The organism is Methylopila sp. 73B, assembly GCF_000526315.1.
Taxonomy (GTDB): Bacteria; Pseudomonadota; Alphaproteobacteria; order Rhizobiales; family Methylopilaceae; genus Methylopila.
This window is the reverse complement of the sequence record NZ_JAFV01000001.1, coordinates 57373-284094: the sequence shown is the minus strand read 5'-3', so window position 1 is coordinate 284094 and position 226722 is coordinate 57373. Positions and strand designations below refer to the sequence as shown.

Sequence of the window (226722 nt, the reverse complement as noted above, 5' to 3'; positions counted from 1 at the left end):
TGCAGCGTGACCGTCTTGCCGGTGCCGGTCGCGCCCGTGACGAGGCCGTGGCGGTTTGCGAGCTTCAGCTCGAGACTTTCCGCCTTCACCCGCTTGTGGCTGGCGTCAAAACTCGCGCCGATGAAGATCTTGCCCTCGTCGAGCATTGCGTCTCACTCCTCCTCGCCGGTTCGGCCGGCGCATCGGGCGGAAGGTGGCATGACCGCATGGCGTCACCAAGGGTGGCCATCCGTCGATAGGTCCGCTTGTCATCGCCGCCCGCAGGTGGTCTCTATCCGGCCGACAAAAACCATCCTCGCGGGGCCCCATGGACGAACTCGTGACGCGGCTGTCGACGGCGGCCCACATCGACGCCGCGACGGCGACGGCGGCCGTGAAGGCCATCCTCGTGTTCCTCGACAAGGAGGCGCCCGCGGACGCCGTCGGCGACCTGATGGACGCGCTGCCCGGTTCGCGACAGGCGCTGTCCGACGCGAAAGCCGCGAACGGCGAACCCGAGGGCTTCGCCGGCTTTGGCGCGATGGCCGCGTATCACGCCCTTACCGCGGTCGGACTTTCCGGCTCGGAGGTCCAAGTCGTGACCAAGGAGTTGCTGGCCCACGCCCGCGAGAAGGCCGGCGAGGAGACCGTCGGCCGTATCGTAGGGTCCATCCCCGGCCTCGAAGCCTTCATCTAAGGCCCTGGAAGCCCATCGCTGGGGTTTGGTTCTGCGTTGAGTGGCGTTCCCCGCATAATCTTAGGGCGAGCGCGCCCGACCGGCGCCAAACGACGAGCGGAGGGTTCATGCCCTATTCCATTCTGCAGATCGAGGGCGTCGGCCCCGAGAGCGCAGAGCGGCTCAAGAAAGCGGGGGTGCGAACCTCCGCGACCTTGCTCGACCGGGCCAAGGACCCCAGAGGCCGGAAGACGCTCGCCGCCGCCACGGGCATTCCCGAAAGCCTGATCCTGAGCTTCGCCAACAAGGCTGATCTCATGCGGGTCAGAGGGGTCGGCGGCGAATACGCAGACCTGCTGGCGGCCGTCGGCGTCGACACGGTGAAGGATCTGAGAAACCGCAACCTCACGAACCTGGCGAAGGCCATTCGTGACGTGAACGCCCGGCGCAGTCTGGTGCGCCTCGCCCCATCCGAAAAGGTCCTTGCGAAGTGGATCGGGCAGGCGAAGGCCCTGCCGCCGGTGATGACCTACTGACCGGGCGGCGCTTTTGAATCATGGGCTCGCGCCCTAAGACATGGGTCCGTCCCGCCCCGGAGGCTTCCGCCCATGACTATTCAACGCGCGCCTTTCGGCGCGGCCCGTTTGTTCGATCGCGCCGGCGGCCCGCGTGTGATGGGCATCCTGAACGTCACCCCGGATTCATTCTCTGATGGGGGGCGCTTCGCCGCGGTCGAGGGCGCGGTCGCGCATGCCGTCAGGATGGCCGGCGACGGCGCAGACATCGTCGACATAGGGGGCGAATCAACCCGGCCCGGCTATCAGCCGGTGGACGCCGAGGAGGAAATCCGCCGTGTGGTTCCGGCGATCCGCGCCGTGCGCGAAGCCCTCGATCTGCCGATCTCGATCGACACCATGAAGGCTTCCGTCGCGGCCGCCGCGCTCGAGGCAGGCGCCGACGTCGTCAACGACGTCTGGGGGCTGCAGCGCGATCCCGACATAGCGCGCGTGGCCGCCGAGCATGGCGCGCCCGTCGTGGTGATGCATCACCGCACCGAGGTGGACCCGGCGCTCGATATCGTCGAGGACATGAAGGAATTCCTCGGGCGCTCGATCGACATCGCACTGAAGGCGGGCGTGCCCGATCACGCCATCGCGCTCGATCCCGGCGTCGGCTTCGGCAAGACGACCGCGCAGAATCTGATCGCCATTCAGCAGGTCGGCGCGCTCGCCGGGATGGGCTTTGCGGTGCTGCTCGGGACCTCGCGGAAATCCCTTATCGGGCACATCATCCAACGTACGCCGGAAGAGCGCGTGCACGGAACGGTCGCGACCTCAGTCCTCGGCTGGGCCGCGGGCGCGACTCTGTTCCGCGTCCACGACATCCGCGAGAACAGGGACGCCTTGCTGGTGGCGAAGGCCGTGCTCGACGCGTGACGCGGCCTTGCCGTGCTGTTACACGCCCAGGCGACGGCGGAAGCCGAGATGGGGCCGGGCGGCGCTCATGGCGCGCCCAAAGCCGGCCTGGGCGGAGCCAACGAGCTCAATGGCGTGGCCGCGGCGCGAGAGCGCCGCGTCGCCGGTCAAGCCGGCCCAGAGCTGCATGAGCTTGCCCTTGATCTGCTTCCCTTGACCTTCGATCCGATCCGCGTTCATCAGGGTGTCTCCGCCGCCGAAATGGTTTGAAACATTGATTTGATAGGTGAACGCCGACGAGGCGATGACAGTTCACGCCCGCCACGACGATTTCGGACTTCGCCACGACTTTTCGCTCGGTCGCAGGCGCGCCGACGGGCGGTTAGCGTCCCCCGCGTTCCGTCCCACGCCTTCAAGGATCCTCGTGCCGCCCTCCGCTCCCCCTCAGATCGCCGACGTTCCCGCCTTTGCAGCCCGCATCCGCGCCGGCGACCGCGCCGCCCTCGCCCGGGCGATCACGTTCGCGGAGTCGCGCCGCCCCGATCACCAGGCCGCGGCGCGCGCTCTGGTGCAGGAGCTCCTGCCGGACACGGGCAAGGCGATCCGCGTTGGCGTCACAGGCGTGCCGGGCGTCGGCAAATCGACCACCATCGACACGCTCGGAAGCCGGCTCACCGCCAAGGGGCACAAGGTGGGGGTGCTCGCAGTCGACCCGTCCTCGACACGCACCGGCGGATCCATCCTCGGCGACAAGACGCGGATGCAACGGCTCGCCATGGACCGCGCCGCTTATGTGCGCCCGTCCCCCTCGGCGGGGACGCTCGGCGGCGTCGCGGCCAAGACGCGGGAAAGCATGCTGCTGATGGAGGCGGCGGGCTTCGACGTGATCCTGGTCGAGACGGTCGGAATCGGCCAGTCGGAGACCACCGTCGCCGATATGACGGACGTCTTCTTGGTGCTGATGCTGCCGGGCGCCGGCGACGAACTTCAGGGCATCAAAAAGGGCGTGCTGGAGATCGCCGACATCATCGCTGTCAACAAGGCGGACGGCGCGGGCGCCGGCCCCGCGAAGGCCGCCGCCTCCGACTACGCCGGCGCGCTGCGCATCCTCAACGCCCAGGGCGGCGCCTGGACGCCGGAGGTGCTCACCGTCTCCGGCCGCGAGGACCAGGGCCTCGACGCGCTTTGGGCCCGCGTGGTCGCCTGCCGCGACCTGCGCGCGAAGGCCGGCGAACTCGCGAAGCGCCGAGAGGGCCAGCAGGTGCGGTGGATGTGGACGATGGTCGAGGCCCGGTTCCGCGAACGCCTCGCCGACGATCCGCGGCTCGCCGAGCGGGTGCCCGCGCTTGAGACCGCGGTCGCGGGCGGCGAGCTCGCCCCGACGCTGGCCGCGGACGAGATCGCGAGGATGCTCGGTTTCTGAGCCTCGCTCAGATCGCGGTGAAGCCGTTGTCCACGAACAGATGCGCGCCGTTGACGAAGCTCGCGTCGTCGCTTGCGAGGAACAGCGCGGCCTTCGCCACCTCCTCCGCCTCGCCGATGCGCCCTTGAGCCGCCGCGATCGCGGCGTCGGACGTGTCGACGCCGAGCCGCTGAAGGTCGGCGACCTCGCGCAGTCCATGGGGCGTGCGGATGAAACCGGGGCACACCGCGTTGCAGCGGATGTTCCGGTCGCGGAACTCCACCGCGATGGCGCGCGCGAACATGTGGCAGGCGCCCTTGGTGGTGTCGTAGAGCACCTCCATCGGCGTCGCCGCCACCGCCGAGATCGACGACGTGCAGACGATCGAGCCGCCGCCCGCCGCGATCATCCCCGGCAGCACGGCCTTCGTCATGAGGAACATCGACCGCACGTTGACCGCGTGCAGCCAGTCCCATTCCGCGACCGTGGTCTCGAGGAACGGCTTTATGACGATGGTGCCGGCGTGATTGAACAGCACGGTCGCAGGGCCGAAGCGTTCAGTCACCGCCGCAACGGCGGCCCCGACCGCAGCCTCGTCCGACACGTCGGCGACGAAGGCCTCCGCCACGCCGCCCTCGGCGCGGATGGCCGCTGCGGTCGCCTCCGCGGCCTCGCCGTTGAGATCGACGATCGCGACCTTGGCGCCTTCCGCCGCGAACAGGCGCGAGGAGGCCCCGCCCATGCCCGTCGCCCCGCCGGAGACAATCGCAACCTTGTCCTGAAGCTTTCCGGGCATGGGGTCAGTCCTTCGCGGCGGGGGATGAGGCGCCGCCTTCGGCGCCGAGCATCCGGTGTGCCGCGAGGTCCGGCCGATGGCAACCGTGGGACGACCGTGGATCTGGAAGGGCCGTGACGTCCCAGGACCGGACCTTACGCCCTCAGCGCCGCCCGCGCTTCGCGACCAAGCGCGAGCAGCGCCGTCGCGGCGATCGTCTTGGCGTCGAGGCCGGCTTCGGCGAGCTGAAGCTCCGGCTTATCGTGGTCCTGGAAACGGTCCGGCAGGGTGAGCGTTCGGATTTTCAGCCCGCGGTCGAGCGCGCCCTCGGTCGCGAGCAGTTGCAGCACCATGGCGCCGAAGCCGCCGGTGGAGCCCTCCTCCACCGTGACGAGCACCTCGTGTTCGCGGGCGAGCCGGAGAATGAGGTTGCGGTCGAGCGGCTTGGCGAAACGGGCGTCTGCGACAGTCGTGGAGACGCCGCGCAGGCCGAGCTCCTCGGCCGCCTCGCGAGCCGCGGCGAGCCGCGGTCCAAGCGACAGCAACGCCACGGTCGTGCCTTCGCGCACCACGCGTCCGCGTCCGATCGGCAGGGGCTGGCCGCGCGTCGGCATCTCGACGCCGACGCCTTCGCCGCGTGGGTAGCGGAACGCGCTCGGACCCTCGTCGTAGTCGGCCGCGGTCGCGACCATATGGACGAGTTCGGCCTCGTCCGCCGGCGCCATCAGCACGATGTCCGGCAGGCAGCCGAGATAGGCGATGTCGTAGGCGCCGGCATGGGTCGCCCCGTCGGCGCCGACGAGGCCGGCGCGGTCGATCGCGAAGCGCACCGGCAGCTTCTGGATCGCGACGTCATGCACGACCTGGTCGTAGGCGCGCTGCAAAAAGGTCGAATAGAGCGCGCAGAACGGCTTGAGACCTTCGGTGGCGAGACCCGCCGCGAAGGTGACCGCGTGCTGCTCCGCGATGCCGACGTCGAAGGTGCGGGCGGGAAACGCTTGGGCGAACAGGTCGAGGCCCGTGCCGCCCGGCATGGCCGCGGTGATCGCGACGATCCGGTCGTCGTCGCGCGCCTCGGCGATCAGGCTCTGGGCGAAGACCTTGGTGTAGCTCGGCGCGTTGGCGACCGCCTTGGCCTGGGCGCCGGAGACCACGTCGAAGGCGGAGACGCCGTGGTACTTGTCCGCGGAGGCTTCCGCCGGAGCGTAGCCCTTGCCCTTCTGGGTGACGACATGGACGAGGATCGGCCCCTGGTCCGCGTCGCGCACGTTCTTCAGAACGGGCAGCAAGTGCTCGAGGTTGTGCCCGTCGATCGGGCCGACGTAGTAAAAGCCGAGCTCCTCGAACAGCGTGCCGCCCATGGCGAGGCCGCGGGCGTACTCCTCCGCCCGCGCGGCGCCGCGCTCCACGAACTTCGGCAGCCGCTTCGCGAGCCCGCGCCCGATCTCCCGCAGCGAGAGATAGGTGCGGCCGGACACGAGCCGAGCGAGATAGGCCGACATGGCGCCGGTCGGCGGGGCGATCGACATGTCGTTGTCGTTCAGGATGACGATCAGGCGCGAGCCTGCGGCCCCGGCGTTGTTCATCGCCTCGTAGGCCATGCCCGCGGACATGGCGCCGTCGCCGATGACGCAGACGACGCGGTTGTCCGCGCCCTTCAGGTCGCGCGCCACGGCCATGCCGAGGCCGGCCGAGATCGACGTAGAGGAGTGTCCGGCGCCGAACGGGTCGTATTCGCTCTCGGAGCGCTTGGTGAAGCCGGAGAGCCCCCCGCCCTTGCGCAGGGTGCGGATGCGATCGCGTCGGCCCGTCAGGATCTTGTGCGGATAGACCTGGTGGCCGACGTCCCAGATCAGCCGATCGGCCGGCGTGTCGAACACGTGGTGCAGCGCGACGGTGAGTTCGACGACGCCAAGGCCCGCTCCGAGATGGCCGCCGGTGACGGACACGGCGTCGATCGTCTCGCGGCGCAGCTCGTCGGCAAGTTGCGGGAGGCGGTCTTCGGGGATCCGCCGCAAGTCCGACGGAACATGGACGGCGTCGAGCAGGGGCGTCGCGGTCGGCTCGGTCACAGCGTGCGTTAACCTCGAGATTGAGCTTCGAGCGTTACACCACCGTCAGAAGGCGCGCAAACGGCGGCCGGCTCCGACCAAGGGAGGACTGCGGCCGCCGCACGCGGCCATCTCAGTCGCGCCCGCCGCGACGGCGCGCGGCCGAACCGTCCACCAGGGATTGCGCCAAGCGCCTTGCCCAAGGCTGCGCCCGCCGGTTATCGTCGTGCGATGAAGAGGTTCGGCCGAAGTTGCCTCCTCGTCGCCAGCGCCGCGGTTGCGCTTTCGACGCTCCCGGCCGCCCCCCAGGCGTCCGCCGCCCCGCGCAACAACGGTTCGGTGTTCTCGGACTTTCGCCTGCCGTGGGCGCAACAGCGCAAGCCTGTTCGCCGCGCCAAGCGGGAAAAACCTGCGACGGCGCCGGCGCGCGCCCGGACCGCGACGCCGGTTCCGAAGCCCGCGCCGGGCCGCGCCCCGGAACAGGAACGATCGCCTCCGCCGCCGCCCGCAGCGGTGGCGGCCGCGCCGGTGATCGCGCCGCTCGCCGCCGCCGCTTTCCCGTCCGACGCCGAGGCGACCGAGAGCGCGGCGCGGGTCGCGGACTTCGTGGCGATCCGTCTCGCGCCGACCCCCGAGGCGCCCCCGCTCTCGCCTTTGCCTGATCCCGTGGCGCATGGGCGCCGGGACGTCACGGAGGTCGCGCTTCCCGAAGGTCGGCCGGCGCCGGGAGTTCCATTGCCGCCCGAGCGCACGCCTGAGCCGACCGTGGTCGCGATGATCCCGCGCGCGCCGCTCGACGGTCCACCCCTGCCCGCCCTTCCCGACGCGGACACCCCGCCGCCTGTCGCCGCTCCCTCATCGGACGCCCGCGCGAAAGACGCCGACTGCGCCGCGCTGGAGCGGGAAGGCGCGATTTCGAAGCCGCTGCCGCCGATACTTGGGCCCCTGTCCTGCGGAGCCCCGCTGCCGGTGGAGCTGTCAGGGGTGACGCTGAAGGACGGAAGCACCGTCGCGATCAAGCCTGCGGCGATCCTACGCTGCGAGACGGCGCGCGCCGTCACGGCCTATGTCCGCGACGACCTTGCGCCCGCCGCGGAAAAGGCCGGCCCGAAGCTGACGGAGGTGCGCACCGCGTCGTCGTTCGTCTGCCGGGGGCGCAACAACCGCCGGAACGCCAAGATGAGCGAGCATGGGCTCGCCAACGCGGTGGACGTGTCCGGCTTCGGCTTCGCGGACGGCCAGGAGCGCGATGTCTACGACGAGACGCTGCCGGCCCCGTTCGCAGCCGCCGTGCGGGGCTCCGCCTGCGCGCGTTTTATGACGGTGCTCGGGCCGGGATCCGACGGGTTCCACGAGGATCACCTGCATCTCGATCTGCGGAAGCGGAAGAACCGCGGCGGCCGGCTCTGCAGCTGGCGCGGCGGCTGACGGCGACCCGTCAGCGCAGCCCTGCGGTGCTCGCCACGGCGTCGGTGCGGACCGCGTTGGCGACCGTCGCCAGGACCTGCCGCCGCTCGAACGCGTCCTGCGCGAGGTTGAACCAATGACGCGCCAACGGAACCCGATCGCAGACGAGGCCGTGATTGGGACCCAGCGTCCGGTCCGCCCGTGCGATCACCTCGGCGCACTCCTGCGGGGAGCGCACGTCGATACGTCTGTGTTCCGGGAATCCGCTCGAGTACCCGCCATCGGCGAGGTAGGTCACATGGTTGAGCGCCGCATAGCCTGCGAACGCAAGGGCAGCGCCAACGAGTGCGAGCCGCATCGTTTTGAGACCGAAATGACGGAGTGCGATCGAGCGTAAGAACGCCGGACTTCGACTATCGTTCCAGTTAATTTCGCCGAACGCGAGAACATTTTTTTGGCCCCGCGGCATGCGCTCGCCGCGCTTTCAAGCGGCGCGCGAATTTCCTATGCGTGAGGCGTCGGAGATCGCCGATTGGGAGAGACGCGCCATGCTTACGAACCTTCAGGCCCGCGACGTCGCGACCGTTCTCCATCCCTATTCGAACCTTGCGACGTTGCCGCGACAGGGCACTCTCATCCTGGAGCGGGGCGACGGCGTCCACGTCTACGACACCGACGGCAAACCCTATCTCGAGGGCATGGCCGGCCTCTGGTGCACGGCGCTCGGGCATGGTCGGCAGGAGCTGGTCGAGGTCGCCGCCGAGCAGATGTCGAAGCTGCCTTTCGCGCACCTGTTCTCCGGCAAGAGCCACGATCCGGCGATCGCGCTCGCCGAAAAGCTCAAGGAACTCGCGCCGACGCCGATCTCGAAGGTGTTCTTCTGCAACTCGGGCTCCGAGGCCAACGACACCCAGATGAAGCTCGTCTGGTACGTCAACAACGCGCTGGGCCGGCCGCAGAAGAAGAAGATCATCTCGCGGATCAAGGCCTACCACGGCGTCACGATCGCAAGCGCGAGCCTGACCGGCCTGCCCAACAACCACATCGATTTCGACCTGCCGATCGCCGGCGTGAGGCACGCCGCCTGCCCGCATCACTACCGCTTCGCCCATCCCGGCGAGAGCGAGATCGACTTCGCGACCCGGCTCGCGGCCGAACTCGACGCCCAGATCGAAGCGGAGGGGCCGGACACGGTCGCGGCGTTCATCGCGGAGCCGGTCATGGGCGCCGGCGGTGTCATCGTGCCGCCGGAGACCTACTACCCGAAGATCCAGGAGGTTCTCGAGAAGCACGACGTCATGCTGATCGCCGACGAGGTGATCTGCGGCTTCGGACGGCTCGGCGAGTGGTTCGGCTCGACCGCCATGGAGATGAGCCCCGACACGATCTCGGTTGCGAAGGCGCTGTCCTCCGCCTACCTGCCGATCGCGGGCGTCATGATTCCGGAGTGGATCGACGAGGCGCTGATCCGCCAGAGCGAAAAGATCGGCGTGTTCGGCCACGGCTTCACCTATTCCGGACACCCGGTCGCGGCGGCGGTGGCGCTGCGCACGCTGGAGATCTACGAGCGCGAGAACATCATCGGGCATGTCCGCGGGTTGATCCCGCACTTCCAGGCGCGGCTGCAGGCGCTGGCGAAACATCCGCTGGTGGGCGAAGCCCGCGGCAAGGGGCTCGTGGGCGCGGTCGAGGTCGTCGCGGACAAGGCGACCAAGCGGGCGTTCGGCCCGAAGCAAGGCGTCGCGCCGAAGGTCGTCGCTTTTGCGGAGCAGGAAGGTCTGATCGTCCGCGCCATCGGCGACGCCATCGCGGTGTGCCCGCCGCTCGTGATCACCGAAGCGCAGGTCGACGAACTGTTCGACAAGCTCGCGAGGGCGCTCGACCGCGCCGAGGCTTGGGCGGGCGAGGAGAACCTGCGCACGGCCGCGTGAGCGCGCATAGGCGGCCACGTCGATTGGGCGATGACACCATTAGTGCGTGTCGCGGCCTTGGGCCGGCGCGCGCGGGCCTCGAAGCGCGGGCTGCAGCTCTCTAGGCCGGCACCCGCACCACTGCCCTTAAGCCGCCGAGCGGGCTCGACTCGAGCGTGACGTCGCCGCCATGGCTGCGGGCGATGTCGCGGGTGATGGCGAGGCCGAGACCGGTGCCGCCGTGGTCCTGGTTGCGGGCCTGGTCGAGCCTGAGGAACGGCCGAAACACCTCCTCGCGCTTCTCGAGCGGGATGCCCGGGCCGTCATCGTCGATCCGGATCTCGAGCGTTCGGCCGTCGTTGATCGCCTGGATTGCGATCCGCGTGGAGAAGCGCGACGCGTTGGAGACGAGGTTGCTTAGGCAGCGCCGGAAGGCGTCGGGGCGGACCACCGCGGTGTCGGGGCCGTGGCTCTCCACGGTCGCTCGCACGCCGGAAGTCTCCACCGCCCGTTTCAGATCGTCCAGCAGCCCCGGCACGTCGGTGGGCGACGGCGCTTCCCCTGCGTCGCCGCGCACGAAGGCGAGGTAGGCCTCCAGCATCCGCGACATCTCGTCGACGTCGCGGTTGAGATCCTCGATTTCTGGCGTCTCGTCGAGCAGCGCCAGTTGAAGGCGAAAGCGGGTGAGCATGGTCCGCAGATCGTGGCTGACGCCCGCCAGCATGGTCGTGCGCTGCTCGATCTGACGTTCGATGCGGTCGCGCATGTCCAGGAACGCGCGGCCGGCCTCCCGCACCTCCCGGGCGCCGCGCACCTTGAAATCCGGGCCGGCCCGGCCCTTGCCGAAGCTCTCGGCGGCGGCCGCGAGCGCGAGGATCGGGCGGATCTGGTTGCGCAGGAACAGGATCGCGACGGTGATCAGCACCACCGAGGCGCCCACCATCCAGACCAGGAAGATGTGGCTGTTGGAGGCGTAGGCGAGATTGCGGCGGGCCAGGACCTTCATGGTGGCGTCGGACAGCGACACTCGGATCTCGACGAAGTTCGACCGGCCGACGGTGTCGATCCAGAACGGTCGTTTCAGGCTCTCTGCGAGCTGGCTGGAGAGCGCCTCGTCGATGATGGAGAAAAACGGCCGCGGGCGTTCCTGCGGCAGCGGTTGCGGCGGCAGGAACTCCACCTGCAACGACAGCTCGTCGCGCGCGATGCGAACGAGCCGCGCATCGTTCTCTGGGGTCGGCTGGAGATCGTGGAGCCTCGCCAGCGCGGCGATGTCCTGCGAGACCGCCGATGACAGCCTCTCGGTCACGAGCTGGTAGTGCCGTTCCAGGAACACGAACGCGAGCACGCCCTGCAGCAGCACCATCGGCACGACGATGATAAGCAGCGAGCGGGTGTAGAGGCCCTTCGGCATCAGGCGCCGCAGGAAGGTCCCCGTCGCAGAGGCCTCGCTCATCCGTCGGCGAGGAGGCGGTAGCCGAGGCCCCGCACCGTCTGGAGCAACAGCGGGTTCGCCGGATCGATCTCGATCTTGCGACGGAGACGGGTGACGACGACGTCGACCGCCCGGTCGCCCGGCGCGGCGTCGTCGGTCGCGAGCGCCGAGCGCGGCACGGTCTGGCCGGGGCGCTCCGCCAGCGTCGCGAGCAGGTCGCGCTCGCGATCGGTCAGACGGACCACCTCGTCGCCACGCTTCAGTTCGCCGCGGCCGCGATGGAAGGCGAACTCGCCGAACACGACCTCGGGCGCGGACGTCGCGGCCATCGCGCCGGCCCGTCTGAGGATCCCGCCCACGCGCAACAGCAGTTCGCGGGGATCGAACGGCTTCGCCAGATAGTCGTCCGCCCCAGTCTCAAGCCCCGCAATGCGGTCGTCGGCGTCCGAGCGCGCCGTGAGCATAAGGATCGGCACGGGCGAGCGCGCGCGTACGGCGCGCGCGAGGTCGAGCCCGCTTTCGCCCGGCATCATCACGTCGAGCACCAGAAGGTCGAACGCCAGGGCGTCTAGCTTCGCACGCGCCTCGGCGGCGTCGCTGGCGGTGCTGACGCGGTAGCCTTTGCCTGTAAGGAATTTGTGCAGCAGCGTGCGGATTCGGGCGTCGTCATCGACGACGAGCAGGTGCGCGGCGTCGTCGTTGACGGCCGTCTCGGAGGAGTAGGCCACGGTCAGGCTCGCCCTCCGCGGGGCCGTCCGGGCGTGGCGAGCCGCGCGACGGCGTCGCGCTCCTGGGGATCGACCATCGCAAACAGGAAGCGCCGCGCCGCGGCGCCGACGTCATCGCCGCAGCCGTCGAGCGCCCGCGCGATCCGTTCGGTCTGAAGATGCGCGAGCTTCAAGGCGAGGGCGTCGCCGCGCTCGGTCACGAACAGCAGCCGCTGGCGGCGATCGGACGCGCCCTCGCGCTGAATGACGAAGCCCTGGTCGATCAGCTCGCGCAGCACGCGGCCGAGGCTCTGCTTGGTGATCTTCAGAATGTCGAGCAGTTCCGTGACGCGCAGGCCTGGGTTGCGGTCCACGAAGTGCAGGACGCGATGATGCGCGCGCCCGAAACCATAGGCCGCAAGCGCCTCGTCGGCGTCGCGCACGAAGTCGCGGTACGCGAAAAACAGAAGCTCGATCAGGTCGTAAGCCGGCGCGCCGTCCGGGCCGACGGCGTGCGCGGCGGAGGATCGCTGAGTCGCGACGGACGCTTCGGTCATTACGTCAGTCATATTGACTTATCCCGATCAGTTCGTTACACACCCTGCCCAATCCGCGAAAGGAAATTACCCTAGATAAGCGCCGGAACGCGGATCATTGCGCGACCGTAAATCGAACCGGGTGTCCATGGAGGATAGCCAGTCCGCTCGCGGGGCGCAAAATGCGTAAGGCCGGAACGCTCGACTTGACCGTCGCAGCGTTCGGGCGCACCTCGAACGACAGAGATTGAACAGCCTTTATTGCGCCGGTTCCGAGCCGGCGAGCGATTGCCAAGGAGCGATTGTCATGGCCGACGCACAACCTTTCGACATGCGCGACGGCGTCATTTGGTACGACGGGGCCTTCGTCCCGTGGGCCGACGCCAAGGTTCACGTTCTGACGCATGCGCTGCACTACGCGAGCGCGGTGTTCGAAGGCGAGCGGGCCTACGGCGGCGTAATCTTCAAGATGCGCGAGCACAACCAGCGCCTGATCGAAAGCGCGCGGCTGCTGGATTTCGAGATCCCCTACTCCGTCGAGGAGATCGATCGGGCCTGCGAGGAGACGCTCGCGCGGCAGGGCTTCTCGGACGCCTACATCCGCCCCATCGCCTGGCGCGGCAGCGAGATGATGGGCGTCTCCGCCCAGCACAACCGGATCCATCTGGCGATCGCGGTGTGGCAGTGGCCGAGCTATTTCGACCCGGCCCAGCGTCTGAAGGGCATCCGGCTCGACCTCGCCCAGTGGCGCCGCCCGGACCCGCTGACCGCGCCGTCCAAGGCGAAGGCGACCGGCCTCTACATGATCTGCACCATGTCGAAGCACGCGGCCGAGCGTAAGGGCTACGCCGACGCGCTCATGCTGGACTGGCGCGGCCAGGTGGCCGAATGCACCGGCGCGAACATCTTCTTCGTCAAGGACGGCGTCATCCACACCCCGACGCCGGACTGCTTCCTCGACGGCATCACCCGCCGCACCGTCATCGGCCTCGCCAAGGCGCGCGGCATCGAGGTGGTCGAGCGCGCAATCCTGCCGGAGGAACTGTCGGGCTTCGAGCAGTGCTTCATCTGCGGCACGGCCGCCGAGGTCACGCCGGTCGCCGAGATCGCCGATTGGCGGTTTACGGTGGGCGACGTCACCAGCACGCTGATGAACGACTACATGGCGGCGGTGCAGCCGTCTGCGCCGAAGGCCGTCGCCGCGGCCTGAGCTGTCGCAACACGTGAAAAAGCCCGCGAACCGGCCGGTTCGCGGGCTTTTTCTATTTAAGAAGCCGCAACTTAGGCGCGGATTCGCGCGGCCGCGACCCGGCGGGCGAGCCTCGCCTCGACGCTGTCGACGCCTCGGGCCGTCTCAGTCGCGTCCACGAACTGGGCGATCCGCCGCGGCTCCGCGGCGATGACGATGGCGAGCAGGGATCCAGCGTCGTGGGCGATCAGCGCCGCGCAGCGCGCGAGCACGGCGGCGCTTGGGATCATGGTCGCGAACCACAGCCCGGGGATCGCATGCAGCCCCTCACGCGGCAGCGTCAGATGCGCCGCGCTCAGGCCCATCGTGAGGCAGGTCGACAGCGCATAGAGGCCGGAGAGCGCCGCGAGGTAGGTCAGCGCCTTGTCGAGACCGAGCAAGCTCTCGCCCTTGTGCAGCACGCCCCAGGCGAAGCCGGCCGCCGCCATCGCCGCGATCAGCCCCCAGGAAGCGGCGGCGACGAGCGCGTAAAGCGCGGCGGTCTCCGGCCGTCCCGCCTGCCGCAGCGCGGCCAGTCGCGCGGTGGTGGTCTCGGACGTCAGCCAAGACACCTGCTGGGCGTAGTTCGACACGCTATGCCCGAGGTTCTGGCCGGCGGCGAGGACGAGCAGGGCCGCGATCACGGCGTAGCCGCAGACGATCAGGGTCGCGCTGGCGCGAAACGAGAGCTTGCCGGTCATCGCAGGGTTAACCCAAGAGGCGCGCCGCGCGACAGCGCGGTTAACATCCGGTTAACTCTAACGTCGTTCGCACGCCCGGCAAGCGTCGTTCGCGTCCCTCGGTCCCGGGACGCGCTTCAGCCGCGGCTCCAGCGCTCGGCCGCCGCGTCGTCGGCGTCCTTGGCCGCGACCCAGCCCGTCCCGGCCGCCGTCTCCTCCTGCTTCCAGAACGGCGCGGAGGTCTTGAGGTAGTCCATCAGGAATTCGGCCGCCGCGAAGGCCGCCGCCCGGTGGGACGACAGCGTCGCGACCAGCACGATGGGCTCGCCCGGACGGATCCGCCCGTAGCGGTGGACCAACAGCGCGTCGATCAGCGGCCAGCGGGCGCGCGCCTCCGCCTCGATCCGCTCGAGCTCCTCCTGCGCCATCTCGGGATAGTGCTCGAGGATCAGCGCCTCGAGCGGCGCCCCGCTGTCGGCGCGGTCGCGGCAGAGCCCGGTGAAGGTCACGACGGCCCCGACGCCGTCGCGGCCCTCGCTCAGCCGCACGACCTCCGCGCCGGAGTCGAACGGCTCGCTCTGAAGACGGACGGTCATGGCGGCTCAGCCGCCGGTCATCGGCGGGAAGAACGCGATCTCTCCGGCGCCGGCGATCGACGCGTCGGGCTTGGCGTGGCGCTTGTCGATCGCGGCGCGGATCGCGGGACCCGCCGCGAAGGCGCGCTCGTAGTCCGGGCCGCGGCCGCGGAGCCAGTCGACAAGCTCCGCCACGGTCGCGACGCCCGCCGGCGCGTCGACGTCCTCTTCGGCCAGCCCGACCCGCTCCCGCACCCAGGCGAAATACTTCAGCTTCACTCGACGGGGTCCTCCAGCACGTAACGCAGTCCGGCCTTGAAGTAGTCATAGCCGGTGTAGAGCGTAAGGACCGCCGAGAACCACAACAGCCCGAGCCCGACCGCCGTCACGCCGGGGATCACCTTGTCGCCGGCGGCGCCCGCGAGCAGGAAGCCGACCGCGACGAGCTGGGCCGTGGTCTTGTATTTCGCGAGGTTGGTGACCGGCACGCTGACACGGAGTTCGGCCAGGAACTCCCGCAACCCGGAGACCAGCACCTCGCGGCACAGGATCACCATCGCCGCCCACAGGGTCCAGCCGTGGACCGTGCCGTCGGCGGCCAGCATCAACAGGCAGGCCGAGACGAGCAGCTTGTCCGCGATCGGATCGAGCATCCGCCCGAGCGGCGACTGCTGCTGCCAGGCGCGCGCGAGGTAGCCGTCGAGGAAGTCGGTGATCGCCGCCAGGGCGAACAGCGCGAGCGCCGTCCAGCGCCAGGCGTCGCCGCCGACGAAGAGGCATCCGACGACCGCCGGCACCGCGGCGATGCGGCCGTAGGTGAGGATGTTCGGCAGGCTGAGCGCATGCCGTCGCGACGCGTTGTCGCCGCGGCGCACAGCGGCGGGGCCGACGGGGTCGAGATGGCTTTCGGAACTCATAGATCGGCGCCGGCATGCTGACGGGTCAGGCGGCGACACGACCACGGGCGTCCGCGGGCGTCAACACGGGAGCGTCGGCGGACGTCGCGGGTCACGCGCGGGTCCGCCGACGCAAGCCCACGAAGGTCAGCGCCCCCGCGGCCAGGCCCAGCAGCGCCCACTTGAACGGCAGGACATCGGCGGTTTCGGACCGGATCGGCAGCACGGCGACGGAGCCCGGACGGGTCTCGACGCCGGCCTGGCCGGCGGCCTTCGCCGCGGCGATCTGCTGGGGGGAGACCGCCCAGTCGGCGCCCCGGGTCTGGTCGTAGATCATCGCGCCCGCCCCGACCGCGCAGGCGACGAGGAAGGCGGCGGCCAGACGGAGCCCGAGGGTCATGGAACGGTCCTTTCGTTGAGCGCGCGGGGGCTGGCGAGAATGGTCAGCCCGCGTCGCCCCGAGCGTGGAAAAAGTCGTAGATCGTCTTCGCCATGGCCTTGCTGACGCCCGGCGCCTTCTCGAGGTCGGACAGGCCCGCGCGGGCCACCGCCTTGGCGGTGCCGAAGTGGCGCAGCAGCGCGCGCTTGCGGGTGGGGCCAATGCCCGGCACCTCGTCGAGCGGATTGGCGACGAACTCCTTGGAACGCCGCGCCCGGTGCGTGCCGATCGCGAAGCGGTGGGCCTCGTCGCGCAGGCGCTGGACGTAATAGAGCACGGGGTCGCGCGGCGGCATGCGGAACGGCTGCTTGCCCTCCAGAAAGAAGGTCTCGCGCCCAGCCTCGCGGTCGACGCCCTTGGCGATGCCGACCAGAGGCACGCCGCCGAGCTCGAGCTCCTTCAACGTCTCGCGCGCGGCCTTGAGTTGGCCCTGCCCGCCGTCGATCAGCACCAGGTCCGGCCACGGCGGCGCGCCCTCGGGCGTCCTGCCCTCGGCGTCGCGCGGGGATTCCTTCTGCAGGCGCGCGAAGCGCCGGCGCAGCACCTGCCGCATCATGCCGGTGTCGTCGCCGGGCGTCAGGTCCTCGGGCTTGATGTTGAACTTGCGGTACTGGTTCTTCAGGAAGCCCTCGGGCCCGGCGACGATCATGCCGCCGACCGCGGCCGTCCCCATGATGTGGCTGTTGTCGTAGACCTCGATGCGCTGGGGCAGGACCGGGAGCTCGAACGCGGCCTGGACGCCCGCGAGCAGCCGCGCCTGCGTCGAGGTCTCCGCAAGTCTCCGGCCGAGCGCCTCCCGGGCGTTCGAGAGAGCCCGGTCGACCAGCTCCTTCTTCTCGCCGCGGGCCGGCACGGCGACCTCGACCCTGCGGCCGGACCGGATCGTCAGCGCCTCGGCCAGCAGGGCCCGGTCCTCCATGTCCTCGCTCAGCAGCACGAGCCGCGGCGGCTCCTCGGCGTCGTAGAACTGCGACAGGAACGAGCCGAGCACCTCGCCGGTCTCCAGCGACTTGTCGGCCTTCGGGAAGTAGGCCCGCGCGCCCCAGTTCTGGTAGGCGCGGAAGAAGAACGCCTCGATGCAGGTCTGCCCGCCCTCGGCGTGGATCGCGAAGACGTCGGCCTCCTCCACCGAGCGCGGGTTGACGCCCTGGTTGGACTGGATGGCGGCGAGCGCGGCCAGCCGGTCGCGGTAGACGGCGGCGCGCTCGAAATCGAGCGTCTCGGAGGCCTGGTCCATGGCGCGCGCCAGCTCGGTCTTCACCCGGTCGCTCTTGCCGGAGAGGAAGTCGCGCGCCTCCTCGACCAGCACGGCGTAGTCCTCGAGCGCGATCTCGCCGGTGCAGGGGCCGGAACAGCGCTTGATCTGGTGCAGCAGACAGGGCCGCGTGCGCCGCTCGTAATAGCTGTCCGCGCAGGAGCGCAGCAGGAAGGCGCGCTCCAGCGCGTCGATGGTGCGTCCGACCGCGCCGGCCGAAGCGAAGGGCCCGTAGTAGTCGCCCTTGCGGGTGCGGGCGCCGCGGTGCTTGGCGATCTGGGGCGCCGGGTGCTCGGAGGAGATCAGGATGTAGGGGAACGACTTGTCGTCCCGCATCAGCACGTTGAAGCGCGGGCGCAGCCGCTTGATCAGGTTCGCCTCGAGCAGCAGCGCCTCGGTCTCGGTCTCGGTCGAGACGAACTCCATCGCCGCGGTTTCGGCGATCATGCGGGCGATGCGGGTGTTGTGGCCGATGCCGCGGGCGTAGTTCGCGACCCGCTTCTTCAGGCTGCGCGCCTTGCCGACGTAGAGCACGTCGCCTTCGGCCGCGAACATGCGGTAGACGCCCGGCCCGTTCGGCAGGTGCTTCAGGTGCGAGCGGATGACCTCGACGCCGCGGCGCAGGTTCTCGGGCGCGGCCCCGAGCGCCGCTTCGGCGGTCGCGCGCTCCTCGACAGGGAAAAGCTCGTCGTCGTCGAGCGCGTCAGGCTCGATCTGGGGGCGGTCGTCATCGGTCATGGAGCCGCCAATTTAGGCGACAGGAGCCGATTCCGCGAGACCGCTCAGTCGTCGTCGCGATCCGGCGCGAGATGCTGGCCGCCGTCGACCGGCAACATGACGCCCGTGACGCTCTCCGCCTTGAGCAGAAACAGCACGGCCTGAGCGATCTCGGCGGGCGTAGGACCTCGCCCCAGCGGGGTCGCCTCCGCCTGTCGGGCGAAGGCCTCCGGAGACTGCCGCGCGTTCGCGAACGTGGGTCCCGGCGCCACGCCGACGACCCGGACGCGCGGCGCGAGCGCGAGCGCGAGCGTCTCGGTGGCGGTCAGCAGCGCGCTTTTCGACAGCGTGTAGGAGATGAAGCGGCCGGTCGCCTTGAGCACGCGCTGGTCGATCACATTGACCACGCAGCCGCCGGCGTTCGCGGGCAGCTGCGCCGCGAAGGCCTGGGCGAGAAACACCGGAGCGCGAAGGTTGATCGCCATCTGCCGGTCCCACGCCGCGACCCCGAGCGAGCCGACGCCGTCCTCCTCGAAAATCGAGGCGTTGTTGACCAGCGCTTCGAGTGGCGAGCCGAGGGCTGCCGCGGCCTGCGAAATGAGACGTTCAGGGGTCGCCGGATCGGCGAGGTCGCCGGCGACGACGGCCGCGCGGCCGCCCTGCTCCGCGATCCGCCGCGCCGCCGCCTCGGCCTCCTCGATCGACCCGTGGCAATGGATGGCGACGGGGCGCCCTTCGCCCGCCAAGGCTTCGGCGATCGCGGCGCCGATCCGCCTGCCCGCCCCCGTGATCAACGCCGCTCCGCCGCCGTCCGCCATGCCGCGCCGCCCTTAAATCCGCGAAGCCGGTTTCGGTTCGCGCGCTTCGCCCATCGTTTTACGGCGGAGAGTTCACCGCCGATCGCCTCGCCCGCCGGGCGAAACCCTGTTCCAACCGTCAATGAGCGCTCAAAACCGCAAGAGACTGAAGCGACCCGAGCCAGTGTGGCAGGAACGTCACGGCGACCCCCGTCTTATTTCCGTCCACCACTGGCCACATTCGGGTTTCGAAAGGGCCTCAAAGGAGCGTCACAAAAAACGTCGATACGGACGGAATGCGTCCGGAACTTTTTGGGCAGGCCCTGCGTTCTCGTCGCGATCGGCGTTTGGGGGTCCTGGCTGCAGTCCGCGAAACGGAGCTGCGCCGCAGGAGTCGGGTTGGAAATGAAATTCTCTTCCAGTCTCGGAAGCATCGCAGTCCTGTTGGTGTCCGGCGGGTTCGCCATGGCGGCCGACATGCCGGGCTACGAGCCCGCGACGGCGGCCGCCCCTGTTCCCTCGTTCAGCTGGACCGGCCCCTACCTGGGCCTGCAGGCCGGATACGGCTGGTTTGACGCTGACAATCGCGTGAACGGCGTGTCCCCCGGCTCCAAGCCCGACGGCGTCAGCCTGGGCGGCTATGGCGGCTACAACTACCAGTTCGACAACTCCCCGATCGTGATTGGCCTCGAGGCCGACATCAACTGGACCGACTCGGACGCCGGCCGGACCACGTCCGGCTTCACCGGCGCCCCTAACGCGCGGATCCGGAACGACATCGGATACACCGGCGCGGTGCGCGGTCGAATCGGGTATGCGTTTGATCGCTTTCTCGTTTACGGAGCAGGCGGCCTCGCGTTCGCCGATCACGAGGTGAAGGCGCAGGGCGCCGCAGGCGGGTCGGACGACACGGTGGCGATCGGCTGGACCATCGGCGGGGGCGTCGAGGCGGCTGTGACCGATAACGTCACGGCGCGCGTCGAGTACCGCTACTCCGACTACGGGACGGACACGTTCAGCGTGTCCGGGAGTCGGGTAAAATCGGATCTGTCCGAGAACCGGGTGATGCTCGGCGTCGGATATAAATTCTCAACCGGCTGGTAAGGTTTATCGGTCATTCGGTTGGGCCTGACCTGCGGTCTCGCATCGCAGGTAAAATTACTGGCGATTGATGTAGATCATTGTCAGTTGTCACCACGTGTAGTTGTCCGTTTCGAGTAGAGGCTTTGGACCGAAGATTGATCACTGTTGCAGTTTAGGCACTGCACTTCGGCCGCCTTTCCCCTTAAATGGCAGACACGGAGCCTGGATACGTTCAGGCCGAACATCAGTAAGAGGGTACTCAAAATGATCCGTCGCTTCCTTCTCGGCGCTGCCTCGGCTGCAGCGGTCGTCGCCGTGGTTCCCGCCGCTATGGCTGCGGATCTCCCGGCCTACGAAGCTCCGATGGCCGCCGTCGCCGTGCCGTCCTTCACCTGGACCGGCCCGTACATCGGCGCTCAGGCTGGCTACAGCTGGGGCCGCACCATCAACCGCAAGGCCGATGGCCTCGTCGTCGGCGGCTACGCCGGCTACAACTACCAGTTCGACGGTTCGCCGGTCGTGATCGGCATCGAGACCGACTTCAACTACGCGGATATCGACGCCAAGCGGAGCAGCGCCCGGGCGACCACGGACTGGAACGGCGCCACCCGCGCTCGCCTCGGCTACGCCTTCGACCGGTTCCTCGCGTACGGCACCGCCGGCGTCGCCTACGCCGACCGTGAGATCAAGTCCCGCGTCGGCGGCGGCAAGGACGACACCACCGCGTTCGGCTGGACCGTCGGCGGCGGCGTCGAGTACGCTGCGACCGACGACGTCACGGTTCGCGCCGACTACCGCTATGCGGACTACGGCCGCGACAAGTTCAGCATCGACCCGACCACCAAGTCCAAGTACACCGAGCACCGCGTCATGGGCGGCGTGGCGTACAAGTTCACCAGCCCGTTCTGATAACGCCCGGGCGACTTCGGTCGCCCGGATCGTTCTTGAAAAGCCCGCGGCCTCGCCGCGGGCTTTTTTTGTTTCACGTTGCTTCGTTAATGCATGGCGGCATTGCGCAGTGGAAACGGCGAGATCTTTTCACGCCGCGATAACCTTCACGCATCGCTAACGATTGGCCGCTAGGGTCCGGTCAACGCCGGCTGCAACGCCTGCGCTTGAACCGTGTCGTTTCGCGTACGGACGCGCCCCTCATCCCGTCCGGTTGTTGAGTATCGAGGCCCCCCAATGATCCGCACCGTCATCGCCGCAGCCGCAGCCGTCGCGCTCGCGGCTCCCGCCGCCTTCGCGGCCGACCTCCCCTACGAAACCGCCCCGGCCGACTACGCCGCGCCCGCGCAGGGCTACAGCTGGTCCGGCGCCTATCTCGGCGCCCAGGCCGGCTACGGCTGGTCGAAGTCGAAGAACAGGAACACGCCCGACACCAAGCCGAACGGCGGGATCGTCGGCGCCTACGCCGGCTACAACCACCAGTTCGACGGCTCCCCCGTTGTGGTCGGCGTCGAGACCGACTTTAACTACGACGACGGCGAAGACCGCAAGAGCGGCGGCGGCGTGAGCGTCCGCAACAAGAAGAACTGGAACGGCGCCACCCGGGCCCGCGTCGGCTACGCCTTCGACAAGTTCCTGGCCTACGGCGCCGCCGGCGTCGCCTACGCCGACCAGAAGGTCTCCGCGTCGAACGGCGTCGTCGCCGGCCACGACAGCAAGACCGCCGTCGGCTACACCGTGGGCGTCGGCGCCGAGAGCGCGGTGACGGACAACGTCACGGCGCGCGTCGAGTACCGCTACACCGACTACGGCAGCGACAAATTCAACATCGACGGCGCGAAGCTGAAGAGCTCGACCACCGAGAACCGCCTGATGGGCGGCGTGGCGTACAAGTTCAACAACATGTGGTGATCACGCGCCGCTCCCGCGGCTCGACGGATCTCCAAACCCCCGTGCGATTTGCTCGCGCGGGGGTTTCTTTTTACGCCGCGCGCCTGTGTTAACGTTCGGTTGACTCAGGGAAACTTTAGCGGCCGCAGCAAGCTTGCGTTAACCGAAAGGCCGCCTCACGGAGGTATCCTGACGGCGTCGCTGTCGCACCCGGATCCCCCGCCGATGCTGCTTCGCCTGCTGCTCCTGTCCACGCTGATCGTTCTTGCCGGCGCGTCCCACGCCCTGGCGGCGGACGCGGCGACGGCGGCTGCGGGCCCGGCCGCGTTCGACTGGAGCGGGCCGCGGGCGGGGATCTACGTGGGCTACGGCTCGCTCGACGGCCGCGGCGCGCTGGCGGGCGCGTCGGTCGGCTACGACTGGCGCTTCGACGATGTGGTCGTCGGCGTCGACGGCGGCCTGCTCGCAAGCGACATGGACGCGCGCCGCGCCGGCGGACGCACCGAGGTCGAGGCGGCTGGCGAGATTCGCGCCCGCATCGGCTACGCCTTCGACCGTTTCATGGCCTACGGGACGGTCGGCGCCGCCTTCGCGGCGACCGACTACGTCCGGGCCGGTCGCCGCGACAGCGCGTTGCAGGCGGGATGGCTGGTCGGCGTCGGCGTCGAGGTGCGGCTGTTCGACCGGGTCTCCGCCACCGCGGAGTACGTCTACGTCGATCTCGATCGGAAGACCTTCAACGCCGGCGGCGACGTCGGTCCCGACGCCGCGGGCGGTCAGGTCCGTGTCGGCTTGAACTACCGATTTTAAGCCGCCCGCTTCAGCCCGACGACCGCGAACAGCCCGTCGGCGTCGCGCCACACGTCGCCCTCGCGCCAGCCGGCCTCCGCGGCGAGCGCCACGAAGCTGTCGACGCCGTACTTGCGCGAGCTTTCGGTGTGGATCGTCTCGCCCTCGGCGAAGGCGACCTCGCGCCCGGCCACCGCCACGACCTGCGGCGCGAGGCTCCTGAGGTGCATCTCGATCGCCTGCTCGTCCGCGTTCCAGCGCGCCTCATGCGCGAAGCGCGCGGTGTCGAAGGTCCCGTCGAGTTCGCGGTTGATGCGGACGAGGAGGTTCAGGTTGAAGGCGGCCGTCACGCCGGCGGCGTCGTCATAGGCCGGAACCAGACGGTCGAGCGGCTTCACCAGATCGACCCCGACGACCGCGCGGCCGGTCTCGCCGACATGCGCGCCGACCTGCGCGAGGAAAGCCACCGCCTGGGCCTGCGAGAGGTTGCCGATGGTGGAGCCCGGAAAGAAGCCGACGCGGCGGTTGAGCCGGGGCAGGTCCGCCGGCAGGTCGAAATCGTCGGTGAAGTCGGCCACCACCGGACGGATTTCGAGCCACGGAAACCGCTGCTCGAGCCGCTCGGTGGAGAGCGCGAGAAAGTCGCCGGCGATGTCCACGGGCACGTAGCTCGCCGGGTTGTCGAGCGCCGACAGAACGATTTCCGTCTTCACGCCCGCGCCCGCGCCATATTCGATCAGCGTCGCGCGCGGGCCGCAGAAGGCCGCGATCGCCTCCGCCTCGGAGCGGAGGATCGTGGTCTCGGTCCGCGTCGGGTAGTACTCGGGGAGCTGCGTGATCTCCTCGAACAGCTCGGATCCTCGGTCGTCGTAAAGCCACCTGCTGGGCAGCGTCTTGGCGGTTTTGGACAGCCCCTCCAGCACGTCGGCGCGAAACGCCTCGCGCTGGGCGGCCTGCAGCGGCGCGCGGTCCAGCATCAGATGTCCTCAGCCAGGCGAAGGCCGGAGAATTGCCAGCGCTTGTCGGGTGGGAAGAAGTTGCGGTAGGTCGACCGCGCATGCTCCGGCGGCGTCGCGACCGAGGAGCCGCGCAGCACGAACTGCCCGCACATGAACTTGCCGTTGTACTCGCCCACCGCGCCCTCGGCCGCCTTGAAGCGCGGATAGGGCGTGAAGGGACTGCGGGTCCACTGCCAGACCTCGCCAAACATCTGCTTGAGCCCCGGCTCGCGCGGCGCCGGCCGCGGCCGAAGCCGAAGCCGTTTCGGGTCGGACGAGGGCGCGATCGAAAGCGAGGCGGCGGCGTGCTCCCATTCCGTTTCGCTCGGCAGGCGCTTGCCGGCCCAGGTCGCGAAGGCGTCCGCCTCGAAATAGCTGACGTGGGTGACAGGGGCCGCGCGATCGATCGGCTGCATGCCGCGCAGGGTCATCGAGCGCCATCCGCCGTCGCCCTCCTCCCAGTAGAACGGCGCGGCCCACCGATGCTCGAGGATCTGCGCCCAGCCGTCGGCGAGCCACAGCAAGGGGTCGCGGTAGCCGCCGTCCGCCATGAACTCCAGCCATTCGCCGTTGGTGACCAGCCGGTCCGCCACGCGGAACGGCTCCAGCAGCGCACGGTGGCGCGGCCCCTCGCAGTCGAAGGAGAAGCCGCCACCGTCGTGCCCGATCTCGACGATCCCGCCGTCGAACGAAATCCATTCCGCCGGCTCCGCCGCTTGCACCGCCTCTGGCGTCGAGCCGTCGCGGTAGGCGGGGCGCACGGGGCTTTGCGCAAACAGGTGCAGGATGTCGGTGAGGAGAAGCTCCTGATGCTGCTGCTCATGGTGGCAGCCCAACTCGACGAGCTCTTCCGCCGCGGGATCGACGTCGCCGTCGAGGAGCCCCTCGATCGCAGCGTCCACATGGGCCCGGTAGGCCATGATCTCGTCGAGCGACGGACGGGTGATCATGCCCCGCTTGGGACGGGGCTGCCGCGCGCCGATGGTCTCGTAGTAGGAGTTGAACAGGAAGTTGAAGCGCGCGTCGAAGACGGCGTAGTCCGCCGCGAAGCGCTTGAGCACCATGGTCTCGAAGAACCAGGTGGTGTGCGCCAGGTGCCATTTGGCCGGGCTCGCGTCCGCCATCGACTGCACGGTGGCGTCCGCGTCGCTCAACGGCGACGCCAGCCGGCGGCTGTGGTCGCGAACGCTCGCATAGCGCTCGTGCACGGCCGAGCGGGCCGCTTGGGCCCGCGCCTCGCTCAAAGCCATGAAGTCCTCTCGATTCTCGCCGATCGCGATCGTCGCCGGCGTTTTCGTCAGAACGACTCCGGACGCCGTGTCGTTCCTTCGTCTACGGATCGAAAGCCCGGCGGATTACACGGCCATGCGACGGTCGTGGAAACGGCGGGATCGCCATGGGCGCCCCCGCCGTTTTCAAGCGTCGCGTTGAGAGGCTGGGTCGCCCCGAGAAAACGCCCGAAGGGCTCATGTCCCGGCCTCGAGCCGGGATGCAGACGCTCTGCGCTTTCAGACGAGGGCCCACGGCGCCAAGGCATTAGAGCCTGATCGTTTCAAAACAAGGCGCAGGCCTTTGTCCCCTCCCCCTGCGGGCAGGGTTAGAGACTGTCTGGAAATTGAGAAACTGGCTGTTGGATCGCAGTGCGTGCTTCGAGACGCCGACCTGCGGTCGGCCCCTCAGCATGAGGTAGTCCGCGTTCTGGCAGATAAAACGATCCTTATGCTGAGGAGCCCGCCTCTCGGCGGGCGTCTCGAAGCACGCACGACATCGCCCCAAATCCCTAATTTCCAAACAGACTCTTAGGGGTGGGAGTGGCGCAGAACGAAGCGCAGCGGCCGGGACATGCAGAGCGCCCGAACGCCATTTCACCCCGAGAGTCCCATCCGGAACCACCCCCACCCCCGACCCCTCCCCGCAAGGAGGAGGGGAGAGAGCGCGGCTCGCCACGGGCGAGTCTTCGGGAGGGCGCTGGCGTTCCATCTCGAACGATCAGGCTCTGGGCTGGCGACGTCGAGCGTCGATGTCCCGGCTTGAGGCCGGGACACGAGAGGCAGAGACGGAGGCCTCGGGCTCGCAGGGGGCGGAGCGGCCCCACGCCGGGGCGCTTACGCCACGGCGGCCTTCTTGGTCGCGGCCTTCTTTGCCTTCAGCGCGGCCTGGGCCGCGGCGAGGCGTGCGATCGGCACGCGGTAGGGCGAGCAGGACACGTAATCGAGCCCGATCTCCTCGCAGAAAGCGATGGAGGCGGGATCGCCGCCGTGCTCGCCGCAGATGCCGAGCTTGATCTTCGGCCGCACGGAGCGGCCGCGCTCGACGCCGAGGACCACCAGCTCGCCGACGCCTTCCCGGTCGATCGTCACGAAGGGGTCGGACGGCAGCAGGTGCTTGTCGGTGTAGTGCCTCAGGAAGGTCGCGGCGTCGTCGCGGCTGATGCCGAGCGCGGTCTGCGTCAGGTCGTTGGTGCCGAAGGAGAAGAACTCCGCGGTCTCGGCGATCTCGTCCGCCTTCAGGCAGGCGCGCGGCAACTCGATCATGGTGCCGACCTGGTAGACGAGCTTCTCGCCCGTCTCCTCTTCGACCAGCTTCGCGACGGCGTCGATGCGCGCCTTCACGAAGTCGAAGTCCGGGCGCCCCATGACGAGCGGCACCATGACCTCAGGAGTCACCGGCGCGCCGGTGGACTTGGCGGCCTCGATCGCGGCCTCGAAGATGGCGCGCGCCTGCATCTCGGCGATCTCGGGATAGGCGATCGCGAGGCGGCAGCCCCGGAAGCCCAGCATCGGGTTGAACTCCGACAGCTCGGCGGCGCGGGCGCGCAGCTTCTCGACGTCGACCCCCATCGCGGCGGCGACCTCCGCCATGTCCTTCTCGGTGTGCGGCAGGAACTCGTGCAGCGGCGGGTCGAGCAGGCGGATCGTGACGGGCAGGCCCTTCATGATCTCGAACAGAGCGACGAAGTCGGCGCGCTGGAACGGCAGCAGCTGGCCGAGCGCCTTGCGGCGGCCGGCCTCGTCGTCGGCGAGGATCATCTCGCGCACCGACACGATGCGGCTCTCGTCGAAGAACATGTGCTCGGTGCGGGAGAGGCCGATGCCCTCGGCGCCGAAGCGGCGCGCGGCGCGCGCGTCGTCCGGCGTCTCGGCGTTGGCGCGCACGCCCATGCGGCGAACCTCGTCGGCCCAGCGCATCAGCGTGGCGAAATCGCCGGAAAGCTCCGGCTGCACCATGGCGACGGCGCCGTCGAGCACCTGACCGGTGGAGCCGTCGATGGTGACGACGTCGCCGGCCTTGAACACGCGGCCGGAGACGGTGAGCGTGCCGCTCTTCTCGTCGATGCGGAGCATGCCCGCGCCCGAGACGCAGGGCTTGCCCATGCCGCGGGCGACCACCGCCGCGTGGCTCGTCATGCCGCCGCGGGTGGTGAGAATGCCCTCGGAGACGTGCATGCCGTTGATGTCTTCCGGCGAGGTCTCGGTGCGGGCGAGGATGACCTTCTTGCCCGCCGCAACCGCGACCTCGGCGTCTTCGGACGAGAACGCCAGCTCGCCCTGCGCGGCGCCGGGCGAGGCCGGCAGGCCGGTGGCGATCACCTTGCGCTCGGCCTTGGGGTCGATCGTCGGGTGCAGCAGCTGGTCGAGCGACGGCGGGTCGATGCGCGCCACCGCCTCGTCGCGGGTGATCAGCCCTTCGCTCGCCAGATCCACCGCGATCTTGAGGGCGGCCTTCGCGGTGCGCTTGCCGTTGCGGGCCTGCAGCATCCACAGCTTGCCGCGCTCGACCGTGAACTCGAGGTCCTGCATGTCGCGGTAGTGCTTCTCGAGCACGTTGGACACGCGGACGAACTCGGTGAAGACCTCCGGAAGGCGCTTCTCGAGCGACGGCGCCGCGACATTGCCCTCGATGCGCGCGGCTTCGGTGATCGGCTGCGGGGTGCGGATGCCGGCGACCACGTCCTCGCCCTGCGCGTTGACCAGGAACTCGCCGTAGAGACGGTTTTCGCCGGTGGACGGGTTGCGGGTGAAGGCGACGCCGGTGGCCGAGGTGTCGCCCATGTTGCCGAACACCATGGCCTGGACGTTGACCGCCGTGCCCCAGCTCTCGGGAATGTCGTTGAGCCTGCGGTAGGTGATGGCGCGGGCGTTCATCCACGACGAGAACACGGCCCCGACGGCGCCCCAGAGCTGGTCGCGGGGGTCCTGCGGGAAGGGCTCGCCGGTCTCCTTCAGCACCTTCGCCTTGTAGGAGGCGATCAGCGCGAGGAGATCGTCGGCGTTGAGGTCGGTGTCCTCGACGACGCCCTTCTTCTCCTTCGCGGTCTCGAGGATGTCCTCGAAGGCGTGGTGGCCGACGCCGAGCACGACGTTCGAATACATCTGAATGAAGCGGCGGTAGCTGTCGTAGGCGAAGCGGGGATTGCCCGAGCCTTCGGCCAGGCCCGCGACCGTCTGGTCGTTGAGGCCGAGGTTGAGGATGGTGTCCATCATGCCCGGCATCGAGGCGCGGGAGCCGGAGCGGACAGAGACCAGCAACGGGTTCGCGGCGTCGCCGAAGACGCGGCCGGTGATCGCCTGGATGTGGTCGAGGCCCGCGTCGACCTGGGCCTGCAGCTCGGCGGGATAGCTCCGCCCGTTGGCGTAGTAATGGGTGCAGACTTCGGTGGTGACCGTGAAGCCGGGCGGCACCGGGAGCCCAAGGTTCGCCATCTCGGCGAGGTTCGCCCCCTTGCCGCCGAGCAGCTCACGCAGCTCGGCGCGGCCTTCCGCACGTCCGTCGCCGAAGGTCAGCACCCACTTCGTCATGCGTCGTTCTCCGCGTGTCCGCCGGTTCCCCCGAGGGCCATTTAGAGACCCTACATGCCCGGCATTAGGGACCTTGCACGCCTTTCGTTCAATGGCAAGTTGTCGCAGAGCGATGCTGCGGCGCAGGAATAACGGAACCCGAACGGGCCTCAAACGCTCTGTTTCTTGCATGCCAAACGCCAGCGCTCCTTCGCATGTGCAAAATTGCTTTTGCGAACCACTTGCAAAAAATCGTGTTGCAAACGATTATCGTTCTCGTCTGCCCTCCGTCCCCCTGCCAGCGAGCCCTTCCCGATGACTGAACTGACCGAGCGCCTGCCCGACTCGCCGTTTTCCGGATGGCGCGGCCGCCCGGGCGAAGCGTCGCTCGCGGAGGTCAACGGCTCGGTCGGCGTGCGCGGGCGCACCCCGCTGCGGCGATTCCTCGCCTTCGTGGGGCCGGGCTACCTCGTCGCCGTCGGCTACATGGACCCCGGCAACTGGGCGACCTCGCTCGCGGGCGGCTCCCAGTTCGGCTATGCGCTGATGGCGGTGGTCGTGCTGTCGAGCCTGATGGCGATGCTGCTGCAGGCGCTGTGCGCCCGGCTCGGCGTCGGCGCGGGCCGCGACCTCGCCCAGGCCTGCCGCGACGCCTTCCCGAAGCCCGTGGCCTTCGCGCTGTGGATCCTGGCCGAGGCCGCGATCTGCGCCACCGACCTCGCCGAGGTCATAGGCACCGCGATCGGCCTCAACCTGCTGTTCGGCATTCCGCTCGAGATCGGCGTGGTGCTCACCGCGCTCGACGTGTTCCTGGTGCTGCTGCTGCAGCGGGTCGGCTTCCGCTGGATCGAGGCCTTCGTCATCGGGCTGCTGTTCGTCATCGCCGCCTGCTTCGCGGTGCAGCTTGCGATGGCCGATCCGGATCTCGGCGCGATCATCCGCGGCGTCGCGCCCACCAGCGAACTCGTGAACAACCCGGCGATGCTCTACATCGCGCTCGGCATCGTCGGCGCGACGGTGATGCCGCACAATCTCTACCTCCACTCCTCGGTGGTGCAGACCCGCGGCTACGAGCGCACCGACGCCGGCAAGCGCGAGGCGATCCGCTACGCGACGACGGACTCGACGATCGCGCTGGTGTTCGCCTTCGTCATCAACGCCTCGATCCTGATCCTCGCCGCGGCCGCCTTCCACGCCAACGGGCGCACGGAAGTGGCGGAGCTGGGCGAGGCGCACACGCTGCTGGGGCCGCTGCTCGGCGGCGCGATCGCCGCCACCGCCTTCGGCGTCGCCCTGCTCTGCTGCGGCCTGAACTCGACCATCACCGCGACGCTCGCGGGCCAGGTGGTGATGGAGGGCTTCCTGCGCATCCGGCTCGCGCCGTGGCTGCGCCGCCTGATCACCCGCGCCATCGCGATCACCCCGGCGATCGTCGTCACGCTGATCTACGGCGAGAGCGGCACGTCGCAGCTCCTGGTGATGAGCCAGGTGGTGCTGAGCCTGCAGCTGCCCTTCGCGGTCATCCCGCTGGTGTGGTTCACCGCCAGCCGCTCGAAGATGGGCGACTTCGTCGCGCCGCGTTGGATGAGCGTCGCGGCGGCCGTCACCGCGGCGATCATCGTCGCGCTCAACATGAAGCTGCTCTACGACTTCGCCAGCGGCCTCTGAGCGTCGGCACGTTACTGAACGTCAGGACGTCTTGACCTTCTTCGGCGCAGCGCCCGGCTGGGCGGGCGCCGCCTTCCGCACCGCGATTGCGGTCTCCGGGCCGTCGTCCGACTGGGTCTCGACGTCCTTCAGCAGCACGAACCGCGCGCCGGCCGCCTTCAGCGCCCTGACGCCGGCCGCGAGCCCCTCCCCCGCAGCCCGGCCGGGTTGGTTGATGTGGGCGATGATGACGTCGCCGGACTTCGCGGCCGCCACCCGCCGCGCGACGGTCGGCGCCATCAGCGAGGCGCCCATGTCGGCGTTCAGCGAGTAGCCCGCGATCGAAAACCCCTGCGCCTTGATCTCGGCGACCGCGTCTGGGCTGTAGCGGGCGGTCGCGTCGCGGTACCACCGCGGGCGCACGCCCGTCGCCGCCTCGACCGCGGCGGCGCCGCCGGCGACCTCGGCGCGGACCGCCTCCAGCGAGCCGGCGGTCTTGAGGCCGAACACCCGCGAGACGTCGGTCACCGCCGGCACATGGTTCTCGCCGTGGTTCTCGATCTCGAACAGCTCGGGATGCGCCTTCAGGGTCGCGAGGCCGGCGGGGTTCGATCGGATCCAGCGGTGGGTGACGAACACCGTCGCGGGGATGGCCTCGGCCACCAGCATGTCGAGCACCCGGTGGTCGGTCGCGCCGGAGCAGGCGTCGAGCGTCAGGGCGACGGTGCGCGCCGAGGCGTCCGGCGCGACGATCGTCAGGCGCGGCTCTACGTCGGCCGCCTGCGCGGCGAAGGGCGCGAGGCCAAGGGCGACGGCGAGCAGGCGGACCAGGCGCATGGCGGTCTCCGGAAACGAGCACGTCCCGATCCGCCCGCCATGCGGCGAATCTGGGGCGCGCCGTCCTCTATGCCGCCAACCGCTTAACGTTTCGCAGAGGCGCGAGGCGCGAAGGCCTCACTCCGGCGGCTTCGCCGTCACCTCGATCGCCGAGTACCAGGCGACGAGGTCGTCGATGTCCTCGTCGGTGAGGCCCTTGGCGACCACCGACATCATCTCGTTCACCCGCGCGCCGGACCGGAACGCCTCGAGCTGCGCCTTGAGGTAGATCTCCGGCTGCCCCGCGATGTGCGGCGCGTTCGGCATCTGCGACAGACCGTCGAGCCCGTGGCAGGCCGCGCAGGCCTGCGCCTTGTCCTTTCCCGCCGCGGCGTCGGCGAACGCCGGCGCCGCGGTAAGCGACAGGACCGCGAGGCCCGCGAGGAGACACGCCCGCGCGCGCATCACTCGCCGTAGGAGATGCGCCAGATCGCGCCCGACAGGTCGTCGGAGACGAGCATCGACCCGTCCAGCGCGATGGCGACGTCCACAGGGCGGCCGAGATAGCGCCCGGTCTTCGGATCGAGCCAGCCTTCGGCGAAGACCTCGGTCTTGTCCGCCGAGCCGTCGGCCTTCACCGAGGTGAACATGATCCGTCCCCCGACCGGCTTGGTCCGGTTCCAGGAGCCGTGTTCGGCGGCGAAGATCCCGCCGCGCCACTTCTCCGGAAACTGCTCCGCCGCATAGAACCGCATGCCGAGGTCGGCCGCATGCGCTGTGTACTCCACCTCCGGGAAGGTCACGTCCGCCGGCGGTTCCTCGTCCTTGTACTCGACCGTGCGGATCTTGCCGCCGCCGTACCACGGGAAGCCGAAGTTCATGCCCGGCTTCGGCGCGCGGTTCAGCTCGCCGGGCGGGATGTCGTCGCCCATGCCGTCCACCTGATTGTCGGTGAACCAGAGTTCGCCGTTCGCCGGGTTGAAGTCGAGGCCGACGGAATTGCGGATCCCGCGCGCGAAGACCTCGCGGTTCTTGCCGTCGCGGTCCATGCGGATGATCCCGCCGATCCCGGCCTCCGCGAAGCCCTCGAGCTTCTCCTTGGCCGGCACGTTGAACGGCTGGCCGAGCGTTATGTAGAGCTTGTTGTCCGGACCGATCGCGCAGGTGCGCGCGCCGTGGTTGAAGCTCTCGTCCTCCTTCGGGATCAGCTGCTCCGCGATCACCGCCACAGCGACGTCCGGGCTCTCGTAGAAGAACTCCGCCGCCGGAAAGAGCAACGCGCGGTTGTGCTCGATGACGTAGAGGAAGCCGTCCTTGGTGAAGCACATGCCGTTCGGCACGCTCTTCTTCAGCGAAGGCGCGAACTCCTTCACCTCGTCGGCCACATGGTCGCCGTCGCGGTCGGTGACGGCGTAGGCCTTGGACTTGCGCGTGCCGACGAAGACGACGCCGACGTTGGTTCCGACCGCCATGTGCCGAGCGTCCGGCACGACCGCGTAGAGCTCCACCTTGAAGCCGTCCGGAACCTTGATCTTCTGCGCGATGGCTTTGAGGTTCTCGGCCTTCTTGCCGCCTTGCTCGACCTGCGGAATGTCGAGGCTCGTGCCCGTCGTGCGGAACCCGCCAAGCTTGTCGAGGGCGTCGTCGGCCGCATGGGCCGGAATCGAAAACAAAAGAGCGAGCGCCGTCGCGGCGCAAAGACGCGATTTTCCCATGTCCGTTTCACTCCCTGAGCCGGGCCTTATGGCGGCCCGTGCGCGGCGATCCTGCGCTCACCTTCAAGGCCGCGCAACCGCCAGGAGTTGCGCTTGGCGATGGGCCTCGGCGAAGCTAGCGTCGCGCGCGACAGGCCGCCGCTTCGGAGACGGCGGCCGCAGGAGACGGACCGCCATAGCGACGCTCGACCCTATCCGCCGCCTCGCCGCGGCCGCCCTGCTTCTGGTCGCTGCCCTGTCGCCGGCCGCCGCCGCGGAGGACTTCTGGGCGATCGGCCGGCCGCCGTCCGAAAGCCCGCGCCGGCTCGCGCCGCCCTCGGTGTTTCCGGCGGCGACGCCCGCGGACGAGCTGCCGACCCCGAAGCTCAGGGCGCCGCCCGGCTTTAAGGTCGAGACCTTCGCGAGCGACGTGCTGGACGCCCGCATGCTGCGGGAGGGTCCGCGCGGCACGGTCTTCGTCTCCTCGCTGTTCGTGGCGAACCGCGTCTACGCGCTGGTGAAGACGCCCGCCGGCGGACGGGCCGTCCATGTCGTGCTCGACGACACGCCGCTGCCGAACGGGATTGAAGTCGCCGGTGGCGCGCTCTACGTCGCGACCCCGCGCAAGATCCTGCGCTTCGACGCGATCGAAGACCGGATCGACCGACCCGGCGAACCGAGGGTGGTCTACGACGCGTTTCCGGCCGAGGCGCCGAACAGCTGGAAGGCGGTGAAGGTCGGCCCGGACGGCAAGCTCTACGTGACGGTCGGATCGCCCTGCAACGTGTGCCGGCCCGACGACGCGCACGGCCGGATCCTCCGCATGAACCTCGACGGGACCGGCGTGGAGACGGTCGCCCGCGGCATCAGGTTTTCCGTGGGGTTCGATTTCGATCCGACGACCGGCGACCTCTGGTTCACCGACAACCAGCGCGACGGCCTGACCAACCCCGAGCCGTCGGACGAGCTCAACCACGTGACGCGCCTCGGCCAGGACTTCGGCTTCCCCTATTGCCACTCCGGCCTGCTGCCGGACCCGGCCTTCGGCGCCAGGCGCTCCTGCGCCGAATTCACCGCGCCTGAGGCGCTGCTCGGCCCTCACGCCGCGCCGCTCGGCATGCGGTTTTACCGGGGGACGGCGTTCCCGGAGAAGTATCGCAACGCCATCTTCGTCGCGCGCCACGGTCCCTGGAACCGGGCGCGCAAGCAGGCCGACGTGGTCGCCGTGCTGCGCGACGGCATGGGCCGCGTGACGGGGGTCGAGTCGTTCCTCAGCGGCTTCGTGCAGAACGACGAGTACGTGGGCCGCCCGGTCGACGTCCAGCCGCTCTCGGACGGATCGTTGCTCGTTTCCGACGACCACAACGGCGCGGTCTACCGCGTCAGCTACGTCGGCGAGTGACGCCGGAAAGCGCCAGCCCGGCGACGAGGCCGAGGACGAAGCCGAAGGCGTGGGCGGACATGCTGATCTCGGGCGTCAGCGCGTCGAACGCGATCTGGAGCGCGACGATGGCGCCGAGTTCGATCAGCCTCCGGCGGGCGCCGCGCCGGCCCTCGCGGACGTCCGTGACCAGCAGCGCGCCGAAGGCGCCGACCACGCCGAAGATCGCGCCGGACGCGCCGACGAGCAGATCCGGCTCCGCGCCGCGGAACGCGCCGAGCGCGAGCACGCCCGCCATGGAGCCGAGGCCGGCCAGCGCGTAGAGCGCGGCCATGCGCCAGGGCCCGACCCTCAGCTCGACCCGACGCCCGAAGAGGGCGAGCGCCAGCATGTTCAGGGCGAGGTGCAGCGCGCCGAAGTGCAGGAACATGGCGGAGCCGAGCCGCCACCACTCGCCGTCCTCCAGCACGGAGGGCGGCCAGAGCGCGCCGAGCTGGTACAGCGTGTCGAGGTCGGTCGGCCCGCCCCAGCCGCCGACCACGATCTCCGCGCCGAAGGCCGCGACGTTGGCCGCGATCAGCATCGCCGTGACGATCGGCCTGCGCCTGACGGCGGGAGCCGTCGCAGCCATCGCCGTGACGACGTCGTGCTCGAGACGGTCGATCGCGGCCGAGGTCTCGGGGTCGAGCGCCGCGCGCGCGCCGAGCCGGCCCCCGAGCCTGCGGGCGACCAACGCGTCCCTTTGCGGCCCCGCCGCGCTCGCCTGCACCAGCGCGCGCGCCGCGGCGTCGCCGGGGTCGGCGACGATCGCAGCCGTCGCGCGCCAGAAGTCCTTGGCGCTCGGGCTCAACGCCGCAAAGGGCGCGCCGCCGATCAGGGCCGCGACGCCGCGCTTGCGCCCGGAGAAGGCGAACAGCATGAGATCGGCGAAGGGGTCCGGCTCCTCCAGCCGGGCGTGCTCATCCGCCAGCCCCACGAGGCGGCCGGTCTCGCCGAGCGCCCGCAGCCGAAGACCCGCCGTCGCCGGATGAGTTGGGCCGCGCAGGGCGAGCAGCCCGTCCCAATCCCCGGTCAGCCGCGCGATCTCGCCCCAGACATAGGGCCGGGCGCCGGCGGGAAGGTCGTCCGCCGCGAGCCTTCGCCGGAGTTCGGGGACGACGGACACGTCGCCCGCCTGCGCCCGTGCGAGCGCGCGCATCAGGTCCGGCGCGCCGCGCCAGCCGTCGATGGGATGCAGCAGGCGGACGATCTCAGCGTAAACGCGGGCGCGCTCGAACCGCAGACCGGCGAGCTCGCGCGCCTGCCCCTGCGCGGCGAGCGCCGGAACGACGAGCAGCAGCGCCCAGCCCGCGGAAACGCCGTAGAGCGCCGTCTCGGACCCCAGCGCCACGGCCGCGCCGACGCCGAGCAGCGCCAGCGTCGCCTTCACCGCCCACCCCGTCGCGAACGGGCCGCCGCGTCGGGCGACCGCGACGGCGCGGACGAGAAAGGCCACGCACCACAGCCCGACGACGATCGGCAGGATCGGCAGCAGATCCATGAAGACCCGACCCTAGACGACCGACGCGGCGCGGGAAAGCGCCGCGCGGCGCATCGCCCTCAATCCGGCTCGAACGCCAGCGCGACGCCGTTGATGCAGTAGCGCAGGCCGGTCGGCGGCGGGCCGTCGGGGAAGACGTGGCCCATGTGGCTGCCGCAGCGGCCGCAGTGCACCTCGGTGCGCGTCATGCCGTAGCTGCGGTCGACCGTCTCGCCCAGCGCGCCGTCGATCGGCGCGTCGAAGCTCGGCCAGCCCGTGCCGCTCTCGAACTTCTCGCCCGAGCGGAACAGCGGCTGCCCGCAGCCCACGCAGGCGAAGACGCCGGGGCGCTTCTCGCGCAGCAGCGAACAGCTGCCGGGCCGCTCGGTGCCGTGGCGGCGCATCACCTGGTACTGCTCGGGGCTGAGCAGCGCGCGCCATTCCTCGTCGGTGCGGGTGACCTCGTAGACCTCGTCCAGCATCTCGGGCGCCTCCATCGGGGGTGTCATCGGGTCGGGATGTAGGTACGCGCCGGCCCGACGTCACGTTACGGCGGCGAGAACCGGTCCTTCCGCGACGCCCGTCTCCGGCTGGGGCTCGCCGGCCGCGAGGCAGAGCGCGACGACCTCGGGCAGGCTGCGGCCGACGGCGTCGGCGCCGGCCCGGCGCATGGCGGTTTCGCCCGCCTCGCCCTCGATGCTCCAGCAGCCGAGCACGACCGTCGCGCCCGGCGCGCGCCGGCGGATGCGGCGCACCGCGAGCCGCAGATGCGCCTCGCTCGGCGCGAGCGACGCGAGGAAGATCACTGTGCGCTCCGGCCCGTCGAGCTCGACCACGCTGGTCGTCGACAGGAAGTCGTCGGCCTCGAGCGCCGCGGCCATGCCGTGCTTCTCGAGCACCTGCCGCACGACGCCGGCCGCGGCCTGGTCGATCGCCCCGCGGGCGCCGACGCAGCGCACCTTCAGCGCGCGGGCGGGGCTCGCGTCCGGGAGGGCCGCGGCGGAGGCGGAGGCGTCCGCGCGCTCCACCGCGTCGACCGACTCCATGTCCTGCGTGGGGTCGACCGGCGGCTCCGGGTCCGCGTCGTCCCACTCGTCGAGATCCTCGACCAGCTCGTCCGCCGCCGCCCGCACCGTCGCGATGCGGCGCTCGTCGAGCGCGCCGCTCAGCGCGTCCCGGCTCGCCAGCATCAGGCCCGGCAGCGCGACCTCCTCGTAATAGGCCGAGAGCGAGCGCTCGCGCAGGAACTCCTCGGCCTTCTCCGCCGCCTCCGCCGGATCGCCCACCAGCATGCGCTGGTAGAACAGCTCGGGCGGCGACAGCGACGGCCGGTCGCCGAACATCACGTCGAGGAAGCGCAGCGCCTGCACATGGCGGCCGAGCACGACGAGGCAGACCGTCAGCGGCGTCGCGAGCACCAGGCCGATCGGGCCCCACAGCGCCGTCCAGAACGTCGCGGCGACCACCACCGCGACAGGGGAGAGCCCCGTGCTGCGGCCATAGGCCAGCGGCTCGACGACGTGGCCGACGATGGGCTCGACCACGGCGAACAGCACGGCGGTCCAGATCAGCATGCTCCAGCCTGGATCGACCGCGGCGGCGAGCACCAGCGGGAAGATCGCCGAGATGATCGCGCCGATGTAGGGCACGAAGCGCAGCACTGCGGCCAGGATGCCCCACAGCGCCGCGCTCGGCACGCCGATCAGCGCCAGCCCGCAGCCGATGCCGACGCCGAAGGCGATGTTGATCGCGAGCTGGGTCAGCAGCAGCCGGCTGAGACGCTTCGCGGCGTCGTCGAGCGCGGCGGTGGTGCGCTGGATGTCGTGGGCGCCGGCGAGGCTCATCAGCCGGTTCCGCAGGTCCTCCCGCTGCAGCAGAATAAAGATCACGAAGATCAGCACGATGCCGGTGGTAGCCAACGGATGGATCAGCGGCTCCAGGATCGCCTGCAGGTTCTGCAGCGGCGTCGGCGGCGGCGAGTGGATCTCGACCGGCAGCGGCTGGTCCGGCTTGCGCTCGGCCTCGATCGGCTTGCCGTCCGGCCCGAGCGTGCGGCCGCCGGCGGCGGGGGCGTTCAGCTCCTGGCCCAGGCTCTGCAGCAGCTCCGCGGCGCGCTCCAGCGTGCGGCTGCCGCCGGTGATCTCGCGGACCGACTGCGCCTTCTGCCGCATGGTGGACTGGTACTGCGGCAGGTCCGCCGCGAGCTGCCCCACCTGCCCCGCGATGATCGCGGACAGGCCGAACAGCAGCAGGAAGGCCGACAGCGCCACCACGATCACCGCGGGCGTGCGCGGCGCGCCGAGCTTCTTCGCCCGGCCGACCAGCGGCGACAGCACGAAGCTCAGCAGCAGCGCGAGCGCGAGCGGGATCAGCAGGTCGCGTCCGACGTAGAGCACGCCCACGACGATGCAGCCGATGATGGCCGCGCAGGCCACCGTGACCAGCGGGCTCGCCGGAGCGAAGCCCCGCCCCTGCGTGTCGGAAGTCTCCGCCATGACGTTCGTTCGCCCCTTGGCGCGGATGCCCGCGCCGTTCGCCCTTGCATGCCAGAACGCGTCGGAGCCCCCGCCGTTCCTCGGGAGCGCCGCAGAAAGGCCGGAACGATGAAGGAAAGGTGACGCAGGCGATCCGCCACGCCTTCCGACGCCGGTCCCGTCCCGAAATGACCCGTCATCCGCGCCCTACGCCCAAGTCGCGGACCCCCGCGCGAAGGCGCGGGCCTTGGGGCCGCCTTCCCCTAGCTCTCCGGTTGCCGCGGCCCGCGCGGCGACGCATGGTCCGCGTATGACCCTCCGGACACCGCCGCGCCCCGCCGACCCCGCCGATCGCTCCGCCACGCTGGCGCTGCTGATCGACGGCGACAACGCCTCTCCGAAGATCGTCGAGGGCCTGCTCGCCGAGATCGCGACCTACGGCACCGCCAGCGTGAAGCGCATCTACGGCGACTGGACCAAGCCCAATCTCGGCGGCTGGAAGCAGTGCCTGCTGGAGCACTCGATCCAGCCGATCCAGCAGTTCGCCTACACCACGGGAAAGAACGCGACCGACGGGGCGATGATCATCGACGGCATGGACCTGCTTTACACCGGCCGGTTCGACGGCTTCTGCCTGGTGTCGAGCGACAGCGACTTCGCGCGCCTCGCCTCGCGGCTGCGGGAGCAGGGCGTGCTGGTCTACGGCTTCGGCGAGCGCAAGACGCCGCGCCCGTTCATCACCGCCTGCGACAAGTTTGTCTTCTTCGACGTGCTGGCGCAGCCGGGCGGGCTCGCCGTCCCGGCGCCCGCGAAGACGCCCGCCGCGCCGGACCCCGCCGCGGCGACGCCGCCGGCCGGCAAAGCGACGGCCAGGACGGGGGCCAAGGCCTCGGACAAGGGAGCCGCGCCGGCGCCCGCCAAGGGCGCTGCGAAGCCGACCGTCCCGGCTGCCGCGGTCGCGAGCCCCGCGGCGAAGCCGCAGCCGCGTCGCGGCGACGCCGTCGACGCGCCGGCGCGCGCGCTGCTCACCTCGGCGCTCGCGGCGGTGGCCGAAGACTCCGGCTGGGCCAGCCTCGGCGCGATCGGCAGCCACATCGCCAAGCGCTCGCCGGAGTTCGACTCCCGCAACTACGGCTTCGCCCGCCTCAGCGATCTGGTGGAGGCCACCGGCCTGTTCGAGGTCGAACGCAGCTCGACCGGCAAGGGCAGCGTCCTGGTGCGGTTGAAGTAGATTTTTTGCGCCGCGGACGGCGGAATGGGTCCGACCGCCGTCGGACCGCCCTCCCCGTCACGCCCCTTCGCGCGCCTCAGGGGCCGCCAGCACCGTCACACGTCGGGCGTGCCCCAGGGCACTCCTCATCGTCATGCCCGCCTTAGCGGGCATCCACGACTTTCCCTCCCGTCCGCCCCGCCCGACGCCAAAGTCGTGGATACCCGCGAAGACGCGGGCATGACGGCGCGTGGACTATGCCGTCGCGTCAGCTGCGGCAGCCGTTCCGGCGCTCCTCCCGCTCGATCTCGCGCACCTTGGCGCGGTCGCGGTCGGACAGCGGCACGTCCTCCAGCCGGTCGAAGCGGCACCCAGCGTTGCCGAACGCCGCGATGGCCTTGGCCGTCTTGAAGCAGTAGCCCGCCTCCGCGTAGACCGCGTTCCGTTCGCCCCAAAGCTCGTCGCAGAGAAACGCAGCGAAAGCCGGGGTAGACAGTAAGACCGAAGCGGCAATGGTAAAGATCAATGTCTTCATTTTAAACCTGTTAAGAAAAACTAACCGAAAGAGACGGAAAGTAAGTCGAAATAGGCGTATCAACTATATGATCCGCCTCCAGCGCACGACGCACTTGATTAGCAATTTCCGATCTGTGAGATTCTATTTTTGGCACGAGCGCGTAAATATCGGACGTATCGATCTGAAGGGTACGCATTTGATTTAAGTCGAATGGAATCCTGTCCGAAGCCCTTATTATCTGAACGATTGGAAGTTTCACAGCATGCCTTAGAGCTATTTCATAAAATACATTTGGATTATGAAATGATAAATCCGCGACCACCAGTCGGCTCTTCAAAATATACTCAATAATCTGCCTCGTGATTATTCCCGGCTTATCTATTGAATCCGCACGAACAACTTTAAGGTTAAAAGAATCCAACGCCGGCTCAACGATCGAGCCCAAGAATAAATCAGAGTGTTTACGTGCTTCAGATCCCTCATTTCCTATCGGGGCTATATAAAAACATGTGGTTTCAAATTGCGCATGCTCCGAGGTGATCACGCTTACAGATGTTCGTGGCGGGATTGGCGAATTATTTTTCCAGGCCGGAGCCTGAATAGGCGACGCCGGCATCTCCGAGAGCAACATGTCCAAAGAGATAATTCTTTCTGCACCCGAAAGCGTCTTTAATAGACCCACAAATCTTAAATTCACTACGAATGTATCAACAGCCTCGGACGCTTGAGACGCATCGATACCGACGTCTTTCGCGGCATCAATTAAAACTGCGTGAGCCGGGAGCTTGTTTCCTACAAATTTCTGATAAAGTTTCTCAAAAGGCTCTATGTTGTTGATAGCTAATTGAACTCGAAATTTTGCTTGCTCTCTGGCTGATACCTGTTCATCAACAACTTTTTGTCCTTCTGCGGTAAGCTCAAGATTTTCTGCCTGAACCCCTCCTTTAGTAAGGCCATATCGCCCTGCGTTGATGATAAGTTGACGCGACCCACCACTCTCTGGAGACTTTCCTAAGTGGTCAAATAAGGTCAAGCGCTTGACGGGTTGACCGCTGCCAATCTGGAAGATCGCCTTAGCGAATCCAAGTGGTTCTTCGAATGTAGAAGCAGGAAAAGGACGCTGCGCTCTGCGCTTCTTCAAAATTTCTTCTACATTTGGCGCAGTGGAATCCGCGGCGGCAGGCTTCTTGACATCGGCAGAAATCTTTCGAGCCACGATGCTATCCCTGCTATCAATATAACCACGCTGTAATTTAAGATAGATAGTTTAGTCTTGAAGCGTTATCCCTCGCTCCCCGGCAGACGACTGAGTCGACGGGCCGCCGCGTAAGAAGACCATAGGCCTGCGCGGATGTCATCCGCGCAGGCGGAGGTCGCTTCACGCCACCCCGCGCTCCTCCACCACCGTGGTGTCCACGATCGCGCCGTCGGCGTAGAGCCAGCGGGCGAGCACGCCTGCAATCATCGCGCCGGCGATCGGGGCCAGCCAGAACAGCCAGAGCTGGGCGATGTGCTCCCCGCCGGCGAACAGCGCGGGGCCGGTGCTGCGGGCCGGGTTCACCGAGGTGTTGGTGACCGGGATGGTGATGAGGTGGATCAGCGTCAGCCCGAGGCCGATCGGGATGCCCGCGAAGCCGGTGGCCGCGCCCTTGGAGGTCGACCCAAGGATAATGAACAGGAAGAAGAAGGTCGCGAGCAGCTCCGTCAGCGGGCAGGCGCCGAGCGCACGACGTTCCGCACGCGCTCTCCCCTCGCAATGCGCCCGGCGCCGTTCCATATTCCACCCCATGCCAAAGCCCACGCGCCGCCCCTCCCCCGGCTTTTCGGAGCAGCCTCAGGCTGATTTCGACGCCGGGGCGCCCGTCGACCTGACCGAGATCTCCGGCGACCCCGCGCTGCTGCGCGCGCTCGGGCGCGGAGCAAAGGCGGCCGACGCCGCGCGGGCCGCGGTGGCGGACGAGGCGACGAAGCAGGCGGCGAGCGAGGGGCCGGCGGCGGAGATGCGGTCCCCCTCCCCCTTGCGGGGAGGGGCTAGGGGTGGGGGTGGCGTCGCCGAGCCCGGTTCTGAACCACCCCCCTCCCCGACCCTCCCCCGCAAGGGGGGAGGGAGAAACGCCGCGCCCGAAAAGGGCAAGCGCAAGCAGAAGCGGGACGCGGCTCCCTTAGGGACGCCCGACCCCCAGAAGGCCCCGCGCGGCTTCGGCGCGACGCCTGAGACGGACCTTGCGGCGCTGCCGGCGGATTTCGACCCGGCGAGCTCGGTCTCCGCCACGGTGCAGGCGCTGGAGAACCTGATCCAGCACGGCCGGCCCGAACTGCAGGGCAAGCCGTGGGTTCCGCACCGCCCGCCCCGGCCGGACAAGCTGGAGAGCGGCCAGACCTTCCGGCTGTCGAGCCCGTTCGAGCCCAAGGGCGACCAGCCGACCGCGATCGCGGAGCTGGTGGACGGCATCCGCCGGCAGGAGCGCGACCAGGTGCTGCTGGGCGTCACCGGCTCGGGCAAGACCTTCACGATGGCGCAGGTCATCCAGGAGACCCAGCGGCCGGCGCTGATCCTTGCGCCGAACAAGACGCTGGCGGCGCAGCTCTACGGCGAGTTCAAGTCGTTCTTCCCCGACAACGCGGTGGAGTACTTCGTCTCCTACTACGACTACTACCAGCCGGAGGCCTACGTCCCGCGCTCCGACACCTACATCGAGAAGGAATCGTCGATCAACGAGCAGATCGACCGCATGCGGCACTCCGCGACGCGGTCTCTGCTGGAGCGCGACGACGTCATCATCGTGGCCTCGGTGTCGTGCATCTACGGCATCGGCTCGGTCGAGACCTACACCTCGATGACCTTCGTGCTGAAGGTGGGCGAGACCGTCTCCCAGCGGCAGCTGATGGCCGACCTCGTGGCGCTGCAGTACAAGCGCGCCGACGTGAACTTCGTCCGCGGCACCTTCCGGGTGCGCGGCGACACGATCGAGGTCTTTCCCGCGCATTACGAGGACCGGGCCTGGCGCGTCGGCCTGTTCGGCGACGAGATCGAGAGCATCCAGGAGTTCGACCCGCTGACGGGCGCGAAGATCCAGGACCTCGCGGCGGTGAAGGTCTACGCCAACTCGCATTACGTCACGCCGCGGCCGACGCTGAACCAGGCGATCAAGGGCATCAAGGACGAGCTGAAGGGCCGGCTGGTCGAGCTCACCAAGATGGGCCGGCTGCTGGAGGCCCAGCGCCTGGAGCAGCGCTGCACCTTCGACATCGAGATGATGGAGGCGACGGGAAGCTGCGCCGGCATCGAGAACTACTCGCGCTGGCTCACCGGCCGGAAGCCCGGCGAGCCGCCGCCCACGCTGTTCGAATACCTGCCGGACAACGCGCTGGTCTTCACCGATGAGAGCCACGTCACCATCCCGCAGATCGGCGGCATGTACCGCGGCGACTTCCGGCGGAAGGCGACGCTCGCCGAATACGGCTTCCGGCTGCCCTCCTGCATGGACAACCGCCCCATGCGGTTCGAGGAGTGGGACGCCATGCGCCCGCAGACGGTGCACGTCTCCGCCACGCCCGGCTCGTGGGAGATGGAGGCGACCGGCGGCGTGTTCTCCGAGCAGGTGATCCGCCCCACGGGCCTGGTCGACCCACTGATCGACGTGCGCCCCGCGCGAAGCCAGGTCGACGACCTGCTGGGCGAGGTGAAGGAGGTTGCGGCCAAGGGCTACCGCTCGCTCGTCACGGTGCTCACCAAGCGCATGGCGGAGGACCTGACCGAGTACCTGCACGAGCACGGGGTGCGGGTGCGCTACATGCATTCCGACATCGACACGCTGGAGCGCATCGAGATCATCCGCGACCTGCGGCTCGGCGCCTTCGACGCGCTCGTCGGCATCAACCTGTTGCGCGAAGGCCTCGACATCCCGGAGTGCGCGCTGGTCGCGATCCTCGACGCCGACAAGGAGGGCTTCCTGCGCTCCGAGACCTCGCTGATCCAGACCATCGGCCGCGCCGCCCGCAACGTCGACGGCAAGGTCATCCTCTACGCCGACAAGGAGACCGGCTCGATGCAGCGCGCCATGGCCGAGACCGGCCGGCGCCGCGAAAAGCAGCTCGCCTACAACGCCGAGCACGGCATCACGCCGGAGAGCATCAAGCGCGACATCTCCGACGTGATGAACTCGATGTACGAGCGCGACCGCGTCACCGTCGACAAGGGCTTCGCCGAGGACGCGCCCAAGGCCGGCCACAACATGAAGGCGACGCTGGCCGACCTCGAGGCGCGCATGCGCAAGGCCGCCGGCGACCTGGAGTTCGAGACCGCCGCCCGGCTGCGCGACGAGATCAAGCGCCTGCAGGCGACCGAGCTGCTGCTCGCCGACGACCCGCTGGCCCGCCAGCAGGACATCGACCGCCAGACCGGCGGCTACGCCGGCGAGCGCAAGTACGGCCGCAGCGGCAACGAGCCCCCGAAAACGCGCGTTTCGAAGCCCAGCCTCGACGACATGGGGCCGGGCACGGACCGCGTGACGCCGCTGGGACAGACCGAGTTCAAGCCGGTGAAGCCCGACAGCATGACGACGAACTTCCGTCCGGGCGGCCGGCGGAGCGGGCCGAAGCGGCGCTGACGCGGGCGGGCTCGGCCTTCCGGGGCCTCGTCACGCCGTGAGACGGCGGTGACGCTGGACTGGCGGAGCCAGAGCCGTGTCGGGGGTTTCGTCGACGCGCTGAACCACGCCGTCATTCCGGCCGCAGCGCCGGACTCCGTCAACCCGCCGGTCGAGAACAGCCTCGAACGGCGGGCGGATGGACCCGGGACAGGCCTGGGGCGACGCCGGAGCGTGGCGCGCCCTCGCGTTCCTTGATGGAAACAGCTCTAACGCCGCAAGTAATCTTTTGCGCACATCCACCTGGACCGGCTGGCGCGGCCTTGAATTTCCGGGCGTTATATTCAAGCACTCTTAATGCATGCCCGGCTAACTTCTCGCTGTTTTTCTTCCGTCTCCAGCGAGCGCTCCGTGGCCCAGCCCGTTAACGACAACATCGAAAACGCCATCGTCATCTCAGGCGACGGCTTCACGTATTCAGGGTCGACGGCCGAGGCGACCGCGCAGCCCGGAGAGCCGACAATCTCCGAGGTCGTCGAAGGCGACTACTCCTACTACCCCTACACCGACGGCGAGGGAGTCTGGTTCGTCTATACGGCGTCGAGCGACGGGACAGTCTCGTTCAACACCGAAGGCTCCAACTTCGACACGGTGCTCTACGCCTACACATCTACCGACGGCAGCGGGTCCGTATCGTCGCTGAGCGCGCTGGCTGGGGACGATGACGACGGTGCGGGCAACAGCTCGCTCGTAACCTTCTCCGTCACGGCGGGCGAGACCTATTACATCCGCGTCTCCGGTTTCGATACGTACTCCGGAGATTACGTCTTTTCCCAAGGATCGGGCCCGACCGGCGTGGGCGAGGCATCGACCGACCTCACCGGCACGTCGGGCGACGACATCCTCGGCGTGCTGGGAGACGGCGCGCAGACCATGGTCGGCGGCCTCGGCGACGACAGCTATTACATCGACGACGCGGGCGACGTGGTGACGGAGAACGGCGACGAGGGCTCCGACACGATCTACACGCTGGTGGACTACACGCTGCCGGCGAACGTCGAGAAAATCGTCGGCCTCGGCTCGACCGGGCTCATCCTCACCGGCAACGAGTTCGACAACAGCCTGATCGGCGGCTCGGGCGGCGACACGCTGTACGGTCTCGACGGCGACGACGTCTTGAACGGCCGCGGCGGCGTCGACACCATGGTCGGCGGGCTGGGCGACGACGCCTACGTCGTCAACAAGTCGTCGGACGTCGTGATCGAGGCCGAGGGCGAGGGCGTCGACACCGTCTACGCCTCGGTCGGCTACCGCCTCTCGGACAACGTTGAAAACCTCGTCGTCCGCAGCTCCGACGGCCTGTTCGTCAAGGGCAACGCGCTCGACAACAGCATGGTCGGAGGCGACGGCGCCGACACTCTGGCGAGCTACGACGGCAATGACCGTCTGGACGGCCGCGCAGGGGCCGACCGCATGGCCGGCGGTTCGGGCGACGACGTCTACGTCGTCGACAACGCCGGCGACGTCGTGATCGAAGGCGCCGACGACGGCTACGACGCCGTTTACACCACCGTCGACTACGCCCTCGCCAACAACGTCGAGAGACTTGTGGGCCGCGGCTCCGCCGGGTTAACGCTCACGGGCAACGCCCTCGACAACGCCATCTCCGGCGGCTCGGGCGACGACCGGCTTTCCGGCGGCGACGGCGCCGACCGCATCAGCGGCGGCGCCGGGAGCGACATCCTCATCGGCGGCGCCGGGAACGACATCCTCATCGGCGGCGACGGCGCCGACACCTTCGTCTTCACGGGCCTGGACGACAGCCGGGACACGATCACGAGCTTCGAGGCCGGCGTCGACAGCGTCGGGATCGACCTTGCGGGCTTCGGCCTCTCGTCGATCGAGGCCGGCATGTTCGCCTCGACCGCAGACGGCGTCGCCACCTCTGCCGAGACGCGCTTCGTTTACAACGAGACCAACGGCCGGCTGTTCTTCGACGCCGACGGCTCGGGCTCCGGCAAGGCCGTGCTGATCGCGACGCTCCGCGGCGCGCCGGCGCTCACGGCGGACGACTTCTCGGACGCCAGCCTGCTCGTCTGAGCGCCCGTCGATACGTCGCTGCGCCGAGAACAGCGTCATTCCGGGCGTGTCCCGGAATCCATCATCCCGCCGGTTGAGAGCAGCCTCGACCGGCGGGCCCATGGGCCCGGGAACAGGCCCGGGGCGGCGGGGGAGCGCGACGCGCCGTCGCGCTCCCCTGACGCGAAGCCGCTCTACGCCGCATCGGACGGGCCCCGGGAGACGGCTGGACATCGGGAAACCGCTGTTCGGCGCTCTCCGTCATGCGCCCCTCACCGCTCCTCGATCGAGATGACGTGGTCGACGTCGTCGCCGATCAGGCCGACCAGCGACGGGTTCGCGACGGCGGGCAGCGCGGCCACGTCGTAAAGCTCCCGCACCGGGCCGGCGAGGCGGACCCACTCCACCGTCTCGCCGGACTTGACGTCGATCACAAGCAGCCCGCAGCGAGGCTCCTCCCTTCGCCGCGCCAGCTCATCCTCCAGCGGGAGGCCGCCGAAGGTCCTGTTCTCGCGGGCGAGCGACAGGGCGACTACTGCGTGGCGGCCGACGATCGTCATGCCGCGGGCGTAGCCCGGACAGAAAGCGAGCGGCTCGAACCGGCGGGCGGCGACGTCCACGAAGCCGAATTCGCCGCGGCCTGAATTCAGGACCCAGAGCCTGCCGTCGACCAGCCGGGGCGAATGGGGCATCGAGAGCCCCTCGACCACCGCCTTGCTGGTGGCGACGTCCATGACCATTCCGCCGTCGCCGCGCATCTCGCGCCAGCCGCCCGGCGCGTCGGAGCGGCCGACGATAGTGACGTAGGCCGGCGTCTCGCCGCGCATCGCGAGGCCGTTCAAGTGGCAGCGGTCCTCCGGCTGCAGCGCCGTGACGAAGGGCGGCCGCCACACCGGCTTGAACGAATGGCCGTCCGAGACCGAGGCGAGGCAGGAGAAGCGCGTGTTCACGAAGATCGGCCGCATCCGCGGCCCGAAGCCGACGTCGTGGGAGTCGGACGCGCCGGTGATCCATCCGGCGTGGGGCGCATAGACGGCGTCGTGGCCGTCCTTCCGCTGGCCGCGCGGCAGCACGTCGTCGAAGCGGAGGATCTGGTTGTGGGTCGCGAGGGCGAAGCTGCGGCCGCCGGGCGCGACCGCGATCCCCATGGACCGCTTGAACGACCGCTCGAACACCGACAGCCGCCCGTCCGGCCGCGCGCCCAGCAGCAGCAGCTTGCCCGCCTGGTAGGTGGAGAAGGCGAGGCTGACCTTTGCGCGCGCGAGCCAGGCGGCGAAGCCGGGCGATGTGGAGACGGCGAAGGGCTCGGCGGAATCAGTCACGCGGCGACGCTCGGAAGCTTGAGGCGGGGTCCGGCGGCGCTGAGAGACCGCGCCGCGAGCGATAGCCGCGCAGTGATCCCAGCGCAATCGCAAGGGCCGCGGCGCGTCATGCGGGAACGGCTGCCGCTTGTCCCGCCCCGGACACGTTGCTTGTCGTGTTAAGGCACACTTTGATTTTCGATTGAACATTACACGGTTAAACTTTCGTAGAGAGAAGCTCCCTCTTATAGCGCGCACGAAGACGCCTTTAGGAGCGGACGCCGATGGCGCAGCCTGTCAACGACAACATTGAAAACGCCATCGTTATCGCCGGCGACGGCTTTTCCTTCACCGGGACGACCGCCGACGCGACCCTGCAGGTCGGCGAACCGGCCGCCTACGACGGCGACCCCTACCCAAGCAACGACGCCGACGACAGCGTCTGGTTCGTCTACACGGCGTCGGCGACGGGCACGATCGTTCTCGAAACCCAAGGTTTCGATTCGTCGTTCGGCTACAACGTCTTCCGCTCTACAGATGGTTCTTCGTCGTTCGCATCTCTCCAGGAGTTCGCATCCGGCGCCAGCTTCGGCTCGGGCGATTTCTACGAAGAAATCAACGTTGTCGCGGGGGAGACCTACTACATCCGGTTCGCGAGCTACGGCTACAGCGACGGCGATTACACGCTGATCCAGAGCTCCGGCCCGGCCGGCGTGGGGGCGCCTTCAACCGACATCGTTGGCACCCCTGGGGACGACGTTCTCGGGACGCCGCTTGACGGCGCGCAGACCATGATCGGCGGGCTCGGCGACGACACCTACTACGTCGACAGCCCCGACGACGTGGTGACGGAGAACGCCGGCGAGGGCTACGACACGCTCTACACGACGGTCGACTACACGCTGCCTGCGAACGTCGAACGCATCATCGCCTTCGTCAACACCGGCCTCACGCTTACCGGCAACGCGCTCGACAACAGCCTGATCGGCGGCGCGGGCGACGACACCCTGAACGGCCGCGGCGGCGTCGACACCATGGTCGGCGGGCTCGGCGACGATTCCTATGTCGTCAACAAGCCGTCGGACGTCGTGGTCGAACTGGCCGGCGAAGGCGTCGACACCGTCTACACCACGTCCGGTTACCGCCTGTCGGACAACGTCGAGAACATCGTCATCCGCAGCGACGCCGGCCTGTCCGTCAAGGGCAACGCCCTCGACAACGCCATGACCGGCGGCGCGGGCGCCGACACCCTCACCGGCTATGACGGCGACGACCGCCTCGACGGCCGCGGCGGCGCCGACCGCATGGTCGGCGGCGCGGGCGACGACAGCTACGTCGCCAACGACGCTGGCGACGTCGTGGTCGAACTCGCGGACGAGGGCTACGACACCGTCTACGCCTCGGTCGACTACACGTTGACCAACGACGTCGAGAAGCTCGTCGGGCGCGGCTCCGCCGCTCTGACGCTCACCGGCAACGCCCTGGACAACGCCATTTCCGGCGGCTCGGGGGCGGACCTGCTCTCCGGCGGCGACGGCGCCGACCGCATCAGCGGCGGCGCGGGCGACGACATCCTTATCGGCGGCGCCGGAAAGGACGTTCTCATCGGCGGCGCGGGAGCCGACACCTTCGTCTTCGCCAGCCCGAGCGATCTGCGCGACACCATCACCGACTTCGAAGTCGGCGTCGACAAGGTCGGAATCGACATCGGAGGCTTCGGCCTCGCGACGCTCGAGGCCGAGATGTTCGCCTCGACCCCCGACGGCCTCGCCGCCTCCGCCGAAACGCGCTTCGTCTACAACGAGACCAACGGCGCCCTCTACTTCGACGCGGACGGCTCCGGCGACGGCAAGGCGGTCCAGATCGCCACCCTGCGCGGCGCTCCCGCGCTTTCCTTTACGGACCTGTCGATCTTCGGCCTCGAGGCCTGACGACTGCCAGCGCGAGCGATGAGGAGCGCGAAGCTGTCCTCATCGCTCGTCGATCGAGACGACGTGACGCCCGCTCCGGAGGCTCGCCTCATCCTGGACGGGAGAGGGCGCGGCCCTTGCCGGCCGCCTTGGCGCGGTACATGGCGGTGTCGGCGACCGCAAGCAGCCGGTCGGCGTCGCGCTCGTCGTCCGGGAACAGCGACGCGCCGACGCTCGCGCGGCAGACGAGCGCGAGTTCGCCCACGACCACGGGCTCGCGCGACAGCGCCGCGACGACCCGGTCGCCGAGAGCCTGCAGGTCGACCCGGTCCGCGATCCCCGGCGCGAGCAGCACGAACTCGTCGCCGCCGACGCGGGCCACGAGATCGCCCGGCCGAGTGCAGCTTTCCAGCCGCCGGGCCACCGCCCGCAGCAGCGCGTCGCCCACGCCGTGGCCGTAAAGGTCGTTGTGGCGCTTGAAGTCGTCGAGGTCGATCAGCAGCAGACCGATCCGCCCGTCGGCGGTGGCGACCGCCCGATCGAGCCGTCCCTGCAGCAGCGCGCGGTTCGCGACGCCGGTCAGCGTGTCATGCTCGGCGAGGTGGCGGAGCGCGTCGCGCTGGCGTTCGAGCTCGCGGCCCTGCTCCTCCAGCTCCGCCTGCAGGCGCTGGCGCGCGGCGATCTCCTGCTTCAGCGTCTCATTGATCTCGTGCAGCCGCAGCTGGTCGCAGGCGAGCTCCGCCAGACGCGCGAGGATCTCGCGCTGGCCGGCGTCGAGCGAGCGCGGCTTGTCGTCGATGACGCACAGCGTGCCGAGATTGACGTTGGGCGTCAGCGACAGCGGGGCCCCGGCGTAGAACCGGAACGACGGGTGCTCCGTGACGAGGATGCTGTCGGCGAACCGCGAGTCCTCCGCGAGGTCGTCGACCACGAGCAGGCCCGCGCCTTCGATGGTGCGGTTGCAGAAGGCGAGCCCCCGCGGCGCGCCGTCCCCCTCGACGCCGCGCTTCGCCTTGAACCACGCCCGCTCGCGGTCGATCATCGTCAGGATCGCGACGGGCGCGAGCAACAGGTCGCGGGCCAGCGCCACGATGCGATCGAAGCCGGGCGGCGGCGGCGCGTCCATAATCCGCAGCCGCTCGAGCGCGGCGATCCGCTCGTCCTCGTTGCGTGAGGCGTACGGCTGGGTCATAGGCTGGCCTCTCGGTCGGCGCCGCACGTCGGGGAGCGACCAACGCCCGGCGAGGGCGCAGGCTTCGCCCTCGCGCCTGGGTTCGCCCCTCGAGCGACGCATGCCAAACGTGAAGCGACTCTTAAAGTCATGATCGTCATCACACCAAATTTGTCGATCGATGATAACGAGGTCGAACTCACCTTCGTGCGGTCGTCGGGCCCCGGCGGGCAGAACGTCAACAAGGTCTCAACGGCGGTGCAGTTGCGCTTCGACGTGCGCCGCTCGCGCTCGCTTCCGAACGACGTGGCGATCCGCCTCATGAAGCTCGCGGGCTCGCGGCTGACCAACGACGGCGTGCTGGTGCTGACCGCGCAGTCGCACCGCACGCAGGGCGACAACCGCGCCGAAGCGATCGAACGCCTGACCGCGCTGCTGCGCGAGGCGGCGGAGAAGCCGAAGCCTCGACTGCCCACGCGGCCGACCAAGGCCTCCAAGGTTCGCCGGATCGAGGGCAAGACCAAGCGCGGCGACGTCAAGGCGCTGCGCGGCCGGCCGACGATGGACTGATGGCGGCGGGGGTCCCCGTTCGGGCTACTGTAACGATGCGCCGAACTATGAGTCGGCTAAGCGGAGAGCGGGCATGGACGGCGGGGCGAACGGCGGATGGGGCGCGGTGCGCCCGCGGTTTCACGGCGCGAAGCGCGCGATGGCGCCGATCGTCCTGAAGGGTCTCGCCCTCAGCATCGTCACCCTCGGCGTCTACCGGTTCTGGTACCAGACCGACGTCCGCCGCTTTCTCTGGAACAACGTCGAGATCGACGGCGACGCGCTTGAGTACACCGGGCGCGGGCTCGAACTGTTCATCGGATTCCTCATCGCCCTCGGCGTGCTGATCCCGCTCTACGGCGCGGCGGCGCTGCTCGGGATCGCGGCGGGCGCCTTCGGGCCGCTGGTGCAGGTGGGCGTGTCGCTCGTCGTGGTCGTCCTGGCGCAGTACGCGCTTTACAGGGCGCGCCGCTACCGGCTGACGCGCACGATCTGGCGCGGCGTGCGGCTGCAGCAGACCGGCTCGGGCTGGGCCTACGCCGGACGGAGCCTCGGCTGGCTGCTCGTGGCCGTCGTCACGCTCGGACTGGCCTACCCCTGGATGCGCGCCAGCCTCGAGCGCTTCAAGATGAGGAACACCTGGTACGGCGACCTGCAGGGCGCGTTCGACGGCACGGGCGGCCAGCTGTTCCGCAAGGGCGTCCTGCTGTGGCTGTTCGCGGTCGTCGTCGGTCTCGGCTCGGCGGCGGCCTTCCTGGGCGTGCACTACGCCGCCTCCCAGGAGGATCTGGCCGCGGGCCGGACGGCCGCTGCGGCCAGCTTCTTCACCATCACCTTCTACCTCGCGCTCTTCGTCACCTTCCCCCTGCTGAACGCCATCGAGTTCCGCTGGTGGGCGAACGGATGTCGGGTCGGCCCGGCGCGGGCGCAGTGCGATCTCGGCCTGTTCGCCTTCCTGAAGACCTATCTCGTCTTCTTCGGCGCGCTGCTGCTTCTGGGCCTCGGCGTCGCGGCCGTGGGCGGCGCCGTGTTCGCGAGCGGCGCCTTCGCCGACCTCATCGACTTCGAACGCGCCCCAAGCCCCATCGTCATTGTTCTGGGGCTCGCGCTCTACCTCGGCGCCGCGCTCGGCGCCTCGGCGCTCTGGCAGCTCATCGGCGCGCGCGGGCTGTGGCGGAAGTCGTTCGAGAGCGTCGCGATCCTGGGGCTCGCCGACCTCGCCGCCGCCCAGTCCGCGGCGCCGCCCGCCAACGCCTTCGGCGAGGGCGTGGCCGACGCGCTCGACTTCGGCGGCTTCTGAATGGGGCTCAGCGGTCCCGCCTCCTACTTCGACGGCGTCACCAGCCGGCGTCGGTCGGTGCTGGTCGCGCTCGACGACACGGGGCTTCGCCTGAGCGAAAGCGACGGCGCCGCGCCGCAGCTCTGGCCCTACTCGCTGCTGCGCGAGATCGCGGGACCGCCCGGCGCGCTGCGGCTGTCGTCGCAGTCCGCGCACGCCCTCGCCCGGCTGGACGTGCGGGACGCGGCCCTCGCCGCGGCGATCCGGGCGCGCGCGCCGAGCCTCGGGGCCGGCGAGCGCGCTGAGCGCGGCCTCAGGCGGCGCGTCGCGCTCTGGGGCTGCGCGGCCGCCGTCTCCGCCGGCCTGTTCGCAGTCTACGGCCTGCCGGCGCTCGCCGACCGGATCGCGCCGCTGCTGCCCTGGAGCGTCGACCAGCGCATGGGCGAAGGCTTCGACGCCCAGATCCGCTTCCTGCTGCCGACCGGCGACGGCGACTTCGAATGCGGCGCAGACGACGGCGAGGCGGCGGGCAAGGCCGCGCTCGACGCCTTGTCGAAAAAGCTCTCCGACGCCGCGGCGCTTCCGGCGCCGTTGAAGATCGTGGCCGTCCGCAGCTCAATCCCGAACGCCTTCGCGCTGCCGGGCGGCTACATCTACCTGTTCGACGGGCTGATCCGCGAAGCCGAAACGCCCGACGAGATCGCCGGCGTGCTGGCGCACGAGATCGGCCATGTGGCGCACCGCGACGGCTCCCGCCGCGTGCTGCAGGCGAGCGGGCTGTCGTTCCTCTTCGGCTTCGTGCTCGGCGATTTCAGCGGCGGCGCGGCGACGATCTTCGTGGCGCGCGTGCTGAGCGAGGCGTCCTATTCCCGCGCGGCGGAGAGTGGGGCCGACCTCTACGCGGTCCGCCTCATGCGCGGGATCGGCGCGGACCCTCGCGCGCTCGGGACGATGCTGGACCGGCTCGTCGCCGAGTCGAAGTCGGAGGACGGGGCCGAGGTCGAGAAAGACCGCGACGGCCGTTCCGCGCTCGACTATCTCTCGTCTCATCCGGCGGTCGCCGAGCGCCGCCGCGCGATCGACGCGGCGGCGGGCGATGCGCCGGCGACGCCCGCGCTGGACGCCGCCGCCTTCGCGGCGCTGAAGACGATCTGCGGGCCAGCGAAGGCCGACGAGGGATCCTGACCGCGTGACGTTCGACCTGAGAGAACCGCCGCGCCGCCGCTCCCGCCTTGCGGGCCTCGCGTTGGCGTTCGCGTGGTTCTCCGTTCTGGTCGCGCTCTACGCCTTCGCGCTGCTCCGCCTGCGGCTGGTGGAGCCGTTCGCGGCCTTCGCCGCCTTCGCCTCGGGGCTTGGGATCGCGGTGATCGCGATCCTGCTCGGGGCCGTCGCCCTCGTCGTCGTCTGGACCACGGGCCTGCGGGGCGGCGTGCGCGCAGCCGCGGCGATCGCGATCTCGCTCGCGGTGCTCGCTGGCCCCGCCTATGTGGCGGGCCGCGGGTTCCGCGCGCCCGTGCTGAACGACGTCGCGACCGACCTCGCCGACCCGCCGGCCTTCACCCGCGCCGGCCGCGACCGCACGCCCGGCGATCTGCCGGTTCCCGGCGCGATCGCGCCCGATCAGGCCGAGCGGCTGCGCGCGGCCTATGCCGACCTTCAGCCGCTGAAGCTTGCGCAGCCGCCCGACGAGGTGTCGAACCTCGTGATCGCGCTGGTCGAGGAGCGCGGCTGGCGCACGCTTGGCCCCACCGCCTACCCGCGCGGTGGCCCGCCGCTCGGCCGGGTGGAGGCGGTGGCGCGCACCCCCGTGCTCGGCTTCGAGGACGACGTCGTGATCCGCGTGCGCGAAGACGGAACGGGATCGCGCGTCGACATGCGCTCCGCCTCCCGCCTCGGAAGCGGCGATTTCGGCGCCAACGCCGACCGCATCCGCAGCTTTCTCGCCGACCTGAAGGCGGCGGCGGGCGGGGGGTGACGCTGAAGGCGCATGCGTGCGTCGGGCGAACTCAATGAACCACGCCGTCGTTCCGGGCGAAGTCCCGGAACCCATAAGCCCGCCGCAGCCTGGCGAAGCGCGACGTCCGGATAGGGAGGGCGCCCGCATCGCGGGGACAGGCGTCGAGACAGCCTGACGTCCTCGTGGTTATGGGTTCCGGGACTTCGCCCGGAACGACGGCGTGTTTGGCGAACGGGCGCTGAGCGCGCCTCGGCGACCTGAAGGAGACGAACGATGACCACTCTCCAAAACCCGGCCGATGAGGCGCGACAGGTCCTCGGCGCGCTCGGCGTCGACCTCGGGCGCCTCGGCGCGGCGGGGCTTCCCGCGCGGTCGCCGATCGACCGCGCCGTGATCGGGCATCTCGTGGAGACCGACGCGCGCGCCGTCGACCGCGCCGTCGGGCGCGCCGCGGAGGCCGCCCGCGCGTGGCGCGACGTTCCCCCGCCGAAACGCGGCGAGCTGGTGCGGCTGTTCGGCGAGGAGCTGCGCGCCGCCAAGGAGCCTCTCGGCCGGCTGGTGACGCTGGAGGCCGGCAAGATCCTCTCCGAGGGCCTCGGCGAGGTGCAGGAGATGATCGACGTCTGCGACTTCGCGGTCGGCCTGTCCCGCCAGCTCTACGGCCTCACCATCGCGACCGAACGGCCCGATCACCGGATGTCGGAGAGCTGGCGGCCGCTCGGCGTGGTCGGCGTCATCTCGGCGTTCAACTTCCCGGTCGCGGTCTGGGCCTGGAACGCGGCGCTGGCGCTGGTCTGCGGCAACGCCGTGGTCTGGAAGCCGTCCGAGAAGACGCCGCTGACGGCGCTTGGCGTCGACGCGCTGCTGGCGCGCGCCGTCGCCCGCTTCCGCGCGGCCGGCGGCGACGCGCCCGAGGGTCTGACCGCGACGCTGATCGGCGGCCGCCTCGTGGGCGAGGCGCTGGTCGACGACGCCCGCGTGGCGCTGGTCTCCGCCACCGGGTCCACCGCCATGGGGCGGGCGGTCGCGCCCCGTCTCGCCGCCCGCTTCGCCAAGGCCCTGCTGGAGCTTGGCGGCAACAACGCCGCGATCGTCTGCCCATCCGCGGACCTCGACCTGACGCTCCGCGCCGTCGCCTTCGCCGCGATGGGCACGGCGGGCCAGCGCTGCACCACGCTGCGACGCCTGTTCGTGCACGACGCGGTCTACGACGCCCTCGTCCCGCGGCTCGCCAAGGCCTTCGGCTCAGTCGCGATCGGCGACCCGCGCGACCCGAAGACGCTTGTCGGCCCGCTGATCGACGAGGCCGCCGCCGCCGGCATGGCCCGGGCGCTCGCCGCCGCCACGGCGCTGGGCGGGCGCGTGACCGGCGGCGAACGGCTGCCCGGCCCCGGCGTCTACGTTCGGCCTGCGCTGGTCGAACTGCCGCGGCAGGAGGGACCAATGCTGGAGGAAACCTTCGCGCCGATTCTCTACGTCGTCCGTCACGCCGATCTCGACGCCGCGATCGCGCTCAACAACGCGGCGGCGCAAGGGCTGTCCTCCTCGATCTTCACCAACGACCTGCGCGAGGCGGAGCTGTTCCTCTCCGACCGCGGCTCCGACTGCGGCATCGCCAACGTCAACATCGGGCCCTCCGGCGCCGAGATCGGCGGGGCCTTCGGCGGCGAGAAGGAGACCGGCGGCGGCCGCGAGAGCGGCTCCGACGCCTGGAAGGCCTACATGCGCCGGGCCACCAACACCGTGAACTGGGGCCGCTCGCTGCCGCTGGCTCAGGGGGTGCGGTTCGACGTGGGGTGAAGACCGCTGCGTCGAAAGCATCCCCCGTCCCAAACGCGCGCCGTCATGGTCCGGCTCGACCGGACCATCCACCCCCACGTCGAGCTCGACGTCGCCGAATGGGTCCTCCGGTCGAGCCGGAGGACGACGGAGAGGATGGGACCAGCCGCGCGCGCCTTTCGCATCCCCGCCCAAAACGAAATATAACGCTTGATGGCCCTCGCCCCGATGCTAGGCTCAGTTTCGGCAGAGAGCGGCGGGCAACGTCGCCGAGTTTAGGGGCTGTAAGAGGGAACGCGGCGACGCCCGGACCTCGGGCGACTTTCCGACAGTGAACAAAACCGTGCGCGCTTCGTCACAATACGAAGAATCGCGAAGTCGCGCGCCAAGAACGTCTTCAACGCCGCCGCATGACCCGAAAACGGGCGAGACAGGCCGGCGTATCTCTGGGAGGAGATGAAGCATGAAGCTTTCGGCGGCGATGGCCGCGGCGCTGCTCGTGGCGAGCGCGCTGCCCGCGGCGGCTCAGGTGTCGGACAACAAGGTCAAGATCGGCATTCTGAACGACCAGTCCGGCGTCTACGCCGACTTCGGCGGAAAGTGGTCCTACGAGGCCGCCAAGATGGCGGTGGAGGACTTCGGCGGCAAAGTGCTCGACATGCCGATCGAGGTCGTGACCGCCGATCACCAGAACAAGCCCGACATCGCCTCCAACATTGCGCGCCAGTGGTACGACACCGGCCAGGTCGACGCGATCATGGAGCTCACCACCTCCTCGGTCGCGCTCGCGGTGCAGGGCCTCTCGAGGGAAAAGAAGAAGATCGACCTCGTCACCGGCGCCGCGACGACGGAGCTCACCGGCAAGCAGTGCAGCCCCTACGGCTTCCACTGGGCCTACGACACCAACGCGCTCGCGGTCGGCACCGGCGGCGCGCTGGTGAAGGCGGGCGGCGACAGCTGGTTCTTCCTCACCGCCGACTACGCCTTCGGCTATTCGCTCGAGGCCCAGACCACCAAGTTCCTAACGTCGAACGGCGGCAAGGTGGTGGGCTCGGTCCGCCATCCGCTCTCGAACGCGGACTTCTCCTCCTTCCTGCTGCAGGCGCAGTCCTCCGGCGCGAAGGTGATCGGCCTTGCGAACGCTGGCCTCGACACCGCGAACGCCATCAAGCAGGCCTCGGAGTTCGGCATCGTCGCCGGCGGCCAGCGGCTGGCGGCGCTGCTGTTCACCCTCGCAGAGGTGCACGGCCTCGGGCTGGAGGCCGCGCAGGGCCTGTCGCTCACCGAGGGCTTCTACTGGGACCGCGACGACGCCTCGCGCGCGTTCGGCAAGCGCTTCTTCGCCCGCACCAAGCGGATGCCGAACATGATCCAGGCCGGCACCTACTCCGGCGTGACGCACTATCTCAAGGCGATCGCCCGGGCCGGCACGGACGACACCGAGAAGGTGGCCGAGGCCATGCGCGCCATGCCCGTCGACGACGTCTTCGCCAAGGGCGGCGTCGTCGCCAAGAACGGCCGCATGATCCACGACATGTACCTGATGGAGGTGAAGAAGCCGGAGGAGAGCAAGGGCCCCTGGGACTACTTCAAGGTGCTCGCGACCGTTCCCGGCGACCAGGCCTACATCAAGCCGTCGGAGAGCGGCTGCCCGCTGGCGCAGTGACGGCGATGTGCGCGTCCGACGCTTTTCCCGAGGCGTTGAGCCCCCTCACCCGGCCCTGCGGGCCGACCTCTCCCCGCCGGGGAGAGGTGCGAGGCGGCGCCGTCGCGCGGCCTGGCCTAGGGAGGCTCAGGTCTTCACCTCTCCCCGGCGGGGAGAGGTCGGAGGGCGAAGCCCTCAGGGTGAGGGGGCGCTTCGCGCAAAGAAGCGGACGCCGCACATGAGCGCCGCAGAAGTCGTCCTCTCCTGCCGCGGGCTGCGGAAGGACTTCGCCGGGTTCACCGCCGTGAATGGCGTCGACCTCGACCTGCGGCATGGCGAGATCCACGCCATGATCGGGCCGAACGGCGCCGGCAAGACCACCGTGTTCAACCTGCTGACCAAGTTCCTGCAGCCGACCAAAGGGCGGATCACCCTGCTTGGCCAGGACATCACAAAGACCTCGCCGTCCAAGGTCGCGCGGATGGGGCTGGCGCGGTCGTTCCAGATCTCGGCCACCTTCCCGCACCTCACCGTGCTGGAGAACGTGCGCGTCGCGCTGCAGCGGCCGAACGGGCTCGCCCACCAGTTCTGGCGGCCCATGAGCGCGCTCGACCGGCTGAACGCGCGGGCCCTGGAGCTGATCGAGCTTGTGGGCCTCAAGGACGCCCGCAACCGGCCCGCCGCCGACCTCTCCTACGGCCGCAAGCGCGCGCTCGAGATCGCGACCACGCTCGCGCTCGACCCCAAGGCGCTGCTGCTCGACGAGCCGATGGCCGGCATGGGCCACGAGGACGTCGCCGTGGTCTCCGCCATCGTCCGCGACGTAGCCAAGACCCGCGCGGTGCTGATGGTCGAGCACAACCTGAAGGTCGTCGCCGACCTCTGCGACCGCGTCACCGTGCTTCAGCGCGGCGAGATCCTGGTCTCCGGCGACTACGCGACCGTCTCCCGCGACGAGCGCGTGCGCGTCGCCTATCTCGGAGCGGGCCATGACTGAAGCCCCGCTGGCGCAGCCGCAATCTCAATCTCAGGGCCAGTCCTCGCTACGCGGGACGCAGCCGATCGTCCAGTCGCTGCTGAAGGTGCGCGGGCTGAACGCCTGGTACGGCGAGAGCCACGCGCTGCACGGCGTCGACCTCGACATCGCCGCCGGCGAGACCGTGACGCTGCTCGGCCGCAACGGCGTGGGCAAGACCACCACGCTGCGCGCCATCATGGGCATCCTGCCGAAGCGCACGGGCTCCGTCCGCCTCAACGGCCGCGAGATGATCGGCACGCCGCTGCACAAGGTGGCCGCCGCCGGCCTCGGCTTCGTGCCGGAGGAGCGCGGCATCTTCGCCTCGCTCACCGTCGAGGAGAACCTGACGCTGCCTCCGGTGGTCGCCAAGGGCGGCTTCACGGTCGAGGAGCTCTACGCGCTGTTTCCAAATCTCAAGGAGCGCCGGCGCAGCGCCGGCACGCAGCTTTCCGGCGGCGAGCAGCAGATGCTCGCCATCGCCCGCGTGCTCCGCACCGGCGTGACGCTGCTGCTGCTGGACGAGCCGACGGAGGGCCTCGCGCCCGTCATCGTCGACCGCATCGGCGAGATCATCCTGGAGATGAAGCGCCGCGGCATGACCGTGCTGCTGGTGGAGCAGAACTTCCGCTTCGCGAGCCGCGTGGCGGACCGGTTCTACGTGATGGACCACGGCCAGATCGTCGACGGCTTCGCGGCGGCGGAGCTGCCCGGCCGCATGGACCGGCTGAAAGAGGCGCTGGGGGTGTGACGGCGATGATGACCCGGCCTGAAAGCCCCCTCACCCGGCCCTGCGGGCCGACCTCTCCCCACCGGGGAGAGGTGAAGGCGAGCGTCTCGGTCGCAAGTCGGAGCGACACGGCGCCGTTTGGCGACCTCTCCCCGGCGGGGAGAGGTCGGAGGGCGCAAGCCCTCCGGGTGAGGGGGCGCACGCTCCCCGATCGAATCGCTGCGGAGCGCGCGCCATGACCATGGTGTTCGGCGTTCCGCTTCAGGCGCTCTTGGGGCAGCTGCTGGTCGGTCTGATCAACGGCTCGTTCTACGCGCTGCTGAGCCTCGGCCTCGCGATCATCTTCGGGCTGCTGCGCATCATCAACTTCGCCCATGGCGCGCAGTACATGCTGGGGGCCTTCGTCGCCTACCTGCTGCTGGCCTACGCCGGGATCGGCTACTGGGGCGCGCTGATCCTCGCGCCGCTGATCGTGGGCCTCGCGGGCGCGGCGATCGAACGGCTGGCGCTGTCGCGGCTCTACGACCTCGACCCGCTCTACGGGCTGCTGTTCACCTTCGGCCTCGCGCTCGCGATCGAGGGCTCGTTCCGCTACGTCTACGGCTCGGCCGGCCAGCCCTACGCGGTGCCGCAGGCGCTCACCGGCGCGCGCAACCTCGGCTTCATGGTGCTGCCGACCTACCGCGGCTGGGTGGTGGTCGCATCGCTCGCGGTCTGCGTCGCGACCTGGCTCGCGATCGAGAAGACCAAGTTCGGCGCCTATCTCCGCGCCGCGACCGAAAACCCGACGCTGGTGCGCGCCTTCGGCGTGAACGTGCCGCTCCTGCTGACCTTCACCTACGGCCTCGGCGCGGCGCTGGCCGGGCTCGCGGGCGTGATGGCCGCGCCAATCTACCAGGTCAGCCCGCTGATGGGCTCCAACATCATCATCGTGGTGTTCGCGGTGGTGGTCGTCGGCGGCATGGGCTCGATCCTCGGCGCGGTCGTCACCGGCTACATGCTGGGCCTGTGCGAGGGGCTCACCAAGGTGTTCTACCCGGAGGCCTCCAACATCGTGATCTTCGTCATCATGGCGATCGTCCTGCTGATCCGCCCCGCGGGCCTGTTCGGGAGGACGGCGTGACAGGATCCATGGCTGAGAGCCCCCTCACCCGGATCGCTGCGCGATCCGACCTCTCCCCGCTGGGGCGAGGTGACGCGCGGCGCCGTCGCGTTTCGTTTCAGGAGGAGACGCAGGCCTTCACCTCTCCCCGGCGGGGAGAGGTCGGCGCGAAGCGCCGGGTGAGGGGGCGCGCGGCTACCGGCTTGAGGACCACCCAGCCATGACAGACGCCGTCCTCGCTCCGCCCGCCAGGCGCTCGAAGACGCGTGGGATCGCGCTGATCGCCGTGGGGCTCGTCCTGCTCGCGGTGGCGCCCTTCGTGGTCTACCCGATCTTCGTGATGAAGCTGCTGTGCTTCGCGCTGTTCGCCGCCGCCTTCAACCTGCTGCTCGGCTACGCCGGCCTGCTCTCCTTCGGCCACGCGGCGTTCTTCGGCGGCGCGGCCTACTTTACCGCCCATGCGGTGAAGGAGTGGGGCCTGACGCCGGAGCTCGGCGTGCTGGTCGGCGTCGCGGGCGCGGCGGCGCTGGGGCTGGTGGTCGGCTTCCTCGCCATCCGCCGGCAGGGCATCTACTTCGCCATGATCACGCTGGCGCTCGCCCAGATGTTCTTCTTCTTCTGCCTGCAGGCGCGCTTCACCCATGGCGAGGACGGCATCCAGGGCGTGCCGCGCGGCCATCTGTTCGGCGTGATCGATCTCAACCAGCCGCTCGCGATGTACGGCTTCGTCGCCGTCGTGTTTCTGGCCGGCATGTACGCCATCCACCGCATCACGGAATCGCCCTTCGGCATGATCTTGAAGTCGATCCGCGAGAACGAGCGGCGGGCGACCTCGCTCGGGATCTCGGTGGGGTCCTACAAACTCGCCGCCTTCGTGATGTCGGCGGCGCTGGCGGGGCTTGCCGGCGCCACCAAGGCGCTGGTGTTCCAGTTCGCGACGTTGACCGACGTCGGCTGGCAGATGTCGGGCGAGGTCATCCTGATGACCCTGCTCGGCGGCATCGGCACCATGATCGGACCGGTGGTCGGCGCGGCCATCGTCACCGCGCTCGAAAACTACCTCGCGACCTCGGACTTCCCGCCGACGATCGTCATCGGCGTGGCCTTCATGCTCTGCGTGCTCGCCTTCCGCCGCGGCGTGGTGGGCGAGCTACTGGCGACCCGCTGGGGGAAGCGGCTCGCGGGACGGGACGAGGACTGAGCGGTTCTCGTGGGAGCGCCACGCATCCGAAAGCGCGCGCCACGTCCGCCCAACCCACGCCGTCATGGTCCGGCTTGACCGGACCATCCATCCCCGCCGTCGAGCGCCACGTCCCCTTTGGGCCCTCCGGCCAAGCCGGAGGAGGACGGCGAGAAGAGAACAGCTCACCCGCACGGTCTCATTTCAGCTTCCCCACAGCCCATCGCGTCCTCGCCCCTCCCCTCGCCCGCGCTTCGGTGTAGCGTCGCCGGTCCATGGCGAGTTTCAGCTTCCTCCACGCGGCGGACCTTCACCTCGACAGCCCGCTGATCGGCCTCTCCGGCCGCTCGCCGGACTTCGCGGCGCGCGTGGAGGACGCCTCGCGCACCGCGCTCGACGCGCTCGTGCAGCTTGCGATCGACGAGGGCTGCCGCTTCGTCCTGCTGTCCGGCGACGTGTTCGACGGCGACCTGCGCAACGTCCGCACCGGCCTGTTCCTCGTCTCCCGGCTCGCCCGGCTGCGGGAGGCGGGCGTCGGCGTCTACATGATCCTCGGCAACCACGACGCCGAGAACCGCTTCATGGCGAAGCTCGACTTCTCCGACAACGTCACGCTGTTTTCGCCCCGCGCCGCCCACACCGCGACCCTCCCCGAGCTCGACGTCGCGATCCACGGCCGCAGCTTTCCCCAGCGCGACGTGACCGAGAACCTCGCCCAGAGCTATCCCCCGCCGGTCCCCGGCGCGTTCAACATCGGCCTGCTGCACACCGCCTGCATCGGCCACGAGGGCGAGCACGCCGCCTATGCGCCCTGCTCCGTCCAGCAGCTGGTCAACCACGGCTACGACTACTGGGCGCTCGGCCACATCCACGACCGCGGCGTGCTCAACGAGCGGCCCTACGTGCTCTACCCCGGCAACCTGCAGGGCCGCAGCGCGCGCGAGACCGGGCCGAAGGGCGCGACGCTGGTTCGCGTGCGGGACGGCGCGGTGGAGAGCCTGGAGCACCGGACGCTCGACGCCGTGCGCTGGGCGCACGAGCCCGTGGACGTCGGCGGGACCGCGACCACGGCCGACGTGCTGGACCGGCTGCGCGACGCGATGGAGCGCGCGGGCGAGGCCGCCGAGGGTCGCCCGCTGGCGCTGCGGCTGACGCTCGCCGGCGAGACGCCGCTGCATGGCGAGCTGGCGCTGCGCCGGGCGGAGCTGCGCGAGGAGGCGGAGACGATCGCGGCTGGCCTCTCCGCCGACGTCTGGCTCGAAAAACTCAGCCTCGCCACCCGCGCGCCAAGGGCCGCGGAGGCGGCGCCAGACCCGACGGTCGCGGGCCGCATCCAGGCCGAGATCGCGGCGCTGCCGGCGGAGGCGCTCGCCGAGCGGCTCGAGGCCCGGATCGCCGAGATCCGCACCCGCCTGCCGGCTTCGGCGCGGGCGGAGGCGCTGGTAGAGGCGCTGCGGGCGGAGGCCCCGGCGCGGGCCCGCGCGCTGGCGCTCGCGCTTGTCGGCGAAGGACGCGACGATGCGCTTCGCTGAACTCGCGCTCGACAGCTACGGCGCCGTGAAGGCCCGCACGATCGCCTTCCCCCATCCCGGCCTCACCGTCGTCTATGGGCCGAACGAGGCCGGCAAGAGCACCTCGCTCGCCGCGGTCGGCGACTTCCTGTTCGGCGTGCCGACGCAGACCTTGCGCGGAAGCGTCTTCGGCTACGACGCCATGCGGATCGGCGCGCGGCTCGTCCGGGCGGACGGGATCGAGCTCGCGCTCCGTCGCCGCAAGGGCCGGGCCGGGCGCACGCTCACCGACTGGGACGGCGCGCCGGCGGACGAAGGCGTGCTCGCCGCGCTGCTGGGCGCGACCACCCGCGAGCGCTTCGAAAACCTGTTCGGCCTCGACCACGCGCGCCTGCGCGACGGCGGCGAGCGCATGTTGACCGCCGACGGCGAGATCGGCCGACTGATCGTGGAGGCCGGCGGCGGCCTGAGGAGCCTCGTCGCGCGGCTGGAGACCATCGACCGCACGCTCGACGGCCTGTTCGCGCCACGGCGCTCGGGCGAGCGCGCCTTCTACAAGGCGCTGACCGCCTTCGAGGAGGCCGACCGGGACGCCAAGGCGGGGCTGCTCACGAAGGAAGCCTACGATCGCGCGCGCGCGAGCCTGACCCACGCGGAGGCCGAGACCGCGCGGCTGCGGGAGGCGCGCCGGGCGCTCGCCCGTGAGCGGTCGGCGCTGGAGCGCATCGCCCGCGTTTCGCCGCTGCTGCAGCGGCTCGAACTTCTGTCGGAGCGGCTCGCGGCCGATCCCGACCTCGCCCGTCTGCCGGACGCCTTCGCGCACGAGGCCCGGGCGGCGCTGACCGCCTGCGCCGAGGCTGAGAAGGCGGCGGCGGAAAGCGACGCCGTGGCGGAGACGCTGAGCCAGCGGCTCGCCGCCATCGCCGTCGACGACGCGCTGGCGGCGGCCGAGGCCGCAATCCGCGACGTCGTCGAGGACTTCGTGCATGTGGCGAAGGCGCGCGAAGACCGGCCGAACCGGCAGCGCGAGCTTGCGCAGGCCGAAGCCAACCTCGCGCGGCTGCGCCGCATGATCGGGGCGCGCGAGGACGAGGACCTGAGCCTGCGCCTGCCGCCGCCGGAGGCGGTCGAGGCCGTGCGCCGGCTCGCGACCGCGGCCGAGGCTCGCGCTCCAAAGCGCGCGGCGCTGGAGGCTCAGCTCGGCGACGGCGCGCTGGCGCTTCGCCGGCTCGACGCCCGCATCGCGGCGGCGCGCGACGCCGGCCATCACAGGCCCTCGGGCGTCGCCTCGGGCGAACTCGCCGGCCTGCCCTCTCTGGCGGCCGAGGCGGAGGCCCGCGCGGGCCGCGCCCGGACAGCCTCCTCCGACGTCGCCGCCCGCGCGGCGGCGCTCGGCTTTCCCGACGCTGCGGCTGTGCGCGATCTCCCCTGCCCTTCGGCCGACAGCGCCGGGCGCCTGCTGGCCGCCGCCGAGGCTCGCGCCGAGCGGCGTTCGCGTCACATGGAAGCGGGAGTGGCTGCGCAGGCGAAGCGGGCGGCGGCGCTGGCCGCGATCGCGCGGCTGCAGGCGGGCGGCGAGATCGCGACCGACGCCGCGCTCGGCGCCGCACGGGCGGCGCGCGAGACCGCGTGGGCGCAGGTCCGCGCGGCGCATCGCGCAGGCTTGGCGGACCCGGATCAGGCCGTGCGCACGGCGGAGGTCGAGACTGTCGACCGCGCGCTGGCGCAGGCCGACGAGCTCGCCGACCGGCGCGCCCGCGAGGCCCAGCGCGCCGCAGCGCTGGCCCAGGCCGAAGCGCAACGCGACGACGCGGCGGCCGAGAGCACAGCCGCCGACGCCAGCATCGCCGCGATCGACCGCGAGACCGAAGCGGCCGCGGTCGACCTCGCCGCCGCCTTCCCTGATGTCATCCGGCGCGCGCCGTCACCCGTCGCGCTCAAGGCCTTCGCCGACGCCCGCGACGCGCTAATCGCCGCCGCGGCGGCGGCCGAGACCGCGCAGGCCGACGCCGAGGCCGCCCGCCGGGCGCTCGAGGCCCCACTCGCGGCGCTCAGCTTCGCCGAGCGCGCCTGCGGGCTTGCGCCCACGGAGGGTTCGCCCGTCGCCGAACGGGCGCGGCGGGCGCTTGCGGGCGTCGCGGCCCACGACGAGGCCCACGCCGAGCACCGCCGCGACCTGAAGGCCCGCGAGGACGCGGACGCTGCGACCGAGCGCGCGCGCGCGGGCCTCACGGCGCTCGACCGCGAGGAGGCGAGCTGGGCCGAGGCCTGGGGACCGGCGCTTTCGCGCCTCGCGCTGCCCGCCTCAACGACGCCGGAGGACGCGGCCTCCGCCGCGCACGAATGGGCCGGCGCCCGTGGCGTGCTGGACGCCCTGGGACAGGTGCGCCGGCGGGTGTTCCGCATGGACGAGGACGAGGCGGACCTGAAGGCGCGCGTCGAGGCGATCGGCCAGGCGTCCGGGCTCGCGCTGCCGGAGGACGCCGTCGCCGCCGCGCGCATGCTGCAGGCGCGGTTCGTCGAGAACGACGCCGCCCGCGCCCGACGCGAAACGCTGGCTCCCGACGCCGAGGAGGCCGCGCGCATAGCCGCCGCGCGCCGGCTCGCGCTCGCGGAGCGGGAGGCCGCGGCGGCGCGGCTCTGCGAGATCGCGGGGTTGCTTGACGACGACTGGACGGGGCTCGCGGCGCTCGCCGAACGCCACGCCGGCCGTCTCGCCCTGACGGACGAGATCGCCCGCGCCGAGGACGGCCTCGCGACCGCCGGCGACGGCCTGCCGCTCGACGCGCTTAAAGCAGCGGCGGCGGAGCGCGATCCCGATTCGCTCGCGGGCGACCTTGCCGCGCTGGAGGACCGGGAACGGGAGCTCGACGCCGACGTCGAGGCCGCGAGCCTCGCCGAACATGCGGCGCGCGCGGCGGTCGCCGGCCATCACGAGGCGGCGGGGGTCAACCGCGCGGTCGTCGCGCGGGAGAGCGCGACGGCGGAGCTGCACGACGTCGCCGAGCGCTACGTAGAGCTGTCGCTCGCCCGCGACCTGGTCGAGGGCGCGATCGCCAAGGTCCGGGCCGAGCGGCAGGACCCGTTGGTGGCGCGGGCCGCAGCCCTGTTCCAATGCGCCACCCGCGGCGCCTACGCCGGCCTCGGCGCGGAGGTGGACGCCGGCGGCGCGCCCTCGGTGGTGGGGCTGCGCGCCGACGGCTCCCCGGTCGAGGTCCGCGCCATGAGCGACGGCGCGCGCGACCAGCTCTACCTCGCCTTTCGGCTGGCGAGCCTCGAGGCCTACGCCCGCGAGGCCGAATCCCTGCCCTTCGTGGCCGACGACGTGCTGGTGCACTTCGACGACGCCCGCAGCCGCGCCACGCTGGAGCTGCTGGCGGACTTCGGCGCGACGGCGCAGACGCTGCTGTTCACGCACCACGACAGCGTGCGGGCGATGGCGGAGACGCTGGCCGCGGACGGCCGCTGCGGGGTCGTGACGCTCGAGTGAGAGAGCTGCGGTCTCCCGCTCCTGCCCCACCTCGGCGTGGCCTGCCCCTGGCGGATCACGCGCGAGGATCCCTCCTCAAGCGCAGCTTGGGAAGAGTGGCCTCGGCGCAGCCGAGGTCGGGTGGGGCCTTGGGCGTCGGGCGAGACGGCGGTCGGGAGCTTCGTTCTGAGGCCCACCCCACCCGGCCAGGCTTCGCCCGTCCACCCTCCCCTGTCCCAGGGGAGGGATCCCCCGCGCCTGCTTGGCGCGCGCGATAAGGGCGTCCCTCGATGGCGACACATTCGCCACCGCCGCGGAGCCGGATCAGGCGCGGGGATCCCTCCTCAAGCGCAGCTTGGGGAGGGTGGCCTCGACGCAGCCGAGGTCGGGTGGGTCCTTGGGCGTCGAACGCGACGGCGGCGAGCTTCAGCCCGCGCCCACCCCACCCGGCCCGGCCGGGCTTCGCCCGTCCACCCTCCCCTGTCCCAGGGGAGGGACGCCCGCGCCATTCCGCCGGGGCGCGCGAACGCGACGCGATCCGATCACTCTATCGTGACGAACTCTTCCACATGGCGGCGCAGCTTCAGGGTGTGCTCGCGCACCAGCCGCTCGGCGCGCTCGCCGTTGCGGGCCTCGAGCGCCTCGACGATCTCGCGGTGGTCGAGGATCGAGCGACGGGCGCGGTCCTGCTCAAAGATCGTCCGACGGCGGATCGCCCGGACATGCATGAACAGGCCGTTCGCGATGTCGCCGATCAGCTTGCAGCGCGACAGCGCGATGATCGCGGCGTGGAATCGGATGTTGGCGTCGGAATACTCGCCCATGTGCGAGTCGACGTCGTCCCCGGAGAAGGTGTCGACGAGGGCGTGCAGGGCCCCGATCTCGTCGTCGGCGGCGACCTCCGTGACGAGGCGCGCGGCCATGCTTTCGAGGGCCGCCCACACCGTGATCATCTCGAGAATTTCCGCCTTGGTGCGGCGCTGGATGTAGACCCCCCGGCGGGGTTCTGCGCGCACCAGGCCCTCCTGTTCGAGCTGCGCCAGCGCCTCCCGCAACGGGGTGCGGCTTACGCCGATCGACAGCGCGAGGGCACGCTCGTCGAGCCGGAGCTGGGCGCGCTCGTCATAGATGTTCATCTCGAAGATCGCGGCCTTGATCGCCTCGTAGGCCCGCGTCTTGAGGCTCTGCGCGCCCGCGATGGGCCTCAGCTCAAGTCCGTCCACGCGCTCCCCCCGAGCCTTTCCGACGGCCTCCGCCGACCCGGCATAATTGCATGACTGGCCTGCGTAATGCCACCAACCACGCAAGAATATATCCTAAAGTCGATATGAACGTTGTGATTAGTTCGTCTAACGGCGCATAAATGGAATATTGCATGCCACTCCCGCTTTGCTTAGCGTCGCTGAAACACGCGTCCTGGGGGCGCGGGAAGCGGTCGTCGGGCGGCCGGTTCCGGACGTTCTGGGGGAGGACCGCATGGAAGAGTTAGCCGCGCTCGCAGGCGGGTTCGCCGTCGCCGTGACGCCGTACAACATCGCGTTGATGGTGCTCGGCATCGTGCTGGGCGTGGTGATCGGCGTTCTCCCCGGCCTCGGCGGCGCCAACGGCGTCGCCATCCTCCTTCCGCTGACGTTCTCCATGGAGCCGACGTCGGCGATCATCATGCTGACGTCGATCTACTGGGGCGCGTTGTTCGGGGGGGCGATCACCGCGATCCTGTTCAACATACCGGGCGAGCCGTGGTCCGTCGCCACGACCTTCGACGGCCACCCGATGGCGCAGCGGGGCAAGGCGGACGAGGCGCTGGTGGGCGCCTTCACCTCCTCCTTCGTGGGCGCGATCTTCGCCGTCGCCCTCATCACCTTTCTCGCCCCAGCCGTCGCCAAGTTCGCGTTGAAGTTCGGCCCCGCCGAGTTCTTCGCGGTGCAGTTCCTCACCTTCGCGAGCTTCATCGGCATGGGCCGCGGCTCGCCGGCGAAGACCATCGCCTCCATGTGCCTTGGTTTCGCGCTCGCCTGCGTCGGCCTCGACGGCGTCACCGGCTCGCTGCGCATGACCTTCGGCCACGAGGAGCTGCTGAACGGCTTCAAGTTCCTGGTCGCGGTCATCGGCCTGTTCGGCATAGGCGAGATCCTGACCTCGATGGAGGACGGGCTGAAGTTCTCCGGAGCCGACGCCAAGCTCAAGATGGACGCCGTCATCCGCACCTGGCGCCAGCTGCCGAAGATGACCGGCACCTTCATCCGCAGCTGCATCGTCGGCTGCTGGATGGGCATCACGCCGGGCGGCGCGACGCCGGCCTCCTTCATGGGCTACGGCCTCGCCAAGCGGTTCTCCAAGAACGGCAAGAATTTCGGCAAGGGCGAGCTCGAGGGCGTCGTGGCGCCGGAGACCGCAGCCCACGCCGCCGGCACCGCCGCCATGCTGCCGATGCTGACGCTCGGCATCCCGGGCTCGCCCACCGCCGCGGTGCTGCTCGGCGGCCTGCTGATCTGGGGCCTCCAGCCCGGCCCGCTGCTCTTCGTGGAGCAGAAGGACTTCGTCTGGGGCCTGATCGCCTCGATGTACATGGGCAACGTCGTCGGCCTGGTGATCGTGCTGACCTGCGTGCCGCTGTTCGCCGCCATCCTGCGGGTGCCGTTCTCGATCATCGCGCCGGCGATCGTCGTGGTCTGCGCGATCGGCGCCTTCACCGTGAACAACGCCATGTTCGACGTGTGGATGATGCTGGTGTTCGGCGTCCTCGGCTACCTCTTCACCAAGCTCGGCTACCCGCTGCCGCCGCTGGTGCTGGCGCTCGTCCTCGGCGACCAGGCCGAGAGCTCGTTCCGCCAGGCCATGCTGATCAGCCAGGGCGACGTCACGGTGTTCTGGTCGAACTGGCTGTGCGGCGCGATCATGACGCTCGGCGTGGTCATGGCCTTCTGGCCGCTCGTCTCGGGCGTCATCGCAAAATTCAGGGGACCGGACCGCGTCGCCAAGGCGGCGTGAGGAACGGATGACAGACGCCGCGCGACACGCGGCGCATCAGGAGGGTGAGCATGAAAACGACATTTAAGAGCGCAGCCAAGCGCCTCGGCCTCGCCGTCGGCCTCGCGGCGGCCGCCGCGGCGCCGGCCTGGGCCTGGGAGCCGACCAAGGCCGTCACGCTGATCATCCCCGCCGGCACCGGCGGCGGCGCGGACCAGATGGCCCGCTTCATCCAGGGCGTGATCCAGAAGCACGAGCTGCTGTCGAAGCCCGTCATCGTCGTCAACAAGGGCGGCGGCGCGGGCGCCGAAGGCTTCCTCGAGATGAAGGCGAGCGCGAGCGATCCGCACAAGATCATCATCACGCTCTCGAACCTGTTCACCACCCCGCTCGGCACCGGCACGCCCTTCAACTGGAAGGAGATGAAGCCGGTCCGGATGATGGCGCTCGATCAGTTCATCCTCTGGGTGAACGCCGAGAAGCCCTACAAGACCGCCAAGGAGTACGTCGACGCGGTGAAGGAGGCGCCCGACCGCCAGTTCAAGATGGGCGGCACAGGCTCCAAGCAGGAAGACCAGATCATCACCACCGCGATCGAGCACGAGACCGGGGGCAAGAAGTTCACCTACGTGCCCTACGACGGCGGCGGCAAGGTCGCGGTCCAGCTCGTCGGCGGCCACGTCGACTCCTCGGTCAACAACCCGATCGAGGCGGTGGCGCAGTGGCGCGGCGGGCAGCTCCGCCCGCTCTGCATCTTCGACACCAAGCGCTCGACCTACACGCAGAAGGTGACCGAGACGCAGTCGTGGGCCGACATCCCGACCTGCGAGGAAAGCGGGCTGCCGACGCACTACCAGATGCTGCGCGGCATCTTCACCACCAAGAACGCGACCCCCGAGCAGGTCGCCTTCTACTCCGACCTCCTCAAGAAGGTGATGGAGACTCCGGACTGGAAGGAGTTCATGGAGAAGGGCGCCTTCAACCAGACGACCATGACCGGCGCCGACTTCGAAGCCTGGTTGACGGACGCCGAAGCCAAGCATCGCACGCTGATGCAGGGCGCGGGCTTCCTGGCAGCCAGCGCGCAGTAACCCCGACGACGCGGGCGAGGAACCACGCGCATGAGCGCCATCAATCCGGACCAGATCCACGACGTCGAGGCCGAAAAGCCTCTCGTCAGCATGCGCGTCGCGGACATCGGCGTCGCGCTGCTGTTCCTCGCCGCGAGCGGGATCGTGATCGCCGACAGCATCCGCCTCGGCTTCGAGTGGCGGGAGAACGAAGGGCCGGCCCCGGGATACTTCCCGTTCTACGTGGCCGTGGTCATGGCCCTCGCGAGCGTCGTGAACCTAATCCGCGCTCTGCCCGCCTCCCAAGACGGCGCGACGCCGATGACCAGCGTGCAGGGCTTCGGCCGCATGTCGGCGATCTTCGTCCCCGCGGTCGTCTACGTCGCGGCGATCGCCTTCATCGGCATCTACGTGTCGTCGGCGCTCTATATCGCGGCGTTCATGCTGTTCGTCGGCAAGTTCCCGCTGTGGAAGGCGATCGCGGTCGCCGGCGGCGTCTCGATCGTCAGCTTCCTGATGTTCGAGGTGTGGTTCCTGGTGCCGCTGCCGAAGGGTCCGCTCGAGGCCGCCTTCGGCTTCTAGAACCTCGCTCCATTCGACGCCCAAACGGGCCGGTCGCGACAGACGTCGCGGCCGGCCCGTTTTTCTGTTAGGGTGACCTCAGCACGCCGCATCTGTGCCCGGCGCACCACGCCTGCGTGCTCAAGATCCCACGGTTGCGCCAATTGCAATTGTCATTTGCCCGCGCGCCACTTATGTCAGGCGCGCTTCTATCAAACCCATCGGAAGGTCAGCGTCACACATGCTGAAAGACGACAGCTTCGAGTCCCGTCGCAACGCATCGCTCGAGGCCAAGAAGGATTTGCTCGCCCGTTTCCGCACCGCCGCCGAAGATCCGGCCGCGAAGAAGCGGATGGCCGAGCGCGCGGCGATCGCCGCCGCCCGCGAGGCCCGTGAGCGGGCCAAGGAAGAAGAGCGCCGTCGCGTGATGGAGGCGAAGCTCGCGGAGGAGCGCCGAATCGCCGAGATGATCGAAGCGAAGCGTCGCGCCAAGGAGGAGGCCGCCGAGGCCGCCCGCCTCGCCGAGGAAGAGAAGCGCGTCGCCGCCGAGGCCGCGAAGAAGGCCGCCGAGGCCAACAAGAAGATCACCGCGACGACCCTCGCCGCCCGCGCTCTCGCAGCTGACATCATGCGGATGAGCGGCGGAGCTGATTCGGCCTATCCCGCGCGCAAGGCGCGTCGGGCGGGCTGACGACACAAGAAAACCCGCCTGGCTGACAGACGGGTTTTCCCTTCGATCTAAGCGAAGCCCGGTCGCCTTGACGGCGGCCGGGCTTCTTGCGTTCAGCGATCAGGCCGCGGCGCGGTTGACGCCGCCGGTCGCAAGCGCCGTGAGCTTGGTGTCGGCCGACTTCTCCTCGCGGAGGGTCTGCTCCAGCACGGCGGCGCAATCGGCCCGCCCAAGCTGCTTCGCCCAGGCGACGAGCGTGCCATAGCGGGTGATCTCATAATGCTCGACGGCCTGCGCCGAGGCGATGATCGCCGCGTCGAGAACCTGCTTGTCCTCCACGTCGCCGGCCACTTCGTTGGCCTCCTCGATGATGCCGTTGATCGCGGGGCACTTCGTGGTCTTGATCTCGGCGCCGTGCATCTCGAACACCTGCTCGAGCCGCTGCACGTGCGTCTCGGTCTCGGCGAGATGGCTCTGCAGTCCCTGCTTCAGCGACGGGTTCGTCGCTTTGTCGATCATCTTCGGCAGGGCCGACAAGATCTGCTTCTCGGCGTAATACACGTCCTGGAGCTGATGCACGAAAAGGTCGTCCATCGTCTTAATGTCTTTTGAAAAAAGACCCATAGCTTGCCTCCTGACAGTCGTTTCGTTTCGTCGCGCCGCTGATGTCTTCGCGGCGCCGTCGAGGAATCAACATCTCAGGCGGCGGGTCGTTCCGGGCTGCGCACATGAATTTGTCGACCGTTCGCTTGCGCGAGGCCCTACCGGCGACGCAATGACGGGGTCAGCATCGTCGCGAACGGCCGTGGGGGTCGTTCGAAACTCAAGAGGATCGCCCATGCGCGCCTGCGCCGTCGCCCTTCTCGCGCTCTCGCTTCTTCCAAACGCCGCCTTCGCGCAGGAGACGCGCGAGCCGCCGGCCGTCAGCGTCACGGGCGAAGGCGTGGTCGCGGCGACGCCGGACCGAGCGGCCGTGACGAGCGGCGTCGTGACCCGGGCCCAGACGGCCGGCGCGGCGCTCGCCGCAAACGCGACGGCCATGACCAAGGTCTTCGCGGCGCTGAAGGCCGCCAGGATCGAGGACCGCGACGTCGCGACCTCGGCGCTCGGCCTCCAGCCGCAGTACGACTACGCCGACGGCCGCTCGCCGAAGCTCGTGGCCTATGAGGCCCGCAACGCCGTCACGGTCCGGGTGCGCGAGCTCGACCGACTGGGCGCGCTGCTCGACCAACTGGTGCAGGCCGGCTCCAACCAGCTCGAGAGCCTCGTCTTCGAGGTGTCGGACGCCGACAAGCGGCTGGACGAGGCCCGCAAGGCCGCGATCGCCGACGCCCGCCGCAAGGCCGAGCTCTATGCCGAGGCGGCGGGCGCGAAGCTCGGCGAGGTGCTCTCGATCGCGGAGAGCGGCGGCGCCGAGCCTCCCGTCCGGCCCCAGGCCATGCGCGCGAAGGCGATGGACGCCGCGCCCGCCCCGACTCCGGTCGCCGCGGGCGAGCAGGAGCTACGCGTCGAGGTTCAGGCGCGGTGGTCGATCGTGCGGTGAGTCGCCTGTGACGATGCGTTAACGCCGACTCGTTAGGATATTTTCCCGAGTAGAGACGCGTGAGCGCCGCGGAGTCGGCGCCGCGCCGGGACGGTTTGGGGGAACGCAGATGACCTTCGGTTTTGGCCGCTCGGCGAAAGCCGCCGTCGCCGTGGAGCGCGCGCCGGAGAGCGCCGCGATCGTCGACCACACCACGCTGATCGCCGCGCTCGACGCGCTGAAGCGCGGCGCCCCGGTCGCGCAGTGGCCAGCAGGCGACGTGGGCGCGGCCCTGAAGGCCTTCGCCGAAGAACTGGAGCGCCGCCAGCGCGCCGACCTGGACTCCGTCGTCGGCTTCGCCGCGAACGCCGCCGCCACGGGAACGGGCGTCGGCTGGGTGACGCACGACGTGCGCCAGGTCGCCGAGAGCACCTCGGCGATCGCGAGCGCCGTCGAGGAGCTCGCCAACTCGATCTCGGAACTGTCCGCCACCAGCCGCACCGGCGCGGACGACGCCGTCTCCGCCCAGGCGGAGACCGCGTCCTGCGTCGACGAGATGCGGCACGCCGCGGAATCGATGGACGCGATCCGCGAGCGCGTCGCCGCCATCGCGGCCCGCATCGGCGTGCTCGAGGACGCCGTCCGCCAGATCGCCGACATGGCCGGGATGATCGAGGCGATCTCCAGCCAGACCAACCTGCTCGCCCTGAACGCCACCATCGAGGCGGCGCGCGCCGGCGAGGCCGGCCGCGGCTTCGCCGTGGTCGCGAACGAGGTCAAGTCGCTGTCCGGCCAGACCGCGAAGGCGACGGAGCAAATCCGCGGCCGCATCGCGACGCTGACCGAAGAAACCAACGCCATCAAGGCGGCGACGGCGGAGAGCGCGCAGGTCGTCGCGTCCGGCGAGACCATCATCCGCACGACCGGCGCAAAGGTCGGCTCCGTCGGCGAGCAGGTGACCCTGATTTCGAACAACCTCAACGCGCTCGCCGAGGTGCTCGGCCAGCAGCGCGCCGCCACCAACGAAATCTCGGAGAACGTCACGCGCATCGCCGAGACCGCCCGCAAGACCCGCGGCGAAATCGACGCCGCGCTCGGCAAGCTGGTGCTGGCCGAAGAGGCCGCCATGGCCGGCGTCGAGGCCGGCGCGGCCAAGGGCGTCGAGAACTACGCCCTCGCCCGCCTGCCCGCGGACGCCGGCGTCGCTCACCGCAAGCTCGCGGCCGCCCTCGTCGGGCTCTCCGGCCCGACCTTCGACGCCGATGGCTTCGGCGCCCGCCTCGACGGCGCGGCCTCCGACGAGGTCATCCGTCTGCGCGACAGCTTCCGCCGCGACGCGACGCGCATGATGACGGCCGTGAAGGCGCAGGACTGGACCGCCGCGACCGCGAGCTTCGAAGCCTGCGAGGCCGGCCTGAAGCAGCTGGAAAAGCTCAGCGCGCAGCGCTGAGCAGCGTCGGCTTCCTCAGGGAGGTTTCGCGGCGGCGGGCCGCCGACCGGAAGGTCTGAGCTAGGGTTGGTCTTTCTTCGCCCACTCCTTGAACTGACAGAACAGAATGAGCCTCGTCTCGCTCTGCTTGCGCAGATCGGCCATCACCTCGTCGAAGGTGCGGCTCGTCCGCGTCGAGGTGATGAGAAGCGGATCGATCACGGAGAAGCTGCCGCGGGCCACCCAGGTCAGGAGGCAGGCGCCTGTCACCCACCATGCCGGCAAGTAACCGAACCTCGCGATCGCCCGCGGAACCGCTCCCTTCATCGCTTCCATGATCGGATGGCCTTTGGTCGTCGCGATGATCGAGTTGGTGAAGAAGAACGCGCCTCGACCTAAGTCCCTCATCGTCTTTCCGGGAAGCAGCATCGCCCCCTGCATGGACAGCACATCGTGCATCGCAACGCCGATGTCGTAGGGGATGATGTCGGAGTCCACGTACATCCCCCCTTCCGCGGCGAGGATGTGGATGCGGGCGATATCGACGGCGGCGGCGTAGAGGCGGTGGGACGCGTAATACTTATAGTCCGCGTCTTCCTTCAAGCCGAGGCCTGCGAGATCTCCATCCCTCCAAAGCTTGTAAGCATAGCCGTACTTCTCCGCGTATTCTCGCCAGAATCTGTTTGATCGCTCAGGTGGGGGACGGTGGCCGATCCAAACCTGATGGATGGTCTTAGGGATGGGCTGCCTGCCATGAGCGGCGCTTCTCCGAAGAAACTCGATGTCCTTTGCTTCAGGAAGCGGGTCGACCGTCCTAAAATCGGGTACGGCCGTCAGCACCATCGCACGGAACTGAAACGTTTCGATGTTCCATGGACGCGCCCAGGACCTCCAGCCCGCGCCGCTCACCGCCGCGTCCGCAGGTTCGATCGGATCGGCCTCGTCTTGATCTTGATCTTGATCTTGATCTTGATCTTGAGGCGCCGAGCGATGGCTTGAAGCCCGGCTTCGCATCCACTTCATGCGAATCTTATGCTCTTCGGGCAACAGACCGGCCCGCGTCCGTCGATCGTCTCCAGAGTTGCAGGCTCTCATCAAGGCCGAGACGCGCTTGACGTCATGTTTCCGGTCAATGAAAATGAGCTGCATCAGCAGCTTCTTAAGGACGGAGAAAGTCTTCGGACCGCTGTTCGTCTGATCGAGCCTCGTCGCCATCGCAGCGCGCGCAAACAACTGGATCGTCTCGGTCCGGCCTTCCTTGAGCGCCGCATGTCCCAGGTTGACCAGCTTTTCAACGGGCAAGGCCTTCGCCAGTTGAGCCTCCGCCAGCGTCCAAAGCGCTTCGCTGCCGAGAGCCGCCAGCCGAGAGGCGATCGCATCCCCGACGCCCCCTTTATCTCGGGATACCGCAAAGCTGGTACAGAGCGCTGCGATCTCGCCCGCCTCGTTCTGAAGTCGGGCCGCCAAGCCTTCCACGGCTTGGCCGACAACAGGAAATGAGCCGCTTCGCGCTTTCACGGTCAGCATCGTGAGGGCTTGATCAACATCCCCCGACTCGAGCGCTCTGCTCAGCAACGTTTCGAACGGGTCCGCCGATCCTTCGGTTGAGGCCGCCGCTTCAACGGCCTCGGTCAGACGGTCTATAGACCTTTCCGCAAACATACGTTCGAGCGCCAGCTGAAAGTCAGAGACGTCGAGTAACTCACCTATCGGTGCTGCACCATGCTCCTGATCGCTTGGCAATTACATCCCCCAATGACCGCAACACCGGGCTAAAAACCCAGACCGCCTGAAGTTCTGGCGGTCTGGTTGGAGAATGTCTACGATTCAGTCATCGCTGAGCGGCCGGCCCACTTTCGGCATCGCGCCACATGGCCGGGGACCGTCCTTCTATTTCTCGAATGCGGCTGTCAGCTTGAGGTCGACTTCGTCGGAGACCACGGGCACGAAGGCGCCAAGGCCGAACTCGCTGCGCTTCAGCTTGGCGGTGGCGGAGAATCCAACCGTTTCGGCCTTCGACATCGGGTTCGCGCCCGCCCCGTGGAACGTGGCGTCGAGCGTCACCGGCTTGGTCACGCCGTGGAGGGTCAGGTCGCCGGTGATCTTCGCGGTGTCGCCCGAGGCTTCGACCTTGGTGGAGACGAAGGTCGCCTTCGGGAACTTGGCGGCGTCGAACAGCTCGGCGGTCTTGAGGTGGGCTGCGAACTTCTCGGAGGTGACGGTCAGCCCGCTGATCGGAAACTCGATCGAGAGCTTCGCGTCGCCGGGCGCCTTCGGGTCCAGCGTCAGGCTGCCGCTCGGCTGACCGAAGGCCCCATAAAGCGTGGAGAAGCCCATGTGGTCCACGGACCAGACCACCTGGGTGTGGTTCGGATCGACCTTGTAGGTCCCTGCCGCGACGCGCGTGGCGTCCTTCACGCCGGGCGTCTCCTGCGCGAACGAGGCCACGGGCGCTGCCGCGAGCAGGGCGGCGGCGAGAACGAACGACAGAGGCTTCATGGGCGGCGATCCTCGCGCAGGGATGGAAGACCTGATCCATGACGGACCGCGGCGGCGGCGTGAAGGCGCGCCGGCTCAAAGACGCGTGTGCGAAAACGCCCGTTCAGCGCCGCTCGCGGCTGTGGCGGACGCGGAGAATGGTGATGATCTCGCGGTCCGCGTCGATGCTGTAGTCGATGAGATAGACCGCGGAGCCGAAGGGCGCGACAAGCCAGCGGATTCCGGAAGGGGAAATGCGTGGGCCGCGGTCGGCGAACTCGCTGAGGGTCGTCGCCGCTGTCTTGGTTAGATTGACGGCGCGCAGCGCGGACGCTCGATCGCTGCTTTCGAGAAATGTCGCAAGGCGTTGGACGTCACGACCAGCGGCTTGAGAAAGAACGACCTTCAAAAGCGTTTGGGCTCAGGAAGCGGCGTAGGTCGCCCTACGGTCTGGTCACGTAACCAATCGATAATCTCGTCCACTTCGTAGCCCAGACGCGTGCTCCGCCATTCCGCCGCGCGCGCGTCGAGGTCCGCAAGGTCCGCCGGATCGAGTTCGGCCACCTCGAGGGACGCCAGATCGAGGACGTGGGCGTCCAGCGAGACGCCCCGCTCCGCCGCGCGCCTTTTCAAGCGCGTCGGCCACGTCTTCGTCGATTTCAATCGTGCGGCGCCGGCCTTCCATGCGAGCAAAGGTAATCCCGTTTCAACGTCCCAGGAAGAGAGCGACCGCAGAACCGGTCGCGCGCAATTGGCGTCGCCGGAAGTGTGCGGCTCCCTCGAGCGCCTCGACGAGGCTTGGCCTAAAACGACGAACGGCGGGCCAAAGCCCGCCGTTCGATCGATCTCTGTCCTGCGAACGCCGCCGTCTCAGTTGTCGAGGAAGCTCCGCAGCTTCCGGCTCCGGCTGGGGTGCTTCAGCTTGCGCAGCGCCTTGGCCTCGATCTGGCGGATGCGCTCGCGGGTCACCGAGAACTGCTGGCCGACCTCTTCCAGCGTGTGGTCGGTGTTCATGCCGATGCCGAAGCGCATGCGCAGCACGCGCTCCTCGCGGGGCGTGAGCGAAGCCAGGACGCGCGTGGTGGTCTCGCGCAGGTTGCTCTGGATCGCCGCGTCGATCGGCAGGATCGCGTTCTTGTCCTCGATGAAGTCGCCGAGGTGGCTGTCCTCCTCGTCGCCGATCGGGGTCTCGAGCGAGATCGGCTCCTTGGCGATCTTCAGGACCTTGCGGACCTTTTCGAGCGGCATGGCGAGCTTCTCGGCCAGCTCCTCCGGGGTCGGCTCGCGGCCGATCTCGTGCAGCATCTGGCGGCTCGTGCGGACGATCTTGTTGATCGTCTCGATCATGTGCACGGGGATGCGGATGGTGCGCGCCTGATCCGCGATCGAGCGGGTGATCGCCTGCCGGATCCACCACGTGGCGTAGGTCGAGAACTTGTAGCCGCGGCGGTACTCGAACTTGTCCACCGCCTTCATCAGGCCGATGTTGCCCTCCTGGATCAGGTCCAGGAACTGCAGGCCGCGGTTGGTGTACTTCTTGGCGATCGAGATCACGAGACGCAGGTTCGCCTCGACCATCTCCTTCTTGGCCTGCCGGGCCTCGCGCTCGCCCTTCTGCACCATCTGGACGATGCGGCGGAACTCCTGGATCTCCAGGCCGGTCTCGGTCGCGAGGTTATGGATGTCGCCGCGGATGTCCTTGACGAGGTCCTTCTCGGCCGCGACGAAGCCCTTCCAGCCGCGCGTGCCGAGCATGGCGACGCGACGGATCCAGTTCGGGTCGAGCTCGTAGCCCTGGTACTGCTTCAGGAAGTCGATGCGGTCGACGCCGAACGACTCCGCAAGCCGCATCAGCCGGCCCTCGAGCGCGACCAGCCGCTTGTTGATGTCGTAGAGCTGCTCCACCAGCGCGTCGATGCGGTGCTGGTTGAGCGAAAGCGACTTCACGTTCAGGACGATGTCGTCCTTGAGCTTCTTGTACTTGCGGTCCTGCGCCGGCGAGAGCGTGCGGTTCTGCAGCCGGTTCTCGACGTTCTGGTCCTGCAGGCGACGCAGCTTCTTGTAGTCGTCGGCGACGGCGTCGAAAGTCTCAAGCACGCGGGGCTTAAGCTCAGCCTCCATGGCGGAGAGCGAGACGTTGTTCTCCATGTCGTCGTCTTCGAGGTCGCCTTCCGGCGGCGTCTCGGCTTCGGCGGCCTCGGTCTCTTCGCCCTCGGCGGGCGCAGCGGCGCCGTTCTTGGCGTCGGGGCCGGCGTAGGTCGCCTCGAGGTCAATGACCTCGCGCAGCAGAATTTTGCCCTCGTTGAGCTCGTCGCGCCAGATGATGATCGCCTGGAACGTCAGCGGGCTCTCGCACAGCCCGGCGATCATCGCCTCGCGGCCGGCCTCGATGCGCTTCGCGATCGCGATCTCGCCCTCGCGCGACAGCAGCTCGACCGAGCCCATCTCGCGCAGGTACATGCGGACGGGGTCGTCGGTGCGGTCGGTGGGCTCGGTCTTCTGGACGACGGCGACCGGCGCGGAGCGCGCGGTCTCGACCAGATCGCCGCCCTCGGGCTCGTCGTCGTCGGCGGCGGCGGTCGCTCCCTCCTCGCGCTCGCCGCTTTCGGCCTCCTCGGACTCGACCACATTGATGCCCATCTCGTTGAGCATCGCGTAGATGTCTTCGATCTGGTCGGATGTGTTCTGTTCGGAGGGGAGAACCTCGTTCAGCTCGTCGTAGGTCACATAGCCGCGCTTCTTCGCGGCTTTGATCATGCGGCGTACGGCCTGATCGCTGAGATCCAGCAGGGGACCGGCCTCGGTCTCCGGAGCTGCGGTCTCGGCTTCGTCCTTCGCCTGCAATTTGGTAGCCATATGTTCCAGTCTCCGAGCCGGCGCGTCCGCCGGCCACGCGATCGATGTCGTCCCGCATCGGCCGCCGTCAACCCGGCGGCCGCCGCGAATCGCACGTCACTAAGCTTAAGCCAACCCGCTTTACGCCCAGTTTACCAACACGAGCCCCAAGCACGTAGGGCTGTCACCGCACCTGAAACCCTTACGTCCTCTGGGGACGCGCTACATCGATCGAACCGTGCGCCCGGATGCGCCGCCGAAGTTTTCGATCGAAGCCTCGGAACCCTCCGCCGCGGACAGCTGCCTTTGAATTTCGACGATCCGACGGAAGTTGTCGTCCGTGAAATCACGGCCAAAGTCCTGCTCAGCCGAGCGAAGTTCCCTATGTAACGCGCGCACCTTGATATGCAAGGCCGCAGCGTGCCGCCATGCGGTCTCGGCGTCGCGCGGGTCCGCATCCGGGCCGACCCACCAGTTGCTGGAAAGCAGCGCGGCGTCGGCCCGCGCCAGCAGCGCGCCGCCGTCCGTCACGCTCAAGGCGTCGCGCATGGCCTCGCGCGTGGTGGCGCCATGGGCGTAGGCGTCGAGGGCTGCGCGCCGCAGCCGGTCGAGGTCGCGGGTCGACAGGTCGAGCTCCGCAAAGGGTTCGGCGAGGTCGCCCAGCATCTGCGGGTGGTTGACGACCGCGAGCACCAGCGCGACCTCCCGCCCCGGCAGACGCCCGGCGCCGGGCCCGACGAGGGGGCTCTGCCGCAGCGTGGCGGAGGCGGTGATCGGAAGGGCGTCGAACGGCGCGCCAGGCCGACGGCCAGCGCCTCGGCCGCCGCCGCGCGCGTTCGGGATGAACCGGCCGGCGCCCGCGCCCCGGTTTCCGCCGTTGCGGCGCGCGTCGCCGCCGGCCCGGCCGAAGCCGGCCAGACGGCCCTCGATCGCGGTCTGGTAATGCCGGCGCACCGTCTCGTCGCGGATCGCGGCGAGCGCCGCCTTGAGGCGCGTCTCGAAGGCGGCGGCGCGCTCCGGCGTGTCGGTGGGGCTCGCCTCGAGCTCCTTCGACCACAGCACCTCGACCAGCGGCGCCGCGCGGCCAAGGACCGCCTCGACCGCCTCGCGGCCTTCCGCGCGCACCAGATCGTCCGGGTCCTGCCCCTCGGGGAGGAAGGCGAAGCGGAGCGAGCGGCCGGGCGCCAGCAGCGGCAGCGCCGTCTCGATCGCGCGGAAGCCGGCGCGGCGGCCGGCCTTGTCGCCGTCGAAGCAGAGGATCGGCTCGGGCGCCATCTTCCAGAGCAGCTCCATCTGCTCCGCGGTGAGCGCCGTGCCGAGCGGCGCGACCACATGGGCGATGCCCGCCGCCGCCAGCGCGATGACGTCGACATAGCCCTCGACGGCGACCACCGTTCCCGCGGGATGGGCGGCGGCGCGGGCGCGGTGATGGTTGAAGAGGGTCGCGCCCTTGTGGAACAGCGGCGTCTCGGGCGAATTCAGGTACTTCGCGGGGGCGTCCGACTGCATGGCGCGGCCGCCGAAGGCGATCACCCGGCCGCGGCCGTCCTGGATCGGGAAGATGATGCGGTCGCGAAACCGGTCGAAGGGCTCCGGCACGTCGTCGCCCGAGACCAGCAGCCCGGCCTCGACCATGTCGCCGATCGGCACGCCCGCCTTGCGCAGGTGGCTCTTGAGCGCCGAGCGGTCGTTGGGCGCGTAGCCCATGCGGAACGCGGCCTGGGTCGCGGGGCTAAGGCCCCGGCCGCCGAGATAGCCGCGCGCTGCCGCTCCGGCGCGGCCCTGCAGCTCGCCCTCAAAGAACCTCGCCGCCATCTCCATGATCTCGACGAGGCCTGCGCGCGCCTGCTGGCGCTGCTGCTCCTCCGGCGTCTCCTTCGGCATTGGCACGCCGGCGATTTCCGCCACGCGCTCCACCGCCTCCGGGAACGAGACGCCCTCGGTCTCCATAAGGAACTTGAACACGTCGCCGTGCTTGCCGGACGAGAAGCAGTGGTAGAAGCCCTTCTGGTCGTTGACGAAGAAGGACGGCGTCTTCTCGGCGTTGAACGGCGACAGGCCTGCGTACTCCCGCCCCTGCCGCTTCAGCTTCACGCTGCGGCCGACGACCTCGGACACGGGGATCCGGTCGCGAAGATCGTCGAGGAAATTGGGGGTGAAGCGCATGGGCGCGAGCGACTCAGGGGGCGGAGGCCGGTTTCGGGAGCGATCGATCTTTATATAGGCGCGCGGACCGTCGCGCGCGCGCCGGATCGGCCCGCCCCCGTTAATCACAGGGCGCGGCTCCGCCCCTGTCCCCGCTCGCGCCCTCCCCCATAACTCCCTGACCAAGAACGATCGCTCCGCCACGCTTGCGGACGGAGCGCGGACAGGGAGGACGTTCATGACCGACAGCCCGACCCTCGGCCGCCGCGAGGTTCTCGCCGGCGGCGCGGCGCTCGCCGCAGGCGCCGCCTTCGCGCCGCTGGCGCAGGCGCGCGACTTCCGGCCCGGCGCCGAGCCCCTGCGCTATCCCGACCCCGACGTCGTCGCGCTCGACCCCCGCTTCAAGAAGTACAAGCTCGGCAACGCCGCGATCGAGCGCATCCACACCGGCCTGCGCTGGGCGGAGGGACCCGCCTGGAACGCCGTCGGCCGGTACCTGCTCTGGAGCGACATCCCGAACGACGAGCAGCTGCGCTACACGGAGGAGGACGGCCACGTCTCGCGCCGGTTCCGCGCCCCGTCGGGCAACTCCAACGGCAACACTTTCGATTACCAGGGCCGGCAGGTCTCGTGCCGTCACGGACATCGCGACGTGGTCCGCTACGAGCACGACGGCCGCATGACGGTGCTGGCCGCGGGCGTCGACGGCGGGGCGTTCAACGCGCCGAACGACGTGGTCGTGCACCCGCTCGACGGCTCGATCTGGTTCACCGACCCGGGATACGGCGCGCTGATGGAGTACGAGGGCCATCGCCTACTGGAGAGCGCCTCGAGCCCGCAGCCGCTTCGAAAGGAGGCGGTCTACCGCATCGACGGCCAGACCGGAGCTGTGGCCAAGGTCGCCGACGACCCGGTGAAGCCCAACGGCCTCTGCTTCAGCGCCGACTACGCCAAGCTCTATGTCGCCGACACCGGGGTCTCGCACTATCCCGACGCCAAGAGCCAGATCTGGGTCTACGACGTCGACGGCGCGGCGTTGAAGGCCCCGAGGACCTTCGCGGGCATGGAGATGGACGGCCGCACCGGCTTCGCGGACGGCGTCCGCTGCGACGAGGACGGCAACGTGTGGGCCGGCGCGGGCTGGGCGGGCGAAGGCTACGACGGCGTCCACGTCTTCGCCCCGGACGGCGCGCGCATCGGCCTGATCAAGCTGCCGGAGATCTGCGCCAACCTGTGCTTCGGCGGCCAGAAGCGGAACCGCCTGTTCATGGCGGCCAGCCAGTCGATCTACGCGCTGTATGTCGAAACCCGCGGCGCGCACATCACGTGAGAGGCGCGCGGGCCGTGGGGACGCCGCGCGCCTCCCGTGTCACGCGAACCCGACGAAGCCCTTCTGAACCTGCTCGACCTTGCGGCTCCGGCGCAGGAACACGCCGATTCCCTCGCGCCCGCCTTCCGCGTTGGAGTTGCCCTCGATCGTCGTCAGCCGGCCGTTGGCGTTGTCGACGACGATGCCGGTGTGGCCCGCGCCTCCGCCGAAATCCATGTAGAAGATCATGCCGGGGGCGACCAGCGACGGGTTCCTCCGCGCCGCCGCGGCAGTCACGACGGTGGCCCCAGGAACCGACTGCGCGAGATCCCAGCCGCGCAGCACGCCGGCCGTCTTCGGCACGGGCGCGCCGCGGCCGAGGTCGGACGCCGCCTCCTTGAAGCACCAGTAGACGAAGGCCATGCACCACGGCAGCCCGAGGCTGCCGGGACTCGTGGCGGTCATGTAGAGGTCGACCTTCGGCCCGCGGTTCGAACCCAGCGGCGCCTCGCGGACGCCGATCTCGCCTTCCGCGATCTCGATCGCCCTGCGCCCGAGCGCGGAGGTCGCGGCCGGGACGAACGCGCTCGACGCGGGCGCGGCGGGGCCTCCGAACAACGCCGCCCAGGTTTCGGGGCCGACGACGCCGTCGATCTCCAGAGGCTCGCCGCCCCGGCCCACGGACCGCGCCTGAAACATCTTCACCGCGCTTTCCGTGGCCGGGCCTAAATCCTGGTCGAAGCCCTTCGGGTCGCACCCCAGAGCGGCGAGCCTGCGCTGCACGAGTTCGACCTCGGGGCCGTTGGACTCCGGCGCGAGGTAGCGGCCGGGATAGGGCGGCGGGGCCGTCTGGCCCAACGGGGCGGCGTCGTCCTCGGCCAGGGCGGGTGTGGGCTTGACCGCCTCGTCCGGCTTGGGCGCGCCGAAGCCCGGCAGCGCGATCTCGCCGACCTCGGCGAGGTGGATCAGCAGCGCGAAGGCGCCGACCTGCGCGCTGACGAGATCGGGATCGAAGACGCCGTCCGCGGCGTACTTCCCGCGGGTGTAGATCGTCGTCCCGCTCCAGAGATACGGGGTCTTCACCTGCGGGTGATGGCGACGGTAGCCGAGGCCGTTGTACCCCTCGAGGACGCAGCCGATCCCCGCCACGCTCCAGTCCGTCCAGGCCGCGAGACCCTCGCCGGTCAGCGCGTCGATCGCGCTTGCGAACCAGTCGAACGGCGGCGAGCCGGCCGTGGGCCGCCCCTCCGGCACATGGACCGTGCGAGCCGTCAGCGGATCTCCGTTGTGGAGATGGCGTGTCATTGACTGTGACGACTCCAGGTTGTGAATCGCGGCGACGACGAACCACGGCACGCCCGTCGCCTGTTCGACCGTCATGTAGGCGGTGCGATGCGCCGGGCTGAGGGCCCGTCGCGCGACCGCCTTGATGGCCGCCAGCCACTCCGGCCGGATGGCCGCCTGAGAGAACAGAAGATCGTACTGAGCCCGAAGCTCCTTCGTAACCGCGCCCGCCATCGCAATCCCCCTCTGGTAGAGGAATGAGATTGACACAACTTATACGTTCGTAAAGCGCATTGCTGCGCGCGTGGGTTGGCGCCTTCCGCCCTGTGGGAATTGACATGCCCGGCCGCCCCCTCTAGAGAACCGCCACGTCGCGCGGGGCCGAAAGCTCCGCGCTTACGTTTATGCGCACCCGTGGTCCGGCGTTTCGCGACGACCGGGCCTGTCGGCTTTCCATAAGGACAGCAGCAGGAGGGCGCGTTCCTCAACCTCTCGAAGGAGGACGCGATGTCGAAGCGACACGCCTCGAAGTACAAAATCGATCGCCGCATGGGCGAGAACATCTGGGGTCGTCCGAAATCCCCGGTGAACCGCCGCGAGTACGGCCCGGGCCAGCATGGCCAGCGCCGCAAGGGCAAGCTCTCCGACTTCGGCGTGCAGCTGCGCGCCAAGCAGAAGCTCAAGGGCTACTACGGCTCGATCTCCGAGAAGCAGTTCCGCCGCGTCTACGCGGAAGCGACCCGCCTCAAGGGCGACACCTCCGCGAACCTGATCGGCCTGCTCGAGCGCCGTCTCGACGCGGTGGTCTATCGCGCGAAGTTCGTGCCGACCGTGTTCGCCGCCCGCCAGTTCGTGAACCACGGCCACGTCACTGTGAACGGCCGCCGCGTCAACATTCCGTCCTACCTCGTGAAGGTCGGCGACGTAATCGAGGTCAAGCAGGCGTCCAAGCAGCTCGCGATCGTGCTCGAGGCCGCGGCCTCCGGCGAGCGCGACGTGCCGGACTTCCTTGAGGTCGACCACGACAAGATGGTCGCCAAGTACATCCGCATCCCGGCCCTGACCGAGGTGCCCTACCCGGTCCACATGGAGCCGAACCTGGTCGTCGAGTTCTACTCGCGCTGATCAGGTCCCTCCGGGATCGTTTGGAATGCGAAAGGCCGCCCTTCGGGGCGGCCTTTTGCGTTGCGCTGGAAGGACAAACGCGATGCATCGCTTCGTGATCGCAGCAGCGACAACTTTGTTGTTGTCAGGGTGCAGCGCGCTGCTGCGCGTGGACTTCATCAGGCCGTCCACCGGCGCGATGACGTCCTGCGGAGCAACCCATGGATGGGGATGGGCGGCGACGCGTCAGGCTTGGCGGCGGATCGACACCTGCATCTGGCAGGCGCGAAAGGACGGTTATGTCGTCGCTCCGTCCACGCCTGCCGACATTCGCGCGGAGGCAGAAAGAGCAGGTCGCTGAGCGAATGCCGCCGGCCGCGCCTATCGCTTTTCGCCGATTCCTATCCACAAAATTTCGTCGATTCGGGCCGGGTCCGAATCGACACTCTCATCACCGACGAAGCGTGCGAACTCTAAGTGTCCGTCCTCGAACACGTCGATCTCAAGCCGCCCACCCACCAGCGTTACGGACACAAGAACGGTGTCGTCGCGGTGGCGATCGAGTCTGAAGGGGAAACTACCCTCCTCAAGACGCCGCAGAAGGCGATAGAGCGGATGGGGGTCGATGTTCCTCATGTCCTCACGCCACCGCCGGCGCGTTCCCCAGCCGCACCACCACGATTTCCGGCGGAACCCCAAACCGCACGGGCAGGCCGCTCATGCCGATGCCGCCGGAGATAATCATGTGGCGCCCCTCCTCCACCACGTGGCCGTAGCGGAAGCGGCCGCGGTAGTCGCGTGGGATGAAGGGGTTCGGCATCCCCGGCACGTAGATCTGGCCGCCGTGGGTGTGGCCGGCGAGCGTGAGCGACACGCGCGCGGGCATCTCGTCGAAGATGTCCGGCTCGTGCGCCAGCATCACCACCGGGTCCTTGGTGCGGATCTGCGACAGCGTCGCCGGCAGGTCGTCCTCGCCCATGCGGCGCCGGCGGTCGAACAGGTGGGCGAGCTGGTCGCCGAGGCCGCCGAGCCAGAACCGCCGGCCGCGGTGCTCGATCAGCTCGGCCTCGTTCTCCATGATGCGGATGCGCGCGCCGTCGAGCGCGCCGCGGATCGTGTCGGCGTTGTGCCACCAGTCGTGGTTGCCGAGGATGGTGTAGAGGCCGAGCGGGGCCGACAGGTCGGCGTAGGCCGCAGCCCACTCGTTCGGGGGCACGCGGGCGGCGACGAAGCGGTAGGTCGCCTCGTGGTCGCCCAGATGCACGATGAGGTCGGGCTTCAGCGCGTTGACCGTCTCGACGATGCGCTTCACCCGCGACATCGGCACGAAGGGCTCGCAGACGTGGACGTCGGCGATGACCGCGATCGAAAGCGGCAGGTCCTCGGGCCAGCCCGGCGGCTTCAGACGGTACTCGGTGACGTTGAGCATCAGGCCGGGTTCGACCAGCCCGGCGTAGGCGCCGCCCGAGGCCGCGACGAGGAAGCCGGCGCCGGCGGAGGCGAGCAGCGCGCGGCGAGTGATCAGCGGCATAGGCGGCCCAAGGCTCGAGCGACGACGCGAGATGCGGCGCCGCCGACATCTGCCGCCGGATCGCGGCGGCGTCGAGGCGCGCCGCGATCAAAAGCTCAAGAGACTTAAAACGGCGTTCGGGATCGCCGTGAAACGTCATGCCCGGCCACGCCGGGCATGACGACGAGGGTGGCTCGAGCGCCTTACGCCGGCTGCTTCAGCGCGACGCCGGCGTCCTTCAGGTGGGTCTGAAGCTCGCCCGCCTGGAACATCTCGCGGACGATGTCGCAGCCGCCGATGAACTCGCCCTTGACGTAGAGCTGGGGGATCGTCGGCCAGCTGGAGAACTCCTTGATGCCCTGGCGCATCTCGTCGCTCTGCAGCACGTTCACGCCCTGATAGGGCACGCCCAGATAGTCGAGGATCTGGACGACCTGGCCGGAGAACCCGCACTGCGGAAACTGCGGCGTGCCCTTGAGGAAGAGCACGACGTCGTTGTCGGCGATCGCCTTCGCGATGTCATCCTTGGCGCTCATGATGTCTTTCGCCTTTTCGAATGTGAAAACGGGTCAGGCCTGCGGCGGGGCGCTGGTCTGCAGCGCGAGCGCGTGCAGCGCGCCGCCCATCTGCCCTTTCAGCGCCTGATACACGATCTGGTGCTGCTGGACGCGGCTCTTGCCGCGGAAGGATTCGGAAACGACGACTGCCGCGTAGTGATCGCCGTCGCCGGCGAGGTCGCGGATGGTCACCGTCGCGTCTGGCAGGGCGTCGCGGATCAGCTCTTCGATCTCGCGGGCGTCCATCGGCATCGGCGTCTGTCTCCGTCAGGCGTCGGGCGCGGCGTCCGCCGCCGTGCCCGCCATGAAGCGCGGGAACCAGCCTTCGTGGGCCTCGCGCAGTTCGTTCAGAAGGATGGGGGCTTCGCGGCCCGGAATCAATCGGTCGCCGCCCGTCAGGCCGATCCGCGTCGCCGTGACGCCGGCTTCGCTCGCCGCGGAAATGACGAGACCCGCCTTGGATTCGTCGACCGTCACCACGTAGCGGGCCTGATCCTCGCCGAAGAACCAGGCGTGGGGCGCCGCATTCGCCGGGGCGTCGTCGAGCGACGCGCCGATGCGGCCCGCGAGCGCCATCTCGGCGACGCTGAGCAGCAGTCCGCCGTCGGACACGTCGTGGACGGCGGTCGCGGCCCCGCTCAGGATCAAGCTGCGCACGAAGTCGCCGTTGCGAAGCTCCGCCGCGAGGTCGACCGGAGGCGGCGCCCCCTTCTCGAACCCCGCGACGAGCCAGAGCCAGCACGAGCGGCCGAGCCAGCCGATGCCGTCGCCGATCAACAGGATGGCCTCGCCCTCGCGCTTGAAGGCGATGGTCGCGCTCTTGGAGACGTCGTCCAGCACGCCGACCGCGCCGATGGTCGGCGTCGGCAGGATCGCGCGGCCTTGGGTCTCGTTGTAGAGCGAGACGTTGCCGGACACGACGGGGAAGTCGAGCGCCCGGCAGGCTTCGCCGATGCCCTTAATGCAGCCCACGAGCTGGCCCATGATCTCGGGCTTCTCGGGGTTGCCGAAGTTCAGATTGTCGGTGACGGCGAGCGGGCGCGCGCCGACGGACGTCAGGTTGCGCCAGGCCTCCGCCACCGCCTGCTTGCCGCCCTCGAACGGGTCGGCCTCGCAGTAGCGCGGCGTCACGTCGGCGGTCATCGCGAGGCCCTTGGGGCCGCCGTTGACGCGGATCACCGCCGAGTCGCCGCCGGGCTTCTGCACGGTGTCGCCGAGGATGATGTGGTCGTACTGCTCCCACACCCAGCGGCGGGACGAGAGCTCGGCCGAGCCGATCAGCGTCAGCAGCGCGTCGCGGGTCCCGACCTTGGCGTCGACGTTGGCGGCGGAAACGGCCTGCGCCTTCGGCGTTTCGACCCACGGGCGGTCGTACTCCGGCGCCTCGTCGCCGAGCTCCTTGATCGGCAGGTCGGCCTTCAGCTCGCCGTTGAGGTAGACCTTGAAGCGCAGGTCGTCGGTGGTGTGGCCGACCACCGCGAAGTCGAGCCCCCACTTCACGAAGATCGCGCGGGCCACGTCCTCCTTCTCGGGGTGCAGCACCATGAGCATGCGCTCCTGGCTCTCCGAGAGCATCATCTCGTAGGCCGTCATGCCCTCTTCGCGCACCGGCACGTTCTCGAGATCGAGCCTTATGCCGAGGTCGCCCTTCGCGCCCATCTCGACCGCCGAGCAGGTGAGGCCCGCGGCGCCCATGTCCTGGATCGCGACGACGGAGCCGGAGGCCATCAGCTCGAGGCAGGCCTCCAGCAGCAGCTTCTCGGCGAAGGGGTCGCCCACCTGAACGGTCGGGCGCTTCTCCTCCGACCCGGCGTCGAACTCGGCGGAGGCCATGGTCGCGCCGTGGATGCCGTCGCGGCCGGTCTTGGAGCCGAGATAGACCACGGGCAGGCCGACGCCGCTCGCCTTGGCGTAGAAGATCGCGTCCGCCTTCGCGAGGCCGACCGCCATGGCGTTGACCAGGATGTTGCCGTCGTAGCGGGTGTGGAAGCCCACGAGGCCGCCGACCGTCGGCACGCCGAAGGAGTTGCCGTAGCCGCCGACGCCGGCGACGACGCCCGACACGAGATGGCGCGTGCGGGGATGCTCCGGCGCGCCGAAGCGCAGCGCGTTCAGCGCCGCGACGGGGCGCGCGCCCATGGTGAAGACGTCCCGGAGGATGCCGCCGACGCCGGTCGCAGCCCCCTGGTAGGGCTCGATGAAGGACGGGTGGTTGTGGCTCTCCATCTTGAAGACGACCGCGTCGCCGTCGCCGATGTCGACCACGCCGGCGTTCTCGCCGGGGCCCTGGATGACGTGGGGGCCGGAGATCGGCAGCGTCTTCAGCCAGAGCTTCGACGACTTGTACGAGCAGTGCTCGTTCCACATCGCCGAGAAGATCCCGAGCTCCGTGAAGCTGGGCTCGCGGCCGATGAGGGACAGGATGCGCTCGTACTCGTCGGGCTTGAGGCCGTGGGCGGCGACAAGGTCGGGCGTGATGGCGGGCTCGTGTGCGGTCATCGATCTCGCGGGCGCGGACGTTTCGGAGGAGGCCGGGCCTTGCTACGCCAATGCGGCGCGGCATGCTAGAGTGCGCCACGGTTCGAACGGGTCGCGGATCAGCCATGAGCTTGCCCCTTCTAAAGCCACGACGACTGACCGTCGACGAGTTTCGAGAGCTCGAGGCGAACGCTCCCGAAGACGAGCGCTGGGAGCTTCTCAACGGCGTCATCTACAGATCGATGGCGGGCGGGACCGTCCGGCACAACGACATCGTCCAGAACGTGTCGTCTCGTCTTCGCGGCGAACTGCGCCGCATCGGCTCACCGTGCCGCACCTCGACGGAGAACGTCCGGCTCGACATCCCCGCGATCGGAGCCTCCACGCTTCCCGACGTCTTCGTCAATTGCGGGCCCCGGCCGGGCGCGGCGCGGACGCTCGACGACGCGACCGCGGTCGTCGAAGTCCTCTCGCCCTCGACCAGCGCACGCGATCGCGGGGAGAAGCTCGACGCCTACATGACGCTGCCCGGTCTACGGACGATCGCGCTGATCGAGCAGGATCGGATGCACGTCGCGACCTACACGCGGACGGACGACGGTTTCCTGCGACAGGATCTCACGTCGCCCACCGACCGCGTGGCGTTCGACGGGCTCGACGTGTCCATGACGCTCGCGGAAATCTACGAGGACGTGGCCTTCGACGCGGCCTGACCCGCGGGATGGTCCATCGGCGCATGTCGCCCCTGCGCGAAGCCTGCGGCGCTCGGCGCGCGCATGCGGTATACCGTCCGCGTGATGCGGTCCCTCCCCCCGATTTCCACCTGGCGCCCGCCGGTCCAATGGGCCGCGACGCTTGCGTTGTCGGCCGCGATCGTGGTGGCGCTCGAAGTCCTGGGGCTGCCGGCCGCGCTGCTGCTCGGCCCGATGGTGGCCGGCATCGCCATCGCCGGGCTCGGCGGCGCGCTCAGCGTGCCGCGCAGCCCGTTCCATCTGGCGCAGGCGCTCGTCGGGCTGATGATCGCCCGCAGCATCCCCGCGAGCTTCCTCACCGAAATCGCCAAGGACTGGCCGATCTTCATCGGCGGCATCGTCTCGACCACCATCGCGAGCAACGCGCTCGGCTATCTGCTCGCGCGGCGTCAGGTGCTGCCAGGCACGACCGCGATCTGGGGCTCCTCCCCCGGCGCAGCCTCCGCGATGACCTTCCTAGCCGAGGCCTACGGCGCGGACGTCCGGCTAGTCGCCGTCATGCAGTACCTGCGGGTCGTCCTCGTCGCCGTCTCGGCCTCCATCGTCGCGCTGATCTGGGTGTCGCCGGACCGCGGCGCGGCGAGCGTCGACTGGTTTCCGCCGGTGGACTGGCCGAGCCTCGTCGCCACCCTCGCGCTGGCCGCGGCGGGCGCCTGGGCCGGCCGGCGCTCCCGCCTGCCGGCGGGGCAACTGCTTCTGCCGCTCGCGCTCGGGGTGCTGCTGCACGATTTCGGGCTTCTAAAGATCGAGCTTCCGCCGTGGCTGCTGGCCGCGAGCTACGCTCTCGTCGGCTGGAGCATCGGCCTGCGCTTCACCCGGCCGATCATCCTGCACGCGGCGCGGGCGCTGCCGATCCTCGCGGTCTCGGTGCTGACGCTGATCGCGCTCTGCGGCGGCTTCGCCGCGGCGCTGGTGCATTTCGCAGGCCTCGACCCGCTGACGGCCTTCCTCGCCACCAGCCCCGGCGGCGCCGACTCGGTCGCGATCATCGCCGCGTCGAGCGACGTCGACCTTCAGTTCGTCATGACCATGCAGACCGCGCGGCTGGTGATCGTGCTGCTCACCGGCCCGAGCGTGGCCCGGTTCATCGCCCGGCGGATCGAACGCCGGCGAGCGGCCGAGACGCCCCCTAGCCCTTGAGGCGCGCGATCATCGCCTGCGCGGCCGCCGGATTGCGCACCTTCGCGCCCGAGATGAAGAAAGAGAACACCTCGCGCGGCGTCTTCGGCGCCGGCGCGCGTCCAAGCGCCGGCAGATCCTTCGGCGTCTCGCCCCTGGCGTAGGCCGCGAGCCGCTTCGCCCAGGCGTCGAGCTCGTCCTCGGCATAGCCGGTCTCGACCTCCTCTTGCGCACGCTCCAGCCGCAGGTAGACGAAGTCGGCGGTCGGATCGGCGATCATCGGGTGGTCGGAGTCGTCGAGGATCACCTGCGCGACGTTCGCGTCCCGCAGCATCTCTACGAACCGCGGGTCGGCGAAGCTCTCGTGCCGCGCCTCGATGACGTGGCGCAGCGCCACGCCCTTGTGCTTCGCCGGCAGCAGCTTGAGGAAGCCCGCGAGATCGTCCGGATCGAACCGCTTGGTCGCCGCGAGCTGCCACAGGATCGGGCCGAGCTTGACCCCAAGCTCCGTCACGCCGCTGTCGAGGAAGCGCGTCACCGACCCGCCGCCTTCGCTGAGCACCTTACGGTTGGTCGCGAAACGCGGGCCCTTCACCGAGAACAGGAAGTCGTCCGGCGTCTCCGAGGCCCACTTGCGAAAGCTCTCCGGCTTCTGGGAGCCGTAAAACGTCGCGTTGATCTCGATCGCGGTGAGACGCTCGGCGGCGTAGGCCAGCTCGCGCTTCTGCGTCAGGTCATCGGGATAGAAAGTGCCGCGCCACGGCTCGAAGGTCCAGCCGCCGATCCCGACCCGGATCGCCCCGGCCGCCATCACGCGGCCTTCGCGAGCCCTGCGAACAGCGCGAGGCCGTCCGTGCCGCCGACCGCGGCGTCGATCAGGTTCTCGGGATGCGGCATCATGCCGAGCACGTTGAGGTTTTCGGAGTAGATCCCGGCGATGTCGTTGATCGAGCCGTTGGCGTTGGCGAGCCCGCCGACGGTCCCGCTCGCGTCGCAGTAGCGGAACGCCACGCGGCCCTCGCCTTCGAGCCGCTCGATCGTCTCGGGGTCGGCGAAGTAGTTGCCCTCGCCATGGGCGCAGGCGACCTCGATCACCTGGCCGGGCTGGTAGCCGGTGGTGAAGCGGGTGTCGACGCGCTCGACCTTGAGATGCTGCGTCTTGCAGATGAAGCGCAGGTTTTTGTTGCGGGTGAGGATGCCCGGCAGCAGGCCGCTCTCGACCAGGATCTGGAAGCCGTTGCAGATGCCGAGCACCAGCCCGCCGCGTGCGGCGTGGGCGCGCACCGCGTCCATGATCGGCGCCCGCGCGGCGATCGCGCCGCAGCGCAGATAGTCGCCGTAGGAGAAGCCGCCGGGCAGCACGACGAGGTCCGTGCCGGCGGGCAGTTCGGTGTCGGCGTGCCAGACCATGGCGGGCGCCGAGCCCGTCCCGGCCCGCAACGCCGCCGCGACGTCGCGCTCGCGATTGGACCCGGGAAAGACGATGACGGCGGCGTTCATGGCTCTCGGTCCTCGAAGCGTTACTGCTCGATCTTCAGCGAGGCGAGCAGGGCCTCGATCTTGGGCTGGTGGGTCGCCCAGCTGTCGGACGGCGTCACGCAGTTGAAGGCCACGTCGTAGCCTTTCGCGGCGACGAGGAACAGCCCGAAGCGCAGCTTGCCGGGCTCCCCTTCCGCCTTCAACTCCGCCCAGTGGCCGGCGTTCGGCCCGAAGCGCTTCGGCGCGAAGGGCGCGACGTAGGAGGCTGCGAAGTCCTTGGGGGCGCTGGCGATGACGCCCTCGCCGAACTTCGTCGCGGTCTCGTCGGCCAGAGCGACGCCGGGGCGCGCCTGTTCGTCCGCGCGGGTCTGGATGGTGCAGAACACGCGCTCGCCGCCGCAGGCCTTGTCGGTGCAGCGCACGCCGATCTGCCGCACGGTCTGGAACTTGGTCCAGTTGGCGCCGTCCGGCAGAAGCGAAAACACGCCGTTCGGGCCTCGGATGTCCGGAATGGCCGCGGGCTTCGGCACCCCTTGCGCGAAAGCGGCCCCGGCCGCGATCACCAAGGCGGCGGCGCTGAGCGCAGCCATGGGAAGACGGGTCGTCATAGTCGGGATCACCCCGCGATGTCGTAGCGATAGCTCTCGATGACGGTGTTCGCGAGCAGCTTCTCGCACATGGCCTTGAGGGTCGCTTCCGCCTCGGCGCGGTCTTCGGTGGCGAGCTCGACGTCGAACAGCTTGCCCTGGCGGACGCTTTCGACTCCGGGCACGCCGAGGGAGCCGAGCGCTCCCTCGATCGCCTTGCCCTGCGGATCGAGGACGCCGGTCTTGAGGGTGACGGTGACGCGCGCCTTCATGATCGGAATCCTCTCGAGCGACGGTGGCTACAGGGTGGCGTCGAGCGCCTTGTTGATCTTCGCGGCGCTGTCGTCCCGCAGCTTAAGAGCCGCGCTCTCGCCCTTCGTCAACACCTGAACCGCCATCAGCCGCTCGGACTTGGCGTCGAAGATGGTGGACATCACCGCCGAAGACCCGTCCGGGCAGCCGCCGGCGCTGTCGATCTGCACGCGGGCGTCGTTGATTTTCTTGATGTCGTAGCTCTTGAAGGCGCAGCCCGTCGCCTTCATCGATTCCTCGTTGCCGTATTTGAAGGCGGTCAGCGCGCCCTGGGGATCGGCGACGACTTTTTTCAGATACTCGCCGCTCGGCTTCGCCGCGCTGATCCCCAGCACGCCGCGGCCGCCGCAGCTGTCCTTGTCGCAGACGTAGGTCACGCTCTCGCCGGTCGCGTTCTGCTTGGTCCAGCCGGCGCCGACCTCGCCGAGGGTCTTCTCGATGTCGAGTTGGGGCGCGTCGTCCGCCGTGGTCGCGGCGGGAACGGCGGCGGGCGGCGCCGCGGTCTGTGCGGCGGCCGGGAAGACCGCGAGGCAACCCGCGGCGACGATCAAGGCCCTGATGTTTATGGGCATATTATTATCCTCCCTTCCGAAACGACGACGCCCCGCTCGGGTGGGAGCGGGGCGTCGGCAGTCTTATGAACCGTGAGGCTGGGGCGCGCTATGCGTCCTTCGACGTCACCAGCACCGGGCCGCGGCCGTTCGGGACCTCCGACTCAGGCAGGATGCCGAGCCGGCGCGCGACCTCGGAATAGGCCTCCACAAGGCCGCCCATGTCGCGGCGGAAGCGGTCCTTGTCGAGCTTGTCGTTCGACTTGATGTCCCAGAGGCGGCACGAGTCCGGGGAGATCTCGTCGGCGACGACGATGCGGACCGTGTCGTTCTCCCAGAGCCGGCCGGTCTCCATCTTGAAGTCGACGAGGCGGATGCCGACGCCGAGGAACAGGCCGGACAGGAAGTCGTTGACGCGGATCGCCAGCGCCATGATGTCGTCGATCTCCTGCGGGCTCGCCCAGCCAAAGGCCGTGACATGCTCCTCGGAGACCATCGGGTCGTTCAGGGCGTCGTTCTTGTAATAGAACTCGATGATCGAACGGGGCAGCTGGGTGCCCTCCTCGATGCCGAGCTTGGTCGCGAGCGAGCCTGCGGCGACGTTGCGCACCACGACCTCGAGCGGGATGATCTCGACTTCGCGGATCAGCTGCTCGCGCATGTTCAGCCGACGGATGAAATGCGTCGGCACCCCGATGTCGTTGAGGTGCTGGAAGACGAACTCCGAGATCCGGTTGTTCAGGACGCCCTTGCCGTCAATCACCTCGTGCTTCTTGGCGTTGAAGGCGGTGGCGTCGTCCTTGAAATGCTGGATCAGCGTGCCGGGCTCAGGTCCTTCATAGAGGACTTTCGCCTTGCCTTCATAGATGCGGCGACGGCGGTTCATCGGCGTATACCGTGGCTTGAGGAAATCCATAACACCTGCCGGTTTGTCGTGTCTGACCGGATGGTCGTCGGTCCGGCGGCGCGCAAGAATCGGTCGCCTCCGGTGGAACGGAGACGCCATGCGCGCGGCCGGACCGTAGCCGATCAGGCCGTCCAGCACAACGAGGGCGACCGCGAAGGCCGCCGCCACATTCCAGCCATGCGACTTCGGAAACCGTAAGGCGTCAGCGCGTCACAGCGCGGACGCCGCGCCGCCCGCATGATCCCAAGGACGTTCCGCAATGACGCGCACAGCTAGAGCCCTCGCCATCCTTCTCGCCGCCTCAGGCTCCGCCCAGGCGGCGGACATCTGTCCGGGCGTCACGCTCCAGGACGGCCCGCAGCCGCCCGCGTGATGGTCGCCGTCGGCCGTCAGATCAGCGGCGGGGCGTTGCCGATCGACAGGACGCTGACCGCGGACCGTGGCATATCTACCACGTGCGGCCGAAGACGGCGGACCCGCTGTACCTGTTCTTCCACGGCGATCCCGCGAAGACGAGCCGCATCTACCTGTCGCCCGGCCTCGGCCGCCCGACGAGTACGCCGACATCAAGATGGAGGTGGAACAGAACGCGACCGGCATCCCGCCGGCCCTCGCCGCCTGTTTCGCGAAGCTCGTGACCGGCGCGCAGTGACCAGAGCCGTCTTTTGCAGGGCGTTCGGTGACGCAACGGCCGGCTATGCGGACGCGCTCATGTCGGTCCTTCAAACTTTGATGACGCGGGCTCCGACAATCGGCATCGGGGCCCGCGTCGACGGTCAACGCATCAGAAGGACAAGCGAGCGGGCGGCGATCTCCAGCGGTTCGCCATCGCTCTCCAGAGCCCGCTCCTCGACCTCGTCCGGCGTCTCGGTGTCGATCACGACCCGCCACGGCGCGCCGCTTTCGGCCGCCGGCAGCGCGAATGGGACAACGCCGTCATGGCTGTTGAAGATCAGGATCGCCTGCTCTTCGTCGGTCGTGAGCTGCAGGCCGATGCAGTCGGCCCCGGCGTCGCCCCACTGCTCCTCGGTCTGCTCGCCGCCGCCGGGGTTGAGCCAAGTGACGCCCATTCCGTCGCGGAAGCTCGCGCGCCGCAGGATCGCATGCTCTGCGCGCAGCTTCACCAGCCGCCTGGTGAAAGCCAGGAGCTTCTGGTTGTTCTCGTTGAGGTCCCAGTGGACCCACGAGATTTCGCTGTCCTGGCAGTAGCCGTTGTTGTTGCCGCCCTGGGTGCGGCCGAACTCGTCGCCCGCGAGGATCATCGGCGTGCCGTGGCTGAACAGCAGCGTCGCCAGGAAGTTGCGCTTCTGGCGCTCGCGGACGGCGACGATGCCCTCGTCGTCAGTTTCGCCCTCGACGCCGTAGTTGTAGCTGCGGTTGTCGCCGTGGCCGTCCTTGCCGTCTTCGCCGTTCGCCTCGTTGTGCTTCTCGTTGTAGGTCACCGTGTCGTGCAGGGTGAAGCCGTCATGGGCGGTGACGAAGTTCACGCCGGCCCACGGGCGGCGGCCCTGGCGGTCGTAAATGTCGCCCGAGCCGGTGACGCGCGCGGCGAAGTCGCCGAGATGGCCGGCGCCCTGCTTCCAGTAGTCCCGCACGTTGTCGCGGTACTTGTCGTTCCATTCGGCCCAGCCGGGAGGGAAGCCGCCAACCTGATAGCCGCCCGGTCCGATGTCCCAGGGCTCGCCGACCAGCTTCACTTGCCGAAGAACAGGGTCCTGCCCGATCGCGTCGAAGAAGCCGGAGCGGGCGTCGAAGCCGTAGGTCTCGCGGCCGAGGATGGTGCCGAGGTCGAATCGGAAACCGTCGACATGCATCTCCTCCACCCAGTACCGCAGACTGTCCATCACCATCTGCAGCACGCGCGGATGGCTGAGATTGACGGTGTTACCGGTGCCGGTGTCGTTGATGTAGTAGCGATGACTGTCCGGCATCGTCCGGTAGTAGCTGAGGTTGTCGATGCCCTTGAACGACAGCGTCGGCCCGAGCTCGTTGCCTTCCGCGGTGTGGTTGTAGACCACGTCGAGGATCACCTCGAGGCCGGCGTTGTGGAACGCCCGCACCATGTTCTTGAAGCTCGCGAGCCGCGCCCGGCCGGACTTGTTCTCGCCGCCGGCGTAGCGGCCCATCGGCGCGAAGAACCCGATGGTGTTGTAGCCCCAGAAGTTTTTCAGACCCTTCGACTCGAGGTGCTGGTCGTCGAGGAAGGCGTGGACCGGCAGCAGTTCGACCGACGTGACGCCCAGCGACTTAATGTGGGCGATGACCTCTTTCTGGCTCAGCCCGTCGAAGGTGCCGCGGATCTCCTCCGCCACGTCCGGATGCAACATCGTGTAGCCGCGGACGTGAGTCTCGTAGAACACGGTCTTGTCCCACGGCACGTTCGGCCTGACGTCGCCGGTCCAGTCGAAGGCGGTGTCGGCGACTTCGCACTTCGGCATGAACGGCGCGCTGTCGCGCTCGTCGAAGGACAGGTCCTTGTCCTCGGCGTTCATGTCATAGGCGAAGTGCGCATCGTTCCACGCGATCGAGCCGACGAGGCTCTTGGCGTAGGGGTCGAGCACCAGCTTGTTCGGGTTGAAGCGGTGGCCTTCCTCGGGCTTGAAGGGTCCGTGGACGCGGTAGCCGTAGATCTGCCCGGGCGCGATCCCCGGGAGATAGCCGTGCCAGATCTCGTCCGTGTACTCGGGGAGGGTGACGCGCTCGATTTCGTTCTGGTTCTCGTCGAAAAGGCACAGTTCCACGCGCTCGGCGTAGGCCGAGAAGATCGCAAAGTTCGTTCCCTGGCCGTCGAAGGTCGCGCCGAGCGGTTGCGGCCGTCCGGCCTCGGCCCGACGGTCGGTCTTAATATCGCCCATGGAAGATGTCGCCTCGCCTCAAGCGGGCCGAAGCGGCCCGCGATCCCGTCACCGCATCACAACGAACGCATCCGCGCGTCGTTCCGAGCAATCGCGCGCTAACTTGCACGAAGGCTGCGGAGCGCGAGGCTCTCAGCCCTTCGATTTTTTCGACGACTTGCCCCCGGCGGACCCTTCAGTAACCTTTGCAACCTTCGCCGCGTCGGCGGCGCGCTTGCCGTTGGAAGATTTGCCGCCGCCCGCTTTGGCCTCTTTCGGTTCGGCCGCCGGGGCGGTGTTCTTGGCGGACTTGTTTCCTGTCTTCGGAGGCGTGCCGGCGGCCGCCGCTACAGCCTTCGCTTTGGGAGCTTTACTCCCTTTCGCCTTGGCGTCCGCGCCCGCTGCGTCATCGGGCGACGGCGGCGAGCCCTGCTCTGCGGCATAGCGTCTTTCGGCCTCGCTCCAGTGGCGCGCTCCCGCGCCTTCCGGGCGGCCGTCCTCTTCCCAGATCTGGTAGGCGAGATCGCGCACCCGCCGCTCTCGATCGCTCATCTCTCGGCTCCTTTCACGTCAGGCAAGGGGTTGTCGGACTGAACCGCTGACCGATCTGTGGGGTTCCGCACGACCTCCCGCTGGACGTCGCGTCCCACGCCGATTCGATCGCCGTAGCCTTCAATTTAAGGGAGACCGCCGCATGACCCTCGCCTCAATCGACGCCATCGAGGGCGTGAAACGCCCACGCATTGCGATCGAGGCGGTGACGCCGACGGTGGATGGGGGGCGGTTTCCGGTAAAGACGATCGTCGGACGCGATCTGGTGGTCGAGGCCGACATCTTCGCGGACGGCCACGAGGTGCTGAAGGCCGACGTTCTCTGGCGCCCGCTGGGCGGGGAGTGGCGGCGCAGCCCGATGGCCTACGTCATCAACGATCGCTGGCGCGGGACGCTCACGCCCGACGCGATCGGGCGCCATGAGTTCGTTGTCGAGGCGTGGTGGGACGACTTCGGCACCTTCCGGCGCGATCTGACCAAGAAGCGCGAAGCCAGTTTGGACGTGCGGCTGGAGACCGACGAGGGTCTGCTCCTGCTCGAGGACATCGCAGCCCAGGCCCCCGCCGAGACAGCCCGAACCCTTTCTGACTTTATCCTGTCCACCCGCGCCGCCGACGTCCCGACGCGTGTGGTCGAGCTGCTCTCGCCGGAAGCGCACGCTGCGGCCGTCGCCGCCGACCCACGGGCCTTCGCCTCGCGCTCCGACATCTTCGGCGTCGAGGTCGAACGGGTGCAGGCCGAGTTCGCAAGCTGGTACGAACTGTTTCCGCGCTCCGAGAGCGGCGATCCGACGAGGCACGGCACCTTCCGCGACGTCGTCAAGCGGCTGCCGATGATCCGGGACATGGGCTTCGACGTGCTCTATTTCCCGCCGATCCACCCGATCGGAACGAGCAACCGCAAGGGCCCAAACAACACCCTGACCCCCGGTCCGACCGACGTCGGCTCGCCCTATGCAATCGGCGCGCGCGAGGGCGGCCACGACGCGCTGCATCCTGAACTCGGCTCGATCGAGGATTTCCGCGCGCTGGTGCAGGCGGCGAAGGAGCACGGGCTTGAGATCGCGCTCGACTTCGCGATCCAGTGCTCCCCGGACCACCCGTGGCTGAAGGAGCACCCCGGCTGGTTCAAGTGGCGCCCGGACGGCTCCATGAAATACGCGGAGAACCCGCCGAAGAAGTACCAGGACATCGTCAACGTCGACTTCTACGGACCGGACGCCGTGCCTGGCCTGTGGATCGCGCTGCGCGACGTGGTGCTGTTCTGGGCGTCCGAGGGCGTCAAGACCTTCCGCGTCGACAACCCGCACACCAAGCCGTTCCCGTTCTGGGAGTGGATGATCGCCGAGGTGAAGGCGATGCATCCCGACGCGATCTTCCTCTCGGAAGCCTTCACCCGCCCGAAGGTGATGTACCGCCTCGCGAAGGTCGGCTACTCGCAATCCTACACGTACTTCACCTGGCGGAACACCAAGCATGAGATGGCGGAGTACTTGACGGAGCTGACGACGACGGCGCCGAAGGACTTCTTCCGCCCGCATTTCTTCGTCAACACGCCGGACATCAACCCCTACTTCCTGCAGACGTCGGGCCGTCCCGGCTTCCTGATCCGGGCGGCGCTCGCGACCACGCTGTCGGGTCTCTGGGGCATGTACAACGGCTTCGAGATCTGCGAGAGCGCGCCCCTGCCCGGCAAGGAAGAGTATCTCGACAGCGAGAAGTACGAGATCCGCATCCGCAACTGGAACCAGCCCGGCAACATCATCTCCGAGATCACTCGGCTGAACCGCATCCGCAAGCAGAACCCGGCGCTGCAGACCCATCTCGGCGTGACGTTCTACAACTGCTTCGACGACCAGATCCTGCTCTACGGCAAGTCGCGGCCGAAGGCGGACGGCGCGGGCCTCGAGGACATGATCCTCACCTTCGTCAGCCTCGATCCCCACGCGGAGAAGCACGCGGCCTACGAGATCCCGCTTTGGGAGTTCGGCCTGCCCGACGACGGAACGGTTGCGGTCGAGGACCTGATGCGCGGAAACCGCTTCACCCTGACCGGCAAGTCGCAGTGGATCTATGTGAACCCGGCGGAGATGCCGTTTCACGTCTGGCGCCTCACGAACCTACCTGGAGCATCGGCATGAACGCGCCTGTGGCACACGCCGAACTAACGCAGCCCAGCGGAACCGTGGTGTCGCGCGAGGGCGTCGACCCGTTGTGGTACAAGGACGCGATCATCTACCAGGTGCACGTGAAGTCGTTCTTCGACTCGAACGACGACGGCATCGGTGATTTCCCGGGCCTGATCTCGAAGCTCGACTACATCGCGGGCCTCGGCGTCAGCGTGATCTGGCTGCTGCCGTTCTACCCCAGCCCTCGGCTCGACGACGGCTACGACATCTCCGAGTACAAGGGCGTCTCGCCGGACTACGGCACGCTCGCCGACGTGAAGCGCTTCATCGCCGAAGCGCACCGGCGCGGCCTCAAGGTGATCTCCGAGCTCGTCATCAACCACACCTCGGACCAGCACCCCTGGTTCCAGCGGGCGCGGGCGGCGAAGAAGGGCTCGGCGCACCGCAACTTCTACGTCTGGTCGGACAACGACACGCTCTACTCCGGAACGCGCATCATCTTCCTCGACACCGAGCGCTCGAACTGGACATGGGACCCGGTCGCCGGCCAGTACTTCTGGCACCGGTTCTACAGCCACCAGCCCGACCTGAACTTCGAAAACCCCGCGGTGTTGAAGGCCGTGTTCGGGGTGATGAAGTTCTGGCTCGACCTCGGCATCGACGGCCTGCGACTCGACGCCGTGCCCTACCTGATCGAGCGCGACGGCACGTCGAACGAGAACTTGCCCGAGACCCACGACATCCTGAAGAAGATCAGGGCCGAGCTCGACCGCACCTATCCCGACCGGTTCCTGATCGCCGAGGCCAACATGTGGCCCGAGGACACCAAAGACTATTTCGGCGACGGCGACGAATGCCACATGGCGTTCCATTTCCCGCTGATGCCGCGGATGTACATGGCGATCGCGCGGGAGGACCGCTTCCCGATTACCGACATCATGCGGCAGACGCCGGCGATCCCCGACAACTGCCAGTGGGCGATCTTCCTTCGGAACCACGACGAGCTGACGCTCGAAATGGTGACCGACAAGGAGCGTGACTACCTCTGGAACACCTACGCGTCCGACAAGCGCGCCCGCATCAACCTCGGCATCCGGCGCCGTCTCGCCCCGCTGATGGAGCGCGACCGGCGGCGCATCGAGCTGATGAACGCGCTGCTGCTGTCGATGCCCGGCACGCCGGTGATCTACTACGGCGACGAGATCGGCATGGGCGACAACATCCACCTCGGCGACCGCGACGGCGTGCGCACGCCGATGCAGTGGTCGATCGACCGGAACGGCGGCTTCTCGCGCGCCGATCCTGCGTCGCTGGTGCTGCCGCCGGTGATGGACCCGCTCTACGGCTACTACGCCGTCAACGTCGAGGCGCAGGCGCGCGACCCGCACTCGCTGCTGAACTGGACGCGCCGGATGCTGGCCACGCGGCGGCGGCACGCCGCCTTCGGGCGCGGGACGATCCGGTTCCTGTTCCCGCAGAACCGCCGCATCCTGGCCTACCTGCGCGAGCACGACGGCGAGGCCATCCTGTGCGTCGCCAACATGGGCCGCAGCCCCCAGGCGGTCGAACTCGAGCTCTCGGAGTTCGAAGGTCGCGTGCCGGTCGAACTGACGGCCGGCTCGGTGTTCCCGCCGATCGGCCAGCTCACCTATCTGCTCACGCTGCCGCCCTACGGGTTCTACTCATTCGTGCTGACGACCGCGCAGGCGGCGCCCGCCTGGCACAGCCCGGCCCCGGAGCCCCTGCCGGACTATGAGACGCTGGTGCTGCGCGCCGGCGTCGACGACGCCATGCAGACCGAGGCGCGCAAGACGCTCGAGACGGCGGTGCTGCCGACCTACCTCTCCAAGCGCCGCTGGTTCTCAGGGAAAGACCAGAAGCAGATCCTGCCGCGCATCAAGTCGCTGACGCGGCTGTCGGCGCGCGGCCAGGACATCGGCCTGGTCGAGGTCGAGGTCACCGGCGGCGCGGAGCCGACCCGCTGGTTGCTGCCGCTCGCGGTCGTCTCCGAAGACGAGACGTTGTCGGCGCTCCCCGGCCGCCTCGCCCTCGCCCGCGTCCGCAAGGGCCGCGACGTCCACCTCTTGACCGACGCCTTTGCAATCCCGAGCTTCGCCTTCGCGATCGCCAACGCCCTGCGGGACGAACGCGTCATCGACGGCGCGAGCGGACAGATCCGGTTCGAGCCGACCGCCGGCGTCGAGATCCCCACGCTGCCGGACGACGCCGAGATCCTGTGGCTGTCCGCCGAGCAGTCGAACTCGTCGCTGATCGCCGGCGACCTGATGATGATCAAGCTGCTGCGCAAGATCGCGGCGGGGCGGCATCCGGAAGCGGAGATGGGCCGCTACCTCACCGAGCAGGGCTACGCCAACGCGGCGCCCTTCCTCGGCGAGATGGTGCGGGTCGACGCGGATGGGCGACGCGCCACGCTCGCGATCATCCAAGGCTTCATCCGCAACCAGGGCGACGCCTGGACCTGGACGCTCGACCACCTCACCCGCGCGCTCGACGAGTTCGGGGCGACGGGCGGCGGCGAGATGGCGGACGACCATCGCTTCGCGGAGTTCACCGCCTTCGCCGCGACGCTCGGCAAGCGCCTCGGCGAGCTGCATGCGACGCTGGCGCGCCCGAGCGACGATCCGGACTTCGCCCCGCAGCCCGCCGCCACCAAGGACGTCGAAAGCTGGAAGGCCCGGGCGCTGTCGCTGCTCGACGGCGCGATCCACGCCCTGCAGGCCAAGCCGACCTGGGAGACCGAGGCGCTCGGCAAGCGGGCGGAGTCGGTCGTCCGCCGCAAGGAGGCTCTCGCCGCCGCGATCGGCCGGCTGGCCGACGAGGGCGTGGGGTCAACCGTCAGCCGCATCCACGGCGATCTGCATCTCGGCCAGATCCTGGTCGCGGGCGACGACATCGTCTTCATCGACTTCGAAGGCGAGCCGGCGCGGCCGCTGGAAGAGCGTCGGGGCAAGGCGAGCCCGCTCCGCGACGTGGCCGGCGTGCTGCGCTCGTTCGACTACGCCGCGGCGATGGTCGGCCGCAACGAGCAGGCCTCGGCTCATGTCGCCGGCCCGCGCCGCGAGGCCTTCATCGAGCGCTTCCGCGCGGACGCCGGAGAAGGCTTCCTCGCGGCCTATCGCACCACGATCGAGGCGGCCGGCGGCGGCGTCTCCGAGCCGCTGCTCGACATGTTCCTGATCGAGAAGGCGGCCTACGAAATCGCCTACGAGGCGGCCAACCGGCCGGCCTGGATCGACGTGCCGCTGGGGGGCCTCCACGCCCTCGCCGCCCGGCTGGCGCCTGACGACGGAGCCTCCGCATGACGGTGACCACCACCTCGCTCGACCGCGGCGCGCGCGACGCCCTCGCCCAGGGCCGCCACGGCGATCCGTTCGCCGTGCTCGGCCGCCATGACGACGGCGACGGACCCTACGTCCGCGCCATCCTGCCGGGCGCGCTCAAGGTCGGGGTCGTCGACCGCGCAAGCGGCGCGTTGGTCGGCGAACTCGCGGACGTCGGCGACGGCGTCTGGGAGGGCCGCGTGCGCGGCGTCGATCCTTATCTCCTGCGGATCACTTGGCCCGGCGCGGTTCAGGAGATCGAAGACCCCTACACCTTCGGCTTGCTGCTCGGCGACCTCGACCTCCACCTCATCGCCGAGGCGCGCCACTTCCAGCTGGCGTCGGCGCTGGGCGCCAACGCGATGACCGTCGACGGCGTCGCGGGCGTCCGCTTCGCGGTCTGGGCCCCGAACGCGCGCTCGGTCGCCGTCATCGGCGACTTCAACGCCTGGGACTCGCGCCGCAACCCGATGCGGCTGCGCCAACCGGCCGGCGTCTGGGAGCTGTTCGTGCCGCGCGTCGGCCCCGGCGAGCGCTACAAGTTCGCGATCCATGGACCGGACGGCGCGCGCCTGCCCGACAAGGCCGATCCGGTCGCGCGCGCTTATGAGATGTCGCCGGCGACTGGCTCCGTGGTGGCCTCGCCCGAGCCCTACGTCTGGACCGACGCCGACTGGATCGAGCGCCGCACGAAGGCGCAGGAGCCGGACCAGCCGCTGTCGTTCTACGAAGCGCACCTTGGTTCCTGGATGAAGGCGGACGGGCGCGAAGTCGATTGGGCCTTCGCGACCGAAAAGCTGATCCCCTACGCCGTCGACATGGGATTCACCCACATCGAGCTGCTGCCGATCACCGAACATCCCTTCGGCGGCTCGTGGGGCTACCAGCCGCTCGGCCTGTTCGCGCCGACCGCGCGGTACGGCGCTCCGGAAGACTTCGCGCGCTTCGTCGACGCGGCCCACGCCGCGGGCGTCGGTGTGGTGCTGGATTGGGTTCCCGCCCATTTCCCGACAGACGCCCACGGCCTTGGCCGGTTCGATGGCACCGCGCTCTACGAGCACGCCGACCCGCGCGAGGGGTTCCACATCGACTGGAACACCGCGATCTACAACTTCGGCCGGCGCGAGGTTCAGGGCTTCCTGATCGCCAGCGCGCTGCATTGGCTGGAGACCTTCCATGTCGACGGGCTGCGCGTCGACGCCGTCGCCTCGATGCTCTACCGCGACTACAGCCGCAAGGCCGGGGAGTGGGTGCCGAACCAGTACGGCGGCCGCGAGAACCTGGAGGCGGTCGGGTTCATCCAGCACCTGAACGCGGTGGTGCGCGAGCGCGCGCCGGGCGCGATCATGATCGCCGAGGAGTCCACCGCCTGGCCCGGCGTGACGCGGCCGACGACGGAGGGAGGCCTCGGCTTCCACTACAAGTGGAACATGGGCTGGATGCACGACACGCTCCATTACATGGAGCAGGATCCGATCTACCGTCAGCACAACCACGACGGCATAACCTTCGGCCTGGTCTACGCGTTCTCGGAAAAGTTTGTCCTGCCGCTCAGCCACGACGAGGTCGTGCATGGCAAGGGCTCGCTGATCCAGAAGATGCCGGGCGACCTCTGGCAGAAGTTCGCCAACCTGCGCGCGCTCTACGGCATGATGTGGAGCCACCCCGGCAAGAAGCTGGTGTTCATGGGCGCTGACACCGCGCAATGGCGGGAGTGGAACCATGACGATCAGGTCGACTGGCCGGCGCTGGATGATCCGAACCACGCCGGCATCCAGCGGCTGATGCGCGACCTCAACCATCTGTACCGCGCCAATCCCGCGCTTCACCGCCGCGACGCCGATCCCGCTGGCTTTCGTTGGGTCGTCGGCGACGACAGCGCGAACTCGGTTTTCGCCTTCCTGCGCGTCGGCGACGAAGGCGACGCGCCCATCCTCGTGGTGGCGAACCTGACGCCCGTGCCGCGGCACGGATATCGGATCGGCGTTCCGAAAGCCGAAACGTGGAGCGAGATCATGAACACGGACGCGGGGATCTACGGCGGTTCAAACGTCGGCAACGGCGGCGGACTTCCAACGACGGACGTCGAAAGTCATGGGGAACGACAGGCGCTGGACCTGACGTTGCCGCCGCTCGGCGTCGTCTTCCTGCGCGCGGAATGACGGCGGCGTCGCGATCGACGCGTTACGGCGCCGCCCTCTGCGGCGCCGCGCTCATGGCGGCGTCGGACGTCTCGTCTCCGGCGTCCGCCGCCTGGAGCTACCGGGAGAACGCCGCCGCAGGGTCCGCGCTGGCGTTCTCCGTCGACGCGGCGACGAACGAGGCCCTTGGGCTTTCCTGCTCCGGCGGCCAGCTCAAGGCGGTCGTCTCGCCAGCGGCGCGCGGCGCGAAGGGTCTCGTTCGCGTGCGCTACGAGATCGACGGCGCGACCTTCTCCGAGGCGTGGACAGCAGACGGCGCCCGCCTGGTCGCCGCCGGAGACGAGGCGCGCGTCGTCCTCGATCGCATCGTCGCCGCGAAGGGAGCGATCTGGGTTCAGATCGGCGATACTGCGCAAAGGTCGTTACACTCCGCCGACGGCCTCGCAGCCCTCGTCGCGCGCATGCCGAGCGCCTGCGCGCGGGGACGCTAGACGCGCGACACTCGCCGACCACGCCGTTTCGGGACGAACCATTGCATCACGCTCGACACCATGCAGGCCCGCCCCCCACACCCGCCTGCGGACGCTTCACTGCGGCGGCGCGCCCATGAGCCAGACGCTCGAACCTGGCTCGCCCTACCCGCTCGGCGCGACGTGGGACGGGCTCGGCGTGAACTTCGCGGTGTTCTCCGCCAACGCCGACCAGATCGACCTATGCCTGTTCGACCCGTCCGGGCGCCGGGAGATCGGCCGCCTGCCGTTGCCCGAGAAGACGGACGAGGTCTTCCACGGCTATCTGCCGGAGGCGCGCGCCGGGCTGCTCTACGGCTTCCGCGCCCACGGCGTCTATGAGCCGCAGCACGGTCACCGCTTCAATCCGAACAAGCTGCTGCTCGACCCCTACGCCAAGCAGGTCGCCGGCGAGGTGCGCTGGTCCGACGCGCTCTATGGCTACCGGCTGCACAGCCCGCGCGGCGACCTCTCCTACGACCGGCGCGACAGCGCGCCCGGAATGCCGAAGGGGGTCGTGGTCGACGACGCCTTCAACTGGGGCGACGACCGGCCGCCGAACACGCCGTGGCAGGAGACGGTGATCTACGAGGCGCACGTGCGGGGCCTCACGATGCAGCGCGACGACATCCGGCCGCACGAGCGCGGCACCTTCGCGGCGCTCGCGAGCCCGCAGATGATCGAGCACTACAAGAGGCTCGGGATCACCGCGGTCGAGCTGCTGCCGATCCACGCCTTCGCGCAGGACCGCAGGCTGATCGAGCTCGGCCTGCGCAACTACTGGGGCTACAACACGCTGGCCTTCTTCGCGCCCGAGCAGCGCTACCTCTCGGACGGTTCGCTGAACGAGATCAAGGTCGCGGTCCGCCGCCTGCACGCCGCCGGCCTCGAGGTCTTCCTCGACGTCGTCTACAACCACACCGCCGAGGGCAGCGAGGAAGGGCCGACGCTGTCGTGCCGCGGCCTCGACAACGCCAGCTATTACCGCCACGTCCGCGACGACTGGCGGCTCTGCGTCAACGACACCGGCACCGGCAACACCGTGAACCTCAGCCACCCGCGGGTGCTGCAGATGGTGATGGACAGCCTGCGCTACTGGGTCGAGGCCTACCATATCGACGGCTTCCGCTTCGACCTCGGCGTCTCGCTGGGGCGCGAGGAGCACGGCTTCGATCCCGGCTCCGGCTTCTTCGACGCGATCCGCCAGGATCCGGTGCTGCAGCGGGTCAAGCTGATCTCCGAGCCGTGGGACATCGGCCCCGGCGGCTACCAGCTCGGCCATCACCCGCCGGGCTTCGCGGAGTGGAACGACAAGTACCGCGACAGCATGCGACGGCTGTGGCGCGGCGACCCCGGCCAGCGCCCCGAAGTCGCCGCGCGGCTCGCGGGCTCCAGCGACCTGTTCGACCGTCGCTCGCGCAAGCCCTGGGCCTCCGTAAACTTCGTCGCGAGCCACGACGGCTACACCCTCGCCGACGCCGCCGCCTACGTGCAGAAGCACAATCACGCCAACGGCGAGGACAACCGGGACGGCCACGGCGAGAACTATTCGTCGAACTGGGGGGTCGAGGGTCCGACCGACGACCCTGACATCCTCGAGACCCGGGCGCGCGTCGTTCGGGGGCTGCTCGCCAGCGTCTTCTTCGCCCATGGCACCCCGATGCTCCTGGCCGGCGACGAGTTCGGCCGGACGCAGGGCGGCAACAACAACGCCTACGCCCAGGACAACAGCGTCTCCTGGGTCGACTGGCGGCTGGCGGAAAGCGACGAAGGCCGGGCGCTGACCGCCTTCGTGGGGCGCCTCGCGCGCCTGCGGGCGGAGCACTCGATCCTGCGGTGCAAGCACTTCCTCCACGGCCGCGAAGAGCCCGCGCCGGGCGTGCTCGACATCGCCTGGTTCGACGAGGCCGGCGAGGCGATCAGCTCCGACGCCTGGAACAACCCCGATGAACGGACGTTATCGCTGCGACGCGCCGCCCGGCGGGAGGACGGCGCCGTTCCCATCCTGACCTTGATGCTCAATCCGACGTCCGACGACCGCTCGTTCAAGCTGCCGCCTCCGGCGCTGCCGACGACCCTGCTGGTCGACACCGCCGCCCCCGAGGCGCCGGAGCGGACGCTCGAGGATGATGTCGTCATCGTCGCAGCCCGCAGCGCCGTCCTCGTGATGGCGGTGCGCCCAGCCCCAACGCGCCCTTCCGGGCGTCACGCGAACGGAACCAAACGGTGAGCGACGCCTTCGGCCTAGATCTGACCTTCGGCGCGGCATACGGCGAGGCAGGGACGACGTTCCGGTTCTGGGCGCCCGCCCATCAGGAGGTGCGGCTCGAGGTCCGCGACGGCGAAACGATCGCGATGGAGCGCGCCGCCGACGGCTGGTTCGCGGCGACGCTGCCGGTTCCCGCCGGTGCCCGCTACCGGTTCCAGCTTCCCGACGGCCTTACCGTGTCCGACCCCGCCTCCCGGTTCCAGGACGGCGACATCCACGGCTGGAGCGTCGTGGTCGATCCCAGGGCCTATCGCTGGCGGACGGCCGGATGGATGGGCCGGCCCTGGCACGAGGCCGTGGTCTACGAGCTGCACGTCGGCGCCTTCGGCGGCTTCAAGGGCGTGGCGGAGGCGCTGCCGCGGCTGGCGCAGCTCGGGATCACCGCCGTCCAGCTGATGCCGATCAACGACGTTCCGGGCGCTCGCAACTGGGGCTACGACGGCGTGCTGCCCTACGCTCCCGACGAGGCCTTCGGGACCCCCGAGAATCTCAAGGCGCTCATCGACCGGGCGCACGAGCTCGGCCTGATGATGATGCTGGACGTGGTCTACAACCACTTCGGTCCGGACGGGAACTACATCGGCTCCTACGCGCCGACCTTCTTCCGCAAGGACCTGCACACGCCCTGGGGCGGCGCGATCGACTTCCGGCTGCCGGAGGTGCGCGCGTTCTTCACCCAGAACGCGCTGTACTGGCTGATGGAGTACCGGTTCGACGGCCTGCGCTTCGACGCGGTGCACGCGATCTCCGAGAGCGACTGGATCGACGAGATGGCGGCGACGGTCCACGCCGCCGTCGAGCCTGGACGCCACGTCCACCTCGTCCTGGAAAACGAGCACAACGAGCAGAGCCACCTCGCGGGCGACGTCGACGCGCAGTGGAACGACGACTTCCACCACGTCATCCACGTGCTGCTCACCGGCGAGCGCGAGGGCTATTATGAGGACTACGCCGAGGACACCGCGGGCAAGCTCGCCCGCACGCTGTCGGAAGGCTTCGTCTACCAGGGCGAGCCGTCGCCCCATCTCGACGGCAAGCGGCGCGGGACCCCGAGCGGCCATCTGGCCACGACCTCCTTCGTGAGTTTCCTCCAGAACCACGACCAGATCGGCAACCGCGCCTTCGGCGACCGGCTGTCCACGCTCGCGCCGGCGAAGGGCGTCGAGGCGGCGACGGCGGCCCTGCTGCTGATCCCGCACGTGCCCATGATCTTCATGGGCGAGGAGGTCGCGAGCGAGACGCCGTTCCTGTTCTTTACCGATCACCAGGGCGATCTGGCCGACGCGGTGCGCGAAGGCCGCCGCAAGGAGTTCGCGAAGTTCGCCGCCTTCGCGGGCGCCGAGGTGCCGGACCCGAACGCGCCGAAGACCTTCGAGGACTCGATCCCCAAGCCGCATCCCGAGCGGGCCGAGGCGCGCTCGGCGCTGTTCAAGACGCTCCTGCGGCTGCGGGCCGCCGAGATCGCGCCGCGCATTCCCGGTACGCGCTCCGAGGGCGCCGAGGCGGTCGGCCCGAAGGCCGCCGTCGCGCGCTGGACGCTCGGCGACGGCGCGAAGCTGACGCTCGCGCTCAATCTCGATGACAAGTCAGTGAAGATCGCCGGACTGGCCGGCCCGCTGCTGTTCGAAAGCGACCTCGGCGCGTCGGATTCCGCCCGCGCCGGCGAACTGCCCGCCTTCACGACCATCGCCCTGCTGGAGACCGCAGCGTGAGCGCTGACGACCACGTTCGCGACCTCGCCGGACGGGCGGGCTTTTCGGTCGAGTGGACCGACCAGTCCGGCAAGGCCCAGACGGTGCGGCCGGACACGCTGCGACGGCTGTTGAAGACGATCGGCCTGCCGGCCGAGTCCGAGGGCGACATCCGCTCTTCGACCGAGACGCTCGACGCCCATGCGCGCGCGCCGTCGGACTTCGTGACCGCGCGGCTCGGCGAGCCTTTCACGGTCGACGCCCGGCCGATGAGCCAGGCGCTCCTCGTCCGCGAAGACGGCGAGAGCTTCGACGTGACGCTCGGGGTGGGCGACGACGGCCGCGCCCAGATGCGGCCGATCCTCGAGCCCGGCTACCACCGGCTCGAGGTCGGCGACCGCGTGATCACCGTCGCCGTCGCGCCGCGGCGAGGCGTCAGCATCGTCGACGTCGCGGGCGCCCGCCGGATGTGGGGCCTCGCGGCCCAGGTCTACGGCCTCACGCGCTCGGGCGACGGCGGCGTCGGCGACATGGGCGGCGTCGCGGCGCTTGCTCTGGCCGCCGCGCACTCTGGCGCCGACGCCGTGGCGCTTTCGCCGCTCCACGCCGGCTTCTCCGCCGACCCCCACCATTTCGGACCCTACTCGCCCTCGAGCCGCCTGTTCCTGAACCCGCTGCACGCCGACCCCGATTTCCTGTTCGGCGAGGACCGCGTGCGGGAGGCGATCAGGGTCTCCGACGCCGAGGACGCGCGAGCCGAGGCGGAGCGTGCCGCCCTCATCGACTGGCCTGCCGCCGCGCGCGCCAAGCTCTCCAGCCTGCGGACGCTGTACGACAGCTTCCGGGCCGTCGAGCTGCAGGAGGCCTCGCCGGGCCGCCTCGCCGCCGACTTCGCGGCCTTCCGCGCGGACGGAGGGGCGCTGCTGGAGGAGCACGCGCGGTTCGAGACGCTGCACGGCGCCCGCTTCGGGGCCGACCACCGGCAATGGAGCTGGCGCAGCTGGCCGGAGGCGCTGAGGGATCCGAACAGCGCCGAAGTCGCGGCCTTCGCCGCGGAGCACGCCGACGTGGTCGGCTTCCACCTCTTCCTGCAGTGGCTCGCGGACCGCTCCTTCGGCGCGGCGCAGAAGCTCGCGCGCGACGCCGGCATGGCGATCGGCCTGATCTCGGACCTCGCCGTCGGCATGGACGCCGGCGGCAGCCACGCCTGGAGCCGGCAGGAGGACGTGCTGGTCGGCCTCTCCGTCGGCTCGCCGCCGGACCTGTTCAACCCGAACGGTCAGGCCTGGGGCCTCGCGACCTTCTCGCCGATGGCGCTCAAGGCCCGCGCCTACGCGCCGTTCCTGGCGACGCTGCGCGCCTGCATGAAGAACGCCGGCGGCGTCCGCATCGACCACGCGATGGGCCTCGCGCGGCTCTGGATGGTGCCCGAGGGCGCGAGCGCCAAGGAAGGCGCCTACCTCTCCTATCCCGTCGACGACATGCTGCGGCTGATCGCGCTGGAGTCTCTGCGCAACAACGCTGTCGTCGTGGGCGAGGACCTCGGCACCGTGCCGGACGGCTTCCGCGAGCGGCTGGCCGACGCTGGCGTGGCGGGCATGCGCGTGCTCCAGTTCGAGAAGGACGAGGCGCACTTCTTCCCGCCGTACTATTATCCCGCCGACGCGCTTGCGATGACGACCACCCACGACCTCCCGACCATGGCCGGCTGGTGGACGGGCGCGGACATCGCGCTGCGCGCCGCAATCGCGGGCCAGCAGTCCGGGGAGACGGCCGAGAACGACCTCGGCTCGCGCGCGCAGGACCGGATCGATCTCTGGCGCGCCTTCACCGAGGCCGGCGCGGCGGACGGCGAGCCTCCCGCGCCGGAACGCCCCGCGCTCGCGGTCGACGCCGCCGTGCGCTTCCTGAGCGAAACGCCGTCGAAGCTCGTGCTTCTGCCGCTCGAGGATGCGCTGGGCGTCACCGATCAGCCGAACCTACCGGGCACGCTCGACGAACATCCGAACTGGCGTCGACGCCTTCCGGCGCCCGCCTCAGACCTGCTGAACGACGAAGCCGCCCTCGGGCGGCTCCGCAGCCTCAACCGGAGACGCCACACGTGACCGACCCGCAGACGCCCGCCGCCCCGCCCCGCGCGACGATGCGCCTGCAATTCCACAAAGACTTTCCGTTCGAGAGGGCGATCCCGCTCGCGCCCTATCTCCGCAAGCTCGGGATCAGTCATCTCTACTCCTCGCCGATCCTCACCGCCCGCGCGGGCTCGATGCACGGCTACGACGTCGTCGACCCGACGACGGTCAACCCCGAGCTCGGCGGCGAGGACGGACTGCGCGCGCTGGTCGGCGCGCTGCGCGCCGAAGGCCTTGGGCTGATCGTCGACATCGTTCCCAACCACATGGCGGTCGGCAAGGACGACAACGCCTGGTGGCTCGACGTGCTGACCTACGGCCGCGGCAGCCGCTTCGCGCATTTCTTCGACATCGACTGGGAGCCGGCGGACCCGGCGTTGCACGGCAAGATCCTGCTGCCGACGCTTGGCTCGACCTACGGCGAGACGCTCCGCAACGGCGACCTGCAGATCACCCGCGAAGGCAAGCGCGGCGGGCTGGTGGTGCGTTACGCCGATCACATGTTCCCGCTCCGGCCCGAGGACCGCTACGAGATCGAGGCGGCCGGGCTCGAGGCCTACGATCCCTCGACCGAGGAGGGTCTGGCGCGCTTCCACGCGCTGCTCGAGAAGCAGAACTGGCGGCTCGCGCACTGGATGGTGGCGGGCGACGAGATCAACTGGCGGCGGTTTTTCGACGTCAACGAACTTGCGGGCCTGCGCATCGCCGACCCCGCGGTGTTCGACGCCACGCACGAGCTGCTGCTGAACCTCTACGCCGAGGGCTTGATCGACGGCTTTCGCGTCGATCACATCGACGGGCTGATGGACCCCGGCGGCTACGCCCGCCGGCTTCGCGAGCATCTCGACGACGCCCAGAGCAGCCGTCCCGGCGCGCTCGCGGGGCAGAAGGCCTATCTCGTCGTCGAGAAGATCCTCGGTCCGGGCGAGGAGCTGCCCAAGGACTGGGGCGTGGACGGGGCCAGCGGCTACGACTTCATGGACGAGGTCAGCCTGTTGCTCCACGACGCGAGCGGCGATGAAAAACTCTCCGCCTTCTGGGCCGAGATCAGCGGGCGGCCGGCCGACTTCCACGCGGAGGAGGAGATCGCGCGGCGCGAGATCTTGGACCGCTCCTTCTCGTCCCAGCTCGATCAGGCGACGGACGCGCTGCACCGCGTGGCGCGGCTTGATTTCGACACCCGCGACACCGCGCGGGCGGCGATCCGGCGTGGGCTGGTGGAGCTGCTGGCGCATTTCCCGGCCTACCGCACCTACGCCAACGCCACGGAGGGGCGGACCGAAGCCGACAAGCCGATCTTCGCGCGCGCCATGGAGAAGGCGCGGCAGTCGATCCTGCCGGCGGACCTGCCGGTGCTCGAGCTTCTCGACGGGTGGCTCGGCGGCAAGCCGGCGGTCGAGGAGCAGCCGCTCCTCCGCGACAAGGCCATCCGTCGCTTCCAGCAGCTGTCGGCGCCCGTGGCTGCGAAGGCGGTCGAGGACACCGCGTTCTACCGCCATGGCAAGCTGCTCTCGCGCACCGACGTCGGCTTCGACGTCGCGACCTTCGCGATCGACGTCCCGACCTTCCACGAAAAGGCGGCGACGCGGGCCCGCACCTTCCCGAACGCGATGCTCACCGGCGCGACCCACGACCACAAGCGCGGCGAGGACGTGCGCGCGCGGCTCGCGGTGCTGAGCGAGATCCCCGACGAGTGGATCGCCGCCGTGACGCGCTGGCGCGAGGCCGCCGCGCCCCTGCGCACGGAGACCGCGCCCTCGGCCGGGGACGAGCAGATCCTCTACCAGACGCTCGTCGGGGCTTGGCCGCACGATCTCGACCCCGGCGACGCCGACGGCTGCCGAACCTTCGCGAACCGCGTCGCCGGCTGGCAGGAGAAGGCGCTGCGCGAAGCGAAGCTCGCGACCGACTGGACGACGCCGAACGACGCCTACGAGACCGCGGCGCGCGATCTGCTGATGGGGATTCTCACCGGCCCGGACGCCGGGCTGCGCTCCGACATCGCGGCCTTTGCGGACCGGATCGGCCCGGCGGGCGCGGCGAACGGGCTCGTCCAGACCCTGCTCAAGCTGACCACGCCTGGCGTGCCCGACACCTATCAGGGCACGGAATTCTGGGACCTAACGCTGGTCGATCCGGACAACCGGCGCCCCGTCGACTACGCCGCCCGCGGAACTGCGCTCGCCAGGGCGGAGACCGCGGAAGCCGCAGCCGGCCATTGGCGGGACGGCGCGACCAAGCAGGCGGTGATCGCCGCGGTGCTCGGCGAACGCGCGCGTCGTCCCGAGCTGTTCTCGAAGGGCGCCTACGAACCGTTGGTGGTCGAAGGCCCGCTGGCCGCCGACGTGGTCGCCTTCGCCCGACGGCTTGGGGACGAGTTGGTGATCGTGGTCGCGCTGCGTCGCACGGCGCGACTGCTCGGCTCCGGACCCGAGTTCGGCCTCGCGGCGCAAGATGTCGCAGGCACACGCGTGGCCTTGCCGTCACACCTCGCGACGATCGACATGATCGATCGACTGTCGGGGCGCGGCGTCAACCGCTCGCCGGCGATCGAACTCTCTGATTTTCTTAGACTTCCCGTCGCTTTCCTGGCGCCGGCGGCAAGCGAACGCTAGTCTTTGGGATCGATTTCATTCTCCCAGCTTCGTGCTTCAATCGTTGACCGGCGCAGCAAGACGCCGACGGCCCGGGGGGGCCGGGCCTTGTTTCGCGCGCCTTCGGATGCGAGGGCCTCGCGAGACGTCGCTGATTGGGGTGAAGCGAAGATGGATGCCGTCAAGTTCACGATGTCCCGCCAGGAGGCGGACCTGGCGATCCAAGCGCTCGACGTCTATGCGACGACGCTGATGTGCGCGCCGCTTGGGCTCGGCATGGATCTGCTGGTCTCGGTCCGCGATCTCCGCGCAAGGCTGGAAGAGACAGTGGCGCAGGACGACGTCGTCCGCGACGCCGCGGGCGCTCAGGACGGCAACGTGCTGCGCTTCGCGCGCGGCTGAGCCCTAACGCGACGGTTACGCTCAGTTTTTTTGCCGTCTTCGCGATGCAGCAATCGCCATCGCGCGGCGTGCGTGTTTGACTGCGGCTCCCAGCGTCGTCACCGACGCGCCATCTGAGGGAGCCCGATCATGGACGACGTCGCCAGCCCGGCCACGAACGAGATCGCCCGACCGAAGCGCGAAGCCGCGGCGGCGGGCGCGCCCGAAGGCGGCGTCGACGCCGCCAAGCTGCGCAAGGAGATCCTGGCGGAGCTGACCTATTCGGTCGGTCGCTCGCCCGAGACCGCGAGCCCGCGCGACTGGTTCGTGGCGACCGCTTACGCCGTGCGGGACCGGATCGTCGACCGCTGGGTCGTCGACCACGCGTCCAAGGAGAAGAAGCCCGAGAAGCGGGTGTACTACCTCTCGCTCGAGTTCCTGATCGGGCGGCTGCTGTTCGACGCGCTGAACAACCTCAACCTCACGGAGGCCGCGCGAGAGGCGCTCGCGGGGCTGGGCGTCGACCTCGACGTGATCCGCACCGCCGAGCCGGACGCGGCGCTGGGCAACGGCGGCCTCGGCCGTCTCGCCGCCTGCTTCATGGATTCGATGGCCTCGATCGGCGTGCCGGCCTTCGGCTACGGCATCCGCTACGACCACGGCCTGTTCCGCCAAGGCATGCGCGACGGCTGGCAGCAGGAGTATCCGGAAGACTGGCTCTCCTTCGGCAACCCCTGGGAGTTCGCCCACCCGGAGATCGACTACCCCATCGGCTTCGGCGGCTACGTCGAGCAGGTCTACGAGCAGGGCGCGGTGCGCCACGTCTGGCGGCCGGGCGAGGTCGTCGAGGCGGTCGCCTTCGACATCCCCGTCGTCGGCTGGCGCGGGCGTCATGTGAACACGCTGCGGCTGTGGTCCGCGCGCGCGGCCGACCCGCTGAAGCTCGACGCCTTCAACCGCGGGGACTACATCGGCGCGCTTGCAGACCGGGTGCGCGTCGAGTCCATCTCGAAGGTGCTCTACCCCTCCGACGAGACGCCGAACGGCCAGGAGCTCAGGCTGCGGCAGGAGTTCTTCTTCGCCTCCGCGTCGCTGCAGGACCTCATCCGCCGCCATCTCGAGGAGCACGGCGACCTCCGTTCGCTCCCCGACCACGTCGCCATCCAGCTCAACGACACCCATCCCGCGATCGCGGTCCCGGAACTGATGCGGATCCTGCTCGACCTGCACGGATTCGAATGGGCGGACGCCTGGAAGATCACCGTCGCTACCTTCTCCTACACCAACCACACCCTGCTGCCGGAGGCCCTCGAGAGCTGGCCGGTGCCGCTGATCGACCGGCTGCTGCCGCGGCACATGCAGATCATCTATCTGATCAACGCGCTGGAGCTCGAGGCCGCCAAGAAGAAGCGCGCCGCGGACGACGCGATGCTGGCCTCCATCTCCCTCATCGACGAGAACAATGGCCGACGCGTGCGCATGGGCCAGCTCGCCTTCGTCGGCTCGCACAAGATCAACGGCGTCTCGGCGCTACACACCGAGTTGATGAAGCAGACGGTGTTCCGCGACCTGCACGCGCTGCATCCCACGCGGATCGTCAACAAGACCAACGGCATCACCTTCCGCCGCTGGCTCAGCCAGGCCAATCCGGGGCTGACCTCGATCCTCATCGACGCCATCGGGCCGGGGCTGCTCGACGACCCGAACGAGCTGATGAAGCTCCTGCCGATGGCGGGAGACTCGGCGCTGCAGGAAAAGATTTCGGAGTCGAAGCGGGCCAACAAGGTCGCGCTCGCCAAGATCATCTCCGACCGGCTCGACGTCCACGTCGACCCGGACGCGCTGTTCGACGTCCAGATCAAGCGCATCCACGAGTACAAGCGCCAGCTGCTCAACATCCTGGAGACGGTCGCGATCTACAACGCGATGCGCGCCCAGCCGATGCGGGCCTGGATGCCGCGGGTGAAGATCTTCGCGGGCAAGGCGGCGGCGAGCTACCACCAGGCCAAGCTCACCATCAAGCTCGCGAACGACGTCGCGCGGGTGGTGAACCAGGACCCGACGGTGCGGGGCCTGCTGAAGGTCGCCTTCCTGCCAAACTACAACGTGAGCCTCGCCGAGGCGATCATCCCGGCGGCCGACCTCTCCGAGCAGATCTCGACCGCGGGCATGGAGGCCTCCGGCACCGGCAACATGAAGCTCGCGCTCAACGGCGCGCTCACCATCGGCACGCTCGACGGCGCCAACGTCGAGATCAAGGAGCGGGTCGGCGACGACAACATCTTCATCTTCGGCCTGACCGCCCAGGAGGTGGAGGCCCGCAAGCGGCGCGGCCACGACGCCCATGCGGCGGTCGAGAACTCCGCGGTGCTGCGCGAGGTGCTCGACGCGATCCGCAACGGCGTGTTCTCGCCCGGCGACCCCGCGCGCTACCGCGGCTTCATCGACGGCCTGCTGGACCACGACACCTTCCTGGTGACCGCTGATTTCGACGCCTACTTCGCCGCGCAGCGCAAGGTCTACAAGCTGTGGCGCGACCGCGACGCCTGGATGCGATCCAGCATCGCGAACACGGCCCAGGTGGGCTGGTTCTCGTCCGACAGGACGATAGGTGAATACGCCGAGGACATCTGGAACGTGCGCCCGTCGCTCGGCTGACGCGCGTTTCGGACATCCGACCCTTCAACGGCCGCCCGTCGCGCTGATCCGGCGCGGCGAGGACGGCCGACGCAACGACATACCCGGAGACACGCCCGCCATGCCGCCCAAATCGCCGCTCGGCCCGCCCTACGCTCGCGGAGCCATGGCCTATGTCCTCGCCGGCGGCCGGGGGTCCCGGCTGATGGAGCTGACCGACCGAAGGGCGAAGCCCGCGGTCTACTTCGGCGGGAAGACCCGCATCATCGACTTCGCGCTGTCGAACGCGCTGAACTCCGGCATCCGCCGCATCGGCGTCGCCACCCAGTACAAGGCGCATAGCCTGATCCGCCATCTGCAGCGCGGCTGGAACTTCTTCCGCACCGAGCGCAACGAAAGCTTCGACGTTCTGCCGGCGAGCCAGCGCGTGTCGGAAGAGGCCTGGTATCTCGGCACGGCGGACGCGGTCTATCAGAACATCGACATCATTGAAGACTACGCCCCGCGGCATATGGTGATCTTGGCGGGCGACCACATCTACAAGATGGACTACGAGCTCATGCTCGCCCAGCACGTCGAGAGCGGCGCCGATGTCACCGTGGGCTGCCTCGAGGTGGCGCGCGCGGAGGCCTCTGGCTTCGGCGTGATGCACGTCGACGCGACCGACCGCATCGTCGACTTCCTGGAGAAGCCGAAGGACCCGCCGGCGATGCCGGGCAAGCCGGACGTCGCCCTCGCCAGCATGGGCATCTACGTCTTCGACACGCCCTTCCTGTTCGACCTGCTGCGCAAGGACGCCGCGGACCCGAACTCCAGCCATGATTTCGGAAAGGACATCATTCCGCAGATCGTGAAGGGCGGCAAAGCCGTCGCCCACCACTTCTCGCGCTCCTGCGTGCGCTCCGCTACCGAACAGGAGCCCTACTGGCGCGACGTCGGCACGGTTGACGCCTATTTCGAGGCCAACATCGACCTCACGGACTTCGTGCCCGCGCTCGACCTCTACGACCACGAGTGGCCGATCTGGACCTTCTCCGAAATCACGCCTCCGGCGAAGTTCATCCACGACACCGAGGAGCGCCGCGGCCGCGCGGTCTCGTCACTGGTGTCGGGCGGCTGCATCGTCTCGGGCGCCGGTGTGCGGGAGTCGCTCCTGTTCACCGGCGTGCGCGCCAACTCTTTCTCGGAGATCGAGCGCGCCGTGGTGCTGCCCTACGTCGACATCGGACGGCATGCGCGCCTGAAGAACGTCGTCATCGACCGCGGCGTGAAGATCCCGGAGAAGCTCGTGGTGGGCGAGGACCCCGAGGCCGACGCCCAGCGCTTCCGCCGCACGAGCAAGGGCGTGTGCCTGATCACGCAGTCGATGATCGACCGGCTTTAGACGTAGCGGATCGACCCTCACGCGCATGGGCCGCGACTGCATCGTGGACGCCGGCGTGGACGAAGGCGCGAGAGCGGAGACGGCGCCGCGCGGTCTGCAAACGCGCTAGGATCGAAGTCGCCTTTACGCCCCCTCCCCTGAACCGCTTCGTGAGCCCTGATGACCGCCGTTCTCGCCGTCGCGTCGGAAGCCTTTCCGCTGATCAAGACCGGTGGTCTCGCCGACGTCGTGGGCGCGCTGCCCGCGGCGCTCGCGCGGCAGGGCGTCGCCGTGCGCACGCTGGTGCCGGGCTATCCCGCCGTGATGGCGGCGCTCGACGACGGCGAAGCGTTCTTCCGCTTCGACGATCTCTTCGGCGGTCCTGCGACCCTGATCGCCGGCGAAGCGAAGGGGCTTGACGTCATCGCGATCGACGCGCCGCACCTCTACGCCCGTCCCGGCAACCCCTATGTCGGCCCGGACGGCCGGGACTGGCCCGACAACGCCTTCCGGTTCGCGGGCCTCAGCAAGGTCGCGGCGGAGATCGGGCGCGGCGCGGCTGGCCTGCCGGCGCCTGACGTCGTGCATCTGCACGACTGGCAGGCGGGGCTCGCGCCGGCCTATCTCGCCTATGGCGCCGGGCCGCGGCCGAAGACGGTGGCGACCATCCACAACATCGCCTTCCAGGGCTGGTTTCCGGCGACGCTGCTGGGCGCCCTCGGCCTGCCCGATCACGCCATGACGATCCACGGCGTGGAGTATTACGGCGGGATCGGCTTCCTCAAGGCCGCGCTGAAGTTCGCGGACCGCATCACGACGGTGTCCCCGACCTACGCGGCCGAAATCCTCGAGCCCGACGGCGGCGTCGGGCTCGAAGGACTGCTGAGCGACCGCGCGGCGGACGTCGTCGGAATCCTCAACGGCATCGACGTGGAGGTCTGGAACCCCGAGACCGACGTCGACCTGCCCGCGCCCTTCTCCGTCGGCGATCGCGGCGGTCGCGCCGCGAGCCGCGCCGCGGTGCTGGCGCGCTTCGGCCTGGCGCCGGCGGCCGGGCCGATCTTCGGCGTCATCAGCCGGCTGTCGAGCCAGAAGGGCCTCGACCTGCTGGCCGACGCGGTCCCTACCCTGCTCGATCTCGGTGGCGCGCTCGCGCTTGTGGGCTCCGGCGAGCCCGCGCTTGAAGCCCGGTTCCGGGATCTGGCCGCGCGGCACGCGGGACGCATCGGCGTCTTCATCGGCTACGACGAGCGGCTCGCCCATCTCGTGCAGGCGGGCTCCGACGCGATCCTGGTGCCGTCGCGGTTCGAACCTTGCGGGCTGACCCAGCTCTGCGCGCTGCGCTACGGCGCGCTGCCCGTCGTATCGCGCGTGGGCGGCCTCGCCGACACGGTGATCGACGCCAACCCGATGGCGCTGGCGGCGGGCGTCGCGACCGGCGTCCAGTTCAACCCGGTCAACCTGAGCGCGTTGGAGACGGCCTTGCGCCGCACGGCGCAGCTCTACGCCGACGGGCAGGCCTGGGCGCAGTGTCAGGCCAACGCCATGCGCGCCGACGTCTCGTGGGACGCCTCGGCCAAAGCCTACGCGGAGCTCTACGCCTCGCTCGCCCGCTAGTCCCCACTGTGGCGTCCGGGCGACATCGCACTGCGGAATCCGCGCGACGCTTCCAAGGTCGCTCTCCTGCTGACCGGTCAGCGCTCTATTCTTGCGTCCTGTCCGGCGGTGCGACCCGCACGCCGTGGGGGCGTCGGGGAACATGATGACGTTGCGTTGGGTTCGCTCTCAGGCCTTTTCGACGCTCGCCGTCTGTCTTGCGGCCGGCGCGCTTGCGGGGTGCGGCGGGGCCGCGGGGACGGGGGCGTCCTCCTCCGGCGGCTATGTCGCGGCGGCGATGGCCACGAGCTACCCCGACACGCTGCCGGTGCAGTACCGCCGGCAGCAGGTGACGAACCCGACAGGCGAGGCGCCAGGTACCATCGTCATCAACACCAGCGACAAGTTCCTCTACCTCGTGGAGCCGGACGGGAAGGCGATGCGCTACGGCGTCGGCGTCGGCCGCGAGGGGTTCGGCTGGACCGGCGAAGCCAAGGTCGGCGCCAAGCAGGAGTGGCCGGACTGGGTGCCGCCGGCGGAGATGCTGCAGCGCCGCCCGGAGCTGCCGCTGCGGATGGCCGGAGGGCCGGAGAATCCGCTCGGCGCGCGCGCGCTCTATCTCCACCGCGACGGGCGCGACACGCTGTTCCGCATCCACGGCACCAACGAGCCGAAGACCATCGGCCAGGCCATGTCGTCCGGCTGCATCCGCATGGTCAATTTCGACGTCGAGGACCTGTACCAGCGGGTGCCGCTCGGCGCGAAGGTCGTGGTGCGGTAGGCGCTCGGCGTTCACACGAGCGCGGGCGTTTCCAACGGGGACCGATCGCGCTTTAGCGCGCCAACGCCTGACGCACGACTGCGGCGACGTCGAGATGCGCCGGCAGGTCGGTGTTGGTGTGGTGCCAGGCGCGCGGCGCGACGATGCCGGCCGGGACGCCGGGCCGCGAGTTGAGCCGGCCGAACCAGTCCCATTCGCCCATGACGTCGACAACGTTCTGGAACGCCGGCGGCAGGGCGACGCGCGCGCTGATGGTGACGACCTTGGCCGCGGCGGCGAGCCGCCGGAGGCGCGCCTCGTCCTTGCGGCGGAGCGCGTTGAGCGCCTCCGAGATCACCAGATTGCCCTTGGAGTGCCCGACCAGGAGGTCGAAGGCGATGTCCTTGCGCTCCAGCAGGGCGAGCACGGTCTGGGTGTCGAGGCTTCGGCGGATCAGCACGTCCTCGGCCCCGGAGCCGCCGGGCTCGCGCGGGGCCGCCGGGCGGCTCGCGGTGTCGAACGCCTCGAACATGCCCCGGAGGCCGCTCAGCCCGCCGAACCAGAAAAACCCGCCAAAGGCCTCCGTCGCGAGGTCGGCGAGCCCGTAGCCCGAGACCACCGCCGCTACCGGCGCGCCGACCGCCGCCGCGACGTTGCGAGCGAAGGCGGCGGAGCCCAGCGCGCAGCTTCCGACGCCCGCGACGGTCAACGTGGTGACGCCCTTGCCGCCGGACCGGATAAAATGCTCGGGTCCCGGGCACAGCGTGATGTCGCCGGCGCCCGGCGGCGGCACGATCAGGATCGCGCCCTCGCCGGCGATCCCCGGGCTGATCGCCTGCGCCTCGGCTTCGCTCACCACCTTGATGTCGTAGAACAGAGCGTCGAGCACCGCGTTCCGTTGCTGTACGCCCTCCAGAATGGCGGTGCGCACCGGCGCGGCGCCTGCGCGCTCGGGCAACGACGCGGCGCGCGCCAGTTGCGCGGCGTGCAGGATGTCGGTCGTGATTTTCACGGCGGCCCCGGGGGTGGCGTCGGTATCGCAGTGCAGCATGTCGCAGAAGCGCCCGGGGCGCAATTGCGCCATAATCCTTTACGCAACCGCGCCGTCCACGAGATCCGACGACTGCCGCTCGAACAGCCGGCGGTAGACCCCGTCCGGCCGCGCCACCAGCGCCGCGTGGTCGCCCTGCTCCACCACCCGCCCGCGCTCGAACACCAGGATGCGGTCCATCGCGCGCACGGTGGACAGGCGGTGCGCGACCACGATCGTGGTGCGGCCGATCATCAGCCGTTCGATCGCCTCCTGGATCGCGGCCTCCGACTCGGAGTCGAGGCTCGAGGTGGCCTCGTCGAGGATCAGCACCGGCGCGTCCGCGAGGAAGGCGCGCGCGAGCGCGATGCGTTGCCGCTCGCCGCCGGAGAGCTTCACGCCGCGCTCGCCGACCAGGGTGGCGTAGCCCTTCGGCAAGCGGGCGATGAAGCCGTCGGCGTTGGCGAGCGCCGCCGCGCGCTCGATCTCCGCCAGGCTCGCGCTCGGCCGGGCGTAGGCGATGTTCTCGGCCAGCGACCGGTGGAACAGCACCGGCTCCTGCGGGACGATCGCGATCTGCGCGCGAAGCGAGGTCTGGGTGGCGCGCGTCACGTCCTGGCCGTCGATCGTCACCCGGCCTCCGGTCGCGTCGTAGAGGCGCTGCACCAGCTTGACGAAGGTGGTTTTGCCCGAGCCCGACCGCCCCACGAGACCGACGCGCTCGCCCCCGCGGATCACCACCGAGAAGTCGCGGTAGAGCGGCGTGTCGTGGCCGGCGTAGTGGAAGTCGACGGTCTCGAACGCGATGCGCCCGTCGCCGATGACGATGGGCCGGGCGTCCGGGAGGTCCTCGACGCCGATCGGGACGTCGTGCAGTTCGACAAGCTCCTGCAGGTCGTTGACCGACCGTTGAAGGTCGGCGACGTGCATGCCGACGTCCCGCAGATAGCCGTGGATGACCGCGAACATGGTGAGCACGAAAGCGGCGTCGCCGGCGCTCGCCTGGCCGCTCCACCACAGCCACAAGGCGACGCCGAGCGTCGCGGCGCGCAGGGCCATCAGGATGAGGTTCTGCAGCACGCCGTTCCAGGTGCCGCGCCGCCAGGTGCGGGTGGTGCGCCGGCTCCACTTCTCCATCACTTGGGCGAGACGGCCCTCCTCCCGGGCCTCCGCGCCGAAGGCCTTGACGACGCCGTTGCAGGTGACGGCGTCGGCCAGCACGCCGCCGAGCCGAGTGTCCCAGGCGTTGGACAGGCGGGCGGCCGGCGCGACCCACAGCAGCGAGATCGCGACCGTCGTCGCCACATAGGCGACCGCGCCGAGGAAGGTGACGAGCCCCATCAGCGGCCAGTGCGCGGCGAGGACCGCGGTCGCGCCCACCAGCACGAGCAACGAGGGCGTCAGCGCAATCAGCACGAGATCGTCGAACTGGTCGACCGCCCAGATGCCGCGGGTGATCTTGCGCACGGTCGAGCCCGCGAAGTTGTTCGCGTGCCAGTCCGTCGACAGCCGCTGCACCCGCGCGAAGGCCTCGGCCGCGGCGTCCTTCATGATGATCTGGGTCATCGGGATCACGGTCATGAAGGCGACGCAGCGTGCGAGCGCGATCGCGCCGGAGAGGGCGACGATCGCGACGAAGGCCCACAGCGCGCCCGGCAGGGCCGCGTCGCGGTCGGCGGACGCGAATGCGTCCACCAGTTGGCCGGCGAACACGGGGATCGCGACGTCGGCGAGGGTCGCCGCGGCCATGGCGCCCGCGACCAGCGCGACCCGTGCGGGCTGGCGCGCCCAATGGCTGAAGACGAAGCGGACGACCTTCGCGAAGGGCGCCTCGCGAAGCGAAGTGCGGGGATGGGACATGATGGCTTCCAGCCGCGCCAAGGCGACGGCCGGCTCCAGATAGGGCGACGCGAAGCGCGGTCGCGGGTCGCACGACGACCCCGCGGACGCGTCGGCGCGCGGAACGAAGGATTAACGACGACGGAGAACTGTCGGCGGACGCGGGCGGCGGACCGCGCGCGGGTCGGGCCTAGCGGCGGCGCGACCGGCCGGAGGACATGGATGCGATGATCGCTGTCATGCAGGCTCCTCCGTTCTGGCGGCCAAATTCCGAGCCCACCCATGTACCCGGTGGCGATTCGGCCGCAAGGGGCCCCATCGAGACGCCCCAAGCCGTGTGGCCGAAAGGCCGCACATATAAAAACGCCGCCGACCTTTTCGGTCGACGGCGCTTCAGCGGAACTACAAAGGAGCCTTGACGGCCTCAGTGCAGCGTAAGCTGCGGACCAGTCAACTTGATCATCTCGTCCTTGATGCGGAGTTTTTTGCGCTTCAGCGCAGAAACCTTGACCTCATCCATATTCGGATGGGTCAGCTCGAGTTCGATTTCACGCTCGATAGCGCGATGCTTCTTCTCAAGCTGGACCAGATGCGACTCGATGGACATTAAGAACGTCTCCCTCGTCTGGTTTGACGTCATCAGCATGTCACGAGACTTTTCGTCTGTCGAACGGTCAGAAGGGCTGTCTGGCCATCACAGATGCGCGACCCGTCGCGCGCCCTTGCCGCCCGCGAGGGCCGCGGCGATACTCCGCCGCGCATGAGCGTGGCGTCGAGGCGGACAGGATGACATGGCGAGACGGGACGACGAGGAGCGGGCCGAGGAACAGGCGGCCCGGGAGGAACTCGCCCGCCTCCGCGAAGAGCATCGCGACCTCGATACCGCGATCGAGGCGCTGGAGCGCGTCGGCGCGGGCGATCGGCTGCAGATCCAGCGCCTCAAGAAGCGCAAGCTCGGCCTGAAGGACCGCATGTCCTTCCTGCACGATCAGTTGACCCCGGACATCATCGCCTGACGGCGCGCTTGCGCGCGTCCCGGCCGGCGCCTATCGTCGCCGTTCCTCCCACTGTCCCGGAGCCTTTGAGATGGTCGCGGAACGCCGCGCCGAGCCCGCGCCTGTCGCGATCGTCATGGGCAGCCAGTCCGACTGGACGACCCTTGTCCACACCGCCAACACTCTGACCCAGCTCGGCGTCGCCCACGTCGCGCGGATCGTCTCGGCGCATCGCACGCCCGACCGGCTCGTCGCCTTCGCCAAGGCGGCGCGCGAGGATGGCTTCAAGGTCGTGATCGCCGGCGCCGGCGGCGCGGCCCACCTGCCCGGCATGGTGGCCTCCATGACGCCGCTGCCGGTGTTCGGCGTGCCGGTCCAGTCGCACACGCTGTCCGGCCTCGACAGCCTGCTGTCGATCGTCCAGATGCCGGCCGGCGTCCCCGTCGGAACGGTGGCGATCGGCCGGGCCGGCGCGATCAACGCGGCCCTGCTCGCCGTCTCCGTGCTCGCGCTCAACGATCCCGAACTCGCGCAGCGGCTCGACGCCTGGCGCGCCGCCCAGACGGACAACGTCGCAGAGATCCCCGTCGGAGAAAGCTGACCATGACGAGCGCGCCCCTCAGCCCCGGCGGAACGATCGGCATCCTCGGCGGCGGACAGCTCGGGCGCATGATCGCGCTCGCCGCGGCCCCGCTCGGCCTCAAGGTCCACGTCTACGCGCCCGATCCGCAAAGCCCGGCGTTCGACGTCGCGGCCGAGCGCACGATCGCGGCCTATGACGACGAGACCGCGCTCGCGCTGTTCGCGGAGAGCGTCGACGTCGTCACCTACGAGTTCGAGAACGTACCGGCCGAGACCGCCCGGCTCGTCTCCGCCCACCGCCCGCTGTTTCCGGACGCCCACGCCCTGGCGACGACCCAGGACCGCCTGAGCGAGAAGAGCTTCCTGCGCGACCTCGGCCTGCCGACGCCGGCCTTCGCGGCGGTCGACGACCGCGCGAGCCTCGCGGCGGCGGTCGGCGCGATCAGCCGACCGGCGGTGCTGAAGACGCGTCGCTTCGGCTACGACGGCAAGGGCCAGGTGCTGGTGCGCGAGGGGCTCGGCCTCGACGCCGCGCTCGGCATGATGAACGGCCAGCCCGCGATCCTCGAGGCCTTCGTGCCGTTCCGCGCCGAGGTCTCGGTGGTCGCCGCGCGCGGCCGCGACGGCGGCTTCGCCGCCTACGACGTGGTCGAGAACCGCCACGAGAACCACATCCTGCGCACCTCGCACGTGCCGGCCGCGATCAAGCCGGAGACGGCGGCCGCGGCGGTCGCGATCGCCCGCAAGATCGCCAACGCCTTCGCCTATGTCGGCGTGTTCGCGGTCGAGATGTTCCTGGTCGATGGCCCGACCGGCGAGAGGGTGGTCGTCAACGAGATCGCCCCCCGCGTGCACAACTCAGGCCACTGGACGATCGAGGGCGCCGAGACCAGCCAGTTCGAGCAGCACGTGCGCGCCATCGCGGGCTGGCCGCTGGGCTCGACCCGCACCCGCGGCGCGGTGGTCATGACGAACCTGCTCGGCGCGGAGGCGAACGGCTGGCGCGAGTTGCTCGCCGAGCCCGGCGCGGCCGTGCATCTCTACGGCAAGGGCGAGCCCAAGCCCGGCCGCAAGATGGGCCACGTCACCCGCGTCACGTGAGGCCGTCGACACCTCGCGCGCGTAGGGACTGCGCCCGCATGGACAAGGGCCAAGCCCTCTGCTAAGCATCTTTCGGTAATGAGACGCGTGCGCCGACGGCGTGCGACGTCTTTTTGTTTTTTAGTTCACGCTCTGTCGCCGGCAGGGCGATCCGCCCTGAGACAAACGCTACCCGAGGCACGACGTGCAGGTTCTCGTTCGCGACAACAATGTCGACCAGGCCCTCAAGGCCCTGAAGAAGAAGATGCAGCGCGAAGGCATCTTCCGTGAAATGAAGCTCCGCGGACATTACGAGAAGCCATCCGAGAAGAAGGCGCGCGAGAAGGCCGAGGCCGTGCGCCGCGGCCGCAAGCTGGCCCGCAAGCGCGCTCAGCGCGAAGGCCTGCTGCCGATGAAGAAGAAGTGATTCGCTGATCCCGGGCGCCTGCTAAGGGCGCGCTGATCAACGAAATGAGCGTGAAACGCCCGCGGGATCCAGACCGGCGGGCGTTTTTGCGCTTTGGCCGCAACACTCGGCGACAAGCGGCGGCATCGCGGCGTTGGATCCGCAATCTCGCCGCAATCCGCCTGTGATTGGCGAGCCTCAGGGCGTCCAGCGGTAAGGTGGTGGGGATATGCGGCTTAGGGTCGACTCGAGCTTTCTTCTTCGCGCGGGAGCGGCGAGCCTGCTCGCCCTCTCGCTCGCCGCCTGCGACACGGTCGGCTCGGGCGCGTCGCTCGATCCGGACGCCTACGCGGCCCGCCAGTCCGACCTCGGCTCGCTCAGCCAGGTCGTCCAGCAGAACCCGAGCGACCCCGAAGCCTGGAACATGCGCGGCTCGGCCTACGCCCGCCTCGCCCAGTACGACAACGCCATCGCCGATTTCAGCCAGGCGATCCGCATCAACGGCGGTTTCGCCAAGGCCTACGCCAACCGTGCGCTGGCCTATCGCTCGCTGAACAAGACCGGCGAGGCCCTCGCCGACTACGACCGCGCGATCCAGGCCGATCCGAACTACAGCCCGGCCTATGTGGGCCGCGGCAATCTCTACCGCTCTTCGGGCCGCATGGAGCAGGCGCTCGGCGACTTCCAGCGCGCGATCGAACTCGATCCGAACAACGCCCAGGCCTGGCACAACCGCGGCCTGATCCATCAGGCGCAGGGCAACCACGACGGCGCGATCGACGACTTCACCAAGGCGACGGCGATCGCGGTGACGGCGGCTGAGCCTTACGTCGGCCGCGGCATGAGCTATCTCGCGACCAATGACCCGGACGCGGCGCTGGACGATTTTGACACCGCGCGCACGCTGAACCCCAAGTACATCGACGCCTGGATCGGCCGCGCGCTGGCCTTCGAGCGCAAGAACGACCTGCCGCGCGCCCGCGCGTCGTTCGCCCAGGCGCTCCAGATCGACCGCAACGACAAGCGCGCCACCGAGGGCTTCCGCCGCGTCGGCGGCAAAGCGGGCGTGACCTACTCCGAGGGCTGAACGCGGCTCACTCTGCGGCGGCCGCGAGGCCGCCGCAGCGCTCCTTCCGTTCGAGCGCGGCTTCCGTCATCTCGATGTAGCCGCGCGTCAGCGGAACCGCCTCCTGCCGGCGCGCGAGCTGCAGCTGGAACACCACCGCGCCCTGGTGGCGGAACGCCGCCTCGCAGGCCGCGAGATAGAATTCCCACATCCGGCAGAAGCGCTCGTCGTAGAGCCGCGCCGCCTCCTCGCGCCGGGCGAGGAACCGCGCGCGCCAGTCGCGCAGCGTGAAGGCGTAATGCAGACGCAGCACCTCGACGTCGGTGACCACGAGCCCGGCCCTCTCGATCAACGGCAGCATCTCCGAGAGCGCCGGCAAGGCGCCGCCGGGGAAGATGTACTTGTCGATCCAGGGATTGGTGAACCACGGGCCGTCCGAGAGCCCGATGGTGTGGAGCAGCATCACGCCGTCCGGCGCGAGCAGGTCGCGCGCCTTCTCGAAGAAGGCCCGGTACTGCGTCACGCCGACATGCTCGAACATGCCGACCGAGACGATGCGGTCGAAGGCGCCGTCCAGGGTGCGATAGTCGCGCAGTTCGAAACGCACCCGATCGGCCAGCCCGCCCTCCTCCGCGCGCCGACGGGCGAGCGCGAGCTGCTCTTCCGACAGAGTGACGCCCAGCACCTCGCGGGCGCCGGCGACGCCGGCGAGATAGAGCCCGAGCCCTCCCCAGCCGGAGCCGATATCCAGCACGCGCTCCCCGCCGTGGATCGCGAGCTTCGCCGCGATGTGGCGGCGCTTGGCCGCCTGCGCCTCCTCCAGCGTCATGCCGTCCCGGTCGTAGTAGGCGCAGGAGTACTGGCGGTCGTCGTCGAGGAACAGGTCGTAGAGCCGGCCGTCGAGATCGTAATGGTGCGCCACGTTCTGGCGGGAGCGGGTCAGGCCGTTGCGTTGCGCGAAGCGGCGAAGCGCGAACCGCAGCTTGTGCGAGAGCCGCACCGGGAGCGGCTCGGGCTTGCCCTTGAGCTCGCCCAGCAGCAGATCGAGCGCCTGGTAGATGTCGCCCTCTTCGACGACCAGCCGGCCATCCATGAAGAGTTCGCCCATCTTCAGATAGGGATCGAGCACGAAGGCCCATTGCGCCCCGCGGTCGGTGAAGCGAAGGGCGACCGGCGGGCCGGAGCCGTCGCCGAAGACGTGACGCGCGCCGGAGGCCATGACGACCGACAGTCGGCCGTGGCTCACGATGCGTCTCAGAATGCCTGCAAGCAACGACTCCATCAGCATGCTCCCGCACAAGCAAGGCGACGGCTTTCCGAGAGCAAAGTCCGAGCCAGACGTCCGGAAACGCTCGGGAAAACCATGGTCTCATGGTGAGGACGGCGGCGTCCGCGCGCCAGAGGGCGAGCCCCCCGACGCGCGGGCGCCGGCTATGCGTCAGGCGAAAAGCTTTCCTGTCGAGAAACTCAGGGGACGGTGGGCGCCGCGACGTAAAGCGCGCCGCCCTGGGCCAGAAACTCCTCCGACTTCGCCTTCATGCCCTCTTCCGCCGTGAACGCGACGTTCTGCGCCCTCACCTCCGCGCGCAGATCCTGCGTGATCTTCATCGAGCAGAACTTCGGCCCGCACATTGAGCAGAAGTGCGCCACTTTGTGCGCGTCCTTGGGCAAGGTCTCGTCGTGGAAGGCGCGCGCGGTGTCGGGGTCGAGCGAGAGGTTGAACTGGTCCTCCCAGCGGAAATCGAAGCGCGCGCGGCTGACGGCGTCGTCCCGGATCTTCGCCGCGGGGTGGCCCTTGGCGAGGTCCGCCGCGTGGGCCGCGATCCGATAGGTGATGACGCCGGTCTTCACGTCGTCTCGGTTCGGAAGCCCGAGGTGCTCCTTCGGCGTGACGTAGCAGAGCATCGCGGTGCCGAACCAGCCGATCATCGCCGCGCCGATGCCGGAGGTGATGTGGTCGTAGCCCGGCGCGATGTCGGTGGTGAGCGGCCCGAGCGTGTAGAACGGCGCCTCGCCGCAGACCTTCAACTGCTTGTCCATGTTGGCCTTGATCTTGTGCATCGGCACATGGCCGGGGCCCTCGATCATGACCTGGCAGCCCTTGCCCCAGGCGATCTGCGTGAGTTCGCCCAGCGTCTCCAGCTCCGCGAACTGCGCGGCGTCGTTGGCGTCGGCGATCGAGCCCGGCCGCAGGCCGTCGCCGAGTGAGAACGAGACGTCGTACTTCCGCATGATGTCGCAGATGTCGCCGAAGCGCTCGTAGAGGAAGCTCTCGCGGTGCCCGGCGAGGCACCAGCGCGCCATGATCGAGCCGCCGCGGGAGACGATGCCGGTGACGCGATCCGCCGTCAGCGGCACATGCGCGAGCCGCACGCCGGCGTGGATGGTGAAGTAGTCGACGCCCTGCTCGGCCTGCTCGATGAGCGTGTCCTTGAACACCTCCCAGTCGAGCTTCAGCGGATCGCCGTCGACCTTCTCGAGCGCCTGGTAGATCGGCACGGTGCCGATCGGCGCCGGCGCGTTGCGCAGGATCCAGGAGCGGATGTTGTGGATGTTGCGCCCCGTCGAGAGGTCCATCACCGTGTCCGCGCCCCAGCGGAGCGCCCAGACCAGCTTCTCCACCTCCTCGGCCGCGCCCGAGGTGACCGCGGAGTTGCCGATGTTGGCGTTGACCTTGACCAGGAAGTTCCGGCCGATCGCCATCGGCTCCAGCTCGACGTGGTTGATGTTGGCCGGGATGATCGCCCGGCCCCGCGCGACCTCGGAGCGCACGAACTCCGGGGTGACGAAGGCCGGGATTTCGGCGCCGAAGTCCTCCCCGTCACCCCGCCGGAGGCCCGCGCCTTCCAGCGCCTGTTCGCGGGCGAGGTTCTCGCGGAAAGCGACGTAGACCATCTCCTCGGTGACGATCCCGGCCTTCGCAAACTCGTACTGGGTGACGAGCTGGCCGGCGGAGGCCTCGCGGATCGCGCGCGTCGCGGGACAGGGCGCCACCAGCCGATCGGCGGAGACGTTGCCGTTGTCTTCGGGCTTCACGGCGCGGCCGGCCACGACGGTGTAGCCGCGGGCGGCGATCCAGCGCTCGCGCACCGGCGGCAGGCCGGCGGCGAGATCGACCGCGACGTCGTCCTCGGTGTAGGGGCCGGACGGATCATAGACCCGCACCGGCGGCTCGTTCGGATCGCTCAAGCCGATCTCGCGGAACGGCACCCGGAGCTCAGGGTGCGACTTCGGCGAGGCGTAGACCTTGCGCGAGCCGAAGATCGGCCCGGTGGTGACGCTGGTCGGCGCGGCTTTCGCGTCTTTCGGAGGGATGTGGACGTTCAATGGGAATCTCCTCGAGCGTTTCTCGTTGGGAGATCCGGATTCTGACGATTGTCAGGGAGAGCCCGGACGCGGACGCCCCTTGGCTTATCGGTTCCCGTCCCTTCGCCGGCATGACCCGGATCAGGTTCAAAGGGATCGGCCTCTGGCCATCTCAGTCCCGCATCGCAGCGGGACGCCCCTCGGAATGGCGCGAGGGTAGAAGCGGCCGACGGGGATGTCGAGACGCCGTCGTCGCTGCTAGCGTGACTGTGACGAGAGGCTCCGCGATCGCGGGCCCGCAATCTGGCGTACTCGAATGATCGAGCACCTTGTCGCCCTGGCGACCTTTCTCGGCCTCGTCCTCGCCTCGTTCGGCTGCCTGGCCTTCCATCCGCGCCTGCCGGAGCGCCACCGGAACGAGGAGACGCACAACGTGGTGCGGCTCACCGCGAACATCTTCGTGGTGATGACGTCGCTGGTGCTCGGCCTCCTCATCAACTCGTCGAAGACGGCGTTCGACGCCATCGACCACAACGTCCACGCCTTCGCGACCGAGCTCATCCTGCTCGACCGCACCTTGCGGGCCTATGGGCCGGAGACGGCGGACGCCCGCGCAAGGCTCGCGGTCTACGTCGAGCGCGCGATTGAAGGCACGTGGCCCACCACCGACGCGGCGCCGGTGGTCGAGGACGTTGCGGCCGAGAAGCTGCTGGACGACGTCGGCGCGGCGCTGCGCGACCTCCACCCGGCCGACGACGAGCGCGCCGCGTTGAAGATCGAATGGCGGCAGCGCTTCCAGAAGGTCATCGAGCTGCGCTGGGCCCTGATCGAGCATTGGGACGGCACGGTGCCGGCCCCGCTGCTCGCGGTGCTGACGGCGTGGCTGACGCTGATCTTCGCAAGCTTCAGCTACCGCGCCCCGGCGAACGCCGTCGTGATCTCGACGCTCGTGGTCGGCGCCGCGCTGATCTCCAGCGCGTTGTTTCTCATCCTCGACATGGACTCGCCGTTCACCGGTTCGATCCGCGTGTCGCCGAGCGCGATGGAGACGGCGCTCGCGCACATCCGGCGGTAAGGACAAGCGCTCAGGACGCCCGACGCCCCGCGTCGCCTCAGGCCGCCGGCGGACCTTCGGCGAGATCGCCTGACGGCAGGCGCGCCTTGACGAGCCGCTCGCCGTCCTCGGCCAGCGTGTAGATCAGGATCTGCGCGGTCCCGATATTCACGTCTTCGATCGTCTCCGGATCGATGCCGTCGAGCCGCATGAGCATCGAGCGCAGCGCGTTGCCGTGCCCCACCAGCAGCACGCAGCCTCCGGCGCGGACGGCCGGGGCGATCGCGCGCCCATAGAAGGGCCAGACGCGCGCGGCCGTCATGGCGAGGCTCTCCCCGCCCTGCGGAACCGCGTCGTAGGACTTGCGCCAAATCCTGACCCGCTCAGGCCCGAAGCGCTCGCGCGCCTGCGTCTTGTTGAGGCCCGCGAGCGCGCCGTAGTCGCGCTCGTTCAGCGCGGAGTTCCGAACCACCGGCAGGTCGGACTGGCCGAGCTCTGCGAGGATCAGCTCCATCGTCTGGCCGGCCCGCTGCAGCACGCTGGTGAAGGCGTGCGTGAAGCGGAACCCCAGCCGCCCGAGCTGCCGCCCCGCGGCGCGCGCCTCCTCCTCGCCGCGGGCGGTGAGCGCGGGATCGCGAAGACCCGAAAACAGGTCCTGTTCGTTGTCCTCGCTCTGCCCATGCCGGATGAGGACGAGACTGCGAGAAAGATCGGTGATCATCGGGGTCGTCATGCCGTTTTGGAGGTCTCGGCGCAGCATCGCACAAACGAAAAGGCCGGGCGTAATGGCCCGGCCTTCCCACGTGGTCGTATCGTCGTCGCGGCTCAGAGGCTCTTGACGATGCTCTCGGTCATCTTCTTCGCGTCGCCGAACAGCATCATGGTGTTGTCGCGGAAGAACAGCTCGTTCTCGACGCCGGCGTAGCCCGCCGCCATGCCGCGCTTGATGAAGAGCACTGTGCCGGCCTTCTCGACGTCGAGGATCGGCATGCCGTAGATCGCCGAGGTCTTGTCGGTCTTGGCGGCCGGGTTGGTGACGTCGTTCGCGCCGATGACGAAGGCGACGTCCGCGCCCGAGAACTCCGAGTTGATCTCGTCGAGTTCGAACACCTCGTCGTAGGGCACCTGGGCTTCCGCCAGCAGCACGTTCATGTGGCCCGGCATACGGCCCGCGACCGGATGGATGGCGTACTTGACCTCGACGCCCTCCTCCTTGAGCTTTTCGCACATCTCGCGCAGCGCGTGCTGGGCCTGGGCCACCGCCATGCCGTAGCCCGGCACGATGATGACCTTGGACGCGTTCTTCATGATGTAGGCCGCGTCCTCGGCCGCGCCCTGCTTCACCGGGCGCTGTTCGCCCCCGCCGGCCGCGGCCCCCGAAGCCGCGCTGTCGCCGCCGAAGCCGCCGAGGATGACGGAGATGAAGCTCCGGTTCATGCCCTTGCACATGATGTAGGACAGGATCGCGCCCGACGAGCCGACCAGCGCGCCGGTGATGATCAGCGCGAGGTTGCCGAGCGTGAAGCCGATGCCGGCCGCGGCCCAGCCGGAGTAGCTGTTCAGCATCGAGACGACGACGGGCATGTCCGCGCCGCCGATCGGGATGATGATCAGGAAGCCGAAGGCGAGCGAGGCCAGCACGATGAGCCAGAACACGAAGTGGCTCTCGGTCAGGACGAAGATGATCGCCAGGACGATGATCAGGGCGGCGAGGCCGCCGTTGATCAGGTGCCGCATGGGCAGCATGATCGGCTTGCCGGACATGCGTCCGTCGAGCTTGGCGAAGGCGATCAGCGAACCCGTGAAGGTGATCGCGCCGATCGCGACGCCGAGCGCCATCTCCACCAGCGACTGGCCATGGATCGAGCCCGGGAGCCCGATACCGAAAGCGTCGGGCGCATAGAGCGCCGCGGCCGCCACCAGCACGGCGGCGAGGCCGACGAGCGAGTGGAACGCGGCGACAAGCTGCGGCATCGCGGTCATGGCGATGCGCTTCGCGGTCACCGCGCCGATCGCGCCGCCGACGCCGAGGCCGGCGATCACGAGCACCCAGCCGCCGAGGCCATGGGGCGGCGAGACAAACAGGGTGGTCAGGATCGCGAGCGTCATGCCCGCGATGCCCATGGCGTTGCCGCGGCGCGACGTCGCCGGGCTCGAAAGCCCCTGCAGCGACAGGATGAAGAGGACGCCGGCGATGAGGTAGAGGATCTGGACGAGGTCGGTCATCGGTCCCGTCAGCCCTTCTTCTTGTACATGCCGAGCATGCGCTGGGTGACGAGGAACCCGCCGAAGATGTTGATCGAGGCGAGCACGAGGGCGACGAAGCCGAAGCCGCGAGCCCACCACGGACCGGAGCCGCCGGCGAGATCGACGCCGACCGCGAGCAGCGCGCCGACGACGATGACGGACGAGATGGCGTTGGTGACCGCCATCAGCGGCGTGTGCAACGCGGGCGTCACGCTCCACACCACGTAGTAGCCGACGAACACCGCCAGCACGAAGATCGCGAGCCGGAACACAAAGGGGTCGATGACCCCGCCGGACGCGCCATGGAGCGCCGCGCCCGCGGCGTCGGCGATCTGGTCGGCGTAGCCCTGGGCGGCGGCCGCCGCGTCACGGGCGGCGTCGGCCGCAGCCTGCGCGCGGTCCGCGGCCTCTTCAGGAGACAGGACGGCCATCAGTTCGCCTCCGCCGGTTTCGCAATCGGATGGATGACGGCGCCGTCGCGGGTGAGCGCGGTCGCCTTGACGAGCTCATCGTCCCAGTTGACGGCGAGCTCCTTGGTCTCCTTGGAGATCAGGGTCTCCAGGAAGGACGACAGGTTCTTGGCGTAGAGCGCCGAGGACGAGGCGGCGAGACGGCCGGGGACGTTGAGATGCCCGACGATCTTGACGCCGTCGATCTCGACGACCTGGCCTGCGACCGCGCCTTCGACGTTGCCGCCGCGCTCGACCGCCAGGTCGACGATCACCGAACCCGGCTTCATCGACTTGACCATCGCCGCCGTCACCAGCCGCGGCGCCGGACGGCCCGGGATCAGCGCGGTGGTGATGACGATGTCCTGCTTGGCGATGTGGGCCGCCACCAGTTCGGCCTGCTTGGCCTGGTACTCGGCCGACATCGGCTTGGCGTAGCCCGCGGCCGTCTCGGCCTGCTTGAACTCGTCGTCCTCGACGGCGACGAACTTGGCGCCGAGCGAAGCGACCTGCTCCTTGGCGGCGGGACGCACGTCGGTCGCGGACACCACGGCGCCGAGGCGGCGGGCGGTCGCGATGGCCTGCAGGCCCGCGACGCCCGCGCCCATGACGAAGGCCCGGGCCGGCGGAACGGTGCCGGCGGCGGTCATCATCTGGGGCATGGCGCGGCCGAACTCGGCCGCGGCGTCGATCACGGCGCGGTAGCCCGCCAGGTTCGCCTGCGACGACAGCACGTCCATGACCTGCGCGCGGGTGATGCGGGGCATCAGCTCCATGGCGAAGGTGGAGACGTTGGCGGTGGCGAGCGCCGCGATCGCGTCGGCCTGGCCGTAGGGGTCCATCGTGCCGATGACGAGCGCGCCGGGCTTCAGGCCCGCGACGTTCTCAGGCGACGGGCGGCGCACGGTGAGCAGCACGTCGGCGCCGGCGAGGGCGTCGGCGCGCGAGGCGGCGATTGTGGCGCCGGCCTCCTCGTAGGCGGCGTCGGTGACGCCGGAGGCGACGCCCGCGCTGGTCTCGATGCTGATGTCGGCCCCGAGGCCCTTCAGCTTCTTGACGACGTCAGGCGTCAGCGCGACCCGCGGCTCCGCCGCGTCGGTTTCTTTCGCGACTGCGATCTTCATCGGTTCAGACGACGTACCAGAGCGCCACGACCGCAAGCGTCGCGACCGCGATCGGGATGATGGTGCCCTTCTGGGACACCGCGCCGATCACGCCGCCGATGATCGAGAGCACGATGCCGAGACCGCACAGCCACCACGGACCCGTGACGCCGCCGATCGCCAGCGAGATCACGACCAGCACGATCATCGCCGTGCCGACCTTGGACATTTTCATGACCGCGGCGTAAGTCCGCTCGTGCTCCGCGTAGTCGTTGCCCGTCGCGGTCGCGAATTCCGTGGTTCCGGCCATGATAAAGTCCCTTTGTGCGTTCTAATCGGCGCTTGGACTTTCGGCTTTAGCGGAAACGCGGGGGGGAGGCAATTCCCTTTCAGCTCTTGGCATGCCAAATACCAACAGCTTTCAGCTGAGCTGAATCGTTGATAACCTAAGCGGTGTGACGAGTTGGGCTCGCCGGCGGGGTCTTCGCGTCGAGGCGCGTTCCTGCCGAGCGGTTCGCGTGGAACCCAGCGACGTCAGCGCTCTGCGGCGGCTGGCTGAACCAGGTGGACAACCTCGGCGACAAGCCCGGCGCGACGTCCGACATCCGGGCCCGAGGTCGCCTTCGACTCCAGAAACACCGCCGCCCAGGCTCGCACCTCGTCAAGCGACCGGCCGGTCTCGGCGCAATAGGCCGCCATGTATTCGGTCGCGAGCAGCCGGCGATAGGCGCGCCCCATCGGCGCAGGCGCCGGCGTTCCGATCCGCCGCGACGCAAAGATGATCGCAGCGGTGCGGCCGGCGTCCGCGGTCAGAGCCCCGAAGCCGGACCGGGCCCAGTCAAGCGCAAGCATCCGCTCGCCGTCCCACAGCACGTTCGAGGGCGAGAGATCGCCGTGGCAGAAGCCGCTCTCCGACGCGCCGATCAACTGCGGCACGCGGTCGAAATCGGCCTCCGGCGCGAGCCGTCGAAGCCGCCTGAGGGCGCCCTCGGCCGAAACGCTCTTCTTGTCGAACGTGGTGTCCGGCGGCGTCGCATGGATCTGCGCGTGGAGGCGCGCCATGCGGCGGATGAGCGGCAGGGCGCGGTGGGGCCGCCAGCGCAGGATGCGCGACAAGGGACGCCCGGCTTCGAACGAGCCGACGACCGATCGCCCCGCCGACACGGCCGTCGGCCCGTCGACGCGCCAGGTCGGGACGCCCGCCTCGTACGCCAGCCGCGCGTTGCGGCGCTCGCGCTCGATCAGATCGTCGGGCACGTCGTCGTGAAACGCCTTCTCGATCCGCCCGTCCGGCAGCCGATAGATGACGGCCTGCGTGCCGCGCCCGATTTCGCGGCGGACTGAACCTGCGCTGCGCCCAAACTCCAGAGACAGATCGCGATCCTCCGGTTGTCGACCCGAGCGCGGACCAGAGCCCGCGCTGCGTTTGCGATCGGCGAACAATAGCCCTTCGGCCTGGAGCGCGACAGCGCGGAGCGGCGCCGGCTTAGGGCGCAAGGCCCGCCTCAGCCATGGCTTCGGCCTGCCGGGCCTCGACGCGCTCGACCGTGAAGTCCGCGATCGCCTCTTCGAACAGGTGGCGGAAGTTGAGCTCGGCCTTCAGGTGCAGGAACACGCCGCCGAGCCCGATCGCGGCGCGGTCCATGAAGACGAACTCGCGCGGGATGCGGATGGGGCCCTTGCGCTTCAGCTCCTGGTGCACGCGGAAGGCTTCGGCGCGGCCATAGGCGCCGGGGGACACGCCGTCGGCGATGGTCCGCACGCGATCGTCGAGCAGCGGGCCGTAGATGAAGCGCGCCCAGATGTTGAGGACGTCGATCAGCTCGCGCTTCAGGCCGCGGAACCCCCAGGTCTCGTAGGCGTGCACCACCCGGGCGTCGTCGCCGTCGCGCAGGCCCTCGTAGAGGTCGACGACGCCGCCGACGAAGGCGGGCGGGAAGATGCGGATGCAGCCGTAGTCCAGCAGGTTCACGCCCTGCGGCTCGCCGCCCTCGTCGAAGGCCGCGTAATTGCCGAGGTGCGGGTCGCCATGGATCACGCCGTGGCGCGAGAACGGACGCCACCACGCCTTGAACATGGCGACGGCCAGCCGGTTGCGGATCTCGAGCGGGGCCTCCTTGTGAACCAGCAGGCGCCGCCCCTCCAGCCAGTTGAGCGTCAGGAGACGGCCGGTCGAGAGCTCGTTCCAGACGCCGGGCACGCGCACCTCCGACGTGTCCGCGAGCATGACGCCGTAGAGCGCGGCGTGCTTGGCTTCGCGGCGGTAGTCCAGCTCCTCGCGGATGCGCGCGCCGATCTCCTCGACGATCTCCGAGGTGTCGATCGCGCTGTCGAAGCGCCGGCGCAGGTCGAACAGCAGCGACAGCTGCGCGAGGTCCGCCTCGACCGCCGACGCCATGTCGGGATACTGCAGCTTCACCGCCAGCAGCTCGCCGCCCCGCGAGGTCGCGCGATGAACCTGCCCGAGCGACGCCGCCGCCGCGGGCTCCTTCTCAAACGATCCGAACTTCGCCTGCCAGTCCGGCCCGAGCTCCGCCGCCATCCGGCGCTTCACGAAGGCGTAGCCCATCGGCGGGGCGTCGGACTGGAGCTGCGACAGCTCCTCGGCGTACTCCGGCGGGAGCGCGTCGGGGATGGTGGCGAGCAGCTGCGCCACCTTCATGATCGGCCCCTTCAGCCCGCCGAGCGCGGCGCGCAGGTCCGCCGCCCGGTCGGCCCGGCCCGTGGCGCGCCCCAGAAGCTGCGAGCCCGCGATCCGCGCCGCCACCCCGCCGACGTTGACGCCGACCCGCGCATAGCGCGAGGCGCGGGCGGCGAAGCGGTTGCGTTCGAGATCGCGATCGGATGGGGGCATGGGGGACTTTCGGTGCGGCGGGGTGTCGAGGCTTACGTGGGCCCGCCACCCAGGGTTCCCAAGCCGAACGACGAAAATGCCGCGCGGCTTTCGAGCTTTCCGCCGAAATCACACCGCCCGCTTGATCCGGATCATCTTGAAGAACGGCGCGGGGAAGATCGACGTCACCTCGACGACGCTCATGTCGGGCGTGGTCGCGGCCCAGGCGGCGAGGCGCGAGACCTTGAAGTCGGTGGACCAGCCGACCGTCTTCACGACCGGGGCGAGCGCAGCCTCGATCTTCATGAGCGGGCCGTCCTCGGCGCCCATCTTGGACGCCACGATGATCTCGCCGCCCGGCTTCAGCACGCGGCGCATCTCGGAAAGCGCGGCTTCCGGGTTCGGCACCAGCGTGATGACGAAGGGCACGGTGACGGCGTCGAAGACGGCGTCGGGCAGGCCGAGGTTGCAGGCGTCCATGACGGAGAGCCCGCGGACCTGGGTGAGGCCCTGCGCCACGACCTTCTCGCGCGCCTTGGCGAGCATGTGCTCGGAGAGGTCGACGCCGACCACGCGCGAGGTCGCGGGGTAATAGCGCAGCACCAGGCCGGTGCCGACGCCGACCTCGAGGATGTCGGGACCACAGGCGGCGGCGGCGGCCGCGGCCTTCTTCTGGCCGTCGGCCAGGAACCGCACATAGACCTTGTCGTAGAACTTGGCCCAGATCTCGTAGGCCTTCTTCTGTCCTTCCAGATCGTACTGGACGCTCACCGTATGGCCTCGCTCGCCGCTTCATTCGCCGCGGGAACGCGCGGCTGAGGCCGAACGATCCCGCCGCCGAGCACCCGCTCGCCTGTCGCCTCGTCGTAGACCACGCACGCCTGCCCCGGCGCGACGCCGCTCTCGCCGTCGGGCAGCTCCACCTCGGCCTCGCCGCCCCCAAGCGCCGTGAGCCGCGCCGGAACCGCCGGCCGCGTCGAGCGCACCCGGGCGCGCACGGGAAGCCCCGCGACGTCCTCGAAGGCGCCGTCGCCAAGCCAGTTCAGGCTGCGCAGGCGGATCGTCCGCGTCTCCAGCGCCTCGCGCGGGCCGACGACCAGGGTCTTCGCCCCGGCGTCGATGCGCACGACGTAGAGCGGCTCGCCGACCGAAAGGTTCAGGCCGCGACGCTGGCCGACGGTGTAGCGCAGCACGCCGTCGTGGGTCCCGAGCCGGCGGCCGTCGATGTGCACCACCGGCCCGGGTTCGGCGGCGCCGGGCTTCAGCTTCTCGATCATGTCGGCGTAGCGGCCGTTCGGCACGAAGCAGATGTCCTGGCTGTCGGGCTTGTCGGCCACGATCAGCCCCAGTTCGCGCGCGACCTCGCGCACCGCGGGCTTCGGCAGGCCGCCGAGCGGGAAGCGCAGCAGCAACAGCTGTTCCGGCGTCGTGCCGTAAAGGAAGTAAGTCTGGTCGCGGTCGGCGTCGGCGGGGCGGTAGAGCCCGCGGCCCCCGCCCGGGAGCGCGCGCGAGGCGACGTAATGGCCGGTGGCGAGGGCTGCGGCACCCAAATCCTTCGCGGTCTGCAACAGGTCGACGAACTTGACGGTCTGGTTGCAGGCGACGCAGGGGATCGGCGTCTCGCCGGCGAGGTAGCTCGCGGCGAAGGGGTCGATCACCGCCTCGCGAAACCGCTGCTCGTAGTCGAGCACGTAATGCGGGATGCCGAGCGTCTCCGCGACGCGACGGGCGTCGTGGATGTCCTGTCCTGCGCAGCAGGCGCCCTTGCGGGCGGTCGCCGCGCCATGGTCGTAGAGCTGCAGCGTGACGCCGACGACGTCATAGCCCGCGCGCGAAAGCAGCCCCGCCACGACGGAGGAGTCGACGCCGCCGGACATGGCGACCACGACGCGCGTGTCGGCGGGCGCGCCGGGCAGATCGAGATCGACGGTCGGGGTCAAGGCGTGTCCAGCCATGATGCGTTGCGGCAGGTCTTTACCCCGCGCGGCGGTCACGCGAAAGCGGGGCGTCGGTTTTACCGTCCGGCGCCGGGGCGAGGATCAGGCGCATCGGCTCGAAACCGGCTCGCTTCTTCCATGTCAAAAGCCCCTCCCCGCCATGCTCCGCCGCGCCGTAGAGCACGACGCGCACGCCCTCGACGAGCGGCTCATCGCTCTCGATAAGCCAGCGGATAATGGCGTCGTGCAGCAGGTTCATGACGCCGTGGCCGAGATGCTCGCCGTGGCCCATGAGGTCGGTGTAGTGCAGCACGTCCCCGATGCGCATCAGCTTCATGTAGGCGACGAGCCGGCGGTCGACCTGCACCTTGCCCTGAACGTGTCCCGGCTCGGGCAGGAACACGCCCCACCAAAGCGTCCAGTGCCGGGGACACTTCGGCATCCGCCAGGTCGCCGGCCGGCCGGCGGGCTTCGCCACGTCCTCCGGCTTCAGGAACCAGTAGTCGAGCACAGGACCCGCGGCGCGGGAGCGCATCGACGTGCGCACGGCGTGGATGTCGTAGACATGGGCGTGCACGGAAAAGCGTTCGGCGACGTAGCCCATCTTCGCCGCCTTGCGGATCTTCGGCAGCGTGCGCGACGAGCGGCGCTTCACCAGCGCCTGGAAGTCGGTGTGCGACGGGAAGCGGTCGAGGTCGATCGCCATTGGCGTCAGCGACAGCCGGCGCGCGGCGCGTCCGAGCGCCCGGTCCAAGGCGCCGTCGCCCCGTGTCTTCAGCGAATAGCGCGCGACGACGCGGCGGCGCTCGCCCTGATCGAAACCGCAGGCCGGCCCGCAGCCCGCGACGCGATGGGGGTGGATCGCGACCTCCGGCGGCCCGCCGGCCGCCGCGCACTCGAAGCCGGAGATGCGCCGCGGGCCGAGCACGAGCGCAAGCGCCGGTTCGTAGGTCGTGTGATAGACAGCGAGCGCCGCAGCCTTAAGCCTGTTCGCCATCGTCGGTCTTCTATCAGACGTTCCCCGTTTGGATCGAGCCCGTTTTCGAATGCAAGCTCGCGCTCGAAGATCCGGCCTGAAGTCCCCGGATGAACCGGGGACCGACGACGATCATCAGGATCGTCGTGTCGACGTCCGACAGCCGCTCAGGAGCTGGACGCAACCGTCGTTTTCACCTTGGTGACGGAGCTCAAGGGCACGGTGAGGTCGCCGATCAGCAGCACGGGCGTGTCGCCGCTGAAGTCGACTCCGTCGACGACGCCGGTCACCTCGGTGCTGACGCTCGAGCCGCTTCCGGAGCTGTCCACGCCGCTGACGGTGACGGTGTAGTCGCCGTCGTCGGCGGCGGAGCCGTCGGTCTGCTTGCCGTCCCAGGTGAAGGTCGTCGTGCCCTTGTCGAGCGCCAACGTCTTGGTGGCGACCAGGTCGCCGTCGGCGTTGCGGATCTTGACCGTCGCGGTCACGTCGTCCTCGGCCGAGGTCAGGCTCCAACTCGCCGCGCCGTCCTCGAGCGTGGCGGTGTCGCCGGCGGCGGTGACGGTCTTGCCGACGAGGCCGACGGCGGTGTCGGACCCCGCCGTCTGGGTCGCGGTCAGAATCGCGCTCAGCGTCGCGTTCGACTGCAGCTGCTGCTCGACGCCGGCGAACTGCACGAGCTGCTGCGTGAACTGGTTGGTGTCGAGCGGGTCCAGCGGGTTCTGGTTCTGCAGCTGCGTGGTCAGCAGCGTCAGGAAGGTGTCGAAGTTGCTGGCGAGGGTGGAGTTCGCGGTGGTGGAGCTCGCCGTGGTCGAGGTGGAGGCGGAGGTCGCGGTGATCGACATCAGGAAATCCTTCGGCTCAGACGCGGACGTCCAGCGCCGACGCCGCGGCGCGGAGCGGGCGATAGGCGGTGGGGGCGGCGTCGCGCCCGATGGGGGTGTCGGTCTCGGCCGCGTCGGGGAGACCGCCGGCCGGCTCGCGCCGCGCCTGGGGGTCGCCGGCGTCCGCGCCGCCCGAGCGCACCTCGACGGTGAAGCCTCCCTCGGACAGACGGAAGCCGGCCTGCTCGAGCGTGCGCTGGAGCGCGCGGGCGTCGTTCTGCAGAAGGTCGCGCGCTTCGGCGCTGTCGACGGTGAGCTTCGCGCCCACTCGGCCGCCGCGGCCGATGTCGAGCCGGACGTCGATGCGCCCGAGGTCGGAGCCGTCGAGCTGCACCTCGAAGCGTGTGCGGCGCAGGCCGGCGCTGGCCGCTGCGACGGCGTTCGACACGACGGCGGAGGCGAGCGCGGCCGTCGCCTGCGGCGTGGTCGGAGTGGAGGTCGCAGTCAAGCTCGGCGCGGGCCGGGCCGCCGCGGGATCAATCGAGGGGACGGCGGAAGACGCCGAGGCCGATGACGCGGCGCCGCCGTTCTGAGGCGCCGCAGGGGTGTCGGCCTCGGTCGCCTGGGAGGCGTGGGTCTGGCCGCCCGCCCCCTGCTGGCCCTCGCCTCCGCCCGCATCCGCCGACGCGCCGTCGTTTGGGGACGGCGCGGTCGGGTCCGGGGGAGCGACGGCGGGGTCGGAGGCGGCGGTCGGCGCCAGCGGGTCCGAGGAGGCGTCCTGCGTCGCAGGCCTCGCGACGGCGACCGCCGCGGCCGCAGTCTGGTGCGCGGGCGCCCCCGACGGAGCGACGGCCGGCTTGGCCGCCGCATCGCCGGCGTCGGGCGTAGCCTTGGATGGAGTCGCGGCGTCGGTCTCGTCCGCGGGGTCGGACTCGGTCGTCCCGATTAGCGACACGATCCCCTCGTCCGTCGCGGTCGGCTCGCGCGAGGCCTTGGCGGCCGAATTGGCCGACGGGTTCGCCACGATCTGCTGCGCGCGAGCGGGCGCTTGCGGGTCCGCAGCGGGCGCGGTCGGCTGAACGGAAACTTCGCCGGTCGACGCGGCGACGACCTCGGGCTCGCCGTCCATCGGCGTCTTAGGAACTGCGAGAGGCGCAAGCGCCAGGGCGAGCACGACGTCCGGCGTGGTCTGGCCGCGGCGCGCCGGGCGCCGCTCGGTCTCGCGCGTCTCTTGCTCCTCGGACTCCGCGTCGTCCGCGGCGCGCGAGCGCGGCTCGGACGGGGCTTGCGGGCTTACGAAAGAATCGCCCGCTGCAAATTCGTCGGCCGCGACGGAATTTGCCGCATCGAGCGCCCGCGCGAAGTCGTCGTCGACCTGCGCGGCGCGCGCCGACGGGGCCGGTGAAACCGGCGCCTGGGCGCTTGAGCTGGACGAGACGGAATGCGGCATGAGCGGGACCAGGACGCGGACGCCTCACAGGTCGCAATCGGCATGCCATCGAAAGCGCTTGGAAAATGAGGGCTTTGGCCGGCCACAAGCCCGGCGTTTTCTGCCGGGGTGGGAAGATTTTGCCCCCGCTGCGCCGCAACTAGCAGAACGCAAAGATCATAATTCGTTAAAGTTTGAATTACTAGTTTTTAACCTTTGGAGATAGCTCGAAGTCGGCTTTTCCGCTTAGGTAAATGTTAAATCCACCGACGTAACGTCATCGAAGACGGGAAAGTCGTGTGTGAGAGTACCGATGACGGAATTGCATCGCGGGCGGACCAAATATGTGATCGGACCGGACGGCAGTCCGCTGACGATCGCCGATTTGCCCCCTTCCGACACGAAACGCTGGGTCATTCGCCGGAAGGCCGAAGTCGTCGCCGCTGTGCGCGGCGGGCTTCTAAGCCTGGAGGAAGCCTGCCAGCGCTACACTCTCACGGTCGAGGAGTTCCTGTCGTGGCAGGCCTCGATCGACCGGCACGGCCTTGCGGGCCTGCGCACCACGCGGATCCAGCAGTATCGGGCCTGATCCCGCAAGATCAGAACGTGACGAACGCCGGCGCCTCGCGCCGGCGTTTTCGTTTGCGCTCCGCCGCGGCGGGCGGCGTTAACGACCCGTTTACCATACGGCAGGCAAATCTTGCCGGGTGGCGCGTGACCGACCAGCGGCGGCGCGCCGGGAGACGGCAGTGAACGGGTTCGTCGGATTCTTGCGTTCCTTTGGGGCCGGCCGCATCGCCGCGATGCTCGCCGTCGTCCTCGCGCTCGTCGGCTTCTTCGCCTTCACCATCGTGCGCTTCTCCCAGCCGCAGATGGTCGCGCTGTTCACGGACCTGTCGATGCAGGATTCCTCCGCGATCATCAAAGAGCTCGAGCAGCAGAACGTGCCCTACGAACTCCGCAACGAGGGCGCGGGCATCCTGGTGCCCAAGGAGAACGCGGCGAAGCTTCGGATGGGCCTCGCCGAAAAGCGCCTGCCCTCTGGCGGCGGCGTCGGCTGGGAGATCTTCGACAAGGGCGACGGCTTCTCCGCGACGAGCTTCGTTCAGAACGTCAATCACCTGCGCGCGCTCGAAGGCGAGCTCGCCCGCTCCATCAGTTCGCTCAACCGAGTGGAGGCGGCGCGCGTCCATCTCGTGATCCCCGAGAAGCCGCTGTTCACGCGCGACGCGCCGCAGCCCTCCGCCTCGATCGTGGTGCGGGTCCGCGGCGATCTCGACGGCGGCGAGGTGCGCGCCATCCGCCATCTGGTCGCCTCGGCTGTGCAGGGCCTGAAGCCGGACAAGATCTCGCTGGTCGACGAGGGCGGGCGCCTGCTCGCGGACGGCGCCGAGGGCGAGGACGGCGGAACCGCGGCGGCGGAGGAGCGCACCGTGACGCTCGAGCGCCGCCTGCGCGAGCGCGCGGAGGCGATTCTCGGCCGCATCGTCGGCCCCGACCGCGCCCGCGTCGAGGTGCGGGCCGAGATGGACAATACAAAGTCCACCGTCACCGCCGACACCTTCGATCCGGAAGGCCGCGTGGTGCGCTCGACGCAGACGCGCGAGGAGAGCTCGCAGTCGACCCAGCCCGTGGACCAGACCGTGTCGGTCGGGAACCAGATCCCGAACGGCGCCGCCGCTCAGGCTCAGGCTCCGGCCGCAGTCGGCCCGAAGGACGCCTCCAACAAGACCGAAGAGGTCGTGAACTACGAGATCTCCCGCACCACCCGCACTGAGGTGAAGGACGCGGGCCGCCTGAAGCGGATCTCGGTCGCGGTCCTCGTCGACGGCGTCTACACGCAAAGCGCCAATGGCGACGCCGCCTACGCCCCCCGCAGCCAGCAGGAGCTCGACCGCATCGGCGCGCTTGTGCGCTCGGCGGTCGGCTTCGACCAGGCCCGCGGCGACGTGCTCGAGGTGGTCAACCTCCGCTTCGCCACCATGCCCGCCTCGCAGAGCGCGGGCGACGCGCCGGGGATGTTCGATTTCAGCCGTGACGACCTGATGCGCTGGGCCGAACTCGGCGTGCTCGCGCTGCTCACCGTGCTGGTGCTGCTCGTCGTGGTCCGCCCGCTGGTGCGAAAGGCGTTGTCGCCCGACCGGGTCATGCTCGTCGCCAACGGCGCCGGCGGCGTCAGCATCGTCGGCGCGGGCGAGGCCGTCGGCGCGGGCGGCATCGTCCAGCTGACGGCCGGCGGGACCCCCGCCCTCGCCTCGCCAGACGGTTCGGTCGCAGGGCTTCCCGCCGGGACGGACGCGGAGACCGCCCAGCGGATAGCCATCGCCGAGCTGTCCGGCCGCGTGCAGTCGCAGTCGGTCCAGCGCATCGGCGAGCTGGTGCAGAACAACCCGAACGAGACGGTCGCCATCATCCGCCAATGGCTGCAGGAGCCCGCCTGAGATGGCCCGCGTTCCCGCCCGCTCCACCGCGCTCGCCACCTCCGACAAACTCGCGCTGACGGGCGTCGAGCGCGCGGCGGTGCTGATGCTCGCGCTCGGCGACGATCACGGCGCCCCGATCTGGAAGCTGCTTGAGGACGACGAGATCCGCGAGGTCTCCTCGGCCATGGCGAGCCTCGGGTCGATCGAGATGTCGAAGGTCGAGACCCTGCTTGTGGACTTCGTCGGCCAGCTCTCGGCCGCGGGCGCGCTGATGGGCAACTTCGACTCGACCGAGCGCCTGCTCGCGCGCTTCCTGCCGCAGGATCGCGTCGGCACCATCATGGAGGAGATTCGGGGCCCGGCCGGCCGCACCATGTGGGAGAAGCTCTCCAACATGCAGGAGGCGGTGCTCGCGAACTACCTCAAGAACGAGTATCCGCAGACCGTCGCCGTGGTGCTGTCGAAGATCCGGGCCGAACAGGCCGGCCGCGTGCTGTCGATCCTGCCGGAAGACTTCGCGCTCGACGTGGTCAAGCGCATGCTCGCCATGGAGAACGTGCAGAAGGACATCCTCGAGCGCGTCGAGCAGACGCTGCGCGCCGAGCTGATGTCGAACCTGTCCCAGACCTCGCGGCGCGACCCGCACGAGCAGGTCGCCGAGATCTTCAACTCCTTCGACCGCCAGACCGAGACGCGCTTCCTGACGAAGCTCGACGAGGAGGCGAAGGAGAGCGCCGACCGCATCAAGCAGCTGATGTTCACCTTCGACGACCTCGCCAAGCTGAACGCCGCCGGCGTCCAGACCCTGCTGCGCGACGCCCCCCGCGACAAGCTCGCGGTCGCGCTCAAGGGCGCGAGCCAGACCATGCGCGACTTCTTCATGGGGAACATGTCGAGCCGGGCCGCGAAGATGATGTCGGACGACATGGAGGCGCTCGGCCCCGTGCGCCTGAAGGACGTCGACGAGGCCCAGGCGATTCTGGTCGGGGTCGCCAAGGATCTGGCGTCCTCGGGCGAGATCGTGATCTCGAAGAACAAGGAGGAGGACGACTTTGTCTACTGACCTCCCCTCCCCGCGCGACGACGGGCGCCCGCGCCCGGAGCGCTTCCTGTTCAACCAGGACTTCGGCGCGCCGCCGGCCCCCAAAGCGCCGACCGCCCCCCAGGGCCCCGCGATGGTTTCGCTGGAGGATCACGAAGCCGCGCTCAAGAAGGCCGAGACCTCCGCCTTCCGCCGCGGCGAGGCCGACGGCCGCAAGGCCGCCCGCGACGCCGACTCCGCCCGCCTGACGGCCGCCGTGGAGAGTCTCGGCGCGCGGCTCGCGGAGGCCTTGGCCCAGGCGGACGCGCGCGCCGTCGTCGCTGAGCGCGAAGGCGTGGCGCTCGCGCTCGCCCTCGCCCGGAAGATCGCCGGCGCCGCCGTCGCCCGCGCGCCGATGGCCGAGATCGAGGCCGCCGCCGAGGCGTGCTTCCTAGAGTTGCGCCAGGCGCCCCACGTCGCCGTGCGCGTCACGCCCGACGTCGTCGAGCGAGTGCGCGAGCAGCTTGCGTCCATGGCGCATGAGCGCGGCTTCGCCGGCCGGCTGATCGTTCTCGGCGACCCTGATGTCGCCAAGGGCGACGTGCGCCTGGAATGGGCGGACGGCGGCGTCGTGCGCGACTCCGAGGCGGTCGCCCGCGCGATCGACGACGCGGTCGCGCAGCACTTCGCCGCCGAGGGCGGCGCCGACGACATCGAAGGAGCGACGCCATGAGCGCCGGCAAGGACATCCCGCTGCCCGAGCTCGACAACGACGTCGACTTCTCGACGCCGGCCAAGCGCAAGGACGACGAGTCGCACGAGGCCCGCGCCGCCGCCGACCTCGAGGCGGTGTTCGACGTGCCGGTCTCGGTCTCGGCGGTGCTCGGGCGCGCGCGGATCGACGTCGGCTCGATGCTGCGGCTGAAGCCCGGCGCCGTGCTCGAGCTCGACCGCAAGGTCGGCGAGGCGATCGACATCTTCGTCAACGACCGGCTGGTCGCTCGCGGCGAGGTCGTGCTCGTGGACGAGCGGCTCGGCGTGACCATGACCGAAATCATCAAGCCCGACCGGACCTGAACGGAGGACACGCCATGCGCCTCACCATCGTCGGCCACCTGAAGGGCCAGCTCACCGCCGCGACGCGGATCGCCATGAACCGCGGCGCCGCCGTCACCCACGCCGAAAGCGTGGACCAGGCGATGCGGACGCTGCGCGCAGGCCGCGGCGCCGACCTGATCATGGTCGACGTCGCGCTCGACGTGCTCGACCTGATGACTCAGCTCGAAGCCGAGCGCTTTCATGTGCCGGTGGTGGCCTGCGGCGTCGACAACGACGCCAGCGCGGCGGTCGCCGCGATCCGGGCGGGGGCGAAGGAGTACATTCCCCTCCCCCCCGACCCGGAGCTGATCGCGGCGGTACTCGCCGCGGTCTCCGACGACAGCCGCGACTTCGTGTTCCGCGACCCGGCGATGGTCTCGGTGGTCCAGCTCGCGACCCAGATCGCCGCGTCGTCGGCCAGCGTGCTGATCGCCGGCGAAAGCGGTTCGGGCAAGGAGATGCTCGCCCGCCATGTCCACCAGAAGTCGCCGCGCGCCGGCAAGGCCTTCGTCTCGATCAACTGCGCCGCGATCCCCGAGCAGCTGCTCGAGAGCGAGCTGTTCGGCCATGAGAAGGGCGCCTTCACCGGCGCCTCCGCGCGCCGCATCGGCAAGTTCGAGGAGGCCTCGGGCGGGACGCTGCTGCTGGACGAAATCTCCGAGATGGACATCCGCCTGCAGGCCAAGCTTCTGCGCGCGCTGCAGGAGCGGGTGATCGACCGCGTCGGCGGCGCGAAGCCGGTGCCGGTCGACATCCGCGTGATCGCGACCTCGAACCGCAACCTCGCCGACGAGGTCCGCCGGGGAACGTTCCGCGAGGATTTGCTCTACCGCCTGAACGTGGTCACGCTGAAGATTCCGCCGCTGCGGGACCGGCCGACCGACGTCGCCGCGCTCGCGACGCACTTCGCCAAGAAATACGCCGCGGCGAACGGCCTGCCGCTGCGGCCGATCTCCGCGGAGGCGCGGGCGAGCCTGATGCGCTCGCGCTTCCCCGGCAACGTGCGCGAGCTCGAGAACACCATCCACCGCGCGGTGCTGCTCGCGACCGGGCCGGAGATCGGCGCGGAGGCGATCCTCAGTCCCGACGGGGCGCCGGCGCCCGGCCGCGAGACCGGCCTCGCCGCGCGCGCGCTGGAGACGGCGGAGAGCGTGACGCGGAGCTTCGTCGGCCGCACGGTGGCGGACGTGGAGCGCGAGCTCATCATCGACACGCTCGGGCACACCCAGGGCAACCGCACCCACGCCGCGAACATCCTCGGCATCTCGATCCGGACCCTGCGCAACAAGCTGAACCAGTACGACGACGAGGGCTTCGCGATCCCGCCGCCCCAGGGCGGCGTCGCGGCGGCCTGATCGCCACGGCCTCGCCCGCTACTCGCGCCGCGCCATGTTCCAGCGCCTGCGGGCGGGAGAATCGCGAATGACGGGCTGGCGCGGACATGGACTGCGGATCGCTACCGCCTGCGCGGTCGGGCTCGTCGTCGGCCTCCCCGCCGCGCTGCTCGCGCCGCCGGCGATCGCGACCGCGCTCGGCTGGGACGCGGGCGCGCTCGCCTACGCGGCCGGCGTCTGGCTGCGGCTCCGGGCGGTCCCCGCGGAGACCTTCAAGGCCTGGTCCGCCGAGGAGGACGAGGGCCGGACGGCGATCACGCTGATCCTGACCGCGGCGTCGGCGGTCAGCGTGCTCTCGATCTTCGACATGGTGACCGACAAGAGCTCGGGCGCGGTGCTGGCGCTCGCCGCGCTCACCATCCTCTGCTCATGGGGACTGGTGCACACCGTGTTCGCCGCGCACTACGCCCACGCCTGCTACGCCGCCGGGCCCGACGCGCCGGCGATCGACTTCCCAGGCGACGAGCCTCCGGTGTTCGACGACTTCGCCTACTACGCCTTCGTCATCGGCATGACCTTCCAGGTCTCGGACTGCGCGACCCGCTCGACCGCGATGCGACGGCTGACGCTGGTCCACGGGTTCGTGTCCTTCGTCTTCAACACCGTCATCATCGCGATCAGCGTCGGGGTCGTGTCCGGGATGCTCTGAGCCTCAGGCGGCGCGCACCTGCGCGAAGAAGCGCTTCACGGTGCCGTCGATCTCCTCGACCTTCAGCTTCAGGTCGCCGGACAGGCCGTAGACGTCGGTCGAGGCGGCGGCGGTCTCGCCGTTCGCCTGCTTCACGACGGCGATCGCGCCGACCACTTCGTCGGAGTTGCCGGCCGCGCGCTGCGCGCTCATGGCGATCTCCTGGGTCGCCGCCTCCTGCTGCTGAACCGCCGCAGAGATCGAGCCCGCGATCGTCGCGACCTCGGCGATCGTCGCGAGGATCGAGGCGATGTCGTCGACCGAGGTGCGGGTCGAGGCCTGCACGGCCGCGATCTGGGCAGTGATCTCGTCGGTCGCCTCGGCGGTCTGTCGGGCGAGCTCCTTGACCTCTGACGCGACCACCGCGAAGCCGCGGCCCGCCTCACCCGCGCGCGCCGCCTCGATGGTGGCGTTCAGCGCGAGCAGATTGGTCTGGGCGGCGATGCTGGAGATCATCCCGACGACGGAGCCGATGCGCTCGGTGGTGTCGGCCAGGCTCGAGATCGTGCGGTTCGTGCGCTCCACGTCGGTGGACGCCTGCTGCGCAGTGACGAAGGAGCGCTTGGCCTGCTCGCCGATGTCGCGGATCGACGCCGCAAGCTCCTCGGTGGCGGCGGCGGAGGCGCGCACCACCTCGGAGGTGCCGGTCGCGGCCGCCGCCATCGCGTCGGCGCGGTCGTCGGTCGCCGCAGCCGCGGCTTCGAGCGTCGACGCGGTCTCGCCCATCCGGGTGGAGGCCTGCGCCATGCTGTCGAGAGACGCCGCCATGACCGCGTCGAAGCCGTTGATCGCGGTCTCGATGGCGGCGTTCTTCGCCGCGAGGTCGCCCATGATCTTGTCCTGATAGACCGAGATCGCGAGCTCCATGTCGAGCATCACCGCCTTCGAGACGGCGCGGGCGAGCCGCATCGCCTTCGGGCCCGAGAATCGGTGCGTGTCGCCGAGGATCTGGAACAGGCGGTCCTGCACGAAGGCGTAGCCGCCGATGTACCAGCGCGGCTCCAGCCCGATGCGGACGTGCGCCATGCCGATGCGGCGGACGCTGTCGAAGTAGCCGGCGTCGAAGGCGCCCGAGAACAGGCGCTCCCAGTGCCCGCCCTGCGCCGACTTCAGCCGCGGCTCGTTGCCCTGCACCCGCGCCGCGAGCTCCGGCTGGCTGGAGAGGTGGGCGTAGAACCCGTCGAGGATCGATCCGAGGTGAGGCTGAACCGCCGTCCACGCGGCGCGCAGCTGCTGCTTCGCCTCCTCGTCGATCTGAAGAAACAAGAGATGCGAGGACGCGTCGTTCGACGCGCCGGTGTGACTGGCCATGATTTCCCCCGAAGTCTGACGTCGATGCTCCGGGAACCGCGTTAACCACGGGTTACCCTGGGCATGGTCGCCGGGCGGCGCAACCCCGCGTTAACCTCTCGTCAACCATACGGGCGGCATTTTCTGCCGAGCGGAATGCGAGAGTTGCGGGGCGAGACATGTCGGACGTGACGGTGGCGGCGGATCGGGGAACGCCCCCGGTCGCCGTCGGAAACGGCTTCGCCCTTCCCCCAAGCCTTTCGAAAGCGTGGGGATTCCTGCGCACGGGCGACATGGGGCTCGCGCTCGGCGTCCTCGTCATCCTGTGCGTGCTGATCGTCCCGCTGCCGCCGCTGATCCTCGACCTGCTGCTCGCCGTCTCGATCATCCTGTCGGTGCTGATCCTGATGACCGCGCTGTTCATCGAGAAACCGCTGGAATTCTCGGCGTTCCCCACGATTCTGCTGGTCGCGACCATGCTCCGGCTGGCGCTCAACCTCGCCTCGACGCGCCTGATCCTCGCCCACGGCCACGAAGGCACCGACGCCGCCGGCCACGTCATCGAAGCCTTCGGCAACTTCGTGATGGGCGGCAATTTCGTCATCGGGATCATCGTGTTCGCGATCCTGATCATCGTGAACTTCGTCGTCATCACAAAGGGTTCGGGCCGCATCGCCGAGGTCGCCGCGCGCTTCACCCTCGACGCCATGCCCGGCAAGCAGATGGCGATCGACGCGGACCTGTCCGCCGGCCTGATCGACGAGGCGACCGCCAAGCTCCGCCGCAAGGAGCTCGAGGACGAATCGACCTTCTTCGGCGCCATGGACGGCGCGTCGAAGTTCGTGCGCGGCGACGCGATCGCGGCTCTGCTGATCACCTTCATCAACGTGATCGGCGGCATCATCATCGGCGTCGGCCAGAACGGCCTCGGCTTCGCGGACGCGGCGCATTCCTACACGCTGCTGTCGGTCGGCGACGGCCTCGTCAGCCAGATCCCCGCGCTGATCGTCTCGACCGCCGCCGGCATGCTCGTCTCCAAGGCCGGCGTCTCGGGCTCGGCCGACCGCGCGTTGGTCAAGCAGCTGTCCGGCTATCCGAAGGCGCTCGGCATCGCGGCCGCCGTGATGGCGGTCATGGCGCTGCTGCCGGGCATTCCGCTCATTCCCTTCATGGGCCTCGCCGGCGGTGCCGGCTGGCTGGCGTATCGCGCCTCCAAGAACAACGCCGTCGAAGAGCTGAAGCGGATCGCGACGATCGCGAACGAGGGCAAGCCGGGCTCGGCGGCGGGCTCCGCCGCGGGCGCCGAGGAAGAGCCGGTCTCGGCCGCGCTGAAAATGGACGAGGTCAAGATCGAGCTGGGCTTCGCGCTGCTGCCGATGGTCGAGTCCAAGGACGGCGCGCCCGACAAGCTCACAGAGCAGATCAAGGCGCTGCGGCGCTCGATCGCCGGCGAGATGGGATTCCTGATGCCCCAGGTGCGGCTGCTCGACAACATGCAGCTCCAGCCCAACGCCTATTCGGTGAAGGTGAAGGAGGTCGAGGCCGGGACCGGCTCGGTCTATCCCAGCCAGTTCATGGTGATGGACCCGAACGGTCGCCAGGTGAGCCTTCCCGGCGTACACACGGTGGAGCCCACCTTCGGCCTGCCAGCGACCTGGGTGGACGCGTCGCTCCGCGAGGAGGCGACCATCCTCGGCTACACGGTGGTCGACGCCACCACGGTGCTCTCGACCCATCTCAACGAGATCATCAAGGGCAACATGCCCGACCTGCTGTCCTACGGCGAGGTCAGCAAGCTCCTGAAGGATCTGCCGAAGGAGCAGGGCAAGCTGGTCGACGACATCGTGCCGAGCCAGATCTCGACCACGGGCATCCAGCGCGTGCTGCAGTTGCTGCTCAATGAGCGGGTCTCGATCCGCGACCTCGGAACCATCCTCGAGGGCATCGCCGAAGCGGTGTCCTTCACCCGCGCCCCGGCGCAGATCGTGGAGCACGTGCGCATGCGGCTCGGGCGGCAGCTCTGCGCCCAGCATCAGTCCTACGGCGGCTACGTGCCGCTCGTCACGCTGTCGCCCGCCTGGGAGCAGGCCTTCGCGGAGTCGATCGTGGGCACGGGCGAGGAGAAGACGCTCGCGATGGCGCCGTCGAAGCTGCAGGAGTTCATCGGCCTCGTGCGCGACCGGTTCGAGGACGCCGCCAAGCTCGGCGAGTCCCCCGTCCTGCTGACCTCGGCGGCGGTGCGGCCGTTCGTGCGCTCCATCGTTGAGCGCTTCCGCAACCAGACCTCGGTGATGTCGCAGAACGAGATTCACCCGCGGGCGCGGCTGAAGACCATCGCCAGCATCTGAGCGTCACGCCCAGCGCAAAAAGAAGCGGCGGCGCGTCCCTGGACGCGCCGCCGCTTTCAATTCGTCCGAGACCCAGAAACTTACGTGCCGGGCTTCGTGACCAGGGCGTCGACGGTCACGACCGGAACGGCGCGCCAGGAGGCGTTGGCCGCCGTCAGCAGGCCGCGGCTGTCGCGACGAACGTCCGCGCCGCTGGTGGCGACGCCGTCGGCGGCGAGGTGCATGGCGCCCACGGTGCCGGGGCTCTGGACGGCGGCGGCGTTGGCTGCGCTCGCGCGAACCGGCGCCTTGGGAGCGTCGACGGTCGAGGAGAGCTCGCCGGCGAAGGCGGAGGTGGAGATGAGGGTCGCCAGAACGGCGGCGACGGAGGCGATGCGGGTCATGGCTTGCGTCCTGATGACTGTGTCGGCGGGACCGACCCCGCCGTCTCTGGAGCGCAATATGCGGTGCACCGCAGCATGAAACAAACCGGTTGTATTCATACCGATTATCGACAACGGTAATTATCTATTCGACCAAAGGCGCATGCCTTGCTGCTCTACGGCTTTGGCGGCGCGGACCGAGCCTCCGTCGCGCTCTCGCCCGCAAAACCAACGGTCAGAAGAGCGACGACCGGCGGCGGGACGAAGCACCAGATGGGAATCGCAACAAAGACCAGCGCGCCGGCGCCGCAGCCGACCGCGAACGCAAGCAGGCTGAGCGCCATGGGGCCGAGTCGCTTTTTTGCGGCGGCGCGGGCCTCGGGGCGGATCGGACGCATCAGATCGCCGAGGTCGACCATCACCTGCGTCGTCGTACCGGTCATGATGGTGGACGGCGGCAGGCTCGCGAGCCGCACGCGGTGCACCGCGTTCTGGATCGCCATGGCGGCGACCAACGCGCCTCCGGTGGCGAGCGCCGGCCAGGCGTCGCCGTCCGGGAAAGGCCCGAGCCGCGCCGCAAGCGCCGCGGCGCCTGCAAGAAGAAGCGCCTGAAGCGCGAGCATGGCCCGTGTCACGGGCCACCCGCGCCGCTCCAGCCCGATCCCGGCGAGGCGGGCGACCAGCACCACTACGCAGAACAAGGGCAGCGCGAGCAGCTTCGCGAGCACCCCGGTCGCGCCCATCGCGACGGAGGCGCCGAGCGTAACGAAGTTGCCCGTGACGTGCGTCGTGAACAGCCCGTGCAGCGCAAGGAAGCCCGCGGCGTCCACATAGCCGGCGTTGAAGCTGAGCAGAACCAACAGGACGTAGCGCATCGTGCGATCAGGCGACGCCGCAGGCGTCCCGTCAACCGCCGGGCGTGATCACTCCGCGAACTGGTAGGTGACGGGAAGCCAGCGGTAGGTCGTCCCTGCGCGTTCGACGAACCCGAGCGACGGGAACGAGGTGTGGTAGCCGAGCACGGGCAGTTTCTCCGTCGCCGCCATGTCGTAGACCCGCGCGCGGGTCGCCTTGCCCTGCTCCTTGTCCATGTCGAACAGCGCGCTCCACTCCGGATGGGCGAGCGAAGCGACCTCGTGGTGGGCGCAGTCGCCCCAGGCGAGAAGGCGTTTGCCGCCGCTTTCGAGATGGTAGGCGAAGTGGCCCGGGGTGTGGCCGTAGGCTGGGACCGCGGTGACGCCGCCGACCACGTCGTCGCCGGGCTTGAGGAAGGTCGTGCGCGCAGCGAGCGGCGGCATCGTCTTGCGGAACAGCTTCGCCGACTTCAGCTCGTTCCCGCCTTCGGACGCCTTCAGCCGATCGTCCTTGGTCCAGAAATCATATTCGAGCGCGCCGACGACGTAGCGCGCCTTTGGAAACGTCGCGCGGCCGCCGTCCGTCAGCCCGCCGATATGGTCCACGTGGCAGTGCGTCAGCGCGACCACGTCGATGTCCTCCGGCGCGAAACCGGCCGCCTTCAGATTCTCGACCAGACGGCCCCCGGCGGGACGGGGAATGAAGCCTTCGGAGCCGTTGCCCGTGTCGATCAGGACCAGCTCCTGGCCGGTGTTGACGACGATCGGGCTGAAGCCCGGCTGGAACCGGCTTGGGGGCAGAAGGTTGGCGCGCATCAGCGCTTCGACCTCCTCCCGCGGACGGTCCTCGCCGACGATCGGCCAGGGGCCGTCGACCATGGCGGCTCCGTCGGAGACGACCGTGATCTCGAAATCGCCGAGCCGGAAGCGGCGGAACGGCGGCTCGCTCGATCCGAGGCGCGGCGGGGCCGCCTCCGCCGGCCCGGCGCGCAGCAGGGCGGGCATGGCGAGGAGGCCGCCGGCCGCCCCGAGGGCGCGGCGGCGGGTGATGCCTTCGACTGGCTTGAACATGGCGCGCCCCGGCTCGATGGTGATTGCGGACAAGGCCGAGTGATACGGCCGTCGGGAGGACGCGCGCTTGTACGAACCTGCTGCCGGCGCGCCTTCAGGCGGCGGGCTCGGGCCGCTGTGGCGGCTCGACGCCGGGCGGACGCTGTTCGTCGGGCCTCTGGTCTACAATGCCGCCCACCAGCACGGCGCGCCGGTGTTCCTGTCGAGCCTCGGCGGCCCCTTCGGCCTGCGCCTCAAGGGCGGCGCCTGGCTCGCCTGCGGCTCCGCCATGGTCCCCGCCGGGCTCAGCCACGAGCTGCGGCTCGACGGCGAACCGGTCATGGTGCTGTACGCCGAGCCGGACGCCGGCGGCCCGACCACTCTCGCGAGCCTCGTGACGGACGCCGAAGAGCGGGACGGCGCGGTCGTGGGGCGCTCCACGACAACGTCGCTCGCCCGCGCGCTTTACGAGCGCGCCGACAGCGTCGCCTGGGCGGCCGAGGCGCTCGACGATCTGCTGGGGTTTGGTCGCGGCCATGCGCGTCGGGAGGTCGATCCCCGTGTCGCCGCGGCCGTCGCCGCGCTCGCCGCGGAGGAGGCGCCCACGCTGGGAGCGGTCGCGCGCGCCGCCCGGCTGTCGCCGTCGCGGCTTCAGCATCTCTTCAAGGCGGAGATCGGCGTCCCGCTCCGCCGCTACCGCAGCTGGACGCGCATGCGGCGGGCGATCGCGGAGATCGTGACGGGCGCGAACTTCACCACCGCCGCCCACGCCGCAGGCTTCGCCGATCAGGCGCACTTCGCCCACGACTTCCGCGCGACGTTCGGCGCTCCGGCTTCCGTCAGCCTGACGAAGCCGCGCGGCTCTTGACGCCCTGCGCTCCGCCGTCCAAGGCGAGCGGCATGAACGCGCTCACGAACGGCCTCTACGACATCCCTTTCGGTCGGCTTCCCGCGATCGTCACCTACCTCGAGCGGACCGCCCCTGTCGCCGAGCCGCCGGCGGCGCTGCCCGCGGACGTGGCGATCTCGGCGGTCGAACGTCCCCGAGCGGACTGGTACCGCGCTCTCTTCCGCCGCGTGGGCGACGACTGGTTGTGGTCGGACCGCCTTCGGCTCACGGACGCGGCGCTTCAGGAGCTTCTCGACCAGCCGGAGCGCCGGCTCCTGCTGGTGACGCGCGGGCAAAAGGAAGTCGGGTTCGCCGAACTGGAGCCACCGTCCGAGGCGTCGGTCGAGATCGTCTATTTCGGCCTGGTCAAAGAGGCCGGCGGGGTGGGGCTTGGCCGGGCGCTGATGTGCGCGGCGCTCATCGCGGCGTTTCGGCCGGGCGTCGACCGCGTCTGGCTGCACACCTGCAACCTCGACGCCCCCGGCGCCCTCGCCTTCTACGATCGCATGGGGTTTCGCGCCTACGCCCAGAAGATCGAGATCAGCGACGATCCCCGGCTCACCGGGTTGCTGCCGCGCCACGCCGCGCCGCATGTCCCGCTTCACGGCTGAGCCTCGTCATTCGCCGATCGCCGCGGTGAACCGCTCCCGCCGCCCTTGCGTATGTCTGCGGTCTCGCGCCTTGGTGCGGGGCGGTCGACGGCCGACAAGGCCGTCTTGACGGCGGGCGTCCCGTCTGCCCCCGGCGGGGCGTCCGTTTCCTTCCATCCGGCGTCATGGCGAGCTGGCCGCCGCTGCCTTATGGTCGCGGCGTCGTGACGCCAGCCGATCGGGTCCGCCGTTGAGCCTCGACCACGTCAACCTGTCCAAACTCGATCTGAATCTTCTCGTCGCGTTCGACGCCCTGATGACGGAGCGCAGCGTGACGCGGGCGGCGACGCGCGTCGGGCTCGGCCAGTCGGCGATGAGCCACGCGCTCGCGCGGCTGCGCACCATGTTCGGCGACGAGCTCCTGACGCGCGGCCCCGACGGCATGCGGCCGACGCCGCGGGCGACGGCGTTGATCCTGCCGGTGCGGGGCGCGCTCGCGCAGATCGCCGAACTAACGCTGCGGGACGACGCCTTCGATCCCGCCACGTCGGACCGCACCTTCGTCATCGGCATGCCGGACAGCACCGAGGTGCTGCTGGTTCCGGCCCTGATGGCCCATCTGCAGAAGACGGCCCCCGGCGTGAAGCTGCTGTTGCGGTCGATCGACCGCCTTCGCATCCTTCAGGACGTCGATGACGGCCGCATCGAGCTCGGGATCGGGCTGTTCGAGGAAGGCCAGACCCACCACAAACGCCGGCTGCTCCACAAGGAGAGCTATCTCTGCATCTTCAACGCCGCGCTCGTCGGCGTCGAGCCGCCGATCACGATAGAGGATTACGTCCGCCTGCCGCACGTGCTCACCAGCCTGGTCGAGAGCGCTCACGGGGTGGTGGACGACGCGCTCGCCAAGATCGGCCGCGCGCGCACGATCGCGCTGACCTCGCCGCGCTTCACCGCGGTGCCCTTCGTGGTGAAGCAGGCGCCGGTCATTGCGACCATGCATTCCAAGGTCGCGCGCTTCTTCGCCGAGGCGCTCGAGCTCGCCGTCAGCCCCGCGCCGGTGATCCTGCCGGACGTCCAGGTGTCGATGCTGTGGCACTCGTCGTTCGACCGCGATCCTGGCCACCTCTGGCTTCGGAGCACGATCCGCAAGCTCATGGACGTCCATCCGCCCAGCCTCAACTTGTGGCTGAATCGCGAGGATGATTTCCTAAGTGTCTGAGCCGCCTCCGAATATGGCGCAACTTTGGACGAGTCACGGTTCGGCCGCATTTGAAGGTCACCAAAGAGGCTTCTGCGGCGGCGCGGGGACAGGAATGTGAAATCGGCTTTTGCGGGACTGGCGCTGGTCGCCCTGTGCGCGCCGGGCGCGATCGCCGCCGAGCGCGGCGCGCCGGTCGCCTTCGACTCGATGATTGCGCGCCACGCCGCGGCGAACGGCGTTCCCGAGGAGCTCGTACGCCGGGTCGTCGTCCGCGAAAGCAAGTACAATCCCGCGGCCTACAACCGCGGCCATTACGGCCTCATGCAGATCAAGCACCAGACGGCCAGGGCGATGGGCTATCACGGCTCGCCACAGGGCCTGCTGGACGCCGAGACCAACCTGACCTACGGCATCCGCTACCTCGCCGGCGCCTACAAGGTGGCCCGCGGCGACCACAACCGCGCGGTGCGCTTCTACGCCAGCGGGTACTATTACGACGCCAAGCGCCAGGGACTGCTCGCGCAGATCGGCCTCGGCCGGAACGCGAAGCCCTTCCCGACCGTCGCTTCGGCCACGCCGGCTGCGACGAGCGCGCCCGCCGCCCCGACGCGCGTGATCGCGACCAACGCCCAGCCTGTCCTCGCCGCCATGACGCCGGTCGCGGCGACGTCCGCCGCGCCCACGGCGGCTCCGGCAAGGCCGCAGGCGGACGGCGCCGCCGTTAACGCCCGCATCGCCGCGGCGGGGGATGCGGTCGGGGGCTTCGGTCGCGTGGCGTCGGCCGCTCCCGCGGCGTCTGTGCGCGACGCCCAGGCCTTCGCCGAAGCCCGCGCGCTGGGCGCTCCCGCCGCGCTGGTGGAGATGCGCGGGCCTTCGCGCCCCATGCCGGCCCTCATCCCGCTTCCGCCTGTGGGCCGCCCCGGGCCCGCGGTCGCGACTGCGGCCGCAGCTTCGGCGAAAACGCCAGCGGCGAGCGTCGCCGCGGCTCCCGTTCTGCAGACGGCCTCTCTGGCGCAACCCGGTGTGCCTTTGCCGCCGATGCGCGAGCCCTCGACCGCCACCGGTTCGGTCAACCCCGCCCCTGCGGCCGCAGCGCGGCCGGAGCCGCGCCGCTACCGCGGGCCGAAGTAGCCGCTCGGCTCAGACCTTCACGGTCAGCTTGACGTCGAGATTGCCGCGGGTCGCCTCGGAATAGGGGCAGACCACGTGCGCCTTCTGGACGAGATCTTCCGCGGCGGCCTGCTCCAGACCCGGCAGAGCGATCTCCAGCGCGACTTCGATGCCGAACCCCTTGCCGTCGTCGCGCGGACCGAAGCCGACGGTCGACGTCACTGACGCGTCCGCGGGGACCGCCACTTTCTCACGGCCGCCGACGAAGCGCACCGCGCCGAGGAAGCAGGCGGCGTAGCCGACCGCGAAGAGCTGCTCGGGATTGGTGCCCTCCCCGCCCGCGCCGCCCATCTGCTTGGGCGTGCTCAGCGTCACGGCCAGATTGCCGTCGAGCGTCGCGGACTTGCCTTCGCGGCCACCGCCGGTGGCCTGGGCCTGGGTGGAATAGATGGTCTTCATGTCTCGCTCCTCTAGCTGTCGCCGGCTCGACCGAAATTGCCGACGCCATTTATATCGCATGCGATTAAATCGGTGGCGATATGATTTTTGATGCCAGCTGGAATGCGAAATCGCGGCAATTAGATCGTGCGCGATCGATATCCCGGCGCCATGTTGGAGTGATGGCCAACGTCCCGCTCGATCTCGACGCTTTCGTCTGTTTCGCGATCTACTCCGCGAACGGCGCGTTCAACCGCGCCTACAAGCCGGCGCTCGACGCTCTGGGGCTCACTTATCCGCAGTACGTGACGATGGTCGCGCTTTGGACGAAGGACGACGTCACCGTCGGCGAGCTCGGCGATCGGCTGTTCCTGGAATCGAACACGCTGACGCCGCTGTTGAAACGTCTGGAGGGCGCGGGCTTCGTCACGCGCCGGCGCGATCCAGCGGACGAGCGGCAGGTGCGCATTCAGCTGACGGAGTCGGGGCGCGCGCTGAAGGAGCGCGCCAAAGAGGTCCCGCAGACGATCGCAGGCGCGTTCGCGGCGACGAACCCCGAGGACGTCGCGCGGCTCCGCGCGGAGATCGCGCGCCTCAGGGACGCGTTGAACGAGCGCTGAGGCGCCGAAGATCAGCCGGCGCGGAGTTCGCTACGCCCGAGACCGATGCGGTCCATTTCGGCCTGGTCGCGGGCGGCCTCGGCGAGACGCTCCCGCACGCCGTCGCGCTCCTCGAGGATCTCGATCTTCTTGAGCTCCTCGAACGCTTCCGCCAGCGCGGCCTGCGCGTCGGCGAGCTGCCCTCGAAGTTCGTCGGCGGACCGCGCGAGATTGTCGCGGCGCACCTTCGCGGCCTTGGCGTAGGTCGGATAGGCGTAGTGGGCGACGTCGTGGATGCCCGCCTTGTCCTGCTCCGCAAGGATTTCGCGATCGAGATCGGCGGCCATGCGCTCGAATTCGGCGATCATGGTCTCGATCTGGGCGACCTGGCGACGTTTGTCGTCGACCTGGAAGCGCTTGAGTTTCAGCAGGGTGTCTCTGGATTTCATGTCAGCCATGAACGCACACGCGGGTTAGCGTCAGGTTTCCGAAACGCCTAAGATCGAAGCGAGTTGAGCGTAGCCTTCTCCGAGACGCGTTGCTTCTTCCTTACCCTGACCCAAAAAGCGTTCGATCGGCCCGTTTAAAGCGATGGCTTCGTCCACCTCGGGGCTCGAACCAGGACGATAGGCCCCGAGCCGGATCAGTTCCTCCATGTCGGCGTAGGTCGCCATCGTCCGGCGGGCCTTCGAGATCAGCGGCCGGCGCTCTTCCGGCGTGGATTTCGGCATGGTCCGCGACACGGACTTCAGGATGTTGATCGCAGGATACCGGCCCCGTTCGGCGATTGAGCGCTCCATCACGATGTGCCCGTCGAGAATGCCGCGCACGGCGTCCGCCACCGGCTCGTTGTGGTCGTCGCCGTCGACCAGCACCGTGAAGATGCCGGTGACCGTTCCGGCGCCCACGCCAGGCCCCGCCCGCTCCAGCAGCCGGGGCAGTTCGGCGAACACGGTCGGCGTGTAGCCCTTCGCGGTCGGCGGCTCGCCGGTGGAAAGGCCGATCTCGCGCTGCGCCATGGCGAAGCGCGTGACCGAATCCATCATGCAGAGCACCGAGGCGCCCTCGTCCCTGAAAGCCTCGGCCAGCGCGAGCGTCAGATAGGCCGCCTGCCGGCGCTTGAGGGCGGGCTCGTCGGAGGTCGCGACCACGACCACGGAGCGGGCGAGGCCCGCCTCGCCGAGGTCGTCCTGCAGGAACTCCTGCACCTCGCGGCCGCGTTCGCCGACGAGGCCGATCACGGCGACGTCGCAGGCGGTGTTGCGGGCGAGCATGGCGAGCAGCACCGACTTGCCGACGCCGGAGCCGGCGAAGATGCCGATGCGCTGGCCGGCGCAGCAGGTCACGAAGGTGTTGAGCGCGCGCACGCCGAGGTCGAGCGGCCCTCCGAGCCGCTTGCGGGCGTGGGCCGGCGGCGGCGACCGGCGGAAGGGATAAAGCAGCGGCCCTTCCTTCGGCGGCCCCTTGCCGTCGATCGGGTCGCCCATGGCGTCGACCACCCGGCCGAGCCAGGCGCGGCTGGGCCGTACGCCGGGTTCCGCCGCGCCGACGATCGCCCGGCAGCCGCGGCGCACGCCCTCAAGCGGCGCGAAGGGCATCAGCAGGGCGCGGTCGCCCTGAAAACCCACGACCTCGCAAGGCGTCTCGCGCCCGCCCGCGGCTTCGATCGAAACCCGGCCGCCGATCGCCATCGCGCCCAGAGGCCCGGCCACCTCGACCAGCAGGCCCCGAACGCCCACGACGCGGCCATAGACCTCACGGTCCGGCACCGCCTCGACCGCCTCCACGAGCCCCCGCATTCGCTCGTCTCCAAACATTCCTAGCGAATCATGACCGCCGACGCTCAACCGTAACGGTTCGTTTACCGCCACGCCCAATCATGGCCTCAACGCTTAAGACCCGAGAAACCGTAACGCCCCCTCGAATGTTCGAGTCGGAAGAGTCGGTTAGCCTCGTTTCTTAAGTTTTGAACTGAACTCTCTACGCCAATTTTTTCTCAGGAATCTGAGCAATTTAAGGCGATTCACGAGAGTTTTGAGAACGAGCTTGCGGCGCAGAATCACCATCTGTTAACTATTAGTCGTTAAGCTTGAATCGGACTGGAAACGATCGGTTCACCGTGCCGGGCGCCGGGTACTCCGGGGCAGGCCATGCGGGCATCGGTGGAGGAGTCGCATGCGCGTTCTTCTGATTGAAGACGATAGCGCCACGGCGCAGAGCATCGAGTTGATGCTCAAGTCAGAGAACTTTAACGTCTACACGACGGAGCTTGGCGAAGAGGGTATCGACCTCGGCAAGCTCTACGATTACGATATCATTCTTCTTGACCTGAACCTGCCCGACATGTCGGGGTATGAGGTTCTCCGGGCGCTCCGGGTCGCGAAGATCAAGACGCCGATCCTGATCCTTTCCGGCCTCGCCGGGATCGAGGACAAGGTCCGCGGCCTTGGCGTCGGCGCCGACGACTACATGACGAAGCCCTTCCACAAGGACGAAATGGTCGCGCGCATTCACGCGATCGTCCGTCGCTCGAAGGGTCACGCCCAGTCCGTCATCACGACCGGGGACCTTATCGTCAACCTCGACACCAAAACGGTCGAAGTCGGCGGCGCCCGGGTCCATCTGACGGGCAAGGAATACCAGATGCTGGAGCTCTTGAGCCTGCGTAAGGGCTCGACGCTCACCAAGGAGATGTTCCTGAACCATCTCTACGGCGGCATGGACGAGCCGGAGCTGAAGATCATCGACGTCTTCATCTGCAAACTCCGGAAGAAGCTCGCGAACGCCACCAACGGCAAGAACTACATCGAGACGGTTTGGGGCCGCGGCTACGTGCTGCGCGAGCCCAACGAAGACGAAGCCCGCGCGATCGCCTGACGCTTCTGAACTTGGTCGCTTTGATCCGTCGAAAGCCCTGCGCCGCAAGCGCGGGGCTTTCCGCGTTTCAAGCGGGGTCGCACGTCGCGGGGCAAAGCTTTCAGGCTCCGGCGACGTCGATGTCTACACGACGCGAAAAAGCCCGCGCGAAGCGGGCTTTGACATGTGTCCCAAGCGCGCTCAGCCAAGCCTCAACGGCGGAACGCGGCGATCTTGGACTGCAGCGACGGGGCGGGCGGCGTCGCCGGCGTCGCGCCTTGGGCGGGGGCGTTCCCGAAGGCCGGGCGGGCCGCGGGAGCGGCGGCGGCGGGAGCGTCGGTCCGCATGAACAGGCCGCGGTGGTTCGGGTGGCTTCGGACGGGCGCGGTCGCGCCCATCACCGTCTCGGCCGCCCCCAGCACGAGATAGCCGTCCGCGGGCATCTGCTTCGCGATGCGGCGGACCACGTCGTTCTTGGTCGCTTCGTCGAAATAGATCAGCACGTTGCGGCAGAAGACGACGTCGAACGCGCCCAGCGGCGAGAAATCGCGCAGCAGGTTCAGCGTGCGGAACTGGATCCGGTTCCGCAGCTTCGGCGAGATCCGCCACTGGTCGCCTTCCTGCGTGAAGTAATCGACGAGCATCCGCACCGGCAGTCCGCGCTGCACCTCGAACTGGGTGAAGAGGCCGTTGCGGGCGCGTTCGAGGATGTCGGACGCGAGGTCGGTCGCGACGATCTCCACCGTCCAACCCGCGAGCTGCGCCGCCTTCTGCTCGAGCAGCATGGCAAGCGAGTACGGCTCCTGGCCGGTCGAGCACGCGGCGCACCAGATCCGGATCTTCCGCTGCGTCGCGCGTGCGGCGATCAGCTGCGGAAGCACCACGTCCGTGAACTGGGTGAAGGGCGTCCCGTCGCGGAAGAAGAACGATTCGTTCGTGGTCATGGCTTCGACGACCGACTGCGCGAGAGCGGTGTCGCCGCCGCGCATCAGCTTGCCGATGAGCTCGCCGATCGACGCGATGCCCGCCTTGCGGGCGACGGGCCCCAATCGGCTGTCGACGAGGTAACGCTTGTCCTCCCCGATGATCAGGCCGGAGCGTTCTTTCAGGAAGCGGGCGAGGAAGGTGAGATCGGCCGGCGTCACGCGCGGTCTCCTGAAAGCAGGCGAACGATCTTTGGACCGATCTGGGGCAGAGGGAGCACCGCCGAGCAGCACCCGGTGGCCGCGGCGGCGCCGGGCATGCCCCAGACGACGCTGGTGGCTTCGTCCTGGGCCATCACGGACCCGCCGACGCCTGAGATCATCCGCACGCCCGCCGCGCCGTCGGCGCCCATGCCGGTGAGCACGACCGCGAGAAGCGACGAGCCGTAGACCTTGCTGGCGCTGCGGAACATCGGCTCGACCGACGGCTTGCAGAAGTTCTCCGGCGGCCCGTTGTCGATGGAGGCCTGCAGCGCCGCGCCCGACTGGACCAGCGAGAAGTGCTTCCCGCCGGGCGCCACGTAGATCACGCCGCGCTCGATCGGCTCGCCGTGGGTCGCTTCGCGCGCGGGGCGACCGGAGACGGCGCCGAGATGTTCGGCGAGCGCCGCCGTGAACGTCGCCGGCATGTGCTGGGTGATGAGGATCGGCACCCGCGAGAGCGCGTCGACGCCGATCGCCTTCAGCACCGCGGCGAGCGCCGTCGGCCCGCCGGTGGAGGAGCCGATCGCAAGCGCGCGCACCGGCGCGGAGGAGAACGGCTTCAGCGTGATGCCGGGAGCGGCCGCACCGGGCGGCGTCGGCCCGGGCCGCAGGAACCGGCCGCTCGCGGCCTGGGCGATGGTGTGGAGCGCGGCCGCGCGGGGGTCGGCCGCCCGCGGCGCCGAACGGCGGCGGGCGATCTCGCCGAGCACCTTGATCTTCGCGACGAGGTCGCGGCGGTAGTCGTCCTGCGCGATCGCGGCGCCGGGCTTCGCCAGAAAATCGGCCGCGCCGAGAGCGAGACAGCGCAGCGAGACGTCGGCGTTACGGCGGGTCAGCGTCGACGCCATCACGATGGCCAGGTCCGGCTTCGCCTTCAGCAACAGCGGCAGCGCGGTGAGCCCGTCCATGTCGGGCATCTCGATGTCGAGCACCACGACATGCGGTGCCGCAGTCGCCAGCTCGGCGAGCGCCGAGCGTCCCGTCCGGCAGGAGGCCACGACGTCGAAGCCCGGCTGTTCGCCAAGCCAGCGCGTGACGAGGCCGCGGACAACCGCGCTGTCGTCCACGATCATGACGCGCACCTTCTCGGCGGGTGCGACGGCGGCGGCGGTAATCATGCTGGGCCTGCTATGCTCGGTGTCGGTTCAGAGCAGGCCGACTTCGGCGAACTTGGAGCCGATGATGTCCTTGTCGAACGGCTTCATGACGTACTCGTCCGCGCCCGCGCGGAGCGCCCGGGTGATGTAGGAGACGTCGTTCTCGGTGGTGCAGAACACCACCTTCGGCGCGTCCCCCCCGGGCAGCGAGCGCAGCTCGACCAGAAACTCGTAGCCGTCCATGACGGGCATGTTCCAGTCGAGCAGGATGCCGTCCGGCATCGCCTGCTTGCAGAGCGCGAGCGCGCTCTGGCCGTTCTCGGCCTCGGAGATCTTGAGGTCGAAGCCCTCGAGGATGCGCCGGGCGACCTTTCGGATCACGCTTGAGTCGTCGACGACGAGACAGTGTTTCATGGAATTGTGTCCTGCAGTTAGCTCAGGCGGCCAGAGCCGAGATGGACGGTTCGAGCGCGTGGTCCACGTCGAGGATCAGGAGCAGGCCCCCGTCGAGGCGATGGACGCCCTCCGCCACGCTGGCCCAACGCGGGTCGAGGGTCACCGGCGTGGTCTCGCGCTTGGCTTCGGCGAGCGGCATCACGTCGCCGACGCGATCGACGATCAGCGCGAGCGCCTCGCCCTTGTGCTCGATGCCGACCGCCATCGCCTTCGACAGATCCGCGCACGGCGGCAGGCCGAGGCGGGTGCGCATGTCGATCGCGGTCACGATGCGGCCGCGCAGGTTGAGCACGCCGGCGACCTCGGGAGGCGACAGCGGCACGGTGGTCAGCTTCTCGAGCGTGAACACCTCGCGGACGCGGCCGATCTCGATCCCGAAGATCTGGTCGGCGATCGACACCGTGACGTAGGTGGTGGCGTCATCCATGGCGGCGCTCACGCGGCGATCCTCCAGCGGGGAGCAAGGGTTTCGAGAATGGCGAGCAGCGTCGGCCGGTCGAACTTCGACACGCACTCGCTGAAGCCGGCGGCCGCGGCCTTCTCGTATTCGGCGACGGAGCCGGTCGAGGTCAGCGCGAGCAGCGGCGTGTGGGCGGCGTGGGGCTCGGCGCGGAGGGCCGCCGCAAGCGCGAAGCCGTCCATCTCCGGCATGTCGAGATCGGCGATCACGGCGTCGAAACTGCGGCCGCGCTGGACGAGCGCGAGCGCGTCGGCGCCGTTCCCCGCCGCGGCGACGCGGTAGCCCGCCGCCGAAAGCACGGGCGTCAGCATGTTCAGGAAGAACGCGCTGTCGTCGACCAGCAGGACGCTCGGCTGCGTGTTGCGCTCGTGCGGACGCTCCTTGCGGGTCATCCAGTCGTCGAAAGCGAGCGTGAGGTAGTGCGCGATGTCGATGATCTCGGTCGCCTTGCCCGCCAGCACCGAAGTGCCGAGGATGCCGGGCACGATCGACGCCGCGCTGATCTCGACCGCCTGCTCGACGATGTCGAGAATCTCGTCGACCATGAGGCCGACCGAGCGATCCTCGTCGGTGAAGACCAGCAGCGCCTGCTGGCCCTCGCCCGACATCATGCCGTCGCCGACCGGGATCAGCGGCATGAGGCCGCCGCGGTACTGCACGATCGGCCGACCGTCGGTGACTTCGATGGTGGACGCGTCGATCATCTCGAGGCGGGTCACGAGGGCGAGCGGCACCGCCTTCGGCGCCATACCCCCGGCCCGGAACAGCAACAGCGACATGACGAGGCCCTGGTCGACCACGGCCGCGGGCTCTTTCGCGTGCATGCTCTCGTGCACGTCCGCGGGGCCGACGGCGGAGGCGAGGCCGTTCGGGTCGAGGATCAGGATCACCGACCCGTCCCCGAGGATGGTGGTGCCCGAGAACAGGCTGATGTGGTTCAGCCGCGAGGCCATCGGCTTGACCACGATCTCCTCGGTGTGAAGCACGTCGTCGACCACGATGCCGAAGACGTTCTCGCCCACCTGCGAAATCACGACGAAGGCGTCGTCGGCGGTTTCGTCGGAGGCCGCCGCCAGGCCGAGCAGGCCGCGCAGCCGCACCAGCGGCAGCAGGCGGTCGCGCAGGCGCAGCAGCGATGCGTCGCCGATCCGCTCGATGCGATGCTCGCTGCCAGGGCGGGCGCGCACCAGTTCGGTGACGGCCACCTGCGGGATCGCAAAGGTCTCGCCGGCGGAGGTCACCATCAGCGCGGAGACGATGGCGAGGGTCAGCGGGATACGGATGATGACCGCGGAGCCCTTGCCCTGCGTCGACCGCAGGTCGACGGCGCCGCCGATCAGCTCGATGTTGGAGCGCACCACGTCCATGCCGACGCCGCGGCCGGAGACGCTGGTGATCGCCGCCGCGGTCGAGAAGCCCGGGGCGAAGATGAAGCGGTGGACCTGGGCGTCCGACATCTTCTCGACGTCGGCCTCGGTCGCGAGGCCGTTCGCGATGGCCTTCTTCCGGATGCGGTCGGTGTCGAGGCCGCGGCCGTCGTCGCCGATCTCCACGATGATGTGGCCGCCCTGATGATAGGCCGCGAGCTTGATCGTCCCCGTCTCTGGCTTGCCTGCGGCCACGCGCTCGGCGGGCGTCTCGAGCCCATGGTCCGCGCAGTTGCGCACCATGTGGGTCAGCGGGTCCTTGATGAGGTCCAGCACCTGGCGGTCGAGTTCGGTCTCGGCGCCCTCGGTGACGAGTTCGATCTTTTTCCCGAGATCGGACGAGAGGTCGCGCACGATGCGCGGCATGGCGCGCCACGCCGCGCCGATCGGCTGCATCCGGGTCTTCATGACCCCTTCCTGCAGCTGGGCGGTGACGTGGCTCAGGCGCTGCAGCGACGCGCCGAAATCCTTCTCGCCGTGGCGGCGGACGATGTCGGTGAGCTGGTTGCGGGTGAGCACCAGCTCGGAGACCATGGTCATCAGGCGATCGAGGGTGTCGACGCCGACGCGGATCGTCTGGCCGGCGAGCGCGCTCTCGGCGCGGGCGTCGTCGCCGCCGCCGTCGATCGCCTTCAGGACCGGCGCCGTCTTCGCCGGCGCTTCGGCGATCGGCGCGGGCGCCGGAGCGGGCTTGGCGGCGAGCTCGGGACCCGGGGTTTCGCGGAAGGCGCGCTCCAGCTCGTCGAGCGAAACCTCGCCGACGCGCAGTTCGCGGCCAAGCGTGGGGTCGATCTTGGGCGCGGGCGGGTTCGCGGCCTCGACCGCCTTCCGCTCCAGCTCATGGATGATGTCGTGGTCGTCGCCGTCGGGCTCGGCGCCGGTGCGCTCGAGATCGGCGAGGATCTCCTTGATCCGGTCGATCGCCGCGAGGATCAGCGTGACGGCGTCCGGGGTCGGCATGGCGCCGTTCCGGAATTCGCCCATCAGCGTCTCGGCGGCATGGGCCAGCGCTTCGAGCCGGGACAGTCCAAGGAACCCGCAGGTGCCCTTAACCGTGTGCACCAGCCGGAAGATGTTTCCGAGGATGCTGGCGTTGGTCGGCTCCTGTTCGAAACGAACAAGCTCGACGTCGACGAAATCGAGGTTTTCTGCAGTTTCGGTCAGAAAGTCGCGCAGCAGCTCGTCCATTCACCCCTCCCCCGGAGACGCAACGAACAGGCGCTTCTCGGTACAGCGAAGAGTGTCGTGCAAAAAGCATAACGGATGGTTGCGGGTTGCCCGCCCGTTAGAGTAATCGCCCGATTAAGTTCGGCGCCGCGCGAGCCCGAGCACGACCACGTTTCCGAGCGCCACGAGCGCGACGCCGACGAGGGCGGACACGGTCCAGGCGTAGGTTTCGAACACGCTGGATATCGCGAGGGCGACCACCGGGAACAGCACCGTCGCGAACCCGGCGCGCGCAGGGCCGATTCGCTTGATCAACGCGAGATAGGCCAGGAAGGCCGCGACCGACGAGCCGGCGGCGAGCCACAGCAGCGACAGGCCGTAGGACCAGGTGGGCTCGAAATCAAACGCCGCGCCGGACGCCAGCGCCGCCACCAGCAGCCAGAGCGTCCCGTAGATCATGCCCCAGGCGGTCGCCGCGAGATCCGGGACCTCGCGCTGAATCACGCTCGAGATCATGTTGCCGAGGCAGAAGCAGAGCGTGCCGGCGACGCAGAGCGCGAGCCCGCCGAGGGCGGCCGCCCCGAAGCCGGCTGACGCGATCTGCGGCAGATAGAGCAGGCCCACGCCCGCCACGCCCAGCGCCGCGCCCGCAAGCACCCGGATCTCGATGGCCCGTCCGAAGAACAGCGCGCCGAGCGCCAGGTTGATCGGCGAGGCGAGCGCGAAGACGACTGCGAGCAGGCCCGAAGGGACGTGGGCGCCGGCGTGGTAAAACAGCAGGAAGTTCGTCGAGTACATGAGCAGGCCCGCGAGCGCGAACTTGGCGTGCGTCCGCAAGGGGAACCGCAACGGTTCCCGTCGCGCCGCGGCGATCGCGACGCAGATCAGCGCGGACAGCCCAAAGCGCCAGACCAGCGACACGACCGGCGCCACGACGCCGAGCTGGTGATGCAGCGCGATCCAGCTCGTCCCCCACACGGTGACGAGCACCACATAGAGGCCAAGGTCGGTGCGCCCGAGGGCGCTTGGCGCGGGCGGCGGGGCCGTCTGGGCAATGACTTTCGACATGCGCATCCGTTCGGCGGCGGTCGCTGGGCGTTCCGGTTAGACCGGAACGCCCAGCGACGACAGCGCGGATCCGTGATGTTCGCCATCGCAATGCGTGATGGCCGGCTTGACGCAGACGAGCGTCGGGCCAACCTCAATCAATCGCCGCGCGTCGGAGGAGAACCGCCATGCACGTCGCCGAGAACGGCCGCATCGCTTCGGTCCATGTTCACGAGCATCTCTTCCTGGGCCAGGATCACGCCCGCAATGAGCGCCGAACCGTCGCGGTGGTCGCGGTCACCGCGACGATGATGGTGGTCGAGATCGTCGCTGGCTGGGCCTACGGATCGATGGCTCTGACCGCCGACGGCTGGCACATGGCGACCCACGCGGGCGCGATCGGCGTGGCGGCGCTCGCCTATCGCTTCGCGTCGAACCACGCGGCCGATCCGCGGTTCGCGTTCGGCGCGGGCAAGGTCGGCGATCTTGCCGGGTTCGCGAGCGCCATCATCCTGGGCGTCGTCGCCCTTGGGATCGGGTACGAATCGTTGCTTCGCCTGGCCTCGCCCCAGCCCGTCGCCTATCTCGAGGCGAGCGTGGTGGCGGTGGTGGGGCTCGCCGTGAACGTCGCGTGCGCGCTGCTGCTCGGCCACGGCCACGATCACGGCCACGGCCATGACCACGGCGATCGCCGCCACGACCATGGGCACGGTCACACGCACGACGGACACGCCGACCACAACATGCGCGGCGCCTATCTCCATGTGCTGGCGGACGCGCTGACCTCGGTGCTCGCGATCGCGGGCCTGCTCGCCGGCTGGAGCTTCGGTTGGAGCTGGGTCGATCCGGCGATCGGCGTCGTCGGCGCCGTGGTGATCGCCGTCTGGTCGATCGGCCTCGCGCGCGACAGCGGGCGGGTGCTGCTGGACGCGACCTCGAACGACGATCTGGCGGAGACCATCCGCGGACGTCTTGAAACCGGCGACGTCCGCGTGTCGGACCTTCACCTCTGGCGTGTGGGGCCCGGCCACATGGCGGCGATCGTCGCGGTGGTGACGCACCGCCCCGAGGAGCCCGCCTCTTACAAGGCCCGCCTCGCTGACCTCGCGGCTCTGAGCCACGTCACCGTCGAGGTGAACCTATGCCGCGGCCATCCGAGGGTCGCGGCGTGAGGCGTCAGTAGGCGAACTCGGCGAACACCGGATCGACGCGGCCGCCCCATGGCCCGTTGAATTTCGCCAGCAGCGCGTCCGCGAGGGTGGCCTCGTCCTCGACGACCCGCAGCAGCGGGGCGAGATGGATGCGCTCGTCGTCGCCGAACAGGTTCACCTTCGCCCGCCGCGCGAGCCCGGCGTCCGCGAGCGCCAGCGCGTCGCGCGCGACGTCGAGCGTCGAACGGTTGCGAATGCGCGCCTTCAGCCCCTCGCGGGGCACTTCGTCGCGCAGGCGCTGCCGCTCATCGGCGGTCCAGTCCTTCACGAGCTCCCAGGCGGCGTCGAGGCTCTGCTGGTCGTAGAGCAGGCCGACCCAGAACGACGGCAGCGCGCAGATGCGGCCGGTGGGTCCGGAGTCCGCGCCACGCATCTCGAGGTACCTCTTGAGCCGCACCTCGGGGAAGATCGTGCTGAGGTGGTTCGCCCAATCCGCGACGGTCGCCCGCTCGCCCGGGAGCTGGGGCAGCGTTCCCGCCAGCAGGTCGCGGAAAGAGGCGCCGGCCACGTCGTGGTAGTGGTCGCCGCGCTTCACGAAGCACATCGGCACGTCGAGCGCGTAGTCGACATAGCGCTCGAAACCCATGCCGGCGTCGAAGGCCCAGGGCAGCATGCCGGCGCGGTTGTTGTCGGTGTCGCGCCAGATCTCGGATCGGGCCGAGACGAAGCCGTTGGGCTTGCCCTCGGTGAAGGGCGAGTTCGCGAACAGCGCGGTCGCGATCGGCTGCAGCGCGAGGCTCACCCGCAGCTTGTGGACCATGTCGGCTTCGCTGGAGAAGTCGAGGTTCACCTGCACCGTCGAGGTCCGGTACATCATGTCGAGGCCGCGCGCGCCGACCTTCGGCATGTAGCGGGTCATGATGTCGTAGCGGCCCTTGGGCATGACGGGCGTCTCGGCCAGCGTCCACTTCGGGCTCATCCCAAGGCCGAGGAAGCCGACGCCCAGCGGCTCCGCCACCTGCCTCACCTGCGCGAGATGCGCGTGCAGCTCCGAGCAGGTCTGGTGGATCGTCTCGAGCGGCGCGCCGGAGAGCTCGAACTGCCCGCCCGGCTCCAGGCTGATGGCGCCGCCGCCGGTGACGTCGAACAGGCCGATGATGCGGCCGTCCTCCATGATCGGCTCCCAGCCGAGCAGCAGCTGCATGCCTTCGAGCAGCGCGCGGATGCCGTCCGTCCCCTCATAGGGAACAGGCGAGAGATCCGCGCGGCGGAACGGAAACTTCTCGTGTTCGGTGCCGATCCGGAAGCTCTCGGCGGGCTTGGAGCCCGCTTCGAACCACGCGACGAGCTCGTCCCGCGACGTGATGAAGGTCGGATCGATCTGGTCGCGTGCCATGGGCGGCTTTCAGCGGAGGAAGGCCGCAGACAGGTAAGGGGTCAAGGTTCGGGCGTAAAGGCCGGACGCCGCGGCGTCAGGAGACGCCGAGCGTGCGGCTCGCCGGGAGCACGACGACCTGCGTGCCCGTGGGCACGCGCTCATAAAGGTCGATGATGTCCTGGTTCAGCATGCGAACGCAGCCCGACGACATGGCTCGGCCGATCGAGCGCGGCGCGTTGGTGCCGTGGATGCGGTACATGGTGTCGCGGCCGCCCTGATAGAGGTAGAGCGCGCGCGCTCCGAGCGGGTTGTCGAGGCCGCCGGGCATGCCGCCGGCCCAGCGCGAATTGAGATCCGGATCGCGCGAGATCATGTCGGAGGTCGGCGTCCAGGTCGGCCACACGCCCTTGCGCTGGATCGTGGCGCGGCCGTTCCACTCCATGCCCTGCTTGCCGACGCCGACGCCGTAGCGCATCGCGCGGCCGTTCTCGAGCACGAGGTAGAGCAGGCGCGCTTCCGGATCGACGACGATCGTGCCCGGCGCTTCCCCGGTCGGATCGGAGATGTTCCGGCGGAGCACGGCCGGATGCAGCATGCGCCAGTTGATCGCCGGCAGCGGGAACTTCTCGTCCGGCTTCGCGCCGTAGACCTCGTCGTAGTTCGCGCCCTCGGGATCGATGAACGCGCGCACGTCGCTGAGGGGGTTGCTGGCGCAGGCGGCGAGGCCCAGCGGCAGCAGAGCGACGAAGCCGCGGCGAGTCAGTTTTCCGGGCGCGGCGAGAACGTCGTTACGCGACATGGCATGCGGTCCGTTCGTAAAGCATGGACGGCGCCTTCAGCCGAAGGCGTCGCCCAGAGCGGGAGAGAGGTCAGACGGGGCGGCGCGCGAAGCCGGGCCTGCGCGCCGAGGACTCAAGAGCGGACCACGACCTTGGTGCCGAGCGGCACGCGCGAGTAGAGGTCGATCACGTCCTGGTTGAGCATGCGGATGCAGCCCGACGAGACGGCCTTGCCGATCGAATAGGGCTCCACCGTGCCGTGGATGCGGAACAACGTGTCCTTGTCGCCCTGCCACAGCGCCATGGAGCGGGCGCCGAGCGGGTTGCCGGGGCCGCCCGGCATGCCGTCCTTGTAGGGACGGGCGTGCGGATCGCGCGCCACCATCTCTGCCGGCGGATGCCAGTCGGGCCACTCCAGCTTGCGGCGGATGTAGGCCTGGCCGTTCCACGCGAAGCCCTCGCGGCCCACGCCGACGCCGTAGCGGATCGCCGTGCCGTCGTCCTGCACGAGGTAGAGGAACCGGGCGTGCGGATCGATCACGATCGTGCCCGGGCCCTCCCCCGTGTCGTTCGGAACGGTCTGCTTGAGAAACTGCTGGTCCAGTCGGTTGAGGCTCACCGGCTTCACCGGGAACGGCTCGTCGGTGACGCCGTTCGCGCCGTAGCGCGCCTCGTTCGACGGGCCGGAGCCGAAGTTTGGCAGCGGCGACATCGTCACCGGAGCGACCGGCGCCGGGGTCGCCGCGAACGGCATCGGGTCGACGGCCGGAAGCGGACGCGACTGTGCGCAAGCCGCCAGCGCCAGCGGCAACAGGGCGAGCGCCCCGCGCCGTGTCCAGCGCGCGGCCGAAGCCGGGGTCGATTTAGAAGCAGTGGACATGGGCGGGGTTCTTCGCGCGACTCAAAGCTGACCATGCCGTCGCAAGCCGACGGCTCCATGACGCCTATACGCCCGTCTACGCACGGACGGCATGCCGAGTTCGCGACCCAGCCGCGATGGCGCCGCACTGCGGCTTTTCGGCAACGCGATCCGCGCCGTCCATCGCCGCCCTCCGGACGCGAGGTGAACTCTCGACGACTATGGTTAACGCGAGGTCAACATCCGGTTGCGCTTGGGGTAACCGATCACGCGCCCTCGTCGGAGCCGCGATCGGACGCGTCTATCCCCGCCCGTCCCCCGCCACCGCTTGGACCAGCGCAAGCGCGGCGACCGCCGCGGTGTCCGCGCGCAAGATCCGCGGCCCGAGCGAGATCCGGACGGTCGCGTCGAGTCGGACCAGCCGCTCCCGCTCCACCGGATCGAAGCCGCCCTCCGGGCCGATCAGGACGGCGAGCGGCCGTCCCGCGAGCGGCGCCAGCGCCGCCACCGGATTGGCGATCTCCGCCGCCTCGTCGCAGAACACCAGCGTTCGGCCGGCGTCCCAGCCGTCGAGCAGCGGATCGAAGCCGACGGGGTCGTCGATCTCGGGCACGGAGAGCACGCCGCACTGTTCCGCGGCCTCGACCACGTTGGCGCGCATGCGCTCCAGATTGACCCGGCGCGCCTCCGTGCGGCGGGTGATCACCGGGGTGAGCCGCCCCGCCCCCATCTCCACCGCCTTCTGCACCATGTAGTCGAGCCGGGCGTGCTTCAGCGGGGCGAACAGGTAGACGAGATCGTTCGCGGGCGTCTGGGGCCGGAGGAGCCGCTCGCAGGCGACCGTGACGCGCTTCTTCTCGGTCGCCGCGATCCGCCCGCCCCATTCGCCGTCGCGGCCGTTGAACAGCAGCAGCCCGTCGCCCGCCGCCATCCGCAGGACGTTGCGGAGGTAGTTCACCTGCGCGCCCTCGAGCGCGACCTCGGCGCCCTCGGCCAGATCCGCCTCGACGTGGAGCCGCGTGGTGGAGAAATCATAGTCGGCCATGGGCTTCGCTGCGTTCCGCGGACTGGCGCGCTCGGCCGGCGCGCGGGGGGAAGCGCCGTTCTGGCGCGCCAAGTCTTCGCCTTCAAGCCGCTTCGCCTTCAAGCCGCTTGACCGAACCGCGCCGATGTCGTGACGCTTCCCGGCATGATCGATCGGACCTCATCCGGCGCCGTCGCTGACGCCGCGCCTGCGAACTGGGTGGACACGACCGCGCCCGCGAGCTGGCGGCCGTTCCTGCGGCTTGCGCGGGCGGATCGGCCGATCGGGGCCTGGCTGCTGTTCTGGCCCTGCGCCTGGTCGGTCGGGCTCGCCGCCGCGGCCGCCGGCTGGAGCGCGTCGAACCTCCTGCACCTCGCGCTGTTCGCCGTCGGCTCGGTGGCGATGCGCGGCGCCGGCTGCACCTACAACGACCTCGTGGACCGCGACATCGACGCCAAGGTCGCCCGCACCCGCTCCCGCCCCCTGCCCTCCGGCCAGGTGACGGCGAAAGGCGCCGCGCTGTTCCTCGCGGCCCAGCTCCTCGTGGGCCTGCTGGTGCTGGTCGCGCTGCCGCCCTTCGCGATCCTCGTCGGCGTCTGCTCGGTGCTTCCGGTCGCGCTCTACCCCTTTATGAAGCGGATCACCTGGTGGCCGCAGGCGATGCTCGGCGTCTGCTTCGGCTGGGGCGCGCTGATGGGCTGGGCGGCGGCCTTTGAAAGCCTCGGCGCGGCGCCCCTGCTGCTGCATGGCGCGGCGTTCCTCTGGATCATCGGCTACGACACGATCTACGCCCACCAGGACAAGGAGGACGACGCCCTCGTCGGCGTCGGCTCCACCGCCCTGCTGTTCGGCGAACGCACCCGGCCCATCCTCGCGGGCCTCTACGTCGGCGCCGTCGCGCTTTTGGCCCTCGCGGTCCACGCCGCGGGCGGCGGCGCGGTCGCCTATCTCGGCGTCGCGGCCTTCGCCGCGCATTGCGGCTGGCAGGTGAAGGCGCTCGACATCGCCGACCCGACGCTGTGCCTCAAGATCTTCAAGTCGAACCGCGAAGCCGGCGCCCTTATCTTCCTGGGGCTCCTGGTCGACGCCCTTCTCAGGACGTAAGGACCGCACATGACCGACCCCGTCGTGAAGGACCCCCTCCCCCCGGAGCACAAGCGATTTGTCCTGCGGCAGGCCGGCCTGCGCCTGTGGATCGCGGCGGCGGTCGTCGTCGGGCTCGGCGTCTGGCTGTTCACCCGCCTCTGAGCGGCCGCGGCGTTCTAGCGTAACATCGGCCGTCTTCAGTACGGTCGCGGCATGAGCTGCTGCAGCCACTGCCCTTCGCCCGACGCCGGACCCGGCGGACCCGCGCAGCGCCGCGTCCTTTGGGCGGCGCTGGCGATCAACGCCGCCATGTTCGTGGTCGAGGTCGCGGCGGGGCTCGCGGCGGGATCCGCCTCGCTGCAAGCCGACGCGCTGGACTTTCTCGGCGACGCGGCGAACTACGGCGTGAGCCTTGCAGTCGTGGGCCTTGCGATCGGCCTCCGCGCCCGCGCCGCGCAGCTCAAGGGCGTCACGATGGCCGCCTTCGGGTTGTGGGTCATCGGCGCCGCGGCGTGGCACGGGCTTCACGGCACGCTGCCCGCCGCCGGAACGATGGGCGTCGTCGGCGTGCTCGCCCTCGCCGCGAACGCCGCCTCCTTCGCCCTGCTCTGGGCCTATCGTGACGGCGACGCCAACATGCGCTCGGCCTGGATCTGCACCCGCAACGACGTGGTGGGCAACGTCGCGGTGATGCTCGCGGCCCTCGGCGTGTTCGGCACGGGAACGGGCTGGCCCGACGTCATCGTCGCCGGGATCATGGCGGCTCTTGCGCTGCAGGGCGCTGTGATCGTCCTGCGCCAGGCGAACGCCGAGCTCCGCGCGGCGAAGCGCGACCTGTCGACCCGGCCCCGCCGGTCCGGTCGGCTGGAGTACCGGCCGAAAGCCTGACGCTTCGGGCGGGACGGGCCCCGCGACGCGCGACCGCCGAAGCGCCTGGCCGACCTCACCATTTCTTGATCGTGCCGAGCGTCCGTCTGGCACGTCCGCTGCCTCTGGAGCCTCGGCCGCCATCCGGCGGCGCGCGACCTGTCCACTGGGGGCCAGACATGGAAAACGCCGCACTGCTTGCGAAAATTGAGGCGCTGGAGGCCTCCGTGGCCTTGACCAAAACGGTCAACGCCGAGGTGTTCTACTGGTGGTGCACCGCGCTGATGATCGCCATCCACGCAGGCTTCCTCGCCTACGAGATGGGCGCCTCGCGCGCGAAGAACGCGCTGGCCTCCGGCCTCAAGAACCTTCTGGCCTTCGCCTTCCTGGTGCCGACCTTCTACTTCTTCGGCTGGTGGATCTATCTCGCGTTCCCCACCGGCTTCACCGTCTCCGAGGCCGCGTCCGGCGGCGTCGTCTGGGGGGAGTCCATGGGGCCGAACCTCGGGGACAACGCCTCCGGCATTTTCTGGGCCGCCTTCACGCTGTTCGCCGCCACCACCGCCTCCATCATGTCGGGCGCCGTGATCGAGCGCATCCGCATGTCGGCCTTCACCATCCTCGCCATCCTGCTCGGCGGCTTCGTCTGGATCCTGGGGGCCTCATGGGGCTGGCACCCGGAGGGCTGGCTCACCACCAGCTGGGGCCTGCACGACATCGGCGCCGCCGGCTGCGTCCACATGATCGCGGGGTTCTTCACGCTCGGCGTGCTGATCAACCTCGGGCCGCGGCTTGGGCGCTTCAACGCCGACGGCACGGTCAACCACATCGCCGGCCACAACATGCCGATGTCGCTGATCGGCCTGATGATCATCGTGATGGGCTTCTTCGGCTTCCTCGGCGGCTGCATCATCTACAACGGCGGCACGTGGATGACGATCTACAACACGCCGACCACCCTCTCCGCCTTCGCCTTCAACACCCTGATGGGCGTCGCCGGCGGCATGATCGGCTCCTACCTCGTCACCCGCGATCCGTTCTGGATGATGTCCGGCGCGCTGATCGGCGTGATCTCCTCGGCGCCCGGCCTCGACGTCTACTACCCGGCGCTCGCCTTCCTGATCAGCTTCGTCGGCGGCTGCGTCATCCCGAAGCTCGCGGACATGCTGCTGGTGCGCTTCAAGATCGACGACGCGGTGGGCGCGGTGGCCGTCCACGGCTTCGGCGGCGTCTGGGGCTTGCTCGCCGCGGGCCTCTTCGCCTCCGGCTACCCCAACGTCAGCGGTCCCGCCGTCTCGTTCAGCGGCCAGCTGATGAGCGTCGTGGTGTTCGCGGTGCTCGGCTTCGTGCCCGGCTTCGCGGCGTCCTACCTGCTGAAGATGTTCGGCCTGCTCCGCACCGATCCCAAGGTCGAGCTCGCGGGCCTCGACATCTCGGAAGTGCCGGTCAAGGCCTATCCGGAAGCCTCCACCATCCCGGCCTTCACCGGCGAGGCGCTGAGCCCCGCCGAGTGACGTCCCGATCCCGCGCGCGGACGGCCCGCCCGCGCGCCGGTCCCATCCACCGTTCAAGGAGATACGCGATGAACTCCGCTCCGATCACCACCTGGGAAGGCGCCAAGGCCTACTTCACCTTCGCCGACCAGCCGGGCGTGCTGATGGTCATCAGCGCGCTCGCGCTCGCCGTCTGCGTCGGCACCATCGCCTCGATGATCCGCCACGAGAACGCCTGCGTCCGGAAGGCCAACGGCGCCTGAGACGGTCGACGACCTCTCGAACGAAAAGCGGCGGAGCGCATGGCGCCCCGCCGCTTTGTCCATGCGTTGAAACGCGACCGCGTCGGGTCCCCCTCCCCCCTTGCGGGGAGGGGTTAGGGGTGGGGGGGTGGCGCAGAACGAATCTCGCCGCCCGGGCAAGATGACGCCTGAGCGGAGGTCTCCCTCCGAGATCCACTCGGAGCCACCCCCACCCCTAACCCCTCCCCACAGGGGGGAGGGGAAAAGCACCTTCTTATCCAATGACTTAGCTCGTCAGTTCCGGGCGATGATCTCGCGTTCGCCGCGGTTGACCTTCGTCTCGGCCGTGAGCTTGCCCGTCCGGCGTTTCACGAGGAAGCGCGGGCGGCGGCCGGCGAGCAGGCTGTGGCGCCGGCGCGGACGCGGGCGGCCGACTTCGACCAGCCCGAGCAGCTTCGCCGGCGTCGAGCGGCGGCCGTCGAGCTCCTCGACCAGCAGCGGCAGCTTGAGCGCCCGCCCCCAGCTCTTCCATTCGGCCAGCCCGTCGCCGCCCGGCGCGCTCTCGTGGAGCGGCACGTCGAGCGCGCGGTCGCGGTGGGCGAGGACCACCTCGACCCGGTCGCATTCCGGCTTCTCGCCCGGCGCAACGCGCACGGCGACGCCGGAAAAGCAATTGAGGGGAACCGCGATCCGCATCGATACGCTCCGAACCATCCTGTCCACCACGACGCGCCCGGCTTCGAGCGTCACGCGCCGTTCGCCCCCGTCCGCCGCGGCGTCGGGCGCCGCGAAACGGACAGGAAGCGCGAAGGGATCGAGCCGGTCGGCCGACCCCGTTCCGACGCGCGCCTGCACGCCGGCCTCGGTTTGACGTCCCACTGTTCAGTCTCCCTGAAGGCTCATTTGTTCGAGCTCTTCGTCTGTTACTGACGATGACTTGGGAGCGACCCACAGCGGCTTAACGGAGCTGGTGAATCCTTTCTGACCCTGTCGCCATGCTGAAGAGGAGCTTTCGGGACAGGGTAAGCGCGGGTTAAACGGAAAGGCGCGAATGCGACCATGGCCTGCGACCGCCCGTGGACTTGCGCGCGGGCCATCATCCCGACACTTTGCGGGGGCGCTTAAGGCCCCTCCCCGATCCGCCCCCGTTCATAAGGCGTCCCCCGACCGTGCAGTCCTCCGCCGCGCCGCTCGATCTCGAACGCCTCGCCGGCCGTCTCGCGGAGGTGGTCACGGCCGCAGGCGCAATCGCGGCGGCGCTGTTCGCCAATGGCGGCGCGCAGAAGTGGACCAAGGCCGACGACAGCCCGGTCACCGAGGCCGATCTCGCCGTCGACCGCTACCTCGCCGAACGGCTGCCGCCGCTCGCGCCGGGCTCCGGCTGGCTGTCCGAGGAGACCGCCGACACCCCCGACCGCCTCACCCGCCGCCATGTCTGGGTGGTCGACCCGATCGACGGCACCCGCGCCTTCGTGGACGGCGTGCCGGAATGGGTGGTCTCGGTCGCGCTGGTGGAGGACGGCAAGCCGATCGTCGGCATCGTCCACAACCCGGTCAAGAACGTGACCCACGCAGCGATCCGCGGCGGCGGCGCGACCCTCAACGGGCGCGTGCTCGCCGTCGCCGACGCGGCCTCGCTCGACGGCGCGCGCGTCGGCGGAACGAAGTCGCTGATCGCCCCCTTGCGCCCGCGCGGCGTGCAGGAGGGGGCGTGGATCTACGCGCTCGCGAACCGGCTGGTGAAGGTCGCCGACGGCGCGCTGGACGCCGCCCTCGCCCGTCCCGCCGCCCACGACTGGGACATCGCGGCCGCGCACCTGATCCTCGAGGAGGCCGGCGCGAAGCTGACCGACTTCGACGGCGCGCAGCCCTCCTACAACCGCGAAACCACCCGGCACGGGGCGCTCGTCGCCGCCGCGCCGGAGCGACACGGCGTGCTGCTCGCCGCGATCGCGAACGACCCGACCCTTACCGCCGCCAAGGAATGGAAACGATGACCGACGCCGTGCAGCCCAAGCAGCTCCTCCACCTCGTGTTCGGCGGGGAGCTCGAGGACGTGTCCGGCGTCAAGTTCCACGACCTCGCCAAGCTCGACATCGTCGGCGTGTTCCCGGACTACGAGAGCGCCCGGGCCGCCTGGAAGGCGAAGGCGCAGGCGACCGTCGACGACGCGCACATGCGCTACTTCGTCGTGCATCTCCACCGGCTACTGGAGCCGGACGCGCCGAAGTAGGCGAAGACGCGCCGGCGCCTCCCCAGATGCCGACGTCGCCGCCATGCTGAAGTCGCTGGGGCGCTCCGCCGCCGCGCAGGGAGCGGCGGGCCGCCTGCTCGCGAGCTATATCCGGCTGGTGCGCGCGTCCAACCGCTGGATTTTCGAGCCCGCCGACTTCCAGGATCGGCTGGTCCCGCACCTCCCCGTGATCGTCGCGCTGTGGCATGGGCAGCACCTCATGGTGCCGGCCATGAAGCGCGACGACATGCCGGCCCGGACGCTGGCCTCGCGGCACGTCGACGGCGGGATCAACGCCATCGCCTGCGCCTCCTTCGGCATCGGCGCGGTGCGCGGGTCCGGCGGCGAGGGCCGCAAGGCGCTGAAGCGGGGCGGCGCGCGGGCGCTGCGGGAGATGCTCGAGGCGCTGAAGGCCGGCGACAGCATGGTGTTCACCGCCGACGTGCCGAAGGTCTCAGGCGTCGCGGGCGACGGGGTGGCGCTGCTCGCCAAGCTCTCGGGGCGGCCGATCTTCCCCTTCGCGGTCGCGACCAGCCGGTCGAAGACGCTCGCGACCTGGGACCGGGCCGAGATCAATCTTCCGTTCGGCCGCGGCGCCGTGGTGCTGGGCGAGCCGATCCATGTCGCGCCCGACGCCGACGCCGACGCCCTGGAGGCCGCGCGGCAAGCGGTCGGCGACGGCCTCGACCGGGCCCACGCGCGCGCCTACGCTCTCGTCGGACGCCGCTGGGGACGGCCGCAGGCCGGCCCTGAGGCGGACACAAACGGCGCCCATGTCTGGCCGCCGACATGACCGACGTCCTCTCGTCCCGGCAGCGTTCCATGGCCGACCGCATCCGCCTCCGCGTCACCGCGCCGCTCGCGCTCTACCGCGAGGGCCTCAAGGTCGCGCGGCCGTTCGCCGGCGCGCTGCTGCGCCGCCGCGCCGGAGCGGGCAAGGAAAGCGCCGAACGGCTCGGCGAGCGGCGCGGGCGCGCCGGCGTCGCGCGGCCGGACGGTCCGCTCGTGTGGCTGCATGGGGCGAGCGTCGGCGAGCTGGTCTCGCTGCTGCCGCTGATCGAGAGCCTGACGCGGCGCGGCTTCTGGGCGCTGGTCACCACCGGCACCGTGACCTCGGCGGCGGTCGCGGCCGAGCGGCTGCCCGAGGGCGCCATCCACCAGTTCCTGCCGCTCGACGTGCCGGCCTACGCCGACCGCTTCCTCGAGCACTGGAAGCCCGATCTCGTTCTGATCGCGGAGAGCGAGCTCTGGCCGAACCTGCTCCGCCGCGCCCGCCGGCTCGGCGCGCCGATCGGCCTCGTCAACGCGCGGATGTCGCAGCGCTCGTTCGCGCGCTGGCGGCGGGCGCCCCGGACCATCGGCGCCCTGCTCGGGCATTTCGATTCCTGCCTCGCCCAGTCCGCGGGCGACGCCGCGCGCTTCGCCGAGCTCGGCGCGCGCCATGTGGTCGACGTCGGCAACCTGAAGTTCGACTCGCCGCCGCCGCCCGCCGATCCGGCGACGCTGACCGCGCTCGGCCGCCTCGTCCGCGGACGCCCGGTGTTCGTGGCGGCGAGCACCCATCCCGGCGAGGACGCGGCTGTCGCCCGCGCCCACGCCGTGGCCCGGGTGCGCGCGCCCGACCTGCTCACAATCCTCGCCCCGCGCCATCCCGCCGCCGGGGCCGCCGCGGTCGAGGCCGCGAGCCTGCAGGGCGTCGTGGCGCAGACCCGGTCCTCCGGAGCGGCTCCGGACCGCGAGAGCGAGTTCTACGTCGCCGACACCATCGGCGAGCTCGGCCTGTTCTACCGGATCGCCGACGTCGTCTTCATGGGCGGGTCGCTCGCGCCCCACGGCGGGCAGAACCCGATCGAGCCCGCAAAGCTCGGCAAGCCGGTCCTGCACGGGCCGCACGTGCGCAACTTCGCCGACATCTACGGCGCGCTCGACGCGGCCCGCGGCGCGGCGGAAGTCGACGGACCCGACGCCCTCGGGGCCGCGGCGGGCGACATGCTCGCCGATCCGCACGCCCGCGCGGCCATGGGCGCCGCGGCGGAGGCGACCTGCGCCCGGCTCGGCGGCGCGCTGAACCGCACGCTCCAGGCGATCGAGCCCTATCTCATCCAGCTCCGGCTCGGCGTGGGCTGATGCGCGCGCCCGGTTTCTGGTGGCGGGAGCCGGGCCTCGCCGCGGCGGCCCTCGCGCCGCTGGGGGCGCTCTATGGCGCCGTCGCCGCGCGGCGCATGGCGCGAAGGGGCGAGACCGTCTCCGCGCCCGTCGTCTGCGTCGGCAACTTCGTCGTCGGCGGCGCCGGCAAGACCCCGACCGCGATCTTCCTCGCCGAGCGCCTCGCGGCCGCCGGGAAGCGCCCCTTCCTGCTCTCGCGCGGCTATGGCGGGAGCCTCGACGGCCCCACGCTGGTCGACGCCCGGACGCACCTCGCCTCCGAGGTCGGCGACGAGCCGCTGCTTCTCGCAACGGCGGCCCCGACGGTCGTCGCGCGGAACCGGCCCGCCGGGGCCCGCTTCGCGGCCGATCGCGGCGCTGGCGTGATCATCCTCGACGACGGGTTGCAGAATCCCGAGCTCGCCAAGACTGTCACGCTCGCCGTCGTGGACGGCGCACGCGGCGTCGGCAACGGCCGCTGCCTGCCGGCGGGGCCGTTGCGCGCGCCGCTGGCTGCGCAGTTCGCCCGGACGGACATGATCCTCGTCATAGGCCCCGGCGCGCCGGGCGCGGCGCTGGCTATAGAGGCGGGTCGCCGCGGCCTCGCCGTCCATCACGGCGCCCTGGTCCCCGCTCCGCAGGACGCCGAACGTCTCCACGGGCGCCGCGTGATCGCGGTCGCGGGGCTCGGCCGCCCGGAGAAACTGCGCGACACTCTGGAGGCGATCGGCGCGCGAGTGGAACGCTTCGTAGCGCTCGGCGACCACGCCCTTCCCAGCGAAACGCAGGCGCGCGCCGTCGCGGACGCCGCCCGCGCCGCCGACGCGGTGGTCGTCACGACGGAGAAGGACTTCGTGAAGTGGCGGGAGCAACGGCCGGAGCTGGCGGAGATCGCCGTCGCCCTGCCGGTGCGGCTGATCGTCGAGGAGGAGGAGCGTCTGCTGGCGAGCCTCCGCGCCGCAATCGCAGCAGCGCGCGGGGACGGCGCAGCCCTTTGAAGCGATCGCGCTCAATCTTTTAGGATGCAAACCGTACGCGCGTGTCCCGGACGTGATCCGGGACCAAGACGCCCTCATGCCCGAGACATGAGGCGCGCCGCCGCGTTTTGTCCGGGTGCCGCCGCGGCTCTGGGTGCCGGATCACGTCCGGGACCCGAGTGGGAGTTTTTCCGTCGCATCCGCGCAAAGGCCCAGGCATGACGGCGGTCGTCAGTCCAGAGGGATCAAGGCCTCAGCCCTTGCCCAATTCCCGCGCGAGCGCCTCGCCGGCGCCGGCGTAGGCCTCCTGGCGGGCGACGCTCCAGTAGCGCAGTTCGTCCAGGGCGATCTTTTCGCCGGTGACGGCGCACAGCACATAGCCGCCGGGCTTCAGCACGCGAAAATCGGCGTCGAGGTAGCGGACCTCGGCTTCGCCGGACGACGGCGGGCGTTCGTAGCGGTTCATCGGGTTCCCCGGCTCAGGGTGTAGCCGGGGATATAGGCGAGGCGGAGCCGCCGGGCAAATGGCGCGGGAAGGTCAGCCGCGCATCAGGGCGTCGATGTCGTCCTGGGCGATCGCGACGTTGGCGTCCTGCGGCCCATGCAGCAGCAGTTCGCGGGCGCGCTTCTCGCGGTCCGTCTCCGGCCCGGCCTGGTCGTCGCCCTCGGTCTTCACCGCAGCGGCGAAGCGGCCGACGCGCTGCTCGATGTTCTCCAGCGTCTCGATCACGCGGGCGATGCGCTGGCCGGTGAGGTCCTGGAACGAGCAGGCCTCGAAGATCTCCATGACCTTCTCGTTGACCACCGCCTTGAAGGTCGCCTCGTCCTCGCCTTCGGCGTTCATCATCGCCTCGGCGCATTCCATGATCGTGTTCGTGGCCTGCTCGGTCGCGGTCACGATCGCGCCGAGATGCTCGCCCGCGGTCGCGATCTTGCCGGACTTGAGCTCGCCGGCCCGCAGAGCCGCGATCTCGTCGCGCATGCGGGTGATGTAGTCGGCGATGTCGCGCAGCTCGCGGTAGATCGAGCGGTCGATCGAGGCGAAGAACGCCTGCATCGAGTCCGCCGTGATCTCGGCGAGCGAGACCACGTCGCTGAAGGAGGCCTCGCCGGCGCTCTTGGCGTCGACATAGGCTCTCACACGGTCGAACGGTTCAGTCAAAGCGCGATCAGCGCGTTTGGCGGACATGCTTATTCTCCAAACACCGCGTCGATCTTCGCCTTGAGCGTCTGGGCGTTGAACGGCTTCACGATGTAGTTGTTGACGCCGGCCTTCTTGGCCGCGATGACGTTCTCAGTCTTGGATTCGGCAGTGACCATGATGAACGGCGTGCGGTTGAGCTTGTCGTCGGCGCGCACTTCGCGCAGAAGCTCGATGCCGGTCATGGGCTCCATGTTCCAGTCGGAGATGACCAGGCCGTAGCGCTTGTCGCGCATCTTGCCGAGCGCTTCCGACCCGTCGGCCGCCTCGTCCACGTCTTCGAAGCCGATCTGCTTCAAGAGGTTGCGGATGATGCGGAGCATCGTCTTGTAATCGTCGACGATGAGCACCGGCATCGTATGGTCGATGGCCATCCGAAAAATCCTTTTTCCAGAGGGGCGTCGTCCTGAGCCCCTTAAGCGACGTCCGCGGTCGGCGCGGCCAATCGCGCCTGAGACGACGATGCTGCCGCACGCTGGTTGATTTTCGGTTTAGCTGCGTCGCGATGATTGCGGCCGTTTCGTCATCCGAAAGGCGCGTTGCACCGCAGCGAACCGGGACGCACAGTGCCGGCCGCTCGGGGTCCCGGGCGTTTTGCAACGACCGACCGTGACGCCATGACCGCCGTTCTGCAGCCCAGGGACGCTTCGCCCGCCGAGCCGGTCGACCAGATCGCGTTCGAGGATCTCGTCATCGGCCAGACCGCCGAGATCCGCCACGAGGTGTCGGAGGACGGCGTCAAGACCTTCGCGGCGCTCACCGGCGACACCAACCCGATCCATCTCTCGGAAGCCTACGCCGCCAACACCCGCTTCGGGGGCCGAATCGCCCATGGGCTCTACACCGCGAGCCTGATTTCGGCGGTGCTCGGCACGCGGCTTCCCGGCCCCGGCGCGGTCTATCTCTCGCAGACCATCAAGTTCCGCGCGCCCGTGCGCATCGGCGACGAGGTGGTCGCCCAGGTCGAGATCACCGCGCTCGATCCCGGCCGCCAGCGGGCGACCTTCTTCTGCACCTGCTCGGTGGGCGACAAGGTCGTGCTGGACGGCGAGGCCCAGGTGATGGTGCCGAGCCGCGACGAGATCGACGCCGAGCTGGCGTAAGGCTCCGAAGCCTCCTTTTCTCCCCTTGCGGGAGAAGGCGTTGCGACCTTGCGCATCGTCTCGACCCACGGAGTTCGGCGCCGCCGACGCGGGCGCTCCATCCCGTCTCCGCCGCAAGCGAAAATCCGTCGCAATTGAGCTTTCCGCGCCCTTTCTCCGGGCGAGGAAGCGTGATGTAACGGTCGGGCCCGAACGACGCGAACCTGCGGTTTGTCGATGTCACTGACCGAACTCGACCCTTACAAGCTGTCCTCGCCGCGGGTGTTCCTGCTGCGCATGGTGATCTTTCTCGCGCTGGTCGGCTTCGTCGGCCTGATCCTGCACGAACAGATCGCCCGCGCCTTCCTCGCCAACGCGGGCCTCAACGCGCTGATCTTCGCGGTGCTGGTGATCGGCATCCTGCTCGCCTTCCGGCAGGTGGTGCGGCTGTTCCCCGAGGTGCGCTGGGTGAACGCCTTCCGCATGTCGGATCCGGGCCTCGCGCTGCGCGAGCAGCCCAAGCTGCTGGCGCCGATGGCCTCGCTGCTCGGCGACCGTTTCGGCCATGCGCCGATCGGCACGACGCTGATGCGCTCGATCCTCGATTCGATCGGCACCCGGCTCGACGAAGCCCGCGAGATCGGCCGCTACCTCACAGGCCTGCTGGTGTTTCTGGGCCTGCTCGGCACCTTCTGGGGCCTGCTCGAGACGGTCGGCTCGATCTCCGGCGTGATCTCCTCGCTCGGCGGCGGCGGCACGCAGGACACCTCCGTGCTGTTCGAGGAGCTGAAGAACGGCCTCGCCGGGCCGCTCGCCGGCATGGGCACCTCCTTCTCCGCGTCGCTGTTCGGCCTCGCCGGCTCGCTGGTGCTCGGCTTCCTCGACCTGCAGGCCGGCCAGGCCCAGAACCGGTTCCACAACGAGCTCGAGGATTGGCTCGCGGCCGCGGTCGCCGCCAACGATGCCGGCGCCTCCGACGCGCCCGTCGTGACGAACGCGGGCGTCGCGCCGCACGTCGGGTCCCCGGACGTCGCCGCCGCGCTCGACCGGCTGGGCAAGACCATGTCCGAGCAGACCTCCGGCAAGGCCGCCGCCCAGGCGACCGCGCATCTCGCGGAGGGCATCCAGGGCCTCGTCAAGCACATGCGCTCGGAGCAGCAGTTGATCCGCGACTGGGTGGAGGCGCAGGCCCGCCAGCAGGAGGCGATCCGCGGCCTGCTAGAGAAGCTCGCGAACGAGAACGAGCGGACCTCCTGAGATGGCGCTGAGCTCGCGGCGGCGCTACCAGCCGGTCGACTACTGGCCGGGCTTCGTCGACGCGCTGTCGACGCTGCTGCTCGTCATCATCTTCCTGCTGACCGTGTTCATGGTCGCCCAGTTCCTGCTCGGCCGCGAGGTCTCGGGCAAGGACACGGCGCTGCAGCGCCTCAACGCGCAGATCGCGGAGCTCACCGACCTGCTGGCGCTCGAGCGGTCGAGCGTCCGCTCCGCACAGGAGGACATCTCCTCGCTGAGCGCGAGCCTGCAGGCGGTCCAGAGCGAACGCGACCGGCTGAAGGCCGCGGCGGAAGCTGGCGCAAGCCGGGCCGACGCCGCGGGCGGACAGGCCTCCGCGCTGCAGGGCCAGCTCGACCGCGAGCGCGACCTCTCCGCCCGCGCCCAGAGTCAGATCGAGCTGCTGAACCAGCAGATCGCGGCGCTTCGTCGGCAGATGGCCGCGCTCGAGGACGCCCTGAACGCCTCCGAGACCCGCGACCGCGAGAGTCAGGCCAAGCTCGCGGACCTCGGCTCCCGGCTGAACGTGGCGCTCGCCCAGCGCGTGCAGGAACTCAACCGCTACCGCTCCGACTTCTTCGGGCGGCTGCGCCAGATCCTCGCCGACCGGCCGGACGTGCGGGTGGTGGGCGACCGCTTCGTGTTCCAGTCCGAGGTGCTGTTCGACGTCGGCCAGGGCCTCTTGAGCGAAGCCGCGAAGCCGGAGCTCGACAAGATCGCCCAGGCGCTGGTGCAGCTCAACGGCGAGATCCCGTCCGACATCAACTGGGTGATGCGGGTCGACGGCCACACCGACATCCGCCCGACCCGCGGCGCGTTTCCGTCGAACTGGTCGCTGTCGGCCGCGCGGGCCATCGCGGTGGTCGAGTATCTCGTCTCGAAGGGCGTGCCGCCCCAGCGCCTGCTGGCCGCCGGCTTCGGCGAGTTCCAGCCGCTCGACACCGCCCAGACCGAAGACGCCTACCGCCGCAACCGACGGATCGAGCTCAAGCTGACGGAGCGGTAGAGTCTCGGGACATGAGTGATCCGGTCAGGCCGGACCACGACGGCGAGGGCCCAGAGGCCGACCGGGCGCGCGTTCGGAGAACCGGGCCGGGCGAGCCGCAGTGGTTAGCGCTCGAAGCTCGACGTCAGGGTCCCCCTCTCCCCTTGCGGGAGAGGGTTGGGGTGAGGGGTCGTCCGGGACGCCCTCGTCGCCGTTCAGGATGCCCCGGACGCCCCCTCATCCGGCGCTCCGCGCCACCTTCTCCCGCAAGGGGAGAAGGCAAGACGCGTCGAGCCTTCAGAACGTCTTCCTGAGAAAGAACCGCTCGCGGCCGCGCGGGTGGCCGGGGATCGAGCCGAAGACCTCGAAGCCGAGCTTCTCGTAGAAGCCGCGGGCCTGGAAGTCGAAGGTGTCGAGCCAGATCCCGGCGCAACCGCGCGCGCGGGCTTCGGTCTCCGCCTGCGCCAGAACCGCCGCGCCCAGACCCTGGCCGCGCAGGGCCTCAGGGATCACCAGCAGCTCCACGTAGAGCCAGTCGAAGCTGGTGCGGCCCCAGAGGCCGCCGAGGGTCTCGGCCGTCTGCGAATCGCGCAGCAGCACGGCGAGCGGCCGCGCGCCGGAGGGGCCGACGACGGCGTCGTTGTAGGCGACCAGCTCCCGCAGGATGACCTCGCGGTCGGACGGCGAGCCTGCGTCGGTGACGACGACGTCCGGCGTCATCCCGCGACGGCGCGACGGGCGTTGGCGTCCACGTCCATCTGGCCGAACTGCAGGTCCGCGAGGCGGGCGTAAAGCCCGCGGCGGGCGACCAGCTCGGCGTGGGTCCCCTCCTCCGCCACGCGGCCGCCGTCGAGCACCAGGATGCGGTCGGCGGCGAGCACGGTGGCGAGGCGATGGGCGATGACCAACGTGGTGCGGTCCTTGCGGCTAGCGGCGAGCGCCTCCTGCACCAGCGTCTCGCTTTCGCTGTCGAGCGCGGAGGTCGCCTCGTCCAGCAGCAGCAGCGAGGCGTCCTTGAGGAAGGCGCGGGCGAGCGCGACCCGCTGGCGCTGGCCGCCGGAGAGCGTCACGCCGCGCTCGCCGAGCGGCGTGTCGTAGCCCTGCGGCAGCGCGGTGAGGAAGCGGTCCGCGCCCGCGAGCCGGGCCGCCTGCTCGACCTCGGCGTCGGTCGCGTCGGCCCGGCCGAGCCGGATGTTCTCGCGCGCCGACAGCGCGAACACGACGGGATCCTGCGGCACGAGCGCGATTCGGGCGCGCAGGTCCGCGAGGTCGGCGTCGCGCAGGTCGACGCCGTCGAGCGTGACGCGACCGCCAAGCGGGTCATAGAAGCGCAGCGCAAGGTGGAACAGGGTGCTCTTGCCGGCGCCCGAGGGGCCGACAATCGCCAGCGTCTCGCCCGGCCGCGCGGCGAAAGTGACGCCGTCGAGCACGCCGCCCTCGGCCGCCGCGCCGTAGGCGAAGCGCACGGACTCGAAGGCGAGCGCCCCGCGGGCCGGCTGCGGCAGCGGCCTCGGCGACGCTGGATTCGCGATGTCAGGCTTGGTCGCAAGGATCTCGCCCAGCCGCTCGGCGGAGCCGGCCGCCTGGGAGATCTCGCCCCAGACGTTGGAGAGTTCGCCGATCGCGCCCGCCGCAAACACGGCGTAGAGCACGAACTGGCCGAGCGTGCCCGGCGACATCGCGCCGGAGAGCACGCCGGTCGCGCCGTACCACAGCACGCCCACCACGCTCGCGAAGATCAGGAAGATCGCGATCGCCGTCAGAATGGCTCGCGCCGTGATCGAGGACTGCGCGGCTGAGTAGGCCTCCTCCACCGCGAAGGAGAAGCGGCCGGCGACGCGGGCCTCGGCGTTGTAGGCCTGGACGGTGCGCATCGCGCCGACCGCCTCGCCCGCGACCGCCGAGGCGTCGGCCAGCGTGTCCTGCGCCGCGCGGGAGCGGCGACGCACGGAGCGGCCGAAGGCCACCAGCGGCAGCACGATCAGCGGAATGGCGCCGAGCACGAGAGCGGAGAGCTTCGGGCTCGTCACCACCATCATCGCGGCCGCGCCGAAGAACAGGAACAGATTGCGCAGCGCGACGGACGCCGAGGCGCCGAAGGCCGCCTTGATCTGCGTCGTGTCCGCGGTCAGCCGCGACACGATCTCGCCGGAGCGGGCGCTGTCGTAGAACGAGGGGGAGAGCTTGGTCAGATGGGCGAAGACGGCCGAGCGCAGGTCCGCCACCACGCGCTCGCCGAGCGTCGTCACGAACCAGTAGCGCGAGGCGCTGGCCAGCGCGAGCACGCCGACCACGATCAGCATGGCGCCGAAATACTGGTCCACCCTGCCGGGATGGTCGTTCGAGAAGCCGAAGTCGATCAGCCGCCGCACCGCGACCGGGATCGCGAGCGTCGCCGCCGAGGCCGCGACCAGGGCCACGAAGGCGCCGGCGATGCGCCCCTTGTGACGGAGGGCGAACGGGCTGAGGGCTGCGAGAGGCCTGAGGGAGCGGGACCGCGCCGCGGGCGCCGACGCCTCCCCGACGTCAGCTGAGCGAGATCGACGCGCCATGACGGACCTTCTTTGGGATCGTTCCAGACGACATGGCCGAGGGTTATGCCGTTTCTTGGGGTTCGGCGCCAACCCCACCTTGGCGCGGCGCAATCGCACGGCCGCGGTTGTTCCCGGCCGCGTCTTGGGTTATAGGCTGCCGCCTTAAGAGATCACCCGCTTCCGACGAGGCGCCTTTCGAGCGCGCCCGAGCAGCTGAACAGAGACGCGTCATGAAGGCCGACATCCACCCCGACTACCACGCGATCAAGGTCCTGATGACCGACGGGACCGAGTACGAGACCCGTTCGACCTACGGCAAGTCCGGCGACACGCTGCAGCTCGACATCGACCCCCGGACCCATCCGGCGTGGACCGGCGGCTCGGCCCAGCTGACCGACCGCGGCGGCCGTCTGTCGCGCTTCAACAAGCGCTTCGCCAACTTCGGCATCTCGAAGACCAACTGATTCGACCTTCTTGACGGGTCCATAAAGCCCCGGCCGCGCCCCCTGCGCGGCCGGGGCTTTCGTTTGTCGCGCCTTTGGCGCTTGATCGGCGGCCTCCGCGCTCCTAGTTTAGAAGAAATCTAAACAAGGATTGGCGCATGTTGTCCCTGCTGGGCGGTCGGAGACGTTTCGACGACCTTTCCGAACGCGAGATTCTCGCGCTGGCGATCTCCTCGGAAGAGGACGACGCGCGGATCTATGCGGACTACGCCGCCCGGCTCGACGCCGACTACCCCGCCTCCGCGACCGTCTTCCGCGGCATGGCGGAGGAGGAGGACCGCCACCGCCGCCTCCTGCTGGACCTGTTCGCCCGGCGGTTCGGCCCCCATGTGCCCCTGATCCGCCGCGAGCACGTCGCGGGGTATTACGCCCGTCGACCGATCTGGCTCGTCGACGAGCTCGGCATCGAGCGCGTCCGCGCGGAGGCGGAACGTATGGAGGAGGACGCGGCGCGGTTCTACGAACTGGCCGCCAAGCGCACGAGCGACGCCGACACACGGAAGCTGCTCGGCGACCTCGCCCAGCAGGAACGCGGCCACCAGGCGACCGCCGACCATCTGGCGGACGCCAACCTTGGCTCGGCCGCCCGGACCACGGAGGCCGACACCGCGCGCCGGAAGCTGATCCTGACCTGGGTTCAGCCCGGCCTCGCCGGCCTGATGGACGGCTCTGTCTCGACGCTCGCGCCGATCTTCGCCACCGCCTTCGCCACTCAGAACTCCCACACGACGCTGCTTGTGGGCCTCGCCGCCGCCATCGGCGCCGGCATTTCGATGGGCTTCACGGAGGCCGCGCACGACGACGGGGTGATCTCGGGCCGCGGGTCGCCGCTGAAGCGCGGCCTCGCCTCCGGCGTCATGACCGCCGTCGGGGGCCTCGGGCACGCCCTGCCCTACCTTATCGGCGATTTCTGGACGGCGACCGCGATCGCGGCGCTGGTGGTCGTCGTGGAACTCTGGGCGATCGCCTGGATCCAGAACCGCTTCATGGAGACGCCGATGATGCGGGCGATCGTGCAGGTGGTGGTCGGCGGCGCGCTGGTGTTCGCGGCGGGGGTGCTGATCGGCGGCGCCTGAGGCCGCGCCGCGCTCAGCTGCAGGCTTTAACCGCCGAACGCCTGGCGCAGCCGCTCCATCTGCCCGTGCAGCGGATGCGGGGCCTGCTCGTCGGCCTCCGCGGGCGAGGCGAGCTGGCGATCGAGCAGCTGGACCCGCTCCTGCAGGCGGGAGGTGCGGTCCACGAGATCGCGCAGACGCTCCGGCAGGCGCGACAGCACGTCGCCCGGCAGGGTCGAGCCGATCGGCGACAGCCGCACTTTCTGCTTCTCCTCGCGCGCCTGATCGTAGGACATCTCGCCCTCGTTCACCGCGCGCTGCACCAGCAGCCAGGAGGCGATCTGCATCAGCCGCGTCGTCAGGCGCATGCTCTCGGTGGCGTAGGCGATCGACTCGGTCCGCCCGAGCTCCCGTGACTCGCCCCGGCCCTCGCCGTCGAGATAGGCCGCCGTCTCCTCGACGAGGCCCATGCCCTCGCGGAACAGGGACATGAAGGATGCGGAGCCGACCAGACGCATGCCGAAGGACACGGCGCCGGCCTCGGCATCGGAACGCTCACGGTCGATCATTTCGCACTCTCTCTCAAACGCCCGCCGACAGGCTAAGGGCATACCGCCCATGGCTCGCAGCATCAACGCAGAGCGGTCCGCAAATCGTGGACCAGACGGCGAGTTGTCCCTCGACATCTTGCCGGAGAGGTTAACGGAACATGGCGCGAAAAAAAGGCCGCCAAGAAGGCGGCCTGAAAGTGTGATGACAGGGAGGCGTCAAACAGAGTGGACAGGAACCACTCGCGATCCAGAAAACTGGACGCAGCCATCAATGAACGAAGAAGGTTAATCGCGGGTTAAGCCGGGCGGGGCCGTGAAAATTCAACCGGCCGGCGAGCCCCCTTAGCGCCGGAACAGCTGGTCCGCGGCGGTGCGCTGCGCGGTTTTGGCCGCGACCTCGGCCTCGAGACGCGCGATCTCGGCCTGCAGCGCCGCGATCCGCAGCCGCAGCTCGTCGATCGACACCGCCCCCAGATCCTGCCCGATCACGTGGCTCGCCTGCGGTCGCGGCGCGGCGCCGTCGTCGAAAAGAGACATCCAGACCTCCCCTGGTCCGTTCCAGATCGGCACAGCGTGCCGCGGAGAGACTCACCTAAGCAGTTGCACGAAGGTGCCGGCGCCCGCTAAACGGGATAGGCAATAGAGCTTAGCGGCCGAACATCACTTAGCAGCCGCCCGTAAGACGGTCCACGTCGGGAAGCCCACATGACGCCGCTGGAGCAGTGCTTCTCAATCTGCTGCGCCCTGGCGCGCTCGGGCCAAGCCGCCGCCATCGAGATTGGCCAGACTGAAATCCACCGCATGCTCAACAGCATAGACGACTGCGCCTACACCCGCGCCCGCGCGCTCGAAAATCTGGCGTTCGATCTTGCGGTGGCGGTGGAGGCGAACGACGTGGCGACCGCGCTCGATCGCGAGATCGCCGCGCTGCTCCGCGGCCTCGGCGCCGCCGCGATCTGAGCTCTCCCAGATCTGCGAGACGCGTTGCCTGCGTCCTCGCGACGGCTTATACACGGCTAAACCCCCGTCATCGAGAACTCGATCAGGGCTCCGCCGCACCCCGGCGGCCGGAGCGAGAGGAGCATTGCACCCATGTCAAACGCGCCGCTGATGCCGAAGGCCACGGCTGTCTGGCTTGTCGAGAACACCTCGCTGTCGTTTTCCCAGATCGCCGACTTCTGCAAACTGCACGAGCTCGAGGTGAAGGCGGTCGCCGACGGCGAGGCCGCGCAAGGCATCAAGGGCCAGGATCCGATCACCTCCGGCCAGTTGACCCGCGAAGAGATCGAGCGCGCCCAGAAGAACCCGAACCACCAGCTGGAGCTCGCGGTCTCCAAGGTCCGCCTGCCGCCGGTGAAGCCGCGCAAGGGGCCGCGCTACACGCCGGTCTCCCGCCGCCAGGACCGCCCGAACGCCATTCTCTGGCTCGTGCGCAACCATCCCGAGCTGAAGGACAGCCAGATCATGCGTCTCGTCGGCACGACGAAGACCACGATCGCGGCGATCCGCGACCGGACGCACTGGAACGCGCAGAACCTGACGCCGGCCGATCCCGTGACGCTCGGGCTCTGCTCGCAGATCGACCTCGACTTCGAGGTGGCCAAGGCCGCCAAGGCGAACCCGGACGCGGTGCTGCGCAAGGAAGAGGAGCCGGAGACCCTGCTCTCCGCTGACGTCACCACCGCCGAAGAGGCGCCCGAGCGCGAGCTCGACGTCGAGAGCGTGTTCGCCAAGCTCAAGCAGCTCAAGCGCGACGACGCCGACGAGGACGACGACGACCGCCGCTGAGGGTCGCCCGCGGCGCGCCGCCGGCCCTGACCGTCCCCGCCGAAGGCCGCGCATCCCGCGAGGGGTGCGCGGCCTTTCTTTTTCCACGATCGGGCGGGCAAGCCGCCTGCCAAACAACTCAGTGATTGTATATCACATACAAAACAACCTATGGTATCATCTGACTTGGCTGCGCGGGGGCGTGGCGTCGGCGAGGATCAGGTTATGGGGATGGTCTCGGACAAATGGCGCAGTTCGATCATCGGCCTCATCGGAGTGGGAACCTTCATCGCGTTCGCCATCGCGCTCGGCGCAGCCGCCTTCTGGACTTTAGGCTCACATCCGCCGCTGATCTTTCCGATCTGCGCCAGCCTCTTTCTCGCGGTCATCATGCCGATGACCGTTATCGCAATCCGGCACCAGATCAGGCTTTCGCGCATTAAGCTGATCGATGTCTTCGCGAAGACCTTCGGCTTCAGCACGAAGCCTGTAATCCCTTTGACCGGCGGCGCATCGACGCCCCCCAACCCCGATGACCCTCGCCACAACGTGTCCTTCGAGTTCGTCAAGGGCAAGTATTACGTCGACCTCGATCTGAAATCGGATGAAGATCTAACCCAGAAGGATATTCCGCGTTTCCCGATGATGCTGCACGCGGACTGGATGCTGCTCCTTTGCGCCGTGCCCTTTATGGGATTCTCTGCATTCGGCGTGTTCATGCTGTTTGCGCCTGCTGCCGCGATCTTAGCGTCAGACGGCGCCATCAACTCCTGGCTGTGGCCGAGCGTGCTGGCCATCGGAGGTTCGCCGAGCGACGCGATCATGTCGCCCGCCTCGGCCTTGCAGCACGTCAACGTTCTGACCGTGGCGGCGCTCGCATTCGGCGGCGCCTATTTCTACTGCCTGCGCTTGCTGCTTCGCGCGGTCGCTGCGTTCGATCTGTCGCCGCTGACCTTCCTGCGCGCCTTCGCCCATATGGTGCTCACGACACTGCTCGCGGTCGTGATCTACCGTGTGTTTCCTTCCGCAGAAGGCGTCACGGCGACAGCCCGTGAATTCTATGCGGCGCTGACCGGCGCGACGCCGAGGCCCGCCACGGGCGCGGCCGAGGCCGCCGGCGTCAAGTCGTTCTGGCTGATCCTGGCGTTCGCGCTCGGCTTCATCCCCGACGCCGCCCTCCAGTACGTGCTGCAGAAGGCCGGCTTCCACTTCAAGGCCCGGTACGATGAGGTCGAGGACCACGCCAAGACGATTCCGGTGACCATCCTCGACGGCGTCGATTCGCCTACGGCCTTCCGGCTCGAGGAATCGAACGTCTTCGAGGTGCAGAACCTTGCGACGCTCAATCCGATCATGCTGCACATCGAGACGCCGTTCGGCATCTACCAGACAATTGACTGGGTCGCCCAGGCCCAACTCTGCACGGTGGTCGGACCGGAGCGCTTCCTGCGTCTGAAGATGCTGAACATTCGGACGATCTTCGACCTGGAACGGGCGGTCCTGTCGAACTCCGGCACAGAAGAAGTAACGACCGCCATCGGAACGATCCTGATGTCGGGCTGCCATCGCGAAGAGGCCTGCCTCAAAGCGTTCGGCCTGCCCTCTTCCACTGCCGCCGCATTGTGGACGCGCGCGTCGTTGGAGCATTACGTGCGACTTATCCTGGACGACCTGCACGTCCACCGGTTGCGGCAGATCTGGCTCAGAATAGCGGACCAACTCGGAAAAGAGCACGAATCTCTCAAGGATTCGCGCCCTGCGAAACCGAGCACCCCCGTCGAAGAGGCGGCGACCACGCGAACATGAGCGCCGACCTCACTTTCGGCCCGCCAGCGCGTCGCCGATCTCGTCGAGCGTCGCCGGATCCTCGATGGTCGCGGGCATGGTCCAATCCTCGCCGTCGGCGATCTTCTGGATCGTGCCGCGCAGGATCTTGCCGGAGCGGGTCTTGGGGAGGCGCTGCACCGTCAGCGCGGTCTTGAAGGCCGCCACCGGGCCGATCCGGTCGCGCACCAGCGCCACGATCTCGCGCTCGATGTCGGCGATCGGCCGCGCGACGCCGGCCTTCAGCACCACGAAGCCGGTCGGCGACTGGCCCTTCAGCGCGTCGGCCACGCCGACCACGGCGCATTCCGCGACGTCGGGGTGGCTCGCGATCACCTCCTCCATGCCGCCGGTCGAGAGGCGGTGGCCCGCGACGTTGATGATGTCGTCGGTGCGGGCCATGAAGAAGACGTAGCCGTCCTCGTCGATGAAGCCGGCGTCCGAGGTCTGGTAGTAGCCGGGAAAGCCCTCGAGATAGGCCGAGCGGAAGCGGTCGTCGGCGTTCCACAGCGTCGGCAGGCATCCCGGCGGCAGCGGCAGCTTGATGACGATGTTGCCGAGCGCCCCCGGCGCCGCTTCGTGGCCCGCGTCGTCCAGCACCTTCACGTCGTAGCCCGGCATCGGCACGGTCGGCGAGCCGTGCTTCACGGGCAGAGGCTCGATCCCGAGCGGGTTGCCGACGATCGCCCAGCCGGTCTCGGTCTGCCAGCAATGGTCGATGACGGGAACCTTGAGCAGATCCTCCGCCCACTGCACCGTCGGCGGATCGGCCCGCTCGCCCGCGAGGAACAGCGCTCGGAAGCCGCTGAGGTCGTGCTGGCGGAACAGCTCGCCCCCGGAATCTTCCTTCTTGATGGCGCGCAGCGCGGTCGGCGCGGTGAACAGCGCGACCGCCTTGTGCTCGGCGATCACCCGCCAGAAGGCGCCGGCGTCGGGCGTGCCGACCGGCTTGCCCTCGTAGAGGATCGTGGTCGCGCCATGGATGAGAGGGCCATAGACGATGTAGGAGTGCCCGACCACCCAGCCGATGTCCGAGGCGCACCAGAACACCTCGCCGGGCGCGATCCCGTAGAGCCCCTTCATGGTCCAGGCGAGGGCTACGAGGTAGCCGCCGGTGTCGCGCACCACGCCCTTCGGCGTCCCCGTCGTGCCGGAGGTGTAGAGGATGTAGAGCGGGTCGGTCGCCTTCATGCGGGCGCAAGCGGTCGTGCGGCCCTCGGCGGCGGCGATCAGATCAGCCCAGTCGTGGTCGCGGCCGGCGGCCATCTCGGCGTCCAGCTGCGGGCGCTGCAGCAGGATGACCGCTTCGGGCGCATGCGCCGCGCCCGCCAGCGCCGCGTCGAGCAGGGGCTTGTAGGGCACGATCCGCGTCGGCTCGATGCCGCAGGACGCCGCCAGCACCACCTTCGGGGCAGCGTCGTCGATGCGCTTGGCGAGCTCGTTCGCCGCGAAGCCGCCAAACACCACCGAGTGGATCGCGCCCAACCGGGCACAGGCGTAGGTCGCGATAACCGCTTCCGGGATCATCGGCATGTAGACGACGACCCGGTCGCCCGGCCCGACCCCGAAGTCCTGCAGCACCGCGGCGAAGCGCGCCACCTCGGCGAGAAGCTCCGCGTAGGAATAGGCGCGTTTGGCGCCGGTGACGGGGCTGTCGTAGATCAGCGCCGCCTGCTCCCCCCGGCCCGCGGCCACATGCCGGTCGAGCGCGTTGTGGCAGGCGTTGACGACCCCGTCGGGAAACCAGCGGCCATAGGCGCCGAGATCGGGGTCGAAGGCGCGGGTCGGCGGCTCGAACCAGTCGATCGCCTCCGCCGCCTCGAGCCAGAAGGCTTCGCGGTCGTCGAGCGAGGCCGAGTAGAGGTCGCGATACGATGCGGGCATGAAGGCCCCTCCCCGACGACGCGGCGCTTTGCGGCCGCTTTGCGCTGAGCCCCAAGAGTTACCCGCTTCCCCGTCCTCCCGCCACGGGCGCGAAGGCCCGGCCGGAGCGAACGCGCGGGCCAAACTCAGGGACCGTGGAATCTCCGGCGGTCGCGGACGCTTGCCGCCAGCATTCCTGTTGGTCCGGCGGGCCTTCCCTAACTAAAATGTAATGTTTTACCCCTCAGACTTTCGGAGTGTACTCGTCGAAGTCTGGATCCCGCATGCGCGTCGGCCACGAATCCCATGACACGTTGCAGGCGGCCGGTTGCCTAGGTTGCAGCATCCCGTTTCCCCGCGCCATCACCATGGCCTTCCAGCCGATCGTCGACGTGACGGACGGTTCGATCTTCGCCTTCGAGGCGCTTGTTCGCGGCCTGGACGGCGCAGGCGCCGGCGCGGTGCTGGCGGACGTGACGCCGGACAATCGGTTCGCCTTCGACCAGCTGTGCCGACGCACCGCGGTGGAGCTCGCCGCGCGGCTTCGGATCGAGGCTCGGCTGTCGATCAACTTCATGCCGAACGCCGTCTATCAGCCTGAGATCTGCCTCGGCACGACGCTCGCCGCGGCGAAGCGGCACGGTTTTCCGGTTGAGCGGATCATGTTCGAGGTGACCGAGGGCGAGCGGGTCGACGACCGCGCCCACCTCACCCGCATCATGGCGGAGTACCGCCGGCAGGGCATGGTGACGGCGATCGACGATTTCGGCGCCGGGCATTCCGGCCTCAACCTACTCGCCGAGTTCCAGCCCGACGTGATCAAGCTGGACATGGACCTGATCCGCGGGATCGACGCCAGCCGGCCGCGACAGGCGATCGTGGCGAGCGTCGCGCGTCTCGCCGACACGCTTGGGATCGCGGTCGTCGCCGAAGGCGTCGAGACGGAGGCCGAGCTCGCGGTGGTGCGGGAGATCGGCATCCGGCTGGTGCAGGGCTACCTGCTGGCCAAGCCCGGCTTCGAACGCCTTCCCGAGGTCCGGCTCCCCGCGCCCGCGCCGATCGCGAAAAACGCCGCCTAAACGAGCGGAGGGGCCGTCCCTCGCAGGACGACCCCTCCCATCTCCAATCGCGGTCGAGAGACCCGCGACCACCCGAACGTCAGGCGCGATACCCAGCCAAAGCCAGAATCGAGGTCGCGGCGCTCTCCGAGCGCTGATCAAGACGATGAGACACCGGATCACCTCCTTTCGGTTGTTAACGACAGGGCAAAGGATGGGGACGGTTCTGAGTCGCTGCAAGCGCTAACGAACCTTTTCTGAGAGATCCTTGAAGACGCTCCGCCGCGCCCGATGATCGGGTGATGACGCATCCCCCCGTTCGCCGCCTGGAACTTCTCGCTCGCATCGGCTTCGCCGCGCGTGGCGTCGTGTACTGCCTTGTCGGGGGCCTCGCCGCGCTTGCCGCGATCGGCTCCGGCGGCGGCGTGGGCGGCGGCAAGAGCGCCCTGCGCAGCGTGCTGGAGCAGCCCTTCGGCGCCGTCCTGCTGCTGGCGATCGGCGCGGGCCTCGTGTGCTTCGCGGCCTGGCGCGTGATCGGCGCGGCGTTCGACGCCGACGGCCGCGGCCGTTCGGCCAAGGCGCGCGCCACCCGCGCGCTGCAGGCGGTCAGCGGCGTCGTCTACCTCGGGCTCGCGGCGACCGCCGCCAATCTCGCGCTCGGCCGCGGCGGCGGCGGCGCGGAGGATCAGATGGCGCAGGACTGGACGGAATGGCTGATGGCGCAGCCGGCCGGCGCCTGGCTCGTCGGCGCGATCGGCCTCGGCCTCATCGCGGGCGGCCTCGCCTACGGCTGGAAGGCCTGGAAGGGCGACGTCATGCGCCGTCTCGCCCCGCCGCCCGGGGCGACCGACTGGGTGCGCCATGTCGGCCGCGCCGGCTACGCCGCCCGCGCTCTGACCTTCGTGATCATCGGCGGCTTCGTGGTGACGGCGGCGCTTCACGCCGACAGCGACGAGGTGCGCGGCCTCGGCGGCGCGCTGCAGGCGCTGCGCGGCCAGCCCTATGGCTGGGCGCTGCTGTTTCTGACCGCCGCCGGGCTGTTCGCCTTCGGCTTCTTCGGCCTGGTTCAGGCCCGCTACCGCCGGATCGACACGCCGGACCTCGCCGACGCCAAGGCGCTGCTGTCGCGGCGGGCCTGATCACGGCGCGCGATAGAGACCGTTGAGGGTTGGCGGTCCATCGGTCGCGGCCTCGCCCCGCGCGGTGAGATCCTCGAGATGGGCGAAGACCGACAGACCCGCTGCGAAGAGGAGTTTCGGATCAAGTCCGCGGTAAAGCTCCGCGACCAGCTGGGGGATGGTCCGAGGCCCTTCCGCCAGCCGCAGGCGGATCGCGGTCTCGCGCATGAGCCGGTGGCCGAGCAATTGGCGGGAGAACCGCCGCGCGTCGCGCAGCGCGGGGCCGTGTCCGGGAAGGTAGAGTTCCTCCGGCCGTTCGATGAGCTTGCGGAGCGAGGCGACGTAGGCGCCCATGGCGCCGTCCGGAGGCGCCACGATCGACGTCGACCAAGCCATCACGTGGTCGCCGGAAAACAGAAGCGCGCTCTCGGGGAAGGCGAAGGCGAGGTGGTTCGCGGTGTGGCCGGGCGTTTCCACCGCGACCAGCGACCAGCCGGGGCCCGTGATCCCCTCCCCATCGGCGAGCGTGCGGTCCGGCGCGTAGGACCCGTCGACGCCCGCCTCCAGCCCGCGCGCCTCTCCGGCGTGAAGCGCGCGGAAGGCGCGGTGCGGCCCGGCGCCGACCACCGGCGCCCCGGTCGCGGCCTTCAGCGCCGGGACGCCCGCGGAGTGATCACGATGGCTGTGGGTCACGACGATCGCCTCGACGGTCGCGCCGTCGAGCGCCGCGAGCAGCGCCGCCGTGTGGTGAGGGTCGTCCGGCCCCGGATCGATCACGGCGACGCGGCCGCGGCCCACGAGGTAGGTCGCGGTGCCCGTGAAGGTGAAGGCGGAGGGGTTCGGCGCGATCACCCGACGCACGAGCGGGGCGACCTCGCGCACGACGCCGGCCGGCGGGTCGGCGGAGCGGTCGAACGTCAGATCGTCGCTCATGGCGCTCCTCCGCCGATGACCCGTCGGCGCCGACGGCGGTTGCGGACCGCGCCCGCCCCGGCTATCCATCGCCCATCCCGGCGCTTAACGCGAACGGTGGGGCGTCGCCAAGCGGTAAGGCAGGGGATTTTGATTCCCCCATGCGGAGGTTCGAATCCTCCCGCCCCAGCCAGTCTTCCTAAGTCTTTGAAAAACAGGCGTTTTCAACCGAGGCCCGCGGCGCAAACCGTATCATTTTTCCGTATCAACACACCGTATCGGTTTGGCGCGCAGAGTTGCGCATAGTAAAATATTTGGGTCGTCAAGTTTCGGACCCATCGTTTGCGCCTCTCCTCCTCCATTTCCAAATTCCTCGGGCGAGCGCTCGAGGTAAAGTCGCCCCCCGCCCCGTCCAGTGAAGCGGCAGCGGGGCGGTGGGCCGACTTATTCGCGCTCCCGAATACTGAAGCCGGCCCGGCTGTCACGCCCGAAAGCGCTATGCGCGTCCCGGCGGTCAAGGCGGAGGTCACGATCATCTCGACAACAATTGGAATCCTGCCGGTCAAGGTCTATGAGCGGGACGGTGAGGGCAAGCGCCCTGCCCCCGACCATGACGCCTACCGCCTCGCCCATGACGAGGCGAACGACTGGACCAGCGCCGGCGAACTTCGCCGCCAGATCACGTCCGACGCGCTCCTGCACGGCGACGGCTTCGCGCTTGTCACCCGCCGCGGCGACGGCTCGCCCCTTGAGCTCATCCGGCTCGACCCGCGCGCCGTCGACATCCCGACGCTCGACACCGGAGCCCCCGCCTACCGCTACCGCCACCAGGGCGGCGCCACCGTCTACGCGCACCAGGACGGTTAATCTCGCCGAGGTAGACCCGGTTCGCCAGCAGGTGCGCGAGAGGCCCGTTCCTAAGCGGGACGCCGGCGGCGCCGTCTGACTTGAGGCTGCGCGTCCGTGAGACGACGCCCTGCTCCCTCAGCTCCCTCTGCAGCGCGGACAGCGATCCAAGCCCGAGGTAGCGCTCGAAGATCAGTCGGACGATCGCGGCCTCAGTCTCGTCGATCTGCAGCTTCCTGGCCTAGACCCGGTAGCCGTGGCGACCGGCCCTCCGCCGAGCGCGCGATCGAGATAAGGCGCGGTGCGGCTCGCCCGGCAGGCGGCGACCTTCGCCGGCGGGCCGCTCGCGACGATCCGCCCGCCCTCGTCGCCCGCGCCGGGGCCAATGTCGATCACCCAGTCGCTCGCCGCCGCCACCTTCATGTCGTGATCGACCAGGATCACGCTGTTGCCAGCGTCTACCAAGGCGTGAAGTTGGCCCAGCAGGCGCTCGACATCGGTCGGGTGAAGGCCAGTCGTCGGCTCGTCCAGCACATAGAGCGCGCCGCCGCGCTGGGAGCGCTGCAACTCGGTGGCGAGCTTCACCCTTTGCGCCTCGCCGCCCGAAAACTCGGTCGCGGGCTGTCCGAGGCGGAGATAGTTGAGCCCGACCTCGCGAAGCACCTTGAGCGACCGGAGGACATTAGGCGCGTCTTCGAAGAACTCCCAGGCGCCCTCGACCGTGAGCGCGAGCACCTCGGCGATGGTCTTCCCGCGATAGCGGATCTCGAGCGTCTTGGGGTTGTAGCGGGCGCCGCGACATGTCGGACAGGGCGCGTAGACGCTCGGCAGGAAGAGCAACTCCACCATCACAAAGCCTTCGCCCTCGCAGCGCGGGCAGCGGCCTTTCGCGACATTGAACGAGAAGCGGCCCGCGTCGTAGCGGCGCTTCCTGGCTTCTGTGGTCGCCGCGAACAGGGCGCGGACATGGTCGAACAGGCCAGTGTAGGTGGCGAGGTTGGAGCGCGGGGTGCGGCCGATCGGCTTCTGGTCGACCTCGATCAGCCGCCTGATCCCTTCAAGCCCGCCGACGATCCGACCCTCCGTCGCGACGGCGGGGCGGTCCTCGAGCGCGGCTTCGGCGTCCGTCTCCTCTTCGGCCGCGACCGGGGCGCCGAGGGCGGCGGCGACCAGCTCGACCAGCGCCTGGCTGACCAGGCTCGATTTCCCCGAACCGGAGATTCCGGTGACAGTGGTCATCACGCGGAGCGGGATCGCGCAATCGATCTGCTTCAGATTGTTGCGCGAGACGCCCTCCAGACGCAGCCAACCGGCGGGCTCGCGCCTCCGGCTCGGCGTCCCGCCGCCTTCGTCGAACAGATGGCGCCTCGTCTCCGACTCCGCGACCTGGCGCAGACCCTCGATCGGGCCGCTGTAGAGGATCTCGCCGCCATGCTCGCCGGCCACGGGGCCGACATCGACGATCCAGTCGGCGCGGCGGACGACGTCCATCTCATGCTCGACCACGAACAGCGAGTTGCCGACCGCCTTCAGGCCGTCGAGCGCCCGGAGCAGCGCCTCGGTGTCGGCGGGATGGAGCCCGGCGGACGGCTCGTCCATCACATAGACGACGCCGAACAGGTTGGAGACGACCTGCGTGGCGAGCCGCAGCCGCTGCAGCTCCCCTGGCGACAGGGTCGGGGTGCCGCGTTCCAGCGTCAGATAGCCGAGACCGAGGTCGAGCAGCACCGACAGGCGGCGGCAGAGATCGCCGGCGATGCGCTCCACGACCAAGGCTTTCTCCGGATGGGTTTTGCGCAGCGCCTTCAGCGTGTCGGCTTTTGCTTCGGCATAGGGCGCGAAGATCTTTGAAAACCGGGCCATCGGCAGGCCGCTCATCTCGGCGAGGTCGAGGCCCCCAAAGCGGACCGACAGAGCTTCCCTGCGCAGCCTCTTGCCGTCGCAGACCGGGCAGAGCCGGGGGATCATGAAGCGCGCGGCGCGTTTCTTCATCATCGCGCTCTGGGTCGTCGCATAGCTGTGGGTGACATGGCGCTTCGCGCTTGAGAAGGTGCCCATATAAGCAGGCTCGATCCCGCGCCGGATCGCATCCTGGATCTCGTCGTGGCTCCACCCGGGATAAACCGGGACCTGGGGCTGCTCCTCGGTGAACAGAATCCAGTCGCGCGCCTTCTTCGGCAGGTTCCGCCACGGCGTGTCGACGTCGACGCCAAGGCTGATCAGGATGTCGCGCAGGTTCTGGCCGCCCCAGGCCGTCGGCCAAGCGGCGACCGCGCGCTCACGGATGGTCTTGGAAGGATCGGGGACCATCGAGGCCTCGGTGACCTCATGGATCCGGCCGAGGCCGTGGCAGCGCGGGCAGGCGCCCTCGGGCGTGTTGGGCGAGAAGGTTTCGGCGTCGAGATGGGCTTGGCCCGGCGGATAGTCGCCGGCGCGCGAATAAAGCATCCGCAGCAGATTGGAGAGGGTGGTGACGCTGCCGACCGACGAGCGGGTGGTTGGCGATCCGCGCTGCTGCTGCAGCGCCACCGCCGGCGGCAGGCCCTCGATCTCGTCGACCTCCGGCACCTCCATCTGGTGGAACAGGCGACGGGCGTAAGGCGACACCGACTCGAGATAGCGGCGCTGCGCCTCAGCGTAGAGGGTGGAGAACGCGAGCGACGACTTGCCCGACCCCGACACGCCGGTGAACACGACCAACGCGTCGCGCGGAATGTCGACGTCGACGTTCTTGAGATTGTGCTCGCGCGCGCCGCGAACCCGGACGAAGCCGGCAGCCTCGATGTCTCGCACGTGCCGCTCCTCCTGTAACGCACCGGCTCGCGCGAACATCGCGGCAAGACCACCTGGCAGGAAAGCCTCGACCTTATCGCCCTTCCCGTCCTAAGCGACGGTTGTAAGCGTCAGGTTTCGCGGAACATCGATGGATCGCGGATCTCGACGTCGCGCGGAGTTCGGAGCGCGATTGATCCGCGTTGGCGCAGCATCGTCATCGTGCGGCTCACTGTCTCGACGGCAATGCCGAGATGGTCGGCGATGTCGTAGCGGGTGATCGGCAGCACGATCGCGTTGGCGCCGTTCGGCTTAACCCGGCGCGCCATTTCCGCCAGGTAGGCACTGACTTTTTCCCGCGCCGTTACTCGGTTTTGGACAAGGAGGTGGTGTTCGAGCCGGCGGATCGCGTCGGCGGCGCAGCGTTGCAGCAGGGGGGCAACCGCCGGGAAGCGAGCGGCGAGCCCGGCGATCTGTTCGCGCGTGAACGAGATGATCACCGTGTCTTTTGAAACGGCTTCAATGAAGAAACACGGATCAGCCGGCGCGAATCCGAGATAGTCCCCAGAAAGGGCGAGATCGATGATCTGGCGGTGGCCGTCGGGTCGAAGCGCGAACTTGCGAACCGCGCCGGAGCGTATGCACGCCACGGCGCCCCGTCCGATCACGGCGTCGCACGCCTCGTTTCGCCGCCATCGGGACGCACGTCCTGCCGCCATCATCGCCGCACCGGCATCGGCTTCGCTACGCGGATTGTCCGGACCCAGCTGGGCGGCGAAGAACAGTGCGCCCTCCATTGTTTCTGGCATGACGTTCTCGGCCCCTGTTCGTCATCGACACCTCACATGACGAACGTCGCCGCAGCCATCTGTGGATTCCACTACAGGGAAAGTAACCAGGCGGGCTGGGATGCGCGGGATCAGGGCGCGTCGGCGCCGGGCCTTGCCGGATCATCGATCGTCTCGGACCGGGTCACAGGGCTCGATCGACGCCAACGGGACGATTTCTGAAGGTTCCTGACCGGATGGCGGCTCGGCGGGAAATCACGCGCTGCCCCCCTTAACCGCGCTACGTCTACTATTGTTGTGATTTTGCAACGCCAGCCCAGGGGTGTCGCTCGATGCCACAGAGCAAGGTTTCAGGTTCTGTTGCGGCAGAACCGCCGTACGACGCGGTCCTGGCGGCTATCTGCCACGGCACGCACGTTTGCGCATTCTTTGAAACTGAGGACGACCTACTTGATCTCGTCGGGCAATTTTTCGCCGCCGGTACGCGGCGCGGAGACCGATGCCTCTGGGTGATGCCTGACAATATGAATGCCGACCCGCTGGTGCGGAGAGGGGTCGAACTTTATTCAGCTACAGACACTTATCTGCGAGGCGGCGCGTTCGAGCCCGGACCGCTGGTCGCGCTGTGGGACAAGAAACTGGATGAAGCCTTGTCGCACAATCACGCCGGCTTGTCCGCCAGCGGTCACACTTGCTGGCTGCAGCAGCGGGATTGGCAGGCCTTCATGGACTATGAGGAATATCTGAATCAGGTCATTGAAGGCAAACCGATCTCCTTGCTGTGCACCTATCCCCTCTCGTCATGCAAGGCGGGCGACATTCTGGATGTTGTTCGCGCGCACAAAGTTGCGCTGGCAAAGCAGAAGAACCGCTGGTCGGTGATCGAGGCCCATCTGACCGACGAAAGCCCCGCCGCGCTCGATGGCGCCAGCCGCGTCGCAGCCTTATCTCCGCGCGAACGGCAGGTCATTTCGCTGGTCGCCGATGGGGTCGTGACGAAAAACATCGCCTTCGAGCTTGGCCTTAGCGTTCGCACGATCGAAGTCCATCGTGAGCGCGCCATCAGGCGCCTGGGCGTGCGCACCATGGTCGAAGCCGTAAGGCTGTTGACGCTCGCTTCGCCATCGGCGCCGTTAATGGATGTCAGCTGTCATGCGCCCGGCGGCCCTCGACGGTTTAACGCTTAGAGACAGGTGTTGAAATCGTGGCCGGTCATCGCGGCTGCCATCTTTGAGGTCGCCTCCCCAACCGGCTGAAGCTATTCGCGCGTCCAATTCCTCCCTGACGAGGCGACTCACCTCAGTTTTTTCGGGCGCGGCATATCGAAGAGATGCACGGCGAGAACGCAGAGACCTCCTCGCAGCCGTTCGACGGACTCGGACGAAGCCCGCGGCTTTGACGTCTCGCCTGCGAACACGCTCTCAAGCGCGAGACTCGAGCATCTTGATCAGCGCCTTAGCCGCAGGCGCCGAGGACGCCGGGTTCTGCCCGGTGATCAGCAGCCCGTCAGGAACCACATAGGGCTGCCAGTCGGCCGCCTTCGAGTACAGTCCACCGTTCCGCTTGAGCTCGTCCTCGACCAGGAACGGCACGATCGCGGTAAGCCCCACGGCCTCCTCCTCCGTGTTGGCGAAGCCGGTGACGTTGCGGCCCTCGACCAGCGGCCTGCCGCCTGCGGTCCGCACATGACGGAGCACGCCGGGCGCGTGGCACACGAGGGCGACGGGCTTGCCCGCCGCGATCGTCGCCTCAATCAGCGCGATCGAGCGGCGGTCCTCCGCCAGATCCCAGAGGGGGCCATGGCCGCCAGGATAGAACACGGCGTCGAGGGCCTCATGCGAGACCGTGTCGAGCCGAGCGGTTGTCTTGAGCGCAGACTTGGCGGCGGCGTCGGCCTCGAACCGTCTTGTGTCGTCAGTCTGAGAGTCGGGTTCGGCGCTTTTCGGATCGAGCGGCGGTTCGCCTCCTTCCGGTGAAGCCAGAGCGATCTCGGCTCCCGAGTCCTTGAAGGCGTAGTACGGCGCAGCGAGTTCCTCGAGCCAGAAGCCAGTCTTGCGGCCGGTGTCGCCAAGGCGGTCGTGCGAGGTGAGGACCATCAGTATCATCACGTGCGTGTCCTTTTTAGCTGACGCTCGAGGGTGGAAAGACGCCCGACCATAACATCGCCTTGGCGCGGTCGAGGCCGATCGACTCCGCCAGGGCGCGCATCTTTTTCTACTCGTGGATCGCCGATCGACCGCGCCGTGCGGCCCCCGCACTCGCTCGAGCCGCGCGCCATCGCCCCGGCGACGACGGCCGCTCTTCAGGCCGCCCGCGCCGCGTTTCCTTTCGCGTCCGCGAACAGCTTCACGGTTTCACGGTTGAAAGCGGCCATGTCGTCGGGACTGCGGCTCGTCACGAGGCCCTGGTCGACGACGACCTCTTCGTCGACCCAGTCCGCGCCGGCGTTCTTGAGATCGGTCTTGAGGGAGGGCCACGAGGTCATGCGCCGGCCGCTCGCCGCCCCAGTCTCGATGATCGTCCACGGCCCATGGCAGATCGAGGCGACAGGCTTTCCGGCGTCGAAGAACGCTTTGACGAACGCCACGGCCTTGGCGTCGGCGCGGAGCGTGTCCGGGTTGATGACGCCGCCGGGCAGGAGGAGAGCGTCGTAGTTTTCGGGGGCGGCGGAGGCGAGCGGCGCATCCACAGGGTAGCGATCGCTCCAGTCCTTAAAGTCCCAGGCGCGGACGTCGTCCGACTTGGGCGAGATGAGACTAGTTTTGGCCCCGGCGTCGTCGAGAGCCTTGCGAGGCTCGGTCATCTCGACCTCCTCGAAGCCGTCGGTGACGAGGATCGCGACGTTCAATCCTTTGAGCGTATCGGTCGCCATGAGAGATCTCCTGCATGCTGCTGTTCGAACGGCTTGGGCCGCCGAGGTGCGGCCCTTGCCGCGTTCGCCGGGGTCTCGCCTTGCACTTCCGGAGGACGCGGACGCTCGACGGTCCGGCGCGGCGTCCGCGATTGGCGGATCGGAGCGCCTCGACGAGGCGCGCCGTCCGCCGGCGACTCAGGCCGCCAGTTTCGTCGTGTTGTGCGGATCGATGACAAACTTCTTGGGCGCGCCCTCATCGAACAGGCGGTACGCCTCGGTCGCCTTTTCGAGCGGGATGACCTCGACGTTCACGACCTTCGACAGGTAGGGCATGCGATCCCAGAGGATCGCCATCATCAGATCGCGGTTGTAGTGCATGATAGGTGCCTGGCCGGCCGAGATGTGAGGCGACTTGATCCAGGCCTTGCCGAAGTCGATGCGATACCTCCCGACTTTGGCGTCCGCGTCGATGGCTTCGGGATCTCCGGCCGTGTAGATACCCGGTGCGCCCACGGCCCCGTTGGCGCGCACGATCTCGATCATCGTATTGAGGACGGCGGCGGGATCCTCGCCGGCTCCGGGTCCGTTGCCGTGCGCCTCGAAGCCGACGGCGTCGACGCCGCAGTCCACCTCGCGCGCGCCGAGGATCGCCTCGATCTGATCAGGGACCGGCGTCGCGGAGGATATGTCCACGGTCTCGTAGCCGGCGCTCTTCACGAGCGCGAGACGTCCGGGGTTGGAGTCGCCCACGATGATGCACGAGGCGCCGAGGAGCTGGGCGGATGCGGCGGCGCATCGGCCGACGGGGCCTGCGCCCGCGATATAGACCGTCGAGCCGTATTTGACGCCCGCCTGAACGCAGCCGTGAAAGCCCGTCGGCAGAATGTCGGAGAGCAACGTCAAGTCCTTGATCTTCGCCAGCGCCTGATCCTTGTCGGGGAAGCGAAGCAGGTTCCAGTCGGCGTACGGGACCATGAGGTAGTCCGACTGCCCGCCCTGCCAGCCGCCTAGATTGAATCCATACGCGCCGCAGTCGACCTCGTCGTTGACGTTCATGCAGGTGTCCGTGTGTCGCTCCTTGCAGTTGCGGCACCGCCCGCATGAGACGTTGAACGGGACCGAGCAGAGGTCGCCCTTCTTTATGAAGTGCACGTCGGGCCCGGTCTCGATCACCTCGCCGGTCATCTCGTGGCCCAACACCATGCCCGAGGGAGCGGGGAACCGGCCGCGGTAGATGTGCTGATCGCTGCCGCAGATATTGGTGGTGACCAGCTGAAGAATCGCCCCGTGCGGCGTCTTGTTGCCCTTCGGATCGACGAGCTTTGGATAGTCGAAGGTTTGGAGCTCGACTTTTCTCGGCCCCATATACGTGACGACTCGGTTTCCTGACGGCATAACTGCTTCTCCTTCCCTTGGTTACGGATAGATCCAGGCAGGTCCAGCACGTGACCGTCGCGGCGTCTCAGGGCAGCTTCGCCGCGAGCACATCGAGCCTTTCGATCCGGGGAGCCGAGGCGAAAAGCTCGGGCGTCTTCTCCATCAGAGCCGCCGCGACAAGGCCGGAGAGGTGCGCTTGCCGCCCCGCTTCATCGGGAAACGCGTCGAAGATTGCGAACGTCGAGGGTCCCATGCGGGCGCCGAACCACACGACGGTTCCCGCTTCGTTTTGAACAATTGGCAGGCCGTCTTTCAGGAACGCCTCGACCTCCGCTTCTTTTCCGGGCTTGGCCTCCATGGTGACGAAAAGTGCAAACTTGACCATTCGCTTATCCTTCCAAAAGGCCCCAGCGAAAGCAGATGCGATCCGCGCTCCGGACCTGCTTCGGGCGGCCAGCGGAGGCGTCAGATCGAGGCGGCGCGAAGCGCCGAGATCGTGAATCCGTCGATCGCGACGGCCATCGAGACATGCCGAAGCGTGTTCACCGAACCGGTGTGCATAGTCCGCTTTTTCAGCCGCGATCGTGGGCCGGCCGACATTTCGACGAAGTCCCAGGATGTCGCCTCACCCGCATCAAGCTTCACGCGCAGGCGCGACGCCCTGACGGTCGTCAGTTTTTGCGAACGCCTTTTGACGCTCGTCTATCTGGCGGGAAGCCGCCAAGCGCCGCTAGAGCGGGTCCGTCGTTTTCCGATTCTGGTGCGGGATTCCGCTGACGCCTGAGCTGTGCGAGTCCTTTGTCGTTGATGCGGCGGAGGAATGAAGGATGGCTCGGGCGTACGGCCAAGACCTTCGGGACCGGGTGATCGATGCGGCGTTGAAGAACGGGACGCCGGCGCGGCATGCGGCGGCCCGGTTCGGGGTCGGGATCGCGACGGCGATCCGCTGGGTGCGTCAGGCGCGCCAGAGCGGCGACCGCACGCCCGGCCGGCAGGGCCAGCCGCGGCGCTCGAAGCTCGATCCGCACCGCGACTACGTGCTGGAACTCGCCCGCACGACCGACATGACGCTGACTGAGCTTGCTGCGCAGATCAGTGTCAATCGGCGCTGAACTTTGACCCCTTATCGGCGTCCAATGTTGACCCCCTGAAGCTGGCTGCGCGGTGTTGATCCCGCCGGCGCGGAGCTAATCGGGGTTGCGCAGCGTCGGCGGGATCGACGTCCAGTGGGCTGGGTTCGGGGACGGAGGTCAGGCGCGGTTCTTGAAGCGCCAGCTTTCGTTGCCGGTCTCGACGATGTCGCAGTGGTGGGTGAGCCGGTCGAGCAGCGCAGTGGTCATCTTGGCGTCGCCGAACACGCTCGGCCATTCGCCGAAGGCGAGGTTGGTGGTGACGATGATCGAAGTTTGTTCGTAGAGGCGGCTGATCAGGTGGAATAGGAGCTGCCCGCCGGACTGCGCGAACGGCAGGTAGCCGAGCTGACCACGGCCTCTCCAATCTTGCCGATCTGAACCGATGTGAGCTGAAAGTTGCCCTGCATTCCGAGGCGCTCCCTCCCGCGCCTCTGAGCAGGCGTTCGGGCCGACGGAACGGTTAGCTCTGTCCGCGAGCCTACCGAGGACGTTGGATCGATGTCGCGGTGATCTCCAGCCTCTCTGCGACGCCATCTGCCGAGCCGCCGGCGATCCTCCGACGCGACCTCGGCATGCCGCCACTGCGACCGACGCGCCTGTCGGGAGAACACGCCGACCTCCCGCAGACGCAAAGGCGAAGCGCGCGCCGAAGAACGAAGGCCAGCCGAGCCCGCTTCGGACCACATGGAGCGATCCGTCGAACTTGGGCGAAGCTTTAAGTCTGCACATGGCGCGGCATGGCGACAGCCCGCGGTCGCTTCACGCCGCGCTCCTCGTTGCCGGTCCCACTCCATCGCTGAACGCCTTAGCGATGTGGCGCAGGGGGTCTTCCATGCCTTCGAACGCCGTCAGCTTCACAGCCCTCCGAGCGATCGAGCGCCGCTATCGGCTGCCTGACGGATACTTCGAAGCGAAGCTCGAAGGTCGAGGACGCACAAGGACGGCTAAGGGCGTCGCGCCCATCGCGCCATCCGAACGCCGACGGCTGGCGTGGCACCTTCCCGATGATTTTCCGCGCCGCTCCGCAGCGGAACAGCAAGAGATCCTGAGCTGGGTCCGAAAGGTGGTCATCAGCGGGTCCACCGATTACCGCCGCTTCCAGGCGGCGGCCAGCAAGACCCGTTACGCGCTGCGCTTCGTCGGGTTGAACGCCAGGCTTCTCGGCGCGGGGGTGACGCTTCCCTCCGCACGCAGCAGCGCCCTCACCGTCGCGCCGGAACGCCTGAGATCAGAAATGGCGGATCTCATTCGGTTCAAGACCGCCACCCTGACGGCTCGAGGCTTGCGCCGCACGGGGGTGTGGAACGCCGAGACGGCCGCGCAGAAAGTCGAGCACTTCGCGTTGATGTTCGGCGCCCTCGCCGCGGACCCGGATAGCGAGGTCGCCGGCTGCGGCGTCGATCTGGACAAGCTCACCCTGGCCCTGCTCGTCTTTCCGGCGGTCTGGGACTGGTATCTCTCCTGGCGAGAGAAGCGCCGCGGCTTCTACACGGCGTGGGAGGCGGACATGCTCTCCATCGTGTTGTCGCTCGTCAGAGCCGAAACCGGCTGGCTGCGGCAGACGCCGAGTCTCGCGGAACATCTCGCGCCTATTCCCGACCTGGTGTCGTCGGACGACATCGCATCCGCAAAGGACGACTGGGATGGCGCATGCGACGCCATGCATCGACACGCTCGCAGTCGGATCAAGGAGATCAGCCGCGTCGCCCGCGTGCATCGGGATCCGTTCGAGCCGATCCTGCCGGTCCTCGAAGCCGCCAGCCCGCTCGCGGAGTACCGCAAGATCACGGACGAGATCGTGAGGTTGATGCCGAACGAGAAGACGCATCCGCGCGCGGCGGCCGAAGCCGTCCGATCGTTCCTGATGCTCCGGCTCGGTCTGCACCTCGGTTTGCGCCAGCGCAATCTCAGGGAGCTTCTTGTCTGTCCGCGCGACCGCATTCCGACCACCGAACGACGCCTTGAGGAGTTGCGGCGCGGTGAACTGCGATGGAACCCGCGGGAAGCAGGATGGGAGGTGCTGATCCCGTCGATCGCATTCAAGAACGCCCATTCGTCGTTCTTCGGATCGAAGCCGTTCCGGCTCGTCCTGCCCGACCTCGGCGGGCTCTACGGGATGATCGAGGCCTGGGTCGATCGGCATCGCCGGCGTCTCCTGGGTCCTGCTGCTGATCCCGGCACGTTCTTCGTGAAGACCGTGAAGCGGACGAGCGCGCAAGCCGCCTACAATCAGACGACCTTCTACGAGGCGTGGCGCCTCACGATTCAGCGCTATGGGATCTACAATCCCTACACCGGCCGCGGCGCGATCGAAGGGCTGCTTCCGCACGGCCCGCACAACGTTCGGGACGTGCTCGCAACGCACATCCTTAAACAGACAGGTTCCTACGAGCAGGCGAGCTACGCGATCCAGGATACGCCGGAGATGATCGCCAAGCACTACGGACGCTTCCTGCCGCAAGATAAAGCGGCGATCGCCGCCAAGATCCTCAATCAGGTTTGGGCCGCGGCCTGAGAGCCGGGCCTGACCCATAGCTGGCCTCTGATAGGTCCGCTCATCGGAACGCGACCAAGCGCGCCCTCCCGGCGCGGAGGCGACGCCCTGCGGGTCGATGCCCTCCGATGGCGTTCTCCCCTCGCTGGCGATTTAGGGCTGCGACACGACCGACGCGGCGCTCGTGTGTACGAGCGCCGCAGTTGATGGGTCTGCGGCCGTTCAGTATCCGACCCCGCGCACGCCGCCCGCCGCCCGGATCGACTCGCCCGTGACCCAGTGCGAGTCCTCCGACGCAAGAAACACCGCGACCGGCGCAATGTCTTCAGGCTCCCCGAAGCGGCCGAGCGGCGTGCCTGCGACCAGCTTCTCGCCGAATTCGCCGGCGAAGTTGCCGTCTGTGGCGGGCGTGTTCGTATGGCCTGGCAGGATGGAGTTCACTCGGATGCCCCGAGCTCCAAGCTCGCGGGCCAGCGCGAACGTCATCGTATCGACGGCCCCCTTAGTCGCCGCGTAGACGCTGGATGCGAGGTAGGGGTCGGTGCTCAGGATCGAGCTGATGTTAATGATGCTGCCGCCGGCCGGGCCGAAGTGCTTCAGCGCCTCGCGGACCGCCAGGAAGTAGCCGAGAACGTTGACGTCGAACTGTTTGTGGAAAGCGTCCTCGGTCATGTCGGCGACCATTTCGAACACCGCGACGCCCGCGTTGTTCACCAGCACGTCCAGCTTGCCGTGATCGGCCTTCACGCGGTCGAAGAGGCGCACGACGTCGGACGACTTGCTCATATCGGCCTGGACGGCGACCGCCGTCCCGCCCGCCGCCTCGATCGACGCTGCGACGGCGTCGGCGCCCTGCTTGCTCTTCACGTAGTTCACGACGACCGAGGCACCTTCCGCGCCGAGCGCCTTGGCGATGCCTGCGCCGATGCCGCTCGACGCGCCGGTCACGACGGCGACTTTCCCGTTCAGCTTCATGATGGATTTTTCCTTGGATGGGCGAGTTGCGAAGTCCGGCCTCGTCGTCGATCCTGAAGTGGGGCGAGGCGACCCCGCTTGCGTGCCGCATCCTCGCGCATCCTTGCCTATTCCTTCCATCGCGCTTGTGAAGCGCCGGGCGCTTCCCACCTCCCGGACATGAATGACGCGATGGACGAGCTGCGCCGCATTGTCATGCGCGCGGGCGACACATGGACTGCGACCGGGTTGCCTCGCGTGTCGATGGTCCGCGCCGAGGCCTGCTCGGACCAAGTCTATGAGCCGATGCTCCACCTCGTCCTGCAGGGCGCGAAGAGCCTGTCCGTCGGGGACCGGGTCCTTGGCTTCGAGGAGGCGACTTACTTCGTCGTCCCCGTCGACCTCCCGGCCATCGGACAGGTCAGTTCGGACCGGCCGGGCCGGCCATATCTCGCGCTCAGCTTGGCTTTGGATCCCGCCACCATCGCCACCGTGCTGTCCGACGCCGACAGGACGTCAGCTGACCGCAACGCGGCGTCGTTCAAGGCCTCGAAGGCCACTCCCGAGCTGATAGACGCATGGCTCCGTCTCATGAGGCTGATGGACCAGCCTGACGAGGCGCAGGTGCTTGCGCCTCTGATTGAGCGCGAGATCCTCTTCCGCGTCCTGCAGGGGCCACAGGGCGACGTGCTGCGCGAGATGGCGCGTGCCGACAGCCGCTGGGCGCAGGTACGCCGCGCGATCGACTGGATCCGGGCGCATTTCGCCGAGCCCTTCCGGGTGGAGCCCCTTGCAACGACGGTGGGCATGAGCGTGGCGACCTTTTACCGCCACTTCAGGGCGGTCACGGCGATGACGCCGATCCAGTACCAGAAGCGGCTGCGCCTACTGAAGGCAAGGAGGATGCTGCTGTTCGAGCCTCGCGACGCCGCGGCGATCGCCTTCTCGGTCGGCTACGAGAGCCCCTCGCAGTTCAGCCGAGAATACGCGCGCATGTTCGGCATGCCGCCGGTCCGCGACGTCGAGCGCTTCAAGCCGCCGCCGGGCAGCGTGAACTCCGATCAGCTACCGCCCCGTGCGCTTGAGCATCTCCGAGGGATGTAGAGGCACGAGGCGAAGGGGTCCGCTTTCGGCGAATGCATCATCGTCCGCTCCTGGCGGATTGCGTTGAAGAAGTCGGTTGCTTGGCGGGGCATCCGAGCTGACGGCCGGAAGACGAGCGGCCTTTCCTCTTTTCAGGCCGGGATCGGGCTCGGCGCTAGGACCATCTTTGCGAGCTTCCTGAGGTTTTGGGCGGTGGCGGCGAGCAGGAACTCGTCCCGGGCTCCGCACGGCCCTCGAAGCCTTAGACGGTCGAGCCGCAGGATGCGCTTCAGGTGCGCGAACAGCATCTCGACCTTCTTCCGCTCACGCCGGGAGGCCGTGTAGGCGTCGGTCTTCGCAATGTCCCTCGCCATGTCGCGAGCGCCCTCGTGGATCGAGCGAGGGATCTTCCGGGCCGGCGCGTTTGGGCAGCACTGCGGTTTCAGGGAGCAGGCGTCGCAGTCGAACTTGCTCGCGCGGTAGCGCATCATGCCGTCGTCGTCGACGAGCGGAGCCGAGGTTCGGTAGACCCTCTGGCGAGGTCTCAGTTCGTTCCCGGCCGGGCAGGTGTAAAGATCGCGGGCGTGGTCATAGGGGAAGTCCGAACGGCTGAACGTGCCGTCGGTCCGAGCGCTCTTGTCGAACACCGGGATGTGCGGCTCGATCCCGCGCTCATGCACCAGCCAGGCGAGCATCTCGGCCGCACCATAGGCGCTGTCGGCTGCGAGCCGCTCGGGCCAGAGCCCGAAGCGGTCCTGGGTCCGGTTGATCATGGTACGGGCCGAGCCGACCTCGGCCTGCCGGATGGCGCGGCTGGGCTCGACGTCGACGATCACCGCGTGGTCGAGGTCGATCAGGTAGTTGGTGGCGTAGGCGAAGAAGGCGTGGCCCTTGTGTGCGCCGGTCCACTGCGCGGCCGGATCCGACCGCGAGACGAACTTCGGCGTCGTCGGGCTCGCCGCGCCCCAGGCCGCATTGTCGAGCGTGTCGAGGTACTCGCGGACTGCGCGCCGCGTCGCGGCCAACTCTTCCCAGTCGACCTCGTCCGTGCCTTCCGCCGAGCGCTGACGGTTGGCGTCGGCCCGGATCAGGCTGGCGTCGACCGCGAAGCCGTCGCCGCCCACAAGCCCCTCAGCCATGCAGCGCCGGACGACCGTCTCGAACAGCTTGCGCAGCAGGTCGCTGTCGCGGAAGCGGCCATGACGGTTCTTCGAGAAGGTCGAGTGGTCCGGCACGTCGCCGTCGAGGCCGAGCCCGCAGAACCAGCGATAGGCGAGGTTCAGATGAACCTCCTCGCACAACCGCCGCTCAGACCGGACGCCGAAGCAGTAGCCGACCAGCAGCATCCGGATCAGCAGCTCAGGGTCGATCGAAGGACGCCCGATCGAGCTATAGAAGGGAGCCAGATCCCGCCGCACCTCTGACAGGTCGACGAACCGGTCGATCGCCCTCAGCAGGTGATCTTGCGGCACATGCCGCTCGAGAGAGAACTCATAGAACAGCGCCGCTTGGTCGACTTGCCGCTCGCCCATCATCGCCGCCGCCCTCCGCTCATAGAGCGAAGTGAATCAGCGACGCTGCATCGCTTCAATGGCCGAGTTTTTCAACGGAATCGACCCATTGCGGACGGCCGGAAGGTCGCTCAACCGCAACCACCGACAGATGTCGGGCAGCCGGGGCCTATGCCTAAGGGCTGACACTCCGGCTTTCACTGCCTGCCGACCGCGGTTCTTCGGTGCGAACTTCGTCGGCGGTTTCTATGCGGCGGCACCTGCCGTGAGGGTCAGCTCATGGTCGAGTCCATCGAGCGGGATCAGTACGCCGTCGTCGGCCCGATCGAGCGATGCTCCGTCGAGGGTGCACCGCCAGGGCTTGTCGTCGGCAGCCTCAGGCCGCTGCACCCTTAACCGGTAGACCGTGGCGCCAATTGTTAGGGTCGCCTCGAACCCAGCCCACGACGGCGGGATCACCGGCGCTATGCGCAGATGTTCGCCTTCGCGGGTGACGCCAAGAATTCCCTCGAGTCCCGCGCGGTACATCCACGCGGCGGAACCCGTGTACCAGGTCCAGCCGCCGCGTCCGACATGCGGCGCGACGGAATAGACGTCGGCCGCCAGCACGTAGGGCTCGACCTTGTAGCGCTCGGTCCCCGCGCCATCGAGCGCGTGGTTGATCGGGTTCAGCAGGGCGAACAGGCCATGGGCCCTGGCTCCGTCGCCGAGCTTGGCGAAGGCGAGGATCGACCACATCGCGGCGTGGGAGTACTGCCCGCCGTTCTCTCGCAGGCCCGCCGGATAGCCCTTGATGTAGCCGGGATCGTGCGGGGTCGAGACGAACGGCGGCGCGAACAGCACCGCGACGCCGTCCTCGCGCCGGATCAGCCGTTCGTCGACCGACGCCATCGCGCGGGCCGCCCGTTCCGGGTCGGCGGCGCCGGACAGAACCGCCCAGGACTGCGCGATCTGGTCGATGCGGCATTCGTCGCTGTCGGCCGATCCCAGCCACGTCCCGTCGTCGAAGGTCGCGCGGCGGTACCAGTCGCCGTCCCAGGCCTCGCGTTCGATCGCGGCGCGCACGCTTTCGGCGTGGGCTCGCCAGCGCGCGGCGCGCTCCGGATCGCGGCTCGCGGCGAGCGGCGCAAACAGGGCGACCGTGCGGACGAACAGCCAGCCGAGCCAGACGCTCTCGCCCCGTCCGCCCTCGCCGACGCGGTTCATGCCGTCGTTCCAGTCGCCCGAGCCCATCAGCGGCAGGCCATGCGATCCGGTGAGTTCGACGCACTGGTCGAGGCCGCGCGCGCAATGCTCGAACAGCGAGGCGCGTTCGTCCGACGCCATCGGCTGGAAGAAGGCGTCGTGCTCGCCGGCTTTCAGCAGGGGCCCTTCGAGGAAGCTCGTCTCCTCGTCGAGGACTGCGGCGTCGCCGGAGGTCGCGACGTAGGTCGCGGCGGCGTAGGCCAGCCAGACCCGGTCGTCGGAGATCCGCGTGCGCACCCCCTGGCCCGAGTGCGGCAGCCACCAATGCTGCACGTCGCCTTCCGGGAACTGGCGGCTTGCGGCGCGCAGCAGGTGGCTGCGCGTCTCCGCCGGATCGATCAGCGACAGCGCCATGCCGTCCTGCATCTGGTCGCGGAACCCGTAGGCGCCGCTCGCTTGATAGAAGCCCGAACGCGCCCAGATGCGGCACGCGAGCGCCTGATAGAGCAGCCAGCCGTTGAGCATGATGTCCATCGCGCGGTCCGGCGTGCGGACCTGAACGGCTCCCAGCCGCGCTCTCCAGCCATCTGCGACCTCCGCCAGCACGGCGTCGAGGTCGGCGGCGCGGTAGCGGCGCACGAGCGCGCGCGCGTCCTCCTCTGAGCGGCATTGACCCAGGAACCAGACGATCTCGACGCTTTCGTCGATTTTGAGCGCGACGCTGGTCGAGAGCGCCGCGCAGGGGTCGAGCCCGGCGCCGGTCGCGCCGGAGAGCGGCCGGTCGCGGAACAGCGCGGCCGGCGCTTCGGGACCGCCGTTGCGGCCAAGGAACTCACCGCGGTCGGCCGTGAAGCCGGTCTGGCGGCCGGAAAGGTCGGCGAAGGCGACGCGGCCGGGAAACGTCGAACCCCAGGGATTGCGCGCGAACAGCGCGCCGGTGTCACGATCGACCTCGGTCGTCACGAACGGCGCGGACGGTCCGCGGGCGGTCCCGAGAGCCCACTCGGCGAACGCCGTCACGGACACGCGCCGCGGACGGCCGGACGTGTTCCGAAGCGTTAGCCGGGAGATCTTGATCGGGTCGGCCGGAGCCACGAACTGCGTGAGCTCGAGGGCGACGCCATGCGCCTCGTGCTCGAAGCGGCTGGAGCCGAAGCGATGCCGCGCGACGTAGAGTCCGCCGTCGCAGATCGGCTGCGCGGTCGGAGTCCAGACGTCGCCGGTCTCCTCGTCGCGGACGTAGATCGCCTCGCCGGCCGGGTCCATCACCGGGTCGTTCGACCAGGGCGTCAGCTGGTTCTCGCGGCTGTTCTCCGACCAGGTCGAGCCGCTGCCGCCGGCCGAGACCTGGAAGCCGAACGCCGGATTGGCGATCACGTTGATCCATGGCGCCGGCGTCGTGCGGCCGCCGTCGAGCACGACGACATATTCGCGGCCGTTGTCGCCAAAGCCGCCGAGCCCGTTGAAGAACTCGAGCCCGTTGGTCGCCGGGGCGCGCTGCGCGGCCGTGCTGGTCGCCGCCGGCGTCTTGCGTGGCGCAGGCGCGGCGAACGGCGCGGGGCCGAGAAGCCGCAGCATCTTCGCCGCGATCGGACCGCGTCGGGCCGTCAGAGTGACCCGCGCGACCGAGACCAGGAGGGCGAGGGCCTCGGTCGGGAGCAGGTCGGCGCGCAAGGTGTAGACCGAACCCAGCGCCGCCGCGTCGCCAAGCCGCGGCCGCGACTGGCTGCTGCGGACGGCGGTGTCGATCGCGATCTGCAGGTCCTGGAGGTAGGACGAGGCGTGCTCGTTGATGATGATGAGATCGATCGAAATCCGCTTCATCCGCCAGTACTCATGGGCCCGCAACAACTGATGGACCTGGGCCATGTCCTCGACGTCGTCGATCCGCAGCACGACGATCGGCAGATCGCCGGAGATCGCGTAGGGCCAGAGCCCGGACTGGGGACCGGCGCCCCGGACGATCGCGTCTGACGCGGCCCGGAAGCGCGCGTCCGGGTAAAGCAGCGGCGCCGCAAGCCGCTGGAAGTCGGCGGCCTCGTCGGCGCTCACGTCGAGATGACGAAGCTGCACCTGGGCCTGCGTCCAGGCGAGCGTCTTGGCCCGGTCGAACGCGCTGCGGTCGTGATGCGTGTCGACGAGGTCGAGCAGCTCCTCGCGCGCGTTCGCCACGACGGTCCAGAACGCGACGCGCGCCTGGCCTCCGGCCGGAACCACCACCCGGCGCCGGATGGCGAACACCGGGTCGAGCACGGCGCCCACGGTGTTCGAGAGCGGCCGGGAGGCGTTGCGCGCGAAGGCCTCGGCGGGCGCGAGGCTGCGTCCGAGGAATGTCGCGCGATCGGTCTCGTACCCGGGATCGGCGGACTCGGCGCCTTCCACGACCGCGAAGTGCGCCGCGCAGATCGCCGCCTCGCCGTTCGCCCGCGGCCGGCGCGTGGCCACCAGCGCGCCGAACTCGGGCAGATGCTCGGTCACGACGAACAGCTTGGCGAAGGCCGGATGCGCGGCGTCGGCGGCGGGAGGCGCCAGCACGATCTCGGAGTAAGACGTCAGGTCGATCTCGAAGGGAGTCCGGCCGGCGTTGGTCAGCGTGACCCGCCGCACCTCGCCGTCGACCTCTCCCGAGACGATCGTCTCCATGATGGTCGTCAGCGGCCCGTCGCGACGGATGAAGCTCGCCTGGTCCTCGCCGAACACAACCTCCTGGTGGTCCGCGGCCGACTTGAGCGGCTGCGCTGCGGCCGACCAGATCCGGCCGGTCGCGACGTCGCGCAGCGTCACGAAGGACCCGAGGTCGTCGCGCGTGGCGTCGCCGCGCCAGCGGGTCACCGCAAGATCGCGCCAGCGGCTGTAGCCGGCGCCTTCGGCGGTCAACATGACGGCGTAGCGGCCGTTCGAGAGCACATGCGTCACCGGAGCGCCGCCGGCGGACGGCGTCACATGCCGCAGGACCGAGGCCGTCACGACCTGTTCTGGCGAGGCCCTGACCTCATCGGCCCGCGACTGGAGGACTGCGACGTCCCGCGGCATGCGCTCCTGCATCAGCAGGTCACAGGCCTGGATCATCGGCTCGCGATGGAAGCGCGCGCGCATCCGGCCCTCATGCAGGACGTTCGCGAGGGACACGATCGTCATTCCCTGGTGATGGGCCATGAAGGTGCGCACGATCGCGACGCTCGCGCCCTGGGGCAGACGCGTGCGGGTGAAGTCGATCGCGTCGTAGAACCCATAGCGGCCGCTCGCGCCGAGCGCGGCGAGACGGGCGAAGTTCGCCAGCGCGCCCTGCGGGTCCACCATGGCGGCGAGCGCGGTCGCGTAAGGCGCGAACACGGCGTTCTCGGCGAGGCCCCGCTTCAGCCCGAGGCCCGGCACGCCGAAGTTCAGATACTGGTAGGTGAACTCGAGATCGCGGGCGTTGTAGGCCGACTCCGAAACGCCCCACGGAACCCCGAGCGACCTTCCGTACTCCTGCTGGCGCCGAACGATCAGGCGGTTGGTCTGCTCGAGCAGGCTGCCGGCCGGCGCGCGCATGACGAGCGACGGCATCAGATACTCGAACATCGAGCCCGACCAGGAGATCAGCGCGGAGGCGCCGCCGACCGGGGTCGCGGTGCGGCCGAGACGGAACCAGTGCCGCGTCGGGGCGTCGCCCTTGGCGATGGCGAACAGGCTGGCGAGGCGCGCCTCGGAGGCGAGCAGGTCGTAGCAGCTCGTGTCCAGGCGGTTGTCCGGCAGCAGGTAGCCGATCGACAGAAGCTTGCGTTCCGGATCGAGCAGGAACGCGAAATCCATCGCCAGAGCGGTGTCCCGCGCCTCCGCGGCGATCGCGGCCGCCCTCCGCCCGAGCGCAGAGGCGGGGCTTTCGGACGCGTCGTTCCTGGCGTGCTCGGCGACTGCGCGCGCGAACGCCCTGATCCAGAACACGAAGTCCGAGGCTCCCCCCGACGCTTCCGGCGGCGCGTCGCCCGCGAGCTTCAGCACCTTGGCGGCGAGCCGCGTCAAAGCGGGCGCGAGCGTCGGGATCGCGACGCCGCCCTTCAGCTGGGCGTCGATCTCGTCGAGCAGCGCGGCGATCCGCCCGGCGTGAGCGTCCTTTCCCGACGC

The 226722-nt window shown here is 69.3% G+C and carries 201 protein-coding genes, 1 tRNA gene, 5 pseudogenes and 1 riboswitch (2 of these 208 cut by a window edge); of the genes and pseudogenes, 101 read left to right on the top strand and 106 right to left on the bottom strand.

Annotation, left to right across the window (positions count from 1 at the left end; all coding sequences use genetic code 11):
- A protein-coding gene (locus K244_RS0101315) for a helicase HerA-like C-terminal domain-containing protein (protein WP_020184436.1) crosses the window boundary here: on the bottom strand, positions 1–146 show its start. Its footprint begins 1423 nt before the window's first position; only the first 146 of its 1569 coding nucleotides appear in the window; the start codon lies at positions 144–146; the stop codon falls past the left edge of the window.
- Positions 147–307: 161 nt separating this feature from the next.
- Between K244_RS0101315 and K244_RS0101310 the strand changes: the two genes are divergently transcribed.
- The 3 genes from K244_RS0101310 to folP all read left to right on the top strand — a co-directional run bounded on the left by K244_RS0101310 (position 308) and on the right by folP (position 2091).
- Positions 308–676, top strand: a complete 369-nt coding sequence (locus K244_RS0101310) for a hypothetical protein (protein ID WP_020184435.1) — start codon at positions 308–310, stop codon at positions 674–676.
- A gap of 107 nt (positions 677–783) precedes the next feature.
- Positions 784–1191 (top strand): DUF4332 domain-containing protein, encoded by a 408-nt coding sequence (locus K244_RS0101305; protein WP_020184434.1) that lies wholly within the window; start codon positions 784–786, stop codon positions 1189–1191.
- A gap of 138 nt (positions 1192–1329) precedes the next feature.
- On the top strand, positions 1330–2091 hold the full coding sequence (folP, locus tag K244_RS0101300; RefSeq protein WP_245259724.1) for a dihydropteroate synthase: 762 nt from the start codon (positions 1330–1332) through the stop codon (positions 2089–2091).
- Positions 2092–2109: 18 nt separating this feature from the next.
- Here folP and K244_RS0101295 read toward each other — a convergent pair whose 3' ends face one another.
- Positions 2110–2310: a CsbD family protein gene (locus K244_RS0101295; RefSeq protein WP_020184432.1), complete on the bottom strand. Its 201-nt coding sequence runs from the start codon at positions 2308–2310 to the stop codon at positions 2110–2112.
- Positions 2311–2494: 184 nt separating this feature from the next.
- Between K244_RS0101295 and meaB the strand changes: the two genes are divergently transcribed.
- Positions 2495–3493, top strand: a complete 999-nt coding sequence (gene meaB, locus K244_RS0101290) for a methylmalonyl Co-A mutase-associated GTPase MeaB (protein WP_020184431.1) — start codon at positions 2495–2497, stop codon at positions 3491–3493.
- Positions 3494–3500: 7 nt separating this feature from the next.
- Here meaB and K244_RS0101285 read toward each other — a convergent pair whose 3' ends face one another.
- Together K244_RS0101285 and dxs are read right to left on the bottom strand one after the other, a co-directional pair.
- Positions 3501–4268 carry an SDR family oxidoreductase gene (locus K244_RS0101285; RefSeq protein WP_020184430.1) on the bottom strand — a complete coding sequence of 256 codons (768 nt, stop codon included), beginning with the start codon at positions 4266–4268 and terminating at the stop codon, positions 3501–3503.
- Between the two features lie 134 nt (positions 4269–4402).
- Positions 4403–6319 (bottom strand): 1-deoxy-D-xylulose-5-phosphate synthase, encoded by a 1917-nt coding sequence (gene dxs / locus K244_RS0101280; protein ID WP_020184429.1) that lies wholly within the window; start codon positions 6317–6319, stop codon positions 4403–4405.
- A 210-nt stretch (positions 6320–6529) separates the two neighbouring features.
- On the opposite strand from dxs, the gene K244_RS22465 reads away from it, so the two are divergent.
- On the top strand, positions 6530–7726 hold the full coding sequence (locus K244_RS22465; RefSeq protein WP_020184428.1) for an extensin family protein: 1197 nt from the start codon (positions 6530–6532) through the stop codon (positions 7724–7726).
- A gap of 10 nt (positions 7727–7736) precedes the next feature.
- Here the strand turns inward: K244_RS22465 and K244_RS0101270 are convergent, their stop codons facing one another.
- Positions 7737–8063: a hypothetical protein gene (locus tag K244_RS0101270; RefSeq protein WP_020184427.1), complete on the bottom strand. Its 327-nt coding sequence runs from the start codon at positions 8061–8063 to the stop codon at positions 7737–7739.
- Positions 8064–8253: 190 nt separating this feature from the next.
- Here K244_RS0101270 and K244_RS0101265 point away from each other — a divergent pair, with 190 nt between their 5' ends.
- Complete coding sequence (locus tag K244_RS0101265; RefSeq protein ID WP_024816245.1) at positions 8254–9636, top strand: aminotransferase; 1383 nt, start codon at positions 8254–8256, stop codon at positions 9634–9636.
- Positions 9637–9736: 100 nt separating this feature from the next.
- On the opposite strand, the gene K244_RS0101260 is transcribed toward K244_RS0101265, so the two are convergent.
- From K244_RS0101260 to K244_RS0101250, 3 genes are read right to left on the bottom strand one after another with little or no spacing between them, the layout of a single operon-like run.
- Positions 9737–11071, bottom strand: coding sequence for an ATP-binding protein (locus tag K244_RS0101260; RefSeq protein WP_020184425.1), 1335 nt, complete (start codon positions 11069–11071; stop codon positions 9737–9739).
- Positions 11068–11778: a response regulator transcription factor gene (locus tag K244_RS0101255; protein WP_020184424.1), complete on the bottom strand. Its 711-nt coding sequence runs from the start codon at positions 11776–11778 to the stop codon at positions 11068–11070. Before K244_RS0101255 ends, K244_RS0101260 begins: the two co-directional genes overlap by 4 nt.
- A gap of 2 nt (positions 11779–11780) precedes the next feature.
- Positions 11781–12326 (bottom strand): MarR family transcriptional regulator, encoded by a 546-nt coding sequence (locus tag K244_RS0101250; protein WP_024816244.1) that lies wholly within the window; start codon positions 12324–12326, stop codon positions 11781–11783.
- Between the two features lie 274 nt (positions 12327–12600).
- Here K244_RS0101250 and K244_RS0101245 point away from each other — a divergent pair, with 274 nt between their 5' ends.
- The gene (locus K244_RS0101245) at positions 12601–13503 is read left to right on the top strand and encodes a branched-chain amino acid aminotransferase (protein WP_020184422.1); all 903 of its coding nucleotides are present in this window, start codon (positions 12601–12603) and stop codon (positions 13501–13503) included.
- Positions 13504–13574: 71 nt separating this feature from the next.
- Here the strand turns inward: K244_RS0101245 and K244_RS0101240 are convergent, their stop codons facing one another.
- The 7 genes from K244_RS0101240 to K244_RS0101210 form a co-directional block, all read right to left on the bottom strand.
- Positions 13575–14222, bottom strand: coding sequence for a hypothetical protein (locus K244_RS0101240; protein ID WP_020184421.1), 648 nt, complete (start codon positions 14220–14222; stop codon positions 13575–13577).
- A 116-nt stretch (positions 14223–14338) separates the two neighbouring features.
- Entirely contained in the window at positions 14339–14797 is a 459-nt protein-coding gene (locus K244_RS0101235; protein WP_020184420.1) for a molybdenum cofactor biosynthesis protein MoaE, read from the bottom strand.
- 6 nt (positions 14798–14803) lie between these two features.
- The gene (gene moaD / locus K244_RS0101230; protein WP_020184419.1) at positions 14804–15055 is read right to left on the bottom strand and encodes a molybdopterin converting factor subunit 1; all 252 of its coding nucleotides are present in this window, start codon (positions 15053–15055) and stop codon (positions 14804–14806) included.
- A complete protein-coding gene (gene pgsA, locus K244_RS0101225; protein ID WP_020184418.1) occupies positions 15052–15693 on the bottom strand; it encodes a CDP-diacylglycerol--glycerol-3-phosphate 3-phosphatidyltransferase in 642 nt (213 codons plus the stop codon). The genes moaD and pgsA overlap by 4 nt, the downstream gene beginning before the upstream one ends.
- A gap of 91 nt (positions 15694–15784) precedes the next feature.
- On the bottom strand, positions 15785–16072 hold the full coding sequence (locus tag K244_RS0101220; protein WP_020184417.1) for a hypothetical protein: 288 nt from the start codon (positions 16070–16072) through the stop codon (positions 15785–15787).
- 43 nt (positions 16073–16115) lie between these two features.
- A complete protein-coding gene (gene uvrC / locus K244_RS0101215) occupies positions 16116–18104 on the bottom strand; it encodes an excinuclease ABC subunit UvrC (RefSeq protein WP_020184416.1) in 1989 nt (662 codons plus the stop codon).
- 44 nt (positions 18105–18148) lie between these two features.
- Positions 18149–18901 (bottom strand): SDR family oxidoreductase, encoded by a 753-nt coding sequence (locus K244_RS0101210; protein ID WP_020184415.1) that lies wholly within the window; start codon positions 18899–18901, stop codon positions 18149–18151.
- Between the two features lie 444 nt (positions 18902–19345).
- On the opposite strand from K244_RS0101210, the gene K244_RS0101205 reads away from it, so the two are divergent.
- From K244_RS0101205 to K244_RS0101190, 4 genes are all read left to right on the top strand, one after another.
- Positions 19346–19984, top strand: coding sequence for an outer membrane protein (locus K244_RS0101205; RefSeq protein ID WP_245259723.1), 639 nt, complete (start codon positions 19346–19348; stop codon positions 19982–19984).
- 243 nt (positions 19985–20227) lie between these two features.
- The gene (locus tag K244_RS0101200) at positions 20228–20872 is read left to right on the top strand and encodes an outer membrane protein (protein WP_020184413.1); all 645 of its coding nucleotides are present in this window, start codon (positions 20228–20230) and stop codon (positions 20870–20872) included.
- A gap of 276 nt (positions 20873–21148) precedes the next feature.
- The gene (locus K244_RS0101195; protein ID WP_020184412.1) at positions 21149–21823 is read left to right on the top strand and encodes an outer membrane protein; all 675 of its coding nucleotides are present in this window, start codon (positions 21149–21151) and stop codon (positions 21821–21823) included.
- A 204-nt stretch (positions 21824–22027) separates the two neighbouring features.
- Positions 22028–22612 (top strand): outer membrane beta-barrel protein, encoded by a 585-nt coding sequence (locus K244_RS0101190; RefSeq protein WP_020184411.1) that lies wholly within the window; start codon positions 22028–22030, stop codon positions 22610–22612.
- On the opposite strand, the gene egtD is transcribed toward K244_RS0101190, so the two are convergent.
- From egtD to ppdK, 3 genes are all read right to left on the bottom strand, one after another.
- Positions 22609–23568, bottom strand: a complete 960-nt coding sequence (egtD, locus tag K244_RS0101185) for an L-histidine N(alpha)-methyltransferase (RefSeq protein ID WP_020184410.1) — start codon at positions 23566–23568, stop codon at positions 22609–22611. The genes K244_RS0101190 and egtD overlap by 4 nt on opposite strands.
- Positions 23568–24839: an ergothioneine biosynthesis protein EgtB gene (egtB, locus tag K244_RS0101180; RefSeq protein WP_020184409.1), complete on the bottom strand. Its 1272-nt coding sequence runs from the start codon at positions 24837–24839 to the stop codon at positions 23568–23570. The genes egtD and egtB overlap by 1 nt, the downstream gene beginning before the upstream one ends.
- 855 nt (positions 24840–25694) lie before the next feature.
- On the bottom strand, positions 25695–28388 hold the full coding sequence (ppdK, locus tag K244_RS0101175; RefSeq protein ID WP_020184408.1) for a pyruvate, phosphate dikinase: 2694 nt from the start codon (positions 28386–28388) through the stop codon (positions 25695–25697).
- 294 nt (positions 28389–28682) lie between these two features.
- Between ppdK and K244_RS0101170 the strand changes: the two genes are divergently transcribed.
- Positions 28683–30035 carry an Nramp family divalent metal transporter gene (locus K244_RS0101170; protein WP_020184407.1) on the top strand — a complete coding sequence of 451 codons (1353 nt, stop codon included), beginning with the start codon at positions 28683–28685 and terminating at the stop codon, positions 30033–30035.
- A gap of 21 nt (positions 30036–30056) precedes the next feature.
- Here K244_RS0101170 and K244_RS21220 read toward each other — a convergent pair whose 3' ends face one another.
- From K244_RS21220 to K244_RS0101155, 3 genes are all read right to left on the bottom strand, one after another.
- Positions 30057–30851, bottom strand: a complete 795-nt coding sequence (locus K244_RS21220) for a polysaccharide deacetylase family protein (RefSeq protein WP_020184406.1) — start codon at positions 30849–30851, stop codon at positions 30057–30059.
- A 117-nt stretch (positions 30852–30968) separates the two neighbouring features.
- Positions 30969–31295 (bottom strand): cytochrome c, encoded by a 327-nt coding sequence (locus K244_RS0101160; RefSeq protein ID WP_020184405.1) that lies wholly within the window; start codon positions 31293–31295, stop codon positions 30969–30971.
- Positions 31295–32545: a PQQ-dependent sugar dehydrogenase gene (locus K244_RS0101155; protein WP_020184404.1), complete on the bottom strand. Its 1251-nt coding sequence runs from the start codon at positions 32543–32545 to the stop codon at positions 31295–31297. Before K244_RS0101155 ends, K244_RS0101160 begins: the two co-directional genes overlap by 1 nt.
- Between K244_RS0101155 and K244_RS21215 the strand changes: the two genes are divergently transcribed.
- Positions 32544–33926 carry a PQQ-dependent sugar dehydrogenase gene (locus tag K244_RS21215; protein ID WP_245259722.1) on the top strand — a complete coding sequence of 461 codons (1383 nt, stop codon included), beginning with the start codon at positions 32544–32546 and terminating at the stop codon, positions 33924–33926. The two genes, K244_RS0101155 and K244_RS21215, sit on opposite strands and share 2 nt — an antisense overlap.
- On the opposite strand, the gene K244_RS0101145 is transcribed toward K244_RS21215, so the two are convergent.
- Genes K244_RS0101145 through K244_RS0101135 form a run of 3 tightly spaced genes read right to left on the bottom strand, consistent with a single transcriptional unit; the run spans position 33907 to position 37919 of the window.
- Entirely contained in the window at positions 33907–35445 is a 1539-nt protein-coding gene (locus K244_RS0101145; RefSeq protein ID WP_020184402.1) for a rhomboid family intramembrane serine protease, read from the bottom strand. The genes K244_RS21215 and K244_RS0101145 overlap by 20 nt on opposite strands.
- A 59-nt stretch (positions 35446–35504) precedes the next feature.
- Positions 35505–35906, bottom strand: a complete 402-nt coding sequence (gene msrB, locus K244_RS0101140) for a peptide-methionine (R)-S-oxide reductase MsrB (RefSeq protein WP_024816242.1) — start codon at positions 35904–35906, stop codon at positions 35505–35507.
- 60 nt (positions 35907–35966) lie between these two features.
- On the bottom strand, positions 35967–37919 hold the full coding sequence (locus K244_RS0101135) for an AI-2E family transporter (protein WP_020184400.1): 1953 nt from the start codon (positions 37917–37919) through the stop codon (positions 35967–35969).
- A 289-nt stretch (positions 37920–38208) separates the two neighbouring features.
- On the opposite strand from K244_RS0101135, the gene K244_RS0101130 reads away from it, so the two are divergent.
- Positions 38209–39129 carry an NYN domain-containing protein gene (locus K244_RS0101130; RefSeq protein WP_020184399.1) on the top strand — a complete coding sequence of 307 codons (921 nt, stop codon included), beginning with the start codon at positions 38209–38211 and terminating at the stop codon, positions 39127–39129.
- Positions 39130–39376: 247 nt separating this feature from the next.
- Here K244_RS0101130 and K244_RS0101125 read toward each other — a convergent pair whose 3' ends face one another.
- The 3 genes and pseudogenes from K244_RS0101125 to K244_RS0101115 form a co-directional block, all read right to left on the bottom strand.
- Positions 39377–39643, bottom strand: coding sequence for a YARHG domain-containing protein (locus K244_RS0101125; protein WP_020184398.1), 267 nt, complete (start codon positions 39641–39643; stop codon positions 39377–39379).
- A 10-nt stretch (positions 39644–39653) separates the two neighbouring features.
- Positions 39654–40841 (bottom strand): hypothetical protein, encoded by a 1188-nt coding sequence (locus K244_RS22935; RefSeq protein ID WP_245259721.1) that lies wholly within the window; start codon positions 40839–40841, stop codon positions 39654–39656.
- 162 nt (positions 40842–41003) lie between these two features.
- Positions 41004–41348: pseudogene (locus K244_RS0101115) on the bottom strand (aquaporin); the annotation flags it as partial.
- A 64-nt stretch (positions 41349–41412) separates the two neighbouring features.
- Between K244_RS0101115 and uvrB the strand changes: the two are divergent.
- Together uvrB and K244_RS21210 are read left to right on the top strand one after the other, a co-directional pair.
- Positions 41413–44235 carry an excinuclease ABC subunit UvrB gene (gene uvrB, locus K244_RS0101110; protein ID WP_020184395.1) on the top strand — a complete coding sequence of 941 codons (2823 nt, stop codon included), beginning with the start codon at positions 41413–41415 and terminating at the stop codon, positions 44233–44235.
- Positions 44236–44625: 390 nt separating this feature from the next.
- A complete protein-coding gene (locus K244_RS21210) occupies positions 44626–46314 on the top strand; it encodes a calcium-binding protein (RefSeq protein ID WP_020184394.1) in 1689 nt (562 codons plus the stop codon).
- 251 nt (positions 46315–46565) lie between these two features.
- Here the strand turns inward: K244_RS21210 and K244_RS0101100 are convergent, their stop codons facing one another.
- Positions 46566–47615 (bottom strand): TIGR03032 family protein, encoded by a 1050-nt coding sequence (locus tag K244_RS0101100; RefSeq protein WP_020184393.1) that lies wholly within the window; start codon positions 47613–47615, stop codon positions 46566–46568.
- Positions 47616–47878: 263 nt separating this feature from the next.
- On the opposite strand from K244_RS0101100, the gene K244_RS21205 reads away from it, so the two are divergent.
- Positions 47879–49525, top strand: a complete 1647-nt coding sequence (locus K244_RS21205; RefSeq protein ID WP_020184392.1) for a calcium-binding protein — start codon at positions 47879–47881, stop codon at positions 49523–49525.
- 88 nt (positions 49526–49613) lie between these two features.
- Here K244_RS21205 and K244_RS0101090 read toward each other — a convergent pair whose 3' ends face one another.
- Positions 49614–50696 (bottom strand): diguanylate cyclase, encoded by a 1083-nt coding sequence (locus K244_RS0101090; protein WP_020184391.1) that lies wholly within the window; start codon positions 50694–50696, stop codon positions 49614–49616.
- A 129-nt stretch (positions 50697–50825) separates the two neighbouring features.
- Here K244_RS0101090 and arfB point away from each other — a divergent pair, with 129 nt between their 5' ends.
- The 12 genes from arfB to K244_RS0101025 all read left to right on the top strand — a co-directional run bounded on the left by arfB (position 50826) and on the right by K244_RS0101025 (position 66912).
- On the top strand, positions 50826–51245 hold the full coding sequence (gene arfB, locus K244_RS0101085; protein WP_020184390.1) for an alternative ribosome rescue aminoacyl-tRNA hydrolase ArfB: 420 nt from the start codon (positions 50826–50828) through the stop codon (positions 51243–51245).
- Positions 51246–51318: 73 nt separating this feature from the next.
- Positions 51319–52524 carry a DUF898 family protein gene (locus K244_RS0101080; RefSeq protein WP_020184389.1) on the top strand — a complete coding sequence of 402 codons (1206 nt, stop codon included), beginning with the start codon at positions 51319–51321 and terminating at the stop codon, positions 52522–52524.
- The gene (locus K244_RS0101075; protein ID WP_020184388.1) at positions 52525–53688 is read left to right on the top strand and encodes a M48 family metallopeptidase; all 1164 of its coding nucleotides are present in this window, start codon (positions 52525–52527) and stop codon (positions 53686–53688) included. It begins immediately after the preceding gene.
- Between the two features lie 4 nt (positions 53689–53692).
- A complete protein-coding gene (locus tag K244_RS0101070) occupies positions 53693–54478 on the top strand; it encodes a DUF1499 domain-containing protein (RefSeq protein ID WP_020184387.1) in 786 nt (261 codons plus the stop codon).
- Between the two features lie 255 nt (positions 54479–54733).
- Positions 54734–56260, top strand: coding sequence for an aldehyde dehydrogenase family protein (locus tag K244_RS0101065; protein ID WP_020184386.1), 1527 nt, complete (start codon positions 54734–54736; stop codon positions 56258–56260).
- Between the two features lie 442 nt (positions 56261–56702).
- Positions 56703–57905 carry an ABC transporter substrate-binding protein gene (locus K244_RS0101055; RefSeq protein WP_020184384.1) on the top strand — a complete coding sequence of 401 codons (1203 nt, stop codon included), beginning with the start codon at positions 56703–56705 and terminating at the stop codon, positions 57903–57905.
- Between the two features lie 217 nt (positions 57906–58122).
- Positions 58123–58881, top strand: a complete 759-nt coding sequence (locus tag K244_RS0101050) for an ABC transporter ATP-binding protein (RefSeq protein WP_020184383.1) — start codon at positions 58123–58125, stop codon at positions 58879–58881.
- Positions 58882–58945: 64 nt separating this feature from the next.
- Positions 58946–59650: an ABC transporter ATP-binding protein gene (locus K244_RS0101045; protein ID WP_024816241.1), complete on the top strand. Its 705-nt coding sequence runs from the start codon at positions 58946–58948 to the stop codon at positions 59648–59650.
- 214 nt (positions 59651–59864) lie between these two features.
- Positions 59865–60752, top strand: a complete 888-nt coding sequence (locus K244_RS0101040) for a branched-chain amino acid ABC transporter permease (protein ID WP_020184381.1) — start codon at positions 59865–59867, stop codon at positions 60750–60752.
- Between the two features lie 199 nt (positions 60753–60951).
- Positions 60952–61932, top strand: coding sequence for a branched-chain amino acid ABC transporter permease (locus tag K244_RS0101035; protein ID WP_020184380.1), 981 nt, complete (start codon positions 60952–60954; stop codon positions 61930–61932).
- Positions 61933–62186: 254 nt separating this feature from the next.
- Positions 62187–63443, top strand: a complete 1257-nt coding sequence (locus tag K244_RS0101030; protein ID WP_020184379.1) for a DNA repair exonuclease — start codon at positions 62187–62189, stop codon at positions 63441–63443.
- Complete coding sequence (locus K244_RS0101025) at positions 63430–66912, top strand: YhaN family protein (protein WP_036305927.1); 3483 nt, start codon at positions 63430–63432, stop codon at positions 66910–66912. The genes K244_RS0101030 and K244_RS0101025 overlap by 14 nt, the downstream gene beginning before the upstream one ends.
- A 521-nt stretch (positions 66913–67433) precedes the next feature.
- On the opposite strand, the gene K244_RS0101020 is transcribed toward K244_RS0101025, so the two are convergent.
- Positions 67434–68114, bottom strand: coding sequence for a GntR family transcriptional regulator (locus K244_RS0101020; RefSeq protein WP_020184377.1), 681 nt, complete (start codon positions 68112–68114; stop codon positions 67434–67436).
- Positions 68115–68367: 253 nt separating this feature from the next.
- On the opposite strand from K244_RS0101020, the gene K244_RS0101015 reads away from it, so the two are divergent.
- From K244_RS0101015 to K244_RS24060, 4 genes are all read left to right on the top strand, one after another.
- A complete protein-coding gene (locus K244_RS0101015) occupies positions 68368–69882 on the top strand; it encodes a tripartite tricarboxylate transporter permease (RefSeq protein ID WP_020184376.1) in 1515 nt (504 codons plus the stop codon).
- Positions 69883–69932: 50 nt separating this feature from the next.
- Positions 69933–70952 carry a tripartite tricarboxylate transporter substrate-binding protein gene (locus K244_RS0101010; RefSeq protein ID WP_020184375.1) on the top strand — a complete coding sequence of 340 codons (1020 nt, stop codon included), beginning with the start codon at positions 69933–69935 and terminating at the stop codon, positions 70950–70952.
- Between the two features lie 30 nt (positions 70953–70982).
- On the top strand, positions 70983–71513 hold the full coding sequence (locus K244_RS0101005; protein ID WP_020184374.1) for a tripartite tricarboxylate transporter TctB family protein: 531 nt from the start codon (positions 70983–70985) through the stop codon (positions 71511–71513).
- Positions 71514–71607: 94 nt separating this feature from the next.
- A complete protein-coding gene (locus tag K244_RS24060) occupies positions 71608–72183 on the top strand; it encodes a DUF6481 family protein (protein WP_245259720.1) in 576 nt (191 codons plus the stop codon).
- Positions 72184–72282: 99 nt separating this feature from the next.
- Here K244_RS24060 and K244_RS0100995 read toward each other — a convergent pair whose 3' ends face one another.
- On the bottom strand, positions 72283–72786 hold the full coding sequence (locus K244_RS0100995; protein WP_024816240.1) for a ferritin-like domain-containing protein: 504 nt from the start codon (positions 72784–72786) through the stop codon (positions 72283–72285).
- A 214-nt stretch (positions 72787–73000) separates the two neighbouring features.
- Between K244_RS0100995 and K244_RS0100990 the strand changes: the two genes are divergently transcribed.
- Positions 73001–73705: an SIMPL domain-containing protein gene (locus K244_RS0100990; protein WP_020184371.1), complete on the top strand. Its 705-nt coding sequence runs from the start codon at positions 73001–73003 to the stop codon at positions 73703–73705.
- A 109-nt stretch (positions 73706–73814) separates the two neighbouring features.
- Complete coding sequence (locus tag K244_RS0100985) at positions 73815–75134, top strand: methyl-accepting chemotaxis protein (RefSeq protein WP_020184370.1); 1320 nt, start codon at positions 73815–73817, stop codon at positions 75132–75134.
- Between the two features lie 60 nt (positions 75135–75194).
- On the opposite strand, the gene K244_RS0100980 is transcribed toward K244_RS0100985, so the two are convergent.
- The 6 genes from K244_RS0100980 to dnaG form a co-directional block, all read right to left on the bottom strand.
- On the bottom strand, positions 75195–76856 hold the full coding sequence (locus K244_RS0100980) for a glycosyltransferase (protein WP_155931486.1): 1662 nt from the start codon (positions 76854–76856) through the stop codon (positions 75195–75197).
- A 147-nt stretch (positions 76857–77003) separates the two neighbouring features.
- The gene (locus tag K244_RS0100975) at positions 77004–77612 is read right to left on the bottom strand and encodes a YceI family protein (RefSeq protein ID WP_020184368.1); all 609 of its coding nucleotides are present in this window, start codon (positions 77610–77612) and stop codon (positions 77004–77006) included.
- Positions 77613–77715: 103 nt separating this feature from the next.
- Entirely contained in the window at positions 77716–78000 is a 285-nt protein-coding gene (locus K244_RS0100970; RefSeq protein ID WP_020184367.1) for a type II toxin-antitoxin system RelE/ParE family toxin, read from the bottom strand.
- Positions 77997–78284 carry a hypothetical protein gene (locus K244_RS0100965; RefSeq protein ID WP_155931484.1) on the bottom strand — a complete coding sequence of 96 codons (288 nt, stop codon included), beginning with the start codon at positions 78282–78284 and terminating at the stop codon, positions 77997–77999. The genes K244_RS0100970 and K244_RS0100965 overlap by 4 nt, the downstream gene beginning before the upstream one ends.
- 177 nt (positions 78285–78461) lie before the next feature.
- Positions 78462–80447, bottom strand: coding sequence for an RNA polymerase sigma factor RpoD (gene rpoD / locus K244_RS0100960; protein WP_020184365.1), 1986 nt, complete (start codon positions 80445–80447; stop codon positions 78462–78464).
- Positions 80448–80648: 201 nt separating this feature from the next.
- Positions 80649–82592, bottom strand: a complete 1944-nt coding sequence (dnaG, locus tag K244_RS0100955) for a DNA primase (RefSeq protein ID WP_020184364.1) — start codon at positions 82590–82592, stop codon at positions 80649–80651.
- 217 nt (positions 82593–82809) lie between these two features.
- Between dnaG and K244_RS0100950 the strand changes: the two genes are divergently transcribed.
- Positions 82810–83901 (top strand): SMP-30/gluconolactonase/LRE family protein, encoded by a 1092-nt coding sequence (locus K244_RS0100950; protein WP_020184363.1) that lies wholly within the window; start codon positions 82810–82812, stop codon positions 83899–83901.
- A gap of 39 nt (positions 83902–83940) precedes the next feature.
- Here K244_RS0100950 and K244_RS23820 read toward each other — a convergent pair whose 3' ends face one another.
- Complete coding sequence (locus K244_RS23820) at positions 83941–85398, bottom strand: peptidoglycan-binding protein (RefSeq protein WP_020184362.1); 1458 nt, start codon at positions 85396–85398, stop codon at positions 83941–83943.
- A gap of 273 nt (positions 85399–85671) precedes the next feature.
- Here K244_RS23820 and rpsD point away from each other — a divergent pair, with 273 nt between their 5' ends.
- Together rpsD and K244_RS23315 are read left to right on the top strand one after the other, a co-directional pair.
- The gene (gene rpsD / locus K244_RS0100940) at positions 85672–86289 is read left to right on the top strand and encodes a 30S ribosomal protein S4 (protein WP_020184361.1); all 618 of its coding nucleotides are present in this window, start codon (positions 85672–85674) and stop codon (positions 86287–86289) included.
- An 82-nt stretch (positions 86290–86371) separates the two neighbouring features.
- Entirely contained in the window at positions 86372–86629 is a 258-nt protein-coding gene (locus tag K244_RS23315) for a hypothetical protein (protein WP_155931482.1), read from the top strand.
- A gap of 20 nt (positions 86630–86649) precedes the next feature.
- On the opposite strand, the gene K244_RS0100935 is transcribed toward K244_RS23315, so the two are convergent.
- The 5 genes from K244_RS0100935 to purL all read right to left on the bottom strand — a co-directional run bounded on the left by K244_RS0100935 (position 86650) and on the right by purL (position 90834).
- Positions 86650–86904: a hypothetical protein gene (locus K244_RS0100935; protein WP_020184360.1), complete on the bottom strand. Its 255-nt coding sequence runs from the start codon at positions 86902–86904 to the stop codon at positions 86650–86652.
- Positions 86905–86908: 4 nt separating this feature from the next.
- Complete coding sequence (locus tag K244_RS0100930; protein ID WP_020184359.1) at positions 86909–87799, bottom strand: metallophosphoesterase; 891 nt, start codon at positions 87797–87799, stop codon at positions 86909–86911.
- A gap of 182 nt (positions 87800–87981) precedes the next feature.
- Positions 87982–88314 (bottom strand): Grx4 family monothiol glutaredoxin, encoded by a 333-nt coding sequence (gene grxD / locus K244_RS0100925; RefSeq protein ID WP_020184358.1) that lies wholly within the window; start codon positions 88312–88314, stop codon positions 87982–87984.
- A gap of 33 nt (positions 88315–88347) precedes the next feature.
- Entirely contained in the window at positions 88348–88587 is a 240-nt protein-coding gene (locus K244_RS0100920; RefSeq protein ID WP_020184357.1) for a BolA family transcriptional regulator, read from the bottom strand.
- 15 nt (positions 88588–88602) lie between these two features.
- Complete coding sequence (gene purL, locus K244_RS0100915) at positions 88603–90834, bottom strand: phosphoribosylformylglycinamidine synthase subunit PurL (protein WP_020184356.1); 2232 nt, start codon at positions 90832–90834, stop codon at positions 88603–88605.
- A gap of 104 nt (positions 90835–90938) precedes the next feature.
- On the opposite strand from purL, the gene K244_RS0100910 reads away from it, so the two are divergent.
- Both K244_RS0100910 and K244_RS0100905 read left to right on the top strand, forming a co-directional pair.
- Positions 90939–91526, top strand: coding sequence for a Uma2 family endonuclease (locus K244_RS0100910; RefSeq protein WP_020184355.1), 588 nt, complete (start codon positions 90939–90941; stop codon positions 91524–91526).
- Between the two features lie 84 nt (positions 91527–91610).
- Positions 91611–92705: an AbrB family transcriptional regulator gene (locus K244_RS0100905; protein WP_051460052.1), complete on the top strand. Its 1095-nt coding sequence runs from the start codon at positions 91611–91613 to the stop codon at positions 92703–92705.
- Here K244_RS0100905 and K244_RS0100900 read toward each other — a convergent pair.
- The 8 genes from K244_RS0100900 to K244_RS22460 all read right to left on the bottom strand — a co-directional run bounded on the left by K244_RS0100900 (position 92695) and on the right by K244_RS22460 (position 99906).
- On the bottom strand, positions 92695–93495 hold the full coding sequence (locus K244_RS0100900; protein ID WP_020184353.1) for a DUF72 domain-containing protein: 801 nt from the start codon (positions 93493–93495) through the stop codon (positions 92695–92697). The genes K244_RS0100905 and K244_RS0100900 overlap by 11 nt on opposite strands.
- Positions 93495–94184 (bottom strand): phosphoribosylformylglycinamidine synthase subunit PurQ, encoded by a 690-nt coding sequence (gene purQ, locus K244_RS0100895; protein WP_020184352.1) that lies wholly within the window; start codon positions 94182–94184, stop codon positions 93495–93497. Before purQ ends, K244_RS0100900 begins: the two co-directional genes overlap by 1 nt.
- Positions 94185–94204: 20 nt before the next feature.
- Positions 94205–94753, bottom strand: a complete 549-nt coding sequence (locus K244_RS0100890) for a hypothetical protein (RefSeq protein ID WP_020184351.1) — start codon at positions 94751–94753, stop codon at positions 94205–94207.
- A gap of 26 nt (positions 94754–94779) precedes the next feature.
- Entirely contained in the window at positions 94780–95022 is a 243-nt protein-coding gene (gene purS, locus K244_RS0100885) for a phosphoribosylformylglycinamidine synthase subunit PurS (protein WP_020184350.1), read from the bottom strand.
- A gap of 27 nt (positions 95023–95049) precedes the next feature.
- Positions 95050–95634 carry a hypothetical protein gene (locus tag K244_RS0100880; RefSeq protein ID WP_020184349.1) on the bottom strand — a complete coding sequence of 195 codons (585 nt, stop codon included), beginning with the start codon at positions 95632–95634 and terminating at the stop codon, positions 95050–95052.
- Between the two features lie 88 nt (positions 95635–95722).
- Positions 95723–96529 (bottom strand): phosphoribosylaminoimidazolesuccinocarboxamide synthase, encoded by an 807-nt coding sequence (purC, locus tag K244_RS0100875; RefSeq protein ID WP_020184348.1) that lies wholly within the window; start codon positions 96527–96529, stop codon positions 95723–95725.
- 767 nt (positions 96530–97296) lie between these two features.
- Positions 97297–99375, bottom strand: a complete 2079-nt coding sequence (gene glgX, locus K244_RS0100860; protein WP_020184346.1) for a glycogen debranching protein GlgX — start codon at positions 99373–99375, stop codon at positions 97297–97299.
- Positions 99376–99507: 132 nt separating this feature from the next.
- Positions 99508–99906 (bottom strand): DUF2934 domain-containing protein, encoded by a 399-nt coding sequence (locus K244_RS22460; RefSeq protein ID WP_024816236.1) that lies wholly within the window; start codon positions 99904–99906, stop codon positions 99508–99510.
- A 184-nt stretch (positions 99907–100090) separates the two neighbouring features.
- Between K244_RS22460 and K244_RS0100850 the strand changes: the two are divergent.
- From K244_RS0100850 to K244_RS21185, 13 genes and pseudogenes are all read left to right on the top strand, one after another.
- Positions 100091–102046, top strand: a pseudogene (locus tag K244_RS0100850) (alpha-1,4-glucan--maltose-1-phosphate maltosyltransferase); the annotation flags it as partial.
- Positions 102043–105357 (top strand): maltose alpha-D-glucosyltransferase, encoded by a 3315-nt coding sequence (gene treS / locus K244_RS0100845; protein WP_081761393.1) that lies wholly within the window; start codon positions 102043–102045, stop codon positions 105355–105357. The pseudogene K244_RS0100850 and the gene treS, both read left to right, overlap by 4 nt.
- Positions 105354–107537 (top strand): 1,4-alpha-glucan branching protein GlgB, encoded by a 2184-nt coding sequence (gene glgB, locus K244_RS0100840; protein ID WP_020184342.1) that lies wholly within the window; start codon positions 105354–105356, stop codon positions 107535–107537. Before treS ends, glgB begins: the two co-directional genes overlap by 4 nt.
- A gap of 53 nt (positions 107538–107590) precedes the next feature.
- Complete coding sequence (locus tag K244_RS0100835; RefSeq protein WP_155931480.1) at positions 107591–108007, top strand: hypothetical protein; 417 nt, start codon at positions 107591–107593, stop codon at positions 108005–108007.
- 115 nt (positions 108008–108122) lie between these two features.
- Positions 108123–110255 (top strand): glycogen debranching protein GlgX, encoded by a 2133-nt coding sequence (gene glgX, locus K244_RS0100830; RefSeq protein ID WP_020184340.1) that lies wholly within the window; start codon positions 108123–108125, stop codon positions 110253–110255.
- Positions 110252–112006, top strand: coding sequence for a malto-oligosyltrehalose trehalohydrolase (gene treZ / locus K244_RS0100825; protein WP_020184339.1), 1755 nt, complete (start codon positions 110252–110254; stop codon positions 112004–112006). Before glgX (K244_RS0100830) ends, treZ begins: the two co-directional genes overlap by 4 nt.
- Positions 112003–114090, top strand: a complete 2088-nt coding sequence (malQ, locus tag K244_RS0100820) for a 4-alpha-glucanotransferase (protein WP_020184338.1) — start codon at positions 112003–112005, stop codon at positions 114088–114090. The genes treZ and malQ overlap by 4 nt, the downstream gene beginning before the upstream one ends.
- Positions 114087–116732 (top strand): malto-oligosyltrehalose synthase, encoded by a 2646-nt coding sequence (gene treY / locus K244_RS0100815; RefSeq protein ID WP_020184337.1) that lies wholly within the window; start codon positions 114087–114089, stop codon positions 116730–116732. The genes malQ and treY overlap by 4 nt, the downstream gene beginning before the upstream one ends.
- Positions 116733–116882: 150 nt before the next feature.
- On the top strand, positions 116883–117113 hold the full coding sequence (locus K244_RS0100810) for a hypothetical protein (protein ID WP_020184336.1): 231 nt from the start codon (positions 116883–116885) through the stop codon (positions 117111–117113).
- A gap of 129 nt (positions 117114–117242) precedes the next feature.
- Positions 117243–119750, top strand: coding sequence for a glycogen/starch/alpha-glucan phosphorylase (locus K244_RS0100805; protein ID WP_020184335.1), 2508 nt, complete (start codon positions 117243–117245; stop codon positions 119748–119750).
- Positions 119751–119850: 100 nt separating this feature from the next.
- The gene (gene glgC / locus K244_RS0100800; RefSeq protein WP_020184334.1) at positions 119851–121113 is read left to right on the top strand and encodes a glucose-1-phosphate adenylyltransferase; all 1263 of its coding nucleotides are present in this window, start codon (positions 119851–119853) and stop codon (positions 121111–121113) included.
- A 159-nt stretch (positions 121114–121272) separates the two neighbouring features.
- Positions 121273–122709 carry a glycogen synthase GlgA gene (gene glgA / locus K244_RS0100790; protein ID WP_020184333.1) on the top strand — a complete coding sequence of 479 codons (1437 nt, stop codon included), beginning with the start codon at positions 121273–121275 and terminating at the stop codon, positions 122707–122709.
- 142 nt (positions 122710–122851) lie between these two features.
- Entirely contained in the window at positions 122852–123469 is a 618-nt protein-coding gene (locus K244_RS21185) for a L,D-transpeptidase (RefSeq protein WP_346430341.1), read from the top strand.
- A 52-nt stretch (positions 123470–123521) separates the two neighbouring features.
- Here the strand turns inward: K244_RS21185 and K244_RS0100780 are convergent, their stop codons facing one another.
- From K244_RS0100780 to K244_RS0100770, 3 genes are all read right to left on the bottom strand, one after another.
- Positions 123522–124499 (bottom strand): hypothetical protein, encoded by a 978-nt coding sequence (locus K244_RS0100780; protein ID WP_155931478.1) that lies wholly within the window; start codon positions 124497–124499, stop codon positions 123522–123524.
- A gap of 39 nt (positions 124500–124538) precedes the next feature.
- Positions 124539–126338, bottom strand: a complete 1800-nt coding sequence (locus K244_RS0100775; protein ID WP_024816233.1) for an ABC transporter ATP-binding protein — start codon at positions 126336–126338, stop codon at positions 124539–124541.
- 403 nt (positions 126339–126741) lie between these two features.
- The gene (locus K244_RS0100770; RefSeq protein ID WP_024816232.1) at positions 126742–126924 is read right to left on the bottom strand and encodes a DUF465 domain-containing protein; all 183 of its coding nucleotides are present in this window, start codon (positions 126922–126924) and stop codon (positions 126742–126744) included.
- A gap of 184 nt (positions 126925–127108) precedes the next feature.
- Here K244_RS0100770 and K244_RS0100765 point away from each other — a divergent pair, with 184 nt between their 5' ends.
- The 5 genes and pseudogenes from K244_RS0100765 to K244_RS0100745 all read left to right on the top strand — a co-directional run bounded on the left by K244_RS0100765 (position 127109) and on the right by K244_RS0100745 (position 130467).
- A complete protein-coding gene (locus K244_RS0100765) occupies positions 127109–127333 on the top strand; it encodes a DUF465 domain-containing protein (RefSeq protein WP_020184328.1) in 225 nt (74 codons plus the stop codon).
- 70 nt (positions 127334–127403) lie between these two features.
- Entirely contained in the window at positions 127404–127913 is a 510-nt protein-coding gene (gene purE / locus K244_RS0100760) for a 5-(carboxyamino)imidazole ribonucleotide mutase (protein ID WP_020184327.1), read from the top strand.
- Positions 127914–127915: 2 nt separating this feature from the next.
- Complete coding sequence (locus tag K244_RS0100755) at positions 127916–128995, top strand: 5-(carboxyamino)imidazole ribonucleotide synthase (protein ID WP_020184326.1); 1080 nt, start codon at positions 127916–127918, stop codon at positions 128993–128995.
- Between the two features lie 184 nt (positions 128996–129179).
- Positions 129180–129392 (top strand): annotated as a pseudogene (rpsU, locus tag K244_RS0100750) (30S ribosomal protein S21); the annotation flags it as partial.
- A 217-nt stretch (positions 129393–129609) separates the two neighbouring features.
- Positions 129610–130467 carry a tetratricopeptide repeat protein gene (locus K244_RS0100745; protein ID WP_020184324.1) on the top strand — a complete coding sequence of 286 codons (858 nt, stop codon included), beginning with the start codon at positions 129610–129612 and terminating at the stop codon, positions 130465–130467.
- 7 nt (positions 130468–130474) lie between these two features.
- On the opposite strand, the gene K244_RS0100740 is transcribed toward K244_RS0100745, so the two are convergent.
- Positions 130475–131728: a cyclopropane-fatty-acyl-phospholipid synthase family protein gene (locus K244_RS0100740; RefSeq protein WP_024816231.1), complete on the bottom strand. Its 1254-nt coding sequence runs from the start codon at positions 131726–131728 to the stop codon at positions 130475–130477.
- 185 nt (positions 131729–131913) lie between these two features.
- Positions 131914–133773: a phosphomethylpyrimidine synthase ThiC gene (gene thiC / locus K244_RS0100735; RefSeq protein WP_020184322.1), complete on the bottom strand. Its 1860-nt coding sequence runs from the start codon at positions 133771–133773 to the stop codon at positions 131914–131916.
- A gap of 80 nt (positions 133774–133853) precedes the next feature.
- Positions 133854–133963, bottom strand: a riboswitch (TPP riboswitch).
- A 105-nt stretch (positions 133964–134068) separates the two neighbouring features.
- On the opposite strand from thiC, the gene K244_RS0100730 reads away from it, so the two are divergent.
- Positions 134069–134827, top strand: coding sequence for a DUF4239 domain-containing protein (locus tag K244_RS0100730; RefSeq protein WP_020184321.1), 759 nt, complete (start codon positions 134069–134071; stop codon positions 134825–134827).
- A 37-nt stretch (positions 134828–134864) separates the two neighbouring features.
- Here the strand turns inward: K244_RS0100730 and K244_RS0100725 are convergent, their stop codons facing one another.
- The 12 genes from K244_RS0100725 to K244_RS0100670 all read right to left on the bottom strand — a co-directional run bounded on the left by K244_RS0100725 (position 134865) and on the right by K244_RS0100670 (position 146622).
- Positions 134865–135539 (bottom strand): 2,3-bisphosphoglycerate-dependent phosphoglycerate mutase, encoded by a 675-nt coding sequence (locus K244_RS0100725; RefSeq protein WP_020184320.1) that lies wholly within the window; start codon positions 135537–135539, stop codon positions 134865–134867.
- A gap of 92 nt (positions 135540–135631) precedes the next feature.
- Positions 135632–137032 (bottom strand): NAD(P)(+) transhydrogenase (Re/Si-specific) subunit beta, encoded by a 1401-nt coding sequence (locus K244_RS0100720; RefSeq protein ID WP_020184319.1) that lies wholly within the window; start codon positions 137030–137032, stop codon positions 135632–135634.
- Positions 137033–137040: 8 nt separating this feature from the next.
- Positions 137041–137484, bottom strand: a complete 444-nt coding sequence (locus K244_RS0100715) for a proton-translocating transhydrogenase family protein (RefSeq protein ID WP_020184318.1) — start codon at positions 137482–137484, stop codon at positions 137041–137043.
- Complete coding sequence (locus tag K244_RS0100710; protein ID WP_020184317.1) at positions 137484–138626, bottom strand: Re/Si-specific NAD(P)(+) transhydrogenase subunit alpha; 1143 nt, start codon at positions 138624–138626, stop codon at positions 137484–137486. Before K244_RS0100710 ends, K244_RS0100715 begins: the two co-directional genes overlap by 1 nt.
- A gap of 4 nt (positions 138627–138630) precedes the next feature.
- Complete coding sequence (locus K244_RS0100705; RefSeq protein ID WP_020184316.1) at positions 138631–138915, bottom strand: aa3-type cytochrome c oxidase subunit IV; 285 nt, start codon at positions 138913–138915, stop codon at positions 138631–138633.
- Between the two features lie 224 nt (positions 138916–139139).
- A complete protein-coding gene (locus K244_RS0100700; RefSeq protein ID WP_197027131.1) occupies positions 139140–139862 on the bottom strand; it encodes an aminoglycoside phosphotransferase family protein in 723 nt (240 codons plus the stop codon).
- A 229-nt stretch (positions 139863–140091) separates the two neighbouring features.
- The gene (locus K244_RS0100695) at positions 140092–141459 is read right to left on the bottom strand and encodes an AarF/ABC1/UbiB kinase family protein (RefSeq protein ID WP_020184315.1); all 1368 of its coding nucleotides are present in this window, start codon (positions 141457–141459) and stop codon (positions 140092–140094) included.
- A 108-nt stretch (positions 141460–141567) separates the two neighbouring features.
- Positions 141568–142209, bottom strand: a complete 642-nt coding sequence (locus K244_RS0100690) for a class I SAM-dependent methyltransferase (RefSeq protein WP_020184314.1) — start codon at positions 142207–142209, stop codon at positions 141568–141570.
- Complete coding sequence (mnmA, locus tag K244_RS0100685; protein WP_036305911.1) at positions 142206–143393, bottom strand: tRNA 2-thiouridine(34) synthase MnmA; 1188 nt, start codon at positions 143391–143393, stop codon at positions 142206–142208. Before mnmA ends, K244_RS0100690 begins: the two co-directional genes overlap by 4 nt.
- Positions 143394–143412: 19 nt before the next feature.
- Entirely contained in the window at positions 143413–144372 is a 960-nt protein-coding gene (locus K244_RS0100680) for a hypothetical protein (protein WP_020184312.1), read from the bottom strand.
- A gap of 146 nt (positions 144373–144518) precedes the next feature.
- Positions 144519–145193 (bottom strand): flagellar hook capping FlgD N-terminal domain-containing protein, encoded by a 675-nt coding sequence (locus K244_RS0100675; RefSeq protein ID WP_020184311.1) that lies wholly within the window; start codon positions 145191–145193, stop codon positions 144519–144521.
- 16 nt (positions 145194–145209) lie between these two features.
- A complete protein-coding gene (locus K244_RS0100670) occupies positions 145210–146622 on the bottom strand; it encodes a flagellar hook-length control protein FliK (protein WP_020184310.1) in 1413 nt (470 codons plus the stop codon).
- Positions 146623–146914: 292 nt separating this feature from the next.
- Here K244_RS0100670 and K244_RS0100665 point away from each other — a divergent pair, with 292 nt between their 5' ends.
- The 7 genes from K244_RS0100665 to K244_RS0100635 all read left to right on the top strand — a co-directional run bounded on the left by K244_RS0100665 (position 146915) and on the right by K244_RS0100635 (position 153186).
- Positions 146915–147190 carry a DUF1153 domain-containing protein gene (locus K244_RS0100665; RefSeq protein ID WP_020184309.1) on the top strand — a complete coding sequence of 92 codons (276 nt, stop codon included), beginning with the start codon at positions 146915–146917 and terminating at the stop codon, positions 147188–147190.
- Positions 147191–147350: 160 nt separating this feature from the next.
- Positions 147351–149042, top strand: coding sequence for a flagellar basal-body MS-ring/collar protein FliF (fliF, locus tag K244_RS0100660; RefSeq protein ID WP_020184308.1), 1692 nt, complete (start codon positions 147351–147353; stop codon positions 149040–149042).
- Position 149043: 1 nt separating this feature from the next.
- Positions 149044–150087 (top strand): flagellar motor switch protein FliG, encoded by a 1044-nt coding sequence (gene fliG, locus K244_RS0100655; protein WP_020184307.1) that lies wholly within the window; start codon positions 149044–149046, stop codon positions 150085–150087.
- The gene (locus tag K244_RS0100650) at positions 150077–150778 is read left to right on the top strand and encodes a FliH/SctL family protein (RefSeq protein WP_020184306.1); all 702 of its coding nucleotides are present in this window, start codon (positions 150077–150079) and stop codon (positions 150776–150778) included. The genes fliG and K244_RS0100650 overlap by 11 nt, the downstream gene beginning before the upstream one ends.
- Positions 150775–151122, top strand: a complete 348-nt coding sequence (gene fliN, locus K244_RS0100645) for a flagellar motor switch protein FliN (protein WP_020184305.1) — start codon at positions 150775–150777, stop codon at positions 151120–151122. Before K244_RS0100650 ends, fliN begins: the two co-directional genes overlap by 4 nt.
- 14 nt (positions 151123–151136) lie before the next feature.
- A complete protein-coding gene (locus tag K244_RS0100640; RefSeq protein ID WP_020184304.1) occupies positions 151137–152498 on the top strand; it encodes a sigma-54 dependent transcriptional regulator in 1362 nt (453 codons plus the stop codon).
- 67 nt (positions 152499–152565) lie between these two features.
- Positions 152566–153186 (top strand): DUF1345 domain-containing protein, encoded by a 621-nt coding sequence (locus K244_RS0100635; protein WP_020184303.1) that lies wholly within the window; start codon positions 152566–152568, stop codon positions 153184–153186.
- A 3-nt stretch (positions 153187–153189) separates the two neighbouring features.
- Here K244_RS0100635 and K244_RS0100630 read toward each other — a convergent pair whose 3' ends face one another.
- Complete coding sequence (locus K244_RS0100630; protein ID WP_020184302.1) at positions 153190–154536, bottom strand: globin-coupled sensor protein; 1347 nt, start codon at positions 154534–154536, stop codon at positions 153190–153192.
- A gap of 158 nt (positions 154537–154694) precedes the next feature.
- Between K244_RS0100630 and flhA the strand changes: the two genes are divergently transcribed.
- Positions 154695–156863 carry a flagellar biosynthesis protein FlhA gene (gene flhA / locus K244_RS0100625; RefSeq protein WP_020184301.1) on the top strand — a complete coding sequence of 723 codons (2169 nt, stop codon included), beginning with the start codon at positions 154695–154697 and terminating at the stop codon, positions 156861–156863.
- Positions 156864–156943: 80 nt separating this feature from the next.
- On the opposite strand, the gene K244_RS0100620 is transcribed toward flhA, so the two are convergent.
- The 3 genes from K244_RS0100620 to K244_RS0100610 form a co-directional block, all read right to left on the bottom strand.
- Entirely contained in the window at positions 156944–157246 is a 303-nt protein-coding gene (locus K244_RS0100620; protein WP_020184300.1) for a hypothetical protein, read from the bottom strand.
- A gap of 155 nt (positions 157247–157401) precedes the next feature.
- The gene (locus K244_RS0100615) at positions 157402–158100 is read right to left on the bottom strand and encodes a YoaK family protein (protein ID WP_020184299.1); all 699 of its coding nucleotides are present in this window, start codon (positions 158098–158100) and stop codon (positions 157402–157404) included.
- A gap of 48 nt (positions 158101–158148) precedes the next feature.
- The gene (locus K244_RS0100610) at positions 158149–159150 is read right to left on the bottom strand and encodes an MBL fold metallo-hydrolase (protein ID WP_020184298.1); all 1002 of its coding nucleotides are present in this window, start codon (positions 159148–159150) and stop codon (positions 158149–158151) included.
- Between the two features lie 67 nt (positions 159151–159217).
- On the opposite strand from K244_RS0100610, the gene K244_RS0100605 reads away from it, so the two are divergent.
- From K244_RS0100605 to K244_RS24370, 4 genes and pseudogenes are all read left to right on the top strand, one after another.
- A complete protein-coding gene (locus K244_RS0100605) occupies positions 159218–159997 on the top strand; it encodes a helix-turn-helix transcriptional regulator (protein ID WP_020184297.1) in 780 nt (259 codons plus the stop codon).
- A 32-nt stretch (positions 159998–160029) separates the two neighbouring features.
- The gene (locus tag K244_RS0100600) at positions 160030–160629 is read left to right on the top strand and encodes a GNAT family N-acetyltransferase (RefSeq protein ID WP_020184296.1); all 600 of its coding nucleotides are present in this window, start codon (positions 160030–160032) and stop codon (positions 160627–160629) included.
- A 229-nt stretch (positions 160630–160858) separates the two neighbouring features.
- Positions 160859–161830 (top strand): LysR family transcriptional regulator, encoded by a 972-nt coding sequence (locus K244_RS0100595; protein WP_020184295.1) that lies wholly within the window; start codon positions 160859–160861, stop codon positions 161828–161830.
- 183 nt (positions 161831–162013) lie between these two features.
- Positions 162014–162346 (top strand): annotated as a pseudogene (locus K244_RS24370) (transglycosylase SLT domain-containing protein); the annotation flags it as partial.
- Between the two features lie 606 nt (positions 162347–162952).
- Here K244_RS24370 and K244_RS0100585 read toward each other — a convergent pair.
- Positions 162953–163381: an organic hydroperoxide resistance protein gene (locus K244_RS0100585; protein ID WP_020184293.1), complete on the bottom strand. Its 429-nt coding sequence runs from the start codon at positions 163379–163381 to the stop codon at positions 162953–162955.
- A gap of 161 nt (positions 163382–163542) precedes the next feature.
- Here K244_RS0100585 and K244_RS0100580 point away from each other — a divergent pair, with 161 nt between their 5' ends.
- Positions 163543–163980, top strand: coding sequence for a MarR family transcriptional regulator (locus tag K244_RS0100580; protein WP_020184292.1), 438 nt, complete (start codon positions 163543–163545; stop codon positions 163978–163980).
- Between the two features lie 11 nt (positions 163981–163991).
- Here the strand turns inward: K244_RS0100580 and fliJ are convergent, their stop codons facing one another.
- Positions 163992–164408 carry a flagellar export protein FliJ gene (gene fliJ, locus K244_RS0100575; RefSeq protein WP_020184291.1) on the bottom strand — a complete coding sequence of 139 codons (417 nt, stop codon included), beginning with the start codon at positions 164406–164408 and terminating at the stop codon, positions 163992–163994.
- A gap of 30 nt (positions 164409–164438) precedes the next feature.
- Positions 164439–165758 (bottom strand): flagellar protein export ATPase FliI, encoded by a 1320-nt coding sequence (gene fliI / locus K244_RS0100570; RefSeq protein ID WP_020184290.1) that lies wholly within the window; start codon positions 165756–165758, stop codon positions 164439–164441.
- A gap of 376 nt (positions 165759–166134) precedes the next feature.
- Here fliI and K244_RS0100565 point away from each other — a divergent pair, with 376 nt between their 5' ends.
- The gene (locus tag K244_RS0100565) at positions 166135–166836 is read left to right on the top strand and encodes a response regulator transcription factor (RefSeq protein ID WP_020184289.1); all 702 of its coding nucleotides are present in this window, start codon (positions 166135–166137) and stop codon (positions 166834–166836) included.
- Between the two features lie 191 nt (positions 166837–167027).
- Here K244_RS0100565 and K244_RS0100560 read toward each other — a convergent pair whose 3' ends face one another.
- The 6 genes from K244_RS0100560 to K244_RS0100535 form a co-directional block, all read right to left on the bottom strand.
- Entirely contained in the window at positions 167028–167960 is a 933-nt protein-coding gene (locus tag K244_RS0100560; protein WP_020184288.1) for a protein-glutamate O-methyltransferase CheR, read from the bottom strand.
- A complete protein-coding gene (locus tag K244_RS0100555; protein WP_020184287.1) occupies positions 167957–169120 on the bottom strand; it encodes a chemotaxis response regulator protein-glutamate methylesterase in 1164 nt (387 codons plus the stop codon). The genes K244_RS0100560 and K244_RS0100555 overlap by 4 nt, the downstream gene beginning before the upstream one ends.
- 27 nt (positions 169121–169147) lie before the next feature.
- Positions 169148–169513 (bottom strand): response regulator, encoded by a 366-nt coding sequence (locus K244_RS0100550; RefSeq protein ID WP_020184286.1) that lies wholly within the window; start codon positions 169511–169513, stop codon positions 169148–169150.
- Positions 169514–169535: 22 nt separating this feature from the next.
- Positions 169536–169994: a chemotaxis protein CheW gene (locus K244_RS0100545; protein ID WP_020184285.1), complete on the bottom strand. Its 459-nt coding sequence runs from the start codon at positions 169992–169994 to the stop codon at positions 169536–169538.
- Entirely contained in the window at positions 169991–172630 is a 2640-nt protein-coding gene (locus K244_RS0100540; protein WP_020184284.1) for a hybrid sensor histidine kinase/response regulator, read from the bottom strand. The genes K244_RS0100545 and K244_RS0100540 overlap by 4 nt, the downstream gene beginning before the upstream one ends.
- Before the next feature lie 114 nt (positions 172631–172744).
- Positions 172745–173677: a DMT family transporter gene (locus K244_RS0100535; protein WP_020184283.1), complete on the bottom strand. Its 933-nt coding sequence runs from the start codon at positions 173675–173677 to the stop codon at positions 172745–172747.
- Positions 173678–173844: 167 nt separating this feature from the next.
- Here K244_RS0100535 and dmeF point away from each other — a divergent pair, with 167 nt between their 5' ends.
- Positions 173845–174828: a CDF family Co(II)/Ni(II) efflux transporter DmeF gene (gene dmeF, locus K244_RS0100530; protein ID WP_020184281.1), complete on the top strand. Its 984-nt coding sequence runs from the start codon at positions 173845–173847 to the stop codon at positions 174826–174828.
- Positions 174829–174832: 4 nt separating this feature from the next.
- On the opposite strand, the gene K244_RS0100525 is transcribed toward dmeF, so the two are convergent.
- The 4 genes from K244_RS0100525 to K244_RS0100510 form a co-directional block, all read right to left on the bottom strand.
- A complete protein-coding gene (locus K244_RS0100525) occupies positions 174833–176203 on the bottom strand; it encodes a glutamate--cysteine ligase (protein ID WP_020184280.1) in 1371 nt (456 codons plus the stop codon).
- 76 nt (positions 176204–176279) lie between these two features.
- The gene (locus tag K244_RS0100520) at positions 176280–176984 is read right to left on the bottom strand and encodes a L,D-transpeptidase (RefSeq protein WP_020184279.1); all 705 of its coding nucleotides are present in this window, start codon (positions 176982–176984) and stop codon (positions 176280–176282) included.
- Between the two features lie 113 nt (positions 176985–177097).
- Positions 177098–177844 (bottom strand): L,D-transpeptidase, encoded by a 747-nt coding sequence (locus K244_RS0100515; RefSeq protein WP_036305325.1) that lies wholly within the window; start codon positions 177842–177844, stop codon positions 177098–177100.
- Positions 177845–178124: 280 nt separating this feature from the next.
- Entirely contained in the window at positions 178125–178868 is a 744-nt protein-coding gene (locus K244_RS0100510) for a 16S rRNA (uracil(1498)-N(3))-methyltransferase (RefSeq protein WP_020184277.1), read from the bottom strand.
- Positions 178869–179012: 144 nt separating this feature from the next.
- Here K244_RS0100510 and ubiA point away from each other — a divergent pair, with 144 nt between their 5' ends.
- The 5 genes from ubiA (at position 179013) to K244_RS23815 (ending at position 182556) form a co-directional block, all read left to right on the top strand.
- The gene (gene ubiA / locus K244_RS0100500; RefSeq protein ID WP_024816227.1) at positions 179013–179951 is read left to right on the top strand and encodes a 4-hydroxybenzoate octaprenyltransferase; all 939 of its coding nucleotides are present in this window, start codon (positions 179013–179015) and stop codon (positions 179949–179951) included.
- 9 nt (positions 179952–179960) lie between these two features.
- Positions 179961–180095: a hypothetical protein gene (locus K244_RS24285; protein ID WP_020184274.1), complete on the top strand. Its 135-nt coding sequence runs from the start codon at positions 179961–179963 to the stop codon at positions 180093–180095.
- 51 nt (positions 180096–180146) lie between these two features.
- Complete coding sequence (locus K244_RS0100490) at positions 180147–180821, top strand: cation transporter (RefSeq protein ID WP_020184273.1); 675 nt, start codon at positions 180147–180149, stop codon at positions 180819–180821.
- Positions 180822–181027: 206 nt separating this feature from the next.
- Positions 181028–182314, top strand: coding sequence for an ammonium transporter (locus K244_RS0100485; RefSeq protein ID WP_245259719.1), 1287 nt, complete (start codon positions 181028–181030; stop codon positions 182312–182314).
- Between the two features lie 68 nt (positions 182315–182382).
- Positions 182383–182556, top strand: a complete 174-nt coding sequence (locus tag K244_RS23815; RefSeq protein WP_020184271.1) for a hypothetical protein — start codon at positions 182383–182385, stop codon at positions 182554–182556.
- A 273-nt stretch (positions 182557–182829) separates the two neighbouring features.
- On the opposite strand, the gene K244_RS0100475 is transcribed toward K244_RS23815, so the two are convergent.
- On the bottom strand, positions 182830–183414 hold the full coding sequence (locus tag K244_RS0100475) for a DUF6101 family protein (RefSeq protein WP_020184270.1): 585 nt from the start codon (positions 183412–183414) through the stop codon (positions 182830–182832).
- 290 nt (positions 183415–183704) lie between these two features.
- On the opposite strand from K244_RS0100475, the gene K244_RS0100470 reads away from it, so the two are divergent.
- From K244_RS0100470 to lpxK, 5 genes are read left to right on the top strand one after another with little or no spacing between them, the layout of a single operon-like run.
- Entirely contained in the window at positions 183705–184532 is an 828-nt protein-coding gene (locus tag K244_RS0100470; protein ID WP_020184269.1) for a 3'(2'),5'-bisphosphate nucleotidase CysQ, read from the top strand.
- Complete coding sequence (locus K244_RS0100465) at positions 184529–184768, top strand: DUF4170 domain-containing protein (RefSeq protein WP_020184268.1); 240 nt, start codon at positions 184529–184531, stop codon at positions 184766–184768. Before K244_RS0100470 ends, K244_RS0100465 begins: the two co-directional genes overlap by 4 nt.
- Positions 184769–184811: 43 nt before the next feature.
- Positions 184812–185561 (top strand): lysophospholipid acyltransferase family protein, encoded by a 750-nt coding sequence (locus K244_RS0100460; protein ID WP_020184267.1) that lies wholly within the window; start codon positions 184812–184814, stop codon positions 185559–185561.
- Positions 185558–186895 carry a 3-deoxy-D-manno-octulosonic acid transferase gene (locus tag K244_RS0100455; protein WP_020184266.1) on the top strand — a complete coding sequence of 446 codons (1338 nt, stop codon included), beginning with the start codon at positions 185558–185560 and terminating at the stop codon, positions 186893–186895. The genes K244_RS0100460 and K244_RS0100455 overlap by 4 nt, the downstream gene beginning before the upstream one ends.
- Entirely contained in the window at positions 186895–187911 is a 1017-nt protein-coding gene (gene lpxK, locus K244_RS0100450) for a tetraacyldisaccharide 4'-kinase (protein ID WP_020184265.1), read from the top strand. The genes K244_RS0100455 and lpxK overlap by 1 nt, the downstream gene beginning before the upstream one ends.
- Before the next feature lie 232 nt (positions 187912–188143).
- On the opposite strand, the gene K244_RS0100445 is transcribed toward lpxK, so the two are convergent.
- The 3 genes from K244_RS0100445 to K244_RS0100435 form a co-directional block, all read right to left on the bottom strand.
- Positions 188144–188356 (bottom strand): DUF2093 domain-containing protein, encoded by a 213-nt coding sequence (locus K244_RS0100445; protein WP_020184264.1) that lies wholly within the window; start codon positions 188354–188356, stop codon positions 188144–188146.
- A gap of 72 nt (positions 188357–188428) precedes the next feature.
- Positions 188429–189079 (bottom strand): protein phosphatase CheZ, encoded by a 651-nt coding sequence (locus tag K244_RS0100440; RefSeq protein WP_020184263.1) that lies wholly within the window; start codon positions 189077–189079, stop codon positions 188429–188431.
- 2 nt (positions 189080–189081) lie between these two features.
- Positions 189082–189465 (bottom strand): response regulator, encoded by a 384-nt coding sequence (locus K244_RS0100435; protein WP_020184262.1) that lies wholly within the window; start codon positions 189463–189465, stop codon positions 189082–189084.
- 243 nt (positions 189466–189708) lie between these two features.
- Between K244_RS0100435 and K244_RS0100430 the strand changes: the two genes are divergently transcribed.
- From K244_RS0100430 to K244_RS0100420, 3 genes are all read left to right on the top strand, one after another.
- On the top strand, positions 189709–190194 hold the full coding sequence (locus K244_RS0100430; RefSeq protein WP_020184261.1) for a MaoC family dehydratase: 486 nt from the start codon (positions 189709–189711) through the stop codon (positions 190192–190194).
- A 216-nt stretch (positions 190195–190410) separates the two neighbouring features.
- The gene (locus K244_RS0100425) at positions 190411–191430 is read left to right on the top strand and encodes a hypothetical protein (protein WP_020184260.1); all 1020 of its coding nucleotides are present in this window, start codon (positions 190411–190413) and stop codon (positions 191428–191430) included.
- Position 191431: 1 nt separating this feature from the next.
- A complete protein-coding gene (locus tag K244_RS0100420) occupies positions 191432–192454 on the top strand; it encodes a peptidoglycan -binding protein (protein WP_020184259.1) in 1023 nt (340 codons plus the stop codon).
- 276 nt (positions 192455–192730) lie between these two features.
- Here the strand turns inward: K244_RS0100420 and K244_RS0100415 are convergent, their stop codons facing one another.
- Both K244_RS0100415 and K244_RS0100410 read right to left on the bottom strand, forming a co-directional pair.
- On the bottom strand, positions 192731–193153 hold the full coding sequence (locus K244_RS0100415; RefSeq protein WP_020184258.1) for a GNAT family N-acetyltransferase: 423 nt from the start codon (positions 193151–193153) through the stop codon (positions 192731–192733).
- A complete protein-coding gene (locus K244_RS0100410; protein ID WP_020184257.1) occupies positions 193150–194985 on the bottom strand; it encodes an ABC transporter transmembrane domain-containing protein in 1836 nt (611 codons plus the stop codon). The genes K244_RS0100415 and K244_RS0100410 overlap by 4 nt, the downstream gene beginning before the upstream one ends.
- 212 nt (positions 194986–195197) lie before the next feature.
- On the opposite strand from K244_RS0100410, the gene rpmE reads away from it, so the two are divergent.
- On the top strand, positions 195198–195431 hold the full coding sequence (gene rpmE, locus K244_RS0100405) for a 50S ribosomal protein L31 (protein WP_020184256.1): 234 nt from the start codon (positions 195198–195200) through the stop codon (positions 195429–195431).
- 137 nt (positions 195432–195568) lie between these two features.
- Complete coding sequence (gene mbfA, locus K244_RS0100400) at positions 195569–196546, top strand: iron exporter MbfA (RefSeq protein WP_020184255.1); 978 nt, start codon at positions 195569–195571, stop codon at positions 196544–196546.
- A 26-nt stretch (positions 196547–196572) separates the two neighbouring features.
- On the opposite strand, the gene K244_RS0100395 is transcribed toward mbfA, so the two are convergent.
- Both K244_RS0100395 and K244_RS0100390 read right to left on the bottom strand, forming a co-directional pair.
- On the bottom strand, positions 196573–197094 hold the full coding sequence (locus K244_RS0100395; RefSeq protein WP_020184254.1) for a DUF1465 family protein: 522 nt from the start codon (positions 197092–197094) through the stop codon (positions 196573–196575).
- Between the two features lie 324 nt (positions 197095–197418).
- Positions 197419–197613 carry a DUF1192 domain-containing protein gene (locus K244_RS0100390; protein ID WP_020184253.1) on the bottom strand — a complete coding sequence of 65 codons (195 nt, stop codon included), beginning with the start codon at positions 197611–197613 and terminating at the stop codon, positions 197419–197421.
- Positions 197614–197781: 168 nt separating this feature from the next.
- On the opposite strand from K244_RS0100390, the gene K244_RS0100385 reads away from it, so the two are divergent.
- The 3 genes from K244_RS0100385 to K244_RS0100375 all read left to right on the top strand — a co-directional run bounded on the left by K244_RS0100385 (position 197782) and on the right by K244_RS0100375 (position 200649).
- Positions 197782–198036 carry a hypothetical protein gene (locus K244_RS0100385; protein ID WP_020184252.1) on the top strand — a complete coding sequence of 85 codons (255 nt, stop codon included), beginning with the start codon at positions 197782–197784 and terminating at the stop codon, positions 198034–198036.
- A gap of 132 nt (positions 198037–198168) precedes the next feature.
- Positions 198169–198864, top strand: a complete 696-nt coding sequence (locus K244_RS0100380; RefSeq protein WP_020184251.1) for a cell cycle transcriptional regulator TrcR — start codon at positions 198169–198171, stop codon at positions 198862–198864.
- Between the two features lie 210 nt (positions 198865–199074).
- Positions 199075–200649 (top strand): hypothetical protein, encoded by a 1575-nt coding sequence (locus tag K244_RS0100375; RefSeq protein ID WP_155931476.1) that lies wholly within the window; start codon positions 199075–199077, stop codon positions 200647–200649.
- Positions 200650–200658: 9 nt separating this feature from the next.
- Here K244_RS0100375 and K244_RS0100370 read toward each other — a convergent pair whose 3' ends face one another.
- Positions 200659–202551 carry a propionyl-CoA synthetase gene (locus tag K244_RS0100370; protein WP_020184249.1) on the bottom strand — a complete coding sequence of 631 codons (1893 nt, stop codon included), beginning with the start codon at positions 202549–202551 and terminating at the stop codon, positions 200659–200661.
- Positions 202552–202814: 263 nt separating this feature from the next.
- On the opposite strand from K244_RS0100370, the gene K244_RS0100365 reads away from it, so the two are divergent.
- On the top strand, positions 202815–203609 hold the full coding sequence (locus K244_RS0100365; protein ID WP_245259718.1) for an EAL domain-containing protein: 795 nt from the start codon (positions 202815–202817) through the stop codon (positions 203607–203609).
- Positions 203610–203890: 281 nt separating this feature from the next.
- Entirely contained in the window at positions 203891–204727 is an 837-nt protein-coding gene (locus K244_RS0100360) for a DUF1206 domain-containing protein (RefSeq protein WP_020184247.1), read from the top strand.
- On the opposite strand, the gene K244_RS0100355 is transcribed toward K244_RS0100360, so the two are convergent.
- Positions 204728–205639: an MBL fold metallo-hydrolase gene (locus K244_RS0100355; protein WP_020184246.1), complete on the bottom strand. Its 912-nt coding sequence runs from the start codon at positions 205637–205639 to the stop codon at positions 204728–204730.
- Between the two features lie 97 nt (positions 205640–205736).
- On the opposite strand from K244_RS0100355, the gene K244_RS0100350 reads away from it, so the two are divergent.
- Both K244_RS0100350 and K244_RS21175 read left to right on the top strand, forming a co-directional pair.
- Positions 205737–205811 (top strand) — tRNA-Gln (locus K244_RS0100350).
- 305 nt (positions 205812–206116) lie between these two features.
- A complete protein-coding gene (locus tag K244_RS21175) occupies positions 206117–206485 on the top strand; it encodes a phage portal protein (RefSeq protein WP_020184245.1) in 369 nt (122 codons plus the stop codon).
- On the opposite strand, the gene K244_RS24055 is transcribed toward K244_RS21175, so the two are convergent.
- The 3 genes from K244_RS24055 to K244_RS0100335 form a co-directional block, all read right to left on the bottom strand.
- The gene (locus K244_RS24055) at positions 206373–206627 is read right to left on the bottom strand and encodes a hypothetical protein (protein ID WP_245259797.1); all 255 of its coding nucleotides are present in this window, start codon (positions 206625–206627) and stop codon (positions 206373–206375) included. The genes K244_RS21175 and K244_RS24055 overlap by 113 nt on opposite strands.
- A gap of 29 nt (positions 206628–206656) precedes the next feature.
- Entirely contained in the window at positions 206657–209257 is a 2601-nt protein-coding gene (locus K244_RS0100340; protein WP_020184244.1) for an excinuclease ABC subunit UvrA, read from the bottom strand.
- Positions 209258–209367: 110 nt separating this feature from the next.
- Complete coding sequence (locus tag K244_RS0100335) at positions 209368–210045, bottom strand: helix-turn-helix domain-containing protein (RefSeq protein ID WP_081761390.1); 678 nt, start codon at positions 210043–210045, stop codon at positions 209368–209370.
- Between the two features lie 311 nt (positions 210046–210356).
- Here K244_RS0100335 and K244_RS0100330 point away from each other — a divergent pair, with 311 nt between their 5' ends.
- Positions 210357–211211, top strand: coding sequence for an MEDS domain-containing protein (locus K244_RS0100330; protein ID WP_081761389.1), 855 nt, complete (start codon positions 210357–210359; stop codon positions 211209–211211).
- A 234-nt stretch (positions 211212–211445) separates the two neighbouring features.
- On the opposite strand, the gene K244_RS0100325 is transcribed toward K244_RS0100330, so the two are convergent.
- From K244_RS0100325 to K244_RS0100305, 4 genes are all read right to left on the bottom strand, one after another.
- On the bottom strand, positions 211446–212132 hold the full coding sequence (locus tag K244_RS0100325; RefSeq protein WP_024816225.1) for a type 1 glutamine amidotransferase domain-containing protein: 687 nt from the start codon (positions 212130–212132) through the stop codon (positions 211446–211448).
- 194 nt (positions 212133–212326) lie between these two features.
- Entirely contained in the window at positions 212327–212896 is a 570-nt protein-coding gene (locus tag K244_RS0100315) for a type 1 glutamine amidotransferase domain-containing protein (protein WP_020184240.1), read from the bottom strand.
- Positions 212897–213073: 177 nt separating this feature from the next.
- Positions 213074–214273 (bottom strand): alcohol dehydrogenase catalytic domain-containing protein, encoded by a 1200-nt coding sequence (locus tag K244_RS0100310; RefSeq protein ID WP_024816224.1) that lies wholly within the window; start codon positions 214271–214273, stop codon positions 213074–213076.
- A 67-nt stretch (positions 214274–214340) separates the two neighbouring features.
- Positions 214341–214640, bottom strand: coding sequence for a hypothetical protein (locus K244_RS0100305; protein ID WP_020184238.1), 300 nt, complete (start codon positions 214638–214640; stop codon positions 214341–214343).
- A gap of 111 nt (positions 214641–214751) precedes the next feature.
- On the opposite strand from K244_RS0100305, the gene K244_RS23310 reads away from it, so the two are divergent.
- Both K244_RS23310 and K244_RS0100295 read left to right on the top strand, forming a co-directional pair.
- Positions 214752–215039, top strand: coding sequence for a hypothetical protein (locus K244_RS23310; RefSeq protein ID WP_155931474.1), 288 nt, complete (start codon positions 214752–214754; stop codon positions 215037–215039).
- 43 nt (positions 215040–215082) lie between these two features.
- Positions 215083–215367: an IS630 transposase-related protein gene (locus K244_RS0100295; RefSeq protein ID WP_020184236.1), complete on the top strand. Its 285-nt coding sequence runs from the start codon at positions 215083–215085 to the stop codon at positions 215365–215367.
- 138 nt (positions 215368–215505) lie between these two features.
- Here the strand turns inward: K244_RS0100295 and K244_RS21170 are convergent.
- Positions 215506–215736 (bottom strand): annotated as a pseudogene (locus tag K244_RS21170) (ATP-binding protein); the annotation flags it as partial.
- A gap of 484 nt (positions 215737–216220) precedes the next feature.
- On the opposite strand from K244_RS21170, the gene K244_RS0100285 reads away from it, so the two are divergent.
- Complete coding sequence (locus tag K244_RS0100285) at positions 216221–217903, top strand: hypothetical protein (protein ID WP_020184234.1); 1683 nt, start codon at positions 216221–216223, stop codon at positions 217901–217903.
- A 201-nt stretch (positions 217904–218104) separates the two neighbouring features.
- Here K244_RS0100285 and K244_RS0100280 read toward each other — a convergent pair whose 3' ends face one another.
- Entirely contained in the window at positions 218105–218857 is a 753-nt protein-coding gene (locus K244_RS0100280; RefSeq protein ID WP_020184233.1) for a glucose 1-dehydrogenase, read from the bottom strand.
- Between the two features lie 159 nt (positions 218858–219016).
- Here K244_RS0100280 and K244_RS0100275 point away from each other — a divergent pair, with 159 nt between their 5' ends.
- Positions 219017–219940: an AraC family transcriptional regulator gene (locus tag K244_RS0100275; RefSeq protein ID WP_020184232.1), complete on the top strand. Its 924-nt coding sequence runs from the start codon at positions 219017–219019 to the stop codon at positions 219938–219940.
- A gap of 131 nt (positions 219941–220071) precedes the next feature.
- Here the strand turns inward: K244_RS0100275 and K244_RS0100270 are convergent, their stop codons facing one another.
- Positions 220072–221454 carry an IS1182 family transposase gene (locus K244_RS0100270; protein WP_020184231.1) on the bottom strand — a complete coding sequence of 461 codons (1383 nt, stop codon included), beginning with the start codon at positions 221452–221454 and terminating at the stop codon, positions 220072–220074.
- A 222-nt stretch (positions 221455–221676) separates the two neighbouring features.
- A protein-coding gene (locus tag K244_RS0100265) for a glucoamylase family protein (protein ID WP_245259717.1) crosses the window boundary here: on the bottom strand, positions 221677–226722 show its 3' portion. Its footprint extends 3435 nt past the window's final position; the window shows 5046 of its 8481 coding nt (coding positions 3436–8481); its start codon lies off the right edge, out of view; it ends in the stop codon at positions 221677–221679.

Bases quoted from the DNA above. Each gene is read 5' to 3' on its own strand.
- K244_RS0101005 (WP_020184374.1), top strand. From the start codon at position 70,983: ATGAGCGCCATCAATCCGGACCAGATCCACGACGTCGAGGCCGAAAAG.
- K244_RS0100335 (WP_081761390.1), bottom strand. From the start codon at position 210,045: ATGCCAGAAACAATGGAGGGCGCACTGTTCTTCGCCGCCCAGCTGGGT.
- K244_RS0101295 (WP_020184432.1), bottom strand. From the start codon at position 2,310: ATGAACGCGGATCGGATCGAAGGTCAAGGGAAGCAGATCAAGGGCAAG.
- K244_RS0100920 (WP_020184357.1), bottom strand. From the start codon at position 88,587: ATGCCGATGGACGCCCGCGAGATCGAAGAGCTGATCCGCGACGCCCTG.
- K244_RS0100305 (WP_020184238.1), bottom strand. From the start codon at position 214,640: ATGGTCAAGTTTGCACTTTTCGTCACCATGGAGGCCAAGCCCGGAAAA.
- ppdK (WP_020184408.1), bottom strand. From the start codon at position 28,388: ATGACGAAGTGGGTGCTGACCTTCGGCGACGGACGTGCGGAAGGCCGC.
- K244_RS0100615 (WP_020184299.1), bottom strand. From the start codon at position 158,100: ATGCGCTACGTCCTGTTGGTTCTGCTCAGCTTCAACGCCGGCTATGTG.
- K244_RS0101035 (WP_020184380.1), top strand. From the start codon at position 60,952: ATGACAGACGCCGTCCTCGCTCCGCCCGCCAGGCGCTCGAAGACGCGT.
- K244_RS0100620 (WP_020184300.1), bottom strand. From the start codon at position 157,246: ATGACCCGCATCGCCTCCGTCGCCGCCGTTCTGGCGACCCTCATCTCC.
- K244_RS24285 (WP_020184274.1), top strand. From the start codon at position 179,961: ATGACCGACCCCGTCGTGAAGGACCCCCTCCCCCCGGAGCACAAGCGA.
- K244_RS0100770 (WP_024816232.1), bottom strand. From the start codon at position 126,924: ATGTCCATCGAGTCGCATCTGGTCCAGCTTGAGAAGAAGCATCGCGCT.
- K244_RS0100710 (WP_020184317.1), bottom strand. From the start codon at position 138,626: ATGAAGATCGCAGTCGCGAAAGAAACCGACGCGGCGGAGCCGCGGGTC.
- K244_RS0100365 (WP_245259718.1), top strand. From the start codon at position 202,815: ATGCGCGTCGGCCACGAATCCCATGACACGTTGCAGGCGGCCGGTTGC.
- K244_RS0100445 (WP_020184264.1), bottom strand. From the start codon at position 188,356: ATGAACCGCTACGAACGCCCGCCGTCGTCCGGCGAAGCCGAGGTCCGC.
- K244_RS0100600 (WP_020184296.1), top strand. From the start codon at position 160,030: ATGAACGCGCTCACGAACGGCCTCTACGACATCCCTTTCGGTCGGCTT.
- K244_RS0101310 (WP_020184435.1), top strand. From the start codon at position 308: ATGGACGAACTCGTGACGCGGCTGTCGACGGCGGCCCACATCGACGCC.
- K244_RS0100835 (WP_155931480.1), top strand. From the start codon at position 107,591: ATGGCGGCGTCGGACGTCTCGTCTCCGGCGTCCGCCGCCTGGAGCTAC.
- K244_RS0100745 (WP_020184324.1), top strand. From the start codon at position 129,610: ATGCGGCTTAGGGTCGACTCGAGCTTTCTTCTTCGCGCGGGAGCGGCG.
- arfB (WP_020184390.1), top strand. From the start codon at position 50,826: ATGATCGTCATCACACCAAATTTGTCGATCGATGATAACGAGGTCGAA.
- flhA (WP_020184301.1), top strand. From the start codon at position 154,695: ATGTCGGACGTGACGGTGGCGGCGGATCGGGGAACGCCCCCGGTCGCC.
- K244_RS0100490 (WP_020184273.1), top strand. From the start codon at position 180,147: ATGAGCTGCTGCAGCCACTGCCCTTCGCCCGACGCCGGACCCGGCGGA.
- K244_RS0101080 (WP_020184389.1), top strand. From the start codon at position 51,319: ATGGACGGCGGGGCGAACGGCGGATGGGGCGCGGTGCGCCCGCGGTTT.
- msrB (WP_024816242.1), bottom strand. From the start codon at position 35,906: ATGCTGGACGAGGTCTACGAGGTCACCCGCACCGACGAGGAATGGCGC.
- K244_RS0100280 (WP_020184233.1), bottom strand. From the start codon at position 218,857: ATGAAGCTGAACGGGAAAGTCGCCGTCGTGACCGGCGCGTCGAGCGGC.
- K244_RS23815 (WP_020184271.1), top strand. From the start codon at position 182,383: ATGAACTCCGCTCCGATCACCACCTGGGAAGGCGCCAAGGCCTACTTC.
- K244_RS0101055 (WP_020184384.1), top strand. From the start codon at position 56,703: ATGAAGCTTTCGGCGGCGATGGCCGCGGCGCTGCTCGTGGCGAGCGCG.
- dnaG (WP_020184364.1), bottom strand. From the start codon at position 82,592: ATGCGCTTCACCCCCAATTTCCTCGACGATCTTCGCGACCGGATCCCC.
- K244_RS0100725 (WP_020184320.1), bottom strand. From the start codon at position 135,539: ATGACGACCCCGATGATCACCGATCTTTCTCGCAGTCTCGTCCTCATC.
- K244_RS0100315 (WP_020184240.1), bottom strand. From the start codon at position 212,896: ATGGCGACCGATACGCTCAAAGGATTGAACGTCGCGATCCTCGTCACC.
- K244_RS0101245 (WP_020184422.1), top strand. From the start codon at position 12,601: ATGGCCGACGCACAACCTTTCGACATGCGCGACGGCGTCATTTGGTAC.
- K244_RS22460 (WP_024816236.1), bottom strand. From the start codon at position 99,906: ATGAGCGATCGAGAGCGGCGGGTGCGCGATCTCGCCTACCAGATCTGG.
- K244_RS0100270 (WP_020184231.1), bottom strand. From the start codon at position 221,454: ATGATGGGCGAGCGGCAAGTCGACCAAGCGGCGCTGTTCTATGAGTTC.
- K244_RS0101050 (WP_020184383.1), top strand. From the start codon at position 58,123: ATGAGCGCCGCAGAAGTCGTCCTCTCCTGCCGCGGGCTGCGGAAGGAC.
- K244_RS0101210 (WP_020184415.1), bottom strand. From the start codon at position 18,901: ATGGCGGACGGCGGCGGAGCGGCGTTGATCACGGGGGCGGGCAGGCGG.
- K244_RS0100765 (WP_020184328.1), top strand. From the start codon at position 127,109: ATGGCGAGACGGGACGACGAGGAGCGGGCCGAGGAACAGGCGGCCCGG.
- K244_RS0101030 (WP_020184379.1), top strand. From the start codon at position 62,187: ATGGCGAGTTTCAGCTTCCTCCACGCGGCGGACCTTCACCTCGACAGC.
- K244_RS0100420 (WP_020184259.1), top strand. From the start codon at position 191,432: ATGGCGCTGAGCTCGCGGCGGCGCTACCAGCCGGTCGACTACTGGCCG.
- K244_RS0100905 (WP_051460052.1), top strand. From the start codon at position 91,611: ATGCGGTCCCTCCCCCCGATTTCCACCTGGCGCCCGCCGGTCCAATGG.
- K244_RS0100705 (WP_020184316.1), bottom strand. From the start codon at position 138,915: ATGGCCGGAACCACGGAATTCGCGACCGCGACGGGCAACGACTACGCG.
- ubiA (WP_024816227.1), top strand. From the start codon at position 179,013: ATGATCGATCGGACCTCATCCGGCGCCGTCGCTGACGCCGCGCCTGCG.
- K244_RS0100950 (WP_020184363.1), top strand. From the start codon at position 82,810: ATGACCGACAGCCCGACCCTCGGCCGCCGCGAGGTTCTCGCCGGCGGC.
- K244_RS0100715 (WP_020184318.1), bottom strand. From the start codon at position 137,484: ATGGCCGTCCTGTCTCCTGAAGAGGCCGCGGACCGCGCGCAGGCTGCG.
- K244_RS0100935 (WP_020184360.1), bottom strand. From the start codon at position 86,904: ATGAGGAACATCGACCCCCATCCGCTCTATCGCCTTCTGCGGCGTCTT.
- K244_RS0100285 (WP_020184234.1), top strand. From the start codon at position 216,221: ATGCCTTCGAACGCCGTCAGCTTCACAGCCCTCCGAGCGATCGAGCGC.
- K244_RS0100640 (WP_020184304.1), top strand. From the start codon at position 151,137: ATGCGCCTCACCATCGTCGGCCACCTGAAGGGCCAGCTCACCGCCGCG.
- K244_RS0101305 (WP_020184434.1), top strand. From the start codon at position 784: ATGCCCTATTCCATTCTGCAGATCGAGGGCGTCGGCCCCGAGAGCGCA.
- K244_RS0100890 (WP_020184351.1), bottom strand. From the start codon at position 94,753: ATGGCTGCGCTCAGCGCCGCCGCCTTGGTGATCGCGGCCGGGGCCGCT.
- K244_RS0100360 (WP_020184247.1), top strand. From the start codon at position 203,891: ATGACGCATCCCCCCGTTCGCCGCCTGGAACTTCTCGCTCGCATCGGC.
- rpmE (WP_020184256.1), top strand. From the start codon at position 195,198: ATGAAGGCCGACATCCACCCCGACTACCACGCGATCAAGGTCCTGATG.
- K244_RS0100295 (WP_020184236.1), top strand. From the start codon at position 215,083: ATGGCTCGGGCGTACGGCCAAGACCTTCGGGACCGGGTGATCGATGCG.
- treS (WP_081761393.1), top strand. From the start codon at position 102,043: ATGAACGCGCCTGTGGCACACGCCGAACTAACGCAGCCCAGCGGAACC.
- K244_RS0100355 (WP_020184246.1), bottom strand. From the start codon at position 205,639: ATGAGCGACGATCTGACGTTCGACCGCTCCGCCGACCCGCCGGCCGGC.
- K244_RS0100555 (WP_020184287.1), bottom strand. From the start codon at position 169,120: ATGATTACCGCCGCCGCCGTCGCACCCGCCGAGAAGGTGCGCGTCATG.
- K244_RS0100515 (WP_036305325.1), bottom strand. From the start codon at position 177,844: ATGTCCACTGCTTCTAAATCGACCCCGGCTTCGGCCGCGCGCTGGACA.
- K244_RS0101270 (WP_020184427.1), bottom strand. From the start codon at position 8,063: ATGCGGCTCGCACTCGTTGGCGCTGCCCTTGCGTTCGCAGGCTATGCG.
- K244_RS0100540 (WP_020184284.1), bottom strand. From the start codon at position 172,630: ATGGACGAGCTGCTGCGCGACTTTCTGACCGAAACTGCAGAAAACCTC.
- K244_RS0101075 (WP_020184388.1), top strand. From the start codon at position 52,525: ATGGGGCTCAGCGGTCCCGCCTCCTACTTCGACGGCGTCACCAGCCGG.
- glgC (WP_020184334.1), top strand. From the start codon at position 119,851: ATGCCGCCCAAATCGCCGCTCGGCCCGCCCTACGCTCGCGGAGCCATG.
- K244_RS21220 (WP_020184406.1), bottom strand. From the start codon at position 30,851: ATGCGCCTGGTCCGCCTGCTCGCCGTCGCCCTTGGCCTCGCGCCCTTC.
- mnmA (WP_036305911.1), bottom strand. From the start codon at position 143,393: ATGGCTGGACACGCCTTGACCCCGACCGTCGATCTCGATCTGCCCGGC.
- K244_RS0100975 (WP_020184368.1), bottom strand. From the start codon at position 77,612: ATGAAGCCTCTGTCGTTCGTTCTCGCCGCCGCCCTGCTCGCGGCAGCG.
- K244_RS0100580 (WP_020184292.1), top strand. From the start codon at position 163,543: ATGGCCAACGTCCCGCTCGATCTCGACGCTTTCGTCTGTTTCGCGATC.
- K244_RS0100680 (WP_020184312.1), bottom strand. From the start codon at position 144,372: ATGGCGAACAGGCTTAAGGCTGCGGCGCTCGCTGTCTATCACACGACC.
- K244_RS0100425 (WP_020184260.1), top strand. From the start codon at position 190,411: ATGTCACTGACCGAACTCGACCCTTACAAGCTGTCCTCGCCGCGGGTG.
- K244_RS0100805 (WP_020184335.1), top strand. From the start codon at position 117,243: ATGGACGACGTCGCCAGCCCGGCCACGAACGAGATCGCCCGACCGAAG.
- K244_RS0100395 (WP_020184254.1), bottom strand. From the start codon at position 197,094: ATGATCGACCGTGAGCGTTCCGATGCCGAGGCCGGCGCCGTGTCCTTC.
- mbfA (WP_020184255.1), top strand. From the start codon at position 195,569: ATGTTGTCCCTGCTGGGCGGTCGGAGACGTTTCGACGACCTTTCCGAA.
- K244_RS21215 (WP_245259722.1), top strand. From the start codon at position 32,544: ATGTCCGTTTCACTCCCTGAGCCGGGCCTTATGGCGGCCCGTGCGCGG.
- K244_RS0100990 (WP_020184371.1), top strand. From the start codon at position 73,001: ATGCGCGCCTGCGCCGTCGCCCTTCTCGCGCTCTCGCTTCTTCCAAAC.
- purQ (WP_020184352.1), bottom strand. From the start codon at position 94,184: ATGAACGCCGCCGTCATCGTCTTTCCCGGGTCCAATCGCGAGCGCGAC.
- K244_RS0100630 (WP_020184302.1), bottom strand. From the start codon at position 154,536: ATGGCCAGTCACACCGGCGCGTCGAACGACGCGTCCTCGCATCTCTTG.
- K244_RS0100670 (WP_020184310.1), bottom strand. From the start codon at position 146,622: ATGCCGCATTCCGTCTCGTCCAGCTCAAGCGCCCAGGCGCCGGTTTCA.
- K244_RS0100410 (WP_020184257.1), bottom strand. From the start codon at position 194,985: ATGGCGCGTCGATCTCGCTCAGCTGACGTCGGGGAGGCGTCGGCGCCC.
- purC (WP_020184348.1), bottom strand. From the start codon at position 96,529: ATGGATTTCCTCAAGCCACGGTATACGCCGATGAACCGCCGTCGCCGC.
- K244_RS0101170 (WP_020184407.1), top strand. From the start codon at position 28,683: ATGACTGAACTGACCGAGCGCCTGCCCGACTCGCCGTTTTCCGGATGG.
- K244_RS0100900 (WP_020184353.1), bottom strand. From the start codon at position 93,495: ATGGCGGCCGGGGCGATCCGGGTCGGGATCGGCGGCTGGACCTTCGAG.
- K244_RS0100585 (WP_020184293.1), bottom strand. From the start codon at position 163,381: ATGAAGACCATCTATTCCACCCAGGCCCAGGCCACCGGCGGTGGCCGC.
- K244_RS0100385 (WP_020184252.1), top strand. From the start codon at position 197,782: ATGACGCCGCTGGAGCAGTGCTTCTCAATCTGCTGCGCCCTGGCGCGC.
- K244_RS0100375 (WP_155931476.1), top strand. From the start codon at position 199,075: ATGGTCTCGGACAAATGGCGCAGTTCGATCATCGGCCTCATCGGAGTG.
- K244_RS0100665 (WP_020184309.1), top strand. From the start codon at position 146,915: ATGACGGAATTGCATCGCGGGCGGACCAAATATGTGATCGGACCGGAC.
- dmeF (WP_020184281.1), top strand. From the start codon at position 173,845: ATGCACGTCGCCGAGAACGGCCGCATCGCTTCGGTCCATGTTCACGAG.
- uvrB (WP_020184395.1), top strand. From the start codon at position 41,413: ATGCCAAAGCCCACGCGCCGCCCCTCCCCCGGCTTTTCGGAGCAGCCT.
- K244_RS0100880 (WP_020184349.1), bottom strand. From the start codon at position 95,634: ATGCCCATAAACATCAGGGCCTTGATCGTCGCCGCGGGTTGCCTCGCG.
- folP (WP_245259724.1), top strand. From the start codon at position 1,330: ATGGGCATCCTGAACGTCACCCCGGATTCATTCTCTGATGGGGGGCGC.
- K244_RS21175 (WP_020184245.1), top strand. From the start codon at position 206,117: ATGCGCGTCCCGGCGGTCAAGGCGGAGGTCACGATCATCTCGACAACA.
- K244_RS0101025 (WP_036305927.1), top strand. From the start codon at position 63,430: ATGCGCTTCGCTGAACTCGCGCTCGACAGCTACGGCGCCGTGAAGGCC.
- grxD (WP_020184358.1), bottom strand. From the start codon at position 88,314: ATGAGCGCCAAGGATGACATCGCGAAGGCGATCGCCGACAACGACGTC.
- K244_RS0101040 (WP_020184381.1), top strand. From the start codon at position 59,865: ATGACCATGGTGTTCGGCGTTCCGCTTCAGGCGCTCTTGGGGCAGCTG.
- K244_RS0100775 (WP_024816233.1), bottom strand. From the start codon at position 126,338: ATGTCCCATCCCCGCACTTCGCTTCGCGAGGCGCCCTTCGCGAAGGTC.
- fliI (WP_020184290.1), bottom strand. From the start codon at position 165,758: ATGCGGGGGCTCGTGGAGGCGGTCGAGGCGGTGCCGGACCGTGAGGTC.
- K244_RS0100310 (WP_024816224.1), bottom strand. From the start codon at position 214,273: ATGCCGTCAGGAAACCGAGTCGTCACGTATATGGGGCCGAGAAAAGTC.
- purL (WP_020184356.1), bottom strand. From the start codon at position 90,834: ATGACCGCACACGAGCCCGCCATCACGCCCGACCTTGTCGCCGCCCAC.
- K244_RS0100610 (WP_020184298.1), bottom strand. From the start codon at position 159,150: ATGTTCAAGCCAGTCGAAGGCATCACCCGCCGCCGCGCCCTCGGGGCG.
- K244_RS0100730 (WP_020184321.1), top strand. From the start codon at position 134,069: ATGATCGAGCACCTTGTCGCCCTGGCGACCTTTCTCGGCCTCGTCCTC.
- K244_RS0100635 (WP_020184303.1), top strand. From the start codon at position 152,566: ATGACGGGCTGGCGCGGACATGGACTGCGGATCGCTACCGCCTGCGCG.
- fliN (WP_020184305.1), top strand. From the start codon at position 150,775: ATGAGCGCCGGCAAGGACATCCCGCTGCCCGAGCTCGACAACGACGTC.
- K244_RS0101260 (WP_020184425.1), bottom strand. From the start codon at position 11,071: ATGAGCGAGGCCTCTGCGACGGGGACCTTCCTGCGGCGCCTGATGCCG.
- lpxK (WP_020184265.1), top strand. From the start codon at position 186,895: ATGCGCGCGCCCGGTTTCTGGTGGCGGGAGCCGGGCCTCGCCGCGGCG.
- K244_RS0100550 (WP_020184286.1), bottom strand. From the start codon at position 169,513: ATGAAACACTGTCTCGTCGTCGACGACTCAAGCGTGATCCGAAAGGTC.
- K244_RS0101200 (WP_020184413.1), top strand. From the start codon at position 20,228: ATGATCCGTCGCTTCCTTCTCGGCGCTGCCTCGGCTGCAGCGGTCGTC.
- K244_RS0100430 (WP_020184261.1), top strand. From the start codon at position 189,709: ATGACCGCCGTTCTGCAGCCCAGGGACGCTTCGCCCGCCGAGCCGGTC.
- K244_RS0101190 (WP_020184411.1), top strand. From the start codon at position 22,028: ATGCTGCTTCGCCTGCTGCTCCTGTCCACGCTGATCGTTCTTGCCGGC.
- purE (WP_020184327.1), top strand. From the start codon at position 127,404: ATGGTCGCGGAACGCCGCGCCGAGCCCGCGCCTGTCGCGATCGTCATG.
- K244_RS0100995 (WP_024816240.1), bottom strand. From the start codon at position 72,786: ATGGGTCTTTTTTCAAAAGACATTAAGACGATGGACGACCTTTTCGTG.
- K244_RS23315 (WP_155931482.1), top strand. From the start codon at position 86,372: ATGCATCGCTTCGTGATCGCAGCAGCGACAACTTTGTTGTTGTCAGGG.
- purS (WP_020184350.1), bottom strand. From the start codon at position 95,022: ATGAAGGCGCGCGTCACCGTCACCCTCAAGACCGGCGTCCTCGATCCG.
- K244_RS0100525 (WP_020184280.1), bottom strand. From the start codon at position 176,203: ATGGCACGCGACCAGATCGATCCGACCTTCATCACGTCGCGGGACGAG.
- glgA (WP_020184333.1), top strand. From the start codon at position 121,273: ATGACCGCCGTTCTCGCCGTCGCGTCGGAAGCCTTTCCGCTGATCAAG.
- K244_RS0100930 (WP_020184359.1), bottom strand. From the start codon at position 87,799: ATGCCGCTGATCACTCGCCGCGCGCTGCTCGCCTCCGCCGGCGCCGGC.
- K244_RS0100755 (WP_020184326.1), top strand. From the start codon at position 127,916: ATGACGAGCGCGCCCCTCAGCCCCGGCGGAACGATCGGCATCCTCGGC.
- K244_RS0100415 (WP_020184258.1), bottom strand. From the start codon at position 193,153: ATGACGCCGGACGTCGTCGTCACCGACGCAGGCTCGCCGTCCGACCGC.
- K244_RS0101010 (WP_020184375.1), top strand. From the start codon at position 69,933: ATGAAAACGACATTTAAGAGCGCAGCCAAGCGCCTCGGCCTCGCCGTC.
- K244_RS0101090 (WP_020184391.1), bottom strand. From the start codon at position 50,696: ATGACCCAGCCGTACGCCTCACGCAACGAGGACGAGCGGATCGCCGCG.
- egtB (WP_020184409.1), bottom strand. From the start codon at position 24,839: ATGGCTTTGAGCGAGGCGCGGGCCCAAGCGGCCCGCTCGGCCGTGCAC.
- K244_RS0100275 (WP_020184232.1), top strand. From the start codon at position 219,017: ATGAATGACGCGATGGACGAGCTGCGCCGCATTGTCATGCGCGCGGGC.
- K244_RS0101155 (WP_020184404.1), bottom strand. From the start codon at position 32,545: ATGGGAAAATCGCGTCTTTGCGCCGCGACGGCGCTCGCTCTTTTGTTT.
- K244_RS0101130 (WP_020184399.1), top strand. From the start codon at position 38,209: ATGACCCTCCGGACACCGCCGCGCCCCGCCGACCCCGCCGATCGCTCC.
- K244_RS0100510 (WP_020184277.1), bottom strand. From the start codon at position 178,868: ATGGCCGACTATGATTTCTCCACCACGCGGCTCCACGTCGAGGCGGAT.
- K244_RS0100740 (WP_024816231.1), bottom strand. From the start codon at position 131,728: ATGGAGTCGTTGCTTGCAGGCATTCTGAGACGCATCGTGAGCCACGGC.
- K244_RS0101250 (WP_024816244.1), bottom strand. From the start codon at position 12,326: ATGACTGACGTAATGACCGAAGCGTCCGTCGCGACTCAGCGATCCTCC.
- fliG (WP_020184307.1), top strand. From the start codon at position 149,044: ATGGCCCGCGTTCCCGCCCGCTCCACCGCGCTCGCCACCTCCGACAAA.
- glgX (WP_020184346.1), bottom strand. From the start codon at position 99,375: ATGGGCGATATTAAGACCGACCGTCGGGCCGAGGCCGGACGGCCGCAA.
- K244_RS0100330 (WP_081761389.1), top strand. From the start codon at position 210,357: ATGCCACAGAGCAAGGTTTCAGGTTCTGTTGCGGCAGAACCGCCGTAC.
- K244_RS0100380 (WP_020184251.1), top strand. From the start codon at position 198,169: ATGTCAAACGCGCCGCTGATGCCGAAGGCCACGGCTGTCTGGCTTGTC.
- K244_RS0100985 (WP_020184370.1), top strand. From the start codon at position 73,815: ATGACCTTCGGTTTTGGCCGCTCGGCGAAAGCCGCCGTCGCCGTGGAG.
- K244_RS0100465 (WP_020184268.1), top strand. From the start codon at position 184,529: ATGACCGACGCCGTGCAGCCCAAGCAGCTCCTCCACCTCGTGTTCGGC.
- K244_RS0100460 (WP_020184267.1), top strand. From the start codon at position 184,812: ATGCTGAAGTCGCTGGGGCGCTCCGCCGCCGCGCAGGGAGCGGCGGGC.
- fliJ (WP_020184291.1), bottom strand. From the start codon at position 164,408: ATGAAATCCAGAGACACCCTGCTGAAACTCAAGCGCTTCCAGGTCGAC.
- K244_RS22465 (WP_020184428.1), top strand. From the start codon at position 6,530: ATGAAGAGGTTCGGCCGAAGTTGCCTCCTCGTCGCCAGCGCCGCGGTT.
- K244_RS0101235 (WP_020184420.1), bottom strand. From the start codon at position 14,797: ATGACCGTCCGTCTTCAGAGCGAGCCGTTCGACTCCGGCGCGGAGGTC.
- pgsA (WP_020184418.1), bottom strand. From the start codon at position 15,693: ATGAGTTCCGAAAGCCATCTCGACCCCGTCGGCCCCGCCGCTGTGCGC.
- K244_RS0100435 (WP_020184262.1), bottom strand. From the start codon at position 189,465: ATGGCCATCGACCATACGATGCCGGTGCTCATCGTCGACGATTACAAG.
- K244_RS0100535 (WP_020184283.1), bottom strand. From the start codon at position 173,677: ATGTCGAAAGTCATTGCCCAGACGGCCCCGCCGCCCGCGCCAAGCGCC.
- uvrC (WP_020184416.1), bottom strand. From the start codon at position 18,104: ATGACCGATGACGACCGCCCCCAGATCGAGCCTGACGCGCTCGACGAC.
- K244_RS0100675 (WP_020184311.1), bottom strand. From the start codon at position 145,193: ATGTCGATCACCGCGACCTCCGCCTCCACCTCGACCACGGCGAGCTCC.
- K244_RS0101135 (WP_020184400.1), bottom strand. From the start codon at position 37,919: ATGGCGGAGACTTCCGACACGCAGGGGCGGGGCTTCGCTCCGGCGAGC.
- K244_RS0101220 (WP_020184417.1), bottom strand. From the start codon at position 16,072: ATGACCCTCGGGCTCCGTCTGGCCGCCGCCTTCCTCGTCGCCTGCGCG.
- K244_RS0101125 (WP_020184398.1), bottom strand. From the start codon at position 39,643: ATGAAGACATTGATCTTTACCATTGCCGCTTCGGTCTTACTGTCTACC.
- K244_RS0101015 (WP_020184376.1), top strand. From the start codon at position 68,368: ATGGAAGAGTTAGCCGCGCTCGCAGGCGGGTTCGCCGTCGCCGTGACG.
- K244_RS0100455 (WP_020184266.1), top strand. From the start codon at position 185,558: ATGACCGACGTCCTCTCGTCCCGGCAGCGTTCCATGGCCGACCGCATC.
- glgX (WP_020184340.1), top strand. From the start codon at position 108,123: ATGAGCCAGACGCTCGAACCTGGCTCGCCCTACCCGCTCGGCGCGACG.
- K244_RS0100390 (WP_020184253.1), bottom strand. From the start codon at position 197,613: ATGTCTCTTTTCGACGACGGCGCCGCGCCGCGACCGCAGGCGAGCCAC.
- K244_RS0101240 (WP_020184421.1), bottom strand. From the start codon at position 14,222: ATGACCGGCAAGCTCTCGTTTCGCGCCAGCGCGACCCTGATCGTCTGC.
- K244_RS0101065 (WP_020184386.1), top strand. From the start codon at position 54,734: ATGACCACTCTCCAAAACCCGGCCGATGAGGCGCGACAGGTCCTCGGC.
- K244_RS0100810 (WP_020184336.1), top strand. From the start codon at position 116,883: ATGGATGCCGTCAAGTTCACGATGTCCCGCCAGGAGGCGGACCTGGCG.
- K244_RS0101265 (WP_024816245.1), top strand. From the start codon at position 8,254: ATGCTTACGAACCTTCAGGCCCGCGACGTCGCGACCGTTCTCCATCCC.
- K244_RS0100565 (WP_020184289.1), top strand. From the start codon at position 166,135: ATGCGCGTTCTTCTGATTGAAGACGATAGCGCCACGGCGCAGAGCATC.
- K244_RS21185 (WP_346430341.1), top strand. From the start codon at position 122,852: ATGATGACGTTGCGTTGGGTTCGCTCTCAGGCCTTTTCGACGCTCGCC.
- K244_RS0100520 (WP_020184279.1), bottom strand. From the start codon at position 176,984: ATGTCGCGTAACGACGTTCTCGCCGCGCCCGGAAAACTGACTCGCCGC.
- K244_RS0100910 (WP_020184355.1), top strand. From the start codon at position 90,939: ATGAGCTTGCCCCTTCTAAAGCCACGACGACTGACCGTCGACGAGTTT.
- K244_RS0101160 (WP_020184405.1), bottom strand. From the start codon at position 31,295: ATGCGCGCGCGGGCGTGTCTCCTCGCGGGCCTCGCGGTCCTGTCGCTT.
- K244_RS21205 (WP_020184392.1), top strand. From the start codon at position 47,879: ATGGCGCAGCCTGTCAACGACAACATTGAAAACGCCATCGTTATCGCC.
- glgB (WP_020184342.1), top strand. From the start codon at position 105,354: ATGACGGTGACCACCACCTCGCTCGACCGCGGCGCGCGCGACGCCCTC.
- K244_RS0100720 (WP_020184319.1), bottom strand. From the start codon at position 137,032: ATGACCGACCTCGTCCAGATCCTCTACCTCATCGCCGGCGTCCTCTTC.
- K244_RS0100370 (WP_020184249.1), bottom strand. From the start codon at position 202,551: ATGCCCGCATCGTATCGCGACCTCTACTCGGCCTCGCTCGACGACCGC.
- egtD (WP_020184410.1), bottom strand. From the start codon at position 23,568: ATGCTGGACCGCGCGCCGCTGCAGGCCGCCCAGCGCGAGGCGTTTCGC.
- K244_RS0100780 (WP_155931478.1), bottom strand. From the start codon at position 124,499: ATGCTGCACTGCGATACCGACGCCACCCCCGGGGCCGCCGTGAAAATC.
- rpsD (WP_020184361.1), top strand. From the start codon at position 85,672: ATGTCGAAGCGACACGCCTCGAAGTACAAAATCGATCGCCGCATGGGC.
- K244_RS0101285 (WP_020184430.1), bottom strand. From the start codon at position 4,268: ATGCCCGGAAAGCTTCAGGACAAGGTTGCGATTGTCTCCGGCGGGGCG.
- rpoD (WP_020184365.1), bottom strand. From the start codon at position 80,447: ATGGCTACCAAATTGCAGGCGAAGGACGAAGCCGAGACCGCAGCTCCG.
- K244_RS0101195 (WP_020184412.1), top strand. From the start codon at position 21,149: ATGATCCGCACCGTCATCGCCGCAGCCGCAGCCGTCGCGCTCGCGGCT.
- K244_RS0100695 (WP_020184315.1), bottom strand. From the start codon at position 141,459: ATGCCCCCATCCGATCGCGATCTCGAACGCAACCGCTTCGCCGCCCGC.
- K244_RS23820 (WP_020184362.1), bottom strand. From the start codon at position 85,398: ATGGCGGGCGCGGTTACGAAGGAGCTTCGGGCTCAGTACGATCTTCTG.
- K244_RS0101205 (WP_245259723.1), top strand. From the start codon at position 19,346: ATGGCGGCCGACATGCCGGGCTACGAGCCCGCGACGGCGGCCGCCCCT.
- K244_RS0100440 (WP_020184263.1), bottom strand. From the start codon at position 189,079: ATGTCCGCCAAACGCGCTGATCGCGCTTTGACTGAACCGTTCGACCGT.
- K244_RS0101145 (WP_020184402.1), bottom strand. From the start codon at position 35,445: ATGGATCTGCTGCCGATCCTGCCGATCGTCGTCGGGCTGTGGTGCGTG.